Genomic DNA, 222905 nt, shown 5'->3' with positions numbered 1-222905 from the left:
CGGCCGGGATTTCGGCGGGCTGGTTGAGCGGTTGTCCGGCCATGGCATCCCCCGTCGGCAAAACTGCCTTGGCGGTTGTAGCCGATGGCGCTGGCGACTGGAACCCTCCGGTGCGCCTGGGACCGGCAATTGGGCCTTCGACGGCCGGGCGTCTCGGTCACGAACGCCCGGCCATTTCTTTTACCGCTTGCGCAGATCCGCTTGCGCCAAGTCGAGCGCCTTGCCGATACGCTCGCAGGCCATGTCGATCGTGTCCCGGGTCCAGATCAGCGGCGGCGACAGGATCATCGTGTCACCGGTGGCCCGCAGCATCATTCCGTTGGCGATCGCATGGTCGCGCACGGTCACCGCGGCACTTCCCGCCGGCAGGAACCGTTCCTTCGTCGCCTTGTCCTTGACGATCTCGATCGCACCCATCAGCCCGATCGAACGCACCTCGCCGACCAGCTCGTGCCCGGCAATGCGCTCTTGCAGCGCCTTGGCGAAATAGGGCCCGGTGTCGGTCCTGACGCGGTCGACCAGACCTTCCCGCTCCATGATCTCCAGGTTCTTCAGCGCCACGGCGCAAGCCACGGGGTGGCCGGAATAGGTATAGCCGTGGTTGAACTCGCCGCCCTTCTCGATCAGCGCCGAGGCAATGCGATCGCCGACCAGCAGCGCCGACAGCGGCTGGTAGCCCGACGTCAGGGCCTTGGCGGTGGTGATGGTGTCGGCCTCGATGCCGAGCGTCTGCGCGGCAAACCATTCGCCGGTGCGGCCGTAACCGGTGATGACCTCGTCCAGCATCAGCAGCACATCGTATTTGCGGCAGATGCGCTGTACCTCGGGCCAATAGCTTGCCGGCGGTATCTTCACGCCGCCGGCTCCCATCACCGGCTCGCCAATGAAGGCGGCGACCTTGTCGGCGCCGGCTTCGAGGATGGCGTCCTCGACCGCCTTTGCCGCGCGCAGGCCGAAATCATGATCGCTCTCGCCCGGCAGCGACAGCTCATAGGCGTACGGCGTCATCACATGGACGATGTTGGGCACCTCTCCGTTGAGCTGCTTGTGCATGGCGTCCATGCCGCCGAGCGACGTGCCGGCGATGGTCGAGCCGTGATAGGCCATCTTGCGCGAGATGACGCGGTTCTTCTGCGGCTTGCCTTCGAGCACCCAATAGTGGCGCACGAGCCTGAGCGCGGTGTCGTTGGCTTCCGAACCGGAAGAGCCATAAAACACCTGGTTGATGGTCTTCGGCGCGATCTCCGCCAGCTTCTTCGACAGAAGCACAGGCGTCGGCGTCGAGCATTTGAAGAAGGAATTGTAGTAAGGCAGCTCCTTCATCTGCGCATAGGCGGCCTCGGCGAGCTCGTCGCGGCCATAGCCGATATTGACGCACCACAGCCCCGCCATGCCGTCGAGCAGTTCGTTCCCTTCGGAATCGTAGATGAAGGGGCCGTTGGCGTGGGTGATGATGCGCGATCCGGCCTCGCGCAGTTCCCTGTGGTCGGTGAACGGGTGCAGATGATGCGCGGCATCGATCTGCTGAAGCTGCTTCAGCGAATAGTTTTGATAGGTCATGGATCTGATCTTTCCTCTGGAACCAATCCGGCTGCGCCGGGGCGGATTCTTCAGAGGATAGCGGGTGGCGAATAGCCTATGCGGGCGCAAAGCCGCAAAAGCTCGGCGCGTAACGTGCGCAGTGACGGCGTCACCGCGCCCCCAAATGCCCGAACCCCGAAAAGGCCGGCCAATGTCACCACGGGAGCCATGCGGGTACCTTAGAGCAAAGAAGGTTCGAGGTGAACCACCCTTTGCTCCGGCCCGAAGCTTTCGGTTCAGCCCTTCCCGCCCAGCGTCCTTTGCAGGAAAACGTACTTCATCGCAGCCTGCGCCGCCTGCGGCCGGCGGTCACCGCGGCCGCCATGGCCGCCTTCGGTCTCCTCGAAGAAGAGCGTCCCGGCATGGCCGGCCTCCTGCAGGCGGGCGGCCATCTTGCGCGCATGGCCGGGATGCACCCGGTCGTCGGCGGTCGAGGTGGTGAGCAGCACCGGCGGATAGGCACCGGCGTCGACATGCTGGTAAGGCGAGTAGGCGGCCAGCCAGATCGCATCTTCCGGCTTCGACGGATCGCCATATTCGGCCATCCACGACGCGCCGGGCGGCAATTCGGTGTAGCGCAGCATGTCGAGCAGCGGCACCTCGATGATGACCGCGCCGAACAGCTCAGGATGCTGCGTCAACGAGACTCCCGTCAGCAAGCCGCCATTCGAGCCGCCCTGGATGCCGAGCGAGGCGGCTGTCGCAATGCCGCGCCTGACGACGTCCTCAGCCACCGCGGCGAAATCGTCAAAGGCGTTCTGCCGGTTTTCCTTCAGCGCTGCCTGGTGCCAGGCCGGCCCGAACTCGCCGCCGCCGCGGATGCAGGCCTGCACATAGGCATTGCCCTTCTCCAGCCACAGCCTGCCGCGCACACCGGCATAGCCGGGCAGCAAAGGCACTTCGAAGCCGCCATAGCCGTAGAGCAGCGTCGGCACCGGTCCCTTTTGGTCACGCCGCCTGACGACGAAATAGGGGATCATCGTGCCGTCCTTCGAGCGCGCCTCGAACTGTTCCGACACGAGCGGCGAAGCATCGAACCGCGACGGCTGCGACTTCACGGTGGCGAGCGTCTCGCCATTGTCGTCGGACCAGATGATCGAACTCGGCGTCAGGAAATCGGTAAAGGAGAAGGACACGCTGGAGCCGAAATGCTCCGCATGGCTGATGCCGACATTGCCGTTTTCGGGCAGCGCGACAGGCTTCAGCGACCAGCCGCCCTTTTCGCGCGCGCAGACGACGACCTTGCCGCGCACATTGTCCATCAGGTTGATGAACAGCCGGTCCTGCGTACGGGCTATGCCTGCGATGGACACCCGATGCGTGGGTTCCAGCAAAATTTGGATGGGTCCGAGTGCGCCGGTTTCTACCCAGCGCGCCAGGTCCAGCGAATAGAGACCGTCGGGCTTGCACAGCGTGCCGTCGGGCGCCGTCCACGGGCTGCGCACACTGAAGACGAGTTGATCCCTGAAGATCGCCGTATCGGTCATGTCGTCAGGCAGCGGCAGGCGCCTGTTCTCGCCCGAAGGCAGCCGCAGGAAAATATGCGAAGCGAAGAAATTGAGCGTTCGTGCCAGCACGAGATAACGCCGGTCGCCATCGAACTCGAGCGCCGCGCCAACGGCGAGGTCTTCCTTCTGCGCCTCGAAGATCGGCGTCGCGTCTTCCAGCCTGGTCCCGCGCTTCCAGAGCTTGACCACGCGTGGATAGCCGGATTCGGTCTTGTCGGCCTCTTCGAAGGCTGCCGAGACGATCAACGTATCCTCGTCGAGCCAGCCGAAGCCGGATTTGGAAGCGGGCGCGCGAAACCCATCCTCGACGAACGATTTGGCCGCGATGTCGAATTCGCGCATCTCGCTGGCGTCGCCGCCATCAGGCGACATCGAAACCAGGCAGCGGTTGAAATCGGGGTAGAGCCGGCTGGCGCCGCCGAACACCCACTTCACCCCCTCCTTCGCCGCGAGCTGGTCGAAGTCGATGATGGTTTCCCAGTCCGGTCTGTCGGTCTTGTAGGAAGCCACCGTCGTGCGGCGCCATAGGCCCAACACGTTGGTCTTGTCCTGCCAGAAATTATAGACGTAGCCGTTGAGCGCGGAGCCTACGGCGATGTTGTCCTCGGCGGTCATCAGATCGAGCGCGGTTTCGAACGACGCCTGGTAGGACCGATCGCCCTGCAATTGCGCCACCGTGACTTCGTTCTGGCGATGTACCCAGTCGAGCGCCTCCTTGCTCGTCCTTTCCTCCAGCCAAAGAAAGGGATCATCGGTCGCCAAGCCAGGCTTTGTCGTCGAAATGGTCATGCGGGTCTCCGGGAAATCGCGGGGCGGCCCTGCCTACATCGCGTCAAAGGGCGCCGGATTCAAGGTGTTGAAGCCGCGTCATCGCGGCAGATCGCTTCAGGCCGTCACACGATCCGCCGCCGGATGACGGTCGCAGCCGCCAGCGCCAGGCAGATCGCGCCGAGCGTCACCGGCAGGCCGCTCGCGCCGATCCCGTCCATCACGCCGCCCGCAAGCGGCGGGACGAGGATGCCGCCGACGCCCCACATCAGGGAGAAAGCGGCATTGCCGGCAATTAGCGCCGAGCCGCTGAAACGCTCGCCGAGTTCGATGATCGCCATCGTATAAATGCCGTAGGACACCGCGCCCCAGACGAAGATCATTGGCCAGACCAGCGGCGTTTCGATCAATAGCGGCAGCAGCAGACAGCCGAGCAGCGTCAGCACCAGGCAGATGAACCGCACCAGGCGCGCCGTCAGCCGCTCGGCCAGCAGGCCGAGCGGCACCTGCATGGCGATGTTGCCGGCGATCATCGTCGACAGCAGCGCCGACATGCGGTTCTCGGCGATGCCATAATGGGTACCGTAGACGGGCAGCAGCGCCAGCACCGCCTGCTCGAAGCCGGCAGCCACGACCACTGCCGACAAAAGCAGCCAGGCGAGCGGCATGAAGCCCATCACCGAAAGCCGATGCCCGGCTTCGTCGACCTTGGGCAGGCGCCCGACCACCAGGGCCAGGCAGCCGCCGCAGAAGATGAAGGCGGAAATGCCGACCAGGAATGGCGGCCAGCCCTCCGTACCGACGGCCAGCAGGCAAAGCGGACCGGCGGCGAAGCCGGCCGAGATGATCGTGGAATAGACGCCCATGATGCGGCCGCGCCGGGCCGGCGGCGCCAGCGCGATCACCCAGATTTCGCTTAAGACATAGAGCGGATTGGTCACCGCGCCGATCAGGAACCGCAGCGGAAACCAGAGATAGACGTTCTGCGTCCAGCCGATCAGCGCCAGCACGATCGCCGAAAGCGCCGCGCAGGTCAGCGCCGTGCGCCCTGCCCCGAACCGCCGCGCCAGTGAAGGAATGAGCGGCGACGAGACGATGAAGCCAATCGGCGTCATCGCGGCCGACAGGCCGATCATGACAGGCGAAACGCCCTGCCGCTGCAGGATGAAGCTCAAGAGCGGATAGGACAGTCCCTGCGCGATGGCGAACACCGACACGGTCGCGATCACACCGGTGATCGCCGCCCACTGCATCGTCTCGTCGCGCTTCGGTTCCACCCGGTCCATGATCCACATCGCCTCTCGGCTGCAGGCTTAGCGTTTCGACCCGATAGCCGTAAGCCCCAAAGCCCGAACCCACGCTTGTTCCGGCCAAACCCTGTCAGGAGCCTCTGCGGCTGGCCGATCTGTAGAGCGCGAAGGCGACCAGCAGCGCGTCCAGGCCGACGATCACCGCCGGCAACCCCAAAGGCCCGATCGCCTGCATCAGCAGGCCGGCGCTGGGCGGACCGACAATGCCGCCAACGCCCCACAACAAGGCGAAAGCAGCGTTGCCGGTGACCAGCAGCGAGCCCTTGAACCGGCTGCCGAGTTCCACAAGCGCCATCGTGTAGACGCCATAGCCGACCGCTCCCATCACCAGCAGCACTGCCCAGATCAGCGGCGTCGTGATCAGCAGCGGCAGCAGAAGCGCGCAAACGGTGGTCGCCACCGCGCAAACCAGGATCATGGAGCGGCCGCCGAAGCGTTCGGCGAGCAAGCCGAGCGGGATCTGCAGCAGGATATTGCCCAGGGACAACGCCATCACCAGAGCGGCGAGCACGGCTTCCGGCAGGCCATAGCCGGCGCCGAAGACCGGAACCAGCGCATAGGTGCTTTGCTGGACCGCTGCCGAGACCAGCACCGCCAGCAGCAGCGCCGGCGCCAGCCGGGCAAAACCGACAAAGCTGCCGGCCGGCTGGCCGTCATCCTCGAAACCAGTGAGCTTTGAGGAGACAAGGCGCAGAATGACGGCGCAGAGCACGAAGCCGCCAATGCCGACGCTGAAGGGAGCCCAGCCCGACGTGCCGACCAGGGTCAAGGTGAAAGGCCCGGCCGCGTAGCCTGCCCCCATCAGCGTATTGAACACGCCCATCACCCGGCCGCGCCGCGCCGGCGGCGCCAGCGACAGCGCCCACACCTCGCCCAGGATATAGAGCGGGTTGATGACCACGCCGATGATGAAACGGAGGACGAACCACGCCACCCAGTCCTGCAGATAGCCGATGCCCAGGAAGCACAGCGCACCGATCAGCGAGCAGCCGACGGCGAGCGTGCGGGCGCCGACCAGCCGCACGGCAGCCGGCACGAACGAGGCCGACAGGATCAAGCCAACCGGCATCATCGCCGCCGAGAGGCCAATCAGGCCCGGCGACATGCCTTGCTTCTGCATCAGCAGCGTGAACAGCGGCGAGCTCAGCCCTTGCGCGGCGCCGAACATCGCCAGCGCTGCGGTGATGCCGGCGAGCGCTGTCCACTGCGTTGCCGCTTCGCCTTGGCTCGAGCCGGTCGCGACCATGCTGCCGTTCCATGAGTGAATCGCCGACCTGCGGATCGGCACGCCATCAGCTACCGGTTCGATCCCGGGAGAGGAAGGGCCGGACAGCGAAATCCGCTTGCGCCAACGGCCGGCGCCGTGCACCGGAAGGCTCGCGCCAAAAGCCGCAGGCACCCGCCCACAGCGCTACGGAAAATACCGTGCGATCGCGCCTTTCCTGCCTTGCGCGTAAGGCTTCAGCCACTTGTCGTCGATGGAGAGCCCATCGTCGTCCGAAGGGCCTTTGCCGATGGTCCTGCGCCAGGCGCGGAACTTGTAGTGGTCGAACACGTCGAGCATATGCACGGCATAGGCCGCGGCGAAGGTCTTGTCGCCTTCGACGATCACCATGTTCTCGTCGTTCTCGTAGGAAGCCTTGTAGCCGAGATTGTGGCTGCCGGTGACGACCGTCGCGTTGTCCTCCATCGGATCGATGATGACGATCTTGTCGTGCACGATGGCATGGCCGACGGTCAGCACCTCCGCCTGGAAATCCCGGGCGATCGTTGCGCCGGTCAGGTTCGCCGCCCGCACGATGGAAACGTTCGGCGCCTCCCAGACCTTCTCCGGATAGACGAAGGGCGACTTGCCGTCCCTGTTCGACTTATGGGTGACCGGATCCTTGGTCGACGCGACATAGTTGGGCATGGCGGTCTCATCGCTGATCGCCCCTTGCACGATCAGCTTCGGATCGGCCCTTGCCGCCGCCACCGCCTGGTCGACGATCGAATTGTCGCCGAGCCGCGAAGGATTGAACACCAGGAACAGCACGGCGCGCTTGGCTGCCTTGATGCGGGCGAAGAGGTCCTCGAGATCGACCGGCCGCACCGAGATGTCCTTCTTGTTGCGCTCGGGATCATTGGGCGAGAACCACACCGTCATGCCGTCCAGTGCCGCCGTGGCGCCGTTGAGCGGATTTGGCCTGTGGTTCTCCCTGCGAAACGGCACGCCTTGCGTCTGCGCGACATGGCCGGCGGCGCTTTCCGTGGCCGGCGGCGGGAACAGGTCGGCCTTCATGCGCTGCCAGTAGGCGTCGAATATCTCTGCCATCGCCGGGTCGTCGCGGATGAAGGCGTTGTTGGATTGCCCGCAAATGCCCGTCGAGGTCCAGTTGGTGCTGCCCGTCATCACCGATTGCGGCTTGCCCTGGGCATCGCGATAGACGGCGAACTTGTTGTGGCCGATATGGTTGTTGTTGAACAGGCGATCCGTCATCGCGACGCCTGCGTCGTGCAGCCGCTTCCTGTAAGGCGCGTTGCCAGCGTCCCAGGCCTTCGTCTGCTCATCCCTGCCCGAATTGGAAAGAATGACCTCGACGACGTCCTTGGCGGCAATGATTGCTTCGCACAGTTCGTCGTCGCCAAGCTCGTAGAGCGCAAGCCTGACCGTGCCGCCTTCGTCCTTGGCCCGCTTCAGCAGGCTGGTCAGCACGTCGGGCACGTCGCCATGCAGGTAGGCGCGTATCTTGCTGGTCGGATCCTGCAGCACAGCCCTGATCTTGTCGCGTTGTCCGACCTTGATGCCGGCCTCGGCCAGCGCGCGCGACATCCATTGCGTCGACAGCACGCCATTGGTGAAGGCGACACGCGCCTTGCCGAACATCTGGCCGAGGAAGATCGGCGGACTGACCGCGCCCCGGCCGAGGTAGCCGAGAGGGCGAGCCGGCCCCGTATAGGTCTTTTCGGGGCGCACTGGCACGGGATCGAGCCCCGCCTTCATGTCGCCGACCGGACGCACCCGGTAGGCGATCATTTCGCCGTCCGGCCTGACATCGAGGCTGTCGCGGCGTCGCCGGACAGTGAGATCGCGCCAGAATGTCTTCTGCACCGGCCAGACGCCGGTATCCTGGGGGATCCAGTCCTTGTTGCGCTGTCCCTTGAAGGGCACCCAGGACGCCAGGCAACGCTCCTCGCCGGTGTCTGGATAGAGGCGGACGATCTCGAAGCCCAGGCAGCCCGGGATCATCCCGTCGAGGTCCCAGGAGAGGAACGCGACTTCGTTGTTGGTGGCGGCACGCACTTTGACGACGTCAGGCATGGCTCTCCCTCCGGAGATATTCGACGCACAAGTTTACCAGAAGCAAAAGACGATACTGCAACGAATGGCGCTCCCTTATCCGCGGGCCCGCCTCGGGACCACGCAGCTGCCGTTCCGGCATGTCGCTTCCCTCGCTCTAGTGGTCGCCGCCTCCGCAATGGCCGGGCAGCCGCCGGTCCATTATGCCGCCCACTTTCGCATCGTACGAGGCCCCTCATGACCGCCGCCCTTCAACCCGCCGAACCGGCATTGGCAACCGATCGTGCCCGCCGCGGCGGCCGCGCCGGAAAACGCGCAGGCGGCTCGGCCGCGTTCGAGCAGCCGCCGTTCCGCCAGCTGAAAATCCCGCTCCAGCCGACCAGGCTGGTTTCCGACGACGAGCTGGAGTCGATCCACCTGGCCTCGCTGCGGGTGCTGAAGGAGATCGGTGTCGACGTCCTGCATGACGAAGCCCGCCGCATCATGAAGGAACATGGCGCCGATGTGCGCGAAGGCAGCGAGCGCGTGCGCTTCGACAGCGACATGATCCTCGATTTGGTGTCGCACTGCCCGTCCGAATTCACCATCCATGCCCGCAACCCCGCGCACAATGTGCGCTTCGGCGGCGATAATCTGATCATCTCGATGATGGCCTCGGCGCCCAATTGCTCGGACATCGATCGTGGCCGCCGGCCCGGCAACCAGCAGGACTATCGCAATTTCCTGCGCCTGGCGCAGATGCACAACATACTGAACTGCACCGGCGGCTATCCGGTCGAGCCGATCGACATCCATCCCTCCGTCCGCCACCTCGAATGCATCCGCGATCTCGCCACGCTGACCGACAAGGTGTTCCACATCTATTCGCTCGGCAAGGAACGAAATGTCGACGGCATCGAGATCACCCGTATCGCGCGCGGCATCAGCTACGAGCAGTTGCTCGAAGAACCGTCCGTCTTCACCATCATCAACACCAATTCGCCGCTGAAACTCGACGTGCCGATGATGGAAGGCATCATCCAGATGTCGAGCAAGGGCCAGGTCGTCATCGTGACGCCGTTCACCCTGTCGGGCGCCATGGCGCCGGTGACCATCGCCGGCGCGCTGGTGCAGCAGAATGCCGAGGCGCTGTCGGGCATCGCCTTTGCCCAGATGGTGAGGAAGGGCGCGCCGGTAGGCTATGGCGGCTTCACCTCCAACGTCGACATGAAGTCCGGTGCGCCCGCCTTCGGCACGCCCGAATACATGAAGGCGCAGCTCGTCGGCGGCCAGCTCGCCCGCCGCTACAACATCCCCTACCGCACCTCCAACACCTGCGCGGCCAACACGGTCGACGCACAGGCCGCCTATGAAAGCGTGTTCTCGCTGTGGGGCGCCATCCAGGGCGGCGGCAATCTGATGATGCATGCCGCCGGCTGGCTGGAAGGCGGCCTGCGCTGCTCCTACGAGAAGACCATCCTCGACATCGACCTGCTGCAGATGGTGGCCGAATTCCTGACCCCGCTCGATCTTTCCGAAGAGGCGCTCGGGTTCGACGCCATCCAGTCCGTCGGTCCCGGCGGCCATTTCTTCGGCACCCAGCACACGCAGGATCGCTACAAGACCGCCTTCTACTCGCCGATCCTGTCCGACTGGCGCAATTTCGAGACCTGGGCGGAAGCCGGCTCGCCGACGGCGCTCGAAAAGGCCAACAAGGTGTGGAAGGAGCGGCTGGCCTCCTATGACGAGCCCTACATGGACCCGGCGATCCGCGAAGAGCTCAACGCCTTCGTCCAGAAGCGCCGCGCCGAAGGCGGCGCGCCGACCGATTTTTGAGCGTCTGCGGTGTCGATGAATTGATCACTCGTATGGATTCGATGAACGGTCGACCCCCACTCCGTCGAGCTGCGCTCGACACCTCTCCCCCGATCGACGGGGGAGAGGAAAGGCGTGAGCTTGGCCAGGCTGGCGCCCTTCCTCTCCCTCCGGAGGGGGGAGAGGTGGCGCCGCGAAGCGGCGGCGGAGTGGGGGAAGCCGCTCGTGAAACCCGCAGTCGCCGCAAGATGGGCACCACTCAACGCGCGCGAAAGCTGAGGCAAGGCGGTAACCAGGCTGAAGCACTGCTGTGGCTCGAATTGAAAGGCCGCAGGCTTGGCAGCTATCGCTTTAAGCGTCAGTTCTCTATCGGTCCCTTTTTTGCAGACTTCTGTTGCCGCGAAAAATGGCTGGTTGCCGAGCTCGACGGCTCACAGCACGCCGACAGTTCCTACGACCGCCGCCGTGACGATTTCATGCGCGCCCAAGGCTATTCGATCCTGCGTCTTTGGAGCCATGACGTCCTGAAACACCGCACATCCGTCTGTGAAACCGTCCTTGCCGCGCTCGACGGCAGGCTGGTCGAAAACATCGCTGTCTCCGACCTCCGCTTTATTTTCACACCGCACTCACTCGATTCAATCTCTTCAAAAACGGACCTACCTTCATGAAATCCCATGTAAAAGCGGTTGTCATCGGCGGCGGCGTCGTCGGCTGCTCGGTGCTCTATCACCTGGCCAAGGCCGGCTGGACCGACATCATGCTGATCGAGCGTTCGGAGCTCACCTCCGGCTCGTCCTGGCACGCGGCGGGCGGCTTCCATACGCTCAACGGCGATCCCAACGTCGCCAAGCTGCAGGCCTATACCGTGCAGCTCTACAAGGAGATCGAGGAGCTCTCCGGCCAGTCCTGTTCGCTGCACCTGACCGGCGGCGTGATGATGGCGGACTCGCCCGAGCGCATGGACTTCCTGCGGCTTGCCCATGCCAAGGGCCGCTATCTCGGCATGGATACCGAGCTGATCACGCCATCCGAGGCCAAGGCGATGTTCCCGCTGATGGACGAGACGAATTTCGTCGGCGCCATGTGGGATCCGGTCGAAGGCCATCTGGATCCGTCCGGCACGACGATTGCGTACTCAAAAGCGGCGAAGAAACTCGGCGCCGAGATCGTGCTGCGCAACCGCGTCGTCGAACTGACGCAGCAGGTCGACGGCACCTGGAACGTCATCACCGAACAAGGCACGGTTCACGCCGAGCATGTCGTCAACTGTGGCGGCCTGTGGGCGCGTGAGATCGGCCGCATGGTCGGCCTCGAGCTGCCGGTGCTCGCCATGGAGCACATGTATCTCTTGACCGAACCCATGCCCGAGGTCGAGGAATTCAACAAATCGACCGGCCGCGAGATGATCGGCGTGATGGATTTCAAGGGTGAGATCTACACCCGCCAGGAGCGCAACGGCATCCTGCTCGGCACCTACGAAAAGGCCTGCAAGCCGTGGTCGCCGGTCAACACGCCCTGGGATTTCGGCCACGAGCTGTTGCAGCCCGACCTCGACCGCATCGCGCCGTCGCTGGAGATCGGCTTCAAGCATTTCCCCGGCATCGAGAAGGCCGGCATCAAGCAGATCATCAACGGCCCCTTCACTTTTGCATTGGATGGCAACCCCCTGGTCGGCCCGGTACAGGGGCTGACCAACTTCTGGTGCGCCTGCGCCGTCATGGCCGGCTTCAGCCAGGGCGGGGGCGTCGGCCTCGCTCTGTCCAACTGGATGGTGCACGGCGATCCCGGCTTCGACGTCTGGGGCATGGACGTCGCCCGCTTCGGCGAATGGGCCAGCCTGCGCTACACCAACGCCAAGGTGCGCGAGAATTATTCGCGCCGCTTCTCGATCCGCTTCCCCAATGAGGAACTGCCGGCGGCGCGCCCGGCGCAGACGACGCCGCTTTACGACACCATGCTCGCCAACAACGCCGTCATGGGAGACTCCTGGGGCCTTGAGACCGCGCTATGGTTCGCGCCGAAGGGCAAGGAGCCCAAGGATATCGTCTCCTTCCACCGCTCCAACGATTTTGGGCCGATCGGCGAGGAAGTGCGCGCCACGCGCGAGCGCGTCGGCGTCACCGAAATCGCCAACTTCGCCAAATATGAGGTCTCCGGACCGGGGGCGGAGGATTTCCTCAACCGGCTGATGACCAACCGCATGCCGAAGGCGGGCCGCATCGTGCTGACCCCGATGATCAACGAATTCGGCAAGCTGATCGGCGACTTCACCATCGCCAAGGCCGCGGAAGAACGCTTCATGATCTGGGGCTCGTCGGCCGCGCAGAAATATCACATGCGCTGGTTCGAAAAGCATCTGCCGAAGGATGGTTCGGTGCGGATTCACCGCTTCGACCAGACGCTGGTCGGCCTGTCGATTGCCGGACCGAAGTCGCGGGACCTCCTGCAGAAGCTGGTCGATGTCGATATTTCGACCAAGGCCTTCCGCTTCATGGATTTCCGCGAAATGGCGGTCGGCGGCGCGCCATGCATGGTCAACCGCATCACCTATACCGGCGACCTCGGCTACGAGATCTGGATGGCGCCGGCCTATCAGCGCCTGGTTTACAAGGCGATCAAGGACGCAGGCGAAGAATTCGGCCTGGTCGATTTCGGCATGCGCGCCCTGCTGTCGATGCGCCTGGAAAAGAACTTCCCGACCTGGTTCCGCGAACTCAGGCCGATCTACGGACCGTTCGAAGGCTCGATGGACCGCTTCATCAAGCTGGAGAAGAACGACTTCATCGGCCGCGACGCGGCCGCCAGGGAACGGGCCGAAGGACCGAAGCTGCGCCGCGTGTCCTTCATCGTCGAGGCGGCCGACGCCGATGTGATGGGTGACGAGCCGATCTGGGCCAAGGTCAGCAAGGACTACGGTACGGTGGAAAAGCCGCATGGCTTTGGCGCGCCGCGTTTCGATGCAGCGGGCAAGGAAGTGCGTGGTTCCAAGGCGGCGCAAGGCGCGTCCGCCGTGCGCGGCATCGTCGACGGCGACTGGCGCGTGGTTGGTTGGGTTACCTCCGGCGGCTATGCCCACTATATCCAGAAATCGATGGCGCAGGGTTACGTCCCGGCGGCGCTGGCCGAGGATGAAAGCGCCGGCCTGTTCGAGATCGAGATTCTCGGCCATCGCCGTCCGGCCCGCATCAATGTCGAGCCGCCGTTCGACCCGAGCGGCGAGAAGATGCGGAGCTGAGGTTTCGCCATGGACAGCGCGGCGCCAAAGGGGAGCTTCGGCCGCCATCGCAAGATCATGCCGTTTGTATCAGGCTCGATCGAGGCGCTGCGCGGCGCCTCCCGCCGGAAGGCGGCCGATCTCAACCAGCATGTGCTGGGCTACGGCGCGATAGCCGAAGCGGAATGGGCGGCGGCGGACATTGCCGCCCCCGACCTGGCCGAAATGCGCAAATACCGGCTGGGGCGCATCCGCGCCGAGCTGAAGCGCCGCGGCTATGCCGGCGCCCTGCTCTATGACCCCGTCAACATCCGCTATGCCACCGATTCCACGAACATGCAGCTTTGGGTGGCGCACAACCCGACACGGCATTGTTTCGTTGCCACCGAGGGACCGGTCGTGCTGTTCGACTATTTCTCCTGCGAGCATCTGTCGGACCATTCCGGCGTCGTCGACGAGGTTCGCCCCGCCGTCTCGTGGATGTATCTCTATAGCGGCGAGCTCACCGACCAGAAGGTCCGCCGCTGGGCGGCCGGGATCGCCGATCTGGTGCGGGAACATGGCGGCGGCAGCGGCCGCATCGCGGTCGACCACCTCAACCCCGAAGGCGTCGAGGAACTGGCCCGGCTTGGCATTTCCATCGGCAATGGCGAAGCGGTGATGGAGAATGCCCGGCTGATCAAATCGCCGGACGAGATCGTTGCCATGCGCCGCGCCATCGTCGCCTGCGAGGCGGCAATGGGCGAGATGGAACAGGCGCTCAAGCCCGGCATCTCCGAGAATGAATTATGGGCCGAACTGCATCGCGGCAACATTGCCCGCGGGGGCGAATGGATCGAGACGCGGCTGCTGGCCTCCGGCCCGCGCACCAATCCGTGGTTCCAGGAATGCTCCTCCCGCGTCATCGAGGCAGGCGATCTCGTCGCCTTCGACACTGACTTGATCGGCCCCTACGGCTTCTGCGCCGACCTGTCGCGCACCTGGCTGTGCGGGGATGTGAAGCCAACCGACGAACAACGCGATCTTTTCCGCATCGCCGCCGACCAGATCGCGCACAACACCGAATTGATACAGCCGGGCACCTCCTTCCGCGACCTTGTCGACCGCTCGGCGGTGCCGCCCGGCGACTGTTTCCCGACACGCTATGGCGTGCTCTACCATGGCGTCGGGCTGGCCGACGAATACCCGACCTTGCCGCATGCCGACGACTGGACATCGGACACGCCGGACGGCGTGATCGAGCCAGGCATGGTGCTGTGCGTGGAGAGCTATATCGGCAGGCTCGGCGGGCGCGAGGGTGTCAAGATAGAGGAACAGGTCCTGGTCACCGGCACAGGCAACGAAAAGCTTTCAACCTATTCGCTGGATGCGAGGCTGCTCGGCTAAGCCGGCAAGCGCCTCGCGCATCGCGGCAACCGTTTTTTCCGGCGTCGTTTTCGCCGTGATGAAGGGCAGGCCTTTGCGCCGTCCCGTCCAGCCGACGACCTTCATCTGCCGGGCCGCCGGCTCGAAGCGCTGCGCCAGCGCCCAGCTCTCGCAGTCGATCGCCGCGACATCGGCCCTGCCCTCGGCCACGGCGACGATCGACGCGCGATGTCCGCCGCTTTCGCTGCGCGAGGAAAACACATCAAGGCTTTCGCCCAGCGCCTCCAGGTCGCGCGTCGGCGCGATGATACCGGACATGGAATCGAGGCTGTTGAAGGTGAAGCGTTTGCCGCGGATCAGATCGAGCGGGATGACGGGCCTGCCATTGGCAGGCCCAGGCACGGACGCCTTGCCGTCCGCCCGCATCACCAGCGCGCTCGAATAAAGCTCGCCCTGGCCGCCTTCGTAGAGGTCATAGCTCGGCTGGCCGACAAGCTGCACATGGCCGGCCAGGCCAAGCTCCATCGGCCCCCAGCAAGTCTGCGCGAACAGCAGTGCGGGATGCAGCCAAAGCTGGTGAAAATCGAGCGCGTCCGGCGGTAGTGTCGCTGGATCGGGCGCGATCAGGACGCCGGTGGCACTATGAATGCCGCCCGGCACCGGCGGCAGATCGCCGTTGCGGCGAATGACGGTCTCCGGTGCCTCGATTACCCCTCCTTGCCGAAAGGCATCGCGCAGCAGTGCCCATTGGGCGTCGACCTCGCTGCGCGCCTCGGGCCAGTCATACATCGGCAGCGCTGCAACGAATTCGCTCATGCCGGAATCTGACCATCAAATCTGGAGAAAGGATCGCAAAAACGCGCCGCCGGATTAAAAATAGCCGACACCGTCGGTCGTTTCGCAGGATTCATTCCTTGGGCGGCTCGGCCGGGACCGGCGCGGTGCCGAGCCCGCTGATGCTGCGCGCCCTGACGCGCGGCTTGAATGCCCTGCCCGGTTCCGGCTGACGCCGCAACACCGGATGCACGATCGGCTCCTTGGCCTTGAAAGCATAGGACCTGATCAGCGCGAAATAGTTGGGATAGGCATAGCCATTGTTCATCCGCAGCCATTCCTCGCGACGCTCGCGAAACAGCTGAGGCAGCCGGTACCAGGCCACCGTCGGGGTCTTGTGGTGGACGAAGTGCAAATTGTTGTTGAGGAACAGGAACGACAGCGGCGAGCGCTCGATGATCACCGTGCGGCCTTCCGGATGCTCGGACCATTGATGCTCGGCAAAGGTACGGATCGCGATCAGCGACTGGCCGAGCCACACAGGCAGGATATAGAGCCAAAGCGGGATGCCGAAGCCGAACTGCACGATCGGCGCCACGACGGCGAGGCCGATCGCATGCAGCAGCCAGGCTTTGCGGATGGCCTTGTCGCCAGCCATCATATGTTTAGCGTCGTCGATGAAGAAGCCGATGCAGGACAGCCAGGGACCGAGCAAGAACCGGCCGGCCATGGTGTTGTTGATCTTGAGCAGGAATTTCATTGCCCGCGGCAGGTCGTCATGCTGCCACAGCGCCTGGTAATAGCTCTCCGGATCGTCGAGCGGATCGGTCAGGCGCTCATCAGCATGGTGGCGCAGATGAAGCGTCCTGAAACGGCGGAACGGCCAGACCAGACCGATGGGCAGGAAAACGAAAGCCTCGTTGATCAGCGCATTGCGCGTCGGATGGCCGTGCAGCACTTCGTGCATGATCGACGACTGAAGTGCCAGCATGAAACCGAGCAGAGCGAGCGCGGGGATCGGATAGGACGGCCAGAGCAGTAGACCGGTGGCGAGCCATGCTCCGTAACAGAAGAAAGCGAGGGCTACGGTTGGCCACTCGATGGCCGGTGTATTGCGTCGCCTTATGCTCTTGCCATTCATGCTATCGACCACTGCCCCTCAGTCGCCGGAACCCCAGTGGCTCCTGACAGCATAGTGTCAGGAGAAACGATTCCACTCAACGAGACAAAGTGTACAAAATGTTGCGATTGCGCATTTTCAACCGCACATGTTACAGATTGTAAACATATCTAGAGATTCATTTGCGCCTGAAGCGCCTAGTGAGAACGTTTCGGCGAAAATTTTTCCTCATGATTCGGGGAGTTGGGAGATGGACAAAAGGGATCTGTCAGCAATTTTTCGGGAGCGTCTCAAGCTGCTCCTGACACGGTCCGACCTCAACCAGTCCGCCTTCGCCACCGCCGTCGGCATCGATCGGTCGGCGCTGTCGCAGCTGATGTCGGGCGCGTCGACGCGCCTGCCGCGGGCCGAAACGCTGCTTAATATCGCAGCCGAGTTCAAAGTGTCGCTGGATTGGCTGCTCGGCCTCAGCCAGGACGAGGGCGTCACCGGTGAAATCCGCGAGAGCCTGGAGATCGAGGAAGCCCCCGACGGTTTTGACCGCACGCTTCTGGCCAGATGGTTCGCCGAGGCCGCGGGCACCAAGATCCGCTATGTGCCGGCCGGCATTCCCGATCTTCTGCGGACGCACGCGCTGGTCGACTATGAGGCAAACATCACCAACAGGAGCCGGCTCGCACAGGCAAATGAGACGCAATACCGCATCGAATACAACCGGCGCCCGGAAACCGACATGGAAGTCTGCATGCCGCGTCACACGCTGGAGATTTTTGCACGCGGCCTCGGCGTCTGGGACCGCTTCCCGGAGGCCGACCGTCGGCAGCAACTCGCCCACATGGCGACGTTGCTTGACGATCTCTACCCGACTTTCCGCCTGTTTCTCTACGACGGCCGCATGCGTTATTCGATCCCGCTCACCATTTTCGGACCCTACCGCGCCGCTATCTATGTCGGCGACATGTATGTCGTGCTGAACGCCACCCAGCCGGTCCAGGCGTTGACCCGGCATTTCGACAATCTGATCCGGGCCGCCGACGTCAACCCGCATGAGGCAGCAAGCTTCGCGCGCAATCTGGCCGGCATGTCGTTCCCATCAGGTTCCGCATGACCGCGGGCACCCGTAACTGCGCCCTTTAACTGCGACTCCGCCGTCGCTATTTCATTGACTAGACATAAAGACTTCTTTATATCCTTATCCGAATTCAGAATGTGAAAGCCAATCCGATGACGACGACCAACCCGATCGACGCGCTGCTGGCGCAAAAAGGCGTGCTTTTGGCTGACGGGGCCACCGGCACCAATTTGTTCGCAATGGGTCTGGAGGCTGGCGAGGCTCCTGAGCTGCTGAACGAGACCGCGCCCGACACCATCACCAGCCTGCACCAGAATTTCGTCGACGCCGGCGCCGACATCATCCTGACCAATTCGTTCGGCGGCACCCGTCACCGGCTGAAGCTGCATCATGCGCAGGACCGCGTGCACGCGTTGAACAAGCGCGCCGCCGAGATCGCCCGCGCGGTTGCCGACAAGGCCGGTCGCAAGGTGATCGTTGCCGGCTCAGTTGGCCCGACCGGTGAGTTGCTGGTGCCGCTTGGCGCCATGACCTATGACGAGGCGGTCGACGCCTTCGCCGAGCAGATCGAAGGCCTCAAGGAGGGCGGCGCCGAGGTCGCCTGGATCGAGACCATGTCGGCGCCCGACGAGATCCGTGCCGCCGCCCAAGCGGCGATCCGCGTCGGCCTGCCCTATACCTATACCGGTTCTTTCGACACCGCCGGCCGCACCATGATGGGCCTGCTGCCGAAGGACATACACGGCGTCGCCGACGGCTTGTCGCAAGCCCCGCTCGGCGTCGGCGCCAATTGCGGCGTCGGCGCTTCCGACATCCTCGCCTCGCTGCTCGACATGACGCAGGCGAAGCCGGAGGCAACCGTGATCGTCAAGGGCAATTGCGGCATTCCCGAATTCCGCGGCACCGAAATCCACTATTCCGGCACGCCTGAATTGATGGCCGACTATGTGCGCCTTGCCGTCGACGGCGGCGCGAAAATCATCGGCGGCTGCTGCGGCACCTCGTTCCAGCACCTGGCCGCCATGCGCAAGGCGCTCGACGCCCACACCAAGGCGGATCGTCCGACCGTCGAGACGATCGTCGAGCGCATCGGTCCGATGCGCAACAAGGTGGCCACGGCGAACACCGCCGAGACCAGCGAGGCCCGCCGCGAGCGTCGCCGCAGCCGGGCCTGAAGCCACCGCTTTCTCATTATTCGCTGTTGTCGGCGTAGCTCGACTGCGCCGATTTGAGATCGACGACATGGTCGCCGCGCATCGTCATCAGCGCTCCGGATGAAACCGGATCGGTGATCTGCTCCAGCATGATGCGGAAACGATCGTTGGTCAGAGCCGACATGGCGGTGTGGCGCGCCTGCGCGACATCGTCGCCGATGCGCCTGGCTTCAGCCGATTGGGCTGCCGCCGAAGCGGCCCGAGCCTGCGGTGTCGAGTTGGCGGTAGTCCTGATCTGCAATTCCGGCTCCCTCAAGCCCCACACACTTGGCCGGCGTAACAAGAGGAAATTGCGATCCGGTACCGGAAATGCCGCGCAATTTAACGATCGCAGATTCCGAAAAAAGGCCGGCAAGGGTGAAATCCCTCGCCGGCCTGCCTCACCCGCCCGTGGGGCTTCTCCGTCGGAACGATCTCATCTGAAGAAACCGGCCGTCATCAACATTACCGGTTGTTGCCCAGCGCCGAGGCAAGGCGCACAAGCGAGAGGAACTCGGACCTGTACCCAAACGGGTCGCCTCCCCGGGCGGCAGTGGCGATCTCCATGATCTTGTCGTAGCCGAACTTCGCCGTCGCATCCTCGTCGCGCAGCTTCTGGCCGAAGGCCGCGACGGCGACGGAGAAACGCTGGTCGGTGCTGGCCTGGTCGAAGGATGCCACCTCGTTGGCCGACGTCACCGGCGTGGTGATCAGCTTCGAGACGTCTTCGTTAGGCAGCTTGTAGCGGATTTTGACGAAGGCATATTCGTCCGCATTGGCGACGCCGCCATTGTTGACCCCAGCCTGGCCATAGCGCAGCGGTTCGATCTGTTCGCCGCCGCTGCCCTTGGGCGTGATCTCGTAGATTGCGGTGACCGAATGGCCCGAGCCGATCTCGCCGGCATCGACGCGGTCATTGTTGAAATCCTCGCGGTTCAAGGCGCGGGTCTCATAGCCGATCAGCCTATACTCCGAGACCTTGGCGGGATTGAACTCGACCTGGATCTTCACGTCCTTGGCGATGGGGAATAGCGTCGAGGAGGCATCCTCGACCAGCACCTTCTCGGCCTCGGCCAGGGTGTCGATATAGGCGGCGGTACCATTGCCGTTCTGCGCGATGGTCTGCATCATCTGGTCGTTCAGATTGCCGCGGCCGAAACCGAACACCGAAAGGAAGACGCCGTTCTTGCGCTCTTGTTCGATCAGGCGCTTGAGATCGTCGTCGTCGCTCTGGCCGACATTGAAGTCGCCGTCGGTGGCGAGCATCACGCGGTTGACGCCGTCCTTGATGAAGGACTGCTGGGCAAGCTTGTAGGCCTCCTTGATGCCGGCCTCGCCGGCGGTCGAGCCGCCGGGCTGCAACTTGTCGATAGCATTGAGGATCTTGTCCTTCTCTGCAACCTTCGTCGGCATCAGCACCGTGCCGGCATCGCCCGCATAGGTGACGATCGAGATGGTGTCGTCGGCCTTCATCTTGCTGACCAGCAGCCGGAATGCCGATTTGAGCAGCGGCAATTTATCCGGCTCGTCCATCGAGCCCGAGACATCGATCAGGAACACCAAATTGGCCTTGGGCTGCTCGGCCGGCTTCACGTCGAAACCCTTGATGGCGACATGCATCAGCTTGCTGTGCGCGTTCCACGGCGTCGGCATGACGCTGACGGTCGAATTGAATGGTGTCGACGCCGCATCCGGTCCCTTCCAGTCATAGGGGAAGTAGTTGATCATCTCCTCGACCCGCACCGTGTCGGCCTGCGGCAGGAAGCCCTCCTTCAGCGAACGGCGCACGAAGGAATAGGAAGCGGTGTCGACATCGATCGAAAAGGTCGAGACCGGGTCCTCGAGTGCCGAATGCACCGGATTGGTCTTGAAATCCTGGACGCGGTCGCGGTTTTCCTCTGGTGGTGCGATCTGGTCCGCCGGCGCCATGGCGGGCTGCTGCGGTGCTATCAATTTGGACACGCGTGCGGCTCGCGACGTGCTGGGCGCGGCAGTGCTATCCAGGGCGAACTCGCCCGTTGGCGCAAGTGGCGCAGGTTCCGCCGGCGCAACCTGTTCCTGCGCATTCTGCGGCGCCAAGCCTCCGGCAACGGCCGATTCGGATTTGCTCGACGCCGCCAACGCGTCTTTTGCATCGCGGCTTTCCTCGTCGGTCCTCCTGTCTTTCTCAGCCGAACTCGTTGCGAGCAGTTCGTTGATCGCCTGATCGCCCGTCGCCTGTTTGGCCAGTGGCTTCACGGTGGCGGGCTTGTCGGCCAGCGTCTCGGTGATCTTTTCGCCGCCGCCGAAAGTGGACGGCTGTTCCCTCAGCATATGGAAAGTGGCGTATCCGGCGATAGGCAGGGCGACGAGCCCGGCAAGGGCCGGCGTGGCTATGAGTTTCTTTTGCATGATTTCGCTCCAGAGCTTTCGTGCTCGCTCTGTGAGACGAAGACCGCTGATCGATCCTTGGGTGGCGGCGGAAATATTTTCCTGGTCATAGGCGCGCATGGCGGCCTCGAAGGCGCGCGCCTTCGCGCTCTCGCCCGGCGCCGGGATCGCTATGTCGCGCAGTCTCTTGAGTTCGTTCTCGTCGACCATGATCACACTTCCCCGGCCGAGCGCATCAGCGTTTTCAGCCGTTTCTTCGCTTCATGGATGTGCCAGGAAACCGTTGTCTCCGAGATCGCCATCGCCTCGGCGGCGGCCGCGTGGCTCAAGCCCTCGCCATAGACAAGCAGCACGGCGTCGCGCTGCTTGTCCGGCAGTCGCCGCACCGCGGCCCACAGCGCCTCGGCGGTATCCTCGTTCTCGGCCGGAGCCTCGCCCGAAATCAGCGCGTGGACACCATAGGCTTCGGTCTTGACCGTCTCGCGGGCGCTCTTGCGCATCATGTCGCGCGCGGCGTTCAGCGTCATGGCATGGAGCCAGGTGGTGAAGGCGCTGCCGCCGCGATAGTCGCGGATCGCCTTGCCGAGCCGGACGCAGACTTCCTGCGCGATGTCTTCGGCATCCGCCTTCCGGCCGCACCAGCGATAGGCGGCGCGATAGACGAAATCATAGTGCCTTTCGAGCAATGTGCCGAAAGCCCCCTTGTCCCCGCCCTTCGCCCGCCCGATCAGTTCGGCGTCGGAGGCTTCGCTCTCATCCAGCATCATCGCCATCATTTGCCTGTTGGACGAAGGCTAATGGCCAATCCTTGGGGTGAGGGAAAGATTTTTTTGGAAAGAAGCTCTTCCTTCGCCCCTTCACGGGGAGAACGTGCCCGAAGGGCGGCGCGAACTCATGAAAGTTTACGCAGCCGCGTCCGGCGAATTAGGCTGGGTTTGCGTTTGGGCCGAAGGACCTACCCGAGCGTCTCGGAAAACAGGGTGATCAACCGGTTCCAATGCCGCTCGGCGCCAACATCGTTGTAGACGCTGTGGTCCGGCACGCACCAGCCATGCGCCATGCCGACATAATTCTCCAGCACGTAATCGACTTCCGCCGCCCTGAACGCCTCGGCCAGCCGCGCCGACTGTTCGGGCGGAAAACTCCTGTCGACGCCCGCCATGCCGACATAGACGCGTGCCTTGACCGACCCGGCCTTGCGGTGCGGACTGTCGGCCGCGTCGCTGGCGAGATTGCCGCCATGGAAACTGGCAGCCGCCCTGATGCGATCCGGATAGAAGGCGGCTGCGTTCAGCGCCCGCGCGCCGCCCATGCAATAGCCGACAACGCCGATCGGCCCGGTGACGCCTTCGGCAGCGAATGCGTCGAGGAAGGCGCCGCTGTCGGCAATCGTCATCTCCTGCGTCGTGCCGCTGATCAGCGCCATCAGCGGCACTTTGGTTTTTTCCTCGACGAAGGCGGTCTTGGCATCGAACGGACCGTAGGGCGCGTTGCGATAGAAGAGGTCGGGCACCAGCACGGTGTAGCCCTCCTCCGCCAGCCGCTCGGCCATGCCGTCGAGCGCAGGGCGCGGGCCGAAGGCATCCATATAGAGGATGACGCCGGCCTTGGCCGGGGAAGCGTTGGCCGGGCGGAACAGCCCCGCCCTCGCCATACCGTCCCTGGTCTTGATCTGAAGGTCCTGTTTCGGCATCGCCAACTCCGTTCGGTTGCTGGGCGATACATATCCGCGCACGCCGACAGGGCAAGCTGTTGCCTGATTTTGGCAGTCAACATTTCGTGCGGCAGCGCGACGAGCTTACCGACCCGCGAACGCTGCCATGTGAAAGGCCTGCACCTCCGGGGGGTAGCGATAGGCTGTGCCGTAGGGGCAGGCATTGCGGTCGAGGCACCCGCCGTCACAACAGGGCCCGCCACTCGGCCCGCGTACATGCGCCAGGCAGGCTTGGTGGGCGAACCCGTCCGCGGAGTAGGCATCGACCGGGCAGGCTTTCAGGCAGGGTTTGTCGACGCAGGCGTCGCAGAGATGGATCGCCTCGCGAGCCTCCGAGAGCGCGATCTCACCCTCGAACAGCAGCGCGCCGCGATAGGCATGCCAAAGTCCGTATCGCGGATGCATCAGGATGCCGAGCGGTGACGGCTTCAGGCCCTCGGCCCGCATCGCCCATTGCTGGAACGGCAGATAGGGCTTGTCGGAGGGCGACACGGCGCGTGCGCCGAACTCTTCCGCGACCGCGCCAATGACCTGCCGGGACCAGGTATCGAGCGGATCGGCGATGGCCTGTGATTGACTGTCGCGCCAGCGCAGGAAATGCGGCCAGGGTGCCGCCCCCGCCTGCCCTACCAGCAGCGCCGACCTGGCCGGTGCACCGGAGCGGCCACAAGGCGCCGCCTCGCCATCCGCAAAGGTGAAGCCGCCACGCAGGATGAGGCCGTTGGCCCCAAGCGCGGCCGCAATCTCCTCCATCCTGCCGCGCGAAAGAATCATCCCTTCTTGACCGGATCGGAGAAAGCGCTCCGCCAGACTTCCTTGTGGATGATGTTGGCGACTTTAGCCCCGCCTGACTCGGGCTCCTTTCACGTGAAGGCATCGGGCATCGACCCCTTCTTCTTGGCGATGAAGTCCTTCAGCGCTTCGTCGATCGCCGGATCGAGATGCGGCGCCTCATAAGATTCCAGCCAGCGACGGGCGAGTTCGTTGGCGCGTTGCGGCGCGGTCTTCTCGCCTTCGGCCAGCCACTGCTCGTAGGAATTGTTGTCGGCGATGTTGGAGCGATAGAAGGCAGTCTGGAAATTCGCCTGCGTGTGGTCGCAGCCGAGATAGTGGCTGCCCGGCCCGACCTGGCGGATGGCGTCCATCGCCTGGCCGTTTTCCGACAGGTCGACGCCTTCGGAGAATTTTTGCGTCATGCCGAGCTGGTCGATGTCCATCATGAATTTTTCGTAGCAGGACGCCAGCCCGCCCTCGAGCCAGCCGGCCGAATGGAGGACGAAATTGGTGCCGGCCAGAATGGTCGAGTTCAGCGTGTTGGCGCTTTCATAGGCTGCTTGCGCATCCGGGATTTTGGAAGCGCAGAGCGAACCGCCGGTGCGGAACGGCAGGCCGAGGCGCCGTGCGAGCTGTGCGGCGCCGTAGGACACCAGCGACGGCTCCGGCGTGCCGAAGGTCGGCGCGCCCGACTGCATCGAGATCGATGAGGCGAACGTGCCGAACAGCACCGGCGCGCCCGGCCGGATCAGCTGGGTGAACGAAGCGCCGGCAAGCACCTCGGCCAGCACCTGGGTCAGCGTGCCGGCGACCGTCACCGGGCTCATCGCGCCGGCGAGGATGAACGGCGTGACGATGCAGGCCTGGTTGTGGCGCGCATAGACCTTCAGCGCGCCAAGCATGGTTTCGTCGAACACCATCGGCGAGTTGGCGTTGATCAGGCTGGTCAGGACCGTGTTGTTTTCGACGAAGTCGTCGCCGAACACCAGCTTGGCCATGCGGACCGTGTCCTCAGCACGTTCCGGCGCGGTGACCGAACCCATGAACGGCTTGTCGGAATATTTGATGTGCGCGTAGATCATGTCGAGATGGCGCTTGTTGACCGGTACGTCGACCGGCTCGCACACGGTGCCGCCCGAATGGTGGATCGAAGGCGCCATGTAGGCGAGCTTCACGAAATTCTGGAAATCCTCGATCGTCGCGTAACGCCGGACGCCGTCGAGGTCGCGCACGAAGGGCGGTCCGTAGACCGGGGCGAAGACGGTAGCATTGCCGCCGATCTGCACCGAGCGTTCGGAATTGCGGGCATGCTGGGTGTAGATGGAGGGCGCGGTCTTCAAGAGCGACCGGCAGAGCCCCTTCGGGAAATGCACGCGCTCGCCCTTGACATCGGCGCCCGCCTCTTTCCACAGCTGCAACGCCTCCGCATCGTCGCGGAAGATGATGCCGATTTCTTCGAGCACCGTATCGGTGTTCTTCTCGATCAGCGCCAGGCCTTCCTCGTCGAGCACTTCATAGACGTTAATCTTGCGCTTGATGTAGGTGAGCTGAGTGCCGGGACCGCCGCCCGAACGCGCTGCCCGCCTTGCCGCCGCCCCACCGCTGGCGCCGCGTCCACGTCGCGCGTTTGACGCTTCCTGGTCCACTGCCGCGTGTTCGCTCATGATCGTTCTTCCCTGAATTTGGACCGGCTTGATTAGCGCCCGGCCCGGAACCGTTGTGGCCGCCTAACGCGGCTTCCGGCGGATCGTAGCCATGCACCCTATTCGAAACGGCCCGTCCGCGCCAACGCCTGTCGCAAAATCGACAAGAAAACCGATAGATTTTTCAGTCGCTTTCCTTTTGCGGGAAGTCGCAAATCAGCTATGGATACGCGCCCCTCGCGGGTTAGGTATTGGCGCGTTGATTTTAAGCTGCCATGGTCGTTCCCGGCAGCAAGGAGCCTGAGAAACAATGTCCGACGACGAGATTATCCTCTCCGAGCTTTCCGACGACGAGTTGGTGCAGCAGATGCACGACGATCTCTACGACGGTCTGAAGGAAGAGATCGAGGAAGGCACCAACATCCTTCTCGAGCGCGGCTGGGCGCCTTACAAGGTGCTGACCGAGGCGCTGGTCGAGGGCATGCGCATCGTCGGCGAGGATTTTCGCGACGGCATCCTGTTCGTTCCCGAAGTGTTGCTGTCGGCCAATGCGATGAAGGCCGGCATGGCAATCCTGCGCCCGCTGCTCGCCGCCACCGGTGCGCCCAAGCAGGGCAAGATGGTGATCGGCACCGTCAAGGGCGACATCCACGACATTGGAAAGAACCTCGTCGGCATGATGATGGAAGGCGCCGGCTTCGACGTCATCGACCTTGGCATCAACAATGCGGTCGAGAAATATCTCGACGCCATCGAGCAGCACCAGCCGGACATTATCGGCATGTCGGCGCTGCTGACCACCACCATGCCCTACATGAAGGTCGTCATCGACACGATGAAGGAAAAGGGCATCCGCGACGACTACGTCGTCCTGGTCGGCGGTGCGCCGCTGAACGAGGAATTCGGCAAGGCGGTCGGCGCCGACGCCTATTGCCGCGATGCCGCGGTGGCGGTCGAGACCGCCAAGGACTTCATGAAGCGTAAACACAATGTGCGCGCTTCCGCCTGATACAAGGCAAGGCGGACGCTCGACAGACGAAGCCGCGCCTTGCAGCGCGGCTTTTTTGTTCCCAGATGTTGGGAGCAGCGGCGGTCAGGGTTTCTTGACGGTATCGTCAACGGCCTTCGCGGTAGACTTGATATCCCTGCCGACGCCGCGGACGGTGTTGGCACAGGCCGAAAGGGCCAGGGCACAGGCCAGGATTGTGATTGGCGCAATGCGTAACAGTTTCATCGACGGTTTATCCCTCTCTCGGTAGATCGCCCCACAGCAACGAAAGCCGGCTCGGCTGGTTTCATGAAGATGCCCAGACCCAAGCAGAATCAAGCGGACAAGCTGCTCATCATCGCCTGCGGGATGATTGCGCGCGAGGTGTTGGCCGTCAAGGAACAGCTCGGGCTTCATCACCTCGAATTGACATGCCTTCCGGCCGAGTTTCATTTCTATCCGGACCGCATCGCGCCGGCGATGGACAAGGCCATCGAAAAGGCCAAGGCGGAAGGCTACAGCAACATCTTCGTCGGTTACGCCGATTGCGGTACCGGCGGCCTGCTCGATCGGGTCTGCGAGAAGCATGGCGTCGAACGCATGGCCGGTCCGCATTGCTTCGCCTTCTACCAGGGCATGGATGCCTATGCGAAGGTCGCCGACGACGACATGATGTCCTTCTACATGACCGATTTCCTCTGCCGCCAGTTCGACGCCTTCTTCATGAAGCCGCTCGGCCTCGACAGGCATCCGGAGCTGATCAAGGACTATTTCGGCAATTACGAGAAGCTGATCTACCTGGCCCAGACCGACGATCCGGAGCTCGACAAGGTCGCGGAAAAGGCCGCGAAACTGCTTGGCCTCGTCTATGAGCGGCGCGCAACAGGCTATGGAGACCTGACGGCCGGGCTGGCCAAGGCCGCGGCTGACGTCTGACGTTGGCCGGGCTGCGCCCTCCTGCGCGGCTATTGGCGATTATCGCCCTTTCCGAAGGCAAAGACAGGACGGATCGCCGCCTTCTACTGGAGAATGGCCTTGATCTGTTCCCAGGCCAATTGCCCCAATCTGGCGTCAGCCTCATCATTTCCACCATGCGCGTGCAAGGATGATCGCGGCGTCGTTTCGCCCGGCAGCAATACGCGATGACCCGCGTCCTCCGCCAGGACAAGTTGGGTCGGCAAACCGGCATGGGCTCGCCGTTCCACAATTGAGGTCGCAAATTTGTCCGAGGGCCAAAGGGCATCATCGCGTCCTGCGACGAGCAGGATCCGGGCGTTGGACTTCTCCAAGGGTATGGTCGCCGCCTCGATCTCGGTCTCGTGCCTCTTCAGGCAATGTTCGAACAAGCTCCTGTAGGCGATAAGACCGTCCCTATATTCTGGCCTCCATTCAGGGTCCGTGGGCACAAAGGGAAGTGGCCTGCCCCGCAGAGTCCAGGACGAGCGCTCCGGCCAGCTGATGCCATCGAGGCCAGCACCAATGTTTCCCCATACGACTGACGAAGGACTGAACGCGACGACTGCGCTGATACGCGAATCGTGCACTGCCGCCAGCAACGCGGCTTCAGCGCCTTTCGACGTGCCGACAAAGACGATCCGCTTGCAGCCGAGTTCCACCAGGCAGTCCCCCGCGGCAAAGAAAATCTCCAGCGGCACCTCGCAGATGCCGGCGGCTTGGCCCTCGTCCCCGAACCAGCGGAGCGCAACCGCCGTCGTTCCTTCATTAGCAAAAAGCCTGGCTCGCGACACGTCCACCCGACCGCTGGAACCGCCGAGCACCACGACCCCCGTGGTGCTGTCAGCTGCGGTCCGAAACATCTTTCCGGACAGTCCCCGTGGAAGGCTGTCGCCGTCTATCGCCATGGCAGGCTCACTTTCGACCCAGCCAGCCCGACGATCCTGTAAACAAGATCCGCATTTCGCCGCACCATCGTTTTTAACCTCGGACATTGTTAAGCACGGATGACAGCCTGCCGCGAATGGGTAAATTGCGCGCAAGCCATGCAAAGGCGCCGTCCAGCGGTCGGCTGCCGGACACCGACGAGGAATGCCGATGACCCTTCGCCCGATGCTTGCCGTTGCCAGCCTTCTCTGCTGCACCTTGCCCGCGCATGCCGACGGCGAGGTGCAGAAGCTGATCACCGCCGCGGCTGGACAAATATGGCGAGACGCGCAAGGCGGCTCTTGCCGAGGCGAAGGCGGGCAATCCTGGCGAGGTCAGGCAGCTCGACGCCTTGCTGGCCAAGCCGCTGGTTGCTTTCTCCGACAAAGACCTCACCGGCAAATGGCAATGCCGCACCATCAAGGCGGGCGGGCTGAGCCCGCTCGTTATCTATGGCTGGTTCAAATGCAGGGTGACCGACGACGGCTCCGGCTGGCGGCTGGAAAAGCTCACCGGCTCGCAGCGCACCAAGGGCCGCTTCTTCGACGACGGCGAAAAGCGCGCGATCTATCTCGGTTCCGGTTCTGTCAACAACGACCAGGCAAAACCCTATGGCAGCGGTCCTCGGACCGACCAGGTCGGCTACGCCTTCCGCAATAGCGCCGAGGAATGGCGCATCGAATTCCCCGCTCCCTATTACGAATCGAAGCTCGACATCATGGAGTTCAAGCGCTGAGCGGAGCCTTCCTGACGGCTCCGGCATACCAAGGATTAACCCGCCTCGTCTAAGCTCCGGCCGTGGCAGTTGATCCCAGGGGTGGCAAGATCAATGGCAGTACCGGAAACCAATCCGAGACCGATCGTGGTCGTTACCGGAGGAGGCCAGCACGTATGGGCAATGGTCAACGCCATTGCCGACCGTGTCGGCCCTGTCATCGTCATCCTGGAAGTCCCTGAATCCAAAAAGCGATTGCTGCTTGGCCGTGCCCGTCGCCAGGGCTGGCTGCAGGCCATCGGCCAGTTCGGCACGATGGTGCTGAGCAGGCTGGGCAAGCGGCTCTACGCCAGCCATGCCGCCCGGTTGATCGCCGAAGAGAAGCTCGAGACCGAGCCGCGGCCGGGCCAGGAGATCATTCATGTTGCCTCGGCCAACGGGCCGGAGTGTCTCGCGGCGATCCAGAGAATCCAGCCAGGCGTTGTCCTGCTTAACGGTTGCCGACTCCTGTCGAGGGACCTCTTGGCCAGGATGCCCTGCCCGGTGCTCAACTATCACGCAGGCATCACTCCGAAATATCGCGGCATGAATGGCGGCTACTGGGCTTTGGCATCAGGCGATTCCGCGAATTTCGGCACCACGGTGCATCTGGTCGATGCCGGCGTGGACACGGGCGGCGTGCTGAAACAGGCATACGGCCAGCCGAAACCAGGCGACACGATCTCAAGCTATGCGCTGCGCCAGACGGCGTTTTCGCGCGACATCTGCGTCGAGGCGGTCAGTGATGCCCTTGCCGGAAAAATGACGACGTTCGATCCAGGCCTGCCATCGAAACAGTGGTACCATCCGACGATCTGGTTCTATCTCTGGACGGGCATCAGAAGCGGCATCTGGTAGCGCATTCCTCGTCCGGCGCCGCGTGCAGAAGGCAGGGCTATCCCAGCGTTTCGAGCCTGCCGACGCACAAGCCGGAACGAATAAACGCGCCTTTCATTTTACGACATCCAAATGCGTCGCTTTTGAATGCGCGCGCGTCGTCCCATAACAAGCGGCCCAATTGCGCATGCGGCAATGCTCGCAGATCGAGGAGTGAGAATTCATGGCCGATCTGATCGTCGTCTACTGGCGCGACATCCCTGCCCAGGTCATCGTCAGGAAAGGCCGCCAGAACGCCAAGCGCGAACTGCCGTTGCGCTTCACCGAGGCGATCGACATGTGCGCCATGCGGACCGGCGCGGGCGGCACGGACGACTATCTGGCCGAATGGCGCAAGGCCGATCCGGTTCCGGTCGGCGACGATCTCGAAGCCGAGGTCGAGAAGGCATTCCAGGACATCGACGCGAAATATGACCGCGAGCGGCTGGTCGCTCTGGTCAAGGCGGGCGGCAAAGAAAATGTCTGAGACCATTCCCGCCAAGGAGAGCCCGGCGGCCCTCCAGCCGGTCACCCAGGCGACCCTGGTCAAGAAGGCGGCACCGAAATCCGACTACAAGCCGGCCGACGTGTCGCCGCAGCGGCGCGTGCAGCGCTCCTTCGCGGTGAGATTGTGGTCGGTCCGGCACTCGCGCCTGCTCGAATGGTTCTATGCCCGCTTCGCCGACACGTTCCTTCTGCTGCATCCCTTGTGGAAAGGCATCGGCTACAGCCGTGTCGAGGCCCCGGTGAAGTTTGTCGAAAAGCGCGTCAAGGGCTTCATGTTCGACTGCCGCATGTGCGGCCAGTGCATCCTGTCCTCGACCGGCATGTCGTGCCCGATGAACTGCCCAAAACAGCTGCGCAACGGCCCCTGCGGCGGCGTGCGCGCCAACGGCAATTGCGAGGTCGAGCCCGACATGCCTTGCGTCTGGGTCAAGGCCTGGGAGGGGGCGCGCAACATGGAGCACGGGGACAGGATTCTTGCGGTGCAGAAGCCGGTCGACCAGTCGCTGCGCGAAACGTCCGCCTGGCTGCGCGTCACCGCGCAGGCGGCAGCGGCCCGTGAAGCCGCGGCCGATGCGAAGACCGGAGCGGCCGCATGATCGCCCGCCAGCGTGACGAGAATCCGGCCGGCATCCATCTGCCGCTCGATCCCTTGCCCGGCCACACCTCGCGCGGCCGGCTCGAACGCGTCCTGCGACGCGGTGAATTCGCCGTCACCACCGAGCTCAACCCGCCCGACAGCGCCGATCCCGAAGACGTCTACAACAGGGCGAAGATCTTCGACGGCTGGGTCGACGCCATCAACGCCGTCGATGCGTCGGGCGCCAACTGCCACATGTCGTCGGTCGGCATCTGCGCGCTCCTGACCCGCATGGGCTATGCCCCGATCATGCAGATCGCCTGTCGGGACAAGAACCGCATCGCCATCCAGGGCGACGTGCTGGGCGGGGCTGCCATGGGTGTCGCCAACATGCTGTGCCTGACAGGCGACGGCGTGCAGGCCGGCGACCAGCCCGGCGCCAAGCCGGTGTTCGACCTGGATTCCATGTCGCTGCTCGAAACCATCCGCATCATGCGCGACAACGGCAAGTTCCTGTCCGGCCGCAAGCTTACCACGCCGCCGCAGTTGTTCCTCGGCGCGGCCGTCAATCCGTTTGCGCCGCCCTTCGACTTCCGCCCGATCCATCTCGGCAAGAAGATCGCCGCCGGCGCTCAGTTCGTTCAAACGCAGTACTGTTTCGACGTACCGATGTTCAAGACCTTCATGCAAAAGGCACGCGATCTCGGCCACACGGAGAAAGTGTTCGTCCTGTGCGGCGTCGGACCGCTCGCCTCGGCCAAGACGGCCAAATGGATCCGCTCCAACGTGCCGGGAATCCATATTCCCGATACCGTCATCAAGCGGCTGGAAGGCGCCCAGGACCAGAAGAAGGAAGGCAAGCAGCTCTGCATCGACATCATCAATGAGGTGAAGGAAATCCCGGGCGTTTCGGGCATCCATGTGATGGCCTACCGTCAGGAGGAGTATGTCGCCGAGATCGTCGATGAATCGGGCGTGCTGAAGGGCCGCCAGCCCTGGAAACGCGAGATCCGCCGCGATGACCAGATGGTCGCCGACCGGCTCGACCATATCCTGCACGACGATGTTACCGAAACCCAGGTGGACATGGTGAAGACCGCGCATTGACTTGCGCGGAGAGCCACCATTCGCTTGATCCACAAGAGATAACGATATAAAGAACTCTTTATATCACGACGGAGAGATTTCATGACCCGGACCATCGTTGCCTCGGCGACACGAGAAATCATCATCGGCTTCGACCAGCCCTTCTGCGTGATTGGCGAGCGCATCAACCCGACCGGCCGCAAGAAACTCGCCGCCGAGATGGTCGCCGGCAATTTCGAGACCGTGATCAAGGACGCGTTGGAACAGGCCGCTTGTGGCGCCACCATGCTCGACGTCAATGCCGGCGTCACTGCCGTCGATCCCAACGCGACCGAGCCGGCGCTGCTGGTGCAGACGCTGGAGATCGTGCAAGGCCTGGTCGACCTGCCGCTGTCGATCGACTCCTCGGTCACCGCCGCGATCGAGGCGGCTCTGAAGGTCGCCAAGGGCCGCCCGCTGGTCAACTCCGTCACCGGTGAGGAGGAAAAGCTCGAGGCCATCCTGCCGCTGATCAAGAAATACAACGTGCCGGTCGTTGCCATCTCCAACGACGAGACCGGCATTTCGATGGATCCGGACGTTCGTTTCGCAGTCGCCAAGAAGATCGTCGAGCGCTGCGCCGATTTCGGCATTCCCGCGCATGATGTGGTCGTCGACCCGCTGGTCATGCCGATCGGCGCGCTCGGCGATGCCGGCCGCCAGGTGTTCGCCCTGCTGCGGCGCCTGCGCGAGGAACTGAAGGTCAACACCACCTGCGGCCTCTCCAACATCTCCTTCGGCCTGCCGCACCGCCACGGCATCAACGCTGCCTTCATCCCGATGGTGATCGGCGCCGGCATGACATCGGCGATCATGAACCCCGTGCGGCCGCAGGAAATGGAGGCCGTGCGCGGCGCCAACGTTCTGAACGGCACCGACGAGAATTGCACCAACTGGATTCGCACCTATAAGGATTACAAGCCGGCCGAAGGCGGCCAGGCGGTCGCCGCACCGACGGCGGTCAATGCACCAGGCGAAGGCGGCAATGGCGGTCGCCGTCGTGGCGGCCGTGAAGCCCGCATGGCAAGGGGATAAGCGCGCAATCGTGAATTCGCATACCAACATCACCGATCCGCTCGTGCTGTTCATGCCGTCGGGCAAGCGCGGGCGGTTTCCGGTCGGCACGCCGGTGCTCGACGCCGCGCGCCAGCTCGGCGTCTATGTCGAAAGCGTGTGCGGCGGGCGCGCCACTTGCGGGCGCTGTCAGATCGAGGTTCAGGAAGGCAATTTCGCCAAGCACAAGATCGTCTCCTCCAACGACCACATCTCGCCCAAGGGGCCCAAGGAAGAGCGCTATGAGCGCGTGCGCGGCCTGCCGGAACGTCGCCGCCTCTCCTGCTCGGCGCAGATCCTCGGCGACCTTGTCATCGACGTGCCGCAGGACACGGTCATCAACGCACAGACCATCCGCAAGGATGCCGACACCAGGGTGATCGCCCGCGATACGGCGATCCGCATGTGCTATGTCGAGATCGAAGAACCCGACATGCACAATCCGTCAGGCGACCTCGACCGGCTCAAGATCGCGCTGATGAAGGACTGGAACTTCAAGAACCTCGAATTCGATTTCTATTTGCTGCCGCAGGTGCAGGGCATCTTGCGCAAGGGCAACTGGACCGCGACCGCCGCCATCCACAAGGACGCCGACAGCGACATCGCGCGCGTCATCGCTTTGTGGCCTGGCCTCAAGAATGAGGCCTATGGGCTGGCCTGCGATATCGGTTCGACCACCATCGCCATGCATCTGGTGTCGCTGCTGTCGGGCCGCGTCGCCGCTTCCTCCGGCACATCGAACCCGCAGATCCGCTTCGGCGAGGATCTGATGAGCCGCGTCTCCTATGTGATGATGAACCCGGATGGCCGCGAAGGCATGACGGTCGCCGTGCGCGAGGCGATCTCGGGCCTTGTCGACAAGGTCTGCGCGGAAGGCAGTGTCCAGCGCAACGACATCCTGGATTCCGTCTTCGTCGGCAATCCGATCATGCACCATCTGTTCCTCGGCATCGATCCGACCGAGCTTGGCGGAGCGCCCTTCGCGCTCGCCGTCTCGGGCGCGGTGCGCATCAAGGCCTCGGATATCGGTCTCAAGCTCAACCCGGGCGCACGTCTCTACATGCTGCCCTGCATCGCCGGCCATGTCGGCGCCGACGCCGCGGCGGTGACGCTGTCGGAGGGCCCGCATCGCCAGGACGAGATGATGCTGATCGTCGACGTCGGCACCAATGCCGAGATCGTGCTCGGCAATCGTGCGCGGGTCGTGGCTGCTTCCTCGCCCACCGGTCCGGCCTTCGAAGGCGCGGAAATTTCCGGGGGCCAGCGCGCAGCGCCCGGCGCCATCGAGCGCGTGCGCATCGATCCCGAGACGCTGGAGCCGAAATACCGCGTCATCGGCTCGGAACTGTGGTCCGACGAGCCGGGCTTCCTCGACAGCGTGCAGGCGACCGGCGTCACCGGCATTTGCGGCTCCGGCATCATCGAGATCGTTGCGGAGATGTATCTGGCCGGCATCATTTCCGAAGACGGCGTCGTCGACGGATCGCTCAGCATGCGCTCGCCGCGTATCGTCGCCAACGGCCGCACCTTCTCCTACGTGCTGAAGGAAGGCGAGCCGAAGATCACCATCACCCAGACCGACGTGCGCGCCATCCAGCTCGCCAAGGCGGCGCTCTATGCCGGCACCAAGCTGTTGATGGAAAAGCAGAACACCGAGCATGTCGACCGCATTCATTTCGCCGGCGCCTTCGGCTCCTTCATCGATCCGAAATACGCCATGGTGCTGGGCCTGATCCCCGATTGCGACCTCGACAAGGTCTCGGCCGTCGGCAACGCCGCCGGCGCGGGTGCGCGCATGGCGCTGCTCAATCGCGGCTATCGTCGCGAGATCGAGGAGACGGTTAGCCAGATCGAGAAGATCGAGACCGCACTGGAGCCCAAATTCCAGGAACACTTCGTCTATGCGATGGCGTTGCCGAACAAGGTCGATCCGTTCCCGAAACTGTCGGCGGCGGTGAAGCTGCCGCCGCGCAAGACGGTGAGCGAGGACGGCATCGCCGGCAACGCCACCCCGCGCCGGCGCTCGCGCGAAGGCCACGCCGCGCGGCGTGGACGGGAGTAGACAGCCGCGCAGCCGAGTGCTTTCCCGAACTGTTGGCGTCGCCCCTCATCTGGGTGCCGCCACCTTCTCCCCGTATACTGACGGGAAGACGGGAGCTCCCCGCAACATTTGCGCCTGTTCGGCAACGTCTGTGATTGGCGAAATCATCAACGATGGCCACTTTCGCCCCGTCACTATACGAGGAGAAATGTCCGGCAGGACAATGAGGAGCAGCGCCCGAGATTTCAGAGTTGGTTGCCTGGTCCAATTCATTTGCATGCAAATGTTTCGGGATTGACTGATCCGGAAACCAAATCACCGTTTTCGCGAAATCCGACCGATACATGGCAGGCGCATTTACCCGGCATCGAACGGCGGCCGAAGATAATCCTCGGCCGCCGCCGTTCTTCAAGGGAGATGAAAATGTCGATGTTTGAAAATCTCGGCCGCTACGGTGCGACCATCAGGCAGGCCCATGCCAGGAACAAGGCCGTCCGCGCCCTGAACAGCCTGCCGGCGCATGTCCAGAAGGACATCGGCTGGCCGGCCTCGCCGCCCAGCGACCCGCAGGCAGCACTTTCCGCCCTGCTCCTGGGCTTTACACGCTGATGACCTTCGCCGAAAAGTGCAAACTGCTCGGCACGCGCCGGAGCCCGCGCGGGACTCCGGCCGTCACCAGCAACCGCCTGCGCGCAGCCCTTCTGCCGCAGCGCTGATCCCTCCCGCGAGAAATGCGGCGCCGATCACAGCGACGTGTGCACACAGCGTAAATCTTGACATCTTCGACCAGGGCACGATCTTCAAACATGAAGGGGACTTCTCTTAGCCGGCTCCGCCGAAGTTCGTGTATCCGCATGCCAAGTTTGAAAAGCCACGTCGTGTCCTTCGTGCTCAGGCACAGTCGCAAGAAGGCGTTTTCCAGCCCGGAAAACCTGCAGCGCTGGATCGCCGCGGCGCGCCGGACAGAGGACCATCACCCTCCGGTGTCCGTGCAGCAGCGCTTCAACATCGAGACACGCACCGTCGACGGCTTTCCCGTCTACGAGATCGCCCCCAGGGCCGGCGAGCGCAAGCGGGTTCTCTATCTGCACGGCGGCGCCTATGTCTTTGAAATCACGCCCTATCATTGGCACCTGATCGCCGACATGGCCGACCGGCTGGGCTATGCCTTTACGGTGCCTATCTATCCCATCGCGCCCGAGCATGACTTCCACGCCATGTTCGGCATGGTCGGCGACGTCTATCGCCGGATGCTCGGCGAGACGGAGGCGGAAGACATCGTCTTCATGGGCGATTCCGCCGGCGGCAACATGGCCGTGGTGCTGACCATGATGGCTGCCGAAGAAGGCCTGCCCTTGCCGTCGCGCCATGTGCTGATCTCACCCGGTCTCGACGTCTCGCTTGCAAACCCCGAGGTGTTCGAGGCGGAGCGGAACGATCCCTGGCTGGGCATCGCGGGCGGACGGGAGGCCATCCGGCTCTACAGTGCCGGAATAGATCCGACGGACTGGCATATCAGCCCCGTCTATGGCGACCTCTCGGTGCTGCCCAGGACATTGCTCCTGGCGGGCTCTCGCGATCTTCTCACGCCCGACAATCTGATCTTCGCACAAAAGGCGCGGGCCGCCGGCGTCGAGGTAGAACTCGTCCACGAGGAAGGCATGTTCCACGTCTGGCCGCTGATCAATATGCCGGAATCGCGCCGCGCGCGCGAACGGATCGTGGCGTTTCTGACCGAGAACCCCTCGCCCCTTGTTGAAGGGGCCCGAGCAAGCTTCGAAGCGCCGTCCGCCGAGGCTTCGGGGCAGAGCCTCCAGTCGGAGCACCCCGGCTGATCAGAACTTGCCGGTTTCCCGGAAGACTTCGAACGTCGCGCGAATGTGGTCGGCCACCGCCTTGACCGGCGCGCTGGCATCCGGCGCTACCACCATGGCGAGGTTATAGGTGCCGATATCGGGCATGCCGTCCTTGGGACAGAGCTCGACCATGTCGTTGCCGAGGAAAGACTTCGGCAGCGGCGCCACGGCAAGATCTGACATGATGGCGGCGCGCTGGCCGGCCGTATGCGCGCTCATATAGGCGATGCGGTAGTTGCGGCCCTCGCGGCTCAGCGCTTCGAGCGCCCCTGCCCGCCAGGCGCAGCCCTCTTCCCACAGCGACACCGGCAAGGGTTCGCGCAGATGCGCGCAGCCGCCCTTGGCGCCGGCCCAGACGATCGGCTCCGTCAACAGCACCTCGGCGCCGAGCGCGCTGGTCTTGTAGGAATTGGTGAGCAGCGTGATGTCGAGCGCACGGTCATCCATGCGCCGGCGCAGATTGCTGCTCTGGTCGATCGTGACGTCGACGGCGATCGACGGATGCGACTGCGCAAAACGCTTCAGCACATGCGGCAGCACGCGCTCGCCATAATCATCCGGCGAGCCCAGCCGCACCACGCCGACAATGTCGGGAACGATGAACTTGGACACCACCTCGCGATTGATCGACAGCAGACGGCGGGCATAGCCCAGCAGCATTTCCCCATCTGTGGTCAGCGTCACCGAGCGGGCATCGCGCGCGAACACCGAGCGGCCCAGAATATCCTCCAGCTTCTTGATCTGCATGGAGACCGCCGACGGCGTCCGGAAGACGGCATTGGCGGCGGTGGTGAAGCTGCCGGTTTCGGCAATCGCCACGAAAGTGCGCAGCACGTCGAGGTCCAGCAGCGGCAACGGATGATTGAGTGGGGCGTTCATGACGATCGACCTTCAATTTTTCTGATGCAAACTATCATTCCATTTCGTTTGATTGAACATCAGTTCGGGCGCATAGTCAACTCCATCGAAGCAGGATGCTGCCAAGGCAGCCGCGAAACGATCACGACACAGACCTGTCTTCGACATGCAATGAAGCTGATACAGACCTGACGTAAGGCATTGCCGGGCACTTCCGCCCCGACATGAGGAGATCGAAATGTCTATCCTGTCATCCATCGGTCGGCTTGCGACCGAATTCAGCGCGGCCCGCGCCCGCTACCAGACCGAACGCGCCATCCGCTCCCTGCCGATCGAGCTGCAGAAGGATATTGGCTGGCCTGAAGCGGCCGACACGAAGGCCGGCATACGCGCCGGCGTCGGATCCTGGGCTGGAGCAAAGTAAACCGTGTGTATCATGCATTGACGGCCTGCCGCGCAAACCGCCCGGCAGGTTTTCTTGTTTTACCGACCTGTTTTGCCCTTTTATTTGCGTTCACATGAATTTCGGAGCCATGCCGCCGCTGCATGGCGCATATGAACAAGCCGCATAGCGGCTCGGTTTTGAGCTAACCATTTGTAAATTATCGAAAAATCCTGTAATGCCTACAAAGGCTCCCGCCTTGCGTGTCGCTTTTCATATCAAGTGCTTCGCTTTTGCGATTTAGTTTTTACTTACACAAGCCTATATCCGCGCCAGCAAACGAGCTGCCCCACTCCATCAAGCGAAGGCGACCCGTCTGAGCAACCGAATTGGAGATGAACATGAAGCTTTTTGCCCGCCTTTTCCCTCGCCGTGAAATGAACCTGACCACGGCCCTCGAGCGCCAGCGCCTTGCCAACACCATGCCCGGCCAGACCGGCGCCATGGCTGCTGCACGCCTCGGTTTCGTCGCCTGAACCGATCCCGCAGGCAGCGCTCCCTCGCGCTGCCTGAATAGATGACGCCGCCCGGTTCCGCCGAGGCGGCGTTTGTTTGCACACCCCTGACGGCGCTTCCATCATGGACGGCGCCGCGGCTGCCCGGCATCGCAACACGATTGCCCATTTGCGACCCATGTCGCAAATTAAATCTTGCTAAAGCTCCTTAGCCGATTGACAAGCAAGGCGTTTCCTGATGTCGCTATGCTATTCGCGACATCCTGTTCGCGTCATGGCTGCGTGAGGTTCCCGTGAACGCCGTAAAGCATCCGGTCCAGCGATCGTTTGTGTTCTTCCTTGTCCCCGATTTCACCATGATCGCCTTTGCGACGGCGCTCGACCCGTTGCGCTCGGCCAATCGCATGCTCGGCTACGAGGCCTATCGATGGCGCCTCGCCAGCATCGACGGCAAGCCGGTGCGCGCTTCGAACGGTGTCGAATGCGCGGTCAACACCTCGCTGGAGGAGGAACGCAGGAAGATGGCGGGGCCGGATCGCCCCAACATGGCCATCGTCTGTAGCGGCACCAATGTCGAGCGCTACCAGAACAAGTCCGCCTTCGCCTGGCTGCGCGAGGAATACAATCGCGGCGTCGCCGTCGGCGGCCTGTGCACCGGTGCGCACATATTGGCGGCCGCCGGCCTGCTGTCCAACAAGCGCTGCGCCATCCATTGGGAGAACCTGCCAGGCTTCTCCGAGGCGTTCCCGAAGGCCAATGTCTTTGCCGACCTGTTCGAGATCGACCAGAACATCTACACCTGCGCCGGCGGCACCGCCGCGCTCGACATGATGCTGAAGCTGATCGGCGACGATTTCGACGAGAATCTCGTCAACCGCGTCTGCGAACAGGTGCTGACCGACCGCGTGCGCAGCCCGACCGACCGCCAGCGCCTGCCGCTGCGCGCCCGTCTCGGCGTGCAGAATTCGAAAGTGCTGACCATCATCGAACTGATGGAAGGCAATCTGTCGGAGCCGCTGTCGCTGATCGAGATCGCCGATCATGTCGACCTGTCGCGCCGCCAGATCGAGCGGCTGTTCCGCACCGAGATGGGACGCTCGCCGGCCCGCTACTATCTCGAAATCCGCCTCGACCGTGCAAGGCATCTCTTGATCCAGTCCTCGATGCCGGTGGTCGAGGTGGCGGTCGCCTGCGGCTTCGTCTCGGCCTCGCATTTCTCGAAATGCTACCGCGAGCTCTACGCCCGTTCGCCGCAGCAGGAACGCGTCGACCGCAAGCAGCTGCTGGCGGCATAAAGGCGCGCCTCAGAGCACCTCTGCCGATCGCATCGCCTCGACACGGATGTCCTCGGTCAGCCGCGCCTTCAACACGGAGAATTCCGGACTGGTCTTCAGCGTGTAGTGGCGCGGGTGCGGCAGGTCGATGGCGACGTCCGACTTGATCCGGCCGGGCCTGGCCGTCATCACCACCACGCGCGACGCCATGAAGATCGCCTCCTCGATGTCGTGGGTTACGAACAGCACCGTCTTCTTGCGCCGTTCCCAGATGCCGAGCAGCAGTTCCTGCATCAGCCCGCGCGTCTGGTTGTCGAGCGCGCCGAACGGCTCGTCCAGCAAAAGGATCGCGGGGTCGTTGGCGAGCGCCCTGGCGATCGCCGTGCGCTGTTGCATGCCGCCGGAAAGTTGCTTCGGCCAATGGTTCTCGAAGCCCTTCAGCCCGACGAGGTCGATATAGGAGGCGACGATTTCGCCCCTCTCCCGCTCAGCCATGCCGCGTTCGCGCAGGCCGAAGGCGATGTTTTCGGCGACCGTCAGCCACGGAAACAGCGTGTAGGACTGGAAGACCATGCCGCGATCCGGCCCCGGCCGGGTCACCGCCTTGCCGTCGAGCAGCACGCGCCCTTGGCTCGGCGCCTCAAGCCCGGCGACGATGCGCAAGAGCGTCGACTTCCCGCATCCCGAAGGTCCCAGGATGGTGATGAAATCATTGGCCGCGACCGCCAGGTCGATCGGCATCAGCGCCTGAACGGGTGAGCCGCCGCGCACGCCGGCGAACGTGCGCGAGACGCCCTCGATGAGAAGCTTGCTCATGCCAGGCTCCACGGGAAGAGCCAACGATTAAGCGCCTTGAAGGCAAGGTCGGACAACAGGCCGATCAGCCCGATGACGATGATGCCGAAGATGATCTGCCCGGTTGCCAGTCGCGACTGGCTGTTGATGATCATGTAGCCGATGCCCGACGACGAGCCGATCAGTTCGGCGACGATGACATAGGTCCAAGCCCAGCCAAGCACCAGCCGAAGCGTCTCGGCGATCTCGGGCGCATTGGCGGGCATGATCACACGCTTGACGATGCCGTTGTCCGTGGAGCCGAGCGTGTAGGCCGCCTCGACAAGGTCGCGGCGTGTGGAGCCGACCTTTACGGCGATGATCAGGATGATCTGGAACACGGAGCCGACGAAGATGACCAGCAGCTTCTCCAGTTCGCCTATGCCGGCCCAAAGGATGAGCAGCGGAATGAAGGCCGAGGCCGGCAGATAGCGGGCGAAGGAGACGAACGGCTCCAGGAACGCCTCGACTGGTTTCCACGCGCCCATCGCAATGCCCAGCGGCACGGCGACGGCCGATGCCAGCACGAAGCCGCCGAAGACGCGCCAGATGGTGATCAGTATGTCGAGCCAGAACCGGTCTTCGACCAGCAGCCGCCAGCCATCCCGCAGCATCGATAGCGGATCGGCTAGAAAGATGCGGTTGACGTGACCTCCAAGCGTGATCCACGCCCAGAAGACGACGAACAGCACGAAGAAGGAAATGCCGAGCACGGTTCGCGTGCCCGGCGAGATCGGATGCAAGGGGCGCGGCATTAACAACGGTCCTTGTGGGAAGCAAAACGGCGGCGCGGGGCGCCGCCGCTAGACAGCGGCCGGTCAGTTCGCCACGGCGCTGGTGTCGGCCAGGGTGGAGACGTCAGGCGCTTCCTTGATCAGCCCCATCTGCAGCAGGAGCTCGCCGGCGGTCTTGGAGAAATCCTGGAACTCCTTGGTGAAGAACTGCTTGTTCTCCGCCCGGTCGGCCCATTTCAGGTACTTCGCCGAATCCTCGAACTCCTTGGCCGACTGTTTTACGTCCGCGCCCATGATGCCGTAGGATTTCTGCGGGTCCTTCTTGATCAGCTCGAGCGCGTCGAAATAGCTGTCGGCAAGCGCCTTGGCGGCGTCCGGATTGGCTTTGAGGAATTCGGGCGTGCAGCCGACCGTATCGAGCACCATCGGGTAGTCGAGCGTGGTCGCCAGAATGTGGCCCTGGTCGGCCTTGTCGCGCACCGCCGAGATGAACGGCTCATAGGTGACGGCGGCGTCGTTCTGGCCGGCAAGAAAGGCTTGCGCCGCCGCGTCCGGTTCCAGGTTGACCACCGTGACATCCTTGGTCGACATGCCGTTCTTGTTCAGCACCCAGGCCAGCATGAAATAGGGCGAGGTGCCCGGCGCCGAGGACGCGACAGTCTTGCCCTTGAGGTCGGCGACGGTCTTGATGTCGTTGCGCACGACGATGCCGTCGGCGCCGTAGGACTTGTCGAGCTGGAAGATCTGCTTGGTGGTCACGCCACTGGCGTTCCACACCTGCCACGTCTCGACCGTGGTGGCGGCGCATTGCAGGTCGCCGCTGGCGATGGCGAGCGGCCGGCTGGCCTGCGGCACCTTCTTCAAAGTCACGTCGAGACCGTGCTTCTCGAAGAGCCCCGCCTGTTTGGCGAGCGTCAGCGGCGCGAAGCCGGTCCAGCCGCTGATGCCGATAGTGACCGATGTGGCGGCCATCGCCGGCGCGGACAGGCCGGCGGCGAGCGCCAGCGTAAGGATAATGGTCCTGTTCATGTCAGTTCCCCTTTGTTTTCTCTGGGGGAATGTTCACGGACGCCGCCCGGCTGTCAATGAACAGGGCCGTGTTCGCCCCCATCGTCGGCGACGAATGTTCGCCTTTGCCGCCATAAAGCGGCTAGGCCGAGGACCGTGTCGTCAATACTGGTCGCAGTAGCACTCCGCGGACGAGATGCGGTCGTTCCAGTCGCTGCCGCCGAAATCGCGGACCCTGCGCCTGATCTCGATCGAACGGCCTCCCCTGCGCGAATCCTCATAGGCAACGAGAGTGCAGCCCCGGCGAACGATCACCGACGACACGCGGTCGTTCCAGAACTCGCGGCCGCGAAAATTGACCGAATCGTCGGCCCCGAGCGCGATCGACCGTCCGCGAAAATTCGCATTTTCGAACATGATGCAGGCGGCCTGATCGTCGTATTGGGCGCTGGCGCCGTCAGCGTAAAGCATGGACGCGACCGCAGTCAGGATGGCTAGACGTCTCATCTGGTGTTTCCTCGGTTTGACCGCGTCACCCCGCCCGCCGGATGGCGCGGCAAGGTCAGTTTGCCACTGCTTCTGCCGGACTGGCAAGCCTGGAGCGGTTGGGCATTTCACGGAAAGGCCGAACCGCTTTGACTATTTTTTTCAACCAATTCCCAAGGGAAAGCGTTACGCGCGTACCGGCAAAGCGCTCTGCGCTTTTTCTGGAATTTCTCAGCGGCTATCGAGCATCCAGTTGCGGTTGCGCCACATCTTTTCGCCGACAAGGCAATCGGTGGCTCGTTCGGCCTGCGCCAGCACCACCGGCGGACGATCGGCCTTGCTACCCGACCGCGGCGAGGCCGGCCCGGCGAGTTCCAGCACCAGCTTGCGGCGGATAGCCTCCGGGAACTGCGTCCAGTCATTGACCGGGACCATGAAGGCGCCGGGGCCGCCAATGACGCAGTCGCTGTAATAGCGGTCGAGATCGTTGACGTCGTAGGCGCTGGTGAAACCGCCGCGGGTCATCAGCGGCAAGCCGTTTATGACGATGCCTTGCGTGACCACCTCGTCGCGGATGATATCGACCGGCGCGCCCTGGTTGTTGGGGCCGTCGCCGGAAATATCGATGACCCGCTTTGTCCCTTGAAAGCCACTTTCGGCGAAAAGGTCCGCGCCGAATTCCAGCGCGCCGGAGATCGACGTGCGCCGCGCGCTGTTGGGCGGCTGGGCGGACAGCCGCGCCACCACCCGCTCGGCGTCCGCGCGAGTGGCGATCACCGTCCACGGCACGATGACGTGCTGCGAGTTGGTGCCGGCCCATTCGACATAGGTGACGGCGATCCTGCCATAAGCGCCGGCGGCGATGGCTTGCAGCACATGATCGTGCGTCAAGGCAGCCGCGTAGCCGCGACGCTGGATCTCGAGTTCGTCCGCCGACATCGACAGCGAGACGTCGACCGCCAGCACCAGTTCGACGTCGACGGGTTCGTCCGCGAGCGACGCCGGCGCCAGCCACAGCATCAGCGCCAGGGCGGCGGCACCGGAAAGCAGATGTCTTGCGCGAGCAAAAGCAGACATGCCGCAGGGTAAGCCAGAATCGCCAGCCGAAAAAGAGAAAAGCCCGACCATGGCCGCCGGGCTTATCCAAAATTTGCTGACGAGCCCTGCTGGGAGGTCGCCTAGCTTCTCGGTTTCAGATTCTCCGGATCGTAGAGCGGCTTGTAGCCGACCCCGGCGACCTCGACCGGATAGGTCTCGCCGAAATACTCCACCTTCAGCTTGCGGCCCTCTTGGCAGTAAGCCCATGGCAGATAGGCGAGCGCGATGTTCTTGCCGATGGTCGGGCCGTAGGCGACCGACGTGGTGAAGGAACGGCGGCCGAGTTCGTCAACCAGCGTCTCGCCGGTCTCGGGGTCCAGCACCGGCATGATGCCCACCGGATAACGCGCCACGCCCTTGGAATCGGTGTTTTCGGTCATCACCAGCGTGCACAGCATCGCCGGCTGGTGCTCGCGGGCGCGGTATTCCAGGTGCTTGGCCTTGCCGCAGAAGTCGTTCTCCTTGACCTTCGGGCGGGCAAGATCGGCCTCGAGCAGGTTGTACTCGGTGAGCAGGTCGGCATTCTGCAAACGCAGGCTCTTTTCCATGCGCCGCGTGTTGGCATAGGTCTCGACGCCGAACGGCATGACGCCGGTCGAGCGCAGCGCGTCCCAGACGGCCAGCCCGTCCTCGTAGCGCATGTGCAGTTCCCAGCCTTGTTCGCCGACATAGGAGATGCGGAACGCGGTGACGTCCTTGCCGCCGATCCGGATCGGCTTGATCGCGGCGAACGGGAAATTCTCCAGCGCAAGGCCCTCGGGATTCTCGACCACCTTCTGCAAGGTTGCTCGGGCGTTCGGGCCCCAGATGCCGATGGTGACGTATTTTTCCGTCACATCGGTGATGGTGACATCGAAACCCTTATCCTGCGCGGTGCGGCGCATGTACTGGAAGTCGCGCGGGCCGGCGTCCGCGCCGTCGATCAAACGGCAGCGGTCGGCCATGCGGATGACGGTGAAGTCGGCGCGCACCATGCCTTCCTCGTCGAGGAAGTGGGTGTAGATGCCCTTGCCGATATTGTTGTCGCCGCCGATCTTGGCCGCGCACAGCCACTCCAGCAGCGCGACGTGGTCGGGTCCCTCGACGTCATACATCGAGAAGTGCGACAGGTTGACGATGCCGCAGTCTTCGCTCATCGCCAGATGCTCGGCATTGGAGACGCGCCAGAAATGGCGGTTGTCCCATTCGTTCTCGCGCACCGGTACCCGGTTGGCGTATTTCTCCAAAAGATGCTCGTTGGCGGCATAGCCGTGCGCTCGCTCCCAGCCGCCGAGTTCCATGAAGTAGCCGCCGAGTTCCTTCTCGCGCTCCCAGAACGGCGAGCGCCTGATGTTGCGGCCCTTGGAGAAGGGCTCGCGCGGATGCACGGCGGGATTGTAGACCTTCATCGCTGTCTCGGTGCAGCGATCCCAGATGAACTGCTCCTTGGTCTGGTGCGGATAGAAGCGCGCATAGTCGATGGCGTGATGGTCGATCGAGGTGCGGCCGTCCGTCATCCAGTCGGCGATGAGCTTGCCCATGCCCGGGCCGTCCTTGACCCAGATGGCAACGGCATACCACAGCCCCCTCACCTTCTGGCTCTCGCCCATGGACGGGCCGCCATCGGCCGTCACCTGCAGCAGGCCGTTGAAGGAATGGCTTTCGTTATAGCCGAGTTCGCCAAGGATCGGCGTCAGTTCCATGGCGCGCTCCAGCGGCGCCAGGATCTGCTCCATGTCGAGGTCGCGCTGCGAAGGCGAAAGCCGGGCCTGGTCCTTCTCGAGCAGGTCGCGCGGATGGCAAAGGCGCGGATTGGTCTCTTCGTAATAACCCCATTCGATCTGCCCGCCCTCGGCGGTCTTGGGGTCGCCGGTGTCGCGCATATAGGCCGAATTGCCCTGGTCGCGCAGCAGCGGCCAGCCGATCTCCTTGCCCGTGCCGGCGAACTCGTTGTAAGGGCCGAAGAAGGTGAGCGGATGGTCGATCGGCATGACGGGCAGGTCCTCGCCCACCATCTCGGCGATCAGCCGGCCCCAGATGCCGGCGCAGACGATGACATAGTCGGCCTCGATGGTGCCGCGGTCGGTCACCACGGCGCTGATGCGGCCGTCCCTGACGACGAGCGAACGGGCCGGCGTGTTGGCGAAGGATTTGAGCTTGCCGGAGGCTTCCGCCTGGTCGACGAGCTTGCCGGCGACCGTCTGCGAGCGCGGGATGACCAGACCGGCGTCGGGATCCCACAGGCCGCCCTGCACCATTCCCTCTTCGATGAGCGGGAATTTCTCCTTGATCTCGGCCGGTTCGATCAGCCGGGCGCGCGTGCCAAAAGCCTTGGCCGACGCGATCTTGCGCTTGATTTCGTCCATGCGGCCGTCATCGCCGACGCGCGCGACTTCGAGGCCGCCGATGCGAGCGTAATGGCCCATCTTCTCGTAGAAATCGATGGAGTAGAGTGTCGTCCAGCAGGACAGGAAATCGTGGCTGGTGGTGTAGCAGAAGTCGGAAGCGTGCGCCGTCGAGCCGATGTCGGTCGGGATCCCTGATTTGTCGATACCGACAATGTCGTCCCAGCCGCGTTCGATCAGGTGATGGGCGATCGACGCGCCGACAATGCCACCCAGGCCGATGATGACGACCTTCGCCTTGTTCGGAAACTCTGCCATTGCCCGCGACTCCAGGTGCTGTTGCGGGCGGCGTCGGCGCCCGTCTGATCGGCGCACAATATGCAGACGACGGTGAGCGCGCTACCGCCTGTTTGCGACACGCCGCGGATGCGCCGCGACCCGATTTGGATCAGGAAAATCGCTGCCGTCAGGCGAAGGCCCAGATATCCTCGGCCTGGAAACCGACCTGGTAGCCGGCGGTCTTGAGCTTGACCACGACCTGGCCGATCTCCGGAGCGGGCAGTGCGCCGACCTCGACCTTGATCATGCCCGGACGGTAGCGTTGGAGATCGAGTTGCTCGAAGACCATCCAGTCTGCGCCCTCGCAATCGACGAGGAAGGCATCGATATGGCTGATGCCGTTGCGGTCGAGTAATGTCTGCAAGGTCTCGGACGGCACTTCGATGTCCCTGAGATAGGGCGCGAATTTATTGAAATTCACGTCATCCTCGCCCCAGGCATTCTTGCCCGACATCAGGTTCGTGTCGGTGACCGAGGAGCAGCCGATGAACTCGATCGGCAGCGTGCCGGCCTCGAGCGCGGCGGCATCGAAGGTGTGGACGGTGATCGTCCCCCTTGTTTTCGTGACGGCAACCGGCTCGATGATGAAGCGGCTGGTATCGGGATAATTGGCGCGCAGGCGCTTCTGGTTATAGGGGATCGGCTCTACCAGCAGGGCACGGGCACCCGGTATGCGATGCAGCCACGGCGTGACGTCGTCGAACAGCGCGCCGTCGCAGGCACCGATATTGACCATCTGGAAAGGCCGCCTTGTCCCGCCGAAGCGCGATTTCAATGCCGCCCCGGCCAGGAATTTCGTGCCGCGCAGCGACGGACCGCGGTCGAGCAAACCGGCCGGAAGGCCAAGCGACAGCGCGATGCGCGTCAGGCTGGATAGCGAACTCATGGCGTGTCTCCGGGAATGACATGCAAGACGGCGCGGTGCTGGCCATGGGCGATCGTCGCCCACAGCGCCATGAAAGGGGTAGCCAGCAACAGGAATGGCGGGACCAGATGCGGGAAATAGATGCGCGTGTCGTGGATCGGGAAGACGGTGAATTTAGCCAGCGCGCCGAGCACGAGCGCGGCAAACAGAATGCCGGCGCGTCGGTCGAGCCGGAAGCCGGCACGGCCGGCCGTGTACCAGCCGGCCAGCGCCAGCACCGAGACGCCAACCCAGCTGTTGAGATTGACGGCGCGCAGCAGCGATGCGGCAAACGCCTTGAGATAGGCAACGACCGAGAAGGGCGGCTCGAATCCGTCCATATTGTAGTGCTGCGCGACGCTGGAGAACCACAGATGCGGCCACCAGCCAGGATGATGCGCCCAGTGCGAGATGGCGAAATAGGCGACGAAAGACGTGGCAAAACCGGCCAGCGCGCCCCATGCCTGCTGCCGGAAGGCGACGACCAGAACGGCGAAAACGGCAAGAAAGACAATATTGTCCGGCCGCACCATGAAGGCGAGGAAGAGCAGGATCGCCGTCGCCGTCTCGCGGCCGCGGACATAGGCGTAAAGCCCGCCGAGCAGCAGCGCCGAAGTCAGCAGATCCGGCGTCGAGGCGCGCGCCGCATCGCCGAAATCGGCCATGATCAGCACCGCGCCGATCACCGGCGCCAGCGCCAAGGCCTTTTCCGAGCGCAGCCAGAGCAGCGTGATTGCGCCGAACAGCAGCACCGAAGCCACCTGCACCAGCCGCATCGCTTCGACCGGCGACATCGCCGCGCTCAGCGTCGACAGGATCTCGGCGTAGAGGAACTTGATCCGGTACATGCCGAGCAGCGAATGGAAGTCGGCGGCATTCTCCGCCATGTGGCTGCGGAAGCCGCCGCCATCGTCGGTCAGCGTCTTGTAGTCGCCTGCCGAGACCCCGGCCTTGACGGTGTTGTAGGCATAATCATGCAGCGCCTGCGCATCGGGGTATGTGCCTTCCTCTGATATGGCGAGATAGGGAAGCATGTCCCAATTGGCATCGGGCATCACCCAGGCCGTCAGCGCCGTCAAAAGGATATAGAGCGCGAAAGCCGCCGCGCCGATGGGCGCCGCCAGCCGTGCATAGGTTCCCTCACCCCACGCCAGGCCGGCCGCTGTGAGCCGGTCGAGCGGGTTTTGCGGAGTGGGCGACTTGGTCAGCATCGTCGTGGGGCTCAACGAACCTGGCTTTTGACGAAATCCTTCACGATTCCCACAATGCCGCGCGACAACAGGCTGTCGAAGGCGTCGACGAAGCGGTCAACATGCTCGCGCTGGCAGATCAGCGGCGGCTCGAGCCGGATGACGTTGCGGTTGTATTCGGTGAAGGCGACAAGCACGTCATAGTCGCGCAGGAGCAGCGCGCCGACGAAGCCGGACAGCGAACCCTTCAGCTTGTCGTCGAGCACGCTGACCACCGGCCGCAACACCGTCGGCAAGGTCTGCGAAAAATCATGGAACTCGAGCCCGATCATGAGCCCCTTGCCGCGCACCTCCTTGATGATCTTTGGGTGTCTGTCCTTCAGCGCCTGCAGGCGCTGCAAAAGATATTCGCCGGTAGCGGCGGCGTTGTCGATCAGGCCCTCGTCATAGAGAACGTTGAGCGCTTCGATCGAGGTGACGCAAGCCTCGCCCATGCCGCCGAATGTCGCCATGGCATGGATCATCGCCGTCTTCGGCGTGCCATAGGCTTTCATATAAATCTCGCGCCTGGCGACCATCGCGCCGACCGCCGCCTTGCCGCCGCCGAGCGACTTGGCGAGCGCCGTCACGTCGGGGACGACGCCATAATGTTCGAAAGCATAGAAGCGGCCGGAGCGGCCGTAACCGCACTGCACTTCGTCGGCCACCCACAGCACACCGTACTGATCGCACAATGCGCGCAGCTTCTGCCAATATTCCGCGGGCGCCTGGATGATGCCGCCGCCACCCTGGATGGTTTCCAGTACGATGACGCCGATCTCGGGATCGCCGCGGAATGCGCGCTCGACCGCTTCGATGTCCGCGAACGGAATGCGGACCGCATTGTCGGCCACCTTGAAATCGGCGCGGTAGAGCTGGCCGTCGGTGATCGCCAGCACACCCTTGGTCTTGCCGTGGAAGGAATTTTCGGCATAGACGATTTTGGGCCGCTTCGGACCGGCGGCACGCTCGGCGAGTTTTATCGCCGCTTCCATCGCTTCCGAGCCGGACGAGCCCAGAAACACCATGTCGAGATCGCCGGGCGAACATTTGGCGATGTTGTGCGCCAACGCGGCCGCATACTGCGACATGAAGGCAATGGCGATCTCCTGGCGCTTCTCCTCCTGGAATTTTTTCCGCGCTTCGAGGATGCGCGGATGGTTGTGGCCGAAGGCCAGCGAACCGAAGCCGCCGAAGAAATCCAGGATCTTGCGGCCGTTCTGGTCGATATAGAACATGCCCTCGGCGCGTTCGATCTTGATCTTGTGGAAGCCGAGCAGCTTCATGAAATGCAGCTGGCCCGGGTTGAGATGTGCCTTGAACAGGTCGGTCATCGCAGCGACGTCCATCGCCTTGGCCTGCTCGACGCTGATCAGGCCAGGCTTGGCGATGGTGGCTGGCGACAGCGCCGGCGCGCTGACCATGGTGCGCGCGCTCGCCTGATCGGGCTTGGCCATGATGGTCATTTCAATCTCCTGTCCGCGCGCAGGATCGGGGATCGTGCGCAGATGAAACTGTTGGCAGGCCGCTATTCGGCGGGCACATGTTTGGCGGCGACGGCGTGCCCGGCCTTCTTGGCGCGGTATTCGCTGTAGGCGGCGATCAGCATATCCTCGTCGCGATATTGCGGCACCCAGCCGAGCTGGCGTCCCGCTTTGGAGACGTCGAGCACGCACTCCTCGTCGGCGATCAGATATTGCTCCGGATCCATGATCGGCAGGTTCACCAGGTCGAGCAGGTCCAGCGTGCGCTTCACCGCCCAGCCCGGCGTCGGAATCAGGATCGATTTCGAACCGGCATGCCTGATCAGGTCGCCGAGCAATTTCCTGACCGGCGGCGGGTTGAGCGAGCCCAGATTGTAGGCTTCATCAGGCACTCCGGCCTTCCAGGCGGCCCGCGCGGCCTCGGCGCAGTCGAATACGGAGATGAACTGATAGGGGTTTTTGCCCGAGCCGATCATCGGCACTGGAAGGTTCCAGTCGATCAGTTTGAACAGTTTTTCGAGAATGCCGAGCCTGCCCGGCCCGATGATCAGGCGCGGACGAAACAGCGAGATCGACATGCCGCGCTTGCGCCATTCGGCGGCCAGTTCCTCCGTCTTCTGCTTCGACCAGCCATATTCGCCGAGCGGCGCGACCGGATGCTCCTCGGTCATCGGCTGGGTGACCGTGTGGCCGTAGATCATGTCGGTCGTGTAGTGGACGAGTTTTGGCGCGCCAGCCCTGTCCATGGCCTGCATGATGTGCTCGGTGCCATGGAAATTGACCGGAAAGAAGAAGTCATGCCGCTTGGCCCGCACCTGGATCGGCGACAGCATCTTGGCCGACAGATTGTAGACCATGTCGTCTGCCTTCAGCCCAACTGCCGCCACTGACGCGGGATCGGTCACGTCGCAATGGATGAAGCGGGCGTTGCGGTAATGCGCCAGGTCGCTCTTGACGATGTCGGCGACGACCACCTCTTCACCATCCGTCACAAGCTTCGGGGCAAGGTGGCGGCCGACGAAGCCGTCACCGCCGAAAATCACATGTCTCATCGAACGATCTCGCTGGTGCCGATCTTGTCGGGGGTGATGGAGACGGTCTGCTCGTCATGCCCGCGGGCACCCAAGTCTCGGCCGCTTTGGGCGATCAGCACCGTGCCCACGCAGATGCAGGCGATACCCGCGATGCGCCAGCCATTGAGATCCTCGCGGAAGACGAAATAGGCGAAGACCGCGACGGCGACATAGGCGAGGCTAAGGAACGGATAGGCAAAGGAAAGCTCGACCTTGGACAGCACATAGAGATGCGAGGCCATGGAAATGACGAAGGTGCACAGGCCGAGAAACACCCAGGGGCTGAAGACGATCTGCAAAAGCTTGATAAGCGGGTTGGCGCCTTCGAACGAGATCGGCCCAAGCGACATCATGCCTTGCTTCAGCATCAGCTGCGCGGCCGCATTGGTCATGACCGTAAAGAGAATGAAGACGATATATTTCATGTCAGCTCAGCCACCCGTGACGCCTTCTATTACAAACCCGAAAAGATTTCGTGAACTCACAAGGATATTTTGAGTAAATCTTCTCGTTAACCGCTTGCTAACCAAGATCCATTTCAATTTTATCTATTCGGCTGCCTCGGCGCCCCGGCTTCGCAGGTCGATGTCTTTCGCGGTTCGCGCCCAGAAGCCGGACATGAAGGCCGGATCGCGCTGCGCCTCCAGCCGCGACCACTCCGGAAAGGACGCGGCGAAGGTTGCGGCACTCATGCGGGCATCCTTGTAGGGGTTGACCGCTCCGCCGGCTCCGATGGCGATGCGGTCGAGTTCATCCAACAACGCCAGGGTCGCGGCTCCCCTGTTGGGGAAATCCAGCGTCAGCGTGTAGCCAGGCCGCGGGAAGGAGAGCAGCGCCGGGGATAGGACGCCGCCGAAGCGTTTCAGAACAGTGAGGAACGAGCCCTGCCCGGCCCGCCTGGCAGCCGCGAGCAGCGTCGGCACCGCTTCGCGCGCGGCGGCTTCCGGCACAACGCTCTGGTGCTGGAACAGCCCGTTCGGGCCGTAAAGCCGGTTCCAATCGCGCACGCCGTCCAGCGGGAAGAAGAAGCCCTGGTAACCGACCTGGCGCGGCGCGGCAGAGCGGCCCTTCCTCCATCGGTAGGCCGCATTGAAGGCGCTCAGGAACGGTCGGCTGAGCACATTGAACGGCGGCTGGAACGGCACCGCGAAATTGCCGCCGGCGCGCGCAGCGGTATGCGAGCCATGCTCGGCGTGATTGCCTGTGAACAGCAGGCCGCGCCCGCTGCCCCGGCCGCCGGCGAGCTGATCGATCCAGGCGACGGCATATTCATTGGCCTGGTCCGCCGCTTCGGCCAGGTCGAAATATTCGCCGAGGTCACGAAACCGCGTTGTCTTCTCCACGATGTCGAGCGACGGAACCCGCATCAGCCGAATCGAGGCCGACAGAATCAGGCCGGTGAGGCCCATGCCGCCGATGGTCGCCCGGAATAGGCGCGCATTGTCGGTCGCAGAGCAACGGTAGGCCCGTCCATCCGACCGCAGCAGCGTAAAGCTCTCCACATGGCACCCGAACGTGCCGCGCCGGTGATGGTTCTTGCCGTGGACGTCGTTGGCGATGGCGCCGCCGAGCGTGACGAACTGCGTGCCCGGAACGACTGCCGGGAAGAACCCGTAGGGCGCGGCGTGGGCAATGATGTCGGACAGAAGAACGCCCGTATCCGCTTCGAGAAGGCCGGTCTCGGCGTTGAAGGCGCGGATGCGGTTCAACGGCCGCATGTCGACGACCGCGCCGGCCTCGTTCTGGCAGGAATCGCCGTAAGATCTGCCATTGCCATAGGCAAGCAAAGAGGATCGCCTGGCCTGGCCGCCCTTCAGCAGCGCGATAGCATCATCGACGCCGGTGGCGCGGGGCGCCGGCGGCGTCGCGCGCCCGAAGCTGTTGAAGCGCTCGCCGGCCATGCCTACCAGCCCCCGATCATCAGCAGCACGGCGCCGATCAGCACCACGATCTGGCTGCGCCAGTCGCGGATGATGAACACGACCGGATCGTCATGCATCTCATCGCGACGCGCCAGGATCCAGACCCGCATGGTGAGATAAAGCACGATCGGCGGCAGCGGCCAGATCAGCCAGGGATGCGGGTAGAGTTCACGCACCGCGACACTGTCGATGTAGAGCGCCAGCACCAGTGCCGAGGAGAAGGCCGAAGCCATGCCGGCCTGGGCGACGATCTCCTGGTCCTCGGTGCGATATCCGCGCCCGGCAATGCGCTCGCCGGGTGGAATGGCCGTGGTGCGCAGTTCGACGAAGCGCTTCACCAGCGCCAGCGACAGGAAGAAGAAGATCGAGAAGGCCAGAAGCCAGAACGAGACATCGACGCCGGTCGCCGCCGCGCCCGCCAGCACACGGATTGTGTAGAGGCCCGCCAGCGTCAGCACGTCGACCAGGAGCATGCGCTTGAATGACAGTGAATAGGCCGTGGTGACGGCCAAATAGCCGCCAAGCACGGCGAGGAATTCGAGCGACAGCAGGGCTCCCGTGCCGAGGCCGATCGCCAGCAGCACCGCGATCGCGCCAATGCCGAACGGTATGGACAGCGCGCCGCTGGCGAACGGCCTGTTGCGCTTGGTGGCGTGCTTGCGGTCGAGTGCAAGGTCGAAGAAATCATTGAGGATGTAGATCGCCGACGCCACGGCACTGAAAGAGACGAACGCCAGCAGGCATTCCCAGATCATGTTGGTGTTGAAATACTCATGCGACAGCACCATCGGCACGGTGATCAGCGAATTCTTCAGCCACTGATGGACGCGCAACATCTTGACGATGGTCCGCAATGTCGGCTTCGGCGCCGGCATCGCCTCCGCGCCATGTGCCGCCTGCCAGCGCGCGGCGTGGCGATCCGGCGCCACCACGATCGCACTGCGCGCCGCATCGAAAACCTGGAGGTCATGGCGGCTGTTGCCGGCATAGTCGAAGCCGCCATCGCCATAGGCCGCGATAAGCGAGGCACGCTTCTTGCCGGAAGTTAGATTGTCGACCCCGTCCGTCGCCAGCACCCGGTCGAAGACACCGAGGTGGCGAGCGATGGCGTCGGCGAATTTGCGCGGCGTGCCTGTCGCCAGCACGATCTTGCGGCCTTCGGCATGCTCGGCCCGGATGCGGTCGAGCAACGGTGCGCGGTAAGGTAGCGACGCCGGATCGATATCGACGCGCTGGGCGATGGCCTGCTTCAGCCGGGCCGGCCCGGCGGCGGCCCAGAAAGGCACGAGGAAAATGTAGAGCGGGTTCTTCTTGAGAAGGATGAACAGTCCTTCCCATAGCAGGTCGGTCGCGATCAGCGTGCCGTCGAGATCGACCGCAAGCGGTATTGCGTTTCCGTCAGACCGCGCGTCCATGCCGTCCTGCCCTGCCTCGAACCCGTCGCGCCGTTTGTCGGCGTCTTCGCAAGACGTATAGCGGGGAGATGGCGTAACGAACGTTAAAACGCCCGGTTGTAGGCGGCTGTCGCCGCGGTATTCCCGCGTCATTGTTAAACAACGGCTACCGAAAACAATAAAAGGCCGGACAAATGTCCGGCCTTTCAAGGCATGCCGTCGAAATTACTTGATGCGGGCGACGCCACCCGAGATCTCGACCGTTTCCGAGCCGGTCAGGGCTTCGAGGTCGCCATTGGGCAAGGTGACGAAGCAGCCATTCGGGCAGAATTCCACGGTTTCGCCGGCGGCCAGCGCCAGGTCGGTCTTGCTGCCGCCTTCCGTCACGATCAGCGTGCGGGTCTCGGCGTCCTTGTTGACCGCGCTGGCGGAATGGGCCGAGCCGCTCACGGCGAGCAAGGCGACGGCGGCGACGAGCGACTTCCACATGTGCAGTATCGGTGTTCCCACCGCCTCTGTTGCATTCGCAAGGCATCCTCGCCTTTGCTTGGGAGCTTATATGAGATGGAAGCTGAACCGCAACTGAATGCCGCATTCATGCCGCAATTGGTTTTGACGGCCTGAAATTTTCCGACCGCCGATCTAATCCGGATCAGGTTTTTTCGCCTTGCGTCCCGATCTGGCCAGACGTTTGGCCTCGGCCGCGGCTTCCGCCTTTGCTTGTTCCTGCTCGGCGAAATCGGCCTCGATCTTGTCGTCGTCGGTCGGCCAGGCCTTCGCATGCTTGGGCTCGACGACCGCGCGTGGCGTCGAAGGTATCTCGATATGCTGGTCGCTGAATGTTTCCAGCACGGTGAAACGAATATCGTTCTGCACGATGTTGCCGTTCATCACATCCGCCAGGAAAACCCGGATCTCGAATTCCAGCGCGGCAGGCCCGAAATTGGAAAACAGCACGAACGGTTCGGGGTTCTTCAGCACCAGCGGATGACCGCGGGCGATCTCGAGCAGCACGGCGTGCACCTGCTTGACGTCGCTGCCATAGGCGACGCCGACCTTGATGTCGATGCGGCCGAGCTTGTTGCGGTGCGTCCAGTTGCCGACGGCGTTGTTGATCAGGTTCGAATTGGGCAGGATCACCGACTGCCGCTGGAAGGTTTCGATCTCGGTAGCGCGCACGCTGATCTTCTTGACAGTGCCGCTGATGTCGCCGGCGACGATCCAGTCGCCGACCTTGAACGGCCGCTCGGCCAGCAGGATCAGGCCCGAGACGAAGTTCGACACCACGTTCTGCAGGCCAAAGCCGATGCCGAGGGACAGCGCGCCGGCGACCAGCGCCAGGCTGGACAGGTCGATGCCCGCCGCCGAGATGCCGATCAGTGCCGCAAGTGCCACGCCGGCATAGCCGACGGCCAGCCGGATCGAGTTGCGCACCCCCGTGTCGACCTTGCCGCGCGCCATCACCGAACCGTCGAGCCAGCCCTGGAACCAGCGCGTCAGGAAATAGCCGATGATGAAGACGACGATGCCCGACAGGATGCCGGTGACCGAAATCGTCACCGAACCGATATTAATCCCGGTCGCCAGTTTGTAGGCCCAGGCCTGGATGTCGCCCAGTTGGAAGCCCCACATCAACAGGATCAGCGGCAGGAAGACCAGCACGATCATCACATTGATGGCCACGCTGACGACAAGGCCGAGCTGGTCGAGCGCGGTGTCCTCGTAGCTGGAATTGGCCGACAGCCAGCGCCCGACCGACGTGTTGGCGAAGGCGCCCTCGTCGCCGATCGCCTGTGCCGACAGGAAGCCGATATAAGCGGTGACGAGCGCGGTGCCGGTGACCACCACCTGCAACGAGACGAACAGCGCAAGGCCGATATAACCGAGCAGCGCCGCGATGATGGTGAAGAACCCCAAAGCCAGCGCCAGGTAGCGCAGCCATGCGGGCCAGGGCCGCCAGCTGCCGTCACCGGCCTTGAACGGCCGCAGCATCGCCATCAGGATCAGGATGATGCCGACGACGATGGTGGCCACGAAACTGCGCGCGATCGTCAGCGACAGCGGTGATCCCATCTTGTCGTTGATGACGGACAGGAAGGTGTTGACGCTGATGACCACGGCTATGGCGGTGGTGAGCCGCACCAGCCAGCGCGCCGGCCCGGTTTCGACCGGGATCAGGCGCCAGTTCGGCAGCCGCGGCTCGAGCGCCGCATTGGCAAGCCGATTGACGCAGAACACCACCCCGATGACGGTCGCCAGCGCGTTGAGGAAGGGGCCAATGTCGCCGCGCAAAACGTTGTAATAGTTGAAAAAGAAAATCGTCGATCCAAGGAAAGCGCCGACCGCCAGCGTCGGCAGCAATGTCGACCAGAAAGCCACCGACAGCCGGCTGAGATAGGACGGATCCTCATTGGACGGATCGGCTTCGAACACCCGTCCAAACAACCGCCTGCCGCCGACCAGAAGCACCAGGGCCAGCCCGAGCGCCACGAAGGTTGCCGCCAGAACGGCCTGGAACTTGAACCTGAAGGCGAAGCTCAGCCAGGACGAGACCGCCTTGTAGAAATTGCCGAACTCGTCGCGGGCGTCGGAAAAGACCTGTGGGCTCAGCGCATCCGACAGCACATAGCGCTTGGTCAGGAGATTACGGAAAAGCGCGCTGCGCATGTTGCCGATCTTGTCGATCAGCCCGCTGATGCGGATCGACAGCGTCTGCGCCTGCGCGATGACGGCGTTGATCTCGGCCTTTTCGGAGACCAGCGCCTGGCGCTCGGTGCTGACGATATCGGGCTCCGGCGGCTGGCCGGCGGCGGGTGCCGGGCCAAGCTGCTCGAGCCGGCTGTTGATCTCGCTAAGGCGCGTGCGGAAGGCCAGCGCGCTGTTCAGCGATTGCCGCGACAGCTCTTCCAGCTGAAGGCGGATATCGACGAGGGTGGCGTCGTCATCGCCGTCCTGCTGGATCTTCTTGTCGAGATTGTCGGTCTTGGCCGTCAGGTCCTGGAGGATTTTCTGCTGGTCGGCGACCAATCCGGCAGGCGCCTGGCCAAGCCCCTGCGCCGACGCGTCGAAGGAGAGCGGCGCCGAAACGACAAGAGTCAGGATCAGAACGAGGCGAAGCAATTTGAAAAACATGATTTGTTGGCGACTCAAGGCGGCAATGGCAATGAATTTGCCTGTCCTTGATAAAGACGGCCACATCATGGGGCAAGCCGTTGCATCCGACCGCCAGGGCCTCGAACTCGGGTCAACCAAGAACTGACGGCGGCCAGTCCCTCTGCGCCGGCAGCTTTTTATGATAGGAATTTTTTCTTGACTGGGTGAAGGCAGCTATGGTAGATATTCAGCCATGGTGCTGACTCGCGCCAGGGACCCGCCGCACAGGCGGGTTTTTCGTTCAACAGCGCGCCTACGAAGGATCCCGTCACCCGGATTCGTCGCCTGATCCGACCGCCACCTGCGCTGATCTGGCGGTGGCCGGAGCGTCGGCCAGTCGAAAGGCGATGGCGCAATATTGGCTTTGCGCGTGCGGCCTGCTCTATAGTCTGCCGCATCGCCCGAAACGGACATCATACCTATGGCAGAGTACTCGGCCCTTTCGCTGCTCGCGAACGCGCTCAAGGGAAACAAGGACTGGAAGCCGGCCTGGCGAAAGCCGGACCCGAAGGCATCCTACGACGTCATCGTCATCGGCGGCGGCGGGCACGGGCTGTCGACTGCCTATTATCTCGCCAAGGAACACGGCATCACCAATGTCGCGGTGCTGGAAAAAGGGTGGCTCGGCTCCGGCAATGTCGGCCGCAACACCACCGCCGTGCGCTCCAACTATCTGCTGCCCGCCAACACCCGCTTCTACGAGCATTCGATGAAGCTGTGGGAGAACCTGTCGCACGATCTCAACTACAACGTCATGTTCTCGCAGCGCGGCTGCCTGAACCTGGCGCACACGCCGGCCCAGTTCGACGACTATGCACGGCGCGGCAACGCCATGCGCCATCTCGGCGTCGACGCCGAACTGATGACGCCGGCGCAAATCAAGCACCTGCTTCCCGCGCTCGACATTTCCAATGATGCACGCTTCCCCGTGGTCGGCGGCCTGATGCAGCGGCGCGCCGGCACCGCCCGCCACGACGCCGTGGCATGGGGCTATGCGCGCGGCGCCGACCGGCGCGGCGTCGACATCATCGAGAATTGCGAGGTCACCGGCTTCCTGCGCGACGGCGACCGCATCACCGGCGTCACCACATCACGCGGCGACATCCGCGCCAAGAAGGTGGCGGTTGCGGTGGCCGGCAGCACCGGCCGGGTGATGCAGCTCGCCGGCATCGAGACGATGCCGATCGAGAGCCATGTGCTGCAGGCCTTCGTCACCGAATCGCTGAAACCCTTCATCGATACGGTCGTCACGTTCGGCATGGGCCATTTCTACATGTCGCAGTCGGACAAGGGCGGCCTCGTCTATGGCGGCGACATCGACGGCTACAACAGCTACGCCCAGCGCGGCAACCTGCCCATCGTCGACGAGGTGATGAGCGAGATGCTGGCGCTGTTCCCGGGGCTTGCCCGCGTGCGCATGCTGCGCTCATGGGGCGGCGTCTGCGACATGTCGATGGACGGCTCGCCCATCATCACCACCGGGCCCCTGCCCGGCATGTATCTCAACTGCGGCTGGTGCTATGGCGGCTTCAAGGCGACGCCTGCTTCCGGCTGGTGCTTTGCCTGGACCATCGCCAAGGACGAGCCGCACGACCTCAACGCCCCCTTCACGCTCGACCGCTTCCATCGCGGCCTGGTGATCGACGACAAGGGCCAGGGCGCCAACCCCAGACTGCACTGAACAAGATCTCACTAAGGCTCCGTTGAGCAAGGCTGCACCAGGAATATCCGATGTTGATCACTTGTCCCTATTGCGGCCCGCGCGACGTCATCGAGTTCACCTACCAGGGTGACGGCAACCGCGAGCGTCCCGACCCCGCCTCGCAGAACTTCGAAGCCTGGAACGCCTATGTCTATGACCGGCTGAACCCGGCCGGAGACCACAACGAGATCTGGCAGCATTCCGGCGGCTGCCGCGCGCATCTCAGGGTCGTGCGCAACACGCTGACGCACGAGATTTCCAGCGTGGCCTTCGCACGCGGCGATCACGGCTCGGTCGCGCGGCGCAAGGCGGAGGGCAAATCGTGAGCCCGCGCCGCACCGAAACCGGCGGCCGCATCGACCGGCTGAAGACCATCCGCTTCACCTTTGATGGCGCGTCCTACACCGGCCATGCCGGCGATACGCTGGCTTCGGCGCTGCTGGCCAACGGCGTCACGCTTTACGGGCGCTCGTTCAAATACCACCGCCCGCGCGGCCTCCTGACAGCAGGCGTGGAAGAGCCGAACGCGCTGGTGACGGTGCTGAAGGGCGAGGTCCGCGAGCCCAACGTCGCGGCGACCATGGTCGAGATTCATGACGGGTTGGTCGCCGTCAGCCAGAACCGTTTTCCGTCGCTGACCTGGGACGTCAGCGCCGTCAACCAGCTCGGCGGCAAGCTCCTGTCGGCCGGCTTCTACTACAAGACCTTCATGGGTCCGGTGATCGGGCCGCTGAAGGGCACGCGCTTCTGGATGTTCTGCGAGCATTTCATCCGCCGCGCCGCCGGCCTCGGCCGTGCCGGGTCCGCCGCCGACCCGGCGCGCTATGAGCGGATGAACGCCTTTTGCGACGTGCTGGTGGTCGGCTCCGGCCCTGCCGGGCTGACGGCCGCCAAGGCCGCTGCTGACCAGGGCGCGCGCGTCATGCTTGCCGAACTCGATCCGCGTTTCGGCGGCTCTGCCAACTGGTCGAACGAGACGATCGATGACCTGCCGGCGGCCGACTGGGCCAGGCGAACCGTGGCCCAGCTCGAGGGTTACGACAATGTCCGGCTTCTGCCGCGCACCACGGTCTGGGGCTACTACGACAGCAATACGCTTGCTGCCCTTGAGCGCGTCACCGATCACAAGGAGACACCCGGCAAGGGCGAACCACGCCATCGCTATTGGGCGATCCGCGCACGGTCGGTGGTGCTGGCCACCGGCGCTTTCGAACGGCCGCTTGTATTCCCGGGCAATGACCGCCCGGGCGTGATGCTGGCGCATGCCGCGGAGCGCTACGCCAACGAATTCGGCGTGCTGGCGGGGCAGACGATCGCGTTGTTCACCAACAATGACAGCGCCTATCGCTGCGCCCTGGCGCTGAAGAAGGCCGGCGCAAGGATTGCCGCGATTGTCGATGTCCGCCCCGAGCTTTCGGGCGAAATGCGCAAGCTGGCCGAGGAAACCGAAGCCGAGATCTTTCCCGGCCATGCCGTCATCGCCACCGAGGGAGGCAAGGCGCTTTCCGGCGTCAAGCTGCAGCGCTTCGACATGACCAACGGCACGCTCACCGGCGACGCGCGCAGCATCCATGCCGACTGCCTCTTGATGTCGGGCGGCTGGTCGCCAACCATCCATCTGGCCAGCCAGGCCGGCGCCAAGGCGGAGTGGAATGCTGCCCGGCAAGCTTTCCTGCCGCCGAAGCCGACGCAGAACTGGATTGGCGCAGGCGCCTTCACCGGCAGCTTTTCCACCGCCGAAGCGGTGAGTGAGGGCCGCGCCGCAGGCCTTGCCGCGGCGGGCGCGCAAACCACGCCGGCCGCGCTGCCCTCGATCGAAGCCGTACCTTGCGATCCCGATCCGGCGCCGGTGTTCGAGATCAGGGCCAGCGGCAAGAGCTTCGTCGACTTCCAGCATGACGTCACGTCGGAGGACGTGCGGCTCGCGCACCGCGAAGGCTTCGTCTCGGTCGAGCATCTGAAACGCTACACCACGCTCGGCATGGCGACTGACCAGGGCAAGAATTCCAACGTTCCCGGCCTGGCCATCATGGCCGAGGCGCTGGGCAAGCCGATCCCGGAAGTCGGCACGACGCGCTTTCGGCCGCCTTTTGCGCCGGTTTCGATCGGATCGCTGGCGGCGGAGCGCTTCGGCGACCTCAAGCCCGAACGTCTGACGCCGATGCATGACTGGCATGTCGCCAATGGCGCAACCATGTATTCCGCCGGCCTGTGGTACCGGCCGATGATCTACGGCCTTGCCGGCGAAACGGTCGAGCAGGCCTATGTGCGCGAGGCCAGGGCGACACGCGAAAGCGCTGGCATCGTCGATGTTTCGACGCTGGGCAAGATCGCGGTGCAAGGTCCGGACGCGGCCGAATTCCTCGACCGTGTCTACACCAACATGTTTTCCACGCTGGCCGTCGGCAAGGCCCGTTACGGACTGATGCTGCGCGAGGACGGGCTGGCCTTCGACGACGGCACCACATGGCGGCTTGGCGAACAGGATTTCCTGATGACCACCACCACGGCCAATGCCGGCAAGGTGATGCAGCACCTGGAATATTTCCTCGATGTGATCTGGCCGGAGCTCAAGGTTCACGTCACCTCCGTGACCGACCAGTGGGCGGGTGCAGCGATCGGCGGGCCGAAAGCCAGGCAGATCCTGGCCGGCTGCGTCGCCGGCACCGCTGTCGACAACGCGGCGCTGCCGTTCATGGGCATCGTGCGTGGCCAGATCGCTGGCGTGCCGGTGATGATCTGCCGGCTGTCCTTCTCAGGCGAAATGGCGTTCGAGGTCTATTGCGGCGCCGACCATGGCACCCATGTCTGGGAAGCGCTTGTCGAGGCCGGCAAGCCGTTCGGCCTGGTAACCTACGGACTGGAAGCCCTGGGCACGATGCGCATCGAGAAAGGCCATGTGACGGGCGCCGAGATCGACGGCCGCACCACGGCGCGCGACCTGCATCTCGACTGGATGCTGTCGAAGAAGAAACCGTTTATCGGCTCGGCGATGATGGACCGCGAGGGCCTCATCTCCCCCGACCGGCTGGAACTTGTCGGCCTGGTCGCGCTCGACAACAGGCCGCTCAACGGCGGCGCGCATATCGTCGAGGAGCTTGACGAGTCCAACCCGCACGGCTCCATCGGCCACATCACGGCGTGCTGCTATTCGCCGGCGCTCGGCAAGCACATCGCACTGGCGCTGGTCAAAGGCGGCAAGGCCAGGCACGGCTCGCGCGCCCACGTCTCCGATCCACTGCGCAATCGGTTCGGGCCGGTCGAGATCGTTTCCAACCACTTCTACGATCCGGACGGGAGCCGCATGCATGGTTGAGCGTCTTTCACCGCTGGAGCCGGAATTCCATGTCGGCTCGCACGGCGATTTCGAACATGGTGTCGAGGTCATCCTGACCGAGACGCGGCCGGGCTCGATCGTGCAGCTCGCCGCCTGGCCGGGCGAAGAGAAGAAACTGATATCGGGCATCCGCACCGTCACCGGGCTTACACTGCCCGACGGCGCCGGCGGCGGCGCCACCAATGGCGTTAAATCGGCATTCGGTTTCGCGCCGGGAAAGTTCACCGTAGCCGACGAAGCCGAGGGGCTGGCCGCGGCTTTCGCTGACGTGGTGACCCCCGCCATCGGCACGGTGACCGATCTTTCGCATGGCCGCACCGTGATCCGCATCGCCGGACCGAAGGCCGAATGGGTGCTGGCGAAGTTCTTCGCCATCGATTTCGCGCTGCCGGCCTTCCCGCTCGGCGCCGGCCGCTCGACCACCCATCACGATATCTTCGCCCAGGTCCAGCGCACCGGCGGCGACCAGTTCGACATCTACGTCTTCCGTTCTTTCGCGCGCTCCTTCTGGAAGGCGCTGTGTCATGCCAGCGAGGAAGTCGGCTACGAGGTACAGTAGGCTCGGGCTCGACGAATTCTGGCATCAAGGCCGGCCGGCTCTGACGCTACAGCAATGCGCCGGCGGCCGTCATACTGGCATGATATGGCCGTCAAGCCGGTCCGAAGGGTAACAAAACCCGTCTCCAGAATCCGCGCATCCGTTTGGCTCGAATATCTCCATGACCGCAGAAATATCCGCCGGCGCCACCGATCGCGCCGATGTGTCGGCCAGGGCCACGCTCCTGCTGCCGCTGACGGTTGCCTGCGGCGTGTTCATGACCAGCCTCGACCAGAATGTTGTGGTGACGGCGCTGCCCGGCATCAGCGAAAGCCTCGGCCGTCCACCCAGCCAGCTTGGCCTGCTGATCACGGTCTATGTCGCCAGCCTGATCATCTCGATGCCGCTCGGCGGCTGGGCCGCCGACCGCTTCGGCCTGCGCAACGTCTACTGCTTTGCGCTGCTGGTGTTCGCCGCCTCGTCGGCGCTGTGCGGCCTGTCCGACAACATCTGGACGCTGGTCGGCGCCCGCGCGCTGCAGGGCTTCGGCGGCGCGCTGATGGGTACGCTCGGCCAGGTCGTCATCCTGTCGACGTTCCCTCGAAGCCGGACGCTGAAGATCAACATGTATATCTCGCTGGCCGGCCAGTCCGGCCCGCTGGTCGGTCCGCTCGTCGGCGGCGCGCTGACCACTTACATCTCCTGGCGCTGGATCTTCTTCATCAACGTGCCCTTCGCACTGGCGGCGGCTGTCCTTGCCGCCTCGCTGTTTCCGACGGTGACCAAACCCGTGCGCACGCCGTTCGACTTCCCGGGCTTCCTGCTGGTCGGCAGCGGCATGGTCCTGCTTGTCTTCGGCATGGATTCGCTGGCGGCGAAAGATGCGGCCGCCGGCGTGATCGCGGTCGAGCTTGCCCTGGCGCTGGTCATCCTGACGGTCGCCTCGTTCTATTGCCTGCGCGTGCGCAACCCCCTGCTCGACCTCAAGCTCCTGCGCATCCGCACCTTCCGCATCTCCTTCCTCACCGGCGGCGGCCTGGACACGATCGGCCTCAGCTCCGTCGTCTTCCTGCTGCCGCTGATGTTCCAGCTCGGCTTCGGCATGAGCGCGGTGCAGGCGGGGTCGCTGACCTTCGTCGCCGCGGTCGGGTCGGTGGTCATGCGTATTTTCATGCCACGCCTCCTCAACCGCTTCGGTTTCCGCCGCGTGCTGGTTTTCAACACGCCCGTCGTAGCGGCCATGGTTGCGGGCTTTGCCCTGATGCAGGCGACGACACCGGTGTGGATCGTGCTTGCCTACATCTTCATCTTCGGCGTCTTCCGTTCCGCGCAATGGGCGTCGACCGGCAATCTTGCCTATTCCGATATCGCGCCCGAGCAGCTCGCCCGCTTCAGCGCGCTCTATTACATATTGTGGCAACTGGCGGTGGCGATCAGCGTCGGCCTCGCCGCCGCTGCACTATCGTTTCTGGCCGGCGGCCGTCCGGCCGTCGCCAATGACTTCCGGATACTGTTCGTGATCGAGGGTGTCATCACGCTGTGCGCGCTATCGGCCTATCTCAAGCTGACGCCGCAGGATGGCGCCCATGTCAGCGGCCATGGCGCCCAGATGAACACGGAATAACGGATGTCGCAGCGCAGACACAATCGGCCTACTCGCTGAACGTCACCCATTCCTCCAGCGGCACGCGGTCGGTGCGGAAGGCGTTTTCGGGCTTCGACGTATCTTCATAACCGAGCGCCATGCCGCAGACGACGATCTCCTCGTCGGGAATGCCGAGCACCGGCCTGATCTGCCGGTGATAGGGCGCGAACGCCGCCTGCGGACAGGTGTGCAGGCCCCTGCCCCGCGCGGCAACCATGATGTTCTGCAGGAACATGCCGTAGTCGATCCAGGAACCCTGGTTGAGGCGGCGGTCGATGGTGAAGATCATGCCGACCGGCGCGTCGAAGAAGACGAAGTTGCGGTCGTGCTGGGCGCGCATCTTGTCGACCTCGCGGCGGCCGATGCCGAGTGCGCCGTAGAGCCCGAAACCGTTGGCGCGGCGGCGGGTCAGGTAGGGTTCGAAGAACTGCGTGGGATAATATCGATATTCGTCCCAGTCGGCCTTTTCGGCACGGATGCCGGAATTCAGGATGGCATCCGATATCCGCTGCTTGGTATCGCCCTTGGTGACATAGACCCGCCATGGCTGCATGTTGGTGCCTGAAGGGGCGCGTGCCGCAACCGCCAGTATGTCGCGGATCGTGTCGTCGTCGACCATGTCGGGCAGAAAAGCGCGCACCGACCGGCGCGATACGATCGCGTCGTCGACGATCTCGGCATCAACCGTGATTCGAGCCTTCTTTTCCAGCATGGGCCGTCCTTACCCTGTGTCCCGATCGGACGTCCCCACTCGCCGCTCGCGGCCGAGCCTTTGCATGAACCGCCAAAATCGCGCAAGCAAATCTTGTGCACTCGTGAAAATCCGCTTGATTTTTTCACCGCTCCGGCATCTCATGAAATTTGATGGGATTTTTTCACGAGAGCACGATTTGCCCCCAGCTACAGCGAAAGCATTGCAGGGAAATTACGAGCGATTGCTGGCCGGCGATATCAGGGCGCTGCGCAAGGCGCGCGGCCTGACGCTTGCCGAGATCGCCTTGAAACTCGGCAGGTCGGTCGGCTGGGTCAGCCAGGTCGAACGCGGCCTGTCGACACCGTCGCTCAGTGATCTCAGGGCTTTTGGCGAACTGTTCGGCGTGCCGGTCAGCCTGTTCTTCGGCCACGACGTGCCCGTCGAAAGCGAGCGCGGCGCGGTCGTGCGCGCCGGCAGCCGCCGCACCCTTGGCACAAGCGAATCCGGTCTCATGGAGGAGCTTCTGTCGCCCGATCTCGGCGGTAGCTTCGAGATGCTGCGTTCCGTCTTCGCGCCGGGCGCTGAACTCAAGAGCGAGGCGCGCCGGCCGACCGAAGAGGCTGGATATGTCGTGTCGGGGACGTTCGACATCGAAATATCGGGGACATGGCACCGGCTCGGCGAAGGCGATTCCTTTCGCTTCGAGGGCAAGCCTTTTCGCTGGCGCAATCCGGGAATGGAGCCGGCGGTCGTCATCTGGGTGGTTTCGCCGCCGGTTTATTGAATGAAAATTGGATCAAGGGTTGGAGAAAAACATGGCCGGTTTGCCGAGCACGGCACGCGTGGTGATCATCGGAGGCGGTGTCGTCGGCGCCTCCTCGCTCTACCATCTCGCCAAGGCGGGCTGGACCGACTGCGTTCTCCTGGAAAAGAACGAACTCACCTCCGGCTCGACCTGGCATGCCGCCGGCAATGTGCCGACCTTCTCCTCGTCCTGGTCGCTGATGAACATGCAGCGCTATTCGACCGAGCTCTATCGCGGGCTGGCCGAGGCCGTCGACTATCCCATGAACTATCATGTCACCGGCTCGCTGCGGCTTGCCCACACGCAAGAGCGCATGCAGGAGTTCCAGCGCGCCAAGGGCATGGGCCGCTACCAGGGCATGGACCTCGATGTCGTCGGCACGGACGAGATCAAGCGCCGCTATCCCTTCATCGAGACTCATGAGCTGAAAGGCGCCCTCTACGACCCGAGCGACGGCGACATAGACCCGGCGCAGCTGACCCAGGCGCTGGCCAAGGGCGCGCGCGACATGGGTGCTAAAATCATCCGCTTCTGCCCCGTCACCAGCGTGCACCGCGAAAGGGACGAATGGGTGGTCGTGACGCCGCAAGGCGAGATCCGCTGCGAGATCGTCGTCAACGCCGCCGGCTACCGTGCCGCCGAAGTCGGAAAAATGTTCGGCCGCGAAGTGCCGATGATGGTGATGAGCCATCAGTACATATTGTTCGAGGAAATCCCCGAACTCGCCGCATGGTCGAAGGACCAGGGCAGGAAACTGCCGCTGCTGCGCGACGTCGACACTTCCTACTATCTGCGCCAGGAAAAGAACGGCATGAATCTGGGCCCCTATGAGCGCAATTGCCGTGCGCACTGGGCAACCCACAACGATCCGATGCCGGAGGATTTTTCCTTCCAGCTTTTCCCCGACGATCTCGACCGGCTGGAGCATTATCTGGCCGACGCCGTCGCCCGCGTGCCGATCCTGGGTACCGCCGGCCTGTCCAAGGTCATCAACGGCCCGATTCCCTATGCGCCGGACGGCAATCCGCTGATCGGGCCGATGCCGGGCGTCCCCAACGCCTTCGAGGCCTGCGTCTTCACCTTCGGCATCGCGCAAGGCGGCGGTGCAGGCAAGGTGTTGGCGGAATGGGTCACTGAGGGCCAGACCGAATGGGACATGTGGTCCTGCGACCCGCGCCGCTTCACGTCCTTCGCTTCGGCTCCGGATTACTGCGTTGCCAAAGGCATGGAGATCTACGGCAACGAATACGCCATCCAGTTTCCACGTCATGCCTGGCCGGCGGGACGCGACAGGAAATTGTCGCCGATCCATGATCGCATCAAGGCGTTCGGCGCCCGCTTCGACGCCTATAATGGCTGGGAGCGCGCCACCTGGTATGCGCAGGATGGTGACGACGTCTCCGAGGAAGCAACGCTCACCTTCCGTCGCGACGGGCCGTGGCAGCACCGCGTGCGCGAGGAATGCCTGGCCGTTCGCGACGCCGCCGGCATCCTCGACCTCCCGGGTTTTTCGCGCTTCAACCTCGAAGGTCCGGGCGCCGCCGAATGGCTGAGCCGGCAAGTGACCGGCCTCGTGCCGAAGCCCGGCCGCATCGGTCTCGTCTATTTCTCCGACGACAAGGGCCGCATCGTCACTGAAATGTCGGTGGTGCGCCATGGCGAGGAGTCCATGACGCTGATCACTGCGGCGGTTGCGCAATGGCATGACTTCGAATGGCTGAAATCGCACATGCCCAAGGATGCGACCTTCAAGCTGATCGACCGGACCGAGGAATTCTCCACCCAAATCCTGGCCGGCCCCAAGTCGCGGGAAATCCTCGCAGCCGTCTGCGAGGCCGACCTGACCTTGCCCTGGCTGACGCATCAGGAAACAAAGATCGCCGGGCGCTGGGCGAAGCTGGTACGCGTCTCCTTCGCCGGCGAACTCGGCTGGGAAATCCACACCAGGGTCGATGACACCGCCGCCATTTTCGACGCTATCTGCGCGGTGGGGCAGCCGCACGGCCTGAAACCATTCGGCATGTACGCGCTGGATTCGCTGCGGCTCGAAAAGGGCTACCGCACCTGGAAGGGTGACCTTTCGACCGACTATTCGATCCTGCAAGGCGGGCTCGAGCGCTTCGTCAAATGGGACAAGCCCGAGTTCCGCGGCAAGGCAGCGCTGCAGAACGAGAAACAGCAGGGCGTCAGGAAGCGCTTCGTCACGCTAGTGGTGGAAAACCCCGGCGATTGCGACGCGCCCTACATGTCGACGCTGTGGCATGACGGCCAGATCGTCGGCGAGACGACGTCGGGCGGCTGGGGCCATCGCGTCGGCAAGTCGATCGCGCTCGGCATGCTGCGTGCCGATCTGACCGAGCCCGGCACCGCCGTGGAGGTCGAGATCTTCGGCGACCGTTTCAAGGCAGTGGTGCAGAAGGATGAGCCCTTGTGGGATCCGAAGAACGAAAGGTTGAGAGCCTGATGCCAAAACCATCATCGCGCATTTCAGGCATCGTGCCGTCGGGCAAGGATGGCTGGGAAGTCCACTTCGCCGCATGGGCCCGCAAGGAGGCCGGCGAGGACATCATCATGCTGTCGGTCGGCGATCACGATTTCGATACGCCTTCCGAAACGATCGAGGCCTGCGTGACCGCGGTTCGCGGCAGCAATCACCACTACACCCCCCTGCCCGGCCTGCCGCGCCTGCGCGGGGCCATGGCGGCGGCCTCGGTCGCCTGCACGGGCGTCGGGACGACGCCGGACCAGGTCATCGCCACGCCGGGCGGCCAGGCGGCGCTCTACGCCGCCGTGCAGGCCGTGCTCGACCCGGGCGACCACGCCATCGTGGTTGCGCCATACTACGCGACCTACCCCAACACCTTCAGCGCCGCGGGCGCGACCTTCACGGTTGTCGAGACCCCGGCCGAGGATGGTTTCCAGCCACGCGCCGACATGATCCGCGCGGCACTTCGGCCGAATACGCGCGCCATCCTGATCAACACGCCGAACAACCCGACCGGAGCCGTCTATTCGCGCGAACGGCTGGAACAGCTGGCCGAGGTCTGCCGCGAGCACGATTTGTGGCTGCTGTCCGACGAAGTCTATTGGACGCTCGGCGGCGGCGAGCACATCTCGCCGCGTTCCCTGCCCGGCATGGCCGAGCGCACGCTGGTCATCAATTCCATGTCCAAAAGCCACGGCATGACCGGTTGGCGCATGGGCTGGCTGACCGGCCCGAGCGAGATGATCTCGCTGCTGACCAACCTCAATCTGGTGACGACCTACGGCCTGCCGGCCTTCATCTCGATCGCCTGCACCGAGGCGCTGGAGAAGGGTTATGGCGTGAAGGAAATTGCCGAACGCTACGCGGCGCGACGCGCCGTCCTGCTCGACGCCGTGCGCGGCATGAACAATGTCGGCGTGCGCGGCTCCGAAGGCGGCATGTATGTCATGCTCGACATATCGGCCGTCGAATCCGACGACGAGAAGTTCGCCTTCGCCTTCCTTGACAAGGAGAAGGTCGGCGTCATGCCCGGCTCCAGCTTCGGCGAGGCCGCAGCAGGCCATATCCGCGTCAGCCTGTGCCAGCCGGAACCCGTCTTGCGGGAAGCAGCACTTAGGCTGCGCCGCTTTGTCTCCAGCTATCGCCGCGAGGCAGCATGAACATCCCTTCCCCCAGAACCATTCCCGCCAAGGCAAGAGCCGTCATCATCGGCGGCGGCGTTTCCGGCTGCTCGGTCGCCTATCACCTGGCCAAGCTCGGCTGGACCGACATCGTGTTGCTGGAGCGTAAGCAACTGACCTCGGGCACGACATGGCACGCCGCCGGCCTGATCGGCCAGTTGCGCGGCTCCCAGAACATGACGCGGCTGGCGAAATATTCGGCCGACCTCTACGTCAAGCTGGAAGCCGAGACCGAGGTCGGCACCGGCATGCGCCAGGTCGGCTCGATCACCGTCGCCCTGACCGAGGAGCGCAAGCACGAGATCTACCGGCAGGCGTCACTCGCCCGCGCCTTCGATGTCGACGTGCGCGAGATTTCGCCCAGGGAAGTCAAGGAGATGTACCCGCATCTCAACGTGTCCGACGTCGTCGGCGCCGTGCATCTGCCGCTCGATGGCCAGTGCGACCCGGCCAACATCGCCATGGCGCTGGCCAAGGGCGCGCGCCAGCGCGGCGCCACCATCGTGGAGAATGTGAGGGTCACCAAGGTCCACACCAGGAACGGCCGCGTCACCGGCGTGTCCTGGGCGCAGGGCGAGGAGCAAGGCACGATCGAGGCCGACATCGTCGTCAACTGCGCCGGCATGTGGGCGCGCGAACTGGGCGCCCAGAACGGCGTCACCATCCCGCTGCACGCCTGCGAGCATTTTTACCTCGTCACCGAGCCGATCCCGGGGCTGAGCCGCCTGCCGGTGCTGCGCGTACCCGACGAGTGTGCCTACTACAAGGAAGATGCCGGCAAGATGATGCTCGGCGCCTTCGAGCCGGTGGCCAAGCCGTGGGGCATGGACGGCATAAGCGAGGATTTCTGCTTCGACCAGTTGCCTGAGGACATGGACCATTTCGAGCCGATCCTGGAAATGGGCGTCAACCGCATGCCGATGCTGGCCACCGCCGGCATCCATACCTTCTTCAACGGCCCCGAAAGTTTTACGCCCGACGACCGCTACTATCTCGGCGAGGCGCCGGAACTGCGGGGCTACTGGATGGCGACCGGCTACAATTCGATCGGCATCGTCTCGTCAGGCGGCGCCGGCATGGCGCTGGCGCAGTGGATCAACGACGGTGAGGCACCGTTTGACCTGTGGGAAGTCGACATCCGCCGGGCCCAGCCTTTCCAGAAGAACCGCCGCTACCTCGAGGAGCGTGTCTCCGAAACGCTCGGCCTGCTCTATGCCGATCATTTCCCCTATCGCCAGGTGGTAACGTCGCGCGGCGTGCGCCGTTCGCCCCTGCACGAACATCTGAAGGCGCGCGGCGCCGTGTTCGGCGAAGTCGCCGGCTGGGAGCGCGCCAACTGGTTCGCGCGCGAAGGCCAGGAGCGCGAATACCGCTATTCCTGGAAGCGGCAGAACTGGTTCGACAACCAGCGCGAGGAGCACCTCGCCGTCCGCAACAAGGTCGGCCTGTTCGACATGACCTCGTTCGGCAAGATCCGCGTCGAGGGCCGCGACGCCTGCGCCTTCCTGCAAAAACTGTGCGCCAACGACATGGACGTGGCGCCCGGCAAGATCGTCTACACGCAGATGCTCAACCGGCGCGGCGGCATCGAGAGCGATCTGACGGTGTCGCGCCTGTCGGACACCGCCTACTTCCTCGTCGTGCCTGGTGCGACGCTGCAGCGCGACCTCGCCTGGCTGCGCAAGCACCTTACGGACGAATTCGTCGTCGTCACCGATGTCACCGCTGCCGAAAGCGTGCTCTGCCTGATGGGCCCGGATGCGCGAAAATTGATCCAGAAGGTCAGCCCCAACGACTTCTCCAACGAGAACAACCCGTTTGGCACCTTCCAGGAGATCGAGATCGGCATGGGCCTCGCCCGCGCCCACCGTGTCACTTATGTCGGCGAACTTGGCTGGGAGCTCTATGTTTCGACCGACCAGGCGGCCCATGTCTTCGAGGCAATCGATGCGGCCGGTGCCGATGTCGGGCTGAAGCTGTGCGGCCTGCATACACTCGATTCCTGCCGCATCGAAAAAGCCTTCCGCCATTTCGGCCACGACATCACCGACGAGGACAACGTGCTGGAAGCCGGTCTCGGCTTCGCGGTGAAGACGGCCAAAGGCGATTTCATCGGCCGCGACGCGGTGTTGAAGAAGAAGGAAGCTGGAGTGAGCCGCCGGCTGGTCCAGTTCCGGCTGAAGGACCCGCAGCCGCTGCTCTTCCACAATGAGGCGATCCTGCGCGACGGAAAGATCGTCGGCCCGATCACCTCAGGCAATTACGGCCACCATCTCGGCGGCGCGATCGGGCTGGGCTATGTGCCCTGCCAGGGCGAGACCGAGGCGGATGTGCTGGCCTCGTCCTATGAGATCGAGATCGCCGGCGAGCGCTTCGCGGCGGAGGCGTCGCTGAAGCCGATGTATGACCCGAAGGCGGAAAGGGTGAAGATGTAGCGGCGCTTTTTCCTTCTCCCCTTGTGGGGAGGTGCGCGATTAGATGGGTCAACGCCGAGGCGCACATCAACAACCAGGGACCCGGGTTGCCCTGTTCCAGACTTTGCCCGGCGCGGGCCAACATCGTCGCCGCCACGGCCGATGCTGAGCAGCCGTCACTGCACCTACTCGAGCGCGAGCCTCGCGGTATGACCGCTATCGTCCAGTCGGGCCTGGCCGTGGCCTGCCTTGCATTGTGCAGCGTCCCGCCCTCGTTGAAGATCATTGGCGACGCGGAAGGACTGCCATCGTGGAATACCTTGAGATTGGCATCCTACGCGCCAACGCGGCCGAGAATGTAGCTGCCGATCGCCTGGAGGCAGCCATCCGGCGCGACTTGGCTTAAATGCGCCGGAGGGTCAGGATTTTGGTGCTTTCATCAAGGCTTGGATTTCGCCGACCGCCGCGGAATACCCGGCCTGTGTGAGCCGGAATCCGGTCTTCGCGTCGCCGTGTACGAGTTTTTCTGTCCTCAATTCCCCAAGGCGATTTCGCACGGACCCAGCACTTCTTGCACTCATCGTCTTGAGAATATCAGCGCTCGGCACCCGCTCCGGATAGCGGCTATGGAGCAAAATCAGGATTTCGCCTTTAACCGAGGTATCGGCATGGACGAGGTAGGTGCCATCAATTTCCTCGACCAGCGTGCCCAACGGAGCCTGCACCAGTTCGATAAGTTTACCGGCTTCCTCCATCGAAACGCCGGTGGCATTTCTCAAGAGTTCCGCGGTGATCCATGCGGCGCCCTGGTGCACGAAAGCTAGGTCGAATCTGTTCGGGTCGACCGGGTTCTTGTGCGCGATATTGCGCTTATTCCGAAGTGTGTAGATAGATCGCGCAATGCGGCTCGCGCAAATGCGCAACCCTTCCGGAATGACCGTTTCATTTTCAACGGTTTTGCTGAGATAGGCGTCGACGTCGGGCTTGGCGTCGTATTTGCCTTTCGCCATGTATTGAAGGCATTGCACGAACGTCTCAACAAACTTCCCGGGCGATGCCCGCTCGAGGGTCAGCGTCGTTGCGTCCTGGCGGACCTTCACGAAGTCAATGCACAGCTCCTTTGTCAGGACTTCACCGAGAAGTCCTGACAGCGCCTGGGCAAGGCGTTCTTCATCCATTGATCATAGCCTCGACTGCCTTGACCCCGGCCACAGTGATTTTATAGACCTTGCGGGCCTGCTGGCTCTTGCCGCTTTTCTTAAGCTGAAGCGCAAGTGCCGGTTTCTGATTCTTCAAAGATTCAATGGCCGCAGTGACGTTGGCCAGACCCTGGCCCAGGTGCTTCAATTCCTTGTTGGCCGACTGGCTGTCGAAGTTTTCGGCGCCTTGGCAAACCTGGAGCCAATAGCCGGCAATCAAGGCCTTGTCGCCGTTCGTTTTCGGTTGGGTAGCGTCGTAGAGCTCGGCAACGGAACCGTAGGTGGTTGCCTCAGCAATTTCCGGCTCCGCTGCCGGTTCGGAGCCAGCTGCAGGCTCGGCCGCGGCTGCTGCAGCCCGGCTCGCGTTATGGACGATTTCCAACCTCGCAACGATGTAATTGACAACCCGGCTGCGCGCGTCGTCGTCGAGGGGTTCCAGAGCATTGTAAAGCGTCTGCATCGCCGAAAATTCCGCATCGGCAGCGTTAGGCTGATCAGTCATTTCGATTCTCCAAGCTACAATGCCATTTAGATATTGGTGCGATCTACAAAATGCAAGATGATCGCTTTCACGTATTCTCCATGCTCAGGCAATTTCACTTCGTCGCGGACCGGCGTTTTATAGCTGAATTGACAGCATATTTTTCAACGTGTGGCTATAGCTCGATGCGAATGGCTTGTAAAAGCCTGCGTTTAGGGAAATTCATAACCTGCCTTTGTCGAGCGCAAAAAATGATAGTTGATCATACATATCAATAAGTTATGGTTCCTACACCTTTCTGCCGACCATGACATTTCGGAAAAGAGAGGTTCAGTTCTCCTTTATACATCTATTTAAAGCCTTGGCGTTGTGCGCCGGGCTCCATCTCGTTGAGGCCGTTAAATCGGGTGCGAACCCACGGGACGATTCCGGTGGATAAGTTCAATCGTATATAATCTAAAGTCAGCCAAGCGCGGCCTGCGTGGGGATGAGCGGCGCACGCTCACCAAGGACCAAATCCGCAAGAAGTAGCGGCTTGTGGTTTTCGCCGCCGAAGGCGATCCCCCTGCTATCCTGGCAGCACGGTGCTGCAGAATCTGCTAGGCATCGAAAATCAGGACGAGATCGACGAATTCGAGCTGGCGCTGTTTCTAAGGCGCCGATGAGCCCCTGCCCGCGGGCAACCCCGGATTATCACCACTATCTCGCCCTGCATCATCACCTGTTCCAGGACGTCTATTCGTGGGCCGGATAGGTTCGCTCGATCCAGACCAAACACACTTAGCGAAGGTGGCCCGAAAGGCCGAATGAGGGGCGGCCCCAGCCTCTCGCAGTTAGCGCAGGCGCCATCATCTCCCGTGAACGGGGCGAAGAAAGCTGTTTCTAAAACCGCTCCAGCTTTGTCCGCACTTTCGCCAGAAACGCCGCCCTCGTCTTCGGCGTCGAGGCGTCCATCAGATAGTGCGCCAGGAAGAAGGTCCGGCAGCGCGTGGCGCAGAGCGCCCGCATGCCGCGCAGCAAGGTCTTGCGCCCGGGCTGGCCGACGACGACGCTCCACCAGGTCGGCGCGCCGCAGGTGGTGATGACGCCAACTTTGGTCACATGCCGCATCAGCGATTTGATCCGCCCCTTGCCGGCCGGCAGCTTGAAGGCGACGTCCGTCGCCCACACCCGGTCGAGCCAGCCCTTCAGCATCGCCGGCAGCCCGTACCACCAGGTCGGATAGACGAACAGGATCGCCTCGGCCCAGTTGAGCAGCTCGAAATGCGGCTTCAGCGCAAGGTCCTGCGGCGCCTGGTCGTTGTAGAAACGCCGTTCCTCGCAGCTCATCACCGGATCGAACTTCTCGGCGTAGAGATCGAGCAGCCGCACCTCCCAGCCCCTTCGCGTCAGCACCTCCACAGCGGTGTCGCGGATAGCGGCGCAAAAACTCTCCGGCACCGGATGGCAATAAACCACCAGCGCGCGCATCAGAATCTGTCCATGCTGGCAATGACCTTGGCCAAGAACGCCTTGCGCGTCTCGTCGGTCGAAAGGTTCATCGAATAATGCGCCAGATAGTAAACGGGAGCACCCGGCTTGACCGTGGCACGCAGCACGCGCTTGACCAGTTTGCGCGGCGGGTCGCCCATCAGCAGGGCGCGGAACCGGCTGCCGCCATAGGTGGTAACCGCCGCGATCTTCCTGATGTTATGCAGCGACGGCTGCGCCTTGCCGTCGATCAGCTTGAAAGACACGCCGGGCAGGAAGACGCGGTCGAAGAACCCTTTCAGGATTGCCGGAAAGCCGTAATTCCAGACCGGATAGGAAAGCACCAGCGCATCGGCGCGCAGCAGGCGGTCGACATACGGCGCCGCAGGGTCGGCGGAACCGCGCGGATTGTGATAGTCCAGCCGTTCTTGGCGAGAGAGCCGCGGGTCGAAATCCTCGGCATAGAGATCGCAGTCGTCAATCGCATGGCCGGCAGCCGTCAGTCGCTCGACGATCGTCCGGTGCAGGCCGGCATTGAAGCTGGTCTCGACCGGATGGGCGTGGAGGACGAGGATGTTCACGGGAAGATATCCCGAAGGTCAGCGCGAGGCGTCCCCCTCCGCCCTGCCGGCCATCTCCCCCTCAAGGGGGGAGATTGGCAGCCCTTACGCCGCGCCTGTGCTTCCAACGTTGGAGACAGGCGAAAGCGGTGGCGCGAATAATCTCCCCCCTTGAGGGGGAGATGGCCGGCAGGCCACAGGGGGGCGTTCAGGCGCGAACCTCTCCTCATCCCACCCTCTGCAGCCCCTTGAACAGAAAAGTCCGTCCCGAACAGTAGTCATAATCCGGGTTTTCCCAGGCGATCATCTTGCCGGGATTGAGCAGGCCTTGCGGATCGGTCTCGCGTTTGAAGGCGAGTTGCACCGCATCGGTCTGCTTCATGCCGCCCTCTTCCAGCGTGTAACGATGCGGGTTGAAGATCGGGCAGCCATTGTCCTCATGCAGGCGGATGATCTCGTCGAGCCGTGCCTCGGTGGTGAACTTCACCAGCGGCAGGCCGAAGCAGGTGATGTTGCCGTCCAGCCGCACGAATTCCAGATGCGAGAAGACTTCGCCCGGAAACATCGCGTCCATCTTCTCGACCAGCGCGAGCTGATTGGGAAAGGGATAGAGCGACTGCAGATAGGTGATGTCGGGGTCGACCCGCAGTGCCCTGAGCGTCGTGTGGTTCCAGGCCAGCTCATAGGCCGGCGGCAGGCCCTTTTTCTCGTCCGGCGTCGCCGTGGCGGCGTTGAAAGTAACCTGGCCGCCGGTGCGCCGCGTGAAGGCAAGGAACGCGTCCAGCCCGTGCCGCGCCACCATGACGACGCAGATGCTCTGCCCATCCTTCAGGAATTTCTGGTGCCGTTTGAAATAGAGCTGCGGCACGGGTGCCGCGATCGGCGTGATCAGCTTGGTCAGGATGCCGTCCTGGCAGGCCAGTGCGTTGCCGTAGCGCGCCGCATCCATGAAGGCGTCAAAGCCGACAATGACGTCGATCCACTCATAGGCCGCGGTCAGCGGCATTTCGACTTCCGTGATGATGCCGTTGGTGCCGTAGGCGTGCGTCACCTTGTGCAAATCCTCGCCCGTGAGTTCGAGCACCCTCGGCTCGGCCTCCATGGTCACCACGCGCAGGCGCAGCACGTTGCCGAAATCACGCAAGCCGCCGAAATTGATCGAACCGACGCCGCCCGAACCGCCGGCGATGAAGCCGCCGATCGAGGCGGTGTTGTAGGTGGAGGGTGAGAGCCTGAGTTCCTGCCCTGAATGCGCCCGCGTTGCCTTGTCAATGTCGGCCAGCACCGCGCCCGGCCCGGTCACCACGCGCCCCGGCGCGATCGACTTGATCTCTTTCATGTCGGCGAGATTGAGCACCACGCCGCCCGAGAGCGGCATCGCCTGGCCGTAATTGCCGGTCCCGCTGCCGCGTGGTGTCACCGGCACGCCATGCCGGTGACAGGAGGCAAGCACGCGGATCAACTCGGCCTCGGTCTTCGGCGTAACGACCAGGTCGCCGGTGACGTGATCGAGCTGCCGTTTCAGCACAGGGCTGTACCAGTAGAAATCGCGGCTCTTCTGCTGGACGATGGCCGGATTGTCGTCGAGCTTTATCCCGTCGAGATCGCGTTTCAGCGCGGCGATATCCATCAGTCCACCATCAGCTCGTCGAGTTCGGCATAGTCGGGCAGTTGCCGGTCGATCGCGCGCCCAGCGCGCACGACGATGCGATCCGATTCGGGCCGCGACAGCAATTCCGTCCAGCTGCGGCCCTTGAAGACAATGAAATCGGCATCGCCGCCGGCGGCAAGCGTGCCGAAACCATCGAGCCGCATCACATCAGCCGGCGTTGCCGTGACGGCCTGCGGCCAATCGGCGACCGGATGATCGAAATGCAGGATGCGCGTCGCCATGCGATAGACCTCCAGCATGTCGAGATCGCCATAGGCATAGAACGGATCGCGGGTATTGTCGGAAGCGACCGCGACCGGGATGCCCCTCGCCTTCATCTCATGCAGCAGCGTCACCCCGCGCCAGCGGGGCGTGGTTTGATCGCGCCGCCGGTCCTGCAGATAAAGATTGCACATTGGCAGCGAGACGATCGCCAGCCCGGCTTTTGCCACCTTGTCAAGCGTGTCCAGCACCTCGAGGTCCGGCTGGCGCGCCAGCGAACAGCAATGGCCGACGAGGATCTTGCCCTCGAAGCCGTTCCACAGCGACGCCTCGGCGATCTTCTTCAGCGAGATCGCCGCGATGTCGTCGGTCTCGTCGGCATGGAAATCGAGATCGAGGCCATGCTTGATGGCTTGGGCGAAGACATGGTCGAGCAGTTCTTCCAGATCCGGCACCATATAGGTGACGACGCCAAGCACGCCCTTGGCGGCGGCCACCCTTTTTGCCAGCCTGTCGAACCAATTCTTGTCGCGCACGCCCTCGACGCCGATCAGGCAGGCGCCCTGCAACTCGATGCGGCCGCGCCACCTCTCGCGCATCGTCTCGAACACCGGCCAGGAGATTTCCTCTTGCGGCGGGACACTGTCCAGATGCGTGCGCAGTGCCCTGGTGCCATGCGCGTAGGCGCAGCGCAGCGAGAAATCCATGCGCCGCGCCACGTCCTCGGCACTCCAGCGGGCAGTGCGGTCGGCACCTGTGGCATTCAGCGCCCCCATGAAAGTGCCGTCGGGATTGGGTTTTCGCGGCCAGATATGGCCTTTGTCGATATGTGTGTGGCAGTCGACGAAGCACGGTAGGACGATACGGCCGCCGAGGTCGATCGCATCGGCAGGTGCGTTCGATCTGCCAGGAACGGCAATGCTGGACATCTTGCCGTCGGCCACCGCGATGTCGGCGAGTGCGAAACCGTCGCTGTCGAAGGGCGCGGCAAGGTCAGGCGTAACGGACCGATGAACGCGTGCGTTGGCAAGCTGGTAGTAACCAGAGGCTGGTATCAAGGCCTGCCCCCCTCTGTCCTGCCGGACATCTCACCGCTCCTGCTTCAGCGCGCTCTCGTGCCAGCGCCGCAAAATGAGATGCGAAATCAGCGACAGCACGAGGAAGATCAGGATGCCGGTCAGCGAGATCAGGAACAGCGCCGCGAACAGCCTGGGCGCGTTCAGCCGGTAGCCGGCCTCGATGATGCGCGAGGCGAGCCCCGACGACTGGCCGGTAGCGCCGGCGACGAACTCGGCTACCACGGCGCCGATCAGCGACAGGCCGCCGGCGATCTTCAGCCCGCCGAGGAAATACGGCATCGCCGCCGGCAGCCTGAGATAGCGCAATTGCTGCCAACGCGTCGCGCCGTTGAGCTTGAACAGGTCGCGCAGATTGCGGTCGACCGAGTTGAGGCCGAGGGTGGTGTTGGAGAGGATCGGAAAGAAGGCCACAATCCAGGCGCAGAGCAGAAGCTTGGTCGTCTGGTTGTCGACATAGATGTTGATCAGCGGGAAGATGGCCACGATCGGCGTCACCTGCAGCACGATGGCGAAGGGAAAGAACGACATCTCCACCCATTTCGATTGCGCAAACAGCACCGCCAGCCCGACCCCACCGATGACGGCAAGGAGCAGACTGAGGAAGGTGATGCGCAAGGTGACCAAAAGTGCGGAGAACAGCAGGCCGGCGTCGTTGTAGAGCGTCCCCAGCACCACGCCGGGACGCGGCAATATGTATTGCGGAATTTCGTTCCACACGCAGATGCGGTCCCACAGCCAGATCGCCAGGACCATGATCGCCAGCGGCAGGATCCAGCGGCCGATCCGCTCGAGCCGCTCCTGGCGCGCGCGGCGTGCTTCCTCGGGGTCGAGTTTCAATGCACCGTCAATGGCCGTCATGATGCGAGCCTGGAATTGAATTGATGGCTTTGACCAGCACGTCGGACGTCTGCCGGCACAGCGCCGCATAATCGGGTGAGGTGCGAAAGGCCTCGTCGCGCGGATAGGCCGCATCGATGGCAAGCTCGTCGAAGATCCTGCCTGGCCGCGCCGCCATCACGACAACCCTGTTGGACAGAAACACGCTTTCGAAGACGCTATGCGTGACGAAGACGACTGTGAAGCGCTCGTCCTGCCACAGCTCCAGGAGATCGTTGTTGAGCTTGAAGCGGGTGATTTCGTCGAGGGCCGCGAACGGCTCATCCATCAAAAGCACGCGCGGTTTGGTCACCAGGGCCCGGGCGATCGATACGCGCATCTTCATGCCGCCCGACAATTCGCGCGGCACGGCGTTCTCGAAGCCGGTGAGATGAACCCTTGCCAGCATCTCGGTCACCACCGGTGCCGCCTTGGCGCGGCTGACGCCCTTCAGTCTGAGCGGCAGCCAGACATTGTCGAAAACGCTGGCCCAGGGCAGCAATGTCGGCTCCTGGAACACGAAGCCGATGTTCGAGCGGTCGAGCGAACCGCCCGCACGCCAGTCGAGCATGCCGGAGGTCGGCGTCGCCAGGCCGGCGATCAGCCGTAGCGCCGTCGACTTGCCGCAGCCGGACGGCCCGAGCAGGCTGAGGAAATCCCCTTCCCGGATCGTCAGGTCGACGTCGGCGAGTGCCGTCACGCCATTGGAAAAGACCTTGCCGACGCCCCGCAGCGCCAACAATGCCGGAGCCGTGTCGGACCCGTTCGCCGGCGCCTGCGCCACCTGTTCCCGCAGCATGCCGGGACGGCCTATTTCTTCAGCTCGAGCCCGACGCCCTTGTTGACGAAGGCCAGCGTATAGGCCTTCGTGATGTCGATGCCTGCGGGCGTGACCTTGGCCTTGACCATCTTGTCGTAAAAACTCTTGATCCGCGCCTCGTTCATGGCGCCGATGCCGAGCTTCTCGGTGTCGCCGGAATCGGCCAGGCCGAACTTCTTCATCTGCTCGATCGAGAAAGCGATCTGCTCATCCGTCATGTCAGGATTGTCTTTCTTGATCATGTCGTTGGCGGCCTTGTTGTCGCCGTAGAGATACTTGTACCAGCCCTTGGCCGAGCCATCGACGAAGCACTGGACCACCTCCGGCTTCTTGTCGATCGTGTCCTGCATCACCTCGACCGTCGTCGAATAGGTGTCCCAGCCATAGTCGGCGAGCAGGAACTGGTTGGGCACGAAGCCGCCTTCCTTTTTGACCGCGAACGGCTCGGAGGTGAAATAGCCTTGCTGGATCGACTTCTTGTTGGCGAGGAAGGGAGCTGTGTTGTAGGTGTAGGGCACGCGCTTGGCCGCGTCGAAGCCGAGTTCGATGATCATCCACTGGAAGAAGGTCTGCGCGCCCTCGTCGCCCAGAATGTACTGCTCGGCGTTCTTCAGGTCCTCCCATTTGTCCAGCCCCTCGCCGGGATGGGACATGATGACCTGCGGATCCTTCTGGAAATCGGCCGCCACCACGCGCATCGGAATGCCTTGCTGGACGGCGTCGAAGGCCGACAGCAGGTTGCCGCCCATGTAGAAATCGATCTTGCCGGCCAAGAGCATCGGCCGGCCGCTGACCTGCGGGCCGCCCTGCATGATGGTGACGTCGAGGCCGCATGCGGCATAGGTGCCGTCAGCCACGGCCTGGTAGTAGCCGCCATGTTCCGGCTCGGCCAGCCAGTTGGTGCCGAAGGTGACTTTTTCATTTGCCGCGGCACCAAGCGTGCTCGCCGCAAGCACGGCCACCGCCGCCACCGACATCTTCAGTTTTCCGTACATCGACACCACCACCCTTTGTTTGCTCCGGCGCGCCACGCGCCAGGCTCGACACCAGAGATTCAAGAAGCAAGACACATGCCACCGGCGTCTCGCGCCGGGACCCGCCCGCCTGCACCACAGCCATCTGCGAACGCCGGAAAGGTCGTGCTGCACCGGAGGCATCGTGCCTATTTTTTAAACGCCTGTCCACAATCGCACCGGCGACATGCACCGCCATCTTGATGGTACGAGGCATCCGGTCCTAGGCTGCCAGGAGACAGGAGATTGCCATGTTCAAATTTCTGAAGCCAAAGTCGATCAAGCCGCCCTTTGCGCGCTACAGCCACGGCGTCGAGGTGCCGGCTGGAAAGCGTCTGATTCTGTGCTCGGGCCAACTCGGCATCCGTTTCGACGATTTCGTTCCGGAAGACGCCGGCGCCCAGGCCGAGCTTTGCTTCGCCAACATAATCGCCATTTTGGCCGAGGCCGGATTGGGGCTGAAGGATATTGTGCGCATCAACGCCTTCGTGACCGATCGCGCTCATCTCCAATCCTACATGGATGTCCGCAACAGCCTGTTCTCCGATCCCGCACCGGCCTCGACGCTGATGATCGTATCGGGGTTTGCCCGGCCGGAATTCAAGGTCGAGGTGGAAGTGCTGGCGGCGGGGTGATCGACAGGCAGTCCGTCCCGCGCTAGGTCTGCCCGGATAATTGAAGAGGCACGACATGACTGCGAAAAAACGCGTGTGGTGGGGCGACTACCGGACAACCGAATATGCCTCGATCAATCCTGAGGCAACGATCGCCGTGCTGCCGGTGGCGGCCATCGAGCAGCATGGACCGCATCTACCTGTCTCGACCGATACTTCGATCATGAACGGCATGCTCGACACGGTCATCGCTCGCCTGCCCGACGATCTCGACATCCGCATCCTTCCCATCCAGGCGGTGGGCAAATCGAACGAACATCTGCATGCGCCGGGCACCCTCACTCTGCCGGCGACGACGCTGGTGGAGGCCTGGACCGAGCTTGGCGTTTCGATCGCGCGGGCCGGCGTGCGCAAGCTGGTCGTCGTCAATTCGCATGGCGGCAACGAGGAGATCATGGGCATCGTCACGCGCGAATTGCGGGTGCGCGAAAGGATGCTGGCGGTCAAGACCAGCTGGCAGCGCTTTGGCCGCCCGGCCGGCATGTACACCGAACTCGAAGACCGCCACGGCATCCATGGCGGCGACGTCGAGACCTCGCTGATGCTGCATTTCCGGCCGGATCTGGTCGACGTGAGCAAGGCCGACAATTTCGTGTCCAATGTCGCGAAGGCCGAGAAGGAATTCTCGCTGCTGCGCCACACTGGCACCCACGCCTTCGCCTGGATCGCCAGCGATCTCAACCCGAATGGCGTGGTCGGCGACGCCAGCATCGCCACCCCTGAAAAAGGCCGGCTGACCGCGGAATACCAGGCCGACGGCTTCATCGGCCTGCTGCGGGATGTTCGCAAGGCGAAGCTGGCAGACTGGCTGAAGTAGGATGTTGCCTGACGCGGATTTTCTGACCATCCCATGGCACATCGCCTCTCTGAGATTGGTCGAAGCCTTTCTCCCCTCGTCATCCTGGGGCGAAGCAAGGAGCGAAGCGACGCGGCGCAGACCCCTGGAGCTGCACCGCAGCCCAAGGGATCCATGGCGTGACCAGGGAGCGTCGCTGCGGTGGAGAATTCTGCTCTGCTGCACTCGCGGCTAAGGTCGCGGCATGGATCCTCGGGTCTCCGCGACGGAGCTTCGCTCCTGCTCCGCCCGTGGATGACGAAGGCGGGGAGGCTACGGCTAACCTCCACGGTCGCATCAAACGTCGATCTTGAGGGCAAAGGGCGTGCCTTCAAAGGCATCGGCGCCGCGCCCGATCACTTCGATTGCCGCGACCATGCGGCCGTCTCGACCAAGCAGCGCGTCGGCCACCGCGATCAGCCGCGGATTGGGCGTCGCCGATGGCGACAGCATCCGCAACGTCCGGGCCAGTTCGGCCTCGTCGCGCTTCGGCGCCAGCGCGGCGGCGATGATATAGGCGGAGGCTGTCGAGCGGCTGATGCCGGCATAGCAATGCACCACCATCGGTCTTGCCCGGTCCCAGCGGCGCGCGAAATCGAGCAGGTTGCGCACATGCTCCTCGCCCGGCATGGTCATGCCATCCTGCGCCACCGCGATGTCGTGCATGACCAGGTGCAGATGGTTTTCCCTCATGATCGAGGCCGGGCGGAGCACATCGGTGCCGGCGGCCAACAGCGACAGCAGCCGCTCGGCGCCGGTCCTCGCCACCGTTTCCTCGACCTTTGCCAGCGAGCAGACATGGATCATGGTTTGATACCTTTCGCTCGATCCTCGCGCCGCGCCGCCCATTCGGCAAGGGCGGATTCGAGCCGCAGCCACTCCTCCTCGTTCCCCGGCAGACCGGCCCGCAGGACGTGCGGACGGTCGGTGAAATGGCGAAGCAGGATGCCGCGTTCGCCAAGTGCTGCAAACAAGCCGGCGGCCTCCGGCAGGCTGAAATAGCGGAACAATGTGGTGCCGCCCGCGACAGGCACGCCGAAACGACCGAACAGTCCGTCGAGCCGAGCCGATGCCTCCGCCAGCGACGCGCGCATGTCGTCCTGCCAGCCGATATCGGCAAGTGCCCGAATGCCATATTCCAGCGCCGAGCCGGCAACGGCCCAAGGGCCGAATTGCGTTTCCAGCCGTTGGGCCGTCGGCGCATTGGCAAGCGCAAACCCAAGCCGCAGGCCGGCCAGCCCGAAAAACTTGCCGAAAGAGCGCAACACGACGATGCCGCCCTGGCCGACATCGCCGGCGAGACTGTGTTGGCGCGGGCCGACATCCATGAATGCCTCGTCGACGACCAGCAGCCCGCCCTTGGCGTGCAAGCCGGCGGCCAGCGCCAGCAGCCAGTCGCGCTCGATGATGCGCCCATCCGGGTTGTTCGGATTGACCACGACGGCAAGGTCGGCGTCCGCCAGATCAGCGAAATCGCTGACTTCGGTCACCTCGTGCCCCGCGATTTCCGCCGCGCGGACATGTTCGGCATAAGTCGGCCCCAGCACGAGCGCCTTGCCCGGCGCGACCAGCGATGCCACGCGCGGCAGCAGGATCTGCGTACCGGGCGCAGCGACGACATTGGCTGGCGAGGGCGCACCATAGGTGCCGGCCGCGATCGCCGTCAGCTCACGCGCCCGCCCCGCTTCCGGCAATCGCGACAGCGAGGTGGCGGGCAAATCGAAAAGCGGGTAGGAGTGTGGATTGATTCCGGTCGAGAGGTCGACGAAAGGCTGAGGGGCGTTGGGGAAAAGCGCCCTTGCCCGGCCGAGACTTCCACCATGGTCCACCGCTCCTTCAAGAAGCTTCATGTCAGTCCTGATCGCTTTCCTGTCATTGGCCGTCGAATCCGCGCTGGGCTACCCCGACTGGCTGTTTCGCGCCATCGGCCATCCCGTGACATGGTTCGGCAGGCTGATATCCTTTCTCGATCGCCGGCTCAACCGCGCCACTGATCCCGACGCGCTGCGTCGCCAACGTGGTGTCCGGGCGCTTCTGGTCATCGTGCTGGTGCCGGCGCTAATTGGCCTGTGCGTGCAGACCCTGCTCGGGTTCGTTCCCTTGGGACTGTTCATCACCGCCCTTCTGGCGACATCGTTCCTGTCACAGCGGAGCCTTTATGAGCATGTCGAGGCCGTCGCCGACGCGCTCGATTCGGGCGGGCTCGACATGGGCCGCGCCGCCGTTTCGCGCATCGTAGGCCGCGATCCCGAAATCCTGGACAGGGCCGGTGTCTGCCGCGCCGCGATCGAGAGCCTGGCCGAAAATTTCTCCGACGGGATCGTTGCCCCCGCCTTCTGGACGGGCGTCGGTGGCCTTGCCGGCGGCGCCGCCTACAAGGCCGCCAACACCGCCGATTCGATGATCGGCCATCGCACGCCGCGCCACGAAGCGTTCGGCAGGGCAGCGGCACGTTTCGATGATTGGATAAATCTGCCGGCGTCGCGGCTGACGGCGCTGCTCATCACGTCGGCGGCTTTCCTGGTGAAAGGCGCCGACGCGAAAGCCGCATGGCAGGCGGTGCGGCGCGACGCGAAAAAGCACCGCTCGCCCAATGCCGGCTGGCCGGAGGCGGCGATGGCCGGCGCACTTGGCCTGGCGCTCGCCGGGCCGCGCAGCTATGGCGGCGTAACGGTCGACGACGCGTTCATGGGCGAAGGCGGCCGGCGCGAAGCCGACAGCATCGACATAAGGCGGGCACTGAAACTTTATCGTGTCGCCGACTGCCTGTTGATCGCGCTGTGCGGGGTGATTTCGGTCGTTGTCATGGTTGTGACCTAACCTTACCCTCCCCCTTGTGGGGAGGGTAAGGAACGCTCAGAACTCGATCCCCTGCTGCGCCTTCACGCCCGCCGCGAAATGGTGCTTGGTCAGCCCCATCTCGGTGACCAGGTCGGCCGCCTCGACCAGCGCCGGCTTGGCGTTGCGACCGGTGACGACGACATGCAGGCCCTCGCGGCGCGCCTTCAGCGCGGCAACCACCTTCTCCAGATCGAGATACTCGTAGCGCAGCGCGATGTTGAGTTCGTCGAGCACGACGAGACTGATCGACGGATCGGCCATCAGCTCCAGCGCCTTGGCCCAGGCGGCCTCGGCCGCCGCGATGTCGCGCTTCAGATCCTGCGTCTCCCAGGTGAACCCCTCGCCCATCGCGTGCCAGACGACGCGGTCGCCGAATGCGGCGAAGGCCTCCTTCTCACCCGTATGCCATTTGCCCTTGATGAACTGGACGACGCCGACGCGCTTGCCGTAGCCGAGCATGCGCAGCGCCAAGCCGAAGGCAGCCGTGGTCTTGCCCTTACCCGGGCCGGTGTTGACGATCAGCAGTCCCTTTTCGACCGTCTTGCTCGCCACCTCGGCATCCTGCACCGCCTTGCGCTTGGCCATCTTGGCGCGGTGGCGCTCTTCGTCCTTTTCGTCGATGTCGGTCATGTCACTTCACCTTGAGCGGCAGCCCCGCCACCATCAGCAGCACTATGTCGGCAATCGCGGCGACCTGCTGGTTGAGGCGGCCGGCGGCGTCGCGGAACCGGCGCGCCAGCGCATTGTCTGGCACGATGCCTTGTCCGACCTCATTGGATACCACGAACCAGGGCCCGCGCGGCCGCGACAGCATGTCAGCCAGCCGCCGGCATTCGCCCTCTACATCATGTTCGGCCAGCATGTGATTGGTCAGCCAGAGCGTCAGGCAGTCGATAAGCACCGGCTGGTCCTCCGGCAAGATCTCCAATGCACCGACAAGGTCGAGCGGTGCATCAATGGTCGTCCAGCCCTCGCCGCGCCGCGACCGGTGCAACGCGATGCGCTGCCGCATCTCGTCGTCATAGGCTTGCGCCGTGGCGATGTAGGTCCATGGCGAAGGCAAGGCCGTCATCAGCGTTTCGGCGTGCGCGCTCTTGCCGGAGCGCGCACCACCGATGATGAAGGTCAGTCTTCCGCGATCAGGCAAAGCTGTCGCGCAGACTCGTCGCGGTGCCGGTGAAGCGTCCACGCACCACGCCGACGGCAGCGCCGAGCACGAGCCAGAAGACTAGGTTGGTCACAGTTACCGCCACCACGAACTGATGATGCAGGCCTTCCGGAATCGGCGTCTCGAAACTGTCGGGCTGCGGCGCGCCGACAATATGCGGCGCGACGATCAACACCACGCCCAGAATCGCCAGCGGCAGCGATTTGCGGAAGGCGATCAGGGCAAGGCCGATCGCCGTTGCCGCCACCGTTGCCGTCCACCAGATCTGGCGCGGCAGAAGCTCGGCGGCAGGCATGGCCGGCAGTTCCGGCGGCAGGCCGAGGCCCGGCGCCAGCGTGAACACGGCAAAGCCGGCCAGTCCCCAGAACACGCCCTGGCGCCAGTTGCCGATGCCGCCGGCGAATTCCGAAACCGCGACCAGGACCAGCGCGAAGCCGATGCCGGTGACGATGTTGGCAAGCACGCTGAAGGCGAAACGCTCGAAGCCGTCGGCCGGCGCCCAGCCTTCCTCTTCAGCCGGAGCAGCTTCAGCGGGTGCCGGCGCCGCGGAGCTCATGGCGTTACCCGCCGGGGCGGCAGCGCTCATGGCGTTGTTGTCGGTCGCGGCCGGTGCGGTATGGTCATGGTGATGGCCGCCGCCGGCCTGTTCGTAGACTTCCGCCTTCAGGATCAACGGCACGGTGGCATAGGCCTGCATGCAGGCGAGAACGACACCGGCCACAAGCCCTGCGATCGCCGCGATGAACACGACGTTGCGAAACAGGTTCATGATGTCAAATCCCTATCAGTGGCAGGGAAACGCCATCGAGTGGCGATAGTCGTGCGCGGCATTGTGGACCGCGTCGATATGCGAGAAACCGACAAAGCCGACGACGAAAATGCCGAGCAGCGCCGCGAGCGCGAGTTGCAAGAGGCGCGACTGCGAGGAGATGGAGGCGCCGAGGGAGACGGAAGCGGTATTCATGTCTTGTCCTTTCACCCTCCACCCGAGGGCATCGAAGTCAGTTTCCTGTCGCCGGCAGGTCTCCTGGCTCGCGGATCAGCGCCCTTCCCCACCTTCCCGAAGAAAATCTTCAGTGGCATATGGAGAGGACTACCGCACACAGTTGCGGGGGCAGCCACGGCATTGGGCAGCAAATCCGCCCGCACCGCATTCCCTCTTGGCTCCAATCGGAACCGACGACGAAGGTGACTATAGGGAAAATCGCCGCATCCGGCAAACCAAATTCCGACGGCGACAAGCGCTTTAGCGCCGTCCGGCCGCTTGCTCCGCTGCAATTGACAATTTCCGTGGCCGGGTGTCGGCTGCCATCCTCACAGGAGGCCAGCCATGCAGCCCGTCCAGAGCCAGCACGCCCCCTACAACGGCCTCACCCGGGCCGAGCCGACATTGCCGTCCTCGGCCTATTGGGATGCGGCGGCCTACCAGCGCGACCTCGACGCCATCTGGTACAGGAACTGGCTGCTCGTCTGCCGTGGGGCCGACCTTGCCCAGCCGCTCGCCTTTCGCACCTTCCGCGTCGGCACCCAGGAGGTCGTCGTGCTGCGCGACGACACCGGCGAGCTACGCGCCTTCCACAACACGTGCCGGCATCGCGGCTCGCAGCTTTGCCAGGAAAGTGCTGGCCGGTTGAAGGCGCGGCTGATCACCTGCCCCTATCACGCATGGTCCTATTCGCTGCGCGGCGATCTCGTACGCGTGCCGTCGAAAACGCTGCCCGAAGGCTTCGACAAGGCGGACCATCCGCTCTATCGCGTCTCGCTGTCGGTCTGGCGCGGCTTCGTCTTCGTCAATCTGGCGGAAGATGCCGCCGGCTCGGCGCACTCATCCTTCGACCAGGCCTCCGGCGATCTCGGCAACTGGCCGCTGGAATCGCTGACATCAGGCCATGTGCTGCGCAAGGTGATGAACTGCAATTGGAAGATCTTCTGGGAAAATTTCAACGAGTGCCTGCATTGCCCCGGCGTCCACAAGGACCTGTCGCGGCTGGTTCCGATCTATGGCCGCGGCCTGATGGGCCGGCATGACGACCCCGAATGGACCCGCCATGCCGACAATGACGCGCCGGAATTTTCCGGCGGGCTGCGGGCGGGTGCCGAGACATGGTCGCGCGACGGCCAGGCGCATGGGCCGGTCTTTTCGGGCCTCACACCGGCCGAGCGCGCCGCCGGCCAGACCTACGCCACCAGCCTGCCCTCTATGTTCATCGTCGGCCACGTCGACTATGTCAGGTCAGTACGGCTGGTGCCGCTTGGCCCCGAGCAGACCGAGTTGACCGCCGAATGGCTGTTCGCGCCCGAGGCGTTGGCCGCCACCGACATCGACAATATCGTCGGCTTCGGCACCCAGGTGCTGGAGGAGGATGCCGCGATCTGCGAGGTCAACCAGAAAGGGCTGCGCTCCATGCGCCACAAGGCCGGCGTGCTGATGCCGGAGGAGTACGACCTTCACCGCTTCCACGACTGGGTGCGCGAACGGCACGCTGCGCTTGTGCCGTAAGCTTCACAGCGACTTCGGCAGATACCGCCAGGTGACATAGCCGCAGACCGCCGCAAGCAGGCCGAGCGTGACGAAAACCGAGCCGAGGCCAAAAAAGGCCAGCACCACTGAATAGACCAGCGGCGGCGTCAGTTCGGAAAAATCGAGATAGGTGCGGTAGACCGCAGCCATCTGCGCGCGCTCGTAAGAACGCACGGAGCGCATGAAGGCGGTCGAGCCCAGCGCGTCGAGCGCGATGGTGAAGAAGGCGCCGCATAGCAGGAAGGCGCCGGTGATGAGCGGCGCGCTTTCGCCGACGGCACCCGCCGCCAGCAGCATCGCCGACATGGCGAAATAGGCAAATGTCATGGTCCTGCGGCCGCCGAAGCGCTTGCCCGCCTTGCCCCAGAAAATCGCCATGAACAAAAGCGCGTTGCCCGCCGAAACCAGAATGCCGCCGGCCAGTTCGCCCTCGCCGGTGATGACCATGAACAGCGGTCCGTAGACGAAGAAGGTCGTCCAGAAGCAGGAGCGGCCGAAGGCGATCAGCCAGGCCAGCCTCAGCCTCGGCTGCGCGACGAAGCGGCCGATATTGGCCAGCGGATTGACCGGGCGCGTCTTGCCCGGCCGGATCGAGGGATTGTCGCCGAGCCGGTAGGTCCAGAACAACGCCAGCAGGGCCAAGGCGAATACGGCGACCGCGCCATGCGCGGCATAGATGCCGAAGCGCGTGTAGAGAAAGATGCCGAGCGTCGGCCCACCCGTCCAGGCAAACATCGACCACGCCATGCGCAGCGATTCGGCCTGCATGAAATCGGTCTTGCGGATGTGGTCCATGATGTAAAGGTTGAGCGTGATCGACAGCGCGCTGGCGCCCATGACACGGCATAGCATGCCGGCCAATTGCCCGGCGAGCGTATGCGTGACGAAGAACAACGAGCCGATCGCCAGCAGGCAGGCGCCCGCCGTGTAGACCCAACGCCGGGCGAAGCGCTGGATCAGCATCGGCATGAACAAGGTCACCGACAGGCCGAGCATCGCCACGATGGTGTAGAGGATCGAGACGATCTGCTCATTGTGGAGGATCTCGTAGGCCTGGATCGGGATGACGCTCGACACCGTGGCGCGAGCGAAGGATTCGACCGCGTAGAGCGAGGCGAAGGTGCGGGCATCCGCGGCCTTGAGGGCCGGTAGCCAGATCGGATGGCGCACATGCGTGGACATTGCTTCCCCAAAGCAGAATCACCAGCCAAATCTGCGGCCATCATTTCGCGACCGGTAACAGGAAACCGACGTGCCCCGGTTAAAACGAAGCCGGTCAAAGGCTTTCCCGTGCTGGCCTAAAGGGGTGCCTGATGCAGCGCCGGCTGACCGTCCGTATCGAAGCTCACGGCCTTCTTTTGTCCGGCGTAACCGTGATAGTCCTCGTGCGGGGCTGAATCAGATCGCGAGACCATGAGCATCCAGACGCCGACCATGCCCGCCGCGGAGTTGCCGAAGACCAAGCGCATCGTCGCCATCGACATGCTGCGCGGCATCGCGCTGATCGCCATGGCGAGCTACCATTTCACCTGGGACCTGGAATTCTTCGGCTACACCGATCCCGGCCTGACCGCCTTCGGCTGGTGGAAGTTCTATGCTCGCTGCATTGCCTCAACCTTCCTGTTCCTGGTCGGCGTCAGCCTGTATCTCGCCCATGGCAAAGAGATCCGCTGGAACGGCTTCTGGAGACGCTTCGCCATGGTCGCCGGGGCCGCGATCGCCATTTCGGTCGCCACCCGTATCGCCACACCGGATGGTTGGATCTTCTTCGGCATCCTGCACCAGATCGCGCTGGCGAGCCTGCTCGGGCTGGCATTCCTGCGCCTGCCGGCGCTGCTCACACTGCTGATCGCCGCGGCCGTCATCGCCATTCCCTTCTATTTTCGGCTGGAATCGTTCGATCACCCCTGGCTGTGGTGGGTCGGCCTTTCCGCGGTCAACCCACACTCCAACGACTATGTCCCGTTGTTCCCGTGGTTCGGGGCGGTGCTTGTGGGCCTCGGAGCGACCAAGCTTGGCTCCGGCTTCGGCGCCTTGGCGCGCCTGGCGGATGTGGCACCCGGGCGCTGGTCCAACCCGCTGGTCTTCATCGGCCGGCACAGCCTGGCCTTCTACGTGATTCACCAGCCGCTGCTGATCGGCAGTGTCTGGTTGTTCTCGCAAGTAATGCCCGCGAAGGTCGAACCCCCGCAGGTGAACTTTCTCAAGACCTGCCAGATCTCGTGCGAGCAGCAGCGCGACAGCAAGTTCTGTTCGAGCTATTGTGGGTGCATGCTGGACACGCTGGAGGGCGAGGCAACGCTTGATCGGCTCTACAAGAACGACCAGACCGCCGAATGGAGAGCGCATCTGGCGGACCTCGCCGGCACCTGCACGGCCCAGACCGACAGCAAGACGGAGGAAGGTGTCGAATGACCGAGACCCCGCCCAAACCTGGGCTGATACCGTGGCCGCCGCTGATCTACATCGCCGCCATCGCCATCAGCATCGCGCTTGGCCTGCTCTTTCCCCTGCCCTGGATCGGCGACCTCCTGGGCGACCTCCTCTACGCGGCCGGCTGGGTGGCGCTGTTCGGCGTCGCCGCACTCTGGTTCACCGCCATCCGCACCATGATGCGAGCCAGGACCACGCTCAACCCCAACGCCGTGCCGGACCATCTTGTCACCTCGGGCCCATTCGCCGTCAGCCGCAATCCGATGTACCTCGCCAACACGCTGCTGTTGATCGGCGTCGCCTTCATCTCCGGGATCGTCTGGTTCCTGCCGCTCGCCTTCGTCGCCGCCTACGTCACGCAGAAGGTCGCGGTGGAAAAGGAAGAAAAGATGCTGGCGGCAAAGTTCGGCAAGAAATACCGCGACTATGCCAAGCGGGTGCGGCGCTGGATTTGATTGGAGGCTGGCTTGGCCGAAACCGCCCCTTCTTCGTCATCCACGGGCGAAGCAGGAGCGGAGCTCCGTCGCGGAGACCCGAGGATGACGATGTTTGGAAGCTTCGGCCAATCCCGAACGTTTCCTGTGGCCACTCACACAAGCCGCCTACGTATTAACCCCCAGCTCGACCAGCCGCTCGACGCAGGATTCCTCTGCCTGGTCCAGCTCTGCCAATGTCTCCTCGAGGTCGCGGCGCTTTTGCCTCAGATCCTCGCGCTTTTCCTCGATGCGCTTGATCATCAGCTTGAGTTGGCCGACCTCGCCGGGCGGTTCCTTGTACATCTGGATGATTTCGCGGATCTCGTTGATCGAGAAGCCGAGTCGTTTTCCGCGCATGATCTGCCGGATCAGGTGTCGGTCGGATGGACGAAACAGCCGCGTGCGGCCGCGCCGCACCGGCTGCACCAGCCCCTCGTCCTCGTAGAAGCGCAACGTCCGCGTCGACACGTCGAATTCGCGCGTCAGCTCGGTGATCGAATAATATTCCCGCATTCTCACCCCATAGCCGGAGACTGGCGATTGCTGCTCTCCGTCCGCCGCAGACCTGCCGGATCGGCCGCAGTCTGCCTGTCGCCGAGCCTCGCACGGCATTTACGTAAAAGTCAATTGAGCCGGATCAATGGACGCCGAACCACCACGTGGCAAGGCCGAGAAAGGCGAAGAAGCCAACGACGTCGGTGACCGTGGTGACGAAAACCGCCGAAGCGACCGCGGGATCGACCTTGAAGCGGTCGAGCAGCAGCGGGATCAGGATGCCGGCAAGGGCCGCAACGAACATGTTGATGATCATGGCCGCGGCGATGATGCCGCCCAGATTGGCATCGCGGAACCAGACGGCGGCGACGATGCCGATCAATATGGCGAAAACGATGCCGTTGATGAAGCCCACGCCCATCTCGCGGCGAATGATGCGGCCGGCATTGTAGATGTCGAGATCCCTTGTCGCCAGCGCGCGCACGGTGACGGTCATGGTCTGCGAACCGGCATTGCCGCCCATCCCGGCCACGATCGGCATCAGCACGGCGAGCGCCACGATGCGCTCGATCGTGTGGTCGAACAGGCCGATCACCGATGCCGCCAGGAAGGCGGTCAGGAGATTGACAAGCAGCCATGGAACACGCGAACGCGAGGTCGAAAAGATGCTGTCGGAAAGCTCTTCGTCGCCGACGCCGCCCATGCGCAGGAGATCTTCCTCGGCTTCCTGCTGAATGACGTCGACGACGTCGTCGATGGTCAGCACGCCGACCAGCCGCTCGTTCTCGTCGACGACGGCGGCCGACAGAAGGTCATATTGCTCGAACTCCCGCGCGGCCTCTTCCTGGTCCATTGTGGCCGGAATGGCGTGCCGCGTCTCATGCATGACCTCCTCGACCTTGACCGAGCGCTTGGTGCGCAGGATCTGGTCGAGGTCTATGGCGCCAAGCAGCTTGAAGCTCGGGTCGATGACGAAGATCTGGCTGAAGCGGTCGGGAAGGTTCTTGTCCTCGCGCATGTAGTCGATGGTCTGGCCGACCGTCCAGAACGGCGGCACTGCGACGAACTCCGTCTGCATGCGCCGCCCGGCGGTCTCCTCGGGATAGTCGAGCGAGCGGCGTAGCCTGATGCGCTCGGTAAACGGCAGTTGCGACAGGATCTCGTCCTGGTCCTCCGGTTCGAGGTCCTCGAGGATGTAGACCGCGTCGTCGGAATCGAGTTCCTGCACCGCCTGGGCAATCTGCGCGTTGGGCAGATTGTCGACGATGTCCATGCGGATCGCCTCGTCGACCTCGGTCAGCGCGGAAAAATCGAAGTCGGCCCCCAAAAGCTCGACAAGGGCGCGCCGCTGGTCGGGATGCAGCGCCTCGATCAGGTCGCCCATTTCCGACTGGTGCAGGTCGTCGACCTCACGCTTGAGCGTGAGCGTATCGCGGTCGGCGATCGCCGCGCCGATCTGGGCGAGAAAGGACGAAAGGACAGCGCCGTCCTCACCGTAGATGTCGGCGCGGTGTTCGTCAGCGACCCCAGCGCCGGTCGTCCGTTCGTCCTGGCCTTCCACCAGCGCCTCCCGCCATTGCAATCCTGGAAAAGGTGCGTCTCAGGTCTAGAACATCGGACCCGAAAGGGGAAACCGGTTTCGGGAAAATCCGACGCTCAAAAGAAACTGGCGTAACGCGCGGGAATATCAAACGAAATGCGCGGTCCGTTGGGCTGGAGGTGCCGCTACAAATGAGATTCCCGGAAGAGAGAATGGTGCGGTCGAGAAGACTCGAACTTCCACGGGTTGCCCCACAGCGACCTCAACGCTGCGCGTCTACCAATTCCGCCACGACCGCACGTGGTAGGAGCCGGAACCGACCGGCTCGCGGCGTGTAGCAAATCGTTTCCGGCGAAACAAGTGCGCCCCGAGCATTTAATCGCTGGGAATTGCCATAACGGATCAAAGCGTCAAAATGCACCGCGAACTGGACGTTTCGGCCCGATATCGCCATATGGAGTACAACAAGAGACATCCCATGCCAGAACGCAGCCAGATCGCCACGTCGTTCCTGCCTTTGCCCGGTTCGGCGCCCGTCGAATGGGCGATCGAGCCCGGCCTCACCGCCTACCCCGAGGCGCTTGCCTTCATGGAGGCGCGCGCCGAAGCGATCCGCAGCGGGGCCGCCGGCGAGATGGTCTGGCTGGTCGAGCATCCGCCCCTCTATACCGCCGGCACCAGTGCGCGTAGCGAGGACCTGATCGACGCCACCCGGTTCCCGGTGTTTTCGGCCGGCCGCGGCGGCGAATACACCTATCATGGGCCGGGCCAGCGCGTCGCCTACGTCATGCTCGACCTGAAACGCCGCCGCGAGGATGTGCGCGCCTTCGTCGCCGCCCTCGAACAATGGATCATCGGCACGCTCGCCGCCTTCAACGTCAATGGCGAGCGCCGTGAGGATCGCGTCGGCGTCTGGGTGGTGCGGCCCGATCGCCCTGCCCTCCCGGACGGCTCTGCCGCCGAGGACAAGATCGCGGCAATAGGCATTCGGCTCAGGCGCTGGGTGAGTTTTCACGGCATCGCCATCAATGTCGAGCCGGACCTCGGCCATTTCAGCGGTATCGTGCCGTGCGGCGTGCAGGACCATGGCGTCACCAGCCTCGTCGATCTCGGGCTGCCGGTGACGATGGCCGATCTCGATCTGGCGCTGAAATCAGCGTTCGAGGATGTCTTCGGCCCGGCTACGGCCTTGCCCTTGGAAACAGTCCGCGAGGCCGGCTGAACGCTTTCCGGACAGCTCAGATCAGCCGTGCGGACGCCCAGAGCACTCCATAGCCGTGGATGACGAACACCGCCAGCAGCGCGCCGGCGATGACGAAACGGTCGGCTGTGCGGATCGGCTTCAGTTCGTGGCGCGGCCTCACCCCGCTGCCCGCAGTCAGAAGGCTGAGGATTGCAAAGACCGCGCCGGCCGCGAGCAGAAAGCCGGTGGAAAAGCCGGCCTGCCAGCCAAGCGCGAGGAAGGCCGAGAACAGGAAAAAGGAGGCCAGCGCCAGCGCGACCGGCCCCGGGCAGATCTGGCGCAGCACCTGGCCGCCATCGAATTTCCACACCGGCACCAGATTGGCGATGTTGAACAGGGCAGCACAGCCCGCCAGTGTCGCCAGCAATGTCGCGGTAAGCCAGTGCCCTTCCGCGCTTGCAAACGTACTGCCCATCATCGCCAACGGCACCAGGAAAGCAGAGAACCCGGCGCCCATCAGCGCCACGAACGCGACTTCGAAACGGCTGTCATAGGGCCGGCCGCCAATGGCGACGCCGCCGAGGAGCGGGATGAAGATCATGCGCGCCCTGCGATGGCCCATCAGGCGGAATGCCGCCATGTGGCCGAGCTCGTGCAGGGCGACAACGGAAGTCAGGATCGCGGCCAGCGCCAGCCCGCCGCGGTGAAGCCCGAAGAACGGCCACAGGATGAATGCCGAGAGGGCGGCGAAGCCGAGCTGGCTCAGCGGATGTTCGAACCAGCCGCCCTTGCGATACCGCCCTGTCCTGGCCCAGCCATCCAGCTTGGCGAGTTCGCGGCGCATGGCGAAATAGCGGAACACCAAGAAGGCCACGCCGCGGTAACGGTCGGTCTGGGTGAGCGTCACCCGGGTGGCCTCGCCAATCGAGACCAACTGCGCGGTTTCCCGATAATGCGCCCAGAAAGACGGATCGAGCGCCGTGTCCTCGATGACGCGCATCGAAAAGCACCTGCCATGCACGACATTCTCGAGCAGGGCCTTGCGTTCGATCGGCTGGCCGTCCCGGCCCTCCCAGGACATTCTGGTGCGGACCAGTCCCTCGCCCAGCATCTCTGCCGAGAGGATTTCGCCGGACCAGCCGGCATTGCTCCCGAGCGGCCACAGCGCCTGCCACAGGCGCTGCCGGTCGGCCGCGACCGTGCGGCTGAGCCTGATGGTGCGCAAACCAAGCGGCACGCTCATCAGGAGAAAAATCAGCCCGAGATTGCTGGCCACGAGGAAGGCGGTGACGATGGGCGACACGCGGCGCTCCTGCTTTCAGGAGCGATACCCTAGCGCCATGGCGGCAAGAAAGGCTTAACGGCAAGACGGACTTTCGTCCGCCGGAACAAAGACGGCAGACACCGTCACCTCACATGGCTCCGATCCAGATCGCCATGGAAATGAGGAAGGTGCTCATGCAAACCAGCGAGATGACATCCTGAACCAGATCGGTCATAACTCTCTCCTGTTGTTGATATGTTCGCAATTTGTTCTAATTTTGTCTCAAAGTCAACGAGCAGAATCCGTCCGCAGCCGGAATCTTCGAGCGATCCAACCGGCAGGGTTAAGAAAAGGTTGATGGTGCGGGACCTATCAACAGGTCAGGAAGATGTCGGCGCCGCTATCGTCCCGCAGCGTATGGATGAGCGCCTGCTTGCACTCAATCCTAGTCGAGACAATAGTGGGTAAGCTGTACGACTGCCGAGTGATGGACGTGGGGCAACACGAAGGCGCCAATCAAGCTGATCGCTGGCGAAAGCGCATGAGGCAAGGCCGCCGGTGGCGCCTCTCGCGCAACTTTGTAACCTGGCTGCTCATCCTGGTGATGATCGCGATCTCTTCCACCCTGATCGCACTGAAGGCTCATTGGCGGCTCTGATCTTGAGGGACTCCCGGAAAGATCAGTATCCCTGATGGCAAACTAAACTCGCGGAAATCTCACTGGACGTAGTTAAGATTGGACCCGATCTCGCAGCGGACATCGAGGTGCCCCTAAAGCGGTACCACCTTGCCCTCGGCCAGGGTGACGCGCCGGTCCATGCGCGCTGCCAGCTGGTGATTATGGGTGGCGATCAGCGCCGCGAGGCCCGATTGCCGCACCAATGCCTCCAGCGCCTCGAACACATAGGAAGCAGTGACCGGGTCGAGATTGCCGGTGGGCTCGTCTGCCAGCAGCACCAGCGGCGCATTGGCGACCGCGCGGGCGATTGCCACGCGCTGCTGCTCGCCGCCCGACAGTTCGGACGGCCGGTGCGATGCGCGCTTGCCGATCTGCATATAGTCGAGCAACTGCGCCGCGCGCTCGGCCGCCTCCTTGCGCGGCAGCCCTTTGATAAGCTGCGGCATCATGATGTTTTCCAGCGCCGAAAACTCCGGCAGCAGATGGTGGAACTGGTAGACGAAGCCGACATCGTTGCGGCGGATCGAGGTGCGCTCGTCGTCGGACAGCCGGCCGCAGGCCCGGCCGGAGAGAATCACGTCGCCGGCATCGGGCCGCTCCAGGAGCCCTGCCGTATGCAGCAGCGTCGATTTGCCGGTGCCGGACGGCGCCACCAGCGCCACCATCTCGCCGCGCTTCAGCGAGAAGTCCGCACCGTTCAGGATGGTGAGCTTGCGCGGCCCCTGGACATAGTGCCGCTCGACGCTCTTCAATTCGATAATGGCCTGCGCCATCATTCGTACCTCAGCGCTTCGACCGGATCGAGGCGGGCCGCCCGCCATGCCGGAAACAATGTCGCCAGGAACGACAGGCCGAGCGCCATGATGACGACATAGGTCGTCTCGCGCGGATCCATCTTCGCCGGCAACTGACTGAGGAAATAGAGCTCCGGATTGAACAGCACCTTGCCGGTCATCCAGGAGAAGAACTCGCGGATCGATTCGATGTTGAGGCAGATGACCACGCCGAGCAGCACGCCGGCGATGGTGCCGGTGACGCCGATCGCCGCGCCCGTCATCAGGAATATGCGCAGGATGGCGCCGCGCGAGGCGCCCATGGTGCGCAGGATGGCGATGTCGTGTCCCTTGTCCTTCACCAGCATGACCAGCCCGGAGATGATGTTGAGCGCCGCCACCAGAACGATCAGCGTCAGGATCATGAACATGACGTTGCGCTCCACCTGCAGGGCGGAAAAGAAGGTCTCGTTGCGCTGCCGCCAGTCGACGAGGTCAATGGGTCGCTGCGCCGCCTCTTCCACCTTCGGTTTCAGCGCGTCGACATCATCGGGATTGTCGACATAGATCTCGATCGTCTGGGCTCGCCCATCCATGTTGAAATAGAGCTGCGCCTCCGAAAAAGGCATGTAGACGATGGAGGCGTCATATTCCGACATGCCGACTTCGAAGATCGCCGCGATCTTGTAGCCCTTCATGCGCGGCGTCGTGCCGAGCGGCGTCACGTCGCCGTCCGGCGAGATCAGCGTGATCGTGTCGCCGAGCGCCAGGCCGAGATTCTCCGCCATGCGCTTGCCTATGGCGACACCCTCGCCCGTGTCGAAATCGGCGATCGAGCCTTGCTTGATATTGCTGGCGACGATGGCGATCTTGCCAAGGTCTTCGCCCCTGATGCCGCGTACCAGCGCACCGGAGCCGCCGCCGATATTGCCTTGCGCCAGCACCTGGCCGTCGATCAGCGGAACGGCGTATTTGACGCCGGCCACGCCGTTGATGCGGCCGGCGACCTGCGCATAGTCCTCGAGCGGCGAATCCAGCGGCTGCACGATGAGATGGCCGTTGACGCCGAGGATGCGGGTGAGCAGCTCGGCCCTGAACCCGTTCATGACGGCCATCACCACGATCAGCGTCGCCACCCCCAGCATGATGCCGAGAAAAGATATCGAGGCGATGACCGAGATCACCGTCTCCTTGCGTCGCGAGCGCAGATAGCGCCACGCCACCGTGCGTTCGAAGATGGAAAACGGTCCGGCGCCTGCCGGTCTGGCTGCCGCCGCCTCGCTCATGCGGCGGCACCGAAGCGTTTTTTCGCATCGGCGATCGGCAGCGTCACGCGCTCGCCGGTCTTGCGGTTCTTGATCTCGACCTCGCCGGCGGCCACGCCGCGCGGTCCGACGATCACCTGCCAGGGCAGGCCGATCAGGTCGGCGGTGGCGAACTTGCCGCCCGGCCGCTGGTCGGTGTCGTTATAGAGCACATCCTTGCCGGCGGCAGTGAAAGCTGCGTTGAGTTCATCGCAGACGCGGTCGCAATCGGCATCGCCGGCTTTCATGTTGATCAGGCCGAGATCGAACGGCGCCACCGCTTCCGGCCAGATGATGCCGTTCTCGTCATGGCTGGCTTCGATGATCGCCGCAACCAGCCGCGACGGCCCGATGCCGTAGGAACCGCCGGAAGCGAAATGATCCTTGCCGTCGGGCCCGGTCACCTTGGCGCCCATCGGCTTGGAGTATTTCTCGCCGAAATGGAAGATATGGCCGACTTCGATACCGCGCGCCGAAACCTTGTCGCTGTCGGGAACCTCAGCCCAGGCCGCTTCGTCATGCATTTCGTCGGTCGCCGCGTAAGGCGTCGTCCAGGTCTTGACGATGCCTGATATCTCGGCGTCGTTGGAGAAATCGGTGTTGGCTCCGGGCACGCCGAGCGACAGATAATCGCGATGGCAGAACACCTGGCTCTCGCCGGTGTCGGCCAGGATGATGAATTCATGGCTCAGATCGCCGCCGATCGGGCCAGTGTCGGCCCGCATCGGGATCGCCTGCAGGCCCATGCGGGTGAAGGTGCGGAGATAGGACACGAACATCCTGTTGTAGGCGGCTCTCGCGCCTTCGAAATCGAGATCGAAGGAGTAGGCATCCTTCATCAGGAATTCCCGGCTGCGCATGACGCCGAAGCGCGGCCGCACCTCGTCGCGGAACTTCCACTGGATGTGGTAGAGGTTGAGCGGCAGGTCCTTGTAGGACTTTACATAGGCGCGGAAGATCTCGGTGACCATTTCCTCGTTGGTCGGGCCGTAAAGCATGTCGCGGTCCTGGCGGTCCTTGATGCGCAGCATCTCCTTGCCGTAGTCGTTGTAACGGCCGCTTTCGCGCCACAGATCGGCCGACTGGATGGTCGGCATCAGGATTTCCAGCGCGCCGGCGCGGTTCTGTTCCTCCCGGATGATTTGGCAGACCTTGTCCAGGACCCGCTTGCCCAGCGGCAGCCAGGAAAAACTGCCCTGCCCCTGCTGGCGGATCATGCCGGCGCGCAGCATCAGCCGATGCGAGACGATCTCCGCCTCGCGCGGATTCTCTTTGAGGATGGGCAGGAAATAGCGCGACAAACGCATGGACTGGTCCGTGAATGAGGAGGCCGCGCCAGAATCGGTGCGACGCAGGCTTGCTTGCCCCGGCTTCATAGCCATTTCATGGCACAATGGGAACCCGGACGCATCGACCCGGAAAACGGAAATTCAGCTTTCGAACGGGCGTGGTGCGCGGAATGAAAAGGGTTTTGAGCACCACTCGCCCGCGCCGCGAATGCTGGACGATCGAAGGAGCCACGGTTGCATAAAACGCCCTGCTGGTGGTTTCCCAAGCAAAGCCTGCCATACTATTGTGCAGTGCAGCACGAGAATGCCCGTTTCAAGGCAAAATTCTTCGTGACATTTTCATTTCCGTTGGGCTAATGTGCCCCGATAACCGAGAGAGCAGAGAAAAATCTGTTCTCCTACGCGGTCAAAGTCTTGGGAGGATGCGATCTAGGCGCGGTTACTCGCTGCCGCCGGAAACCGGAAACAGATCGGACGCGTTTAAATTGCAAGGCCTTGTGCCTTGCATTTTTTTTGTGCAATCACCTGCTTAGCGCAATGCGTTGCCAAATCACCTTACCCCGCGTCATGATTTTTTGAAGCCTGAACAGGTACGCCGGCGCCGAATGGCGGCGCGGCCTCGCCCGAGCGCAAGAGCCCAGTTTGAATGCTGCTATTTTGCCGTGGCCTGGCCGAATTCCGGCACGATGTGCGGGATGTCGTTGAGGCTATATCCCAGCCCGTGCGTCAGGCCGTAGAAAATGCCCATGAGCACCGCCGTGGCGACGGTGGTGCGGATCACCGCACGCAGCATATGTGGTCCGCGCGGCGCGCTCGGCACCGTGCCCAGCGTCACGTCACGGTCGTCATCCTGCGTCCTGACGCTGAACGGCAGAACGGCAAACAGCACCACCCACCAGGTCGCGAAAAACAGTGCGGTGAACGAAACCCAGCTCATGATTGCTCCAGTTCGATCAGCGTGCCGAAGAAATCCTTCGGATGCAGGAACAGCACAGGTTTGCCATGCGCGCCGGTCTTCGGCTTGCCGTCGCCCAGAACCCGGGCGCCAGCTGCCTGGAGCCGGTCCCGCGCGGTAAGGATATCGTCGACCTCATAGCAGAGATGGTGCATTCCGCCCGACGGGTTCTTCTCGAGGAAAGCCGCGATCGGCGAGCCCTCGCCGAGCGGCTCCAGCAACTCGATCTTGGTGTTGCCGACATTGACGAACACCACGGTGACGCCATGCCCGGGCAGCGCCTGCGGTTCGCTCACTTCGGCGCCTAGCGTGTCGCGATAGCAAGCGGCAGCCGCAGCCAGATCCGGCACCGCAAGCGCGACATGGTTCAGGCGTCCAAGCATAGAGCGCTCCGCTTTAGGGGAGTAAGGGAGTAGGGCAGTAGGGGAAATGAGACTGAAGAAAGTAACTACTCGTTCTTCCCTACTCCCCTACTGCCTTACTCCCCTATTCCCTTATTCGTCACCGCGTGACGAATACAGTCACCAGCGGTTTCTTGCCCCAGGCTTCGTTGGCGGCGCCGCGTACGGCACGGCGTACCGCCTCCTGCACCAGGTCGAGGTCTTTTCGGCGCTGACGGGGGATGGAGTCCACCGCGCCGATTGCCGCATCGATCATCAGGTCCTCCAGCGTCTCGCCCCTGGCGTCGGCCTCGGCGACGCCGATTGCGACCAGATCGGGATCGCCGGCGAGCTCATACTTCTCGTCCAGCACCACATTGACCGCGACATGGCCGGCAAACGACAGTTTGCGACGATCGCGAATGCCCATCGCCTGGTCGGTGCCGATCAACCTGCCGTCCTTGTAGATGCGGCCGAACGGCACCTGGTCGATGATCGTGGCAGGGCCGGGAGCAAGCCGCAGCATGTCGCCATCGCGCACCTGCGCCACCTGGCCGATGCCCGACGTCGACATCAGCGAGCCCTGCGCCACCAGATGCGCGGCCTCGCCATGCACGGGAACGCCGATCTGCGGCCGTACCCATTCATACATCTTGCGCAATTCGCTTCGCCGCGGGTGGCCGGAGACATGCACCAGCGCATCGCCGTCCTCGATGATCTTGATGCCGAGGTCGACGAGGCGGTTCTTGATTTCGAGGATCGCCTTCTCGTTGCCGGGAATGGTGCGCGAGGAAAACACCACCGTGTCACCGGCCGTCAGCGACACCGACTTCATCTCGTCGCGCGACAGCTTGGCCAGAGCCGCCAGCGGCTCGCCCTGGCTGCCGGTGCAGATGACAACCAGGTTTTCGCGCGGAATGAAGCCGAAATCCTCCTCGGCGATGAACTCCGGCAAACCATCCATGTAGCCGAGCTCGCCGGCGACATCGATGACGCGCTTCAGCGACCGGCCGAGCACCAGGCACTGACGGCCGGCATCGCGCGCCGCCTTGGCGATGGAAACGATACGGCCGACATTGGAGGAAAAGGTGGTGACGGCGACGCGGCCCCTGGCGGCCTGAATAACCCCTTTCAGCCCCTCGCCGACCGCGACTTCCGATGGCGATTCGCCTTCGCGCATCGCATTGGTCGAATCGCAGACCAGCGCCAGCACGCCCTTGTCGCCATAGGCGCGGAACCGCGCTTCGTCGGTCTTGGGTCCGATCGTCGGCGCCGGGTCGATCTTCCAGTCGCCGGTGTGGATGACGGTGCCTGCCGGCGAAGTGATGGCCAGCGACATCGGTTCGGGTATCGAATGCGCGACCGGGATAGCCTCGATTTCAAACGGACCGACGGTGAATTTTTCGCCCGCGCGGTAGATGGTCAGCGGGATCTTCGGCGCGCCCTGCTCGCCCTGGCGCTTGGCTTCCAGCAGCCCGGCGCTGAACGGCGTCATCCACACCGGCGCCTTGAGCCTCGGCCAGATATCGAGCAGCGCGCCATAGTGGTCCTCATGCGCGTGGGTGATCACGATACCGCGCAAATTGGCGATGTTCTCCTCGATGAAGCGCGTGTCGGGCAGGATCAGGTCGACGCCCGGATGCGCCGCATCGGGAAAGGTGACACCGACGTCGATGACGATCCACTCGCGCGCGCTCGGCGGACCATAGCCGTAGAGAGCGAAGTTCATACCGATCTCGCCGACGCCGCCCAGCGGCACGAAGACGAGTTCGGCGTTTTCCGCTTTCGCCATGATTTTTTCCTTCCTGGCCCTCAGGCCAAGCCATTGAAGCAATTCCGGGAAAGTCTGTAACGGTTTTCCGTCTGGAATTGCGCAAAAACAAAACTATACCCGGGCGGATGCGACCGCGCCGAAATGCACATCGCCGGCGGCGATCGTCAGAACCGAGCCCTCATCGTCGCGGATCACGAAACGGCAGTCCTCGTCAATGGTCTCGAACACCCCGCGCACCACATTACCGTCAATTCTGACAGCAACCTCGCCGCCAAGCCCCGCCGCGCGTGCCAGCCAGCGCCGCCTGACGGCGTCAAGTCCGCGCCCCTCATCCCACAGGCGGGCATTCTCGCTCCAGGCATCCGACAGCGCCAGGAACAGCGTTTCGGCGTCGCATGCCGCACCCAATGCGTGAAGCGACGTCGCGGGATAAGGCAAATCCTCAGGGTATGCCACAACATTGACGCCAATGCCGACCGCCACAGCGAAACGGCCGCCGTCCAGCATGGCCGATTCCAGCAGGATACCGGCGAGCTTGGCGCCGGAGGCGAGCACGTCGTTCGGCCATTTCAGCTCGAAACGGTTCTTGCCTTCATTGCCGCCGTCGAGGCCGATGGCGATCCGGCCCGCCGGCACCACGGCATCGAGCGCATCGGCCAGCGCCAGGCCGGCGACGAAACCGAGCGTCGCGGCGAGGCGAAGCTCGCCCCCGGTGAGGACGAGCAGAGTCGCCGCCAGATTGCCTTCGGGTGTCGTCCAGACGCGGCCGCGCCGCCCGCGCCCGCTTTCCTGTTTCTTGGAAACGACCCATAATCTGCCGGGGTCGCCCGCCCGGGCATGATCCAGCGCCAGCGCATTGGTGGAGCCGACACTGTCATGCGCCTCCAGCCGGAACCCTTCCGACGCCGAGGTTGGAGCCAGCCGAAATGCCATCCCGTCAGAAGAATGTCTTGGCGGCGGCTTCGGCATAGGTGCCGATCGGCCCGCCGATCAGCACATAGAACAGCACGAAAGCGCCGGAGACACCGAGTACGAGGCGCAATTCACTGGCCATCGGCACGAAGCCGCCGACCGGTTCGTCGAACCACATGATCTTGATGATGCGCAGGTAATAATAGGCCCCCACTACCGAGGCCAGCACGCCGATGATCGCCAGCGCGTAGAGGTTGGCATTGATGGCGGCGAGGAAGACGTACCACTTCCCCCAGAAGCCGGCGAGCGGCGGGATGCCGGCCAGCGAGAACATCAGGATGGTCAGGATCGTGGCCATGATCGGGTTGGTCGAGGACAGGCCTGCCAGGTCGCTGATCTGCTCGACATTGCCTTCCTTGCGCCGCATGGCGAGGATGAAGGCGAAGGTGCCGAGCGTCATCACCAGATAGATCAGCATATAGATGGCGACGCCGCGCACGCCGGCTTGGCTGTTGGCGGCAAGGCCAACCAGAGCGTAGCCCATATGGCCAATCGAGGAATAGGCCATCAGGCGCTTGATGTTGGTCTGGCCGATCGCCGCGAAAGAGCCGAGCGCCATCGACGCGATCGAGATGAAGACGATGATCTGCTGCCAGTCGGAAGCGATCGGCTTGAACGCGCCCATGGTGACGCGCACGATCAGCGCCATAGCCGCCATCTTGGGTGCCGCCGCCAGGAAGGCGGTCACCGGTGTCGGCGCGCCCTCATAGACGTCGGGTGTCCACATGTGGAACGGCACCGCCGAGATCTTGAAGGCGAGGCCGGCCAGCACGAAGACCAGGCCGAAGACGAGGCCAAGCTGGCGCTCACCGCCGCCCAGTGCCGTCGCGATCTCCTGGAAGCCGGTGTTGCCGGTATAGCCATAGACCAAGCTGATGCCATAGAGCAGCATGCCCGACGACAGCGCGCCGAGGACGAAGTATTTCAGGCCCGCCTCGGTCGAGCGCAGGTTCTCGCGGTTGATCGCGCACAAGACATAGATCGCCAGCGACTGCAGCTCGAGGCCGAGATAGAGCCCGATCATGCCGTTGGCCGAGATCATCAGCATCATGCCGAGCGTGCACAAAAGGATCAGCACCGGATATTCGAACTTGTCGAACCGCTCCGCCTTGGCAAAGCGCATCGACATGATCAGCGTCACCGCCGAGCCCACCAGCGCCAGCAGCTTCATGAAGCGGGCGAAGGAATCCTGGATGAAGGCATTGCCGTAGGCGCTGCCCTGCCCGGTGGAGACGATCAGCCAGGCGCCCGATATCACCAGCACGGCGACGGCAAGGCCGGTCACGGTGTTGGCGGTGTTGGCGCGCGAGTAGGCCCCGACCATCAGCAGCGCGAGCGCGCCGATGGCAAGGATCAGCTCGGGCGTCGAGAGCGACAGGCTGGAGAGAAGGTCCGGCGTCATGGTTCGCAAAACCCCTGGGTCAGTTCGCCGCCGCGGTCTGCGCGGCGCCGATGGATGCGGTGACATTGGTGACGAGCGACTTGACCGACTGGGCCGTCGCGTCGAAGACGGGAGCGGGATAGACGCCGAAGAAGATGACCAGCACGACCAGCGGATAGATGATCGCCTTCTCGCGTGTCGAGAGGTCGAGCAGGCCCTTGAGGCTGTCCTTGGTCAGCGCGCCGAAGATCACCCGGCGGTAGAGCCAAAGCGCGTAGGCCGCCGACAGGATAACGCCTGTGGCGGCGAAGAACGCCACCCAGGTATTGACCCGGAACACGCCCAGCATGGTCAGGAACTCGCCGACGAAGCCTGACGTGCCCGGCAGGCCGACATTGGCCATGGTGAAGATCAGGAACACGGTGGCGTATTTCGGCATGTTGTTGACCAGGCCGCCATAGGCGGCGATCTCACGCGTGTGCATGCGGTCATAGATGACGCCGACGCACAGGAACAGCGCGCCCGAGACCAGGCCGTGGCTGAGCATCTGGAAGATCGCGCCCTGCACGCCTTCCTGGTTCATGGCGAAGATGCCCATGGTCACGAAGCCCATATGGGCGACCGACGAATAGGCGATCAGCTTCTTCATGTCCTCCTGCATCAGCGCCACCAGGGAGGTGTAGATGATGGCGACGACCGAAAGCGCGAAGACCAGCGGCGCGAACATCTCGGATGCCAGCGGGAACATCGGCAAGGAGAACCGCAGGAAGCCGTATCCGCCCATCTTCAGCAGAATGGCGGCCAGGATCACCGAACCGGCCGTCGGCGCCTCGACATGGGCATCCGGCAGCCAGGTGTGCACCGGCCACATCGGCATCTTCACCGCGAAGGAGGCGAAGAAGGCGAGCCACAGCCATGTCTGCATGTTGGCGGGGAAATTATGCGTCAACAGCGTCGGGATATCGGTCGTGCCGGACTGGTAGAACATCGCCATGATGGCGAGCAGCATCAGCACCGAGCCGGCGAGCGTGTAGAGGAAGAACTTGAAGGAGGCATAGACGCGCCGCTTGCCGCCCCAGACGCCGATGATGATGAACATCGGGATCAGGCCGGCTTCGAAGAAGACGTAGAACAGCACGATGTCGAGCGCGCAGAACACGCCGATCATCAGCGTTTCGAGCAGCAGGAAGGCGATCATGTAGGCCTTGACGCGCTTCTCGATCGCTTCCCACGACGCCAGGATGCAGAGCGGCATCAGGAATGTCGTCAGGATGACGAACAACATCGAAATGCCGTCGACGCCCATATGGTAGGAGATGCCGGAATCGAGCCAGGCGACCTTCTCGACGAACTGGAAGCCGGCTTGCGAATTGTCGAAGCCGGTCCAGATGAACAGCGAGACGATGAATGTGAACGTCGTCGTCAGCAGCGCGATGGCGCGGATGTTGCGGCGTGCGTTTTCGCTGTCGTCGTTGATGAACAGGATGAGCAGCACACCAACCAGCGGCAGGAAGGTGACCAGCGACAGAATTGGCCAGGCGGTCATCAGAGCATCATCCAGGTGACGAATGCGGCAACGCCGATCAGCATGGCGAAGGCATAGTGATAAAGATAGCCGGTCTGCAACTTGACGACGCGGTTGGTGACATCGACGACGCGTGCCGAAATGCCGTCAGGCCCGAGACCGTCGATGACAGTGCCGTCGCCGGTCTTCCACAGGAAGGAACCGAGGCGTTTGGCCGGCCGCACGAACAGGAAGTCATAGAGCTCGTCGAAATACCATTTGTTGAGCAGGAAGGCATAAAGCCCGCGATGCTGGGCGGCCAGGTTGACCGGCACTTCCGGCGAGCGGATGTAGAACTTCCACGCCAGCGCCAGGCCGATCAGCATGGCGATGAACGGCGACAGTTCCACCCACAGCGGCAGTTCGTGGATGTCGTGCAGGATGTGATTGTCCGGCAGCGTGAACAGCGACGCCTTCCAGAATTCGGCATAGCCCTCGCCGATGAAGGCGCCGTGGAAGATGATGCCGGCAAACAGCGCGCCCGCCGCCAGGACGAACAGCGGCACCAGCATCACCGGCGGCGATTCATGGACATGGTGCATCACCTCATGGCTCGCCCGCGGCCTGCCGTGGAAGGTCATGAAGATCAGCCGCCAGGAATAGAAGGAGGTGAAGCCGGCGGCGATCACCAGCAGCACGAAGGCGAGGCCCGCCACGGAATTATGCCCGGCAAAGGCCGTCTCGATGATGGCATCCTTGGAGAAGAATCCGGCGGTGCCGATGACGGTGACCGGAATGCCGACGCCGGTCAGCGCCAGGGTGCCGATTACCATCATCCAGTAGGTCGTCGGGATCAGCGTCCTCAGGCCGCCCATCTTGCGCATGTCCTGCTCGTCGGAAACCGCATGGATGACCGAGCCCGAGCCGAGGAACAGCAGCGCCTTGAAGAAGGCATGCGTGAACAGGTGGAAGATCGCCGCGCCATAGGCCCCGACGCCGAGCGCCACGAACATGTAGCCAAGTTGCGAGCAGGTCGAATAGGCGATGACGCGCTTGATGTCGTTCTGGACGAGGCCGACGGTCGCCGCGAAGAAGGCGGTGAAGGCGCCGATGAAGGTCACCACCGTCAGCGCCGAATGCGACAGCTCGAACAGCGGCGACAGCCGCGCCAGCATGAACACGCCGGCCGTCACCATGGTGGCGGCATGGATGAGCGCCGAGACCGGCGTCGGCCCTTCCATGGCATCCGGCAGCCAGGTGTGCAGCGGCACCTGCGCCGACTTGCCCATGGCACCCATGAACAGCAGCAGGCAGACGACCGTCATCGCCGCCTGCTTGTCCAACGCATAGCCGAGGAAGGTCAGCACTGCCGCACCTTGCGGGGCGCCTTCAGCCGGGATGAACGTCGCCGCATTGGCGAAGATGGTGCCGAGATTGACCGAGCCGAACAGCACGAACACGCCGAAGATGCCGAGCGCGAAGCCGAAATCGCCGACGCGGTTGACGACGAAGGCCTTGATGGCCGCGGCGTTGGCCGAGGGCTTCTTGTACCAGAAACCGATCAGCAGGTAGGACGCCAGGCCCACCCCTTCCCAACCGAAGAACATCTGCACGAGGTTGTCGGCCGTCACCAGCATCAGCATGGCGAAGGTGAACAGCGACAGATAGGCGAAGAAACGCGGCCGGTTCGGATCGTGGTGCATGTAGCCGATCGAGTAGATATGGACCAGCGCCGACACGGTGTTGACCACCACCAGCATGACCACCGTCAGCGTATCGATCCTGAGCGCCCAGGACGCCTCCAACCCGCCGGACTGGATCCAGCGCAGCACCGGCACGGTGAACACCTCGCCATGGCCGAAGCCGACGGTGAAGAAAGCAACCCACGACAGCACCGCCGCGATCACCAGGAAACCGGAGGTGATGTATTCGGACGCCTTGGCGCCGAGCGACGTGCCGAACAGGCCGACGATCAGGAAGCCGAGCAGCGGAAGGAAGACGATGGCCTGGTACATGGTGGTTCCGTCAACCCTTCATCATGTTCACGTCTTCGACCGCGATCGAGCCGCGGTTGCGGAAGAAGACGACGAGAATGGCAAGTCCGATGGCGGCCTCCGCCGCCGCGACCGTCAGCACGAACAGCGCGAACACCTGGCCTACGAGGTCGCCGAGAGCCGCCGAAAAGGCGACGAAATTGATGTTGACCGCGAGCAGGATCAATTCGACCGACATCAGGATGACGATCACGTTCTTACGGTTCAGGAAGATGCCGAACACGCCGAGCGTGAACAGGATCGCCGATACGGTCAGATAATGTGCGATGCCGACGACCATCTCAGACTCCTTCGCCCGACTTGACCTTGCGGATTTCCATGCCCGTCGCCGCCGTGCGGGCGACCTGGGCTGCGATCGACTGCCGCTTGACCCCTTCCTTGTGGCGCAGCGTCAAAACGATGGCGCCGATCATGGCCACCAGCAGCACGAGGCCCGAGATCTGGAAGTAGTAGAGGTAGTCCGTATAGAGGATGTCGCCGAGCGCTGCCGTATTCGAGCGCGCCGCGAGATCGGGAATCGGCTTCGATACCGTCGAGGCGAGCTGCGGGGCGAATGTATAGCCACCGAGCACCACGATCAGTTCCGCCGCCAGGATCAGCCCGACCAGCGCGCCTATCGGCGCATATTGCAGGGCGCCTTCCTTCATCTCGGCGAAGTCGACGTCGAGCATCATGACGACGAACAGGAACAGCACCATGACAGCGCCGACATAGACGACGAGCAGGATCATCGCCAGGAACTCGGCGCCCGTCAGCATGAACAGGCCGGCGGCGTTGAAGAAGGTCAGGATCAGGAACAGCACCGAATGCACGGGGTTGCGCGACGAAATGACCATGAACGCCGACGCCACGGCGACAAAGGCGAAGAGGTAGAAAAAGGCCGCCTCTAGTCCACTCAGCATTGGGGTTCCCCCGGGTTCCTGTCCAAACAGGACGTTCGTCCTGTTTGTTGTCTGTGGCTTCGTTCCGCCTCCGGTGCGAAGCCGCGTTGTCCTAGCCCATGTTTCAACCGGGTTGAAAGACCCGGCGCAAAGAAACATGGGCAACTCTGAAGTTCTGAGGGATGACTTTGCCTGAAATGCTTCGGGTCATCCCCGGACAAGGGCCCTCGCCCCCGTCCATGCGATATCAGCGGTACGGTGCGTCCAGCGAGATGTTGCGCGCCAGTTCGCGCTCCCACCGGTCGCCATTCGCCAGCAGCCTGTCCTTGTCGTAGTAGAGTTCCTCGCGCGTCTCGGTCGCGAATTCGAAATTCGGCCCCTCGACGATGGCGTCGACCGGGCAGGCTTCCTGGCAGAAGCCGCAATAGATGCACTTCACCATGTCGATGTCGTAGCGCACGGTACGGCGCGTGCCGTCATTGCGGCGCGGGCCGGCCTCGATGGTGATGGCCTGCGCCGGGCAGATCGCCTCGCACAATTTGCAGGCGATGCAGCGTTCCTCGCCATTGGGATAACGGCGCAGTGCGTGCTCGCCGCGGAAGCGCGGGCTCACCGGCCCTTTCTCGTGCGGATAATTGATCGTCTCCTTCGGCGCGAAGAACTGGCGCATCGACAAGAAGAAGGCACCGACGAAATCCTTCAACAGCAGCGATTTGGCGGCCTGGGACAGAGCGGACATCACGCAAACCCCATGATCTTGAGAAAGGCGGCGGTCAGCACCACCATGAACAGCGAGATCGGCAGGAACACCTTCCAGCCAAGCCGCATCAGCTGGTCGTAGCGGTAACGCGGCACGAACGCCTTCACCATGGAGAACATGAAGAACATCAGGCAGATCTTGAGCACGAACCAGATCACCCCCGGCACCCAGGTGAAGGGCGCGAAGTTGAACGGCGGCAGCCAGCCGCCGAGGAACAGGATGGTGGCCAGCGCGCACATCAGCACGACGGCGACATATTCGCCGAGGAAGAACAGCAGGAACGGCGTCGATGAATATTCGACCATGTGGCCGGCGACCAGTTCCGATTCGGCTTCGACCAGGTCGAAAGGCGGGCGATTCGTCTCGGCCAGGGCCGAGATGAAGAAGATGACGAACATCGGCAGCAGCGACAGCCAGTGCCAGTCGAGGAAGGTGTTGGGCAGGCCGAGCTTGGTGCCGAGCCCATCCTGCTGAGACAGCACGATGTCGGACAGGTTGAGCGAGCCGACGCAAAGCAGCACGGTGACGATGACGAAGCCGATCGAGACCTCGTAGGACACCATTTGTGCGGCCGAACGCAGCGCCCCGAGGAACGGATATTTCGAATTGGACGCCCAGCCGCCCATGATCACGCCATAGACCTCGAGCGAGGAGATGGCGAAGACATAGAGGATACCGACATTGACGTTGGCGACGGCCCAGCCCTGACTGACCGGAATGACCGCCCAGGCCGAGATCGCCAGAACCGCCGATACCAACGGCGCCAAAAGGAACACGCCCTTGTTGGCGCCGGACGGGATCACCGGCTCCTTGAAGACGAACTTCAACAGGTCGGCAAAAGCCTGCAGCGTACCCCAGGGGCCGACGACGTTCGGGCCTCGGCGAAGTTGCACCGCCGCCCAGATCTTGCGGTCGGCATAGAGCAGATAGGCGACGGCGATGAGAAGCACGACGATCAGTACGACCGACTTCAACACGATGATCAGCGCCGGCAGCACGTAAAAGGAGAAGAAGGTGTCCATGCTTATTCCGCCGCCTGCTTGAAGCCGCTCTTGGCCAGCGCAGAGCATTCCGCCATCACGGCAGAGGCCCGCGCGATCGGGTTGGTCAGGTAGAAGTCCTGGACCGGCGACGTGAACGTGCCCTTGTTCAGCCGTCCGCCGAGCTTCGCCACATTGGCGATATCCTCGGCATTGCCCGCAGCAACCTGGTCGATGCGGGCAAGATGCGGGTATTCGCCGTAGAGTTTAGCGCGCAGCTGCGGCAGCGAATCGAACGGCAACTTCTTGCCCAGTACATCCGACAATGCCCTGATGATGGCCCAATCCTCGCGCGCGTCGCCCGGCGCGAAGCCGGCGCGGTTGGTCTGCTGCACGCGCCCTTCCGTGTTGACGTAAGTGCCTGATTTCTCGGTATAGGCGGCACCCGGCAGGATGACGTTGGCGCGGTGCGCGCCGGCGTCGCCATGGGTGCCGACATAGACGACGAAAGCGCCGCCGGTCTTTGCCATGTCGATCTCGTCGGCGCCAAGCAGGAACAGCACGTCCGTCTCGCCCAGCATGCCGGCGACGTTCCTGCCGCCCTCGCTCGGCACGAAGCCAAGGTCGAGGCCGCCGACGCGCGCCGCCGCATTGTGCAGGATGGCAAAGCCGTTCCAGTCCGCCCTTGCGGCATTGACGGAGGCGGCGAGCTTCGCCGCCTGGCCGAGTACGGCCGCGCCATCGGGGCGCGCCAGCGCGCCCTGGCCGACGATGATGAGCGGATGCGTCGCCTTCTTCAGCACCTGGAAGAACTTGCCATTGCCGTCGGCCAGATCCTTGAGCGATTCCGGTCCTGCGCCCAGCAGTTCGTAGTCATAACGTGTATCCCCGACATCGCCGATGACGCCGACCGGCAGATTGCCGACCCGCCAGCGCTTGCGGATGCGGGCGTTGAGCACCGAGGCTTCGAAGCGCGGATTGGCGCCGATGATCAGCACCGCGTCCGCCTGTTCGATACCTTCGATGGTGGGGTTGAAAATGTAGCTTGCCCGGCCAAGCGACGGATCGAGCGCGGCGCCGTCCTGGCGGCAATCCATGTTCTTCGAACCGAGTGCGGTCATCAGGAGCTTCAGGGCGTAGATTTCCTCGACCGCGGCAAGATCGCCCGCTACGGCGCCGATCTTCTCGGGCGTAGTCTTCGACACGGCGTCCTTGATTGCCGCGAAGGCCTCGGCCCAGCTCGCCGGGACCAGCTTACCGTCCTTGCGCACATAGGGCCGGTCGAGGCGCTGCGTGCGCAAGCCGTCCCAGATGAAGCGGGTCTTGTCGGAGATCCATTCCTCGTTCACCGCCTCGTTGACGCGCGGCAGGATGCGCATCACCTCGCGGCCGCGGCTGTCGACGCGGATCGCCGAGCCGACGGCATCCATGACGTCGATGGATTCGGTCTTGGTCAGCTCCCACGGCCGTGCCTGGAAGGCGAAAGGCTTGGAGGTCAGCGCGCCGACGGGGCATAGGTCGATGACGTTGCCCTGCAGCTCCGAGGTCATCGCCTGCTCGAGATAGGTGGTGATCTCGGCATCCTCGCCGCGGCCGATCAGGCCGAGTTCGGAAATGCCGGCAACCTCGGTGGTGAAGCGAACGCAGCGCGTGCAGTGGATGCAGCGGTTCATCACCGTCTTGACCAGCGGGCCGATATACTTGTCTTCGACCGCGCGCTTGTTCTCGTGATAGCGCGAGGAATCAACGCCGAAGGCCATCGCCTGGTCCTGCAGGTCGCATTCGCCGCCCTGGTCGCAGATCGGGCAATCCAGCGGATGGTTGATCAGCAGGAATTCCATCACGCCTTCCCTGGCCTTCTTGACCATCGGCGTGTTGGTGAAGATTTCCGGCGCCTCGCCGTTCGGACCGGGACGCAGGTCGCGCACGCCCATGGCGCAGGACGCTTGCGGCTTGGGCGGCCCGCCCTTCACCTCGATCAGGCACATGCGGCAATTGCCGGCGATCGACAACCGCTCGTGGAAGCAGAAGCGCGGCACTTCCGCGCCCGCGTCCTCTGCCGCCTGCAGCAACGTGTAATGGTCGGGTACAGTGATTTCTTTCCCGTCGACCTTGAGCTTTGCCATTCGCCTCAAACCTCTGCGGATTTCCCGCAATCTCATTTTCCGGGCGCGACAGACGCGGCACCCGGCATTTCATTCACTTCTTCGCGGCCAGCACAGCCGCCTGGGCAATCCAGTCGTCGCGCACGATACGGCCGTTGAACGACAGGTAGTCGTCGACCCAGGCGATCTCTTCGGGCGACCAGTCGGCGATCTGGTGGAACGTCCAGATGCCGAGCCCGTTGAGCACCGTCTCCAGCTTCGGGCCGATACCCGATATCTTCTTGAGATCCGAAGGCTTCGCCGGCCTGTCGATAGCCTTGGGCTGCCTGAAATCCTCGGGCAGCAGCACATCCGGAAGCTCGTCCGCTGACCGCCCGGCCTGTGCCGCCGGCACCGTGGTGGCAGCCTCCCTGGCGGCAATGTCGGTGACTTCCTGCGCGAAGGACTGTGCCTCGGCGATCAGGGTCTTGGCCGTCGCCCGCGCTCTGGTGGACGAAAGGCTCGCATCCTCGAATTGTTCGACGCGCGCCTCGAAATCCTCGATGAGCGGCTGCATGAGGCGTTGCGACGCCTCGGCTGCGCCCGACAGCGCACCCAACCAGACGCCGAAAGCGTGGTTGGCGAGCCCAAGCCCCAGGGCCGATATCGCCGCCGCGCCCGCGACAGGGTGCGCCAGAAGGTTGACGGCGCCGGCCATCTCCTTCGGCATCATCCTGGTCAGGTCCTGGTTCATCTTCTCGATCTGGTCCAAATTGGGCATCAACGGGTGGGGTGTCGAATACGGCGCCATAGAATTCTCCTGGTCGTTTCTTCGTTCGCCCCGCCCCGTTCTTCTCGCTCCGGGCTTTCGCCCATTCAATGCTTCTCTATTCCGCCGCCACCAACACCGGCTCGGCCCGGTGCGCGTTGCGCGAAAACTCGTCGATGCGCCGCTCCACCTCGCCGCGGAAGTGCCGCATCAGGCCCTGGATCGGCCAGGCGGCTGCGTCGCCCAGCGCGCAGATCGTGTGGCCTTCGACCTGCTTGGTCACGTCGAGCAGCATGTCGATCTCGCGCTTCTGCGCCTCGCCACGCACCAGACGCTCCATCACACGCCACATCCAGCCGGTGCCTTCACGGCACGGCGTGCATTGGCCGCAGCTCTCATGCTTGTAGAAGTAGGACAGCCGCGCGATGGCTTTCACGACATCGGTCGACTTGTCCATGACGATGACGGCCGCCGTGCCGAGGCCGGATTTGAGGTCGCGCAGCGCGTCGAAATCCATCGGCGTATCGATGATCTGCTCGGCCGGCACCAGCGGCACCGAGGCGCCGCCAGGAATGACGGCGAGGAGATTGTCCCAGCCGCCACGGATGCCGCCGCAATGCGTCTCGATCAGCTCGCGGAACGGGATCGACATCGCCTCTTCGACGGTGCACGGATTGTTGACGTGGCCGGAGACGCAGAAAAGCTTGGTGCCGACATTGTTGGGCCGGCCGAAGGATGAGAACCAGGCGGCGCCCCGGCGCAGGATCGTCGGCGCCACCGCGATCGATTCGACGTTGTTGACCGTGGTCGGGCAGCCATAGAGGCCGACATTGGCAGGAAATGGTGGCTTCAGCCTGGGCTGGCCCTTCTTTCCCTCGAGGCTTTCGAGCAGCGCCGTCTCCTCGCCGCAGATATAGGCCCCGGCGCCATGGTGCATATAGACGTCGAAATCGTAGCCTGAAGTGTTGCCCTTGCCGATCAGCTTGGCCTCATAGGCCTCGTCGATGGCACGCTGCAGCGCCTCGCGCTCGCGGATGAACTCGCCGCGCACATAGATGTAGGCCGCGACCGCGCCCATGGCGAAGCCGGCGAGCAAGGCGCCTTCGACCAGCGTGTGCGGATCGTTGCGCAGTATGTCGCGGTCCTTGCAGGTACCGGGCTCGGATTCGTCGGCATTGATGACGAGATAGCTCGGCCGGCCGTCGCTCTGCTTGGGCATGAACGACCATTTCAGGCCGGTCGGGAAACCGGCGCCGCCGCGGCCGCGCAGGCCCGACGCCTTCATCTCGTTGACGATCCACTCGCGCCCCTTGGCGACGATGCCGGGCGTGTTGTCCCAGGCGCCTCGCGCCATTGCGCCGGCCAGCGACTTGTCGAAGAGGCCGTAAATGTTGGTGAAGATGCGGTCTTTGTCCTGGAGCATTGTTCGTCCCTCAGACCGGCTTCTTGCCGAAGACTCGGATATATTCGGCGACACCGCCCTTGGCGAGCGCCTTGGCCTGCTTGACCCAGTCGTCGCGCTCGATGCGGCCGCGGAAAGAGAGATAGCTGTCCACCCACTCCCGTTCGGCCCTCTTCCAAGACGCAACCTGGGCGAAGGTGAAGATGCCGAGCGAATGCAGGATGCCCTCGGTCCTCGGGCCGACGCCGGAGATCAGCTTGAGATCATCGACCAGTGCCGGCCTGGCGATGCCGGCCGGCCGGTTCTTGTCTTCCAAGGAAGGCTTGGCCGCTTTGGCGGGAACCTTGGTTTCCGGCGACTTGAACGCGGAAGCCGGCTCAGCCTTGTTCAGGGGGCCGCTGCGCGGCTTCGAAACTTTCTCGACCTCGGGCGCCGCCTTGTTGGCGTTTGTCGCCGAGTGGCGGGGGGCCGCGACGCTCGCCGCTTTTTCCGTTGCCGACGCGACCTTGGCCGGAGACGGTGTTTTCAGCGCCGGGCTGGTTTCAGCCGCATCGGTTTTCGGCTTGCTGGCATTGGACGGCGCGACGGGGGTGGCGGCCGGCGCTGGCACCGGCGCCGCGATGATCGCGTCGGGTGCCGCCTTGGCGGCCTTGGCGGCTTCGATGGCCTCCCTGTCACGGGTCGACTTGAGGATCGCCTTCTCGCTTTTCAGCGTCGTGAGGCCGGTGGCCGGCTCCGAGCCGGTGCGGCCGTTCTGCGGCCCCGGCGTCACCGAGGCGCCCTTGCCCGCATCGTAGAGATCTATGATTTCCGCCAGCCGTTCCGGCGTCAGGTCTTCGAACGTGTCCTTGAAGATCATGACCATCGGCGCGTTGACGCAGGCGCCGAGGCATTCGACCTCTTCCCACGACAGCGTCCCCTTGTCGTTGGTGTGGAACTGGTCATGGTGGATCTTGGAGCGGCACACGTCCATCAGCGCTTCCGAACCACGCAGCATGCAGGGCGTGGTGCCGCAAACCTGGATGTGCGCCCGCGTACCGACAGGATTCAGCTGGTACTGCGTGTAGAAGGTCGCGACCTCGAGCCCGCGGATGCGCGGCATGCCGAGCATGTCCGAAATCGTCTCGATCGCCGCCTTGGTGACCCAGCCTTCCTGCTCCTGCGCCAGCATCAGCAGTGGAATGATCGCAGACTGTTCCCGGCCCTTCGGGTACTTCTTGATCCATTGCTTGGCGGCGGCCGCGTTCGCCCGGTTGAAGGCGAAGGATGCTGGCTGGACGCTGGCTTCTGCGAGACGACGGACTGACATTTAGCGATCGACCTCACCAAACACGATGTCGAGGGAGCCGAGGACGGCGGTGACGTCGGCCAGCATGTGACCGCGGCACAGGAAATCCATGGCCTGGAGATGCGCGAAACCGGGGGCGCGCAGCTTGCAGCGATAAGGCTTGTTGGTACCGTCGGAGACCAGATAGACGCCGAACTCGCCCTTGGGCGCCTCGACCGCCGCATAGACCTCGCCGGCCGGCACGCGGTAACCCTCGGTGTAGAGCTTGAAATGATGGATCAGCGCTTCCATCGAGCGCTTCATCGCCTGGCGCTTCGGCGGCACGACCTTGCCGTCGAGGTTCGACACCGGCCCTGAGCTTTCCTTGCCGAGCAGGAGATCGATGCACTGGCGCATGATCTTCGCCGACTGGCGCATCTCTTCCATGCGCACGAGGTAGCGGTCGAAACAGTCGCCGTTCTTGCCGATCGGAATATCGAAATCGAGCTCCGAATAGCATTCATAGGGCTGCGATCTGCGCAGGTCCCAGGCAGCGCCCGAGCCGCGCACCATGACGCCGGAAAAGCCCCAGGCCCAGGCGTCGGCCAGCGAAACCGTGCCGATATCGACATTGCGCTGCTTGAAGATGCGATTGCCGGTCAGCAACTGATCGAGGTCGTCGATCGACTTCAGGAACGGATCGATCCACTTGCCGATGTCCTCGAGCAGCTTCTGCGGCAGGTCCTGATGGACGCCACCCGGACGGAAATAGGCGGCATGCATGCGCGAGCCCGAGGCGCGCTCGTAGAACACCATCAGCTTTTCGCGCTCGACGAAGCCCCACAGAGGCGGCGTCAGCGCGCCGACGTCCAGCGCCTGCGTCGTCACATTGAGGATGTGCGACATGATGCGGCCGATCTCGCAGTAGAGCACGCGGATCAACTGGCCGCGCTTCGGCACCTCGATGCCGAGCAGGCGCTCGGCGGCCAGTGCGAAGGCATGCTCCTGGTTCATCGGCGCGCAATAGTCGAGCCGGTCGAGATAAGGCACTGCCTGCAAGTAGGTTTTGTGCTCGATCAGCTTTTCGGTGCCGCGATGCAAGAGCCCGATATGAGGATCGACGCGATCGACGACCTCGCCGTCCAACTCCAGAACCAATCTCAAAACACCATGCGCGGCAGGGTGTTGAGGTCCGAAGTTGATGTTAAAATTGCGGACGGAAGTTTCGGCCATTACTGCTTTGCCTTCTCATCCCCTGGCAGCACGTAATCGGTGCCTTCCCATGGGGACAGAAAATCGAAATTACGGAATTCCTGCTTCAGTTCCACCGGCTCGTAGATGACGCGCTTGGCTTCGTCGTCGTAGCGCACCTCGACGAAGCCGGTCAGCGGGAAATCCTTGCGCAGCGGGTGACCGTCGAAACCGTAATCGGTGAGGATGCGCCGCAGATCGGGGTGGCCCGAAAACAGCACGCCATAGAGATCGTAGGTCTCGCGCTCGAACCAGTCGGCGCCGGGATAGACGCCGGTGATCGACGGCACCATCGTCTCCTCGTCGGCCTGCACCTTGATGCGGATACGCACGTTCTGCTTTGGCGACAAAAGGTGATAGACGACGTCGAAACGCTTGGCCCGCGACGGATAGTCGGCGCCGCAGACATCGATGACCGAGATGAACTGGCAGCGCGGATCGTCACGCAGGAAAGTCACCACTTCGATCAGATCGCGCGGTTCGACATGGATGGTGAGTTCGCCATAGGCGAACACCGCTTCATTGACGCGGCCAATCAGTTTTTCGCCGAGATAGGTCGACAGTTCGCTCAGGGATGCGGCCATGGATTTACCGTTCGATCGTGCCGGTGCGGCGGATCTTCTTCTGGAGCAGAAGAATGCCATAGAGCAGCGCTTCGGCGCTTGGCGGACAGCCGGGCACATAGATGTCGACCGGCACGATGCGGTCGCAGCCGCGCACCACCGAATAGGAATAGTGGTAATAGCCGCCGCCATTGGCGCAGGAGCCCATCGAGATGACGTAGCGCGGTTCCGGCATCTGGTCGTAGACCTTGCGCAGCGCCGGGGCCATCTTGTTGGTCAGCGTGCCGGCGACGATCATGATGTCGGACTGGCGCGGAGACGCGCGAGGGGCAACACCGAACCGCTCCGAATCGTAGCGCGGCATCGAGGTGTGGATCATCTCGACGGCGCAGCAGGCGAGGCCGAAGGTCATGAACATCAGCGAGCCGCTGCGCGCCCAGGTGATCAGCGCTTCGGTCGAGGTGACGAGAAAACCCTTGTCGGCGAGTTCGTTGTTGATTTCGAGGAAGAACGGATCATCGGACCCAACCGGCCTGCCGGTATTGGGATCGATCAGACCCTTGGGCTTCGGCGCGACGAGCGTGCCGGAACTGTCGCTCAATCCCATTCGAGCGCTCCTTTTTTCCATTCATAGGCAAAGCCGATGGTCAGCACTGCCAAGAACACCATCATCGACCAGAAACCGAGCATGCCGATTTTCGAGAACGACACCGCCCACGGAAACAGGAAGGCCACTTCCAGGTCGAAGATGATGAACAGGATCGACACCAGGTAGAAGCGGATGTCGAACTTCATGCGGGCGTCATCGAACGAGTTGAACCCGCATTCGTAGGCGGAAAGCTTTTCCGGGTCGGGATTGCGATAGGCCACCAGGAACGGCGCCACGATAAGCGCAACGCCGACAGCCGCCGCCACTGCGATAAACAGGACGATGGGCAGGTACGAACCGAGAAGTGCGTTCATGCTGCGGCTTTCCGTTGGCGCCAATCCATTTTGATTACAGCACCAGACCCTATTGCGGAAGCGTGACAGTTTAACCGCTGAACCGTTTTAAGGGGCCTTTGCTGCAACGCGGCGAGGGTTAGCGCAGCGCTTCCGGCGAAGCAAGTCAAACCTTGTTCAAAACACCGGCCTGGACGGCATAAGGGAAGAAACTGGTCCGATCCGCTCCTGTCTGATTTCCTTCGCTTTTTACTCCACTTTTCTCTCCTGACAGAATTGCCGACAAAACCCTGCTAGCATCGCTGGAATCAACTGTCCGAACGACGCTCAACACGCCTCAGAGTCGCATCCGAATGAAGGAAAAGATCTCGCTCGCCATGGCCCGGCGCATCGCGCTCGCCGCCCAAGGGTTCACTGATCCCCGCCCAGCCGGCACGCCCGACCGACGCCACTTCGCCCGCGTGCTCTCGCGTACCGGCCTGCTGCAGATCGATTCCGTCAGCGCGGTGGTGCGCGCTCATTACATGCCGCTCTATTCGCGCCTTGGCCCCTACCCGTTCGCCTTGCTCGACAACGCCGCCGTCACGCGCAAGCGCACGGTTTTCGAATACTGGGCGCACGAGGCTTCCTTCCTGCCGGTCGAGACCTATCCGTTGATGCGTTGGCGCATGCAGCGCGCCGAGCGCGGCGATGAAATGTACCTGGGACTGGCCAAATGGGGGCGCGAGCACGCCGCCTATATAGAAGAGATCTACCGCGAGGTCGCAGAACGCGGTCCGATCGCCGCGTCCGCGTTCGAAGGCCAAAAGGGATCCGGCGGCTGGTGGGGCTGGAGCCACGCCAAGCATGCCTTCGAATGGCTGTTCTGGGCAGGACGCATCACCACCGCGCATCGCCGTGGCTTCGAACGCTTCTATGATCTGCCCGAGCGCGTGCTGCCGCAGGCAATCCTCGATCTGCCGGTGCCATCAGCCGAGGACGCGCATCGGGAATTGCTGCGGATCTCCGCCCGCGCCCATGGCGTCGCGACAGCGAGCGACCTGCGCGACTACTTTCGCTTGTCGCCGGCCGACATGAAGGGCCGGCTGGAGGAACTGGTTGAAACAGGCGAGCTGGTGCCGGTGCGTGTCGAGGATTGGAACAAACCGGCTTACCTCCACAAGGAGGCCCGCATTCCCCGCAGGATCGACGCCCGCGCCCTGCTGGCGCCGTTCGATCCGGTGGTCTTCGAGCGCTCGCGCACGGAGCGGCTGTTCGATTTCCACTACCGCATAGAAATCTACACCCCTGCCGAAAAGCGGCAATACGGTTATTACGTCCTGCCCTTCCTGCTCGGCGACAGGATCGTGGCGCGCGTCGACCTCAAGGCCGACCGGCCGGCCGGCGTGCTACGCGTCCACGCGGCCTATGCCGAGCCCAGCGCGCCGCCTGAAACCGCCGCGCAACTCTTCCAGGAATTGACGCAGATGCAGGGCTGGCTCGGCCTCGAACGGATTGAGATTACGCCCGCCGGCGACCTTGGGCAGCCGCTCGCCGACATTGCCGTGTCGTAGACGCGCGTTGACACCGCCGCCCGCAAGAGCCTAAATCCCATCGAGACGGTCTCCTCTCGGCAAAGGGAGGAGCCAAGAGGGAATGCGGTGCGAAATCTCGATTTCAAATCCGCGGCTGTCCCCGCAACTGTAAGCGACGAGCCAAGGCCGAAAACCACTGGGACGGTCCCGGGAAGGCGGCACGAAGGCGATGACCCGCGAGCCAGGAGACCTGCCGTCTGAGACATAAGAATCCGATCGCCCGGCGGGTTTTCCGGGCAAGGAGCCCGATTTGGAACGCGACAGCAGTTTCCCGGCTGAAACAGCGGACATTTTGTCTGGCGATAGCGACTTGTCTGGCGATAGCGAGGCCTTGGCCGGCGTCACCATCATCGTCTGCGCTTCCTGCCGCGATGAGACCGGTTCCGACGCCCATCCCCGCGCCGGCGAAGTTTTGGCTCAAGACACGCGCCAAGCCGCAACGGCCGACAATGTCCGCGTCCGCACCGTCGAATGCCTCGGCAATTGCAAGCGCCGCCTCAGTGCCGCGATTCTTCGCGACGGCTGCTGGAGTTATGTCTTCGGCGACCTAAACATCGCCAGCGGCGCCGATCTCGTCACCGGCGCGAAACTCTTCGCCTCTTCGACCGACGGCCTCATTCCGTGGCGCGGCCGTCCGGATTCCCTCAAGCGCGGCCTCGTTGCCCGCATTCCTCCCCTCGACATGCTGAAGGACTGATCATGACCGCCGCAGTTTCCGCCGCCACTCTCTCCCGCGTCCCCTGTACCGTCGTCACCGGCTTCCTGGGGTCCGGCAAGACCACGCTGGTCCGCCATCTACTGGAAAACGCGGGCGGCAGGCGTATCGCCATCATCGTCAACGAATTCGGAGACATCGGCATCGACGGCGAGATCCTGAAGGGCTGCGGCATCGACACCTGCCCGGAGGAAAACATCGTCGAACTGGCCAATGGCTGCATCTGCTGCACCGTCGCCGACGATTTCGTCCCGGCGCTCGACCAGATCCTGTCGCTGACGCCGAAGGTCGACCACATCCTGATCGAGACCTCAGGCTTGGCTCTGCCCAAGCCGCTGGTCCAGGCATTCCAGTGGCCGACGGTGAAGAGCCGGGTGACAGTCGACGGCGTGATCGCCGTGGTCGACGGTCCGGCACTCGCCGAGGGGCGCGTCGCCAACGACATGGACGCCCTGCAGGCGCAACGCGCGCAGGACCAGACACTGGACCACGACGATCCCATCGAGGAGGTGTTCGAGGACCAGATCGCCTGCGCCGACCTCATCATCCTGTCGAAGAGCGACCTGATGGATGCCGCAGGTTCGGCTCGCGCCAACGCCGTCATTGGCGAACACTCCGCCCGCGCCGTGAAGGTCGTGCCGACAGCTCATGGCAAGGTCGATCCGTCCGTGCTGCTCGGGCTGGGCCTCGCCGTCGAGGACGACATCGAGAACCGCAAGTCCCATCATGACGGCGCCTTCGACCACGAGCACGACGACTTCGATACGTTTATCGTCGACATCCCCTCGATCGCCAATCCGGACGACCTGGCAAAGCGCGTCGCCACCGCGGCCGAACAGGAAAACGTGCTGCGGGTGAAAGGCTTCGTCGAGGTCGGCGGCAAGCCGATGCGCCTGTTGCTGCAGGCGGTCGGTCCGCGCGTCAATCATTACTACGACCGCGCCTGGACGGCTGACGACGACCGCCGCTCGCGCCTGGTCGTCATCGGCCTCAAGGGGCTGAACCGCCCGGCGATCGAGCGTATACTCGCCGGCTGACGCAACAGCGACCGCGATGCACATCCTCGCCACCACATCCGCCTCGCTCGACGATCTCGCCGAGCCGGTCGATCTGCGGCAGACGCCGGCGGATATGGTGGCGCTGTCCTTCACCGACAGCGACCTAGCCGGATTGGCGGCGGCCTGGAAAGGCGACGCCGATCGGCTGCCCACGATGCGGCTGGCCGCGCTCCGCGACCTGCGCCACCCCATGTCCGTCGACCTCTGGATCGACAGCGTCGCCCGTCACGCCAAAATCATCCTGGTGCGTATTCTCGGCGGTTACGAGTGGTGGCGCTACGGCTGCGACCAGTTGGCCGCGGTTGCCCGCGAGCGCGGCATAAAGCTGGCACTGCTTCCCGGCGAGAGCCACGACGAGGATATCAGGCTGATCGAAGCCTCGACGCTGCCGCGCGAGGAACTGGACGGGCTGCTCAATTATTTCCGCGAGGGCGGCCCGGCCAATATGAGCGCCCTGGTGCGCAGGCTGGCGCGGTTGGCGGGGTCTGATGCGATAGCAGCCGAGCCGGTAAGCGTGCCGAAGGCGGGTTACTACGAGCCAGGTCGCGGCGTCGTCCCCTTCCCGCTCGAGGGAAGGGTTCGGGCGCAGGCCGGGGGTGGGGTCGCCTCTGAAGTGCGCCGACTTAAAGAGGCGCCGAACCCAGTCGCACCGACCCCACCCGGCCCTGCGGGCCACCCTCCCCTCGAGGGGGAGGGAAAGGTCGTGCCCATCCTGTTCTACCGCTCAATGCTGCTCGCCGCGGATGTCGCCCCGATCGACACGCTCTTCGAGGCGCTGCGGCAACGCGGTATGCGTCCGGTGCCGATCTTTGTTTCCAGCCTGAAGGACCTGGAATCCCTGGCATTTGTCGAGACCGCGGTTGCCCAGCTCAAGCCCGCCGCCATCGTCACGGCGACCGCCTTCGCTTCCGGCGCCGAACCCGGCGTCGAAACCCTGTTCGACCGCGCCGGCGTGCCGGTCTTCCAGGTGATCGTCGCCACCACCCGCCGCGACGTCTGGGAAACGAACCAGCGTGGGCTGGCGCCAGCCGACCTTGCCATGCATGTCGTGCTGCCCGAACTCGACGGCCGCATCCTCGCCGGCGCCATTTCGTTCAAAGGCGAAAGCGAGACCGACCCGGCGCTCGGCCACCGCGCCTTTGCCAACCGGCCGGAGCCCGATCGCGTCGAACAGGTGGCGGACCGGGTCGAAGCCTTCATCAGGCTTCGGGAAACGCCGCGCGCGGAACGCAAGCTCGCCATTCTGATCCCCGATTACCCAAGCGCTCCCGGCCGCACGGGCTATGCGGTCGGGTTGGACGTGCCATCCAGCGTGCTGGCGATGCTGCACGACCTCAAGGAACAGGGCTATGCGGTTGAAGGGATTCCGCAATCGCCGCGTGCGTTGCTGGATGCGCTGGAGCGCAGCAAGGCCGGGCTGGGGCTGGATGAGTACCTTGCCTTCTCGTATGAGCTGCCGTCAGCAGCAGTTGCAGCAGTAGAAGCCGCTTGGGGCAAAGCCGAAGGCGAGACAGCTTTGCTATCAAGCGAAAAACACTTCCCCTTCCGCACCGCGATCTTCGGCAACATCACCGTGGCGCTCGCTCCCGACCGCGGCCGATCGGCCGACCGCCGCGCCGACTATCACGACCCGACGCTGCCGCCACGCCATGCGTTGCTCGCCTTCGGCCTGTGGCTGCGCAAATCGCTCGGCGTCCATGCGCTTGTCCATGTCGGCGCGCATGGCACGCTGGAATGGCTGCCTGGCAAGACGGTTGCGCTTTCGCAAAGCTGCTTCCCCGAGATCGTCACCGGTCCCCTGCCCGTGATCTATCCTTTCATCGTCTCCAATCCCGGCGAGGCGGCGCAGGCCAAGCGGCGGATCGCAGCCGTCACGCTCGGCCATCTGCCGCCGCCGCTGACCGGCGCCGGATTGGACGAGAACCAGCACAAGCTCGAACGGCTGGTCGACGAATACGCCCAGGCTGACGGTCTCGACCGCCGTCGCCGTGACCGTCTGGCCGGGCTGATCGTCGAAACCGCGCAGACGACGGGCCTCGCCGCGGAGGCCGGCGTTGCCCGCACCGACGCGCCGGACGAGGCCTTGCGCCGCATCGATGCCTGGCTCTGCGACCTTAAGGATTTCGCCATCAAGGATGGGCTGCATGTCTACGGCCGCGCGCCCGACGACGAGCCCGACCTTATGCGCCAGCAAAGCGCAGAGATCGAAAAGGCCGCCCTTCTCGACGCGCTCGATGGCCGTCATGTCACGGCGGGCCCGGCCGGCGCGCCCGCGCGCAGCCGCTCCGACATTCTGCCCACCGGCCGCAACCTGTTCACGTCGGACCCGCGCGCCATGCCGACGCCGACGGCTTACGACATCGGCAAGGCTGCTGCCGAGGAAGTGGTGCGCGCTTATATGCAATCGCATGGCGACTGGCCGCGCTCGCTGATCATCGACCTTTGGGGTTCGGCGTCTTTGCGCACCGGCGGCGAGGAGATCGCGCAGGGGCTTTCGCTGATGGGTTGCCGACCGCAATGGGATGCCGCCACAGGCCGCGTCACCGGCATCGAGGTGTTGGCACTGGCAGCGCTTGGCCGCCCACGCGTCGACGTTACCTGGCGCATATCGGGCCTGTTCCGCGACATGTTCCCGACCCAGATCGCGCTGATCGATGCCGCTGCCAACGCGGTTGCCGCGCGCGACGAGGACGATTCGGAAAATCCGCTCGCCGCAAGGACCCGCGCCGAAGGCAAGATCAGCCCGCGCATCTTCGGTACCTCGCCCGGCACCTACGGCGCCGGCGTCGAGGAAATCCTGTCGAGCGGCGACTGGGCGGCGCGCGAGGAAATCGGCCGCGCCTATCTCGATGCCACGTCGCATGCCTATGGCGGCGCCGGCGGTGAAGGGATCGCCGCGCCCGGCGCATTCGAGAACCGTATCGCCGAAGCCGATCTTCTCGTCCACACCGGCGACGATCCCGGCCGCGACATCCTCGAAGGCTCCGCCGATGTCGCCTTTATCGGCGGCTTCTCGGCCGCCCTTGCAGCGCTTGGCAGGAATGCCGACGTCATCGTGCTGGACACGACGGATCCGCAGAGGCCGAAGCCGCGTTCGCTCAGTGAGGCTGTGACGCGCGTCGTGCGCGCTCGCGCCGTCAACGCCCGCTTCATAGCGGGCCAGATGCGCCATGGCCCGCGCGGCGCCTCGGAATTCGCCGAAACGGTCGACCGGCTGGTTGGCTTCGCCGAAACCACGCAGGCCATACCGGGCGCGCTGATTGAGGCCGTGCACGATGCCTATCTCGGCGACGCGGACGTCCGCGCCTTCATCCTGCGCGAAAACCCGGCCGCCGCGAAGGTCATCGCCGAACGCCTCCTGTCGGCGCGCCGGCGGGGCCTGTGGCATCCCTTGCGCAATTCCATCGACGACGACCTCGCGGCCCTGATTGCCGAAGCCCAAGGGGTGGCGGCATGAACGCCTTCTCGCGCCGCGGCGCCTGCCCGGCCTTGTCGGCGCCGATGCAGACCGGCGACGGCCTGCTGGTACGGCTCAACCCGGTCGCCGGAGGCCCATCTTCTGGCGGATTGTCGCCGAAGCTTCTGATCGGGTTGGCAGAATCCGCCCTGCGGCACGGCAACGGCATCATGGAAGTGACAGCGCGCGGCAGCTTGCAAATACGCGGATTGACTGCGGAAAGTGCCACCCTGCTGGCGAAGGAAGTCGATGCGCTGGGCATTGTGGTCCGCACTGGCGTACCAGTGGAGACCGGACCACTGGCCGGCATCGATCCGCAGGAGATCGTCGATCCCCGGCCGCTGGCTGATGGGATCAGGAAAGCGGTCGAGGACGCCGGGCTGACGCAGCGACTCGGGCCCAAGGTTTCGGTCATTGTCGACGGTGGCGGGCAACTGACGATGGACGCTGTGACGGCCGACATGCGGCTTGTTGCGGTGAGCACCGATGCGGGAATCCGGTGGCGGGTGTCGGTTGCCGGTGACGGGCGGAATGCAAGGCTGCTCGCGGTTGCTGATGACGGTGTGACTCGTGATATAGCCGTCGCGGCTCTAAGGATGATCGCCGAGAAAGGCCGCGACGCTCACGCAAGGGATTTGTCGGAGAGGCAGTTGGTGTCCCTGGCGGGTTGGCTATGCCTGACAAATTTGCGCGAGGCGCCCCCCTCTGTCCTGCCGGACATCTCCCCCTCAGAGGGGGAGATCGGCAGCTTCGACGCCGGATTTTCTTTAGCGACACCGGAAATTGGCGAAACCGTCGGCGACCACGTAATCTCCCCCCTTGAGGGGGAGATGTCCGGTAGGACAGAGGGGGGCGCCTCGCGCAAACCTATCGGCCTTTTCCCCTTAGCCGGCGACGTCCCCACTCTCGGCATCGGTCTCCCCTACGGCAGCATGCCCGCCGAAAGGCTCATCGCCCTAGCTCAAAGCGCTCTCACCCTCGGCACGTCAGAAATCCGCCTCGCCCCGGGCCGCGCCCTCTTCTTCCTCGGCCAGCCACCAACCGCCAATCCCTTCCTCCAGCAAACAGCCGCTACCCTCGGCTTCGTCACCTCCCCCACCGACCCGCGCACGCGCATCGCTGCTTGTCCCGGCGCGCCGGCTTGTGCCTCGGGTCGCATTGCCACGCGGGACATTGCCGAGGCGATCGCCAGCGAAAACGCCGATAGTCTCGACTTCACCTTGCACATTTCAGGATGCGCCAAGGGTTGCGCGCATCCCGGCCCTGCGGCGCTGACCGTGGTCGGCGGCGAAAATGGAGCCGGACTTGTCGTGAACGCGACGGCAAAGGCCCTTCCTGCCGGTTACAGGCCGGGCTATGACGCCGCGCGCGGCATCGGCCGCGTCGTGGCGGCAATCCGCAGCGCACGCTATCAGGGCGAGACCGCCGCCGCCTGCCTGACAAGGCTGGGGCCGGCCGGCATCGCAGAGGCTTATCGACAGGAATGACAATGGTCGCCTACGACTACATCCACGACGGCACGGCGATCTACGAACGCTCCTTTGCCATTATCCGCGCCGAGGCTGATCTCGCGCGCTTTTCCGAAGCGGAGGCCGATATTGCGGTCCGCATGATCCATGCCTGCGGCCAAGTGGAAGCCGCCAAGAATTTTGTTTTCTCCAGCGATTTCGTTGCCGCCGCACGGGCTGCGCTTGCCGCCGGCGCGCCGATCTTCTGCGACGCCGAAATGGTCTCGCACGGCGTCACCCGCGCCCGCTTGCCTGCCGGCAACGAGGTGATCTGTACGCTGCGCGATCCGCGCACGCATGAAATCGCCAGGACGATCGGCAACACACGTTCTGCCGCCGCGATCGACCTGTGGGGCGAGCGCATCGCCGGTTCGGTGGTAGCCATCGGCAATGCGCCGACCGCACTCTTCTACCTCCTGGAAAAGCTGCGCGACGGTGCGCCCAAACCGGCCGCCATCCTCGGCATGCCGGTGGGCTTCGTCGGTGCCGCCGAATCGAAGGATGCGCTGGCGCAGAATTCCTACGGCGTACCCTATGCAATCGTGCGCGGCAGGCTTGGCGGCAGCGCCATGACCGCGGCAGCCCTCAATTCCCTGGCGAGGCCCGGCCTGTGAACGCGCTCCCCAAAACCGGCTCAAGGGGCCGCCTGGTCGGCGTCGGTACCGGTCCCGGCGACCCAGAACTGTTGACGCTGAAGGCCGCGCGTGCGCTGGCCGAGGCCGATGTGGTGGCGTATTTCGCCAAGCGCGGCAACAACAGCAATGCGCGCGCCATCGTCGAAACGCGCTTCCGGCCCGACATGCTGGAACTGCCGCTGCTCTATCCCGTGACCACGGAGATCGACAAGGATCACGACGATTACCGCGCGCAGATATCGGCCTTCTACGAAGAGTCCGCCGAGACCGTTGCCGGTCATCTGGATGCCGGCAAGATGGTCGCCGTGCTATCGGAAGGCGATCCGCTCTTCTACGGCTCCTACATGCATCTACATGTGCGCCTCGCCCATCGTTTTCCGACCGAGGTCATTCCCGGCGTTACCGCCATGTCGGGCTGCTGGTCGGCGACTGGCCTGCCGATCGTCCAGGGCGACGACGTGCTGACCGTGCTGCCGGGCACGATGAGCGAGTTCGAACTGACCCGCCGCCTCGCCGACACCGATGCCGCCGTCATCATGAAGGTCGGCCGCAACCTGCCCAAAATCCGACGGGCGCTGGAGGCCACCGGCAAGCTGACACGCGCCGTTTATGTCGAGCGCGGGACCATGCCGGGCAGCGTCTCGATGCGGCTCACCGACAAGCCGGACGACAAGGCGCCCTATTTCGCCATCGTGCTCGTCGCCGGCTGGTCCGGACGCCCTGTCGCGTCGGCGGGTGGCGCATGAGCGGCCGCCTCACCGTCATCGGGCTCGGACCCGGCAACGCCGATCAGGTGACGCCGCAGGCGAGCCACGCCGTCGCCGAGGCAAGCTTCTTCTATGGCTACAAGCCCTATCTCGATCGGCTGGAATTGCGCCCCGACCAGACCAGCATCGCCTCCGACAATCGCGAAGAGCTTGCCCGCTCCAACGAGGCGCTGGCGAAGGCGGCCGAAGGTCACAATGTCGCCGTCGTCTCCGGGGGCGATCCAGGCGTCTTCGCCATGGCTGCGGCCGTCTGCGAGGCGATCGAAGCCGGCCCCTCCGAATGGCGCGCCATCGACCTCGCAATCGTGCCTGGCGTCACCGCCATGCTCGCTGTCGCTGCCCGCATCGGGGCACCGCTCGGCCATGATTTCTGCGCCATCTCGCTGTCCGACAATCTGAAGCCATGGGACCTGGTCGAACTGCGCCTGCTGGCGGCCGCCGGCGCCGGCTTCGTCATCGCGCTTTACAATCCGATCTCGAAGGCGCGCCCCTGGCAGCTTGGCCGCGCCTTCGAATGTCTGAAGGCCATTCTGCCGGGCACCACGCCCGTTATCTTCGGCCGTGCCGCAGGCCGGCCTGACGAACGCATCGAGGTGTTCCTGCTGGCGGATGCCGATGCCGACAAGGCGGACATGGCAACCTGCATCATCATCGGTTCGCCGGAAACGCGGATCATCAGGCGCGGCGAGAAGTCTTCGCTGGTCTATACGCCGCGCTCCGCGGCAGGCTCGACAAGATGATCGACCATGTCGGCAAGCTGATCGACGGTCGCAGCCGAAGGAATCTCCGGCAGCGCCGGCCTGCGCACCATGACCACGTCGAGGCCGAGCCCGCGCGCCGCGGCGATCTTGCCATAGGTCGCCGCCCCGCCGCTGTTCTTGGATACGACGATGTCGATGCCGTGCCGCTCGAGCAGCGTGCGTTCCTCCGCCTCGCGAAACGGCCCGCGCGCCAACAGGTAGGTGGCATTGGGCACTGCCAGCTTCGGCTCGACCGGATCGACGCTGCGGATGAGATAGTGATGCTGGGGCGCGGCCTCGAAAGCCGCGACCTCCTGCCGGCCGAGTGCCAGGAAAACACGGCGCGGCGCCGATCCAAGTGCTTGCACCGCATCCCCTGTCGTGTCGACCTCAGTCCAGCGATCACCCTCGACAGGCTCCCAGCCGGGACGGCGCAGAGCGACGATCGGCACCCCAGCCATGCGCGCGGCTTGCGCCGCATTGGCGGAGATTCGTGCCGCGTAGGGATGCGTAGCGTCGATCAGCAGGTCGATGCTTATCTCCTTGAGATAGGCGGCCAGACCATCGGCGCCGCCAAACCCTCCACTGCGCACCGGGACGCCCTGCGCCACCGGGCTTTCGGTTCGGCCCGCGAGCGACAGCATCACCGAGTGACCGGCGGCGGCCAGGTTTCCAGCCAGTTGCCGGGCTTCGGTGGTTCCGCCGAGGATCAGAATGCGGTGGGTCATCATGCCTGCTAAGGGTCCGCGCGGCGCCAAGCTCAACCAGAAATGGCTCACCATCGTCGGCATCGGCGAGGACGGTGTAGCGGGTCTCGGCGACGAGGCCAAGCAGCGGATTTCCGATGCGGAAATCATCTTCGGCGGCAAGCGGCATCTGGCGCTCGTCTCATCATTCGCCAAGGGCGAGCCGCGTCCCTGGCCGGTACCTTTCGATGCCGGGATGGCTGATATTCTGGCGCTTTTCGGCAGGCGCGTCTGCGTCCTTGCCTCCGGCGATCCCTTTTTCCACGGCGTCGGCGTCACCCTCGCCCGCAAGGTCAAGCCGCGGGAGATGCATGTCATTCCCGCGCCGTCTGCCATTTCGCTGGCGGCCGCTCGCCTTGGCTGGGCGCTGCAGGACATCGAAACGGTCTCGCTGCATGGCCGCCCCATCGACCTGATCCGTCCATTGCTGCAACCCAACGCACGCATCCTGGCGCTGACATCCGACGGCGAAGCACCGGCGGCGATCGCCCGCCTGCTCACCGAGCTTGATTTCGGCGCCTCGCGGCTTACGGTCCTGGAGGCGCTTGGCGGGCCAAAAGAGAACCTGCGCTCGGCCCGCGCCGATGCGTTCGACCTCGAAAACATCAATCCGCTCAATGTGCTGGCGCTCGAAATCGAATCCGGTCCGGATGCGCGTATCCTGCCGCTGACATCCGGCCTCGCCGACCACCTGTTCGACCATGACGGCCAGATTACCAAGCATGACATCCGCGCCGTCACACTGTCGGCGCTGGCGCCGAGGCGCGGCGAATTGCTGTGGGATATTGGCGCCGGCTCCGGTTCTATCGGCATCGAATGGATGCTCGCTCATCCCTCGATGCGCACCATTGCCATCGAAGCCGATCCGATCCGCGCCGCCCGCATCGGCCACAACGCCGCCGCCTGCGGTGTTCCCGGTCTCATCGTGGTAGAAGGCCGCGCGCCTAAGGCGCTTGCAAGGCTCGAGACCCCTGACGCGATCTTCATCGGCGGCGGCGGCAGCGACACCGGCGTGCTGGCCGCCGCCATCAAGGCGCTGCGCTCGGGCGGCCGGCTCGTGGCCAATGCCGTGACGCTGGAAATGGAGACGCTGCTCCTTGCCCGTCATACCGAGCTCGGGGGCGATCTCACCCGCATCGCCATATCCCGCGCCGCGCCTGTCGGTTCGATGCAGGCCTGGCGGCCGGCGATGCCGGTTACCCAATGGAGTTGGATCAAGCCATGATGGTCGCGGGCATCGGCAGCCGAAAGGGCGTGAGCGTCGAGGACGTGCTTGCCGCGATAGAAACCGCGCTCGAAGCACATGGACTGGCGATGACGGCGCTCTCGTCGCTCGCCACCGCCACGCTCAAGAAAGATGAACAGGCGATCGCTGCCGCAGGTCGCACACTCAACCTTCCCGTCATTGTCGTCGATGAAGCAGTGCTTAAAGCAGCGTCGACGAAGGCGCTCAGCAATTCCAGCCTCTCGCAGGATCTGGCCGGCACAGCATCGGTTTCCGAAGCATCGGCGCTGGCCGTCGCCGGCGAAGGTGCCAGGCTGCTGGGACCCCGCACTGTGCTCGGACCGGTCACCTGCGCCATCGCAATCAGCGGAGACGCGGCATGACCGTGCATTTCATCGGCGCCGGCCCGGGCGCCGCCGACCTTATTACCCTGCGCGGCGCGCGGCTGCTGGCAAGCTGCCCGGTCTGCCTGCATGCCGGCTCGATCGTGGCGCCCGAATTGCTGCAGCACTGCGCCCCGGGAACGAAGCTGATCGACACCGCGCCGATGTCGCTCGACGAGATCGAGGCCGAGTATCTGGCCGCCCACGAAGCCGGCCATGATGTCGCGCGCCTGCATTCCGGCGACCTGTCGGTGTGGAGCGCGGTTGCCGAACAGATCCGGCGGCTGGAAAAGCACGGCATTCCGTACACGCTGACGCCGGGCGTTCCCTCTTTCGCTGCCGCGGCGGCTGCTCTGCGGCGCGAGCTGACCATTCCCGAAGTCGCCCAGAGCCTGGTGCTGACCCGCGTCTCCGGCCGCGCTTCAAAAATGCCGCCCGGCGAAACGCTGGCCGGCTTCGGCCGCACCGGCGCCACGCTAGCCATTCATCTTGCCATCCACGCCGTCGACCGCGTCGTCGCCGAGCTGACGCCGCACTATGGCGGCGATTGCCCGGTGGCGGTCGTCTTCCATGCCTCCTGGCCGGACGAGCGCATGCTGACCGGCACGCTGGAAACCATCGAGGCACAACTGGCCGCCGATCCGATGGAGCGCACGGCCATCATCTTCGTCGGCCGCTCTCTGGGGGCGGAAGGTTTTGGCGAGAGTTCATTGTACGACGCCCACTACCAAAGGCGTTTTCGCGGACGGGACGGATTGTGAGCGACAGCACCAAGAATAAGGGCGAGAACGCCGCGCTCCAACAGGCGCTTGCCCGGCTGAACTTCAAGCCGCGGACGCTTGAGCCCGGCCATGTCTGGCTCGCCGGCGCCGGCCCCGGCGATCCCGGCTGCCTGACGCTGGAAGTGCTGGCGGCGCTGAGTGAGGCGGATGCGCTGGTCTACGATGCGCTGGTCTCCTCGGACGTCGTCGCGGTTGCCGAAAACGCCGAGCTTTTCTTTGCCGGCAAGCGCGGCGGAAAACCCTCGATGAAGCAGGACGACATAACCGCCCTGCTGGTCCGGCTGGCGCGCCAGGGCCGCCGCGTCGTCAGGCTGAAGGGCGGCGATCCCTATATTTTCGGCCGTGGCGGCGAAGAGGCGCTGGCGTTGGCTAGGGAAAACATCCCGTTCCGCGTCCTGCCCGGCCTCACCTCGGGCCTCAGCGCGCTGGCCGCCACCGGTATCCCCGCCACCATGCGCGGCATCAACAAGGCGGTGATCCTGGCGACCGGGCATGCCGCCGGCACCGATGAGGATCTCGACTGGGCCGCGATCGCGCGCACCGGCCAGCCTGTTGTGGTCTATATGGGCATGGCCAATCTACCCGTAATATCGGCCGCATTGCTCGACAGCGGGTTGGCGCCATCGACTCCGGCGGCGGTGATCGTCGCCGCGACAACGCCGCAGGAACGCATTGTCGTCGCCACGCTGGCCACCATCGCCGAGGAAGCCGCCGCCGCCGGCCTGTCCGCGCCGGCGCTGATCGTGGTCGGCGGCATCGTCGCCATGCGCGCGGCGCTGGTGGGTGCGTCGTGAGCGCCCGCGCGATCATCATCGGCGCGCCGCGCTCCGGCTCGGGCAAGACCAGCGTCACCATCGGCATTTTACGCGCACTCGCCCGGCGCGGCCTGAAAGTGCGCGGCGCCAAGTCCGGCCCCGATTACATCGATCCCGGCTTCCACACCGCCGCCACCGGCCTGTCCGGCATCAACCTCGACAGCTGGGCGATGCCACCTTCGCTTCTCAACGCACTCGCCGCGCAGGCAGCCGACGACGCCGATTTCGTCATCCTCGAAAGCGCCATGGGCCTGTTCGACGGCATACCGGCCTCGCCAGGCCGCACAGGCTCGGCCGCCGACCTCGCCCGGCTCTACGGCCTGCCCGTGCTCTTAGTGCTTGACGTTTCAGGCCAGTCGACCACGGCGGCGGCCGTCGCCAAGGGGTTCGCCACCTATGATCCGGAGGTGCGCATGGCGGGCGTCGTGCTCAACCGGCTGGGCAGCGAGCGCCACCGCCGGCTGTCCGGCGACGCCGTCGAGGCGATTGGGCTGCCGGTCGTCGGCGCCATCCTGCGCGATCCCACGCTCAACCTGCCCGAGCGCCATCTCGGCCTCGTCCAGGCTGGTGAATATGATGACCTGATGGCCCATCTCGACCGGCTGGCCGACATGGCCGAAAAGTCGCTCGACCTTGACGCGATAATGCGGCTGGCGACCCCCCTCACTCCTGCGAAAGGCGGCTTCGATGATGCGCTGCCGCCGCCCGGCCAGCGCATCGCACTTGCCGACGATGCCGCCTTCACCTTCCTCTATCCGCACGTCGCGGCCTACTGGCGCAAGGCCGGTGCGGAGATCGTTCCGTTCTCGCCGCTCGCGGACGAGGCGCCTGACGGCAGCTGCGACGTCTGCTGGCTGCCCGGCGGTTATCCCGAGCTTCACGCCGGCCGTCTCGCCGCCGCTGCGAATTTTCGGAGAGCAATGGCAAGGTTCGCCGGGACGAAGCCCATCCATGGTGAGTGCGGTGGCTTCATGGTGCTTGGCGAAGCCCTGGAAGATGCATCTGGCGAAACGCACAAAATGCTCGGCCTGCTCGGCCATTCAACCAGCTTCGCCAGGCGCAAGATGAACCTCGGCTATCGCGAGGCGCGACTGCGCGCCGACTGTCCGCTCGGCCCGCGGGGCGCGTTGATCCGCGGGCACGAATTCCACTATGCGCAGATGACGGCGACCGGCGATGACGAGCCCCTGGCCGACCTCGCCGATGGGCAAGGCAATCCGATCGGCGCCTCGGGCTACCGGCGCGGCCAAGTCAGCGGCACCTTCTTCCATGCCATCGCGAGAGGCTGAGGCATGAAGCTCCCGAAGGTCACCCTTTCGCCCCGGCAGATCCCCAGCGATGTTGCTCTCTGCCTGGTGTTCTTCACCAGGCTGCCCTTGCCGGTCATCGACTTTCGCGGCCGCAGCCTTGCCGCCGCGATCTGGGCCGCCCCGGTTGCCGGCCTCGTCGTCGGCCTGATCGGCGCCATCGTCTTTGCCACGGCGGAACGGTTTGGCCTTGCCATGGGGCCGGCGGCAGCCCTCGCGCTGGTTGCAACCGTGGTCACCACCGGCTGCCTGCACGAGGACGGCCTGTCCGATGTCGCTGACGGTTTTGGGGGCGGCAAGACGCGCGGCCGCAAGCTGGAGATCATGCGCGACAGCCGAATCGGTGCCTACGGCGCCATGGCGCTGGGCCTATCGCTCCTCATCCGCTGGAGCGCCCTGTCGGAATTCGTCGACCCCACACAAGCTCTCTTCGCGCTCCTGGCCGCCCACGCGGCCTCGCGCGGCGTATTAGGCGCCCTTATGCATCTCTTGCCCCCGGCGCGCGACGATGGCCTCTCGGCCGCCGCCGGCACCGTCTCGCGGGAAATCGCCATCGCCGGCGCCGTGCTCGGCGCCATCCCGCTCCTCCTGCTCGGGATCGGCGGCGCCATCGCCGCGCTTATCCTGCTCGGACTGCTGTTTGCCGCCTTCCACGCGCTTTGCCTCAACCAGATCGGTGGCCAGACCGGCGACACGATCGGGGCCTTGGAGCAGGTGAGCGAAATCGCGGTGCTGCTCGTCGCTTCCGTAGCCCTTTCCTGACTCTGTCTCGGAGAATTTCCTTCCATGCCATTCAAATCCCTAGATGAATTGCGCGCTGCTTGCCTCGACCTGCCTGATGGCGATGATGCCGCCGCGAGCGCGGTCGCTCGCCGCCAGGACACGTTGACCAAGCCGCAGGGCAGCCTCGGCCGGCTTGAGAGCATCGCCGCGTGGCTGGCGCGCTGGCAGCGCCGCGACATGCCCAGGCTCGAGCGAGTGAAAGTCTTCGTCTTCGCCGGCAACCACGGCGTTACCGCGCAAGGCGTGTCAGCCTATCCTTCGGAAGTCACGGTGCAGATGGTGGCGAACTTCGCCGGCGGCGGTGCGGCCATCAACCAGCTCGCCCGCATCGCGGGCGCCGAACTCGACGTCATTCCGCTCGATCTCGACCATCCGACCGGCGACTTCACACAAACGCAGGCGATGGACGACAAGGCGTTTCTTGCCGCCGTCTCGGCCGGCTACGATGCGGTGACTGATGATCTCGATCTCGTCTGCTTTGGCGAAATGGGCATCGGCAACACCACACCGGCCGCCGCGATCTCGGCGGCGCTGTTCGGCGGCGGTGCGGAAAAATGGACCGGACGCGGCACCGGCGTCGACGATGCCGGCCTGATGCGCAAGGTGGTTGCCATCGAATCGGGCCTGAAGCGCCATGCCGCTGTGCTTGCCGATCCGCTGGGGATTGCCGCGGCGCTCGGCGGACGCGAACTTGCCGCCATCTTCGGCGCCACGCTCGCCGCCCGTCACATGGGCATACCGGTGCTGCTCGATGGCTTCGTCTGCACCGCAGCCGCGGCACCTTTGGCAAAGCTGCATCCCGCCGGCCTGGCCCACACAATGGCCGCTCACGTCTCGGCCGAGTCAGGCCATCGCGGCCTGCTCGAGGCGCTCGACCTGCCGCCGCTGCTCGATCTCGGCATGCGGCTCGGCGAAGGCTCCGGCGCCTGCCTCGCCGTCACCATCGTCCGCTCGGCGCTGGAGTGCCATGCGAGGATGGCAAGCTTTGCCGAGGCGGGCGTGTCGGAGAAGTAACATCTTCCGGTTGTAGCGATTCTCGAATAGATCTGGTGAATGAAAAAGCTTCACCCGGCCGCCGCTGCTATGACTATCGCCGTGCTGCTTGCTGGTGTGCTTCGGCACAGTGGATATTCAACTTACGGCCCGATCGACACCGCAATTCTCGTTGTTTTTCTGGTTTTCTTCTGGTGGCTCATCAGCGATTTCTCAAACGGAAAGGCCGCCATTGATGCCGACGACGGTCGGAGCGCGGACAACGGCATGGCTTTTCGGTTCGGCAGGTTTCTGAGCCGCGTCTTTCGGCGCGGCCAATCCTAGTCTTTGACCAAGCTGCAAAGTCCTACATCTCTCCTGGCCAAAGGCGGCCGGGCGGCGAAAGCAGCCGATGAAATGAGCGCGGCAATTGAACCGGCCTATTCAGGGTCTTTCCACCAAGTCTTTGAAAAATTTGGTGGGTGCGCACAGGATTGAACTGTGGACCCGCTGATTAAGAGTAACCGGGCAAGTCAAATCCGGTAACGAAATCAGATACACGCGTTTCCAATGCAGCAGCATCTATCACCAGAAAACACCGGAACATATGGTGAATTGGAAACCGCCCAGAACAGGAGTTAGAGCCATGGCCTATCGAGGCGTTTTCATCGAGTGGATTGAGGAATGGTCGCAATTCTTCGATTATTGCAACTGGTATACGTTCCATCCGGTCAAGATCGAGATCGAGGATGAGCGGAACATGGGCGGCCTGGAAGCGACCATCATCCTGCTGGGCCTCGGGTTCCGCATTCGCTGGAATTACGAAGAGACCGAACAGGTCAGGGATATCGTCCGACAGGTCGAGGATATCAAGCGCGACCTTGACCCCGCAGCCACCCAAGGAGACTGATATGGGTGATCCGCGTTTTGATATAGAATATGTCGGTGATGGCGCGACCATTTCAGCGCACTATTGCCGGGAGTGGGACGAAAATGGCGGGTGCTACGGCACTAACCCGGACCATGGATACTCTTTCGAAGAGGCTTGCGACCACGTGGCGCAATGGTACGAGCAGCAGGCGAAGCTTTGGCGAGAGCGCCAGCACCACAACGCGCTGCGGTTTTCCGAGCAGTTGAGAATTATCGAAGCCGCCGCCATCCGCCAGCAGGACGAGCCATGACCGTCCGCACAATGCTCTACCTGGCCCCGATCGGCGCAATCATGATTGAGGTGGCATGGGCGATGGGCTGGCCTTAGCGCAGCACCTTGGCCTCTTTCGCGGCGGCCTCAAAAGCCTTGCGAGCATCCTCAACCGTGCTTGTGGGAGGATCGGCCAGTGCTCCATAGCAGATCGGATAGGCTGCCCTGAGCTTCGCCTTTACCGGCCATCTCTGAAGCTGCTCGATAGCGCCTTCCACCGAATTGACGCCGATGGTACTGCCGGCGTTGTCGATGTCGCGAACATGAACTGGCGGGGAGAACCAATGCCTCATGCCGTGGATATGTGGCACTGGAGGGGAGAGGCAAGGCGGTCTGCGTTCTTCCGGTTGAACTACCCCGCACCCTTTCGGCTTGCGGAGGCCAGAGTCGAACTGGCATTCAGACCTCGCCTGACCCGATTGCTCGGGAAACTGAAGCCGAAGCAATATCCCCGGCAAAGGGGCCGCGTTTGCCGCACGGCTGGAGTGTTCTGCTTCGACCGAGAACATATAGCAAACGCGGGCTAAATCGTCTACCCTCAACCTGTTGCGGCGATCCCTCAAAAGGAGCGCCATCATGGGCCCACGAAGCAGAGCCATCCACGAGAAGTCCTACCAGATCCTGGTCAATGGCGTGATCGAGCTAGAGACAGACCACTTCGCCATGGCGCGAGCTGCATTCGATGCCGCGCCGCAGTGCTTTACCTCTGCCACAATCGTGTTCAAGAATGGCGGCAGGGTGATCGAGACCGTTCGAACTGGGTTCTATGACCACCAGACAAAGGCGGTGGAGATTTTGGAGAGGGAGAAGTGAGAGGAACGGGGCGATACGCGATCAACCCCATATCGACCCCCGCGACGGATGCCACGTCGCCGCCTCTCTGATTTTTATATAGCAGAATCCAAGCGGGAATGGTAGGATAGCCGATGCTTTATCTCTTGATGGTTGACATTGGTGGTGATGGAATAGAGCACCCGTTGGGTGTCTTTGGCTCTGCCGAGGAGGCAGAAATGGAGGGTGATCGCCTGCAAAATCTATACCGCGAGACAGGCCCAGCGTATTCGCAATGGTGCAGCAGGCGCCGGGACCTCATTGAACAAATGCGGTCTCGTGGAGAGGTGATGGGGATTTTGGGCAACGCCACTGTCAAGCAAGAAGCTCGGATATCGGCCATCATTGGCCGCTGCCCTAAATTAATGGGATACTCTGACTATCTGGTTGTGGAAGTTGCATCGCATCTAAAACAGGCAGCGTAGCGCGTTCGATGAAGCGCACCGATCTTGGCAAGCCCATCAAAGGCAAGCTCGTCGGCCCTCCCGTCAAGGACGAGAGCGACCATTTCTATGTCTGCCAGGTCTGCGGGCAGAGCGTGGATGCAAGAGACCTCCGGCAGGTTTTCTGGCACGAGGAGCCAGAGCATGAACCGCTGGAAATGGATGGGTGAGGTCTAGCGCTTCTCAGTGATCCACCGGGCCGAGCTGACAGCCTGGAGCGCATGCTCGATCAACTCGGTGTAGCTCAGGTCGCAGACCTTCACTCCATGGTGCATCAGCTCCCATGTGGGTGTCTTCCCATTTTCGCCGAGGCCGACGCGGATGCGGAGTTTGTCGTCGCTCATGCTGCCACCATTCCCGCCGGCACTCTGAAGCGCGGACGGCGCGGCGGTGCTGGATCTTCGAGGACCACGGGCACACGCTCGCGCAGGCCCCACTTCTCATGAATGAGTGCCAGCCATTGCTGCGGAGGCTCAGGAAGGCCACGGATGCGCACGGCGTATTCCGAGTAGCCCACCATGGAACCATTGGCCAGCACGGTCCCGGGGTTCGATGACGTGTGATAGTGCGCGGTCAAAATGATGTCGTAGCGTTCGCCTGTGGCGAAGCCGGATAGCTTGATCTTCTTGCCACCGCGCACGATGGGAAGCTCGGGACCGGCAAAGCCTTGGCCACCCCCTGTACCCATGGAATCGCCATGGGTCTGAAGCACAGACCATCCGAACAGCGGAAACACGATATCTGCCCCCGAAGCTGTGTTGACGGTGATCCGGGCATCATTGGCGAACTCGCGGGCCAGGATATTGCCGATCATGATGTCGTAAGAGAGCGCGGCCATGCGCTTGGCGTGGGTCTTCTCGGTCGTGCGACCGTGGTTGCCAGGGGTCACTGTGACCAGCACGGCACCGAACTGATCACCCAGCATCCGAATGCCGGCGGCAAGCTCGTCAGTGGCGAGGGCCACTTGCTCATGCGATGTAAGGGCATTTGTCTCTCGCAGCTCGGCGTGGATGTCGCCAGAGATCAGATCCCCGTTGAGCGCTACGACGACGCCCTTTAAGTCACAGTCAGATGACCATCGGGGAAGGATCCGGATCGAGGCATCAATCATGCGCCTCAGTCGGTGCCGGAATATTTCGGGGTTGTATTCGTTGACGCCGCCAGTTTCTTCAAGGCGGACAACCTCGCCGCAATGGAGGTCTGACAAGTGGATGAGCCCGACTGCCCTGCCCTCCGCGCCACCTCCGGGAAGCGTCCATTCCGGCGGAACCACCTGCCGCTGAAAAACGCCGGCCATTTCCCGCAGGATGTGCTCGCTTTCGGCCGCCCGTTCCTCTGCGGCCTTTGCCTTATTGCGCCAGAAATTGGTGTCGCGTATTTCGACGGGGGATGGCGCGGCGATCTCCACCGGAGCCGGCAAATCTGGGGGCTCGGCTGGATATGAGACCACACCATCCAGTAAGCGGCCGCTTGTTCTCATGGACTCCATGAAGTGTCCAAGAGTGCTGGATTTCATTCTGAGAAATTGCGCGGCTGCCCTAAGAGTTGGATGGCTGTTGACGGCATCTATGCGCCGACGAATTTCGTCTTCAGTGAGTTTTGCTACCAAGACATGGACTCCTGATCTGCTGGGGTCGATTATGGGATGGAAATTGCGGGTGTTTCCGGCTGCTTTGGCTCGGTGCCGGTAACTGGAGGGTCGCCGTCATAAGAGACGCCGCCATTCTCGCCGACCTGAGCCTTGGCCGCGCCCTCGCCGTCCAGAGCGCCTTGGAGCGCGTTGGCCTGGCTGGTGGAGTATGGAAGCTTGTAGTAGACGGCAGGGCCGTCTTTGGGCTTCAGCAGCGCGTAGATCGCCACATCGACTTGGATATCAGCGCCTAGCACCTGATACTCACCAGCGGGCGGCGCTGTGAAGCGCGGAGAGCCCGTTGGAATGTAAACTGCCAGCGCGGCGATACATACTGCAAATGGCAGCGAAACGGCAACAATGCGCCGTTTGGCAACCCAAGCCGATAGGCACAAGACGAGGCTAAGGCCAAGCCATGTCGAGGCGATGGCGATCATTCCAGATCCTCCGGTGGCCCCATCCACCAGAGCCCGAAGGCGCTGACGCAGATGGCGGCAATGAGAAAAACGAGGAAGACAGCGCCAGCTAAAGCGATCTGGCTCATTGCGCTGAACGCAGCGGCTTGAACACTTGATTTGTCGATCCGGGAACGATGTCGTCTTTGCCGTCCAGCGTGAACCGGATCACGGTTCTTTCCTGCTTTGCCCGTAGCTCCATGTCCGTCGAGACCAGAAGCCGACCGTTCATGGAAACCTCAACGTGAACGCTGACAGTTTGCGGCAGGCTGTATCCATGGATGTTGACCGCGAACTCGCCGGCAGGGGTGACGCGAGCGAAGGCGCTTTCACAGTTGACGGGGCTGGCGTCGTTGACCGTCCCCATGTCATCGCGCAGAAGCGCCCAGACAAAGCCCGATTTGCGGCTGTAGCCTACTGGCTTGTCTCCGGGTGCCCCGAGCCACGTATCAACGTCGGTCGGCCCCTGCGGCCAGCAGACAAGCACCGCAATGTTTCCCGGAGGCGGGAGGGTGTCGGGGTTGTCCTTGGCGACTGGATTGATCTGCGCCAGCACCAACACGACGAGCGCGGTCAGGCCCAAGAGCATGTTCATGAGCAGATCACGAACAAGGATCGGGGTCATTTGGACAGCACCCAAGCGTTGACGCTAGTCCAGAGCGCCGCCACGGCGCCTACGAGCGTGCTACAGAAGGCAACGCCCATTCCGGCTAGCAGCGACGCAGCAACCTTCTGAACGCCTTCTGCGCTACCAAGCGAACCGGTGTCGATGTTCTGAAGCGCGATGATGAAGCCGACGACATTGCCTATGAGCCCAAGCGTCACAAGCCAGACCTCGACACGCTCCAGATGTGTGGTCTTGCCCATGAAGACGCCGGCTATGCTAGCCAGGAACAGCGCAGAGATCAGATAGCTGATGTGGGAAACGTCGTGGGTGAAGACGAACCCGACATAGCCGAGCCACCAAGCCCATGCGACGAAGCAAGCGCCGGCAAAGTTGAGGATGAACAGGCGAGTTGTTGGGGTCATTGTGCGGCCACCGTCACTGAGCATTTCGGGAGGAGGACGCCCGCCGGTAGGAGGAGCAACGTATTTTGCTCATCGCCATCAGTCGCCGAGGGGACGTGAACGCCTTGCAGGTACTTCCGCAATGGGTCAGGAAGGGCAGCCAGCCACATAGCCCACAGCTTTCGGGTTTCTCTCTTGGCAGACTTCGAGCGCGCGATCTTCCCGTTGTTCTGGGTGAAGGGTTTGTGGAAAGCGAAGATGGCCCCCTCGTCGGCGCAGGCTCGAATGCCCGTGAACTCCTTGAAAAGCACCATCGTGCAAGCGCTCGCACAAATGCCGTGGAAGTGGATCTCGGTCCCGGCATTGGAGAGGGCTTGGTATTTTCGGTAATAGGCGGCGACGTTGCCGCCTGGATCATCGGTGATATGGACGACCGGGGGAGCGGACGGGCCGAGTTCGGTTTCGGCATGGGCGGTCGTCACTATGTAGACCGACATGACCGTGAAGAAGGCGAACGCGAGAAGCATGATTCCAAACGCAATCCAGAAGCGAGGATGCTCGCCCATGGCCATGTCCTTTCGAGGAGGAGGGGAAGTTACGACTTGCTGAAAAATGCCTGCGCGCCGATGACGATTAGCCAAAGGACGCCTGAGACAACGGCCAAGATGACGGCCCCACCGATCTTCGCGGCAGCCCCGTTGAAAGCCTGACGGACCCGGCGCAAAAACATGAAGTCCGCCCGTGCCTCATCGATATCGGCGGGGGCATCGACGCGCATGCCGGCATCGCTGAATTCAGCCCGGACGGCTTCCCGGATCAGTTCGACAAGCTCGTCTTCGGTCATGCTCGAAACCTTGCGGCTGCTCATGGCGCGGCCTCCAGTACGGAAGCCGCCTTCGCAAGGGCAGCATGGCGTTTGGCGCACATAGCCAGCGCGGCGCGGTCCTTACCCCAAAGCCGGGCTACCTCGGCTTCGGTCAGATCCCGTATTGGGAGGTTCACTACGCCAGCGCACGCCTGCTTGAGCGATTGGGGAATTTTCGCCGTGATGGGCGGCAAGACCGAGTGTCTATCGGTGACGCAGCCCGAGAGCGCCAGGACGGCGCAAATGAGGAACGCTCTCATCGCCCGACACCATTTAGCGCGCGAGCAACGTTCTTGGACATGGCGGGCTTCTTGTCAGCGCCGTCCGCATGGATGGCCTCCTCAAGCGCGTTCTGCGTCTCGGCTAGTTGGCCTTCTAGGGCAAGGTTTTCAGCCTCGATCTGGTCGATCTTCGCCTGCTTGGCCTTGCGCTCGACTTCGGCAAGGCGTTCGAGTAGCGCCCTTTCCTTCTCCCAAGCCGCGCGCTCATGCAATTCGCCGGCCGAATAACCGGTGTTGTAACGGTGCGCACTCCATGCCCAGATGCCACCGCCAGCGAGTAGCGCCAGGATGGCGTAGACCAGCAGCGTATCGAGGCCGAGTAGGCGTGCGATGGTCCCGATCATGGCTGCCCCTCATCGGGCGGCGGCATAGCCGGGCCGCTTGGATATTGCGGGGGGTAGGAGGTTGGGTATTCGAAGGCCGAATGGTTCTTGTCGTCCCAAACGGCGCCGAAGACGTAGGAGCCGATTACAGAAGCCATAAGGAGAAGGCAGCCGTTAACGGTCGTCTCGGAGAGTGACACGGGGCGCCCAAAGATCGACAGGTAGCTCACCATCCCGCCGCACCAGAGGAGTGTGATGACGACAATCCTGCGCCGGATGGTCCAGGAAGGACGACGCATCAATTGTAGCCTTCACGCTTCAGATCGGCGTCGTACTGACGTGCGATCGCGGCAATCTCGTCATCCTTGTCCTTGCCGTTGATGATCGCCCGAGCGCCCTTGAAATCGGAATGCTGGAGGTCGATGAAGTCGTTGAGGTCGCGGCCAGTGAACCACCCCTCCTTCATGCCGGTGACGGCAATCTTCGATGCAACGACGGGATCGAGGGCGAGTTGCGGGTTCTGGTGGACAGGCGAACCTGTCTCGCGTTCGGCACGCTGGTAATTCTTCTCCCACGTCAATTGGACAAAACCGCGCCCGAACCAGGGGTAATAGCGAAGGTTGTTTCTGCGCCAGTTTTCCGAGAGCCAGTAAGCTTCAACCACGGGGCGCATGGTGTGCGCGGTTTCCCAGAAGGAGGTGGCCAGCACGTAAGCGCATTGGTTGCGCAGAAGGCCCTGCCGCTTGCTCTCGTCAATGAGCAGACGGGTGCAGCCAAGGGACAAGTCCATTGGATTTTCCTTTCGGATGATGATTGGCTATGGTCAGCGCCGGGACGAAAGATGAAGCAATTGCCTCGCCAGATCGGTTGGGCTATCTACCGGCAACAGGAAGGGGTTTTCGATGGATACACGACCATTGGCTTTGATCGCGTTTCTGGTGACTATCGCGGCGCGGTGGGTCTACCTGTCGAACCGTGACGGCAGATGGGTTAGCGGGGTGTTTTCCAAGGACCAGACGATGAAGCGCTGGACCGGCACACACTGGGAATGCAGGCCAATGACCAAAGCCGAAGCCTGGGAAGATATGGATTCGCGAATTTGGTAGCCTCGACAGCAGCGGGCAACCGCAACCGCCAGCTTGACGGCCTTCGCGGGTACGCCGCTATCTCCGTCGCTTTCTTCCACACCATCACCGCCTTGGACTATTCCCAAGTCCAGCGCATTGAGTGGACGGTGTACTGGAAGATTCCGGATTTCTATGGCCGGCTGACGAAAATGGTCTTCGCGTTTTTGAACGGCGAGACCCCCGTTGTCATCTTTTTCGTTCTCAGCGGTGCGGTGTTGGTGAAAAGCCTCATGCGCACCGGAGATGATCGAGTGGCGGTTGTGGCGTGGCAGTTTATGGTGCGCCGCTTCTTTCGTATCTATCCAGCGCTGCTGCTATGTCTGCTGGCCTGCTGGACCGCGTTCAATCTGATCGTGAGGCCGATTCCGGTAGAGGAGTTCGTGAAGAACGTCTTCCTCTACGACTTCAAGGTAAACGGCGCGACGTGGACTTTGAATGTCGAGATGATAGCCGCCCCGGTGATCTTGATTGCGTTCTTCGCATTCCGCTACTTCAAGGAAGCCGGGTTGGTGCCGGGCATCATCGCAATCACAGTTGCCTTCGCCTATGTCTACCCGGCATCGCCGCCCGTGAACATCAGGCTTGTGTGGACCTGCTTTGCCCTTGGGATGCTGATCCCGACCAAGGTTGGCAAGTTCGCGGCGTACCTGCTGCCTAGCTACGCGTGGATACCCTCGCTGGCGGTGATGTTTGTCGCCCGGCACACGATCGAGGATATCAGCTTGGCGTTTTGGGTTCACCGCATAGCCGCCGCCGCTCTGGTCACCTCCATCTACTACGGCCAGACCGGACGCTTCGGTGAGTTCCTGGAGCGCCCGTTTTCCCTGTTCCTCGGCGAGATCAGCTACAGCTTTTACCTCTACGCGGTTTTCGTGATGGAGATCATCGACGGCCCCTTCAAGGCATGGCCTTGGGCCGTCTCCCATCCGCTTGAGGTCGGCCTGCCCCTGTCCGTTGCGGTCGTCTTGCTAACCATCCCCATCGCGGTCTTATCATATCGATGGGTGGAGAAACCGTCGATCTGGCTAGGTAACAGGCTGGCGACGTTCTGGACGATCCCACGGCTGCGGATGAGCAAAGTCGCACCCGCCGAATAGGTCACAGCTCGATAGCGACCTTGTACGATCCGGACATGGTTATGAAGCTCGAATTGGCGCCGGGATAAGTGTTGTCTCCCGCCTTGATGGAAAGCGTGGTGCTTCCGGACACGGCATCGCCCGCCACGGCTTTCCCGATCGTGGGGCCGACCCCGCCGATGTAGACGTTATTCACCGGCGAAATGGGGAGATTGACCTCCAGATGGTTGGGAGAACCGGTGCCGATGCTGGTGATCGAAATATCAATCTCCACTGTGCAAAGACCGCGCCACCTAAAATACCTGCCAGCAGCGGACCCTACGAAGCTCGTGGAACTGGGTGATGTGAGCGCTACAGTCCAGGTAATCCAAAACCCCTCGCCTTTGACATTGGTACCCATATTGCTAGGCGAATTGGTTTGCAGCGTGCAAGGCGCGCAGATCTTGGTGAGTGCCGTGTTGCCGTCGATCGCGTTGGCCCGATTGCTCCAGAAAAGAACGGACGGGTTTATGGTGATCCGTGCCGTGGCATCCTCGACGTAGAGGCCCGCACCGAAAGCCAGGGACGACTGGCCGCCGCTGAACAAAATCCGGGCATTGGGGGCGTTCTTGATCCAGATGTTGTGGAAGGTGTTCGCGGGGGGCGACTGGTTGAAAAATCCGGTGCTTGTGTAGAAGCCGGCGAGGTCGATCGTCAGGCCGCCTGTGGACAGGGCGTCATCAATGTACACCCCGGCAATGTTGCAGCCATCCTGAACGCTAGATTTTCCCAAAAAGAATTCGCGGTTCGCGCGCGCCGCAATCGTGTTATCGACAAGCACGCCGACATCGCAACCGAAATGAACCTGCCGGTCTATGTAGACACCACCCATGCCCCCGGCGATGTGAACGCCTACGGTGCAGTTCGAGATCGTATATTCGGACAGGAAAACCTCCGAACCGCGATCGTCCGCTGCGTTGCCATAGACCTGATAGGCGTCGTTGATGACATGCGGCGGGCTGTTGGTGGTGTAGATGCCCTGACAATTGGCATATCTGTGGCCGTCCCAGCAACGCTGGCTTGTCGCGGTCACACCGGCAGGTTCGCTGACCGGCACGTCATCGATGACCACCGCCGACATGAACTTGAGTTCGAGCGCGGCACCTGCCGTCATGGTCGTGGAACTGGTGATCTTGAACCCCTTGAGGGTCCATTCCCGCTTTTCAGCCGAGGCGTTGCCGAACGTCAACAGGGTCTTTGTGGTCGTTGCGCCGGCATAGACCAGCTTGCAGGCGGATGACCCCGGCCCAACGATCGATTTCCGATCGAGGGCGGGGAACGTGATGGTATCGGTGAACTTGTAGGTGTTGCCGCTCAACTCTATCGCGTTGACGATGTTGAGGGCATTTGCCCATGCCTGAAGCGCAACAGTATCATCCGCAGAGCCGTCGCCAGCCGCACCGAACATTTCCGGGGTGGGGCGCCAGCGGTTGCGGTTGAGGACACGCACCCACGCACCGCTAGCACCTGTCGGGGCGCTTGCGGGGGGGACGAAAAAACCCTGCTGCGGGTCTGCGGTAACACCGGATGCTAGGTTTGACGAGGACCAGATGAACGGCCCTTCGCGACCGCCTTCGGTGAGGTAGGCAACGGTGTCTTTTGTGGCGTTGAGCGCGGCGAGAGCCGTGCGCGTGGCGACATATGGTGCAGTGTCGAGCACATCGCGAACGTCTTCCGCTGCCGTCTTGGTAAGCAGCGACCGGCCAAAGGGAGTTGTCGTCAAGGCTGCGATGGCAGTCAGATCAGCATCGAGCGGCTGCGCACCAATTGCCGAGACATTGATAAATGAGATGGAGGACGTCCCAATGACGATGGGGTTATCAGTTGCAACCGCCCAGATTGTGTCTGCCGCCACGGTGCCGTCCGTAACGAATACGCGAGCCCCCTTCCTGACATCGCGATTGTTGCTGAAGTCCTTGGCCCGGCGCCATACGCCGGTATCCGCGACATAGATGCCGTTCTGGGAAGCCGTCGTTTGATCCTTAACCAGCACACGGTCACCGGTGACCACCGACACACCGTCAATGGTCTGCACGCCGCTGAACGTGATATTGCCGGTCGTGGCAACGCGGCACGGCCCCTTGATCGCGGTCGAGCTGGAGAGGCCGTCAGAACGGTCGATGGCGATTGAGGTCATGTGGATGTCCCATAGAAAAGGGGGCCGATCCGTAAGAAGCGGCCTTGCGAAAATTCAGTTTTTGGGCTTGAGTGCGCGGCTATGCAGAAATCGGCCGCTTTGGATTTTCTAGTCGCTTCCCTGATAGGAGCGGTGTTGCTGGCAATCGTCGGGTTCTTCGCCCAAGGCGATGGTCTGTCGTTCAACTACTGGCTCAAGAACACCCATGAGCCTTGGTACTGGGCACTCCTCGGGATCATTGTCGGGTCCGGGCTGCGGTATCTCAGGCATTGAACCAGTTCGTCGCGTTCATCACCTTTGCCGCAGGCTGGTCATTGGCCTGCCGGCTGCTGATAGGCTCCGTAAACCCGATTGCTTTGTTTGCGGTCTGGCTGGTCGGATTCGTGTGGGGCGTCGGCTACATTGCCGGCGGATTGCGAGAGGCTGATTTGCTTCTGAAACGATGGCTGCAAATGATGGCGGGGACACTTGCCATCGCCTTGATCGGTGCCAAACTCCTCAGTTGAACGGGCGAAGGGGTTGCGGCATGACGCTTTGCTGCCCATAGGTCGAACGTCGCTTGCTCTCCTGCCTCCTGGTAAAGCCGGGGCTTGCCACTTCCCGCAGCGAGTTCATGAACAGGAAATCCAGCGCCGGCCGGACATAATAGAGATTGGCATAGGGCGTGTTCTGGGTTGCGAAGTTTAGCCAGTCGGCAAGTTTGATCTGTTCGTCATCGCTGATGCTGGCGTCCCGCGCCTTCATGATCAGGTCGAGCGCATCGAACGCCGTGCCCAGCGCCGGCCCCATTGCGGTTTCAGCCGGGCCAGAGCCGAAGCGGTTGACGCGACCGAAGAGATAGTCGCCATAGATGCCGGCGGCACCGCCCTGTACGAAGGCAGCGCCCCATGTTGCGGGATCGGCGGGATCGCGCGGCGGCCAATAGCCCTTGGTCAAATCCTTCATGGTCATTGCGGCGTAACCTGCCATTGTGAGGCCAGCCAGCATTGTCCCGATATGCGCCGTCTGCTGGAGCGCTGCACCCTTCCTGAAGCCGAACACGGCGCGGCCAATCGCTCGCTGTGAAAAGGCGATAGGGAAGCCCTTGAACTGCATGATAAAGCGGATGCCCTCGCCCGCCAGCGTGCCGGGGCGCGTACCCCATGTCGTGGTGCGGCGGGAGCGTGCATCCGTTTCTATGACGCCATAGGAGGTTTCATCGGCAACGAACCGGCGTAGCGACATCTCGATATCATGGCGGGCGGCTTCGACATTCTTGCCAAGCCCCGCAAATGCCTCGTCGGGAAGGGCTTGGATACGATCAGGGGTCAGGTAGAGATTGCCGTTGGCCTCACGCAAAGGAGCCTGTCGGATGACATTCCACTTCGCCTCATCGATCCCGTGCAGGCCAAGAACATGCTTGTACGCGGCCGGCAGGTCGGCAAACGCGGTCTTGGCCCTCATGCCCATCTCAGCCGAGATCATTCGCCCTGCTGCGGCGCGCTGGATATCGGTCCACCAGGATAGGCCATTCCAGCGAAAGAACGTCTCCTGCATCTTCGACAGCCGACCCACAGGCCCGTCAACAGCGGCAGCCGGCGAAACGATGTGACCGATCAGCCCGTCAAACCCTTCGCCCAAGAGATAGGAGATTTCCGCGACCTCCCCCTTGGGTCTGCCGTGAATGATGCCGTCCAGTTGATTGACGAAGCCCTTGAAGAAGCCGGAGCCGCGAAACTGCGAAGCGAGGCCGCCCGTGACGGTATCCGACATGGAAGACCAGATCGCCGCACCAAGCTTTGCCATTGACTGGACAGCCCGGATATCCCCACCGATCTTGGCCGCCGTCGTGTCCACCGGACGTGAGATCAGACCCGTCGAGATATCGAGTGCATGCCGCAGCGAGCCCGCGTCGGCATCAAGGCCCTTCATACGCTTGGTCTTCTCGGCCGGCGAAAGCTTGGCATCCTCCTTGATCGTGCGCTTCAGGCCATCGACCAGAGAACCGAACATGACTTCTGGGTTGGGCCCGAGCGCCTCCATGTTGGCCGCGACCTTTGCAGCCGAACGCAGGTGCGCCACCATGCCGGAAACCGTGTTGCCGTAGCCGAATTCATCACGATAGGCCAAGGCGGACTCCGCATCCTTGAAATGCAGGACGCGAGACTTGCCGAGCGACTTCGCAAGGTTAGCGGGGCTGACGCGCTGCCCGATCTCTCTTGGTGTTGGCTTGTTCGGCAGACCGGTGACCAAGGTGTCATAAATGCCGGAAAGCGCCTCCTCGATCTCCTTGGCTGAACCCGCGTCAGGAAAGGTCTTGGCCATGTCCAGCTTTGGCAGGACGGAAGCAATCCAGCTTTCCTTGCCGGCGGCGATCATCTTCATGTCGTCGTGGGTCTGTGCGCCGGCCCAGCCATCAAGCTTGCCGATCGATGCCCCGAGCCTGTTCAAATCGGTACGGCTCATCTCGGCATAGGTGGAGAACAGTTTGGCGACGTATTGGGCATCCTTGTTGCCGGTGATGCCAGGCTTTCCGCCCTCCTTCAGTTCGGCCATTTCGCGCATGATGTCGATATCCAGTCGCGGATCACGTAGCGCATGGATGAGGTGTGGACGCTCTGCCTGCATTTCGCCCAACAAGCCGCCCAGATAGCGACCCTCATAGGCTCCGTTCAAAGCGGCGACAGAGTTGCGCCCGCCCTCTACGCCCTTCTGTGTACCCTCCAGGACGGCAAGCAGGGCCTTCTTTGGCGACATGCCGGCATTGATGAATCCGGTCACGGATTGATCGAGGCGATCCCGCACCAGAATGTTGAGCGCGGCGTGGCGCTTTTGTAGTGCGGCAGCGACCCTGGTGCGCTCAGCCTCACGTTCGGCGAAGGACTTCAGCTTGTCGGCCATGCCGTCGATGTTGCCGCTGGCCTGCAAGCTCTGCTTGTATTCGGCCATGCGCTGGAAGGCGGCTTCGATGTCGTCGCGATTGAGTTGCTGGCCTGAAGCCGCATTGGCCGCATTGAAACAGTCGTCGCCGATTTTGTAGCGGATCTTCACAGAAGGCACCCCGCTACGGACTTGAGCGCTTCGCCATAGGCAGCGCCAGTTTCGAAATCGGCCTGAGACTGGGAAAGCGTCATAACGTCTTCCTCGGTCAAGCGGCCCTCAGATGCAAGTTGCGCGATGTCGGCTTCCTCATGAAAGCCCCCAGTCTGTGGATCGACACGGTATTGAGCAGCCAGCGCCTTGCTGTCGTCCGGCTTGGCAATTGCCGTCTCGGCCTGCTTGCGGCCTTCCGGGATGGGATCGGGGCGGGCTTTGGTAGTGTCCACTGCGGGGCGAATTGGCTGAGCTGACGCTTGGCCCCGCGCGGCAGCGGCGGATGCGGCATCCTTGTGTTTCGAGAGAATGTCGATCTTGTTGGGGTCGAAGACTGCATAGACATCGGAAGGGATATCGCTTGCATCCGTGTAGCCAGGGTCGCGGCTGTTCTTGAAAACTACCCCGTCATGCCCTTCGGCCTTCGCGGTCTTGATGGCATCCAGAAGCTCGGAATCCACAACTTCGGCGCCCTTCCGATCGATGATCTTGGGATTGTCCATCCGCAGGCGAGTGCGCAGTATCTGGCCTTCCTCGATCAGCCCCTTACCCCGGATCAGTTTGACGATTGCCTCATTGATTTTGGTGTAGAACTCGCCGAGTTTGCCCCGAAAAATCTTGGCGGCAACGCCCTCTTGATAGGGGTTTACCGTTTGAGCGTAGCCCTCCGAGACCCGAGCATCCGACGAGAAGAAGAACGCTTCGCGGGCAGACCCAACCTGAGTTTCTGTCCCTAGGAATTTTGGGTCGAACCGTTCGAAATCGGCCAGCGTGCCGTGATACGCTTCCACTGGCGACATGCCAGCGGGGTCTGGCTGTGTCCGGATGATGCCGTTCGCCGGGTTGTCCCGGCTGATTTCATCCGCAATCCGCGCCATCGGCTCGGTCGAGTTCGGCGACAGGTTTACGTCGTCTCCCCTGACAACAGCGTCGATGCCCTCGTTCAGGGCAATGCGCGCCTCCTGTGTGGTGCGGAGCGTCGAGAGGCGCTGTTCTGCCTCGGCACGGACGCGCGCGTCCACGCGGCTCCCTATGGCGCCATGGACCGTTCCAAATGCGCCACCGATCAGAGCAGCCGTCGCCATCTGCGAAAGCGTAGCCTGCCAGGACACGTCGTCGCCGAACTTGGCCCGCTCTCCTGCCGTGGCAACGCTGGCGATGCCGGTGTTGAGAGCGGCATCCGCCGCCGCCGTGAGGGCATGGCCAGCGACATAGCCGAAACGGGCGATCTGCGCCGCCTTTACCGTCTCGCCGACAACCGGAATGTAGTTGATCGGGTCGAGCGCCTGGCCGCCAAGATTGCCGATGAAGGCCGCGATGGGTCGCTTTGAAGCGTAGTGGTCCCTGACCTTCTGCGCATCATCGAACTGGGCAAGAGATGCGGCTCGGGCGGTAGTCATGCCCGCATCCCAAGGGATGTCTTTCCGAAAGAACGGCGAACTTTTGTATTCGTCCTCGGACAGGGCGCCCATGTCGGCACGGCGCTGAGCCATCTCCTCCGGGGTTTCGCGCTTGTATGTAAACCCACCTTCGCCGTTCGGAACGATCCGAGGGGTGCCGGGAGTGGTCGGCGCTTCTTCGGGAACCAATTTGTCTTTGAGGAAAGTGCCCAGTCCAAACGACTGCAACACGCCGCCCTTGGCCTGGTCCATCAGCGTCGATGTAACGCTCAACGGCTGTTCCATGGCCGCGTCAAACAATTCCTGTCTGTTCGCGCCGCGATATGTCGGGCCGGGCGTGAACGAATAGACATCGCTCATAGCTGGTCAAGGCCCTGTGGCACGACGCCGGAGACGGGAGAGTTCGTCTGAGGTGCGAATGGCTGCGGGCCGCCGGCAAGCGGATTTACCGGGGCCGCGCTCGGTGCAGCCTTCGCCATATTCGGCTTGAAGATGATCGGATTGCCCTGCGCGTCGGCAACGGCAGCGCCAAGGTACGGGTCGATGAACACATACCCCCCACCGGAATTGCGGAAATAGCCTTCGCTCAGAATGCGGTTGATGGAATCGCTGGTGACTGCGTTCATGATTGCGTTGCCACCGGTAGCGCGACCAGCGTAGAACTGGGCCTGGCTTTCATGCAGGCTTTCGGCGTAAGCGGTCGCATCGTCGGGATTGTCGAACTTCCCGAGGAACTGACCTTTTTCGCCCCAATATTTGATGGCTTCGTCATTCGACATGACCTTGCCTTCATTCGAAACGGTCGGGATAAGCACCTCCTGACCCGCGTCGTTCTCGTAGGACATCGAACGCACCGTACTGATGGTGCCGTCGTCGTTCTTCACCACGGGCCTTGTAGCAAGGTCGATGTTACCAGCCGCAATCTGGCCCTTGACCGGCCCGCTCGGTCCAGCGGCAGGAGGAGCAAGCGCCGTGGTCAGCGCGGCTTTCACGTCAGGCAGCGCCGCCTGGAGTCCTGAAACAACCGCCTCGGCATCCTGATTGTTCGGCACGATGATTTGCACGTTGTCGGCGGTCACCGGCTTGACATCGCCATAGAGGTCTTTGGCCACGCCAGCGATTGCCTGGTCCATGGTCTCGCCGTTGCGGAGCCGGATGTTGACCGAATTGTTGATTAGCTTCGCGTCCCGGGTGGCGCGGGTGTAGTTGTCCGCTGTGCCATTGGACAAGCCATAGTAGAGGTCGCCAATCTGGCCCTCGTCCATAAGGGTTTCCTGAACCGCCTGGTCGATGTCTGATGTCTTGATGTCGTTGGGGATCTTGCCGGCCAGCTTGGATGGATCGACCATGGCGGCTTGGAACAAGCGCTGCGCCGCGCCCTCATCTCCCCGAGAAAGAGCCTCGAATGCGCCTTCCGTGATGTCTGGCAGGCCGCTCTTCACCATCTGGTTGAACAGGATCTTGCGCTGGCCGGGGTCGTTGGTGGCCATGATGATGCTGGACACGGCACCGATGCGGTTTGCCTGCGGCTGGTTCTCGTCCTTCCAGATGTTCACGGCGTTGTCCGCGATGTCCTTGGGCAACGGCTGTGGGTCACGGATTCCAAGCTGCTGCTGCGCCGCGATCGAGGCGGCTACCGCGCTTTGGTAGTTTCCTATGGCCGGTGCGGCTGCCCATCGCGCCGCAACGGCAGGGAATGCCTGCTTGACATAGGTTGCCGGGTCAGCCTCCCGAGCCTTCAGCGTTGCGTCGGCGGCACTCGACAGGAAGTCATAGCGCTTCTGCTCAAGAGCGGCATCGTCACCAGACGAGACCGGCTTGGCCTCATCCACCACCTTCTTAATGTCGCCGGCCGACATGGTACGCATGTCGTAAGCCTGCTTGCTGGTCTGGAGAGACGAGACGAAGGAGCTATAGCGCGATGCTCCGTCCTGTGGTCCGTAGGCTTGGAAGAACCGTTCTGCGCTGGGTATATCACCAGAATAGGCGCCGGTGTTGAGGATAGCGGTCGGTGCGTTCGCTGTCGCCACCTCTATGCCGGCGCGACTCTCCACCGCGATCTGGTTGCGGCGCGTTTCGGCTTCGTTGTCGATGACTGCGCGCTGTTCCGGCGAGATGTTCCTATACCAGTCGGGATTAACGTCCTGACCGGCGGCTTGCGCTGCATATTGCAGGCGCGTCTTGTAAGCCATGGCATTCTGCGGGCCCTTATCGGAGCCGGCAGGACGCTCGTACATGATCATGGCTTCGGTGGCGGACTTCACGTCCTTTGCATTTTTTAGCAGGCCAGCGGCATTGCTCTCGTTGTGCGTCAGCTCGTGCTGGACGAATGCGAGTTGGGTGCCGAAGTCGCGCCAGTCGGTATGGTTCTGCTCAGCGAACGCCTTGAGGCTGCGGGCTCTGTTGGAATTCCACTGCCCGATGCCAATGGAGTCTGACCCATCCGACCCGTCGCCCCCGTTGCGGGCGCCCGTGTTGAGGGTGCTTTCGGCCATCAGATTGCCGACGATGCCGGCAGCCTGCTCCTTTGTCCAGCCTTGGCTCTGGAAATAGCCTACTGCGGTCGAGGCGCGTTCGGCGACATTCTGCGGCATTGGCTTGGAGATGATGGACGGGTCTTGGTCCACGGCCAGCTTGCCACGGGAGAACTCGGCATCTTCAATGAACTGCTTGCGCCTCACCTCTGCCTGGTTGGGGTCGAGAAGGCCCGACTGTCGCCCCTGCTGGATGGCGCCTTCGATGTCCTTCTTTGCCTTGTCCCTTACGTCAGGAGGCGTGTTCGGATCGACATAGAGGCGGCGGCTGGTCTCAAGCGCGTTGTCGAACGCAACAGTCTCCGCTTCGCGTTGCATCGTGACGCCATGGTCATTGATGCCGTCGTTGACGCGCAGTGCGTCCGTCCCGGCGCTGAGCGACCAGCGCTCGCGCATCTGCGGATCGCGGATGAGGTTCGCGGCGGTCTTGACGACCTGGCTGGTTTCAGCCGGAGCGCGCTTGCCATAGGTTGCGTAGTCCGGATCGTTGGCGAACTGGTTCTTGACCTCAAGCAGGCCCTTGGTCTTCTCGGCCTCGGCACGCGCGATATCGACCGTGTTCTCTTGCTGCTGCTTTTCACGGCCGATAGCCGAGAGATCGGCGCCAACGCTTGCGATACCGCGGCCGATGGCGCTCGTGTCGTATGAGGCTATCGTCCGACCGGAGCGGAGATTGTCCGGCCCGGAAAGATCAAGAGAACTCGGCAATCTAGCCATATGTGGAAAGGCCCTTCGCTGCCGTGCCAAAGCCGCTGAACACCGAGCCGAGCAATGAAGCCTTGCCCGATGCGCGCGTCCCCTTCGCCTGATCCCTCAAGCCTGCCGCGCGGGAATAACCGCCATACAGCGAGGAGTTGGCATTGTACTGCGCCTCACCTGTCGTATCGGACATCAGCTTGACGATGGTCGGGGCATCGGTCCCCGCTCCGGCACCAGAGGCAGCAGCGATGGCCTGAGCCCTGGAATTGATGATGCGGCCCTCCCGCTGCTTGGCTATGGCGTCGCGCTGTGCCGCCGCGGTCTCTTCCTTGGCCTTCATGTCCAATTGCTGGGCTTGGAATTTGGCGTCGGCGTTCGCAGCCGCACCGGCCGCGACCGTGCCGACACCGGAAATCACGCTGCCGAGCGCGGCCAGCGAGGAACCCGTCGAGCCGGCAGCAGCCGAGCCGCCGAACAGCGCGCCAATTACTGGGAGGAATGCCATATAAAGACCTCTTGCCCGTCCTTGATTTCAGACAGTTCGAACCCAACCAGTTTCAGAAGCTTGGCCGATGACGGGAATTGCGCATCCTTGACGGTGTAGACTTCCGATTCCCCGAGCTGCACCGCCTTGCGAAGCAACAGGCGCGCCATTTTCAAAACCGGCCTTGCGTATTCTGGCTTCTGCAATGAGGTCTGGAACCAGAGCCAACATTTGTCAGCACCCCAAGCCAGCCCGCCGGAGCCAGCAAACTCGCCGTCATCGATCCCCACGAAGGCAACTGCCGGCCAGTCTATGGTGACATTCAGCGCCACAGCGATCCTATGCGGGTCGGCAGGATGGATGGTGAGCATTACCCGTTGTCCGTGATGCCCATCACGAGCGAGGTTAGGGTGACGGTGTTCGGCGAACTGCATTCGAGGCAAACGCGACTGTCAGTCGACCATTCGCCAGGGAAAGTCCACGCTTCCTCCTCGGCAACATCGCTCAACACAATCGCAGGCGCCGTCTGGCCATCCTTGTAATCCGGCATTGGGAACAGCGGCCGGTTCGCATTGTCGAACTCGGAGCCGTAGCGCAGTCCAGCACGGACAAAGTGCGTCATGATCAGCCCGAGGCTGTCGACCTTCTTCTTCTGGAGCATCGCCGTTCCGCCGGCAGCGGCATAGGCCAGCCGGGAAGACTTGTAGCGCATCCGATAGGGAAGACCGGCAATCCAATTCGTGACCGCAGATGCGACCGTGATGTTCCCAGAACCGTCAACGACATATTCAAGCGGCACCGAAAGCCCGGCGACGGCCTGCACCAAGGGCGCGCCATCGGCCCAGACCACCACGGTTTCGCCGATAAGATGCGTTCCAACCGCAACGGTTGTAGAGGCCGGGCTGTTGGTCCCCGATGCATGGGCATCCATAACCCTGCACAGCGTCGAAGGCTTGACGTCAGTGTCGAGAGCCATCTTTTCGATATAGCGTACCGTCGAGCCGTTCACCGTGCGCTTGATGACGAAATAAACACGATCCTGATCATCGGCGGGCAGCACGGCAACGCTTTCGAATTCCCCGTCAGTCTCAATCGGGATGAAGGCCAAAACCTCTTCCAGCGGTTCATAGACGACGCAGACGCAGGAGCCGTCATCCATGACGACCCAGATCCGGGTATCGGGGCGGCGCTGGACAGAAACCGTTTTGATCGTCCCGGAGAACAGGTCGGTGGCAAGCTTGCTGACCTGTGTGGCATTGTAGTCGCCATTCGCCCCATCGAAGGACAGTTCGAACAGCGCCTTACCAGAGCGGTCGACAAAGATGCCCCTGGTGTCGATGCGGGCCGGGTCCACGGAAGAAGCACCAGTGGATGACGAATCCTTGATCGAAAGGTTGGTCGGCGTCAGCGGCTCATCGAGCGAGGACGACTTGCAGGTCGATACAGCCCCTTCCGTGCCAATCAAGAGGCGCTGAAGGGCAAGAAGCCATTGGGTGTCGTTTACTCCCCCTGTGGCGATGGAGCGCGATATTGGCCCGCTGTCGCCTTCGGTTTCGTCGTCAAAGTCCTCAAAGCCATCCGAGACGGAACCCCAGATGCGATCCGATCCGGACCACCAAAGCCGACCCTCGGCGAATGTCACAGCGGCAGGCCATATCTGGTTTTCTGACCACTCGCATTCCCGCCAATCCGCCGTGGCGTCCGAGCCATGGAACGGGGTCAGGACTTCGATATTGACCGAGGTCGGGCTGTTGTAACCTGTTACCCGACAAATGCCGGAACCGCCACCGCCGTCGTAATCGGCAGTAATGGTCGCCACACCTGAAGTGTATGAGCCTGCCCCGAAGCCAAGCTTATACCAGATGATGGCATTGTCGTCATTGTCGTCGTTGGTCAGCGGGCCGATGTTGGCGGTTATATCGATTGTGCTCTCACCGCTTTCACGGCGGAATTCCTTGAAACCCGTATCCGCGCCATCGAAAGAACGATACCAGCGCAGTGTACCGGCCCAGGTTCCGGTGACTGTATAGGTCCAGTTGCGATCATCGTAGAACGACGTGCTGCGGACGCCGGTTACCTTAAAGGCATCGGTAAACTGACCATCCCCAGCAAGATTGGTCGAGCAGGAAAAACCTTCATGAAACAGGGAAAACAATGTCCCAACATGGTTGGCATTGAAGAATGCCGACGATGCCGTGAGCGTCCCGTTGCCCTCCGTCACGCTGGGGGTAAGCTTCACATCGCGGGTTGTCCCGACTGTGAACGGCCCATTGTTCGGCTGGTAGTTGACAATCGACCATGAGCGGTTGGTGCGGCGCTCGATGCGCTGCGGGCGGTAGCCCCCGCAAGCCACGAATACCACGTCGGCAGACTGCGCGAAACGCATCGTGAACAGGTCGGCCTCAAGCCATTGCGTCGGCAGCGTCATGACGCCAGCCGCCTCGATGGTGACGCTATCGACCCGCTTCAGTTGCTCCAGTTCGGATTGGATGAGAAGGAAGAACGATGCCCCGGTTGGGGTGAACGCCAGGGAGTGCGTGCCGGTGCGCAGCGTGGTCTCGTTGATGTACTCGTCACCGCCAGAGGTGGAGCCGACACGCAGTGTCACAGGTCCGCGCTCGACAACGATGCGAAGCGCGTGTTCCGTGCCGATCTGGTTGACGGTGACCGTTTGTGCTGCCGATGCCTTGGAACCGCGCGCAAGTGCGGTCAGGTTGAGGAAGCCGCCGGAGATTGTCGAGGTCGCCCCATCGGTCGCCGTTAGCGTCCATCCCGTCGAGGCAGAGAACGTACCACTGGCAATAGCGGCAGTCACAGCCGGCCTGGTCACCAGAACGTCACCCACCTTGACGCGGAACAGCTGATCGGTGAACTCCATCAGCGCCGCATCGGTGGCGCCGAACACGAACTCTTTCACACGGCAGATGTCGTTGGTATGGGTGGTCGAGATGTATTGAAGGCCGGGGCGCATGAACGCCGGCCCGGATGTGAGAGGCAAAAGATTGGTCTGCTGTTCGGCAGCCAGTCGCATGCGCTGAAGGTCAACGCGCGGCAGATGCTTCTTATCCTGCACGCCTACGTTGAAAGCCTGAAGGTAGATATTCTGCTTGGGCATGCTAGTTGTTTTCGTTCCGGTCGGTGCCGCCGAAAGAGCGAAGCCTTGACCGAACCAGCCGGCCGCGCGGGCTGAACTGCACGCGCTCATCGACGGCGTCGAGCGTCTTGGCGTTCTTCAGCCGCTTTTCGTAGATGCCATAGAGATCGTTGCGGTTGCCGCGATCGGAGGAGATCGGAAGCCCACATTGGAAGGCGAGGAAGGCTTCCATGGTCTTGGCGAAGGGCTGGCGCCATGCCGCGACGTTCCAGCCGTATTCGTCGTCATCCGAAACATAGCGAACATAGAGCGGGTCGATGTTGGCGTACCAATAGCCCGTCTCGTCCTCATAGTTCTCATAGCTTTCGACAAACGTGCCATCCGAGGAAATGGAGGCGGTACGAACCCAATCGGTCGGTTTGGAGAAGGCATAGGTGAGGCCGAACAGCGGGGCCACGTCCTCATCATTGGAAAGCTCGACTGCGCGAATCGAGAAGTTCCACAGCCCTTGGGTGAGCATGTAGTCGCCAGCATCCTGCCAAGCCGAATCCAGCGCATTGCGGGCCGCGCTGACTTCGGTCAGGCTGGACAGTCCAGCCGCATTGCCGAGCAACTGGAGCGCGCCGCGATAGATTGCCAGACGGTCAGCCATGGGGAACCTCGCATTGCATTGAGATGACCCGGCCGCCCGTAAGAGTATCGACCAAGCCCGCTATCCGTACCGCCTCTTCTGCTGAGGCCCCGGCATACAGAGCACCCAGAGCTGGCGGCATCCCTGATCCCCACGCCATGAATTTGGCGCTTTCAATGTAGGAGTGACCATCTTCGAAGACTTCGATCTTTCGCCCGATGGCTACGATGCGGGCGTCGCCTTCGGGCTGCGCTTCAGACCGGTCGCTTTCGATCCACTTCAACAGTTTAGCGGCAAGTGCCCACTGCCCCGTTGCACCAGCCGCCCGCCCATCCTTAAGACGAAACAGCTTGGTTTCCTTGCCGGGCTGTATCCACCCGTTGCATGTGCCACGACTATCGGCGGCGAGGATGCCGTCCCGATACGCCAGCGTGGTCATGCGGCAAGCCCGCTGGCCTTGGCGGCATGGGTAATGGCCGCCAAGGTTGCTTCGAGCCGGCTCTTGTGGTTGCGGCTGACTTCCATGACCGGATCTTCGGTCAGCACACGCCAGCCAGTCTTGGGGGCATGGTTGACCTTGTAGCCGGCCGGGACATCGGGGATATCGGCGGGCTCGGCGGCAGGAGCGGCACGCGCGTGCAGTTCGAGCGAATGCAGAACAGCCGTTTTGACGAAGCCAACGCCGACTTCAACGACAAGGAGATGTAGGCGCCAGGCGCGGTCTTCCGGCCAGACGATCACCTCATCATCGACAAAGACCTTGCTGAAGACATTGGCCCAGTTGCCGGGCACCATGACATCCGCCGGCGTCATGTCGACCGGGACTTTCATGCGGCGCAACGTGCGGGTAAGGTCAGCGGCGTTGACCGCTGTCTGCGCGGGAATTTTCATGATTTGCCTCATGTTTGTGGGGCGGTTCGGGGCCCAGCCGAAGCCAGGCCCCTCGACCGCAGGTGGAGGCAACACCGCAGCCGAAGCCGCAGGGTTGCGTATCAGGTAATGGCAACGGGCGCCGCTACCGTGGCGGCTGCACCAGAGACCGATGCAACCTGGTAGCGCTTGTACTTGGCGGTGCCGACGTTGACGGCATCGACAAGATCACCAACGCGCATGCCCTTGGTCACGCCGTCCGAGAAGTAGGAAGCGCCGATAATGGTGGCGTCCGCATCCGGGGTAGCGTTGAGGTACAGAAACACGCGCGGCAGTGAACCGCCGACCGGGTTAATGACCATTGCGAGGTTGTCAGCGACATAAGCCATGTTCGTTCTCCTTACGTGGCCACGAACGCCGAGCCGTCGTGAGTGATTTTCACGATGCCGGTGTTCTGGAGGATTTTGCCCGCATGGAAGACGGAGGCGCGAGACCAGGACGTATCCTGCTTCTCGTCGTAGCCGATGGCGATCGACTCCTCACCCACGTTCACCGCATAGCCGATGGCGTCGCGATGGAACATGTAGCAAAGTTCCGATGCCGTACCGAGGCCGGTGATGCGGCTCGAAACGGCCCAGTTGATGCCCATCCAGCGGAACATCTTGCGCGCCGGGCCGCCGAACGGCTTGACTTCCACGTAGTCGCCCGAAGCGAATTCGGTCGTCTGCATGAGATAGCCACGGAAGGCCGGCGTGATGATGCAGAACATATTGTTCTCATCTTCCACGGGGACATCCGCATTGCCGAGGATAGCCTGAGCGCCGGCAACGGTTGCGAGCGAAGCGGTGCCCGTGCCGAAGTCCTGCGTGGCGTTGGCAAGCTCAGCAAGCAGGGTGAGGTCGATGTCGCGGTTGATGACCGCCATCGAATTCATCTGCATGATGCGCTTCTGGTCGCCCTGCGAGGCGAAGATGTTGAACCCGGTCAGCTCATACGGCGCATGCTTTTCAACAAGCGTCGCGGTCTGCTGGGAGTTGGTCGGGTTGCCATACGGGATCTGTCCGTTGGTCCCACGGGTAACGGCAGTGTCGGTACCGGAGCCGGCCACCAGGAACGTAGCCTGATTGCCCTTGATCACCGATTCCTTGGTCGTCATGGCCTTGAGCAGGCTCACGCGCTGCTCGAAAGCCCCGACGAACTCCTGCCGATACTGAATCATTGCGGCTTCGATAGCCATGATCGTATCCTTTCAAGATTGAGGGGGTTTGGAGCCGCAGATGCGCAGGGTGGCCGCAGGCGTTCCGGGGCCGCTTTGCGCGGGGTGGCCGGTGTCCTTCGGGGCTTCACGTCTTGGGCGGTTTGAAGAAATCCGTTCGATGGGGCCGTTGCCGGGGTGGCCATCGTTCGGACAGTAAAAAGGCCCGCCAAAGCGAGCCATTCATCCTCTGACTGGCGTCAGGAATTCCTATTTCTTGCGCTTCAGTTCCTTTTCCAGGAGCGTGGCGTATTCCTTGTCGAGACCCTTTTCGTAGTACTCATCGGTCCCGATGATCTTCTTGATCTCTTCGATGCGGGCGGTGTGCTTGCGCTCACTGTCGCTCGTGGTGAAGGCGACATCGCCGAACTTGTCGCGCCCCATATCCGAGGCCCACGCGATGAATTCGGGGATATCTCCGAGCCTGCGCCCGTCGACACGGGCTTCCGCCCATTTGGCGCCGAGGCCAGGAACCGTTTCGATCCAGCGATGGGCAATGGTGGTGTTGGCCTTGTATTCGCCGTGCGCCCAATCTTTGCGGAGGGCATCCTCTGCATTTTCGGAGGCGGCTCTGTCTTCCTCCGCCTGCTTTGTTGCCGCCGCCTCTGCCATCTCGACGTACCATTCAGAGGCAATCTCGACCACGGCGGGCGGCGCGTTCTTCTTGTGCGCGAACTCCGTGAAGCTGGACAGGATGGGCTTGTCCTCGTCCACCATGCGCTTGGTGACGGTTTCCGGCAGCTTGTAGCCGGTCGGATCGTCCGGGATGCCTTCTTCCTTGCGCCAGGCTGCCATTGCCTTTTCATCGGAAGGATCAGGCATTGAGGTCTTGGACTTCCCAGATCGGATGATCTTTTCCTTCTCGACAAGCGCCTTTGCAACGCCGGAGAGCGAGCCGTAGCGCTTCAGGAGCTTAAGAACATCCTCGTCTTTGCCGGCCGCTAGTTCGCGCCAGTTGTCCGGGAGGGCGGCTTCATCCTTTTTCGGAGGATTGGCCTTCTCGAACTCGGCAAGCGCCGCTGCGTTTTCCTCATCGGACTTGGTGGAGTCGGCGACGAACTCTTTTGCAGCCTCGCCAGACGCCGGTTTGTCTGCGCCGGTCTTTGCTGCGTCGGAAGCCTTCGACGCGTCTGCCGCCTTATCCTTGCCCGCCTCAACTGCCTTCCCGGCGTCATCGGCAGTCTTCGTGGTGTCGTCCACCTTATCGGCGACGATATCGCCTGTCTGTTCGGTCATTCCTTCGCCTCTTGCCTCTTGCCTCGAACTGGTTTGGCCGCTTGAGCTTCGAGAGCCTTGAGCGTTTCAGGGCGGGTCATCTTCACGATCTGCGCGCCAGCAAAGCGGCGCCCCTCGTGAAAGTCGGTTGCCCTGCGGCCATCCTCGCCACCAGACCGGTAGCTGAGGTCGTAGTAGTTGCAGACCTGATGGATGATCCAGTCCATTGCCATCTGCTGCTGGCCTTCATTGGCCTTGCCGGCGATCACGGCTCTAATGGCCATGAGGATGTCTTTGTCGTAGGCGGCCGGGGAATGCGCTTCCGTCACCAGCCAAGCGCCTTTGCGATGGCGGCGCAGACCGCGATGTAGGTGAGCACCATTGCTAGGACGATGCCGCCAACAAAGGCCGCAGCGATGAGCATAACTGCGACGGCTGTGCTCACTGGAAACCCTCAGGCAGAATGAGGCTGCTGTTGGCCATGCTGGAGACCATCGCTTCCAAACCAAAGTCGATATTAGCGACGGCCATCTCTCGATACTGGCGCCGTTCAATCCGGCCTTTCGATCCTCTACCGATCGCAGCGCCGGCACAGAACGCCAGTACGCCAGCGATCGCCTCAACGCTCATAGGCGATTGAGATGTGTGGATGCGGATAGTTTCGCCGATGGCATGCATCAGGCGTTCGTGGCTTTCGCCAACCTTCACTTTTCCAATCGCCATAGTTGCCTCCTATGGTTTGCGATTGAGGTTCTGCTTCAAAAGCGCCGTGATGCCGAGCGATGTTTCACGTGGCATATCGCGATGAGTAACGCAGCCGGCCAGCGCAATGAGCAGCAAGAGCGCGCTACCGCGCATTGATCAGATCCTTGACCATCGTCGGGAAGGAGCCAAACAGAAAGCCAGCCGATGTGAACGCCAGCTTTTGCAAGGGGTCGCTTATTGCCGCCCCGCTCATCGCGAGATAGCAGACCTCAAGAATGGTGCAGAAGCACACCACGACGAGCAGTATCCAGCCCGACATGATGATGAACTCGGCTACCCTGCCGATCTGCGGGGTTTCGCTCACGCGGCCAAGCCTGCCTGTTGCAGTTTCACAGCGGTGTCCGCGACCTGTCCGCCAACCTGTGCGCCGCCCTGTAGGAACTCGGCGGCCTGCGTGAGCTTTGCGACCTGATCGATCTGGTCCGCGCCTTCCTCTTGTGCCTGTTCATCCGCGAACCAGTCGGCCGGCGCTTGGGTGCCGCGCACGGCATCCTTGGTCATCTGCTTGAAATCCATCATTGCCGGGATTGTCTTGTCGAACTGCGCACCGCCAGCAAGGATCTGCACCGATTCCTGGAAAGCCTGCACGTTCTGCCTGCCCTGCACGGTGTTGAGCGGGCCGTCGAAGATGAAGGTCACGTCGGCATCGGACAGCGCCTTGGGCATATCCTCGATATTGAACGCCTTGTTGCGCACCGCCATCTGGAAACCGATGTCCAGTAACGGCAGATGGTATTCGCTCTCGATGGGCCCGGTGAACGGCAGGATGGCCCTGCGGTATTCCTCAAGCCTCGCCTGCGTCTCGAATGCGGTCTTTTGCTGCGGCGGCAGATTGATCTTGTTGAGCAAGAACGATTCCGCAATAAGGTTGCGAACGTCCTGCTTCATTTCCATGCCCATGCTCAAGCCATTCGAAGGCTGCTCGAACATCATGGCATCCTGGATTTTCTGGTCCGTCTCGAGATCGACATAGGTCAGGCCACCGGCATAGCGGTTGACGGCATCGCGGAAGATTTCGCCCCTGCCGTACATTGGCGGGTCAATAGCCTTCTCGCCCTGCTCCAGGAGGATGCGAGCCAGCGACTGAAGCATTCTGCCATCGGGCAGCGCATTGATGGTGGCTGGGCTGAAACCCTGTGGAAAGCTCGACACGGTGCGCCAGCGAGGGATGACGTAGTTGAAGACCGGTAGCGGCCCCTCGCCCAAGACATTCTGGTGCTCGCAATCGATGTAGAGCGAGCAGAACGGATTGTCCTTGTACTGGCGGCGCTTGGCCTTGTCGTCGCCATATATCTCCTCGAACGGCAGAACGACGTGGCGAACCTTGAATTCCTTTGACGGCTCCTTCTCGGCCGCCAGAACGACATCGGAATGGATGGTCTTGGGCCAGCGGCGCTTCATGTTGCGGGCGGTCATCGGCATGTTGCGCTGGTTGTGGTCGATCCTGCCGACCGCGTTCTCCATCCACGCGCATTCCTTGGGATGCCAGTCGCGGAACAGGAAGTGCGTCCGATCCGGGCTTTCCTCGACCGACAGGACAGGATTGCCGAACGCCACCCAGTCATGATCGGCTTCATTGGTGGCGCGGACGAAATTGGCGCGGCGATCATAGACCAGCCGACGGAAATGCGTGGTCGCGTATTCCAGCCAGCGAGCGTTCGCGGGATCTTCGTCAAGCTCCTCAAGGCCAGTCTTGACGGAGAACCAGTCGCCTTGCCGCAGCAGAGCCCCAATGGTGTTGCCGAGGGTTTCGCGCGCCTGGACCGTGTAGCTGTCCATCAGGTCGCGAGAGAAATCATCCCCGAGCGTAAACACCGTGGTGAAGTCCGCACGGAACGGGTAGAAGTTCAGCGCTATATCCTGGCAAAGCTCGTCCCATTGGCGCTTTTTTGCGAAAAGCTTATCTCCGATGGAGACCAACTCGCGGGCGCGCGTGTCCATTCAGTTAGCCCGCCGATCCCAGGAGGCTGTTGCCGTAGCTGGTGGTGCCCGCGCTCGCCCCGCCAGACGGCCGGGAAAGCACGGTGGACGCCCTGCCCGAACGCTGGGCGATCTGACGGCGCTGGCGATCCTCAGCGGCAACGACGCTCGTGTCTTCGGGCGTCGGCATGCGGGCAGCTTCAGCCGGCTTCGGGGCTTTGGGGAATAGAAAACCCATGAGGCTCTCCTATGTGAGCAGTGAAATTGCAGAGATAACGACGGTGGCCCACGAGGCCACCGCAAGGCCGAAGCGAACGGCAGCGGCATTAAACCCGCCATGGACTTCATGATATGCACGGGCCTCTTCGGCCAAGAAGGCAAGTGCGGCGGTGAGACCGGCAAACCACCAGGCGACCGGTGTATTGGTATGGAAGCCGGCAGCCGCGAGAATGAGCAGCAGTACCGCTCCAGCCGTGTTCTGGTTCATGCGCGCCTCCGCTTCATGTTGGTGTGGCCCAGATTGACAACTGGTGGCCGGTGTCCGTTCGGTCCTGCATTCTGTTTCGTCATGGCCGGGAACAGCGACGCCAGACCCCAGATCATTGCGTCAGCCCGATCCGGTGAACGCGAGCCCACATAGCCTGCTGTCGTCATGGCGCAGAGCTGGTCTTCCATCTCGGGGAACAACCCAACGAGAGAGACCTTCTGTTGATCGAAGAGAGTGGCGATCGGTTCGGCCCTGGCAATCTTGCCTCGGCTGGCCCTCACGGACCTGTACGGTACCGGGCCGCCCGTCTTGCGGCTGCTGTCTGCACTGGCGCTGCGGATGATCTCCTGCACCATCGCGCCGCCGAAATTCTCTTCCGCAACCACGCAATCGGCTTCGTGCCGGTCATAGGCCGAAACTACCGCAGCACCCCATTGAGCGGGTGCCATGCGCCCTGAAAGGTCTTCGAGGATGTACCCCCGCCCGTCCTTGCCGAGACCGCAAACGACTATCCCGACCTCATCGGAGCGCTTGTCTTCCTCGCCGGACACCCCTGAAGGATCGACCGCGACCACGATGCGAACCATGTCGGGGACCTTGCCGTCTACAACCCTCTGCTGATCGAGAAGCTCCAGCGTCCAAAGTGCGGTATCAGTGACATCCGCGAACTGTCCAAGCCAAAAGCGGCGCCGCATCGATTCCGACATGCTCTGGAGTTCTTCCAGGTATTTCGGATCGAGGTTGGCTTCGTTGTCCTTCGGGTTCATCATGATCGCGGCGAAGTTGCCGGGATTGGCTACCGGCGTTCTGCGATCAGGATCACGGCGTTCGACAAAGAGGCGATAGGTCCAGTGCGCCATTCCAGGCGGGTTGCAATCATAATAGGCTTTGAGCCGTAGCGGCGTCTTCTGGGCAAGACGCGTGATCGCCATGTTGCGTGAGGCATATGGGATCTGCGAGCACTCATTGAGGTAGAGCGTCGCATACTCCTGCCCGAGGATCTTTTCGGTGCGCTCCTTGTCGTCCAGGCCGCCGAACCAGATTTCCGAGCCGTTGGGCAAGGAATAGTACCAGTCGGTCTTGTCCAGCTTGCAGTTGTCGGCAACGCCGGGGAAACAGAGTTCCATCACCTTGGGCAGCGTATCGAGGACGATCGATGCCTTGATATGGTTGAACCGGTAGCGCAGCATCGCGTGGCGGCTCTTGTGAGCCAGTGCGCGGATGAGGACAGCCCGAACGAAACCGAATGTCTTGCCCGATCTCGAACCGCCATAAGCCATGACATGCGTGGCGTCTGACGAGATGAGAGCGACTTGGGCTTCCTGCTTCGGCGTGAGCTTGAAGATCACAGGATGCCGGCGTCCTTGGAGGCGATGGTCACATTAACCAAAACGCCAGCGCTCACCTTCTCGTCATCCAGCAGCTTGTGAAGCTTCGCCTTGCCCATGATGGCAGAGACCGCAGCAGCGGCCCCTTTGGGATCGGCCATTGCATGTGAGCGGGCCTTTTCCAGCTCGGCTGTCAATGATTCAACGGAAACCATGGCCATATCGCGGGCCATATCCCGAAGCTCTTGAACCCTTGCGGACACCTTGGGGCTGGCCAGGAGACGGCTGGCCTCGCTCCAGATGGTTTCAGGCTTAGTGTCTTCGCCTACGTCAAACGACCGTCGATAGGCTTCTGACGCATTGCCTGTCTCAACGAATGCGAGGGCGAAGTCATCCTGCTTTTGGGTCAATCCATCCTTGGACACGGCCTGCCTCCAAGCCAGTTCACTCGGTTACGGTGTCTTGCTGCAATGCAGCCAATGCCCTCTTTTCGGCAATCGAGACTGCCAAGGCGATTTGGCGGCGCACTTCTTCCTGAGCCTTGCGCTGGTCGGCGGGGTCAGGACGGTTGCGCCGCCTGTCGAGAGGGTTCATCAGGCCTTGACGACCATGAACGCGATGACCAGCGTACCGTTGACGGCCGCACTGGCATGGATGTTCTGAATCGTGATGACAGCAGAGCCGGCAGCAGGGAGAACGTCCGCAACCGTCACGGTGCCGGTGGTTGCCGTGCCCTTGCCAACCGAGACGTAAACCTGATCCGCAGCCGCGATCTTGGAGTTGGTCAAGGTCAGGACGTGCGTGGCGGCAGCCGCCGTGGTCAGGGCGCCAGTGGTGATCTTGCCCGACACCTTGTTGAGCGTAGCGGTTCCCGTGGCACCAGTGCCGGTAGCCGTTGCCGTCTTGGTGCCGCTATCGAGGCTGATCGAGCCTTCTTCGTGGCGCAGGGTGTTGTTCTCGTCAAGGCCGAGCTTCTTGCCGTAGAGGGAATGGAACATGAGGGGGCTTCCTTATGATTGCTGTTGCTTGGTGCCCGGATGGAGCGGCGGGCGCGCTCAGGTGTAGATGACGTTGAGACCGACCACGTCGGCAGATACCAGCGCCGTGGTGTCGGCATCCGCCGCCAATGCGGTCAGCGCATAAGCCAGGCCCTTTTTGAATTCGAAGGGCGTCGGGAAACTGAACGAGAAGCCGGATGCCGGCGGCAGCGGGAGCGTCATCTTGGGCGTATCGGTGCCGACCGTTGGCGCACTCGCCTTGTCATAGAACTTGAGGTACAGCACAGCGGCGGCTGTATTGTAGCCGATCACCGAATAGAGCTGGGCTGGGGCGGCCTTCGCCGAGGTGGCGTTCGTGCTTGCCGCAGAAGAGACGACGCGTGATACCGCATCTGGCCTAACGGACATGGGGCTTTCCCTTCTTTGGGAGTTATCCGAAGTCTTCGATCTGGTCGGCCAGGTCACGCAGGTATTTGACGACGGCCGGGAGCGGCATGGTGTGGGCCGCGAGACTGGTTGCTGTGTAGATTGCCTGACGAGCATGCTCAGAGAGGAAGAACGCGGTTTCCCTCTCGGCTATCTCTGTGATCTGGCGGGGTTCAGCCATTTGTGTTCCGCATGAGGGCCATCGAGGGGATTCCAACCCGCGTAACGGGCGGCGGGACATAACCCGCGTCCTCGACGGTCTGGCTTGCAGGCGGCGCAGTCATGACGATTGCGCGCTTATCCGCAACGTGGTCAGGCGACCAACACTCGCTCCGGCCTGCAATTTCTTGGTTTGGAGCGGACTGTCGGAGTCAAACCGACCTTGGGAGCTTGGAAGGCTCTTGCTTCATCTCGAAGAAGCCCGCGAATTGGGGATTTGCTGTCCTTCAGACGCAAGTCTGAGTGATGACATAACGTCACAAAACCTGATTTGCGCGCCGAAGTCAAGCGGCATGGCGATTTTCTTGCATGGTTTTGAAGTGGCGCGCAAAAACGTTGCACAGAAGACGGGTTTCACCGATCATGTGATGCATTGGCTTGTCCTCGATAACCACGTATTGGAGGGCCGCCCACAGGTTGCCGCGGCAATAATTTTGCTCGCCCTGGATCGCCTGCTTGAGGGCCGTCCACTCCTGAACAGTCGATTTACACCACTTCTCATAAGCCTCGGATATCTCGCCATCCCCTGAACCGCGCGCTTCCGGATCGTAGATTGCGGCAGGCGACTTGATCGCCCGCAACAGGCGCTCGCGGAAGCGCAAATATTCCAGCGCGCCTTCGTACTGGTCGTCCGACAGTCCATCGCGCGGCCCGATCATGTTGAGGTAGCCGATGAAGCTGCCCGCCTTCTGATCCTTGGCCTGGTCTTCTGTTATGCCCATCATGCGGACACGGACAGAGATTGCCGTCTTGTCCGGTGCCTCGCTATCGATCCCAGAACGTGACACGCGCCCACTCGGCTCCCGTGGCCCCTCTGCTCTCGGCCTGCCGCGTTCGCGCTTTGCTCTCAGCTTCGCCGCTTTGGTAGCTGCCTTCATGTGTTTATTCCTTTGGGGAGGATGGGGAGCGGATTTCAGCAGCGATGTCCTCCCCGACGCCAACCGCGTAGAAACGGCGGTCATCGAAGTAGACCTTGCGAGCGTTGATAGTTTCCGCAATCGTTGCGCAGCGCTCCCGCTCATCCATTAGAGCGTGCGCGATGGCCGAAACAGTGTCTGGGTTCCATTGATTGGGCGTAAGGCAAGCCTCAGCCTTCTTGCGGATGTCTGGGGGGAAGGCCATGAGGGTCAATCCCGATAGAGCGGCGAATTGGTTGCGAAGAGCGCGGCACCGAACACAGCGCCGCATACGACCATGGCCGTTCCGCTGAGCCTTAAGGCAAAATCAGCATCCCAGATGACAGAGATTAGCGCCGCGACTGCTCCAATCAGCATCCCTACTAGAGAACTGATGCCACAGAATGTTATAATGTCTTTCATCTATTCATCCCACTTCAGTTTTCGGTATCGAACCCACGTGATGCGGTACTTCCCAATTGTCATGCTGGGGCGGAATCCGTAGCGCTCGCTAAACAGCGTGTGCTTGGCGAGCTTGAAGTTCAGGCGGCCAAACCAGAGCGGGATGGAGAAGAGCGGATAAAGGCGCTTCATCTACTCCTCCTGCTTTGTGGGAGAGGCTTCAGCGCTCGCACGAGCCCATGACCTAGGGCTCGCCCGCGTATAGAGATGCTGCTGACAGGATGGGCAAAGCTCATAGCTGCGCTCGCCATCAGCGTGGGAGCCAACCGGATACCCGCTGAAGCCCCCAAGAGTCACCGTAATGCGCCTCCAATCACCCTTGTGCGGAGCCGGGGCCATAACCCTTTCCTCGTCGCACCCGTCGCAAGTCCAGACAGTTTTCTCGCTCATGTCTTCACCCTTGGCCCATCGCGCAGCCCTCTTTAGCCATGGCGTCGTCTCGCCTAGCCCTCGTCGGTCGATAGACGCCTGCCTTTTCCACCGCATGCAAAATCGATGTGTGGTCACGATTGAAAATCCTGGCTATCTGCGGCAACGAAAGATCGGGGCGCTCTGAGTAAACCAGCGCGATCGCCTCGAACCGAATGGCGGTGATGACATCGCTGCGGCCATAGCCCTTGATGTCATCCACGGTAATGCAGTGCTTGTCGGCAACGGACTTGATGAGATCGGCGGCTGGAGTTCGGTTCACCATGTCGTCGCTCCTGAGACCGGCTGCCCCAAGAACCTTCCCCGCCCGCGCTTCCGCTTCCTCCTTCATCGCAATGGCCTCCGCGATCAGCTCGGCAGCATAGGAGCGGGCTTCATTGATGATCTTTTCAGCCTCAGCCTTGGCCTTAAGGCGAGCCGAGCGAATGATTTGCGCAGATTCGACAATCTCGCCTGATACCGGCATTTGCCGCACGGTCTGGCGCTCGCGAATGCCACGCTCGGTTGCCCTATACGAATACACTTGCATGTTACTCACTCCGCTGCTGCTTGCTGTTTTGGGGCCGGTCCATAAACGATCCCTAGCGTTGCGATCCATTTCGCTCCAACCGGAATTTCCTTGGCCGCGCTCATCTTTCGCCATTGATCGTAGGTGATGTTTTCGAACAGGACCGGGAGGTGTGCGTTTTCTGCCAATCGCTTCTGTTGCCGAACCTGGAAGGGTGCGAGCGGGCCGGGGAAATAGCGCGGGGCCGGTAACCGTGGCTTGGCCATCAGGTCGATAAGCTCCTGCCGCTTGCGGGCTTCTGCAACGAACTCTGGTCCCGTTGGGGGGAAGGTCATGGACTGGCCTTCGACATCGCCCGCCGCGAACCGCTTCGCCGCCTCAATGATGGCGAGATCGCTCTGCTCTTCCAAAAGCTTGCCCAGCGTCAGCAACCGGACTTGGTAATCCTGGTTGGTCTGGCCGAACTCGTTCAGCATCCACGTAATCGCATCCTCGGCTTGCTGGTTCATTTCGGATCATCCTGAGAGAGAGATTGGCCTCGACCGCGTTCATGCGCTTGCCGGCTGGCGGGGAGCCTCGCCTTCGATCTCGCACCCATTCCACCTCGAAGCCTTGCCAGCAGCGCTCGATCATGATGTCTGCCGCTTCATTGGCATCGCCCCAAGCAGCGAGCTTATTGGCCAGGAGCTTCGCCCCGTAGGCTGTCAATGGCTTTTTGATGGTAAGCCGTCTGTGATCGAAGACGGCGCGGGCGCGCTCCGCGTCGAGGACGGCCATCAAGTTGGCGAGGATTTCGTTCATGCGGCTGCCTCAAGTTCGATACGGACGCATCCACCCTTTACTGACGCCTCTTTGCGGATGGCGATTTCCCAATTTGAATCGTCAATGCCGATTACGTCGGCGATCCCGTCGAGGTAATTCTTGATGTTCGAAAGCATCCCGTCCCGGTCCCTGCGGCGATTGTCGGGAGGGCAGAACACCGCCGTAACCTTCAGAGGGTTGGGAATGTCTGGATCATTGCGCCGGATGCCGGCGGCCAGCGTCAGGCCCCAGCCGAGCGTGCGGCATTCCTTTGCTGCCTTGGCGCGCTTGGACCAGTGCCCTCTAAAGTTCGGGTGGCACTCTCTGGGAGGCCAAGGAAGGGTTATAACCATGACCATCGCTGACCCCAAATGATCTTGTCTATCGCGCCCGAGCGAACGCCAAACATTTCCGCTATTTCTCTTCGGCTAACCTTGCCTTCGAGTTCTCGAATCCTGAGAACATCGCTTGCCGTTAGTTTGGATCGACCTTGGCGCTCGCCACGATTGGTCGTGCCGTGAAGAATTTTGTCGGCTTGGTTTTCCTTGGGGGTCGCCCATCGCAGATGGCGAGGATTGACGCAGCAAGGTTTTCCGCATCCATGAGCGACTTCTTTGCGTTCCGGTGACGGTTGAGGGCCATGCGCAGCTTCACAAAGTATCCGATGCGCTCGACGCGCACGGCCTTTGTTCCGCACTAGTGGATAGCCATGCTCATCTTTGTTGTATGGCCAAGCAAGGCACACTTCCCCGGAAAAGTTTAGGGCGTCGTTAAGGAGGAAGCGCATCGGCTCGCCATTGGGCGTTTTGGCCGTGGCAAGCGGATCGCCATGCCGCTGTAAGCGGCGCAAATGCATGTAGCAAAAGCCCTTCGACCTGTGAGGCTTGTCGCACCCATCCACGCTACAGCCGCTTGGATGCAGCTCGCGCGGGGGCCAGGGGAGATTTACAACCACGACCATGATTTTCTCGCGTGAATAAAACTGACGTTGCTGGGAGACACACCAAATCTATTAGCGATTTCTTTCTGCTGTATTTTTCCTTGTAGCGCGCGTATTTCATGCACGTCTGCTGCCGTGAGCTTTGACAGTCCATTCCGTTCGCCAAACGGATATGTCCCATGCACCAATTTATCCGCCTGGTTTTCCTTCGGTGTTTTCCATGAAAGATGTCGCTTGGTGACGCAGCCTAAATGACCGTTTCCGCATGAATGCGCCGCTTCATGTTCTGGCGTTGGGGGGGGGCCCGTTTACTTCCTCACAAACTTGGCGGCTAACGAATGTACCGCGCCCTTTAAGGGACATGCGCCCGCGCCCGCGAGTATTGCCAAATGGCCAGATTAAGCAGTCGTCGCTGTCGTGGGCCAGAACGACTTCAACATAGTAGCGCTGTACTTCGCCGCGTTTAGCCATGCCGGTGCCTCGTTTCACGTGAGGCGAGGATTGGGTTGCGGATCTTCAGTATTCCTGTCGGGACGTTCGTCCCAGCCTCGGCGAAGCTGCCTACAGGCAAGTCCGTCCAGTCGCCTTGGAGGTCGCCATGGTCGTACCAGGCAGTTGCCGGGAGGATGGACACCAGCGCGGCGCCCGGCTTCAGGAATTCCAGCGCGTGGCGAACATGCTTGACGTAGTGCCGGCCATAGAACGGCGGGTTCATCACCACCATGTCGAACTCGGCTCGGGCAGGATGCTCGAGGAAGTTGGCAGTCAGGACATTGTGACCCTTAGCCCGCGCTTCGGCTGCACGCCCCGCATGAACTTCGATGCCGAAGACACGATGCCCACGTGCGCGGATCGAATCCATGATCCGGCCGTCACCGCACGACGGCTCGAGGATGCGCGAAGGCTCGGGCGGGTTGTTCCGCCATTCCCTAAGATTGTAGACGCCAGCGAACTCCAGCGCCCGTTCGATCACACCGGGCGGGGACCAATAGAATTGCAGGTCTTTCGAGACTGCCGTGCCGGCGCGCGGCGTGGCGTTTTCCTCTTCGGCATCCGGCAGAACCTCGCCATAGAACTCGGCAAGTGCGCGATTGATGTCGAGAAGGGTTGCCGGCGCGAAGAACACATGCGCGTTGCCATTGCCGAACTTGCGGATTGTCATGCCCCGATCAACCGTCTGACCGATCGTCACCTTGCCATATCGATCTGTCTCTTCGGCTTGGCGCCCATCAAGGATCGCATCATCTCCGGCGCGATGCATGATGGCGATGGCGTTGAACTCCTCCCATTCCATCAACGGCTGGCCGCGATACGCAGCGAGCGCATTCACGATGTCGCGTAGCTTGTTCTTGCCATAGGTGTCCGAATAGCTGCCCCACGAACTGAGGATGACGCGTTTCGGCAAGCCTTTGACGCCGATCTTCACCTTCGAATGGGACTTATAGGCAGGGTCGAGATCGGCGAACGTCTCGGCTAGGCCTCGCAGGATATGATGCCGGGGCCGCTCCAGATAATCGCCGAATGTCGCCTTGGCATTGTCGAACGTCAGTTCTGGAGGATTCTCAATCGTCTGGTCGAAAAGCCTGCGGTCGCGCGCACTGGCGATGCGGTCGATCTGGAGGCGGTCATAGACAGCCTTCCACCCGGATTTGCAGAGGTTACGCTTCAGCGTCTCAGCACTAACGTAGGGCCTGTGCTGGGAAACCGGGCCGGCGAACTTGCCTTGGATGCAAGCCGCCATCTCCAGTCGCGAATAGGCCGCCTCGAAAGCTTTGACCTCGGCTTCCATGGCCTCGCGCTTCTGATCGTATTCCTCGATCAGGTCGATGACGGTGCTCTGTCGGGCAATTGCGTTCACGCTCTACTCCCAGCCTGCGAGGGCTTCAATCGCGCGGTATGCGGAATAGAGAGCACCACCCGTTGCAGCCCATCCGGCTGCAATGAGAAGCACCAGCATGAGGATTGGGTGAGATACTGGTGTCTCAGGCTCGTCGGAGTCTTCGACCTGGATCTTGGTCAAGCTGGTGTGAGCGTTCATGCCCTCGCCTCCATCTGCCGGAGGCGGCGCGCGCATTCCTGCTTCCCCTGGTGTGGCAGCCAGCGGCTCGGGTTCTTGGGACCGAGAAACGTCAACTCGGTAGTCGTGCCGTCAAGCTTTGGAAACTTCTGCTTCCACCTATCACGTCCTTTGCCGAAGCGATGAGCGGGGTTTCGTCCGGTGTGAGCGATCCAATATTGCGGGCTCATTGGTCATTCTCCGCTTTGTGAATGAGAGCCACTCCCAAGGCTGACAGCCGGCCGCCCCAAGCGAGCAATCTCCTGCCCGTAAAAATCAGGATCGATATCCGCAAGGCGCGAAGCAAGGACGGCGGCTTGCTGCCTGGCGATGAATGCTTCATGTCTGGCACGTCCCAAACCCTCCTCGTTGTGTCGCTCGACGGCTTCGCGGATTGCGTCCGCGAGATCGGCCGGCACTCTTTTAATTTTCTTCCACCGCAAACGTTCGATCACGGTTGGTGATAGTTTTGCAGCTCGCGCTGCCTTCCTGTTCTGGTCCTTGGCAGGGCCTTCGCCGCCCAAGAACCTGACGGCTAGTGCCATCTCTTCCTGAATTGCTTCAACTCGATACATTTCTGCTTCGCGCCGTGGGTTTTCCCGGTCACGCCCCTGTTTTTCCGTCATTGAGAATTCCTTCCGTTCTACGGTTTGAGCCGTAGACGACGGGCACCGACGAAAAGGCACCCGAGAAGGAAGAAGAGGAACCAGATGCGCGACCGCTTGAACTTGCAGGGACAGACGAAAGCGCAAAGGTGTTTTGTGTACGCGCCGGCAGGGGATAGTTTCCCCACGGCGAAAAGGCTTCGGCACGATAATCAGAACCACCCCTTTGGGGGACTTGAGGAACGAACATCAGCGCCGCTCCTGCCAGAAGCCCGTGTATTCACACGGTTCGAGATCGAGAGGCTTCCGGCACTCATGCATAAGCTCATTGAAAGCGGTCGCCTTCGCCGTGAGGCGGCGCTGAGATCTGGCGCGCTCAGCGGCTATTCCAGCAAGGAAGGCAGCGAGGATTAGAGCGTAGGTCACGCGCCCATATCCTCTTCGCAGGGTAAGTTTTCCTTGACGCCTTTCAGATTGACGAGATGGCCAAAATCAGTGACGCGGACGCGGCGGCGATCATGGTAGAATTCCACCATTTCCTCGGCGGCAAGCTTGGTCCAAGTGCCGCGCATATATGGGGCGCGTTGGCCGCCAGCGACCAGGATTTGGTTGCGGTCAAAAACTCCGTCGCCATTGCGATTGCGCAACCACAACAGAGCGGACAACATTGCCGAAGTTTGCTTGCTCGCGCTCATGGCCGCTCCTGTGAATTGGTGCCCGACGCCGCTTGGGAGGAGTGGTCAGCGTCGGGCTTCGCAGCAACACCGGAGGGTGACAGTGTGTGCGAATGGGGGATTGGAGGCTTGGGAAGGGGTTGCCAGTGGGTTACGTTCCAATGGCCGTGGCAGTTGTCCGGTCTGTAATGACGCTCGTCTGGATACACCCACACCGTTCCGAACAGCGCGTCACCAGCGCCTTTGAACCCGGCACCAGGGACCCACATAAGGCAGCGACCCTCGGGCGCCGTCTCAATGGGCATCCAGCCGTTTTCATCTGGCCCGCTCATGGCAGCACTCCGAACACGACGTAGAGGAACAGCAGGCCAAGAGCCGCTGTCTTGAGGATTTCAGTGGTGAGGTTGTCGTCGCAATGGAACAGAGCCGAGATTTCATCAGCGGCGCTCTCGGCAGGCGCGTTGTCGGTTGTGTTTCTGCGGTGAGGCTGATGCTCCTCACGCCTTTCCAGGCCGGCGCCGACGATCAGATTAGAATAAACATAGACGCGGTGTGCGGACTTCGCATCGCTCTCTCCTCTGGTTGTTGCCGATAGGTTATGATGGCTCAACACGATCCTGACCCTCCGCTTACCGAGCCGGTGATAATCCCTGACGTTTTTGCCGAGGGCGCTGAAGTTGACAGCATCAATGGCGAGATCAGAATCGTCTCTTGGGTGAACGTCCCCAGATCGGATGCCGCCGATGCCGAACGCCGCATTGTCGGGCGTCTGGTTCTGACCGATGGCGCTGCAAGAGCGCTCGTCCGAGATCTGCGAAAGGTGCTGAACCGAGGCGGCCAGTGATCGCGCTTTGTTGCAGCCGTTTACAATGCGGTTACCATGCTCAAAGTTCCCTGTTGGTTCCGCCATTTCAGCGATTGCTGTTGCAGTGCGATTTCCCACACCTTGGCTTTCGAAGGGCTTGGGAGAAACGCTATGAGCATTGCACTTATCGAGCCGATCATCGTGCAGGACATCTTTGTCAGCGGAGTCATACCGGAGGACTTGGGCGATGGCACAATGAGGTTCACCGGCTATGTCCGCCAGCGAGCTTTCGAGTGCGATGGCATCGACTACGTGGTCGTGAACCGCGTTATCAGGCCCGTTCCATCGGTTGTGGCGTCCATGCAAGCAACCATGAAGGCGCTGGGACTCGCCTGCTGTGGAGCGGAGAGGTTGAGGGTTGCTCACTGAGACGCCCCAACCAGAACAAGCTTCGCCGCCGGAACCTTGCGGTTTGTCGCTTCCTCGATCTTGGCCGCGAGCTTGAGCGAGAGCCCGCGCTTGCGGCCAACGATCAACGACAGATGCGATTCCGACACGTTGATACGTCGGGCGAAGTCAGCCTGGCTTTCGCCGGTTTTGTTGAGCCATTCAGAGAGAGGGTGTGCCTGTTCCATGCCTTATCTTTGCCATGTGCAAAGAGATACGTCAATACTTTCTTTGCGTATCGCAAACACATTTTCCCCGCCTGCGGGCGATAATGTGCAGATGGCAAAGGCAGCAGAGCAATGGCGACGGACTTTCATCCGCGAATGGCGGCTCGCGAAGGGCATGACCCTTGCCGAGCTGGCGGTCGCACTTGAAATGAACGAAGGCTATCTGTCGAGCCTTGAGAACGGCAAGCGCCGCTACAACCAAGATATCCTGGAGAAGGCAGCCGGCATCTTCCAAATCCCCGCCGCTTGGTTACTTTCTCGAAAGCCTGTCCCGGCAGATAGAGACGCGGACTATTCGGACCCTTATGTCGTCGCATCGGTTATGGCAGACTTGGACCCCTCGGAGAGACGGCGCGTCGGCGCCCTTATCAAGAGCTACAAGGATCCGAATTGAAACCGCTTGTCGACCCGCCGCGCCTGGAAAGCTCTACTATAACGGTGATGGGGGCCAATGACCCTAGTGTCGGACTTTTGATGCTCGAAACCGATGACGGTTTGGTTCAGATCCTTGTTGATGAATCGAGCGCGCGGGATCTGATTTACGAGCTGCAAGTCTTCCTTGGCGAGGAAGAGTGAGGCGCGCGCCCCATCGCCGCCGTTATGATTCCTGATCCTCCGCCTGTTCTGATTTCTGCAATTCCGACATGACCTGTGGGTAGCGCTTCAGAGTATCCTGTGCGGTGTCAGCGCCGGGAAAAATCCGGTGGTTGAGGCTTTGGCGGATATCGTCAGCTATAACTCGCGCGATTGATTCACGCGCTTGGTGTGAATTCGCTTCGCCGAACCAATGGCTGTGAGTTCCGCTGTGATTTTCTGCAAGTTTCGCGCAGCGCGCCCGCTCGGCAAGGATGGCGGCTGCCGCAAGCTCACATGCCACGAGGCCCGTCTTTTCTCCGTCGCCAGCGGCCTTGGCGAATTTGTCCTTGAACTGTCGCTGGACCTGGATCGCCATCTCTACAACGTCAGGTGGCGTTGGCGTCGCCGACATCATGGCCTTGATAGCGGCGCGGGCGAGAGAGCGAAAGCTGTCCTGCACCTCCGGCATAAGGGCGTCAAAGTCACCGTGACCAGCGCCCTGCTTACTGGAATCGGAGTGAATTGCTTTCGCCACGCGTTCGATCATCTCGCTCATTGGCGTGCCCTATAAAGCTTGACGGCGGCGTGTTCTGCATCTGCGCATATGGCTTGGATGCCTTCGCGAATCTGCTTCTCGCGCCCGCCGAACCCGGCCACGAAAATGCCAACAAGCAGACCGATCGCCGCCCCGGCTTCCTCGGTCATCTCGCCTTCGAGAAGCTGGCCCATTTTGCCAGCGAGGTCGTAAACACGCTTGTCGTTCATGGATTTTCCTCGAACGGCGCCCCGAATTTCAGCAGATGTTCTTTCCATCCCTTTGGGGGAGGCCATGGGACGCCCCATTGCGCGAGCGTCGATTTCATCCAGCCGCCCTTCTCTGTCTGTTGAGACAGTATTTCTTCCTCAGTGATTTTCTTCCGTTCCATCTGTCGTCCTCACACTCGGTTCAGGCTGGCGTATCCCATAAGACCCCCTAACCCCATGGCATTAAGCCAAGGAGCTAGGATCGCTATGGAACTCTCACACTTCGGACAAGTCCGGCTGTAGAGCCCAGGGTGCCTCTCGACTGCCCGTCCTCAGTTTCTGGAAGCGCCGTAGGACTTTCGACCCCCGCGCCTGTGGCCGAATCCAGCCGGGGATTGCACCCGGTCACCACCCCTCTTTGGTAGCAGCAAATTTCTCTCTTTGCAATGTGCAAATTTAATGTTGACATCATTCTTTGCAGATGGCAAAGTCTGATTAACAACGGAGATCCGACATGACCCCCACCGATCCCAAATTCATCATCCGTTACCCGGCAGAATTGAGAGCCAAGGTAGCTGCCAGCGCTAAGGCCAACCATCGGTCGATCAACGCGGAAATCGTTCACCAGCTTGAGAAGATCTACACGGCCCAAGCCAATCTCAATTGGATCGTTGGACCGGGCAAACCAGTCGAGACATTCGACCGCGAAATCGCTCGCATGGACAGCATGGCGGGGAACTCGTGATGACCAAAGCATCCGACACCGGCCTGCGCCAAAACCGCGTCGTCATGATGATGTCGCGGTGGCTCAGCCAATTCGTAAGCAGATCGAAGGACGCCCCGGCGCGCACAGGAGAATGAGATGAACTTCGCAGCCTACGCCCAGATCATCACGCCGACGCTGGAAAACCACGCCGACTGGCGCGCTGGCTCGGGTGCTGGTGGCAAGCGTCCCTTCCATGTTCATCGCCATCCGTCTGACGCGGGCGGCGAGTCCTTGCTAGATGTCGCTGGCCGTCCTGCCCGCTTCGCCACCCTCGAAGCCGCTGTTCGCGCCTCGCGCCGCGCCAACCTTGCACAGGTGCAGTGATGAGACGAGCCACGCCCATCCGCGATGAGGATATTTTCGAAGTGGCAATGGAACGCTTCTGGGCGGCTCCGGGCGGGAATGATGCAGGCGTCAAGGCTGTCATCGAGTTCTGCCGAGCAGTCTTCTTCGACCAAACCGACGATGCAAAGCAAGAGATGCTGGCGGTGCTCAAAGACGCGGCTGAATTCATCCAGCCATTCAACCGCGCTGAAGAACTTCTCGACCGGATCGAAGCAGTCTTTTCCAAAGCCACAGCATAGCACGCCCCCCCCCTTCAACCTCTCAACAACAGGACGCAGCCATGAACGTCGCAGCAGAGAAGCCAGGGCATACGCCGGCCACGACGTATGCCGTTAGCGCGCTAGCAAGGTTCACCGAAAAATACATCCCGGAGCCGAACACCGGCTGCTGGATTTGGCTGGGCTCGATCGACTTTGGCGGCTACGGCCGGATATTTTTCTCGGGTAAGAATTTCCGCGCGCCCAGGGTCTCGCTCATTCTCTCAGGCCGGAAAATTCCGAGCGGTCTGTACGTTCTCCATCGCTGCGATAACCGCCTTTGCGTCAACCCAGACCATCTGTTTCTCGGCACCACCGGAGACAACTCACGCGATTGCGCTAGGAAATTCCGCACCAGCAACGGGAAACTGTGGCCGGACGCGGTTCGAGACATCCGCAGTCTCCATGCGTCAGGGTGCTCATATTATAGATTGGGCAAAATATACGGCCTTGATGCCAACAATATAAAACATGTCGTGACAGGGGAGAGCTACGGCCATGTCCGTTAACCTGTCCTCGTCGGCTTTTGCCCGCCGCCAAGCCATCGCTGACAGCCAGGACTTCCGCGTCATCACGAAGCGATATGGCGGGCTGCTCGGTCCTGAATACACGGTTGCGGCAGGTGGCAGATATTACCGCTGCGGAGAACTCACCCTATCGCAGCTGAAGCGCGGCATTCGGGTCGATGAACTCGATTTGCTGGAAATCGATCCCGATGAGGAGAGCGAACTGTGACCCGTTCAGACGCCCTCATTCTCCGCGAGCACCTGACCGACATCAAAGGCTGGGTGGAGCACTGGCAGACAGATCGCCTCTGCAACCTCATCCCGACCGAGAGCAGCCTGATCATGGCCAAGGCTCACGCTGATAGCGCGCTTGCCATGATCGAGCGCATCGAACCTAACTGGAAGGAGGCAGTCTGATGAGTATTTGTTCGATAGAGGGCTGCTTTCGCAAGCACAAAGCGCTCGGCTGGTGCAATTCGCATTACTATCGTTGGCGGCGCAATGGCGACCCCATGGGTGGCAGGGTCGTACCAGGCGAGCCAGAGAGTTATTACTTCGATGTCGTCCTTTCTTACGAGGGCGACGAATGCCTGCCGTGGCCCTTCGCCAAAAGGTGCGGGTACGGCGTTTTAAACGGCCAGTCGGTAACTCGTCGCATATGCACTGACGCGAACGGCCCTCCGCCGACACCTAGACACCACGCCGCGCACTCTTGTGGCAATGGGCACAAAGGCTGCTGCGCTAAGCGCCATCTGTCGTGGAAGACTCCGAAGGAGAACCAAGAGGATAGGCTGATCCATGGGACCCACGATCGCGGCGAGAGAAGTGCAAACGCCAAATTGACCGAAAACGACGTGCGCGAGATCAGGGCACTCATAAGTTTTCTGACCCAGAAAGAAATAGCCGAGAGGTACGGCGTCGCGCCGTCGCGTATCAGCCGCATCAAACGCCGCAAAAATTGGGCTTGGCTGACCGAAATGGAGGACGCAGCCTGATGGAACACACCCTTCAAGACATCCTCGCCGGCATAGCGGTCTTCACGTTCCTGACCTCGGCGGCACTCTGGCTGATGGTGTTCGCGCCATGAACGCCCCCGTCATCAAATACTCTTTCTGGCTGGTGTTCAACGATGCAGGAAGCGCGCCGCGTTGCACGAAGAACCCGCCCGCCCTCGCCATTGATGAGCGCGCCATGTGGGTCAAAGCTGAACTGCCGCGCTCCCTGTTCACGCGGCCTCAAATGACCGCAACGATCCAGGTCAACGAAGTTCCGCAGGAACCATTCCATGTGGATATCGAGGCGGCCGAAACTGTGCTGTCGGAAGTGTTGGGCGCAACCGTTGTCTTCACGGTTCAAAACCCAGAGGACCAGCCATGACCGCCCTCAATCCACACCGGGAGCCTTCCCGGACGGTGCGACCGGCATTCTTTGACACGGCTACAGCCCAGTTCCGTCTTTCGCAGACACAGCGGCGCTTGGCCCATCGTCTACGCCGTGACGCTCTGAAATGGGAAGCGGAAGGCAATCACCGAAACTACGCGTCCTGCATCCTTGAAGCGCGCCGGTTGTGGCGTGATGCAAAATGGCATCTGGAGCGCGCCAGAGACAGCTTCAACCGATCACTAGCCTGAAAGAAGGGAACATACCATGACTTTGCGCATCACGAAAGCATCCGAGCCTATTACAGTCGAACGCCTGAACACGGTTATCTATGGCCCGCCCGGCCTCGGCAAATCGTCGCTGGCCTTCACGGCTGACACACCGCTTCTGCTCGACTTCGACAACGGCAGCCACCGAGCCGCCAATCGCAAGGACACCGTGCGTGTCGCTGACTGGTCCGATGTCGCCGGCATCACCGCTGAAGACCTCGCTCCGTTCAAGACCGTCATCGTGGACACCGCTGGCCGCGCGCTCGACACGCTGACCGCAGACATCATCCGCATCAATCCCAAGCACGGTCGTGGCGGCGCCCTCACCCTCCAGGGCTACGGCGAACTGAAGGCGCGCTTTACCTCGTTCCTGAAGCTGCTGAACAGCTTCGGCAAGGACGTGGTGCTCATCGCCCACATGGACGAACAGCGCAACGGCGATGACATCATCGAACGTCTCGACGTGCAGGGCGGATCAAAGGGTGAGATTTACAAGGCCGCCGACGCTATGGGCCGGCTGGTCATCGCCAACGGCAAGCGCCAGTTGCGGTTTTCCCCGACCGACGCCGCCTTTGGCAAGAACCCCGGGCAGCTTGAGCCGCTGGACGTGCCGGATATGTCGGCTCCGGAGTTTGACGGGTTCCTGGCAGGTGTAATCGATCGCATCAAAGCCCGCCTGAACGAGTTGACGGAAGATCAGCGCGAGGCAGTTGCCGAACAGCAGTGGTTCCGAGACGCTCTCCCCAAGGTCGAGGACCTTGCCGGCATCAACGAGCTCCTTCCTCGCGCTATCGGTGCCGGCACGGTCTGCAAGACCATGCTCCACAAGCGGGCAACTGAACTCGGTCTTGCCTTCGACAAGGCGCGCACTGAATACGCAGCCGCGAAAGAGGCCGCGTGATGCTCGCCCGCGTCTCGAACATCGAAGCCTACCGGCAGTGGAAGAACTGGCAACCGCTGTTCGAAGGGCAGGACGAGCCGACTGTCGAGGATCTTGTGCGATTTATCACCGTCGATGAACCAAGCGAGGCGATGAAGGCCGGCACTGCGTTTCACAAGGCGATGGAAAACGCTGGGGACGGCCTCCACACCCAGTTCGAGGCGAACGGCTACCAGTTCCTATTGCCTGATGCAGTGATCACGCTCCCAACGACGCGAGAAATGCGCGCCTATGGCCAGTATGGCGGGCTGACTGTCACCGGTCAGGTGGATGGCGTCGAAGGCCGAGTTGTCATTGACCACAAGACGACAGGCAGGTTCGATCCGGAGCGCTATCTGAACGGCTGCCAGTGGAAGTTCTACCTCGACATCTTCGACGCCAACGAATTCCGCTGGAACGTCTTTGTCATCAAGGAACTGGAGCCGAGGGTCTACGGCGTTTCCGCGCCGCAAACCCTGACAGCCTACCGCTACCCTGAAATGCACGACCACTGCGCGGCACTGGCGGCTGACTACCTTGGCTTCGCGCGCGTCCACCTTCGCGAAGAAATCCCCGAAGCCGCCCGCTTTTTGATGGCCGGATAATTCACCAGAGAAGCCGGAGCCGCGAATGGCTCCGGCGGGAAGGTCTTAGACAATGATGCGGTTCACAATTCGAGATGAAACGGTTCATGGCGCGTTCGATATGCTGGAGAGCCACGCACAGCCCGCAGCAGCCGCCAGAGCCATGCGAGAGCGCCGAGACGATGAAAGACGCGCCGCGAAGGCTAGAGCCTTCCTGAAGGCCACAGGTACGGTTGCAGAGCGCGAGGCTCTGTCCGTGCTCGACGAAGGCTACCAGATCGCCTGTGAGAGTTTCTACGCGGCTGTGGAAGCCGACGAGGAGTACCGGAACCAGCGCAGCAAGTGCGAGGCTGTCATTGAAGCGTGGCGGACCGTTCAATCGAACTATCGAGCCATGGGAAAGGTGGCAGCATGACGCGCGCCATCTGGATCCCGGCGCACATTCGCCGCCTCCCCGACAGGAACACAGCCGTACACGCTGAGCTCAAAGCCGCTCGCGATGCAGAATTGCGCCAGCAACGGCGGCTTGAAGAGGAACTGGCAGCGCTTATCGAGCCGGAGATTTTGGCGATGGAGTTGAGGTGATGGGCCTCGTATCGAGCAAGCTCAGGAACAGCGCGCGCGGCCAGCAATGCGCCTTTGCTATCCCCGGCATTTGCTCGCACGACCGATCCACCGTGGTCCTGTGTCATCTGCCCTCCGAAGTCAAAGCGATGGCCACGAAAAGCGATGATTTCAATGCTGCTTTCGGCTGCTCACAATGCCATGAAGCCATTGATAATCATAGACTTAGCAAGGAAGAAGAGCTATATTTTTCCTTGCGCGCATTGCAGAAAACCCAGCGAATTTGGGTCGCTTCCGGGCTGATCGTCGTACCTGAGAAGCAGAGCGTTCCCAAGCCCCTTTCCAAGACCATGCCACGCCGCCACATCGCAACTGGAGAACGGATATGAAGCTTCTTGAGCATCACAGGCGGGTGCTGTCGGCGCTGAATGAGAACAGCCAACCGTACGGCGAATATTGCGCCCACTTCAAGACCATCAGCCACGAGGCCGGTATGCCTGACATCCGCGAAGTCCGCCGCATTACTCGACATCTGGCGAGACGCGGTCTGGCCGAATATCACCGCGCTCTTTTCACTGACGACGGCGATCTTGCTGGCGCAGGATACTGCATTACGCCGGCAGGCCGAAATCTTATTTCGCAAGGGGCTTAGTCATGAGCCCCGCCGCCGAAATAATCATCCGCACCGCCCAACAGCGCAAGGAGCCCACGACATGAGCAACGCAGAAGCATTTATCGAACTTTCAGACGACGGCGAGCGCATGACTTGCAAAATGCCGGCAGACGAAACGGTTGTTGAAGTCCGTTTGGTCGATGGCTCGGTGCAGCTCGCCTACTACAGCGCCAACAATATGGAACCCGGCGATTGGGATTTCATCGCCGTCGATGCTGACGGTGAGCCGACACTAGAGGCGCCAAGCCTCATCGACAGGGTTGCAGCGTGGAGACCCCAGCCATGAGCAACGCAGAGAAGACAGCGCATACGCCTACTGAGCGCGCGATGAAATGCGCCATCGAGATGGAACTACACGCTGCTTGCTCATCGCAGACCATTGCGAAGGCTCAGGCCATCGATGATCTGTTCCCAGCCTACGATGACATACTGTCGGCGCTGGAATCCATCCTATTCGAAGACAGCGACAAAAGCGAAGCGGACCGCCTCAAGGACCGACTCCGCGCGCGATTTGTCCTCTCCAAAGCCACAGGTGACGCATGACCCCCTCCAACACCCGCGCGCTGGAGGCGGAAGGGCTGGAAGAGAAGCCGGGCGAACTGGAATTTTTCGAAGGCAAGCTTCGCGAAGTCGTCAATCCCGATCGGCAGGGCTGGTATCGCTTCAATCGCCATTACGACCGCGACGGCTACTGCGACAATCCCGCGAGAGGATATTGAGATGACCGGTTCATCCGCCGTGCCAAGCCTGTGCGCCAAATGCTCAATGCCTATCGGCAATAACAGCCTCCTCATAGGCGACCGTCTCTACCATCACGAATGCTCCCCCTACCCCGCGTGGAACCGTCGCGCCTCCTCCCGAGCAGAGCCGACCGTAAAGGCTGGCGTGCAGGTGAAGGGGCTGGCGTGGGTGGAGCGCAGCGGAGGATGGTATGCCGACCGCTACCACATATGGATATCAAGCGGCTACTATATCGTCTCTGGGTGGGATCGAGGAACCAATCCATACGAAACGCTGGAAGCCGCCAAAGCCGCGGCACAAGATGATTACGAGGCTCGCATCCTGTCAGCGCTCGCAACTCCCTCCCTGCCGGTGGGAGACGATCTGGAGCCGATTCGTGAGCGCGCCCGAAACAACGGAAGGTGGCTTGGCGAAGTTCTGGCCGTGATCCATCGAGACGGCGGCCACTATCAGGCGCTGCATGGCGACGAGAAAGCTGTTGCAGATGCCATGGAGGCTGTCGCCGCTCTCCGCACCGAGAACGAAAGCCTCAAGGGGGAACGGGACCTGTTCAAAGAGCAAGCGCGGATAGAATGCGATGCAAAGGTTGCTGCCAAGTACGAGGCGGAACGTTTTATCGTGAAGACGGACCGCGCCGAAGCAAAGCTGGAAGAGGCGAGGAAGGCGCTGAAGCCTTTCGGGGGTCGGGCGTTCGAATTTGACGGCTTGGAAGACGATATGTTCTGCAAGCCATCCGTGCAGATCAAGCACCTCCGCGCCGCCCGTTCCCTATCAGAGGAGAGCAGCAATGGTTGAGATCAGCGACAGGCTCTACGCCCTAGCAAGCCGTATCGATGCAGACGGAACGGCATCTCAGATCGGTTCTGCCGACGAAATCCTGGAAATCGCCAAGCTCGCCGCTTTCCTAGAGGAGCGGAAGGCCGAGCCGGTGGCTTGGACTAATCGGCATCAGCTTGAATTTCGGCACAGGATGACTGGCTCCATGTGGCCTGATAGAGCAGATCAAGATGGTTCGCTCGATGCTGTCGACATCCCTCTCTATCTCGCCACCCCACCAGCACCCGACAAGGTGGTGGAGGCACCGGGCTGGCGATCGATGGACAGCGCGCCGAAGGATGGCGCGCGTATCGAATTGTGGCATCACTCGGATACCCATAGTGCTGGCGGCTGGCCTGTTCACGGTTCATGGCGCGATTGGCAACCAGGCATATTCTCGTGGCGCGGCGACAGCGGTGCGTCTATCGACGCCAGAGCTTGGCGTCCTGCCGCCACCGCCCCTCAGACTGCGGAGGAAAGCCTGTGAGCGGGCTGACGTACAAAAAGCAGATCGTTCTGCGATTCCTTGCCGGCTGGAGACATGAGGTGCCGCCCGACGGTCCCGAGATTTCGGAAAAGACTGGCAACCTGCGCGAATGGGCCACGCCGATCCTTGTATCGCTCGAAAGGGGCGGCCTAGTCGAACGTCTCGGCAGGTCATTCGACAATGCCTGGTGCTGGCGCATCACCGAAGCAGGCCGTACCGCTCTCTCTGATGGGGGTGGACATGGCTGAGCGCCGGGCCGTTTCGCTTCCAGCAGATTCCTGGCCGCCCCGGATGAATGTCGAGACGGCCGCGGCATATTGCGGGGAGAAGCACGTCGAGGATTTTCAACAGCGTGTCGGCTCGACTTATCCACAGCCTCGCTGGGTTGAGAGCGCAAGGCGAAAATTCTGGTATCGTGGCGATCTGGATAAATCGCTCGGGTTGGTCGAAAAGCCGAGCGGCATGGGAGAACGTTTCGTTGGCGCGCTCGGGCAAAAGCGGCATGGTTGAACTGCCTCGCCATGTCCACCGCATCACCAAGCGCCGGAAGGACGGCAAGGAGACCGTCTACACATTCTACACGCGCAACAGGAACACGCCCGCCGCGCTGCCGTCGATCGCCCTTCCCGAGCCGTTGAGCAAGGAATTTCCGCAGGCGGTTGAGATTTGTGCGCTATTGGAGCGGGCCAACGACCGCTGGTTTCTCATGGGCGCAGAACTGCCCGACCATCGAGATAGGGCCTTCTGGCCATCAGCTATCAAGATACATGCGGCGGCGCAGCGGCGGCTTCACGACGACGCCAAGGACTTCACCGCCCTGATAGACGGCTTTCACGCCCATGAGGCGTTCAAGACGCTCGCGGCGTCCACGCGGCGCGGCTACCAGGCTTCGGCGCAACTGGTCAAAGCCGCATGGGCGTTCGATCTTCCGGCCGAGTTAACTACAGTCGATGCGCAGCAGGCCATCGACAGCCTAGGAGACACGCCAGCGAGCGCTAACCAGTTCCGGGCCTATCTGTCGCGTCTGATGGCGTGGGGCGTTCCTCGCGGCTTCAGTGCGGCGAACCCTGTGCAATTCACTGAGAAGATACCTGGCGGCGAGCCATGGTCGCCATGGCCTGAATGGGCTTGGCAGATATTGGTCGAGCATGCGCCGTTCAATCTTCTGCTGCCGGCGATCTCTGCGCTGTTCACGGGCCAACGCCAAGGCGACGTTCTTTTGATGAAGCGCCCACGCGATTCTGAGAACACAATCGAGGTCCGCGCGCAAAAGACCAAATCAACGGTATGGGTGCCTGTCCACAGCGCCTATCGGCAATGGATCGACAAAGCCCCACGCGGCGACGTCGTGCAGCTTCATGTTGGGGTGAAGGGCCTCCCCTACGAAACGACGGATGGCTTCCGGGCCGACTGGCAGCGGTTGATGAACACCGAGCCCTTCAAGCCCTTCAGGGAAAACCGCCTCGTTTTCCACGGCATCAGGAAAAATGCCGTCATCAACCTACTGGAGGTCGGCTGCACCGAAACCCAGGTCGGGGCGATCTGCAACATGAGCGAGGAGATGGTGCGACACTATGGTCGGGAGGTCAGCGTGCGCGCATTGGCGCGTGACGGCATGAAGCTTCTGGAATCGCGCTATGCCGAAGTTAGGCAGCCCGCATTGGAACAGGAACAGAACGCGAATTGGAAACCAAGCGTTAGAATTGGAAACCGATGGACCCGCGACACGCTTGCCGAACAGCGAAAAAAGAAATAATATCAGCGGTTTAAATGGTGGGTGCGCACAGGATTGAACTGTGGACCCGCTGATTAAGAGTCAGCTGCTCTACCAACTGAGCTACGCACCCACTCGGCCGGCAAAAACCGGCGTTGGCGGGCATATAGCCGCCGATGCCGATCCTGTCCAGCCCTGCCGGAATCATTTCCCGACAAATCGCTGAAGTGACGCAGATGGTCAGACGAACAGCTTGCCTTCCGCCACCTTGACCGCGTTGCCACCGATGCGCGCCGAGACCAGTTTGCCGCCCTCGACATTGAGTTCGAGCCGGATACGCGAGGGCCGGCCCATCTCCAGACCCTGCTCGATCCAGAGCTGCGAAACACCGTCGGTCGGACGGTCGAAATACATGATGGCGCCTGCGAATGCGGCCGCCGCCGAACCGGTCGCCGGGTCCTCGTAGGAAGGAGTGCCGGGCACGATCATGCGCACATGAAAGGCGCTCTCGTGGTTCACCGTCTCCCGGCAATACACATAGGGGCTGGCAAAGGCCCATTCGCTCTTGCGCGGCGCCAGCTCCGACCAGGCCTGGTTGTCGAGCCGGATCCGGCCGGCCGCTTCAAGATTGGCCACCGGAATGGTCACGTAGGGCACGCCGGCTGACCAGAACGCGACGCGATGATTCTCGAAACCGATCTCGTGCGGCGCCAGGCCAAGAGCGGCGCCGATCGCCACCGGGTCGGCTTCGAGCTTCAGCGGCTCCGGCAGCTTCGCCAGGTCGAATTCGGCGAATGTCGCGCCATCGTGCTTGCTGACGGCGCAGCGCACCGGGCCGATGTTTTCCTCCAGCACGAAAATGCTCGCAGCGCCGTCATTGACGGCCATTTCAGCGAGCGCGATATCGCCCAGTTCGGCCAGCGCGATCGCCGAGCCCACGGTCGGGTGGCCGGCGAAAGGCATTTCATAGTCGGGCGTGAAGATACGGATGCGGGCGCGGTGCTTGGGATTGTCCGGCGGCAGCACGAACACGGATTCCGAGAGGTTGAATTCGCGCGCGATGGCCTGCATCGCAGCCGTGTCCAGTCCGCCGCTGTCCAGCACCACCGCCAGCGGGTTGCCGGCCAACCGATCGGTCGTAAACACATCGTAAAGCAAGTAATCGCGTCTCATGGAGGAAACCTTCCGCTTTGATCCGAATTTCTGCCTCAATCCCAACATGAGCGAAATTTAATTTGATATTCGAACCATTAGCACTGATCTGTGCACTCATAGGGACATATTGCGCTTCAGGGGGTCCGGCGTGGACCAGATTGTCAATCTGCCAAAGACGGAATCGGATTCCGCCATCGAGACCGCGCTCGGGCTCGACCAGACGGGACGGCGCAAGAAACGCCGCCGCGGCTGGCTCTATGCGCTGCTGGCGCTGATCGTCCTTGTCGCGGCTTTTGCCGGCTACCAGTGGTATGCCGGCTCGCCGATCAAGATCGATTATACGACGGTGCCCGCCGCCAAGGCCGACCTCACTGTCGAGGTTTCGGCGACCGGCACGTTGCAGCCCCTCACCCAGGTCGACATTTCCAGCCAGCTCTCGGGCATCATCCGTTCAGTCTCCGTCAACGAGAACCAACGGGTCAAGAAGGGCGATGTGCTGGCCGCGCTCGACACCGCCAAGCTGCAGGTGCAGATCGAACGCGCCGAGGCATCCGCCAAGGCGGCCGCCGCCAATGTCGCGGACGCCACCGTGACGCTGGCCGAAAATGAAAGCGCGCTCGTGCGCGCCGCAGCGTTGACCAAGCGCGGCATGGCCACCGACCAGTCGCTCGAAGCCGCGACCGCGACCCGTGACCGCTCCAAGGCGGCGCTCGACAGCGCCGAGGCCAATCTCGCCATCGCCAATGCCGACCTGAAATCGCAGCAGACCGACCTTGCCAACAGCACGATCTATGCGCCGATCGACGGTATCGTGCTGACGCGCTCCGTCGATCCCGGCCAGACGGTGGCCTCCTCGCTGCAGGCGCCGGTGCTGTTCATCATTGCCGCCGATCTCAGGAACATGGAACTGGTGGCGGCGGTCGACGAAGCCGATATCGGCGCGGTCAAGCCAGGCCAGCATGCCCGCTTCACCGTGGATGCCTTCCCGGAGCGGCCGTTCGACGCCGAAATCCGCGACATCTCCTACGCCTCGGTCACGACCGATGGCGTCGTCACCTACAATGCCCGGCTCGAGGTCGACAACAACGAGTTGCTGCTGCGGCCAGGCATGACCGCCACGGTTTCCGTCGTCACCCGGCAGGCCAAGGACGTGCTGACCGTCCCCTCCTCCGCCTTCCGCTATCGTCCTGCGCAACAGGCCGCCCGCGGCTGGAGCCTGAGCGACCTGTTCACCGGCCGCATGGGACGTCCCGGCGGCAATCGCCAGCGCCAGGCAGCAACGCCGCCCACCGACGGCTCACGCACGCTCTACGTGCTGGAGAAAGGCCGTCCGCATCCGGTCAACGTCAGGATCGGCTCGACTGACGGCGAGCTGACCGAGATCACCTCGGGTCTGCCAGAGGGGGCGCAGGTCATCACCGCCTCGCAGCAGCGGAGCTGACGCCGTGGCGATGGGCGCGTCTCTCATCACCTTCGACAAGGTCTGGAAGAGCTATGGCCAGGGCGAAGCCAAGGTACATGCGCTGGCCGGCGTCGATCTTGCGATCCGGCGCGGCGAGTTCGTCGCCATCATGGGCCCGTCCGGCTCCGGCAAATCGACGGCGATGAACATCATCGGCTGCCTCGACACGCCGACCGCCGGCACCTATTCCTTCATGGGCGTCGATGCCGGCCGGCTCGACCGCAACCGCCGCGCCATGCTGCGCAACCTTTATGTCGGCTTCGTCTTCCAGGGCTATAATCTGCTGGCGCGCACCACGGCGGCGGAAAATGTCGAACTGCCGCTGATCTATCGCGGCGTGGCCAGCCGCGAGCGCCGCGATCTTGCCATGCAGGCGCTGGCGCAAGTCGGCCTTGTCGGTCGCGAGCATCACACGCCGGCCGAGCTTTCCGGCGGCCAGCAACAGCGCGTGGCGATCGCGCGCGCCATCGTCACGAGGCCGACGCTGCTCGTCGCCGACGAACCGACCGGCAATCTCGACACTGCCCGCACGCACGAGATCATGGAGTTGCTGACGCAACTGAACAAGGAGCTTGGCCTGACCATCACCATGGTCACCCACGAGGCCGACGTCGCCGAATATGCCGAGCGCACGGTGCGCTTCCTCGACGGCCATGTCGCCTCCGACACCATGACTGTCGAGGTGGCCTGACCATGCTCTGGGAAACCGTCCGCCTCTCCTTGCGCTCGATCCGCCGCAATATGCTGCGCTCGTTCCTGACCTTGCTCGGCATCGTCATCGGCGTCGCCGCGGTCATTGCCATGCTGACCATTGGTTCCGGCACCACCGCAAAGGTCAAGAGCGACATCGCCAAGCTCGGCAGCAATCTTCTGGTTGTGCGCTCCGGCCGTCCGGCCGGTCCCGGCGCTCCGGGCGGGCTCGACCAGGTCGTCCGCCCGCTCGCCGAAAAGGACCTAGCAGCACTTGTCACCCACCTGACAGGCGCGCGCGCCATTTCGCCAGCCTCGCAGAAGCAGGTCCGCGTCATCTTCGGTACCGAGAGCCTGACCTCCGGGGTCACCGGCACCGACAGCGCCTATCTCGATGCCCGCGACTGGAAACTGGTCTCAGGCCGTCCGTTCAGCGAGTCCGAGACCCGTTCGGGCACAGGCGTGTGCCTGATCGGCGAGACGGTGCGCCAGCAGTTCTTCGGCGCCGGCGATCCCGAGGGCGAGATCATCCGCGTCAACCGCACCTCCTGCAAGATCATCGGCCTGCTCGAGCCGAAGGGCTATACCGGCTTCGGCCAGGACCAGGACAATGTCGTCTTGATGCCGCTGCATGCCTATCAGCGGCGCATCGTCGGCAACCGCAACATCGACAACATCTACGTCGCCGCCGACGACCGCACCCCGACATCGGAGCTGCAGCCGCGCGTCGAGGATATTCTGCGCGATGCAAGACGCATCACCCCCGACCGCGAAAGCGATTTCGCGATCCGCGACATGACCCAGATCGCCGATGCCATGGCCAGCGCCACCACCACCATGACCGGCATGCTGGGCGCGGTCGCCGGCGTCAGCCTGCTGGTCGGCGGCATCGGCATCATGAACATCATGCTGGTGTCGGTCACCGAGCGCACCCGCGAGATCGGCATCAGGCTGGCCATCGGCGCGCATGAAAAGCACATCCTCATCCAGTTCCTGGTCGAGGCGACGGTGCTGTCGCTGCTCGGCGGCATCATCGGCATCCTGATCGGGCTCTCGCTGGCCGGTCTCGCCTCGGCGATGCTGGCCATTCCCTTTGCGCCGAGCCCGGCAGTCGTCCTGCTCGCCGTCGGCTTTTCCGCGCTGATCGGCATGGTCTTCGGCTTCTTCCCGGCGCTGCGCGGCGCCAGGCTCGACCCGATCGACGCGCTGCGGCATGAATAAGGCGATTGGAAAGCAAAGGCGCGGCTACGACGCTGTTTCCCAGGGATTGATGGTATTCAATCCGGCGGCCGCGAATGGACTGGTGTCGCGGGTGGCGACCGTAAGACCGTTTGCTGCGGCCGTGGCTGCGATGTAGCCATCCGCATTGCCGATCGCCTTGCCTGAGGCTCTCGCTTGCACCATGAGCTTGGCATAGGCGCGCGACGCGTCGAGGTCGAAAGGCAGAATGCGGCCTGCAAACAGCGGCAACGCATCCTGCTCGAGACGATCATGCAGGACCGCGCGACGCTGGCCGGCGGGCATCGCTGCGATGCCGAACCGCAGCTCAGCCACGGTGACGGCTGAGAGATACAGGGTTTCGACAGCCTGGGCGTCGATCCACGCGATTACGCGGCGATCGGGTGCAGGTTTCCAAGGCTCAGAAATGACATTTGTGTCGATGAGGATCATTCGAACCTCATCGGCTCGCCCGGTGTTTCGTCGCGGAGCTGCTGCAATCTATCGACATCCTCTTGCGACAATCCGGCCTCGCGGCCGATGGCGGCGAGCAGCGAGCCGAGTTTGACCCGATTGGCCGGCCGCACCGCCGTTTCCAGGATTTCGCGCATTTCGGCTTCGGTGCTACGGCCATGGTGCGCTGCCCGCACCTTCAAGGCGCGGAGCGTTTCCTCTGGCAAATTGCGGATAGTGACAGCGCTCATTGATATCATCCAAGGTTACAATGATGTCATTGATAGCAATATAGAGAAGTTGCCATCAACACACAACAGTCCCCGCCCCTGAAGGAGGGAGTCATTCGATGTTTGCGATAGCAGAAAGCCACTCAGACCGTCGCATGGCTGGCCAGACGATCAGCAAGGAAGGGTACTAAGATTTTAGTCCGCGTTCGCAAAATGCCATTCGATCAGCGGCTTCATATGCGGCATCAGCCCGTGCGGCAGGTCGGTGGCATGGCGGATGATGACCGGACCCACGATCTCCGGTTCGGCCTCGGTTGCGACGAAGGCCGAAATGCGCTGCGCGATCTCCTCGGCGGGCTCGGGAACCCGGTAGCGGCGGAAGATCACCGTGCCGCTTGCCGTCGACAGCGCATGGTAGTGCAGGCCGCGTGCGGCGCCCGAAATGTCGAGGCCGGTTTCTTCCCGCACCTCGCGGATCATGTTGAAATCGACATCGACGAGGCCGTCGCGAAAATCCGCCGGTTCGAATGAACCGGCGGCGAAATAGACGCGGCCGGCAGTGACGGTGTGGGCGGCCATGCGGATCGCCACCAGCGCATTGTCGCCGGCCACAAGCATGGCATGGGCATAGGCGTGCTCGGCGCCGGAATTCTCGCGCCGCTTCCGCCAAAGCATGAAGGTGGAGTAGTTGACCGCGTGGCACCGGCCGACGAGGCGATTGTCGCGCCAGGCAAGTCGCGAAAGCAGCACAACGGGACCATCGAACAACGCGGGATTGGCCGCGATCTCGTGCTGCCAGTTCGCTGCGATCGCCTCGGCATTGTCCAGCGCGAAAGGATGCGGCCCGGGATCGAGCCGGACATCGACGGCGTCGACCGGCAAAATGACATTGCGCGGCAGGTCGAAGCTCACGGCTCAGGCCATGTCCAGCGTGATGGCCACCGGACAATGGTCCGATGCCTTCGGCCGGTCCCAGCCGGCGCGCGGGAAACGCTCAACTTCCTGGCCGGCGGGGAAGATCGTGCGCCAGGGCTGGCCGTTGCGGATGATGTCCGGGACGGCGGTGGCGTTCTTAGCAGCCAGTCCCTTGGAGAGCAGGATATAATCGAGTTGGCACAAATGCCGCTCTTGCGGCCCACGCGTGTGGTAGAAGGTCCAGCGGTTCATTTCCGGCCGCCTCTCGACCACGTTTTCGCAAAAGCCGCCAGCCGTCAGCACGTTGATGCAGGACAGGTTCTCGTCGACCACCTCGAAACGATAGCCGTCGATGTCGTCGCCGGCGATCTTCACGCGCTGGCGGTAATCGTTCATGTCGCCGCAGATCGCCCAGCGCTTGTCGGCTGCATGATCCGCCCCGAAGCGCTCCTCGATGATCCGCCGCACCGCCTGCGCCTCGGCGATGCGGATCGGCATCGTCGCTTCACGCCCGTCGAGCCCGTTGCGGGGCGAGCCCATCGACTTGAAGTGCACGAGATAGATGGTCAGCGGCGAGCCGCCCACGGTAATGTCCACTTCCAGGCAGTCGCGCCGGAAGATGCGTTCATTGGGCTGGTTGCCGAGCGCCGCCAGCTCCGGCGTGTGCAGCCCGAACTGCTCATAGGTCACATAAGCGTGGCTGGTCATGCGCACGAATTCGATGGGCTGGCCCTGCGCGGTCTCGCTGCGCATCATCACGGCGACGTCGATGCCGCGCGAATCATTGCCGGCAGCGGTATATTTCTGGCGGTAGCCCTGACCCACCATCTTGAAAAGATAGCCATATTCGAACGCCTTCAGGGCCTCGATATTGTCGACTTCCTGCATGCAGATGATGTCCGCGCGCGTGGCCGCGATAGCCAGCGCCGTCAGCTGCCGCGTGTCGTCCGACTGCGCGATGGCCCGGGCCTGCTCCAGCATCTTGTACTCGGCCTCGCTCTGGATATCGAAGAGGGCCAGCGTCCGATCCTCGTTGAGCTGGTTGCGGTATCCGGAAAAATCGAACCTGTTCATCAGGTTCTCGACATTGAAGGTTGCAAGGCGCAGCGACATATCATGACCTTTGCCCGCAAGCGCGGCAGAAAACAAGGCCGGGCAACCATCAGCTGGAAGCGATTGATCCTGGCGGGCTTCGCGCCGTGGTTGACGGAACCTTTCCGTTCATCCGCCGTTCAGACGCAAAGACCCACAGTGCGCCCATCCAGGGTCGGCGTGGGGCCTGTTTTTCTTGGAGAAGTGCAATGAACGCGCTCTTTTCTTCCACTGTAAAATCCGGGCTGATAGCGCTCGGTATCTTCTCCGGCGTCACGGCACCTTCCGCTGCTGGACCGATCCTGCAGCCGGATCTGTCGATTCCCGCCAGCACAGCGGCGCCAACTGTGACGCCGGTTCGCGACAGCTGGGCCGGCGGCAACAACCGGAGTAGTTTCAACAACGACTGGAGATGGCGCCGGTCGGGCGGCTGGAACCGCGACAACTGGAATCGCGGCAATTGGAGCGGCCGTCACTGGAGCGGCCGTCACTGGAACGGCGGCGACGACTGGCGTTGGCGGCATGGTCGCCATCACTACCGCGGCCGCTACTATGACGACGGCGCCGGTGCCGCGATCCTGGGCCTTGGCTTGGGGCTTGGCCTCAGCAGCCTATACAACAACTACAACTACTATGATGCACCGCCGCGCCGCTACTATCGCGCCGGGCGGTTTTCGAGCGCCCATGTCCGGTGGTGCTACAACCGCTACCGCTCGTATCGGGCTTGGGACAACACGTTCCAGCCCTATAACGGCCCGCGCCAGCAGTGCTACTCGCCCTATCGCTGAGCCAGGCCGCACAATCCTGCAATAAAAAACGGCGCCCCGCGGCGCCGTTTCTTTTCGAGCGTGGATCGCTCAGGACTTGCAAAATGAGGGACGTGGGTCGCTCAGTTCTTGGCCTTGTCGACCAGCTTGTTCTTCGAGATCCACGGCATCATCGCGCGCAGCTTGGCGCCGACCTCCTCGATCTGATGGCTGTCGTTCATGCGGCGGATGCCTTTGAAGCGCGACAGGCCGGCACGGTATTCCTGCATCCACTCCGAGGTGAATTTTCCGGTCTGGATGTCCTTCAGCACGCGCTTCATCTCGGCCTTGGTCTCGGCGGTGATGATGCGCGGCCCCGAGACGTATTCGCCCCACTCGGCGGTGTTCGAGATCGAGTAATTCATGTTGGCGATGCCGCCTTCATAGATCAGGTCGACGATCAGCTTGACCTCGTGCAGGCACTCGAAATAGGCCATTTCGGGCGCATAGCCGGCTTCCACCAGGGTCTCGAAGCCGGCCCGGATCAACTCCACCAGGCCGCCGCATAGCACGACCTGCTCGCCGAACAGATCGGTCTCGCATTCCTCGCGGAAATTGGTCTCGATGATGCCCGAACGGCCGCCGCCGACGCCGCAGGCGTAGGAGAGAGCGAGGTCGAGCGCGTTGCCCGAGGCGTCCTGGTTGACCGCGACCAGGCACGGTACGCCGCCGCCCTTCTGGTATTCGCCGCGCACGGTGTGGCCGGGGCCCTTCGGCGCGATCATGACGACGTCAACCGTCGACTTCGGCTCGATCAGGCCGAAATGCACGTTGAGGCCGTGTGCGAAGGCGATTGCCGCGCCGTCGCGGATGTTCGGTGCGATCTCGTTTTTGTAGATGTCGGCCTGCAATTCGTCGGGCGTCGCCATCATCATCAGGTCGGCCCATTTGGCGGCGTCGGCCACGCTCATCACCTTGAGCCCGTCGGCCTCGACCTTCTTGGCGGTCGCCGATCCGGCCTTGAGGCCGATGGCGATCTCCTTGGCGCCGGAATCCTTGAGGTTGAGCGCATGCGCCCGGCCCTGGCTGCCATAGCCGATGATGGCGACCTTCTTGCCCTTGATCAGGTTAAGATCGGCATCACGATCGTAATAGACGCGCATTTTTGTCTTCCTTCCCGTTTGAAGATCAGAGGCCTTGCGGCCCGGTTTTTGCTCCGAAAAGAGCGAGAAACTGCTGCGTCGCGCGGACGGCATCGCCGCCGATCGCCGCCTCAGTCAATTCCAGCCGGTCGCCGAGCAAGAGACGGATCTGCACGTCGCGGGCGACCAGCCCGAAAAAGGTGCGGAACGCCGTCTCGGCGTCCGAAAAATCGAGCAGCCCGGCCTGCCTGCCGGCCTCCAGCACCGGCTTCAGGCGCTTGGCGAGGGCAAAGCGCCCGTTCTCCAGCACCACCGCGCCAAGATCATCCTTGCCCGAACCGGCATGGCCGACCGCCAGCCGGTTGAGCGCGATCGAAGTGTCGCTGGAAATGACCCTCAGCCAGTCGGAAGCAAATCGCTCCAGGCTCGCGGCCAATGAGGCAAGATCGAGTCCCCTGCCGTCGACCGCCGTCACCCGTACCTTCGAGGCCTGCCATTGCACCGTTGCTGTGAGCAGCCCGTCGCGGTCGCCGAACCATTTGTAGAGCGTTTCCTTGGAGCAGCTCGCCCGGCGCGCCACTGCGGTCATGGTCAGATTGTCGCCCTCCTCGACCAGCAGGCGGAGTGCTGCATCCAGAACCGCCTTCTGACGCTCCGTCAGCGCTTCGCTGTCGTCGAGATCGGCGTTTGCTTGCAACACACTCTGTTCCCGTTTGATGGTAGAGCCGCGGATCGCCCCGAGTCCGTACCGTACGTTACGGTTCGGCATATTGCGCAATCCGAAGATCGGCGCAAGGGGAAAATAACGAAATGTCTTCCGATGTCCCCGCAGCCGCGCAAACGTATGTTCAGTCGCCGGCTGGCGGATCGCGCAACCGACCGAGCAAGGCCGATACCGTGTTCAGTTCTTGCGGCGAGAGCTTGTCGCCAACCAGCTCCGCGATCGACCTGCCGTAGACGGCCCACATGCGGCGGCGCGTCTCTCGTCCCTTGGCCGTGATGCGGACGGTTTGGCCCCGGCCGTCATCAGCCACCGGCAGCTTCTCGACAAACCCGTCGGCTTCAAGCCGAGCCAGCAGCCGCGAAATATTGTACTGCGCGAACAGGGTTCGTTCAGTCAGCTGGAACGGCCGCAAGCCGCCCTCGCCCGCCTCAGCGAGTTCGTGCAGCACGTCATACCAGGCAAGCGGCGGCAGGCCGCCTTCCTTCAGCGCGTCTTCGGCACGTTCCACCAGTTGGCGTGATACCCGCATCAGGCGGGCCCAGGTCTTGATGGCCTCCGGCGATGGCAGGGCTGTCTCGATCATGACGTCATCATAAGAGATAGATGCAGTTGCATCAAGCTTGACGATCAATGCATTTGCATCTAGATAGATGCGAATGCATCGATATCGAGAGGCAAATCCGATGAAGCATGCCAACACCCTCATTCTCGTCAGCCATCCCCTTTGCCCCTATGTCCAGCGTGCGGCGATCTCGCTGGCCGAGAAAGGCGTGCCGTTCAAGCGCGTCGACATCGACCTCGCCAACAAGCCTGACTGGTTCAAGGCGATCTCGCCGCTCGGCAAGGTGCCGCTGCTGCGCGTGCGGCTAGGGAACGATGAGACGGTGATCTTCGAATCCGCCGTCATCCTCGAATTCCTCGAAGAAACCGAGGCCAATCCCCTCCACCCCGCCGACCCCTATGCCCGTGCCCGGCATCGTGCCTGGATCGAGTATGGCTCAGCCATCCTCAACGGGGTCGGCCGATTCTATTCGGCATTGACCGAGGCAGGATTCCTTGCCGAGTCTCGGACGCTGTCGGAAATGTTCGATCGTGTGGAGACCGAATTGGCGGGCGAAGCCGGCCGGACTGGACCATGGTTCGAAGGCGGGCGCTTTTCGCTCGTCGACGCAGTCTACGGCCCTGTCTTCCGCTACATCGATACCTTCGACCGGATCGGCGACTTCTGCATTCTGGACGGCAAACCGCTCGTCCAGGCCTGGCGCCAGGCACTGAGTGGACGCCCGTCCGTCAAGCAGGCCGTGGCGCAGGACTATCCACAGCGCCTGCATGCCTTCCTGCGGGCGAAGGGGTCGTTTCTTTCGACGGTCATTCGCAAGAACGATCCGGCCAGCGCGCTTCCGCCAGCCCAGTTCGCCTGAACGGATCGACCACCGGCCACCATCGAGGCCAGGAACTGCGGCGCCGGGGCCGGCACCGCCACGCCCGTGCAGGATCAGTTCCGAGCCGATCGGCTTGCTTCCTCGAAGCTCGAACATCGTGACCCTGTGCCCGGCCGGCTTGAGATAAAGCGCCATCGCCAGCCCGCGCCCGTAATTGCGGTAGGAAATGCCGATGCCCCCAAACCGAACAGGCCGGGACAATCCCTTCAGCGGCCGGGTGAAATCAAGTCGCGCCTCTCGACCTTGTCAGGCTCAAGCCTTGGCGGCATCGAAACCGAGGCGCGCGTCGCGCACCGCGTCATGATTGAGCTCGGCCCATAGGATCAGTTGGTGCAAGGCACCGAACATCGAATGTCCGAGATCGGTCAGGCTGTATTCGACGGCCGGCGGCTTGGTCGGGAACACTTCGCGATGCACATAACCGTCGCGCTGCAAATCATGCAGCGTTTGCGTCAGCATACGTTGTGAGATGTCCGGCACCAGCCTGCGCAATTCTCCGAAGCGGTAGGGCCTTTCGGCCAGCGCCATCATCAGCAGCGAACTCCATTTCCCGCTCACCCCCTGGATGACGTCGCGAACCGGGCAATTGGAAAAATTGCCTCCGCCTGAGATGGCCTTGTAGACCTCCAACTTCGTTCTGAGATTGACGATCTTGCTGTCCACGGCTGGTTCCCTGACTGTGCCTACCTCCCGAAAAACTGCCTTCTTTACGACCACGGGTCAATTCCTATTTTAGCGCTGGTCTCTTTTTGAGACCACCACTCGAACCGCGCTTCCGGCGCAATATTGGGATTCTCCATGACCGCTACCCTTCTCGTCACCGGCGCTTCCGGCCAACTCGGCCGCGGCGTCATTCATCATTTGCTGGACTCCCTCAAGGTTCCGCCTCAACGAATCATTGCCACCACCCGCAATCCGGAAAACCTTGCCGACCTGGCGGCGCGCGGCGCCACCATCAGGGCCGCCGACTTCGACGATACCGCATCGCTGGAGGCTGCATTCAAGGGCGCCGACAGGGTGCTGATCATCTCGACCGGCGATCTCGATCTAAAAAGCGGCAAGCGCCTGAAGCAGCACAAGAATGCAGTCGCGGCGGCCAAAAACGCCGGCGTTTCGCACCTGCTCTACACCTCGATGCCCAACCCGGAACCGGTGTCGCCGGTCCTGTTTGCCGGTGACCACTACAGCACCGAGCAGGCAATCAAGGCGAGCGGCATCCCCTACACGATCTTCCGCAACGGCTGGTACCAGGAGAACCTGTTCATGGCGCTGCCGCACGCGATCGCCTCGGGGCACTGGTACACGTCCGCCGGCGAAGGCCGCATCGCCCATGGCGCACGCGATGACATGGCAGCGGCGATCGCCGCCGGTCTCGCTTCCGGCTCGAGCGACAGCGAAACCTACACGCTGACTGGCCCGCAAGCGTATACGACGGCCGAGATCGCCGCCCTCGTCAGCGAAGTCACCGGCAAGCCGCTCGATGTCGTGCAGGTTTCGGATGATGTCCTGACCGAAGGGGTAAAGGCATCAGGCGTTCCCGAGGATTTTGCCGGCGTCATCGTTTCCTTCGACGTCAACACGCGCGCCGGCCGCATCGCCATGGTGACGGATGCGGTCGAGATGCTTTCCGGCAGGACGCCAAGGACGTTGAGGCAATTCCTCGAGGCGAACAAGGCTGTCCTGGCCGGTTGAAATCCACGCGGCGGGAAGTCTGTTCTCGACTTCCCGCCGCCCTCTACTTCGATGTTTTGATCAGGCCGTGCCGGATAAGGCTCTCTCCGGTCACCGCCAGCGCATCTTCGGGCGAACGCGGCTTCCAGCCGAGCATGCGCACCGCCTTGGCATTGGTGGCATTCTTGACCTTGCCCAGCTCAGGCACGAGCTGGGCGACTTCCGGATTGAACAGTCCCACCATGCGCACCAGCCAATCGGGAAGCTCTCTGGTCGAAACGCGCGCCGCCGCATTGCCGAGTCGCTTTCTCAAGGTTTGCGCGATTTCCCGCACCGTCATGAAATCGCCGGCGACCGCCAGGAAGCGCTCGCCGTTGGCAGCTGGATCGGTCATGGCGCGGACATGCAGGTCCGCCACATCGCGTGCATCGACGACGCCGAAGGACAAGCGCGGCAGCCCCGGCATGGCGCCATTCATCATGCGTTGGACAAATTCGGTGGAGGTCGAATGGTCGGAGCCAAGCACAGGCCCGAAGATGCCGACGGGGTTGACGGCAGCAAGCTCCAACCCGTCCCCCTCGGCGGCGATAAAATCCCAGGCTGCGCGCTCGGCGAGCGTCTTCGACTTCACATAGGCGCTGACCCTTGCCATCGGATCGGTCCAGCTCTCCTCGGTGAACGGACGGCCGTCGGGCGGCAGCTTGCCGTAGCCGACAGCCGCGAAGGAGGAGGTCAGCACGACGCGTCTGACGCCGGCATCTCGTGCCGCGCGCAGCACCCGCAACGCGCCTTCACGGGCCGGAATGATCAGCTCGTCCTCATGCTGGGGCACGCCGGGCGGGAACGGCGAGGCGACATGCAGGACATAGTCGCAGCCGGCAGCGGCTGGCGACCAGCCGGCATCGCTCATGAGATCGGCGATTGCAAAGGAGAGCCTGTCATCCGGCTCGACGCCACCTGTCTTGAGCATGGCCAGGACATCGGCTTGCCGCCTGGCCGAGCGCACGGTCGTGCGCACGCGGTAGCCCGCCTTCAGCAGTTCAAGGATACAGTGAGCGCCGAGAAACCCAGATCCGCCGGTGACAAGCACCAATTCGCCGCTCATGCCCGCCCCCGAAGCGTCAGCCCAAGGCGATCGAGACCGTCAGATCGCCACCTGCGTGCCGATCTCTACCACACGGCCGGTCGGTATCTGGAAATATTCGGTGGCGTCGGCCGCCGTGCGCGCCAGCCCGATGAACAGCCGGTCTTGCCACACCGGCATGCCGGAATTGGGCGAGGCTTTCAGCGAGCGCCGGGACAGGAAGAAGGAGGTCGTCATGATGTCGAACTTCCAGCCTTGCTTGCGGCAGATCGCCAGCGCGCGCGGAATGTTGGGCTGCTCCATATAGCCGAAGGTCAGCGTCACCCGCATGAACAGCTCGTTGACTGTCTCCATCTTGACCCGGTCGCTGTCAGGCACCACCGGCTGCGGCGCGGTCACCACCGAGAGGATCACATTCTGCTCGTGCAGCACCTTGTAATGCTTCAGGCTGTGCATCAGCGCGGTCGGCGCGCTGAGCGGATCGCTGGTCAGGAACACCGCGGTGCCGGATACCAGTTGCGGCTTCTTCTTCAACAGATTGCCGGCCAGGAAATCGAGCGGGATCTCGTTGCGGCGGGTCTTGTCGAAGAGATAACGGCTGCCGCGCACCCAGGTCCACATCGCCAGAACGATGGTGAAGGCCACCGCCAGCGAGGCCCAGCCGCCTTCGAACACCTTGACGATGTTGGAAGCAAAGAAACCGACATCAATGAAACCGAACAACGCTGTCATCGCGACCGCCACCCACAGCCGCCATTTCCAGATGCGGGTCATGACGACAAACAGCAGCACCGTGGTCACCAGCATGTTGCCGGTCACCGAGATGCCGTATGCCGAAGCCAGCCTGCTGGATTCGCCGAAGCCCACCACCAGCATCATCACCACCAGCGCCAGCAACAGGTTGACGCGCGGCATGTAGATCTGGCCGGACTGTTTTTCCGACGTGTGCAGGATTTCCAGCCGTGGCAGCATGTTGAGCTGCACCGCTTGCCTGGTCAGCGAGAATGCGCCTGAAATCACCGCCTGGCTGGCGATGACCGTCGCGGCGGTCGCCAGCACCACCATCGGGATCAGCGTCCAGCCTTCGTTCATTTCGAAGAAGGGATGTCCGACCACGCCGTTCTTGGCCAGCACGAAGGCGCCCTGGCCGGCATAGTTGAGCAGCAGGCAAGGGAACACGATCGCCAGCCAGGCGAGCACGATCGGCTTGCGGCCGAAATGGCCCAGATCGGCATAGAGCGCTTCGGCGCCGGTGACCGCAAGGAAGATGGCGCCGATGGTGACGAAGGCGACATCGGGCGAATTGATCAGGAAGGCGACAATATAGTGCGGGCTGATCGCCCACAGGATTTCCGGATCGGCGATGATATGGTTGAGACCGGACAGGCCGATAGCCAGGAACCAGACCGCGGTGATCGGGCCGAAGATCAGCGCCACGCCGCCGGTGCCGAAGCGCTGCACCGAAAACAGAACCGCCAGGATGACCAGTGTCAGCGGCACGACATAGGGCTGGAAGGTCGGCGTGACGACATTCATGCCCTCGACCGCCGAGAGCACCGAAATTGCCGGGGTTATGACGGCATCGCCGAAAAACAGCGAGGCGCCGACGATACCGATGCCCAGAATGATCGCCGAGCGCTTCGGGAAACTGCCGCGCGCCAATGCCATCAACGATAGCACGCCGCCTTCGCCGCGGTTGTTGGCGCGCAGCACGAACATGATGTATTTGATGGTGACGATGATCGTCAGTGACCAGATGATCAGCGAGAGAACGCCAAGAATGTCGCCACGGTCGGCCACTTCGCCGCCCGACGACGCCACCAGCGCCTCGCGGAACGCGTAGATCGGGCTGGTGCCGATATCGCCGTAAACAACGCCGAGCGCGCCGAGCATCAACACCTTGGTGCTGTGCTGCTCGATCTCAGGATGGCTCGATTGTTCGACGGTTTCTGCCTCACTACCAGTGTTGGCAAGGGCCATGAACGACACTCCGATAAGCGGGCGGTGCTCTACGCTTGCTGCGATGCAATATCAAGTACCGTCGCGTTATGGCTGCCATGCTTTGCACGCGAGGCTGCCACCATTACCACCCGCAAGCCCTGAGAAATCGGCCCACCGTGCCGGCCATGCCATACTCCAACGCGTCGGCTGTCAACCCATGTCCGATCGACACTTCCGCCAATGCCGGAACGCGTCGCGCCAGGGCCGGCAGGTTGCTCACCGTCAGATCGTGCCCGGCATTGACCTCAAGGCCCGCGGCAACGGCCGCATCGGCGGTTTTTCCCAGTCTTTCCAGCTCCTTGGCCGCCTTGGCGGAATCGGCATGACAACTGCCATAAGGTCCCGTGTAAAGCTCGATACGGTCGGCGCCGGTATCGCGCGCGGCGTTTATGCCGGCGGGATCCGCATCGGAGAACAACGAGACCCGAAAACCGCCCTTCTTCAGGCGTCTCACGATCGGTGTCAGGAACGCTGCATCGGCGATGAAGTTCCAGCCATGGTCCGAGGTTGCCTGGGAGGGATCGTCAGGCACCAGGGTCACCTGTTCCGGCTGGTGCTTTTCCACAAGCGCCAGGAAATCCTCGGTCGGATGGCCCTCGATGTTGAATTCGGCCCGCGGGAACTCATCGTCGATCAAGGCCCTGATCTCAGGCAGGTCTGAACGGCGGGTATGGCGCTCGTCCGGGCGAGGATGCACCGTCAGCCCATGCGCTCCCGCCGCAAGCGCGATGCGGCCAAGCCTGATCACATCAGGCCACGGCAGGTCGCGCCGGTTGCGCAGCATGGCGATGGCGTTGAGATTGACGGAAAGCTTTGCGGGCATGGCTTCGGATCCTGCTCGATTTCGGCGCATCTATACCGCCTTTGACGGGAACAGATAGGGGTTTCCGGTGTTCCAGAAGATCGGACGACGTTTGTGAAAGGATACGATCCCTTGAATTTCCTCGAAGCCGTGCCGGCAATCCGGCGCATCGATACGGACCGTGAGGATCTCTTCGCCATCGATATCGTCGGCCATGTCTCGGCGGCCGACGCGGAAAACCTGTTCGGCCTACTCGAAGCGGCCTACGCGCTTCACCCGCGAATCGATGTGCTGGTGCGCGTAATCGATCATGACGGCGTCGACTGGAACGACATATCGGACGAGACGCTGAGACAGGGCGCGGTCCAGGCCGTGGAGCATATCGGCCGTTGTGCCGCGATCGGCGAGCCGGACTGGACGGCGCAAGCGCGAGACTTCCTCCCTACCCCGCCGCCGGTCGAACTCAGGCACTTCAAAGACGAGGACGAGGCCGATGCCTGGCAATGGCTCGGCGCCAGGCAACTGGGCTCCGCTACCTGACGATCGTCAACCGTTCGGCCGCCCGGGTGATCGCGGTGTAAAGCCAGCGCTGGCGCGTCTCCTTGAACGCCCAGCTCTCGTCGAACAGCACGATCTCGTTCCATTGCGAGCCCTGCGCCTTGTGCACGGTCAGCGCATAGCCATAGTCGAAATCGTCGAACCGCTTCTTCTGCTGCCACGGGATATCGGCGTCGGGATCCTCGAAAGCCGCCTTGAGCAGCTTGATCTTGGCGACACCGCGGTCCGGATCATCCTCTTCCGGCGACACCAGAAGGTTGATGCCAGGTTTTACTGTCTCGCGCGACGAGGTCATCACCTTCCACAGCGAGCCGTTGAGCAGGCCCTTGGCCGGGTCGTTGCGCAGGCACACCAGCTTGTCGCCGGCCTGTGGATAGTCGGCATTGAACCCCTTGAGCTCGCGCAGGCGCTGGTTGTAGCGGCGGCGCGTGCGGTTGGTGCCGACCAGCACCTGGTCCGCCCTCAGCACCAGCTCCTGGTTGACGTCTTCCTTGCCGATCACCTGCGCCGTGCCGTAGTCGCCGCGCATGAATTCGCGCCCCTCGCGCACATCGAGCGCCAGCCGCAGGATCGGATTGTCGCGCGCCTGCCGGTGGATTTCGGTGAGCAGGAAATCCGGCTCGTGGTCGGTGAAGAAGCCGCCGCCCGAGATCGGCGGCAACTGGCCGGGATCGCCCAGCACCAGGATCGGCGTGCCGAAGCTCATCAGGTCGCGGCCAAGCTGCTCGTCGACCATCGAGCATTCATCGATAATGACCAGTTTCGCACGCGAGATCGGGCTCTGCCGGTTGAGCGAAAAGGTCGGCGACATCGACGTCTTGCCGGTCACCTCGTCTTCGACCGATTCCTCGCCCTTGGGCCTGTAGATCAGCGAATGGATGGTGCGGGCATTGACCGCGCCCTTGGAGCGCAGCACCTGCGCGGCCTTGCCGGTGAAGGCGGCGAACTGCACCTGCCCGTCAACATGTTCGGCGAAATAGCGCGCCAGCGTCGTCTTGCCGGTGCCGGCATAGCCGAACAGCCGGAACAATTGCGGCTTGCCGGCCTTGAGCCAGCGCGCGACCGCTTGCAGCGCCTCGTCCTGTTGTGGTGAAAATTCCATCTGATCGTGTGACCGGATTCGCGAGGGAAAGACAAGATAGCCGCCATCGCCATCGACGCAGCCTGGTGGCGAACTCCCTGCGCTTCAGCCTATCAGGCGAGGACGGGAACGTAAAGGGAACGGGCGCCATGTCCGCGCGATCAGATGACGGCGTGCGGATCGTTCTCCAGCAGGATCGGCTTGCCGTGCGGGGTGGCATGCGCGGCGCGCTCCCAGGCCCGTGCCATCGCATCGACATCGGGCTTGGCGGCCAATCCCTTCGACGCCAGCAGCGCTTCCAGCGCCGCCAACCAATGTTCGTAATAGTCATGGCCGTCAGCCGCGGCGCCGGGTTTCTTCACTTCGGCCGACAGTGCCTGCGCCCACTCGCTCCACGAAAACAGGCCTTTGTCGTGCAGCGCCACCGTCATCGCGAAGGCTTCGGCCTGCCAAGGCTTGGCGAAGATGGGCGCATCGAGGCCGGCGGGCAAACCGGCAGGCCCGTTCGCCTCAGGCCGGTTCAAGATAGCTCTCCCAGGCATCGATGGACACAGTCAGCGTCGGATCGGCCCCGTCGCCCCAGATCTCGGTGCCGTCGAAAACCACCGTATAGACCCATTGTGGGTTTTCGCCTTGCCCATGCGCGTTGGTGTCGGGGAACACAAAGCCTTCGCGCACCGCTTCAATCCGCCCATGCTTGCCGCGGGCGTAGCGCGGCAGCCTGGTGTGGCCGGTCGGGTTGAAATTCCTGGTTCGTATGCGGTCGCCGGCCCTGAACCGCGGCGCCGTTTCGACCGGCCGGTTGCACGGAGCGCCCTTGGCAAGCACGGCCGGAACGTCATCGGCCTTCAGCACCCGTTTGGGCGTCGCGGCCGCATCGATCGCCTCGCTTGCCGCAAGATCGCGCTCGCTGACGAAACCATGGCGCTTGAGCAGGATCTCCAGCGCCTTGATCCAGATCTGGTAGTAGCTGGAGGCATAATAGTCGGCCGGATGCAGCGATTCCCGCGCATGACGGCTCTCATCGATATTCCAGGCGCCCATTGCGCCGGCGGTGAGCGTCACGCCGAGCGCCCGCCGCTCCCAGTCGGCATGAAAATACGGCTCGTCCCGTTCCGGCGCTACCGGTCCGAATCCCATTTGTCCACCGAGATCCTGTGGGCCGTTCATGGCGGCCCCCCCGTTTGTTCCGTTTTTTGGGCCAGCGCGGTGCCGATCATGGCGTCGCGGCTTACCAATCCGGACAAGCGCTCCTCGCTCCAGCCTTCGGTTCCTTGAGGCCGCATCGGTACGACGAGATAGCGCAACTCCGCCGTCGAATCCCAGACGCGTATCTTTGTTGAGACCGGCAGCGTCAGCCCGAATTCCTCAAGCACGCCGCGCGGATCGATGACCGCGCGCGAGCGATAGGGCGGCGCCTTGTACCAGACCGGCGGCAGGCCGAGCACCGACCACGGATAGCAGGAGCACAGCGTGCAGACGACGAGATTGTGCGTCTCTTCGGTGTTGAACACCGCCTGCATGTGCTCGCCTTGGCGGCCGGTGTAACCCAGCGATCCGATCGCCGCCGTCGCATCGCGCTTCAGCCACTCGGCAAAAGCGGGATCGCTCCAGGCCTTTGCCACCACCCTCGCGCCGTTGCGCGGACCGATCTTGGTCTCGTAGGTATCGACGATGACATCGATCGCGGCCGGATCGATCAATCCCTTGCGGGTGAGAATGGTTTCCAGCGCGCGCACGCGAGCGGCAAACGGATCGAGCTCGTTGTCGTGGTCATGATCGTGGGACATAGCCACAAACTACGGCTGCGATCCGCCGGCCGCAAGCATGACGACTTGGGCCAGTGGGCGCGACGCGGATACGCTACTCCGCGGCCGCCTTTTGCGGCTCGCCTCGGATTTCGTCATCATCGTCGAACAGCGAAGGCTGATCCCCCGCTTCGACCAGGTGCAACTCGCCCTTGCGCTTCGGCATCAGCCCGACCAGCCAGCCCGAGAAATTCTCGAAGTAGACATAGATCACGGGTGTGACGAACAGCGTCAGCGCCTGCGACGCAAGCAGGCCGCCGACGACGGCGACGCCCAGCGGCTGGCGCAGCTCCGCGCTGGCGCCCGTGCCGAGCGCGATCGGGAACGTGCCCATCAAGGCGGCCAGCGTCGTCATCATGATCGGCCGGAACCGCATCAGGCAGGCCTTGTGGATCGACTCGGTGGCCGACATGCCCTCTCGTCGCAATTCGAGGGCGACGTCGACCATCATGATGCCGTTCTTCTTGACGATGCCGATCAGCATCAGGATGCCGATCACCGCGATGACCGACAGGTCCATGCCCGCGAAGCGCAAGGCGACAACCGCCCCCAGCACAGCCGATGGCAAGCCTGTGAGGATCGTGAGCGGATGGATGAAGCTCTCATAGAGAATGCCAAGCACAATATAGATGGTCAGGATCGCGCCGCCGATCAGCAGGCCCTGGTTGGCGAGCGAGTCCTGGAAGGTCTTGGCCGTGCCGGCGAAGCTGGTCGAGATCGTCTCCGGCATGCCGATCTGCTCTTTGAGCGCGTTGATGCGGCTCACGCTGTCGCCGAGCGCCACGCCTTGCGGCAGATTGTAGGAGATCGTCACGGCCGGAAGCTGGCCGAGTTGGTTGACCGTCAAGGCGCCGGCCGTGCGATCAACCCGGGCGAAGGCGCCAAGCGGAACCAGGGAGCCGCTCGCCGTCCTCATCTGGATGGCCAGCATCCGCTCCGGCGACCACTCGATCTTCGGATCGAGCTCGGTGATGACTTCGTAGCTATCGGCGGAGCCGAAGATCGTCGAAACCTGGTCGGTGCCGAACCCGCCATAAAGCGCCGAGCGCAGCGTGTCGGTGTCGATGCCGAGCTGGGCCGCCTTGTCGCGATCCACCACCAGTGTCGCCTGCAGCGCATTGTTCTGCAAATCGCTGGTGACGTCGGTGAAGGTCGCATGATCGGCCGCCATCGCGTCATTCAGTTTCTGCGCCCAGATGTCGGTCTGGCCGGTGTCGAGGCCCTGAACCACGAGTTGGTAGGCGCTGGCCGACGAGCGCGAACCCAGCCTCAAATTCTGCACCGGCTGCATGTAGGTCTCGATGCCCGCCACGCCGGCCAGTTGCTTGCGCAGATCCGCAAGCACCTTCTCGATATTGGGCCGCTGGTCCTTGCCCTTGAGCTGGACGAAAAGCTGCCCCTGGTTGAGCGCATTGTTGCCGCTGCCCGCTGACCAAGCCACATGATCGACATAGGGCGAATGCGAGAAGACGCTGGCCACCTGTCCTTGCAGCTTTGCCATGGCGTCGAACGAGATGTCCTGGCGCGCGATGGTCGTCACCGATATCTGGCCGATATCCTCCTGCGGGAAAAAGCCCTTCGGCGAGACCTCGATCAGCCACACCGACGCCGCGGCGGTGCCTATGAAGACAAGGAACACCAGGAAGGTGTGCCGCAGGCAGAAGCTCAAGATCCGATCGTAGCCGCGGGTGATGAAATCGCGCCTGTGGCCATCGCCATGCGCCTCGCGGTCGGCCTTGGTCACCGAAAGCAGCCGCGAGCACAGCATTGGCGTCAGCGTCAGCGACACGAACATCGACGCCAGGATGGCGACCGTCACCACGACGGCGAACTCGTTGAAGATGCGCCCGATCACGCCGCCCATCAGAAGCACCGGGATGAACACGGCCACCAGCGAGATCGAGATCGAGATGATGGTGAAGCCGATTTCGCGCGCGCCCTTCAGCGACGCATCGAAAGCCGACAATCCATCCTCCTCCATATGACGGAAGATGTTTTCCAGCATCACGATGGCATCGTCGACGACGAGGCCGACCGCAAGCGTCAGGCCCATCAGCGAGATGTTGTCGATGGAAAAGCCGAACAGGAACATCGCGCCGAGCGTGGCGATCAACGAGATCGGCACCGCCACGGCCGGGATGATTGTCGCCGTCACGCGGCGCAGGAACACGAAGATCACCATGACCACCAGCGCGATGGTCAACAGCAGTGTGAACTGCACGTCGTCCACGGCCTGGCGGATCGAGGTCGAACGGTCGTTGAGCAGCTTGATCTGGGCGGCGGCCGGCATCTGGTCCTGGAAGGACGGCAGCATCGCCTTGACCTTGTCGACGACGTCGACAGTGTTGGCGTCGGGCTGGCGCTGCACCGCCATGATGATCGCGCGCGTGCCGTCATACCAGCTCGCAGTCGTCGTGGTCTGCACCGAATCGACGACGCGTGTCACCTCGCCCAGCCGCACCGGATGACCGTTCTTGGTGGCGATGATGAGGTTGGAGAATCCGGCGGCGTCGGTCAGCTGCGTATTGGCCGTGATCGTCAGCTGCTGTTTGTTGTTCTTCAGAACGCCCAACGGCGTGTTGGAGTTGGCGGATGCGATCGCCGCCTGCAGCTGGTCGATCGAAATGCCACGCGCGGCAAGCGCGGTCGGATCGATCTGAATGCGGACTGCATATTTCTGCTGGCCGAAGATGGAGACCTGCGCCACGCCGTCGATGGTCGACAGCGACGGCGAGATGACGTTTTCGGCGAAAGCATCGAGATCGGTCAGCGGAACCGTATCGCTGACCAGCGACATCAAAAGGATCGGCGCGTCGGCCGGATTGACCTTGCGGTAGCTCGGCGGCGAGGTCATCTGCGGCGGCAGCGATCTTTGCGTGCGCGCGATCGCTGCCTGCACGTCCGCGGCCGCGGCATCGATGTCACGGTTGAGCACGAACTGGATGGCGATCGAGGTCTGGCCGAGCGAGTTGGTGGTCGAGATCGAGTCGATGCCGGCAATGGTGGCGAATTGCTTGATCAGCGGCGTCGCCACCGACGTTGCCATCGTTTCCGGCGAGGCTCCGGGCAGCTGAGCCGAGACGTTGACGACAGGGAATTCGGCACTGGGCAGCGCGGCTACCGGGAGGAACTTGTAGGCGAACAGCCCGCCCAGAACGAGGGCGAACGACATCAGGAGGGTGGCGACAGGCCTGCGAATGCAGAACTCGGAGATCATTGGGCGGCCTCGCCGGCCTTGTCGGCTTGCGCAACCTTGGCTGCTGCCCGGTCGCCGGCTCCGGCGGATGCCTTGCCTTCGTGCACGGCAGCCCCGTTCTTCAGTCGCGTCTGGCCTTCGATAACAACCTTCTCGCCGCTTTTCAGGCCATTGCTGATGGCGCTGTTCTGACCTTCGGTCAGCGCCACTTGCACCGGCCGCATTTCGACTGTGTTGTCAGGCTTGACCACATAGACGAACGGCCCCTTCTGGCTGGGCTGCACCGCGACCGTGGGGACGGATGTCATCTGCGGCATGATGCCGGCGTCGAGCACGACATTCACATATTGGCCCGGCCACAGCGACAGATCGGCGTTGGGTATGCTGGCTCGCGTTGCGATCGTGCCGGAAGCGGTATCGACGCTGGAATCGACGAAATCGAGCGTGCCCTTGCCAATCGGTGTCGGGTCCCCGTCCTGGGTTAGGGTCACTGCCCCTTGCTGTGGTTTTGCCAGTGCCTTGTGCAGCAGCGCAAGGTTGCTTTCGGGCAGGTTGAAGTTCACCTGGAGCGGATCCATCTGGGTGATGGTGACGAGCGGGGTCGAGGTGCTGCTGCTGCCATTGCTGGTGGTCACGAGATCGCCCACGGCAACGTTCACCGCGCCAAGCCTGCCGGAAATCGGCGCGGTAATCGTGGCAAAGCCAAGCTGGACATTGTCTGCATCGATTGTCGCCTTGTCGGCATCGACAGTCGCTGCCGCCGCCTTCTGCGCGGCAACGGCCTGGTCGTAGGTCTGCTGCGTACCGGCCTGCTTGGCGACAAGATCCTTGGCGCGCTGAAGATCGGAATTCGAACTGGCAAGCAGCGCCTGATCCTTGGCGAGCGTCGCCTGATCCTTGGCGAGCTGCGCCTTCAAGGCACGGTCATCCAGCGAAAACAGGAGGTCGCCGGTTTTCACCATCTGCCCGTCCTTGACGTCGATCGACACGATCTGGCTGGACACGCGCGCATTGATGCTGACCACTGCGGGAGAGGAGACGAAGCCAATGGCGTAGCGCCGGACCGGGAAATCGGCCGTCGTTGCCGTGGCCGAGATGATCGAGGCCGTCCGGGCGCCAGTGCCGCCGGCCGCCTGCTTGGCCCCTGCCTGCGGATCCTGCCTATCCGGCGTCGGCTTGTCCGACGCGACCTGCTTTGCACCGATAATCTGCCGGGCCCTGCTCAGCGTGTCGGGAGACAGATAGAGCCAGGCCGCGCCTGCGCAGGCGACCGCAAGCAATGAAAGAATGACTTTTCCACGCATCGACAAAAGACCCTCTCCGTCCGACACGCCATAGCCAGGTGGTCGTATTCTAGCTCAAATCACGACTGCCTGCCGCGATTTCGCTGAATAGATAGGACAGGGCTTTGGCGGAAAAGGGCCAAAACACGGCATTACGAAGATTTAATGTGCACTGCACAATAGATGGGCAGGCCACCATGATCGCGTGCAAAAGCCGGATCGCGAACCTGGACAGCTCACCGCAGCATCGGCCAAAGCGTCGCGGCCAACAACACGCCCATGACGATGTTGAACCATTTCAGCCGCACTGGATCGGACAGGAAACCGCGCAGCGCCGTGCCGAATCCCGCCCACACTGAAACACTCGGCAGGTTGACGATAGTGAAGGCCACCGAGATCAGCGCCACCGACAGGAACGGATGCTCCGGATTGGAGTAGACGGCCATGGCGGTGACCGCCATCACCCAGGCCTTGGCATTGACCCACTGGAACGCGGCCGCCTCGATGAAGCGCATCGGACGCGCCTTCGTCTCGCCTTTGCCGCTGAGCGAGCGCGACATGGCGATTTTCCAGGCAAGGTAGAGCAGATAGGCCGCGCCGGCGATCTTGAGCGCGGTGTGCAGCGCCGGGAACGCCGTCAGCACGGCGCCAAGACCAAGGCCGACCGCCAGCAGCAAGACAAGAAACCCGATGCTGATGCCGAACATATGCGGCACGCTCCTCACCAAGCCGAAATTCACACCTGAGGCGAGCAGCATCAGATTGTTAGGCCCGGGCGTGATCGAGGTCACGAAGGCGTAGACAAGCAAGGCGAGGAATGCGTCGAGCGACATGATATCCTCCCAGATAGGCCAGTATTATTGTCTCTTTCCACGACCGCACAAAGGCCACCATCCGCCGGTGGCCGATCCCGTCGTCACGCTGTGGAGAAACTGACGGGTGCTACATCCCCTGCGGGCCACGGTTCATCGCCGCCACGCCGGTGCGGCAGATTTCGACCAGGCCGAGCGGCTTCATGATGGCGATGAACTGGTCGAGCTTGGAGCCCTTGCCGGTGATCTCGAAGATGAAATGTTCGGTATTGGCGTCGATGACGCTGGCGCGAAAGGCGTCGGCGAGCCGCAGCGCCTCGACGCGGGCTTCGCCGGTGCCGGCGACCTTGACCAGCGCCAGTTCCCGCTCCAGCGGCCGTTCCTGGCCGAATTCCTGCGAGCGCACGGTGAGGTCGACGACGCGGTGGACCGGCACGATGCGCTCGAGCTGGTGCTTGATCTGCTCCAGCACATGCGGCGTGCCGCGCGTCACGATGGTGATGCGCGACAGATGTTTCTCATGCTCGGTTTCCGAGACTGTCAGGCTCTCGATGTTGTAGCCGCGCCCGGAAAACAGGCCGATGACCCGGGCAAGCACGCCCGGCTCGTTGTCGACCAGCACGGAAAGCGTGTGGTTCTCCGGCTTTTCCGTTTCCTTGGCGATGAAATAGGCGGAGCCGGTCGGTTGTAGCTGTGCGTTCATGATGTGAATCTCGACTTCAAACTCTTGGATCTAATCTCTGTTTACGCACGGCTTCTCGCGACAGCCCTGCCTCTGTCCGCTGCTACACCAGTTCCCTGCCCTTGGCGTCGATGGCGTTGGCCACCGCCTCGTCCGTGGCCTCGTCCGGCAAGAGCATCTCATTGTGCGCCTTGCCCGACGGGATCATCGGGAAGCAGTTGGCGAGCGTCGCCACGCGGCAGTCGAACAGCACCGGCTTCCTGACCGAGATCATCTCCTTGATGGCATCGTCCAGCTCGTCCGGCTTGTCGCAGCGAATACCGTGGCCGCCATAGGCTTCGGCCAGCTTGACGAAATCAGGCATGGCTTCGGTGTAGGAATGCGACAGCCGGTTGCCGTGCAGCAGCTGCTGCCATTGCCGCACCATGCCCATATACTGGTTGTTGAGAATGAAGATTTTGATCGGCGCGTCGAACTGCACCGCGGCACTCATCTCTTGCATCGTCATCTGCACCGAAGCGTCGCCGGCGATATCGACGACCAGCGCGTTCGGATGCGCGATCTGCACGCCGAGTGCCGCCGGCAGGCCGTAACCCATCGTGCCGAGCCCCCCGGAGGTCATCCAGCGGTTCGGCTTCTCGAAATGGTAGTGTTGCGCCGCCCACATCTGGTGCTGGCCGACCTCCGTCGTGATGTAGGTGTCCATGTCCTTGGTCAGGGCATAGAGCCGCTGGATGGCATATTGCGGCATGATCACGTCGTTGTTCATCTTGTAGGCGAGCGAATCGCGCGCACGCCATTTGGCGATCTGCTCCCACCAGGGATAGAGCGCCTTCTTGTCGGCCTTGGCGGTTGCCCGCCACAGCCGCACGAGATCCTCGAGAACCCGGCCGACATCGCCGATAATGGGCACGTCGGTGTGGACGTTCTTGTTGATCGAGGACGGATCGATGTCGATATGGATCTTCTTCGAGTTCGGCGAGAACGCGTTGAGCCGGCCGGTGATGCGGTCGTCGAAGCGCGCGCCGATGCAGATCATCACGTCGCAATCATGCATGGCCATGTTGGCTTCGTAGGTGCCGTGCATGCCGAGCATGCCGAGCCAGTTTTTGCCCGATGCCGGATAGGCGCCGAGCCCCATCAATGTCGAGGTGATCGGGAAACCGGTGAGGTCGACCAGTTCGCGCAGCAGATGGCTCGCTTCCGGACCGGAGTTGATGACACCGCCGCCGCTATAGATGATCGGTTTCCTGGCACCGGCCAACAGCTCGACCGCCGCCTTGATCTTCTCCAGATCACCCTGCACCTTCGGCTGATAGCTGGTGCGTGGCGCGGTTTGCGGAGAAACATAAAAACCCTTGGCGAACTGCACGTCCTTCGGGATGTCGACCACGACAGGACCGGGACGGCCGGTGGTGGCGACATGGAAGGCCTCATGGATGGTTGCGGCAAGTTCGTTGACGTCCTTCACCAGCCAATTGTGCTTGGTGCAGGGGCGCGTGATGCCGACCGTGTCGCACTCCTGGAAAGCGTCCGAACCGATCAGCGAGGTCGGCACCTGGCCGGTCAGGCACACCAGCGGGATCGAATCCATCAGCGCGTCCTGCAAAGGCGTCACCGCGTTGGTCGCGCCCGGACCTGATGTCACCAGCATGACGCCTGCCTTGCCGGTCGAGCGCGCATAGCCCTCGGCCGCGTGGCCTGCGCCCTGCTCGTGCCTCACCAGGATGTGCTCGACGTCGTCCTGCTGGAAGATCTCGTCATAAATCGGGAGAACGGCGCCGCCCGGATAGCCGAAGACATGCTTGACGCCGTTGTCCTTCAGCGCCTGCACCACCATTTCGGCGCCCGTCATTTCCCTGCTTGGCATTTCGCGCCGCTCGCTCTGTCCGTTGCTCATCGGTTTGGTCCCGTACTGTCCGCCATCTGGCGATTTGCTGGTCGTTTAGTCGTGTTTTGGGCAATAAAAAAGGCCCCCGAGGGAGCCTGTGTGTTGCGCATGGGAGGTTTTCGCCCGGCGGTTACACCGCCTTGCCCACGCGCCTTCCTACGAGAATGAGTGCCTTTTTCATGGTGGCGAACCATAAGGGTGAAACCGGCCGTTCGTCAATGGGGTCGATTCCGCTTTCATGGCGGCTTGCCCGGTGCATGGCACGAAGCACGCGCACGCCGTCAGTTTAGACCCGGCTCGACGCCGGGTGGCTGGTCAACCCCCTGAAAACAAAGCGAACTATTTGGCGACGTGACGCGGACCATCGTTTGCCGCGATACTGCCCGAGGCCGGACCCCAAGCTCGGCAAAGGCAGCTCGCAACGAGGCCGATCAACAAAAACGCGGAGGAAACTGATGCTCGACAAGGCCCCGAACAGGAAGCTTTCCGACCTTCTAGAACGATTTGGCGCGGCCCTCGCCGCCGGCGACATCGACAAGGCGGTCGAATGCTTCCAGGAAGATTGTTATTGGCGCGACCTCGTCACCTTCACCTGGAACATCAAGACCATGGAAGGCCGCGATCAGGTGCGTGACATGCTGGAAAGCCAGTTGTCGAAGACGAAGCCATCGCATTTCGCGATCGCCAGGGGCGAGGACGCGACCGAGGCGAACGGGGTGATCGACGGCTGGATCAGCTTCGAGACCGACGTGGCGCGCGGCTTCGGCCATATCAGGTTGAAGGACGGCAAGATCTGGACGCTGCTGACCACAATGGTCGAGCTGAAAGGGCACGAGGAGCCGGCCGGCTTCGCCCGGCCGATGGGCGCCAAGCACGGCTCCGGCAAGAACCGCCCGACCTGGAAGGAAGAGCGCGAAAAGGAAGCGGCCGAGCTTGGCTTCAAGACGCAGCCCTATACGGTCATCATCGGCGGCGGCCAGGGCGGCATCGCGCTTGGCGCGCGGCTCCGGCAACTCGGCGTGCCGACGATCATCATCGAGAAGAATGAACGTGCCGGCGACAGCTGGCGCAAGCGCTACAAGTCGCTCTGCCTGCACGATCCGGTCTGGTATGATCATTTGCCTTACATCGATTTTCCCCGGACCTGGCCGGTGTTCTCGCCCAAGGACAAGATCGGCGACTGGCTGGAAATGTACACCAAGGTGATGGAACTGAATTACTGGTCCTCCACCGAGGCCAAGAGCGCTTCCTATGACGATGAGAAGAAGGAATGGACGGTTGTCGTCCACCGCGACGGCAAGGACATCACGCTGAAGCCGAAGCAGCTGGTGCTGGCGACCGGCATGTCCGGCCGTCCCAACCTGCCGAAGTTCAAGGGCATGGAGAATTTCAGGGGCGATCAGCACCACTCCTCAAAGCACCCCGGCCCCGACCAATATGCCGGCAAGAAGGTTGTCGTCATCGGCTCGAACAATTCCGCGCATGATATTTGCGCGGCGCTGTGGGAAGCCGGCGTCGACGTCACCATGGTGCAGCGCTCGACCACCCACATCGTCAGATCCGACACGCTGATGGATATTGGGCTTGGCGCCCTCTACTCGGAGCAGGCGGTGCAGAACGGTATGACCACCGCCAAGGCCGACCTTATCTTTGCGTCCCTGCCCTACAAGATCCTGCACGAGTTCCAGATTCCGCTTTATGAGAAGATGAAGGAGCGCGACGCGGCATTCTACAAGGGCCTGGAAAAGGCCGGCTTCATGCTCGACTGGGGCGACGACGGCTCCGGCCTGTTCATGAAATATCTCAGGCGTGGTTCCGGCTACTACATCGATATCGGCGCTTCGCAGCTGATCATCGATGGCGCCATCAAACTCAAGAGCGGCGTCGATGTGGCCGAGATCAAAGAACATTCCATCCTGCTCTGCGATGGCACCGAACTGCCGGCGGACGTCATCGTCTACGCCACCGGCTACGGCTCGATGAATGGCTGGGCGGCCGAGTTGATCTCGAAGGAGGTTGCCGACAAGGTCGGCAAATGCTGGGGGCTCGGCTCGAACACCACCAAGGATCCCGGCCCATGGGAAGGTGAGCAGCGCAACATGTGGAAGCCGACGCAGCAGGAGGCGCTCTGGTTCCATGGCGGTAACCTGCACCAATCACGCCATTATTCGCAGTTCCTGTCGCTGCAGTTGAAGGCGAGGCACGAAGGCATTGCGACGCCCGTCTATGGGCTGCAGCAGGTTCACCACAAGGCATAAGCCCGATTGTGCCGCAAACAAGCCGAGGGAGGCGCGGTTTGGCGCGCCTCCCTTTCCGGAGCACATCGGGGCATTTTCTGACCAAGGCACCGGTCGCGCGACTGACCGGTGTCGAGCAGGATTTCCGCCAATGGCTGCTGTCGCGCCTCGGCGAGCCGTCTCCGGATGACGGTCACCGGCCGATGCGCTTCCAGTAGATGAGCGTGCCGGTCAGCCCGCCATGGGGCTTCAATGCATAATCCGGTATTTCCCCGGTCAGCGTGAAGCCCAGCCTCTCATAGAGCCCGGACGCCCCCTCTTCGGTCGCCGTATCCAGAACC

243 protein-coding genes, 3 tRNA genes, 1 pseudogene and 2 riboswitches (2 of these 249 cut by a window edge) are annotated in these 222905 nt (G+C 62.7%); of the genes and pseudogenes, 95 read left to right on the top strand and 152 right to left on the bottom strand.

Annotated elements, in window-relative coordinates; genetic code table 11:
- The 6 genes from LB532_RS08150 to LB532_RS08125 form a co-directional block, all read right to left on the bottom strand.
- A protein-coding gene (locus LB532_RS08150) for a cytochrome c oxidase assembly factor Coa1 family protein (protein WP_140639018.1) crosses the window boundary here: on the bottom strand, positions 1-43 show its 5' portion. Its footprint begins 602 nt before the window's first position; only the first 43 of its 645 coding nucleotides appear in the window; its start codon is at positions 41-43; its stop codon lies off the left edge, out of view.
- 137 nt (positions 44-180) lie between these two features.
- Positions 181-1560 carry an aspartate aminotransferase family protein gene (locus tag LB532_RS08145; RefSeq protein ID WP_140639019.1) on the bottom strand — a complete coding sequence of 460 codons (1380 nt, stop codon included), beginning with the start codon at positions 1558-1560 and terminating at the stop codon, positions 181-183.
- Between the two features lie 257 nt (positions 1561-1817).
- On the bottom strand, positions 1818-3878 hold the full coding sequence (locus tag LB532_RS08140) for a prolyl oligopeptidase family serine peptidase (protein WP_140639020.1): 2061 nt from the start codon (positions 3876-3878) through the stop codon (positions 1818-1820).
- A 104-nt stretch (positions 3879-3982) separates the two neighbouring features.
- Positions 3983-5143: an MFS transporter gene (locus LB532_RS08135; protein ID WP_140639021.1), complete on the bottom strand. Its 1161-nt coding sequence runs from the start codon at positions 5141-5143 to the stop codon at positions 3983-3985.
- Between the two features lie 94 nt (positions 5144-5237).
- Positions 5238-6413 (bottom strand): MFS transporter, encoded by a 1176-nt coding sequence (locus LB532_RS08130; RefSeq protein ID WP_140639022.1) that lies wholly within the window; start codon positions 6411-6413, stop codon positions 5238-5240.
- Positions 6414-6578: 165 nt separating this feature from the next.
- Positions 6579-8468, bottom strand: a complete 1890-nt coding sequence (locus LB532_RS08125; protein WP_140639023.1) for a phospholipase D-like domain-containing protein — start codon at positions 8466-8468, stop codon at positions 6579-6581.
- Between the two features lie 216 nt (positions 8469-8684).
- On the opposite strand from LB532_RS08125, the gene LB532_RS08120 reads away from it, so the two are divergent.
- The 4 genes from LB532_RS08120 (at position 8685) to LB532_RS08105 (ending at position 14844) form a co-directional block, all read left to right on the top strand.
- Positions 8685-10262 carry a trimethylamine methyltransferase family protein gene (locus LB532_RS08120; protein ID WP_140639024.1) on the top strand — a complete coding sequence of 526 codons (1578 nt, stop codon included), beginning with the start codon at positions 8685-8687 and terminating at the stop codon, positions 10260-10262.
- Positions 10263-10426: 164 nt separating this feature from the next.
- Positions 10427-10912 carry an endonuclease domain-containing protein gene (locus tag LB532_RS08115; protein ID WP_140639025.1) on the top strand — a complete coding sequence of 162 codons (486 nt, stop codon included), beginning with the start codon at positions 10427-10429 and terminating at the stop codon, positions 10910-10912.
- Complete coding sequence (locus LB532_RS08110) at positions 10909-13479, top strand: FAD-dependent oxidoreductase (RefSeq protein WP_140639026.1); 2571 nt, start codon at positions 10909-10911, stop codon at positions 13477-13479. The genes LB532_RS08115 and LB532_RS08110 overlap by 4 nt, the downstream gene beginning before the upstream one ends.
- 9 nt (positions 13480-13488) lie before the next feature.
- Entirely contained in the window at positions 13489-14844 is a 1356-nt protein-coding gene (locus LB532_RS08105) for a M24 family metallopeptidase (RefSeq protein ID WP_140639027.1), read from the top strand.
- Here LB532_RS08105 and LB532_RS08100 read toward each other — a convergent pair.
- Positions 14809-15639: a phosphate/phosphite/phosphonate ABC transporter substrate-binding protein gene (locus tag LB532_RS08100; protein ID WP_140639028.1), complete on the bottom strand. Its 831-nt coding sequence runs from the start codon at positions 15637-15639 to the stop codon at positions 14809-14811. The genes LB532_RS08105 and LB532_RS08100 overlap by 36 nt on opposite strands.
- Before the next feature lie 91 nt (positions 15640-15730).
- Positions 15731-16738, bottom strand: coding sequence for a fatty acid desaturase (locus LB532_RS08095; protein WP_140639029.1), 1008 nt, complete (start codon positions 16736-16738; stop codon positions 15731-15733).
- A 229-nt stretch (positions 16739-16967) separates the two neighbouring features.
- Between LB532_RS08095 and LB532_RS08090 the strand changes: the two genes are divergently transcribed.
- Together LB532_RS08090 and bmt are read left to right on the top strand one after the other, a co-directional pair.
- A complete protein-coding gene (locus LB532_RS08090) occupies positions 16968-17825 on the top strand; it encodes a helix-turn-helix domain-containing protein (protein WP_140639030.1) in 858 nt (285 codons plus the stop codon).
- Between the two features lie 116 nt (positions 17826-17941).
- Positions 17942-18964 (top strand): betaine--homocysteine S-methyltransferase, encoded by a 1023-nt coding sequence (gene bmt / locus LB532_RS08085; protein WP_181169322.1) that lies wholly within the window; start codon positions 17942-17944, stop codon positions 18962-18964.
- A 16-nt stretch (positions 18965-18980) separates the two neighbouring features.
- Here the strand turns inward: bmt and LB532_RS08080 are convergent, their stop codons facing one another.
- From LB532_RS08080 to LB532_RS08055, 6 genes are all read right to left on the bottom strand, one after another.
- Complete coding sequence (locus LB532_RS08080; protein ID WP_181169323.1) at positions 18981-19244, bottom strand: hypothetical protein; 264 nt, start codon at positions 19242-19244, stop codon at positions 18981-18983.
- Positions 19245-19447: 203 nt separating this feature from the next.
- Positions 19448-21562, bottom strand: a complete 2115-nt coding sequence (locus LB532_RS08075) for a vWA domain-containing protein (protein ID WP_140639032.1) — start codon at positions 21560-21562, stop codon at positions 19448-19450.
- Positions 21563-21564: 2 nt separating this feature from the next.
- On the bottom strand, positions 21565-22125 hold the full coding sequence (locus LB532_RS08070; RefSeq protein ID WP_140639033.1) for an RNA polymerase sigma factor: 561 nt from the start codon (positions 22123-22125) through the stop codon (positions 21565-21567).
- 182 nt (positions 22126-22307) lie between these two features.
- On the bottom strand, positions 22308-23045 hold the full coding sequence (locus LB532_RS08065) for a dienelactone hydrolase family protein (protein WP_140639034.1): 738 nt from the start codon (positions 23043-23045) through the stop codon (positions 22308-22310).
- Between the two features lie 105 nt (positions 23046-23150).
- Positions 23151-23840: a hypothetical protein gene (locus tag LB532_RS08060; protein WP_140639035.1), complete on the bottom strand. Its 690-nt coding sequence runs from the start codon at positions 23838-23840 to the stop codon at positions 23151-23153.
- An 89-nt stretch (positions 23841-23929) separates the two neighbouring features.
- A complete protein-coding gene (locus LB532_RS08055; RefSeq protein ID WP_224556613.1) occupies positions 23930-25504 on the bottom strand; it encodes a trimethylamine methyltransferase family protein in 1575 nt (524 codons plus the stop codon).
- Between the two features lie 289 nt (positions 25505-25793).
- On the opposite strand from LB532_RS08055, the gene LB532_RS08050 reads away from it, so the two are divergent.
- Both LB532_RS08050 and LB532_RS08045 read left to right on the top strand, forming a co-directional pair.
- A complete protein-coding gene (locus LB532_RS08050) occupies positions 25794-26492 on the top strand; it encodes a corrinoid protein (protein ID WP_095764935.1) in 699 nt (232 codons plus the stop codon).
- A gap of 288 nt (positions 26493-26780) precedes the next feature.
- Positions 26781-27407 (top strand): DUF1638 domain-containing protein, encoded by a 627-nt coding sequence (locus LB532_RS08045; protein ID WP_140555044.1) that lies wholly within the window; start codon positions 26781-26783, stop codon positions 27405-27407.
- An 83-nt stretch (positions 27408-27490) separates the two neighbouring features.
- Here LB532_RS08045 and LB532_RS08040 read toward each other — a convergent pair whose 3' ends face one another.
- Positions 27491-28333, bottom strand: coding sequence for an acyl-CoA thioester hydrolase/BAAT C-terminal domain-containing protein (locus LB532_RS08040; protein ID WP_140639037.1), 843 nt, complete (start codon positions 28331-28333; stop codon positions 27491-27493).
- A 190-nt stretch (positions 28334-28523) separates the two neighbouring features.
- On the opposite strand from LB532_RS08040, the pseudogene LB532_RS08035 reads away from it, so the two are divergent.
- From LB532_RS08035 to LB532_RS07995, 9 genes and pseudogenes are all read left to right on the top strand, one after another.
- Positions 28524-29088 (top strand): annotated as a pseudogene (locus LB532_RS08035) (DUF4893 domain-containing protein).
- Between the two features lie 93 nt (positions 29089-29181).
- Positions 29182-29964 carry a formyl transferase gene (locus tag LB532_RS08030; RefSeq protein ID WP_140639038.1) on the top strand — a complete coding sequence of 261 codons (783 nt, stop codon included), beginning with the start codon at positions 29182-29184 and terminating at the stop codon, positions 29962-29964.
- Positions 29965-30166: 202 nt separating this feature from the next.
- Complete coding sequence (locus LB532_RS08025) at positions 30167-30469, top strand: virulence factor (protein WP_140516337.1); 303 nt, start codon at positions 30167-30169, stop codon at positions 30467-30469.
- The gene (locus LB532_RS08020; RefSeq protein ID WP_140555039.1) at positions 30462-31085 is read left to right on the top strand and encodes a methylenetetrahydrofolate reductase C-terminal domain-containing protein; all 624 of its coding nucleotides are present in this window, start codon (positions 30462-30464) and stop codon (positions 31083-31085) included. Before LB532_RS08025 ends, LB532_RS08020 begins: the two co-directional genes overlap by 8 nt.
- Positions 31082-32173 (top strand): methylenetetrahydrofolate reductase, encoded by a 1092-nt coding sequence (locus LB532_RS08015; RefSeq protein WP_140639039.1) that lies wholly within the window; start codon positions 31082-31084, stop codon positions 32171-32173. The genes LB532_RS08020 and LB532_RS08015 overlap by 4 nt, the downstream gene beginning before the upstream one ends.
- An 81-nt stretch (positions 32174-32254) precedes the next feature.
- Entirely contained in the window at positions 32255-33226 is a 972-nt protein-coding gene (locus LB532_RS08010; protein ID WP_140639040.1) for a methyltetrahydrofolate cobalamin methyltransferase, read from the top strand.
- A complete protein-coding gene (locus LB532_RS08005) occupies positions 33177-35306 on the top strand; it encodes an ASKHA domain-containing protein (protein WP_140639041.1) in 2130 nt (709 codons plus the stop codon). The genes LB532_RS08010 and LB532_RS08005 overlap by 50 nt, the downstream gene beginning before the upstream one ends.
- A 402-nt stretch (positions 35307-35708) precedes the next feature.
- The gene (locus tag LB532_RS08000; protein WP_140559670.1) at positions 35709-35894 is read left to right on the top strand and encodes a hypothetical protein; all 186 of its coding nucleotides are present in this window, start codon (positions 35709-35711) and stop codon (positions 35892-35894) included.
- Between the two features lie 245 nt (positions 35895-36139).
- Positions 36140-37120, top strand: a complete 981-nt coding sequence (locus tag LB532_RS07995) for an alpha/beta hydrolase (RefSeq protein WP_140639042.1) — start codon at positions 36140-36142, stop codon at positions 37118-37120.
- Here the strand turns inward: LB532_RS07995 and LB532_RS07990 are convergent, their stop codons facing one another.
- Positions 37121-38020 (bottom strand): LysR substrate-binding domain-containing protein, encoded by a 900-nt coding sequence (locus LB532_RS07990; RefSeq protein WP_140551349.1) that lies wholly within the window; start codon positions 38018-38020, stop codon positions 37121-37123.
- 217 nt (positions 38021-38237) lie between these two features.
- Between LB532_RS07990 and LB532_RS07985 the strand changes: the two genes are divergently transcribed.
- The 3 genes from LB532_RS07985 to LB532_RS07980 all read left to right on the top strand — a co-directional run bounded on the left by LB532_RS07985 (position 38238) and on the right by LB532_RS07980 (position 40191).
- Positions 38238-38423, top strand: coding sequence for a hypothetical protein (locus LB532_RS07985; RefSeq protein ID WP_140495643.1), 186 nt, complete (start codon positions 38238-38240; stop codon positions 38421-38423).
- A 359-nt stretch (positions 38424-38782) separates the two neighbouring features.
- Complete coding sequence (locus LB532_RS30055) at positions 38783-38917, top strand: hypothetical protein (RefSeq protein WP_127853696.1); 135 nt, start codon at positions 38783-38785, stop codon at positions 38915-38917.
- Positions 38918-39252: 335 nt separating this feature from the next.
- Positions 39253-40191: a GlxA family transcriptional regulator gene (locus LB532_RS07980; protein ID WP_263492159.1), complete on the top strand. Its 939-nt coding sequence runs from the start codon at positions 39253-39255 to the stop codon at positions 40189-40191.
- A 9-nt stretch (positions 40192-40200) separates the two neighbouring features.
- On the opposite strand, the gene LB532_RS07975 is transcribed toward LB532_RS07980, so the two are convergent.
- The 15 genes from LB532_RS07975 to LB532_RS07905 all read right to left on the bottom strand — a co-directional run bounded on the left by LB532_RS07975 (position 40201) and on the right by LB532_RS07905 (position 58131).
- Complete coding sequence (locus tag LB532_RS07975) at positions 40201-40986, bottom strand: ABC transporter ATP-binding protein (protein WP_140639044.1); 786 nt, start codon at positions 40984-40986, stop codon at positions 40201-40203.
- Positions 40983-41759 (bottom strand): ABC transporter permease, encoded by a 777-nt coding sequence (locus LB532_RS07970; protein WP_140495640.1) that lies wholly within the window; start codon positions 41757-41759, stop codon positions 40983-40985. Before LB532_RS07970 ends, LB532_RS07975 begins: the two co-directional genes overlap by 4 nt.
- Positions 41760-41822: 63 nt before the next feature.
- Positions 41823-42767, bottom strand: a complete 945-nt coding sequence (locus LB532_RS07965; RefSeq protein WP_140639045.1) for an ABC transporter substrate-binding protein — start codon at positions 42765-42767, stop codon at positions 41823-41825.
- Between the two features lie 141 nt (positions 42768-42908).
- Positions 42909-43253: a peptidase inhibitor family I36 protein gene (locus tag LB532_RS07960; protein ID WP_140551346.1), complete on the bottom strand. Its 345-nt coding sequence runs from the start codon at positions 43251-43253 to the stop codon at positions 42909-42911.
- A gap of 210 nt (positions 43254-43463) precedes the next feature.
- Entirely contained in the window at positions 43464-44309 is an 846-nt protein-coding gene (locus tag LB532_RS07955; protein ID WP_181169324.1) for a DUF1194 domain-containing protein, read from the bottom strand.
- Positions 44310-44410: 101 nt separating this feature from the next.
- Positions 44411-46972: an FAD-dependent oxidoreductase gene (locus LB532_RS07950; RefSeq protein ID WP_140639047.1), complete on the bottom strand. Its 2562-nt coding sequence runs from the start codon at positions 46970-46972 to the stop codon at positions 44411-44413.
- Positions 46973-47120: 148 nt separating this feature from the next.
- Positions 47121-47879, bottom strand: a complete 759-nt coding sequence (locus LB532_RS07945) for an FkbM family methyltransferase (protein WP_140639048.1) — start codon at positions 47877-47879, stop codon at positions 47121-47123.
- Positions 47876-49108 (bottom strand): hypothetical protein, encoded by a 1233-nt coding sequence (locus tag LB532_RS07940; protein ID WP_140639232.1) that lies wholly within the window; start codon positions 49106-49108, stop codon positions 47876-47878. The genes LB532_RS07945 and LB532_RS07940 overlap by 4 nt, the downstream gene beginning before the upstream one ends.
- An 11-nt stretch (positions 49109-49119) precedes the next feature.
- Positions 49120-50550, bottom strand: coding sequence for an aspartate aminotransferase family protein (locus LB532_RS07935; RefSeq protein WP_181169332.1), 1431 nt, complete (start codon positions 50548-50550; stop codon positions 49120-49122).
- A gap of 104 nt (positions 50551-50654) precedes the next feature.
- Positions 50655-51662 (bottom strand): NAD-dependent epimerase/dehydratase family protein, encoded by a 1008-nt coding sequence (locus tag LB532_RS07930; RefSeq protein ID WP_140639050.1) that lies wholly within the window; start codon positions 51660-51662, stop codon positions 50655-50657.
- Entirely contained in the window at positions 51659-52108 is a 450-nt protein-coding gene (locus LB532_RS07925) for an EamA family transporter (RefSeq protein ID WP_140639051.1), read from the bottom strand. The genes LB532_RS07930 and LB532_RS07925 overlap by 4 nt, the downstream gene beginning before the upstream one ends.
- Positions 52109-52231: 123 nt before the next feature.
- The gene (locus tag LB532_RS07920) at positions 52232-53584 is read right to left on the bottom strand and encodes an FAD-dependent oxidoreductase (RefSeq protein WP_140639052.1); all 1353 of its coding nucleotides are present in this window, start codon (positions 53582-53584) and stop codon (positions 52232-52234) included.
- A 2-nt stretch (positions 53585-53586) separates the two neighbouring features.
- Positions 53587-55020, bottom strand: a complete 1434-nt coding sequence (locus tag LB532_RS07915; RefSeq protein ID WP_140639053.1) for a UbiA family prenyltransferase — start codon at positions 55018-55020, stop codon at positions 53587-53589.
- A 204-nt stretch (positions 55021-55224) separates the two neighbouring features.
- A complete protein-coding gene (locus LB532_RS07910; RefSeq protein ID WP_140521120.1) occupies positions 55225-55488 on the bottom strand; it encodes a hypothetical protein in 264 nt (87 codons plus the stop codon).
- 153 nt (positions 55489-55641) lie between these two features.
- On the bottom strand, positions 55642-58131 hold the full coding sequence (locus tag LB532_RS07905; protein WP_224556612.1) for a mechanosensitive ion channel family protein: 2490 nt from the start codon (positions 58129-58131) through the stop codon (positions 55642-55644).
- A 442-nt stretch (positions 58132-58573) separates the two neighbouring features.
- Here LB532_RS07905 and LB532_RS07900 point away from each other — a divergent pair, with 442 nt between their 5' ends.
- The 5 genes from LB532_RS07900 (at position 58574) to LB532_RS07880 (ending at position 65353) form a co-directional block, all read left to right on the top strand.
- Entirely contained in the window at positions 58574-59833 is a 1260-nt protein-coding gene (locus tag LB532_RS07900) for a sarcosine oxidase subunit beta (RefSeq protein WP_140639055.1), read from the top strand.
- A 50-nt stretch (positions 59834-59883) separates the two neighbouring features.
- The gene (locus LB532_RS07895) at positions 59884-60180 is read left to right on the top strand and encodes a sarcosine oxidase subunit delta (RefSeq protein ID WP_140639056.1); all 297 of its coding nucleotides are present in this window, start codon (positions 59884-59886) and stop codon (positions 60178-60180) included.
- Complete coding sequence (locus LB532_RS07890; RefSeq protein WP_224556610.1) at positions 60177-63170, top strand: sarcosine oxidase subunit alpha; 2994 nt, start codon at positions 60177-60179, stop codon at positions 63168-63170. The genes LB532_RS07895 and LB532_RS07890 overlap by 4 nt, the downstream gene beginning before the upstream one ends.
- Entirely contained in the window at positions 63163-63750 is a 588-nt protein-coding gene (gene soxG / locus LB532_RS07885) for a sarcosine oxidase subunit gamma family protein (protein ID WP_140639058.1), read from the top strand. The genes LB532_RS07890 and soxG overlap by 8 nt, the downstream gene beginning before the upstream one ends.
- Before the next feature lie 160 nt (positions 63751-63910).
- Positions 63911-65353: an MFS transporter gene (locus tag LB532_RS07880; RefSeq protein ID WP_224556607.1), complete on the top strand. Its 1443-nt coding sequence runs from the start codon at positions 63911-63913 to the stop codon at positions 65351-65353.
- A 28-nt stretch (positions 65354-65381) separates the two neighbouring features.
- Here the strand turns inward: LB532_RS07880 and LB532_RS07875 are convergent, their stop codons facing one another.
- Positions 65382-66086, bottom strand: a complete 705-nt coding sequence (locus LB532_RS07875) for a nitroreductase (protein WP_140639060.1) — start codon at positions 66084-66086, stop codon at positions 65382-65384.
- A gap of 223 nt (positions 66087-66309) precedes the next feature.
- Here LB532_RS07875 and LB532_RS07870 point away from each other — a divergent pair, with 223 nt between their 5' ends.
- From LB532_RS07870 to LB532_RS07855, 4 genes are read left to right on the top strand one after another with little or no spacing between them, the layout of a single operon-like run.
- Positions 66310-66852 carry a helix-turn-helix domain-containing protein gene (locus LB532_RS07870; RefSeq protein ID WP_181169333.1) on the top strand — a complete coding sequence of 181 codons (543 nt, stop codon included), beginning with the start codon at positions 66310-66312 and terminating at the stop codon, positions 66850-66852.
- Positions 66853-66883: 31 nt separating this feature from the next.
- Positions 66884-69337 carry an FAD-dependent oxidoreductase gene (locus LB532_RS07865; RefSeq protein WP_140639062.1) on the top strand — a complete coding sequence of 818 codons (2454 nt, stop codon included), beginning with the start codon at positions 66884-66886 and terminating at the stop codon, positions 69335-69337.
- Positions 69337-70518 (top strand): pyridoxal phosphate-dependent aminotransferase, encoded by a 1182-nt coding sequence (locus LB532_RS07860; protein WP_140639063.1) that lies wholly within the window; start codon positions 69337-69339, stop codon positions 70516-70518. Before LB532_RS07865 ends, LB532_RS07860 begins: the two co-directional genes overlap by 1 nt.
- On the top strand, positions 70515-72974 hold the full coding sequence (locus LB532_RS07855; protein WP_140639064.1) for an FAD-dependent oxidoreductase: 2460 nt from the start codon (positions 70515-70517) through the stop codon (positions 72972-72974). The genes LB532_RS07860 and LB532_RS07855 overlap by 4 nt, the downstream gene beginning before the upstream one ends.
- A 398-nt stretch (positions 72975-73372) precedes the next feature.
- Here the strand turns inward: LB532_RS07855 and LB532_RS07850 are convergent, their stop codons facing one another.
- From LB532_RS07850 to LB532_RS07810, 9 genes are all read right to left on the bottom strand, one after another.
- Complete coding sequence (locus LB532_RS07850) at positions 73373-74131, bottom strand: hypothetical protein (protein ID WP_140639065.1); 759 nt, start codon at positions 74129-74131, stop codon at positions 73373-73375.
- Positions 74124-74654, bottom strand: a complete 531-nt coding sequence (locus LB532_RS07845) for a hypothetical protein (RefSeq protein WP_140639066.1) — start codon at positions 74652-74654, stop codon at positions 74124-74126. The genes LB532_RS07850 and LB532_RS07845 overlap by 8 nt, the downstream gene beginning before the upstream one ends.
- An 861-nt stretch (positions 74655-75515) precedes the next feature.
- Entirely contained in the window at positions 75516-76103 is a 588-nt protein-coding gene (locus LB532_RS07840) for an NAD(P)H-dependent oxidoreductase (RefSeq protein ID WP_140639067.1), read from the bottom strand.
- Complete coding sequence (locus LB532_RS07835) at positions 76103-76684, bottom strand: NAD(P)H-dependent oxidoreductase (protein WP_140639068.1); 582 nt, start codon at positions 76682-76684, stop codon at positions 76103-76105. Before LB532_RS07835 ends, LB532_RS07840 begins: the two co-directional genes overlap by 1 nt.
- 205 nt (positions 76685-76889) lie before the next feature.
- The gene (locus tag LB532_RS07830) at positions 76890-78293 is read right to left on the bottom strand and encodes an FAD-binding oxidoreductase (RefSeq protein ID WP_140639069.1); all 1404 of its coding nucleotides are present in this window, start codon (positions 78291-78293) and stop codon (positions 76890-76892) included.
- Positions 78293-79594, bottom strand: coding sequence for a cytosine deaminase (locus LB532_RS07825; protein ID WP_140639070.1), 1302 nt, complete (start codon positions 79592-79594; stop codon positions 78293-78295). The genes LB532_RS07830 and LB532_RS07825 overlap by 1 nt, the downstream gene beginning before the upstream one ends.
- A gap of 30 nt (positions 79595-79624) precedes the next feature.
- A complete protein-coding gene (locus LB532_RS07820) occupies positions 79625-80473 on the bottom strand; it encodes an ABC transporter permease (protein WP_140639071.1) in 849 nt (282 codons plus the stop codon).
- Positions 80460-81290 carry an ABC transporter ATP-binding protein gene (locus tag LB532_RS07815; protein WP_140639072.1) on the bottom strand — a complete coding sequence of 277 codons (831 nt, stop codon included), beginning with the start codon at positions 81288-81290 and terminating at the stop codon, positions 80460-80462. Before LB532_RS07815 ends, LB532_RS07820 begins: the two co-directional genes overlap by 14 nt.
- A gap of 11 nt (positions 81291-81301) precedes the next feature.
- Positions 81302-82306: an ABC transporter substrate-binding protein gene (locus LB532_RS07810; protein ID WP_224556605.1), complete on the bottom strand. Its 1005-nt coding sequence runs from the start codon at positions 82304-82306 to the stop codon at positions 81302-81304.
- Positions 82307-82575: 269 nt separating this feature from the next.
- On the opposite strand from LB532_RS07810, the gene LB532_RS07805 reads away from it, so the two are divergent.
- Together LB532_RS07805 and LB532_RS07800 are read left to right on the top strand one after the other, a co-directional pair.
- Entirely contained in the window at positions 82576-82959 is a 384-nt protein-coding gene (locus tag LB532_RS07805) for a RidA family protein (RefSeq protein ID WP_140639074.1), read from the top strand.
- Between the two features lie 55 nt (positions 82960-83014).
- A complete protein-coding gene (locus LB532_RS07800; RefSeq protein WP_140639075.1) occupies positions 83015-83815 on the top strand; it encodes a creatininase family protein in 801 nt (266 codons plus the stop codon).
- 315 nt (positions 83816-84130) lie between these two features.
- Here the strand turns inward: LB532_RS07800 and LB532_RS07795 are convergent, their stop codons facing one another.
- Together LB532_RS07795 and cobD are read right to left on the bottom strand one after the other, a co-directional pair.
- The gene (locus LB532_RS07795; RefSeq protein WP_140639076.1) at positions 84131-84640 is read right to left on the bottom strand and encodes a tyrosine phosphatase family protein; all 510 of its coding nucleotides are present in this window, start codon (positions 84638-84640) and stop codon (positions 84131-84133) included.
- Positions 84637-85683, bottom strand: a complete 1047-nt coding sequence (cobD, locus tag LB532_RS07790; protein ID WP_140639077.1) for a threonine-phosphate decarboxylase CobD — start codon at positions 85681-85683, stop codon at positions 84637-84639. Before cobD ends, LB532_RS07795 begins: the two co-directional genes overlap by 4 nt.
- Here cobD and cbiB point away from each other — a divergent pair.
- Positions 85682-86653 carry an adenosylcobinamide-phosphate synthase CbiB gene (gene cbiB / locus LB532_RS07785; protein ID WP_140639078.1) on the top strand — a complete coding sequence of 324 codons (972 nt, stop codon included), beginning with the start codon at positions 85682-85684 and terminating at the stop codon, positions 86651-86653. The two genes, cobD and cbiB, sit on opposite strands and share 2 nt — an antisense overlap.
- Before the next feature lie 36 nt (positions 86654-86689).
- Here the strand turns inward: cbiB and cobO are convergent, their stop codons facing one another.
- Genes cobO through LB532_RS07765 form a run of 4 tightly spaced genes read right to left on the bottom strand, consistent with a single transcriptional unit; the run spans position 86690 to position 88806 of the window.
- Positions 86690-87304: a cob(I)yrinic acid a,c-diamide adenosyltransferase gene (cobO, locus tag LB532_RS07780; protein ID WP_140639079.1), complete on the bottom strand. Its 615-nt coding sequence runs from the start codon at positions 87302-87304 to the stop codon at positions 86690-86692.
- A gap of 1 nt (position 87305) precedes the next feature.
- On the bottom strand, positions 87306-87821 hold the full coding sequence (gene cobU / locus LB532_RS07775; protein ID WP_140639080.1) for a bifunctional adenosylcobinamide kinase/adenosylcobinamide-phosphate guanylyltransferase: 516 nt from the start codon (positions 87819-87821) through the stop codon (positions 87306-87308).
- Entirely contained in the window at positions 87814-88611 is a 798-nt protein-coding gene (locus tag LB532_RS07770) for a CbtA family protein (protein ID WP_140639081.1), read from the bottom strand. Before LB532_RS07770 ends, cobU begins: the two co-directional genes overlap by 8 nt.
- A 15-nt stretch (positions 88612-88626) precedes the next feature.
- Entirely contained in the window at positions 88627-88806 is a 180-nt protein-coding gene (locus LB532_RS07765; protein ID WP_140639082.1) for a CbtB domain-containing protein, read from the bottom strand.
- A gap of 35 nt (positions 88807-88841) precedes the next feature.
- Positions 88842-89038, bottom strand: a riboswitch (cobalamin riboswitch).
- 134 nt (positions 89039-89172) lie between these two features.
- On the opposite strand from LB532_RS07765, the gene LB532_RS07760 reads away from it, so the two are divergent.
- Positions 89173-90342: an aromatic ring-hydroxylating oxygenase subunit alpha gene (locus tag LB532_RS07760; protein WP_140639083.1), complete on the top strand. Its 1170-nt coding sequence runs from the start codon at positions 89173-89175 to the stop codon at positions 90340-90342.
- A gap of 3 nt (positions 90343-90345) precedes the next feature.
- Here LB532_RS07760 and LB532_RS07755 read toward each other — a convergent pair whose 3' ends face one another.
- On the bottom strand, positions 90346-91545 hold the full coding sequence (locus LB532_RS07755) for an MFS transporter (RefSeq protein WP_140639084.1): 1200 nt from the start codon (positions 91543-91545) through the stop codon (positions 90346-90348).
- A 231-nt stretch (positions 91546-91776) separates the two neighbouring features.
- Here LB532_RS07755 and LB532_RS07750 point away from each other — a divergent pair, with 231 nt between their 5' ends.
- Positions 91777-92778 (top strand): DUF1624 domain-containing protein, encoded by a 1002-nt coding sequence (locus LB532_RS07750; protein ID WP_224556603.1) that lies wholly within the window; start codon positions 91777-91779, stop codon positions 92776-92778.
- The gene (locus LB532_RS07745) at positions 92775-93251 is read left to right on the top strand and encodes a methyltransferase family protein (RefSeq protein ID WP_140639086.1); all 477 of its coding nucleotides are present in this window, start codon (positions 92775-92777) and stop codon (positions 93249-93251) included. The genes LB532_RS07750 and LB532_RS07745 overlap by 4 nt, the downstream gene beginning before the upstream one ends.
- Positions 93252-93398: 147 nt before the next feature.
- Here LB532_RS07745 and LB532_RS07740 read toward each other — a convergent pair whose 3' ends face one another.
- From LB532_RS07740 to LB532_RS07730, 3 genes are all read right to left on the bottom strand, one after another.
- Complete coding sequence (locus LB532_RS07740) at positions 93399-93785, bottom strand: MerR family transcriptional regulator (RefSeq protein WP_006203215.1); 387 nt, start codon at positions 93783-93785, stop codon at positions 93399-93401.
- A 124-nt stretch (positions 93786-93909) separates the two neighbouring features.
- The gene (gene mgtE / locus LB532_RS07735) at positions 93910-95328 is read right to left on the bottom strand and encodes a magnesium transporter (RefSeq protein ID WP_140639087.1); all 1419 of its coding nucleotides are present in this window, start codon (positions 95326-95328) and stop codon (positions 93910-93912) included.
- A 192-nt stretch (positions 95329-95520) separates the two neighbouring features.
- Positions 95521-95605: transfer RNA gene (locus LB532_RS07730), tRNA-Leu, on the bottom strand.
- A 180-nt stretch (positions 95606-95785) separates the two neighbouring features.
- Between LB532_RS07730 and lipB the strand changes: the two genes are divergently transcribed.
- Entirely contained in the window at positions 95786-96529 is a 744-nt protein-coding gene (lipB, locus tag LB532_RS07725; protein WP_140639088.1) for a lipoyl(octanoyl) transferase LipB, read from the top strand.
- Positions 96530-96545: 16 nt separating this feature from the next.
- Here the strand turns inward: lipB and LB532_RS07720 are convergent, their stop codons facing one another.
- Positions 96546-97793 carry a site-2 protease family protein gene (locus LB532_RS07720; RefSeq protein ID WP_140639089.1) on the bottom strand — a complete coding sequence of 416 codons (1248 nt, stop codon included), beginning with the start codon at positions 97791-97793 and terminating at the stop codon, positions 96546-96548.
- Positions 97794-98214: 421 nt separating this feature from the next.
- On the opposite strand from LB532_RS07720, the gene LB532_RS07715 reads away from it, so the two are divergent.
- Positions 98215-98412, top strand: coding sequence for a hypothetical protein (locus tag LB532_RS07715; RefSeq protein ID WP_140639090.1), 198 nt, complete (start codon positions 98215-98217; stop codon positions 98410-98412).
- A 113-nt stretch (positions 98413-98525) separates the two neighbouring features.
- On the opposite strand, the gene LB532_RS07710 is transcribed toward LB532_RS07715, so the two are convergent.
- From LB532_RS07710 to LB532_RS07605, 22 genes are all read right to left on the bottom strand, one after another.
- Positions 98526-99206, bottom strand: coding sequence for an ABC transporter ATP-binding protein (locus tag LB532_RS07710; protein WP_140495870.1), 681 nt, complete (start codon positions 99204-99206; stop codon positions 98526-98528).
- A complete protein-coding gene (locus LB532_RS07705; protein WP_140639091.1) occupies positions 99206-100492 on the bottom strand; it encodes a lipoprotein-releasing ABC transporter permease subunit in 1287 nt (428 codons plus the stop codon). The genes LB532_RS07710 and LB532_RS07705 overlap by 1 nt, the downstream gene beginning before the upstream one ends.
- Positions 100489-101817 carry a proline--tRNA ligase gene (gene proS, locus LB532_RS07700; RefSeq protein ID WP_140639092.1) on the bottom strand — a complete coding sequence of 443 codons (1329 nt, stop codon included), beginning with the start codon at positions 101815-101817 and terminating at the stop codon, positions 100489-100491. The genes LB532_RS07705 and proS overlap by 4 nt, the downstream gene beginning before the upstream one ends.
- A gap of 634 nt (positions 101818-102451) precedes the next feature.
- Positions 102452-102736, bottom strand: a complete 285-nt coding sequence (locus LB532_RS07695) for a DUF1467 family protein (RefSeq protein ID WP_140495592.1) — start codon at positions 102734-102736, stop codon at positions 102452-102454.
- Positions 102733-103137: a methylmalonyl-CoA epimerase gene (gene mce / locus LB532_RS07690; protein ID WP_140639093.1), complete on the bottom strand. Its 405-nt coding sequence runs from the start codon at positions 103135-103137 to the stop codon at positions 102733-102735. The genes LB532_RS07695 and mce overlap by 4 nt, the downstream gene beginning before the upstream one ends.
- A 118-nt stretch (positions 103138-103255) precedes the next feature.
- Positions 103256-104926 (bottom strand): ribonuclease J, encoded by a 1671-nt coding sequence (locus tag LB532_RS07685; protein WP_140639094.1) that lies wholly within the window; start codon positions 104924-104926, stop codon positions 103256-103258.
- Between the two features lie 93 nt (positions 104927-105019).
- Positions 105020-105841: a biotin--[acetyl-CoA-carboxylase] ligase gene (locus tag LB532_RS07680; RefSeq protein WP_140639095.1), complete on the bottom strand. Its 822-nt coding sequence runs from the start codon at positions 105839-105841 to the stop codon at positions 105020-105022.
- Positions 105842-105845: 4 nt separating this feature from the next.
- Complete coding sequence (gene nuoN, locus LB532_RS07675) at positions 105846-107282, bottom strand: NADH-quinone oxidoreductase subunit NuoN (RefSeq protein WP_140639096.1); 1437 nt, start codon at positions 107280-107282, stop codon at positions 105846-105848.
- Between the two features lie 19 nt (positions 107283-107301).
- Positions 107302-108807 carry an NADH-quinone oxidoreductase subunit M gene (locus LB532_RS07670; protein ID WP_140495587.1) on the bottom strand — a complete coding sequence of 502 codons (1506 nt, stop codon included), beginning with the start codon at positions 108805-108807 and terminating at the stop codon, positions 107302-107304.
- Positions 108807-110780: an NADH-quinone oxidoreductase subunit L gene (gene nuoL / locus LB532_RS07665; protein ID WP_140639097.1), complete on the bottom strand. Its 1974-nt coding sequence runs from the start codon at positions 110778-110780 to the stop codon at positions 108807-108809. Before nuoL ends, LB532_RS07670 begins: the two co-directional genes overlap by 1 nt.
- 10 nt (positions 110781-110790) lie before the next feature.
- Positions 110791-111099, bottom strand: coding sequence for an NADH-quinone oxidoreductase subunit NuoK (gene nuoK, locus LB532_RS07660; RefSeq protein ID WP_019858930.1), 309 nt, complete (start codon positions 111097-111099; stop codon positions 110791-110793).
- Position 111100: 1 nt separating this feature from the next.
- Positions 111101-111721, bottom strand: coding sequence for an NADH-quinone oxidoreductase subunit J (locus LB532_RS07655; RefSeq protein ID WP_140495585.1), 621 nt, complete (start codon positions 111719-111721; stop codon positions 111101-111103).
- Positions 111722-111947: 226 nt separating this feature from the next.
- Entirely contained in the window at positions 111948-112439 is a 492-nt protein-coding gene (nuoI, locus tag LB532_RS07650; protein WP_140553634.1) for an NADH-quinone oxidoreductase subunit NuoI, read from the bottom strand.
- On the bottom strand, positions 112439-113482 hold the full coding sequence (gene nuoH / locus LB532_RS07645; protein ID WP_140639098.1) for an NADH-quinone oxidoreductase subunit NuoH: 1044 nt from the start codon (positions 113480-113482) through the stop codon (positions 112439-112441). The genes nuoI and nuoH overlap by 1 nt, the downstream gene beginning before the upstream one ends.
- 2 nt (positions 113483-113484) lie before the next feature.
- The gene (gene nuoG, locus LB532_RS07640) at positions 113485-115566 is read right to left on the bottom strand and encodes an NADH-quinone oxidoreductase subunit NuoG (protein WP_140639099.1); all 2082 of its coding nucleotides are present in this window, start codon (positions 115564-115566) and stop codon (positions 113485-113487) included.
- Positions 115567-115639: 73 nt separating this feature from the next.
- Positions 115640-116335 (bottom strand): NADH-ubiquinone dehydrogenase, encoded by a 696-nt coding sequence (locus LB532_RS07635; RefSeq protein ID WP_140639100.1) that lies wholly within the window; start codon positions 116333-116335, stop codon positions 115640-115642.
- A gap of 76 nt (positions 116336-116411) precedes the next feature.
- Positions 116412-117716 (bottom strand): NADH-quinone oxidoreductase subunit NuoF, encoded by a 1305-nt coding sequence (nuoF, locus tag LB532_RS07630; RefSeq protein WP_140521143.1) that lies wholly within the window; start codon positions 117714-117716, stop codon positions 116412-116414.
- Positions 117717-117726: 10 nt separating this feature from the next.
- The gene (locus tag LB532_RS07625) at positions 117727-119004 is read right to left on the bottom strand and encodes an NADH-quinone oxidoreductase subunit E (protein WP_140639101.1); all 1278 of its coding nucleotides are present in this window, start codon (positions 119002-119004) and stop codon (positions 117727-117729) included.
- Positions 119005-120195, bottom strand: a complete 1191-nt coding sequence (locus LB532_RS07620) for an NADH-quinone oxidoreductase subunit D (RefSeq protein ID WP_140639102.1) — start codon at positions 120193-120195, stop codon at positions 119005-119007. It lies immediately after the preceding gene.
- A complete protein-coding gene (locus LB532_RS07615) occupies positions 120195-120797 on the bottom strand; it encodes an NADH-quinone oxidoreductase subunit C (protein ID WP_140495577.1) in 603 nt (200 codons plus the stop codon). Before LB532_RS07615 ends, LB532_RS07620 begins: the two co-directional genes overlap by 1 nt.
- 4 nt (positions 120798-120801) lie before the next feature.
- On the bottom strand, positions 120802-121383 hold the full coding sequence (locus LB532_RS07610; RefSeq protein WP_140495576.1) for a NuoB/complex I 20 kDa subunit family protein: 582 nt from the start codon (positions 121381-121383) through the stop codon (positions 120802-120804).
- Positions 121374-121739, bottom strand: coding sequence for an NADH-quinone oxidoreductase subunit A (locus LB532_RS07605; RefSeq protein WP_140639103.1), 366 nt, complete (start codon positions 121737-121739; stop codon positions 121374-121376). Before LB532_RS07605 ends, LB532_RS07610 begins: the two co-directional genes overlap by 10 nt.
- A 332-nt stretch (positions 121740-122071) precedes the next feature.
- Here LB532_RS07605 and LB532_RS07600 point away from each other — a divergent pair, with 332 nt between their 5' ends.
- From LB532_RS07600 to LB532_RS07565, 8 genes are all read left to right on the top strand, one after another.
- Complete coding sequence (locus LB532_RS07600) at positions 122072-123271, top strand: winged helix-turn-helix domain-containing protein (protein WP_140639104.1); 1200 nt, start codon at positions 122072-122074, stop codon at positions 123269-123271.
- 29 nt (positions 123272-123300) lie between these two features.
- A riboswitch (cobalamin riboswitch) is annotated at positions 123301-123505 on the top strand.
- Between the two features lie 37 nt (positions 123506-123542).
- Positions 123543-123989 carry a DUF1636 family protein gene (locus LB532_RS07595; protein WP_140639105.1) on the top strand — a complete coding sequence of 149 codons (447 nt, stop codon included), beginning with the start codon at positions 123543-123545 and terminating at the stop codon, positions 123987-123989.
- Positions 123990-123991: 2 nt separating this feature from the next.
- Complete coding sequence (cobW, locus tag LB532_RS07590) at positions 123992-125044, top strand: cobalamin biosynthesis protein CobW (protein WP_140639106.1); 1053 nt, start codon at positions 123992-123994, stop codon at positions 125042-125044.
- A gap of 16 nt (positions 125045-125060) precedes the next feature.
- Positions 125061-128522, top strand: coding sequence for a cobaltochelatase subunit CobN (gene cobN, locus LB532_RS07585; protein WP_140639107.1), 3462 nt, complete (start codon positions 125061-125063; stop codon positions 128520-128522).
- Entirely contained in the window at positions 128519-130009 is a 1491-nt protein-coding gene (cobG, locus tag LB532_RS07580) for a precorrin-3B synthase (protein ID WP_140639108.1), read from the top strand. The genes cobN and cobG overlap by 4 nt, the downstream gene beginning before the upstream one ends.
- A 2-nt stretch (positions 130010-130011) precedes the next feature.
- On the top strand, positions 130012-130644 hold the full coding sequence (locus LB532_RS07575; RefSeq protein WP_140639109.1) for a precorrin-8X methylmutase: 633 nt from the start codon (positions 130012-130014) through the stop codon (positions 130642-130644).
- A complete protein-coding gene (locus tag LB532_RS07570; RefSeq protein ID WP_140639110.1) occupies positions 130641-131411 on the top strand; it encodes a precorrin-2 C(20)-methyltransferase in 771 nt (256 codons plus the stop codon). Before LB532_RS07575 ends, LB532_RS07570 begins: the two co-directional genes overlap by 4 nt.
- The gene (locus LB532_RS07565) at positions 131408-132172 is read left to right on the top strand and encodes a precorrin-3B C(17)-methyltransferase (RefSeq protein WP_140639111.1); all 765 of its coding nucleotides are present in this window, start codon (positions 131408-131410) and stop codon (positions 132170-132172) included. Before LB532_RS07570 ends, LB532_RS07565 begins: the two co-directional genes overlap by 4 nt.
- Here the strand turns inward: LB532_RS07565 and LB532_RS07560 are convergent.
- Complete coding sequence (locus LB532_RS07560) at positions 132136-132900, bottom strand: cobalt-precorrin-6A reductase (RefSeq protein WP_140639112.1); 765 nt, start codon at positions 132898-132900, stop codon at positions 132136-132138. The two genes, LB532_RS07565 and LB532_RS07560, sit on opposite strands and share 37 nt — an antisense overlap.
- 1 nt (position 132901) lies before the next feature.
- On the opposite strand from LB532_RS07560, the gene cbiE reads away from it, so the two are divergent.
- The 10 genes from cbiE to LB532_RS07510 all read left to right on the top strand — a co-directional run bounded on the left by cbiE (position 132902) and on the right by LB532_RS07510 (position 140366).
- Entirely contained in the window at positions 132902-134143 is a 1242-nt protein-coding gene (cbiE, locus tag LB532_RS07555; RefSeq protein WP_140639113.1) for a precorrin-6y C5,15-methyltransferase (decarboxylating) subunit CbiE, read from the top strand.
- Positions 134140-134526, top strand: a complete 387-nt coding sequence (locus tag LB532_RS07550; RefSeq protein ID WP_140639114.1) for a cobalamin biosynthesis protein — start codon at positions 134140-134142, stop codon at positions 134524-134526. The genes cbiE and LB532_RS07550 overlap by 4 nt, the downstream gene beginning before the upstream one ends.
- Positions 134523-135287 carry a precorrin-4 C(11)-methyltransferase gene (gene cobM, locus LB532_RS07545; RefSeq protein ID WP_140639115.1) on the top strand — a complete coding sequence of 255 codons (765 nt, stop codon included), beginning with the start codon at positions 134523-134525 and terminating at the stop codon, positions 135285-135287. The genes LB532_RS07550 and cobM overlap by 4 nt, the downstream gene beginning before the upstream one ends.
- Positions 135284-136102 (top strand): uroporphyrinogen-III C-methyltransferase, encoded by an 819-nt coding sequence (gene cobA, locus LB532_RS07540; RefSeq protein ID WP_140639116.1) that lies wholly within the window; start codon positions 135284-135286, stop codon positions 136100-136102. Before cobM ends, cobA begins: the two co-directional genes overlap by 4 nt.
- Positions 136099-137412 carry a cobyrinate a,c-diamide synthase gene (locus tag LB532_RS07535; protein ID WP_140639117.1) on the top strand — a complete coding sequence of 438 codons (1314 nt, stop codon included), beginning with the start codon at positions 136099-136101 and terminating at the stop codon, positions 137410-137412. The genes cobA and LB532_RS07535 overlap by 4 nt, the downstream gene beginning before the upstream one ends.
- A 3-nt stretch (positions 137413-137415) precedes the next feature.
- Entirely contained in the window at positions 137416-138192 is a 777-nt protein-coding gene (gene cobS, locus LB532_RS07530) for an adenosylcobinamide-GDP ribazoletransferase (protein ID WP_140639118.1), read from the top strand.
- Positions 138193-138216: 24 nt separating this feature from the next.
- Positions 138217-139227 (top strand): nicotinate-nucleotide--dimethylbenzimidazole phosphoribosyltransferase, encoded by a 1011-nt coding sequence (gene cobT / locus LB532_RS07525; RefSeq protein ID WP_140639119.1) that lies wholly within the window; start codon positions 138217-138219, stop codon positions 139225-139227.
- A gap of 39 nt (positions 139228-139266) precedes the next feature.
- Positions 139267-139530, top strand: a complete 264-nt coding sequence (locus LB532_RS07520) for a hypothetical protein (protein WP_140639120.1) — start codon at positions 139267-139269, stop codon at positions 139528-139530.
- 301 nt (positions 139531-139831) lie between these two features.
- Positions 139832-140095, top strand: a complete 264-nt coding sequence (locus tag LB532_RS07515) for a hypothetical protein (RefSeq protein WP_224556601.1) — start codon at positions 139832-139834, stop codon at positions 140093-140095.
- 1 nt (position 140096) lies between these two features.
- Positions 140097-140366: a hypothetical protein gene (locus LB532_RS07510; RefSeq protein ID WP_224556599.1), complete on the top strand. Its 270-nt coding sequence runs from the start codon at positions 140097-140099 to the stop codon at positions 140364-140366.
- 73 nt (positions 140367-140439) lie between these two features.
- Here LB532_RS07510 and LB532_RS07505 read toward each other — a convergent pair whose 3' ends face one another.
- Positions 140440-140964 carry a DUF982 domain-containing protein gene (locus LB532_RS07505; RefSeq protein WP_224556598.1) on the bottom strand — a complete coding sequence of 175 codons (525 nt, stop codon included), beginning with the start codon at positions 140962-140964 and terminating at the stop codon, positions 140440-140442.
- Here LB532_RS07505 and LB532_RS07500 point away from each other — a divergent pair.
- The 3 genes from LB532_RS07500 to LB532_RS07490 all read left to right on the top strand — a co-directional run bounded on the left by LB532_RS07500 (position 140963) and on the right by LB532_RS07490 (position 141830).
- A complete protein-coding gene (locus LB532_RS07500) occupies positions 140963-141199 on the top strand; it encodes a hypothetical protein (RefSeq protein ID WP_224556597.1) in 237 nt (78 codons plus the stop codon). The genes LB532_RS07505 and LB532_RS07500 overlap by 2 nt on opposite strands.
- 113 nt (positions 141200-141312) lie before the next feature.
- Positions 141313-141642, top strand: coding sequence for a hypothetical protein (locus tag LB532_RS07495; protein WP_224556596.1), 330 nt, complete (start codon positions 141313-141315; stop codon positions 141640-141642).
- A gap of 8 nt (positions 141643-141650) precedes the next feature.
- Positions 141651-141830, top strand: a complete 180-nt coding sequence (locus tag LB532_RS07490) for a hypothetical protein (RefSeq protein WP_224556595.1) — start codon at positions 141651-141653, stop codon at positions 141828-141830.
- 3 nt (positions 141831-141833) lie between these two features.
- Here LB532_RS07490 and LB532_RS07485 read toward each other — a convergent pair whose 3' ends face one another.
- From LB532_RS07485 to LB532_RS07445, 9 genes are all read right to left on the bottom strand, one after another.
- Positions 141834-142004 (bottom strand): hypothetical protein, encoded by a 171-nt coding sequence (locus LB532_RS07485; RefSeq protein WP_224556593.1) that lies wholly within the window; start codon positions 142002-142004, stop codon positions 141834-141836.
- Positions 142001-143269: a hypothetical protein gene (locus LB532_RS07480; protein WP_224556592.1), complete on the bottom strand. Its 1269-nt coding sequence runs from the start codon at positions 143267-143269 to the stop codon at positions 142001-142003. The genes LB532_RS07485 and LB532_RS07480 overlap by 4 nt, the downstream gene beginning before the upstream one ends.
- Positions 143270-143298: 29 nt before the next feature.
- On the bottom strand, positions 143299-143727 hold the full coding sequence (locus LB532_RS07475) for a hypothetical protein (protein WP_224556591.1): 429 nt from the start codon (positions 143725-143727) through the stop codon (positions 143299-143301).
- Between the two features lie 103 nt (positions 143728-143830).
- On the bottom strand, positions 143831-144370 hold the full coding sequence (locus LB532_RS07470) for a hypothetical protein (RefSeq protein ID WP_224556590.1): 540 nt from the start codon (positions 144368-144370) through the stop codon (positions 143831-143833).
- Positions 144367-144774 (bottom strand): MotA/TolQ/ExbB proton channel family protein, encoded by a 408-nt coding sequence (locus LB532_RS07465; RefSeq protein WP_224556589.1) that lies wholly within the window; start codon positions 144772-144774, stop codon positions 144367-144369. The genes LB532_RS07470 and LB532_RS07465 overlap by 4 nt, the downstream gene beginning before the upstream one ends.
- Positions 144771-145319 carry a hypothetical protein gene (locus LB532_RS07460; protein ID WP_224556588.1) on the bottom strand — a complete coding sequence of 183 codons (549 nt, stop codon included), beginning with the start codon at positions 145317-145319 and terminating at the stop codon, positions 144771-144773. The genes LB532_RS07465 and LB532_RS07460 overlap by 4 nt, the downstream gene beginning before the upstream one ends.
- 29 nt (positions 145320-145348) lie before the next feature.
- Positions 145349-145621, bottom strand: a complete 273-nt coding sequence (locus tag LB532_RS07455; protein ID WP_224556586.1) for a hypothetical protein — start codon at positions 145619-145621, stop codon at positions 145349-145351.
- A gap of 253 nt (positions 145622-145874) precedes the next feature.
- A complete protein-coding gene (locus tag LB532_RS07450; RefSeq protein ID WP_224556584.1) occupies positions 145875-146243 on the bottom strand; it encodes a hypothetical protein in 369 nt (122 codons plus the stop codon).
- A gap of 277 nt (positions 146244-146520) precedes the next feature.
- Positions 146521-147012 (bottom strand): glycoside hydrolase family 19 protein, encoded by a 492-nt coding sequence (locus tag LB532_RS07445; RefSeq protein WP_224556582.1) that lies wholly within the window; start codon positions 147010-147012, stop codon positions 146521-146523.
- Between the two features lie 258 nt (positions 147013-147270).
- Between LB532_RS07445 and LB532_RS07440 the strand changes: the two genes are divergently transcribed.
- The gene (locus LB532_RS07440; RefSeq protein WP_224556580.1) at positions 147271-148446 is read left to right on the top strand and encodes an acyltransferase family protein; all 1176 of its coding nucleotides are present in this window, start codon (positions 147271-147273) and stop codon (positions 148444-148446) included.
- Position 148447: 1 nt separating this feature from the next.
- On the opposite strand, the gene LB532_RS07435 is transcribed toward LB532_RS07440, so the two are convergent.
- The gene (locus tag LB532_RS07435; protein WP_224556579.1) at positions 148448-150601 is read right to left on the bottom strand and encodes a hypothetical protein; all 2154 of its coding nucleotides are present in this window, start codon (positions 150599-150601) and stop codon (positions 148448-148450) included.
- A gap of 81 nt (positions 150602-150682) precedes the next feature.
- Here LB532_RS07435 and LB532_RS07430 point away from each other — a divergent pair, with 81 nt between their 5' ends.
- Together LB532_RS07430 and LB532_RS07425 are read left to right on the top strand one after the other, a co-directional pair.
- The gene (locus LB532_RS07430; protein ID WP_224556576.1) at positions 150683-150874 is read left to right on the top strand and encodes a hypothetical protein; all 192 of its coding nucleotides are present in this window, start codon (positions 150683-150685) and stop codon (positions 150872-150874) included.
- On the top strand, positions 150871-151107 hold the full coding sequence (locus LB532_RS07425; RefSeq protein WP_224556574.1) for a hypothetical protein: 237 nt from the start codon (positions 150871-150873) through the stop codon (positions 151105-151107). The genes LB532_RS07430 and LB532_RS07425 overlap by 4 nt, the downstream gene beginning before the upstream one ends.
- Here LB532_RS07425 and LB532_RS07420 read toward each other — a convergent pair.
- From LB532_RS07420 to LB532_RS07230, 39 genes are all read right to left on the bottom strand, one after another.
- Entirely contained in the window at positions 151100-153631 is a 2532-nt protein-coding gene (locus tag LB532_RS07420; protein ID WP_224556572.1) for a hypothetical protein, read from the bottom strand. The genes LB532_RS07425 and LB532_RS07420 overlap by 8 nt on opposite strands.
- Complete coding sequence (locus LB532_RS07415; protein ID WP_224556570.1) at positions 153628-155433, bottom strand: hypothetical protein; 1806 nt, start codon at positions 155431-155433, stop codon at positions 153628-153630. Before LB532_RS07415 ends, LB532_RS07420 begins: the two co-directional genes overlap by 4 nt.
- Entirely contained in the window at positions 155430-158003 is a 2574-nt protein-coding gene (locus LB532_RS07410) for a phage tail tip lysozyme (RefSeq protein ID WP_224556568.1), read from the bottom strand. The genes LB532_RS07415 and LB532_RS07410 overlap by 4 nt, the downstream gene beginning before the upstream one ends.
- 313 nt (positions 158004-158316) lie before the next feature.
- Positions 158317-158811 (bottom strand): hypothetical protein, encoded by a 495-nt coding sequence (locus tag LB532_RS07405; RefSeq protein WP_224556566.1) that lies wholly within the window; start codon positions 158809-158811, stop codon positions 158317-158319.
- Positions 158793-159161 carry a hypothetical protein gene (locus tag LB532_RS07400; protein ID WP_224556563.1) on the bottom strand — a complete coding sequence of 123 codons (369 nt, stop codon included), beginning with the start codon at positions 159159-159161 and terminating at the stop codon, positions 158793-158795. Before LB532_RS07400 ends, LB532_RS07405 begins: the two co-directional genes overlap by 19 nt.
- Complete coding sequence (locus LB532_RS07395; RefSeq protein ID WP_224556560.1) at positions 159161-161905, bottom strand: hypothetical protein; 2745 nt, start codon at positions 161903-161905, stop codon at positions 159161-159163. Before LB532_RS07395 ends, LB532_RS07400 begins: the two co-directional genes overlap by 1 nt.
- A gap of 1 nt (position 161906) precedes the next feature.
- Positions 161907-162536, bottom strand: a complete 630-nt coding sequence (locus tag LB532_RS07390) for a hypothetical protein (RefSeq protein ID WP_224556559.1) — start codon at positions 162534-162536, stop codon at positions 161907-161909.
- Entirely contained in the window at positions 162529-162954 is a 426-nt protein-coding gene (locus LB532_RS07385; protein ID WP_224556556.1) for a hypothetical protein, read from the bottom strand. The genes LB532_RS07390 and LB532_RS07385 overlap by 8 nt, the downstream gene beginning before the upstream one ends.
- Positions 162951-163406: a hypothetical protein gene (locus tag LB532_RS07380; RefSeq protein ID WP_224556553.1), complete on the bottom strand. Its 456-nt coding sequence runs from the start codon at positions 163404-163406 to the stop codon at positions 162951-162953. The genes LB532_RS07385 and LB532_RS07380 overlap by 4 nt, the downstream gene beginning before the upstream one ends.
- Before the next feature lie 101 nt (positions 163407-163507).
- On the bottom strand, positions 163508-163774 hold the full coding sequence (locus LB532_RS07375) for a hypothetical protein (RefSeq protein WP_224556551.1): 267 nt from the start codon (positions 163772-163774) through the stop codon (positions 163508-163510).
- Between the two features lie 11 nt (positions 163775-163785).
- Complete coding sequence (locus LB532_RS07370) at positions 163786-164622, bottom strand: phage capsid protein (protein ID WP_224556550.1); 837 nt, start codon at positions 164620-164622, stop codon at positions 163786-163788.
- Positions 164623-164850: 228 nt separating this feature from the next.
- Positions 164851-165876, bottom strand: a complete 1026-nt coding sequence (locus LB532_RS07365; RefSeq protein ID WP_224556549.1) for a hypothetical protein — start codon at positions 165874-165876, stop codon at positions 164851-164853.
- The gene (locus LB532_RS07360; protein ID WP_224556548.1) at positions 165873-166184 is read right to left on the bottom strand and encodes a hypothetical protein; all 312 of its coding nucleotides are present in this window, start codon (positions 166182-166184) and stop codon (positions 165873-165875) included. Before LB532_RS07360 ends, LB532_RS07365 begins: the two co-directional genes overlap by 4 nt.
- Positions 166185-166296: 112 nt before the next feature.
- The gene (locus LB532_RS07355) at positions 166297-166578 is read right to left on the bottom strand and encodes a hypothetical protein (RefSeq protein WP_224556546.1); all 282 of its coding nucleotides are present in this window, start codon (positions 166576-166578) and stop codon (positions 166297-166299) included.
- Positions 166579-166702: 124 nt separating this feature from the next.
- Positions 166703-166924, bottom strand: coding sequence for a hypothetical protein (locus tag LB532_RS07350; protein ID WP_224556544.1), 222 nt, complete (start codon positions 166922-166924; stop codon positions 166703-166705).
- Positions 166921-168561, bottom strand: coding sequence for a portal protein (locus tag LB532_RS07345; RefSeq protein WP_224556543.1), 1641 nt, complete (start codon positions 168559-168561; stop codon positions 166921-166923). The genes LB532_RS07350 and LB532_RS07345 overlap by 4 nt, the downstream gene beginning before the upstream one ends.
- Positions 168562-168565: 4 nt before the next feature.
- A complete protein-coding gene (locus LB532_RS07340) occupies positions 168566-168778 on the bottom strand; it encodes a hypothetical protein (RefSeq protein ID WP_224556541.1) in 213 nt (70 codons plus the stop codon).
- Between the two features lie 9 nt (positions 168779-168787).
- Entirely contained in the window at positions 168788-169027 is a 240-nt protein-coding gene (locus LB532_RS07335; protein WP_224556540.1) for a hypothetical protein, read from the bottom strand.
- A complete protein-coding gene (locus LB532_RS07330) occupies positions 169024-170376 on the bottom strand; it encodes a phage terminase large subunit (protein WP_224556539.1) in 1353 nt (450 codons plus the stop codon). Before LB532_RS07330 ends, LB532_RS07335 begins: the two co-directional genes overlap by 4 nt.
- A complete protein-coding gene (locus LB532_RS07325) occupies positions 170373-170780 on the bottom strand; it encodes a terminase small subunit (protein WP_224556538.1) in 408 nt (135 codons plus the stop codon). Before LB532_RS07325 ends, LB532_RS07330 begins: the two co-directional genes overlap by 4 nt.
- A gap of 19 nt (positions 170781-170799) precedes the next feature.
- Positions 170800-170949, bottom strand: coding sequence for a hypothetical protein (locus LB532_RS07320; RefSeq protein WP_224556536.1), 150 nt, complete (start codon positions 170947-170949; stop codon positions 170800-170802).
- Positions 170949-171353 carry a hypothetical protein gene (locus tag LB532_RS07315; protein ID WP_224556535.1) on the bottom strand — a complete coding sequence of 135 codons (405 nt, stop codon included), beginning with the start codon at positions 171351-171353 and terminating at the stop codon, positions 170949-170951. The genes LB532_RS07320 and LB532_RS07315 overlap by 1 nt, the downstream gene beginning before the upstream one ends.
- A gap of 57 nt (positions 171354-171410) precedes the next feature.
- Complete coding sequence (locus tag LB532_RS07310) at positions 171411-171761, bottom strand: hypothetical protein (protein ID WP_224556533.1); 351 nt, start codon at positions 171759-171761, stop codon at positions 171411-171413.
- 22 nt (positions 171762-171783) lie between these two features.
- Complete coding sequence (locus tag LB532_RS07305) at positions 171784-171960, bottom strand: hypothetical protein (RefSeq protein ID WP_224556531.1); 177 nt, start codon at positions 171958-171960, stop codon at positions 171784-171786.
- Between the two features lie 172 nt (positions 171961-172132).
- A tRNA-Gly gene (locus LB532_RS07300) sits at positions 172133-172204 on the bottom strand.
- 78 nt (positions 172205-172282) lie between these two features.
- The gene (locus LB532_RS07295) at positions 172283-172876 is read right to left on the bottom strand and encodes a hypothetical protein (RefSeq protein ID WP_224556529.1); all 594 of its coding nucleotides are present in this window, start codon (positions 172874-172876) and stop codon (positions 172283-172285) included.
- 4 nt (positions 172877-172880) lie between these two features.
- The gene (locus tag LB532_RS07290; protein WP_224556526.1) at positions 172881-173120 is read right to left on the bottom strand and encodes a hypothetical protein; all 240 of its coding nucleotides are present in this window, start codon (positions 173118-173120) and stop codon (positions 172881-172883) included.
- 5 nt (positions 173121-173125) lie between these two features.
- On the bottom strand, positions 173126-173317 hold the full coding sequence (locus tag LB532_RS07285; protein ID WP_224556523.1) for a hypothetical protein: 192 nt from the start codon (positions 173315-173317) through the stop codon (positions 173126-173128).
- Entirely contained in the window at positions 173318-173488 is a 171-nt protein-coding gene (locus LB532_RS07280) for a hypothetical protein (RefSeq protein ID WP_224556520.1), read from the bottom strand. It lies immediately after the preceding gene.
- Positions 173489-173750: 262 nt separating this feature from the next.
- A complete protein-coding gene (locus LB532_RS07275) occupies positions 173751-174314 on the bottom strand; it encodes a helix-turn-helix domain-containing protein (RefSeq protein ID WP_224556518.1) in 564 nt (187 codons plus the stop codon).
- Between the two features lie 5 nt (positions 174315-174319).
- A complete protein-coding gene (locus LB532_RS07270; protein ID WP_224556516.1) occupies positions 174320-174802 on the bottom strand; it encodes a hypothetical protein in 483 nt (160 codons plus the stop codon).
- A gap of 288 nt (positions 174803-175090) precedes the next feature.
- Positions 175091-175453: a hypothetical protein gene (locus tag LB532_RS07265; RefSeq protein WP_224556514.1), complete on the bottom strand. Its 363-nt coding sequence runs from the start codon at positions 175451-175453 to the stop codon at positions 175091-175093.
- Entirely contained in the window at positions 175438-175881 is a 444-nt protein-coding gene (locus tag LB532_RS30320) for an HNH endonuclease signature motif containing protein (RefSeq protein ID WP_224556650.1), read from the bottom strand. The genes LB532_RS07265 and LB532_RS30320 overlap by 16 nt, the downstream gene beginning before the upstream one ends.
- Positions 175882-176497: 616 nt before the next feature.
- The gene (locus LB532_RS07255; RefSeq protein ID WP_224556513.1) at positions 176498-177892 is read right to left on the bottom strand and encodes a DUF4942 domain-containing protein; all 1395 of its coding nucleotides are present in this window, start codon (positions 177890-177892) and stop codon (positions 176498-176500) included.
- Positions 177893-177895: 3 nt separating this feature from the next.
- The gene (locus tag LB532_RS07250) at positions 177896-178072 is read right to left on the bottom strand and encodes a hypothetical protein (protein ID WP_224556512.1); all 177 of its coding nucleotides are present in this window, start codon (positions 178070-178072) and stop codon (positions 177896-177898) included.
- 212 nt (positions 178073-178284) lie between these two features.
- A complete protein-coding gene (locus tag LB532_RS07245; RefSeq protein WP_224556511.1) occupies positions 178285-178716 on the bottom strand; it encodes a hypothetical protein in 432 nt (143 codons plus the stop codon).
- Between the two features lie 401 nt (positions 178717-179117).
- Complete coding sequence (locus LB532_RS07240) at positions 179118-179390, bottom strand: hypothetical protein (RefSeq protein ID WP_224556510.1); 273 nt, start codon at positions 179388-179390, stop codon at positions 179118-179120.
- Positions 179387-179638 carry a DUF551 domain-containing protein gene (locus LB532_RS30315; RefSeq protein ID WP_224556649.1) on the bottom strand — a complete coding sequence of 84 codons (252 nt, stop codon included), beginning with the start codon at positions 179636-179638 and terminating at the stop codon, positions 179387-179389. Before LB532_RS30315 ends, LB532_RS07240 begins: the two co-directional genes overlap by 4 nt.
- Positions 179639-179697: 59 nt before the next feature.
- A complete protein-coding gene (locus LB532_RS07230) occupies positions 179698-180279 on the bottom strand; it encodes a hypothetical protein (RefSeq protein ID WP_224556509.1) in 582 nt (193 codons plus the stop codon).
- A 66-nt stretch (positions 180280-180345) separates the two neighbouring features.
- On the opposite strand from LB532_RS07230, the gene LB532_RS07225 reads away from it, so the two are divergent.
- Complete coding sequence (locus tag LB532_RS07225; RefSeq protein WP_224556508.1) at positions 180346-180603, top strand: hypothetical protein; 258 nt, start codon at positions 180346-180348, stop codon at positions 180601-180603.
- Here LB532_RS07225 and LB532_RS07220 read toward each other — a convergent pair.
- Positions 180597-180809, bottom strand: a complete 213-nt coding sequence (locus LB532_RS07220; RefSeq protein ID WP_224556507.1) for a helix-turn-helix transcriptional regulator — start codon at positions 180807-180809, stop codon at positions 180597-180599. The two genes, LB532_RS07225 and LB532_RS07220, sit on opposite strands and share 7 nt — an antisense overlap.
- Positions 180810-180900: 91 nt before the next feature.
- Here LB532_RS07220 and LB532_RS07215 point away from each other — a divergent pair, with 91 nt between their 5' ends.
- Both LB532_RS07215 and LB532_RS07210 read left to right on the top strand, forming a co-directional pair.
- On the top strand, positions 180901-181242 hold the full coding sequence (locus LB532_RS07215) for a helix-turn-helix domain-containing protein (protein ID WP_224556506.1): 342 nt from the start codon (positions 180901-180903) through the stop codon (positions 181240-181242).
- Positions 181239-181424 carry a hypothetical protein gene (locus LB532_RS07210; protein WP_224556505.1) on the top strand — a complete coding sequence of 62 codons (186 nt, stop codon included), beginning with the start codon at positions 181239-181241 and terminating at the stop codon, positions 181422-181424. The genes LB532_RS07215 and LB532_RS07210 overlap by 4 nt, the downstream gene beginning before the upstream one ends.
- 22 nt (positions 181425-181446) lie before the next feature.
- On the opposite strand, the gene LB532_RS07205 is transcribed toward LB532_RS07210, so the two are convergent.
- Genes LB532_RS07205 through LB532_RS07195 form a run of 3 tightly spaced genes read right to left on the bottom strand, consistent with a single transcriptional unit; the run spans position 181447 to position 182350 of the window.
- Complete coding sequence (locus LB532_RS07205) at positions 181447-181980, bottom strand: hypothetical protein (RefSeq protein WP_224556504.1); 534 nt, start codon at positions 181978-181980, stop codon at positions 181447-181449.
- A complete protein-coding gene (locus LB532_RS07200; RefSeq protein WP_224556502.1) occupies positions 181977-182189 on the bottom strand; it encodes a hypothetical protein in 213 nt (70 codons plus the stop codon). The genes LB532_RS07205 and LB532_RS07200 overlap by 4 nt, the downstream gene beginning before the upstream one ends.
- Positions 182186-182350 (bottom strand): hypothetical protein, encoded by a 165-nt coding sequence (locus LB532_RS07195; protein WP_224556500.1) that lies wholly within the window; start codon positions 182348-182350, stop codon positions 182186-182188. Before LB532_RS07195 ends, LB532_RS07200 begins: the two co-directional genes overlap by 4 nt.
- A 332-nt stretch (positions 182351-182682) precedes the next feature.
- On the opposite strand from LB532_RS07195, the gene LB532_RS07190 reads away from it, so the two are divergent.
- The 22 genes from LB532_RS07190 (at position 182683) to xerC (ending at position 192231) form a co-directional block, all read left to right on the top strand.
- A complete protein-coding gene (locus tag LB532_RS07190; RefSeq protein ID WP_224556498.1) occupies positions 182683-182913 on the top strand; it encodes an Arc family DNA-binding protein in 231 nt (76 codons plus the stop codon).
- Between the two features lie 117 nt (positions 182914-183030).
- Positions 183031-183258 (top strand): hypothetical protein, encoded by a 228-nt coding sequence (locus LB532_RS07185; protein WP_224556496.1) that lies wholly within the window; start codon positions 183031-183033, stop codon positions 183256-183258.
- The gene (locus tag LB532_RS07180; protein WP_224556495.1) at positions 183258-183518 is read left to right on the top strand and encodes a hypothetical protein; all 261 of its coding nucleotides are present in this window, start codon (positions 183258-183260) and stop codon (positions 183516-183518) included. Before LB532_RS07185 ends, LB532_RS07180 begins: the two co-directional genes overlap by 1 nt.
- A 41-nt stretch (positions 183519-183559) precedes the next feature.
- Entirely contained in the window at positions 183560-184045 is a 486-nt protein-coding gene (locus tag LB532_RS07175) for an HNH endonuclease signature motif containing protein (RefSeq protein WP_224556494.1), read from the top strand.
- Positions 184035-184271: a hypothetical protein gene (locus tag LB532_RS07170; protein ID WP_224556493.1), complete on the top strand. Its 237-nt coding sequence runs from the start codon at positions 184035-184037 to the stop codon at positions 184269-184271. Before LB532_RS07175 ends, LB532_RS07170 begins: the two co-directional genes overlap by 11 nt.
- Complete coding sequence (locus LB532_RS07165) at positions 184268-184459, top strand: hypothetical protein (protein WP_224556492.1); 192 nt, start codon at positions 184268-184270, stop codon at positions 184457-184459. The genes LB532_RS07170 and LB532_RS07165 overlap by 4 nt, the downstream gene beginning before the upstream one ends.
- A 422-nt stretch (positions 184460-184881) precedes the next feature.
- The gene (locus LB532_RS07160) at positions 184882-185037 is read left to right on the top strand and encodes a hypothetical protein (RefSeq protein WP_224556491.1); all 156 of its coding nucleotides are present in this window, start codon (positions 184882-184884) and stop codon (positions 185035-185037) included.
- An 88-nt stretch (positions 185038-185125) separates the two neighbouring features.
- On the top strand, positions 185126-185419 hold the full coding sequence (locus LB532_RS07155) for a hypothetical protein (protein ID WP_224556490.1): 294 nt from the start codon (positions 185126-185128) through the stop codon (positions 185417-185419).
- A 270-nt stretch (positions 185420-185689) separates the two neighbouring features.
- On the top strand, positions 185690-186592 hold the full coding sequence (locus LB532_RS07150; RefSeq protein WP_224556489.1) for an ATP-binding protein: 903 nt from the start codon (positions 185690-185692) through the stop codon (positions 186590-186592).
- Positions 186592-187215, top strand: a complete 624-nt coding sequence (locus LB532_RS07145) for a hypothetical protein (RefSeq protein WP_224556488.1) — start codon at positions 186592-186594, stop codon at positions 187213-187215. Before LB532_RS07150 ends, LB532_RS07145 begins: the two co-directional genes overlap by 1 nt.
- A 52-nt stretch (positions 187216-187267) precedes the next feature.
- Entirely contained in the window at positions 187268-187609 is a 342-nt protein-coding gene (locus LB532_RS07140; RefSeq protein WP_224556486.1) for a hypothetical protein, read from the top strand.
- Entirely contained in the window at positions 187606-187779 is a 174-nt protein-coding gene (locus LB532_RS07135) for a hypothetical protein (RefSeq protein WP_224556484.1), read from the top strand. Before LB532_RS07140 ends, LB532_RS07135 begins: the two co-directional genes overlap by 4 nt.
- Positions 187779-188147 carry a nuclease domain-containing protein gene (locus LB532_RS07130; protein ID WP_224556480.1) on the top strand — a complete coding sequence of 123 codons (369 nt, stop codon included), beginning with the start codon at positions 187779-187781 and terminating at the stop codon, positions 188145-188147. Before LB532_RS07135 ends, LB532_RS07130 begins: the two co-directional genes overlap by 1 nt.
- A complete protein-coding gene (locus LB532_RS07125) occupies positions 188144-188410 on the top strand; it encodes a hypothetical protein (RefSeq protein ID WP_224556478.1) in 267 nt (88 codons plus the stop codon). The genes LB532_RS07130 and LB532_RS07125 overlap by 4 nt, the downstream gene beginning before the upstream one ends.
- Positions 188411-188471: 61 nt before the next feature.
- The gene (locus tag LB532_RS07120) at positions 188472-188717 is read left to right on the top strand and encodes a hypothetical protein (protein WP_224556475.1); all 246 of its coding nucleotides are present in this window, start codon (positions 188472-188474) and stop codon (positions 188715-188717) included.
- Positions 188714-188974: a hypothetical protein gene (locus tag LB532_RS07115; protein ID WP_224556472.1), complete on the top strand. Its 261-nt coding sequence runs from the start codon at positions 188714-188716 to the stop codon at positions 188972-188974. Before LB532_RS07120 ends, LB532_RS07115 begins: the two co-directional genes overlap by 4 nt.
- A complete protein-coding gene (locus tag LB532_RS07110; RefSeq protein WP_224556471.1) occupies positions 188971-189150 on the top strand; it encodes a hypothetical protein in 180 nt (59 codons plus the stop codon). The genes LB532_RS07115 and LB532_RS07110 overlap by 4 nt, the downstream gene beginning before the upstream one ends.
- Position 189151: 1 nt before the next feature.
- On the top strand, positions 189152-189967 hold the full coding sequence (locus LB532_RS07105; RefSeq protein WP_224556470.1) for a hypothetical protein: 816 nt from the start codon (positions 189152-189154) through the stop codon (positions 189965-189967).
- Positions 189960-190475, top strand: a complete 516-nt coding sequence (locus LB532_RS07100) for a hypothetical protein (protein ID WP_224556469.1) — start codon at positions 189960-189962, stop codon at positions 190473-190475. The genes LB532_RS07105 and LB532_RS07100 overlap by 8 nt, the downstream gene beginning before the upstream one ends.
- On the top strand, positions 190472-190723 hold the full coding sequence (locus LB532_RS07095) for a MarR family winged helix-turn-helix transcriptional regulator (RefSeq protein ID WP_224556468.1): 252 nt from the start codon (positions 190472-190474) through the stop codon (positions 190721-190723). Before LB532_RS07100 ends, LB532_RS07095 begins: the two co-directional genes overlap by 4 nt.
- On the top strand, positions 190716-190985 hold the full coding sequence (locus LB532_RS07090) for a hypothetical protein (RefSeq protein WP_224556467.1): 270 nt from the start codon (positions 190716-190718) through the stop codon (positions 190983-190985). The genes LB532_RS07095 and LB532_RS07090 overlap by 8 nt, the downstream gene beginning before the upstream one ends.
- The gene (gene xerC / locus LB532_RS07085) at positions 190954-192231 is read left to right on the top strand and encodes a tyrosine recombinase XerC (protein ID WP_224556466.1); all 1278 of its coding nucleotides are present in this window, start codon (positions 190954-190956) and stop codon (positions 192229-192231) included. The genes LB532_RS07090 and xerC overlap by 32 nt, the downstream gene beginning before the upstream one ends.
- Positions 192232-192246: 15 nt before the next feature.
- Here the strand turns inward: xerC and LB532_RS07080 are convergent.
- Positions 192247-192322 (bottom strand) — tRNA-Lys (locus LB532_RS07080).
- Between the two features lie 107 nt (positions 192323-192429).
- A complete protein-coding gene (locus tag LB532_RS07075) occupies positions 192430-193362 on the bottom strand; it encodes a PhzF family phenazine biosynthesis protein (RefSeq protein ID WP_140639121.1) in 933 nt (310 codons plus the stop codon).
- Positions 193363-193492: 130 nt separating this feature from the next.
- Between LB532_RS07075 and LB532_RS07070 the strand changes: the two genes are divergently transcribed.
- Genes LB532_RS07070 through LB532_RS07060 form a run of 3 tightly spaced genes read left to right on the top strand, consistent with a single transcriptional unit; the run spans position 193493 to position 196717 of the window.
- Positions 193493-194785, top strand: a complete 1293-nt coding sequence (locus tag LB532_RS07070) for an efflux RND transporter periplasmic adaptor subunit (RefSeq protein ID WP_140639122.1) — start codon at positions 193493-193495, stop codon at positions 194783-194785.
- Between the two features lie 4 nt (positions 194786-194789).
- Positions 194790-195497 (top strand): ABC transporter ATP-binding protein, encoded by a 708-nt coding sequence (locus tag LB532_RS07065; RefSeq protein ID WP_140639123.1) that lies wholly within the window; start codon positions 194790-194792, stop codon positions 195495-195497.
- 2 nt (positions 195498-195499) lie between these two features.
- Complete coding sequence (locus tag LB532_RS07060) at positions 195500-196717, top strand: ABC transporter permease (RefSeq protein WP_140639124.1); 1218 nt, start codon at positions 195500-195502, stop codon at positions 196715-196717.
- Positions 196718-196741: 24 nt separating this feature from the next.
- On the opposite strand, the gene LB532_RS07055 is transcribed toward LB532_RS07060, so the two are convergent.
- The 4 genes from LB532_RS07055 to LB532_RS07040 form a co-directional block, all read right to left on the bottom strand.
- A complete protein-coding gene (locus LB532_RS07055) occupies positions 196742-197167 on the bottom strand; it encodes a type II toxin-antitoxin system VapC family toxin (RefSeq protein ID WP_140639125.1) in 426 nt (141 codons plus the stop codon).
- On the bottom strand, positions 197164-197418 hold the full coding sequence (locus LB532_RS07050) for a FitA-like ribbon-helix-helix domain-containing protein (RefSeq protein ID WP_140639126.1): 255 nt from the start codon (positions 197416-197418) through the stop codon (positions 197164-197166). Before LB532_RS07050 ends, LB532_RS07055 begins: the two co-directional genes overlap by 4 nt.
- Positions 197419-197592: 174 nt before the next feature.
- Entirely contained in the window at positions 197593-198309 is a 717-nt protein-coding gene (locus tag LB532_RS07045) for a hypothetical protein (protein WP_140639127.1), read from the bottom strand.
- Positions 198310-198312: 3 nt separating this feature from the next.
- Entirely contained in the window at positions 198313-199425 is a 1113-nt protein-coding gene (locus tag LB532_RS07040; protein ID WP_140639128.1) for an endonuclease/exonuclease/phosphatase family protein, read from the bottom strand.
- Between the two features lie 188 nt (positions 199426-199613).
- Between LB532_RS07040 and LB532_RS07035 the strand changes: the two genes are divergently transcribed.
- A complete protein-coding gene (locus LB532_RS07035; RefSeq protein WP_140639129.1) occupies positions 199614-200192 on the top strand; it encodes a BA14K family protein in 579 nt (192 codons plus the stop codon).
- Positions 200193-200293: 101 nt separating this feature from the next.
- On the opposite strand, the gene ilvC is transcribed toward LB532_RS07035, so the two are convergent.
- The 3 genes from ilvC to LB532_RS07020 all read right to left on the bottom strand — a co-directional run bounded on the left by ilvC (position 200294) and on the right by LB532_RS07020 (position 202599).
- Positions 200294-201313, bottom strand: coding sequence for a ketol-acid reductoisomerase (gene ilvC, locus LB532_RS07030; protein WP_010910140.1), 1020 nt, complete (start codon positions 201311-201313; stop codon positions 200294-200296).
- Between the two features lie 25 nt (positions 201314-201338).
- Positions 201339-201989 carry a TetR/AcrR family transcriptional regulator gene (locus LB532_RS07025; RefSeq protein WP_263492146.1) on the bottom strand — a complete coding sequence of 217 codons (651 nt, stop codon included), beginning with the start codon at positions 201987-201989 and terminating at the stop codon, positions 201339-201341.
- Positions 201990-202140: 151 nt separating this feature from the next.
- On the bottom strand, positions 202141-202599 hold the full coding sequence (locus LB532_RS07020) for a MarR family winged helix-turn-helix transcriptional regulator (RefSeq protein WP_140639233.1): 459 nt from the start codon (positions 202597-202599) through the stop codon (positions 202141-202143).
- Positions 202600-202699: 100 nt separating this feature from the next.
- Between LB532_RS07020 and LB532_RS07015 the strand changes: the two genes are divergently transcribed.
- Entirely contained in the window at positions 202700-203437 is a 738-nt protein-coding gene (locus LB532_RS07015; protein WP_140639131.1) for a glutathione S-transferase family protein, read from the top strand.
- Positions 203438-203710: 273 nt separating this feature from the next.
- On the opposite strand, the gene LB532_RS07005 is transcribed toward LB532_RS07015, so the two are convergent.
- On the bottom strand, positions 203711-204121 hold the full coding sequence (locus LB532_RS07005) for a winged helix-turn-helix transcriptional regulator (RefSeq protein WP_140639132.1): 411 nt from the start codon (positions 204119-204121) through the stop codon (positions 203711-203713).
- Positions 204122-204256: 135 nt separating this feature from the next.
- Between LB532_RS07005 and LB532_RS07000 the strand changes: the two genes are divergently transcribed.
- Positions 204257-205150, top strand: a complete 894-nt coding sequence (locus tag LB532_RS07000; protein ID WP_140639133.1) for an SDR family oxidoreductase — start codon at positions 204257-204259, stop codon at positions 205148-205150.
- 43 nt (positions 205151-205193) lie between these two features.
- Here the strand turns inward: LB532_RS07000 and LB532_RS06995 are convergent, their stop codons facing one another.
- The 3 genes from LB532_RS06995 to LB532_RS06985 all read right to left on the bottom strand — a co-directional run bounded on the left by LB532_RS06995 (position 205194) and on the right by LB532_RS06985 (position 209037).
- Positions 205194-206234, bottom strand: coding sequence for an SDR family oxidoreductase (locus tag LB532_RS06995; RefSeq protein WP_140639134.1), 1041 nt, complete (start codon positions 206232-206234; stop codon positions 205194-205196).
- A gap of 39 nt (positions 206235-206273) precedes the next feature.
- Positions 206274-208193 (bottom strand): potassium transporter Kup, encoded by a 1920-nt coding sequence (locus LB532_RS06990; protein ID WP_140495382.1) that lies wholly within the window; start codon positions 208191-208193, stop codon positions 206274-206276.
- Between the two features lie 103 nt (positions 208194-208296).
- Entirely contained in the window at positions 208297-209037 is a 741-nt protein-coding gene (locus LB532_RS06985; protein WP_140639135.1) for a pyridoxine 5'-phosphate synthase, read from the bottom strand.
- A 111-nt stretch (positions 209038-209148) separates the two neighbouring features.
- On the opposite strand from LB532_RS06985, the gene LB532_RS06980 reads away from it, so the two are divergent.
- Positions 209149-209556 (top strand): STAS/SEC14 domain-containing protein, encoded by a 408-nt coding sequence (locus LB532_RS06980; protein WP_140639136.1) that lies wholly within the window; start codon positions 209149-209151, stop codon positions 209554-209556.
- Here the strand turns inward: LB532_RS06980 and LB532_RS06975 are convergent.
- The 9 genes from LB532_RS06975 to LB532_RS06935 form a co-directional block, all read right to left on the bottom strand.
- Complete coding sequence (locus LB532_RS06975) at positions 209549-210676, bottom strand: ATP-dependent RecD-like DNA helicase (RefSeq protein WP_140553563.1); 1128 nt, start codon at positions 210674-210676, stop codon at positions 209549-209551. The genes LB532_RS06980 and LB532_RS06975 overlap by 8 nt on opposite strands.
- Before the next feature lie 140 nt (positions 210677-210816).
- The gene (locus LB532_RS06970; RefSeq protein ID WP_181169326.1) at positions 210817-211179 is read right to left on the bottom strand and encodes a nitrile hydratase accessory protein; all 363 of its coding nucleotides are present in this window, start codon (positions 211177-211179) and stop codon (positions 210817-210819) included.
- Positions 211166-211825, bottom strand: coding sequence for a nitrile hydratase subunit beta (gene nthB, locus LB532_RS06965; protein ID WP_140639137.1), 660 nt, complete (start codon positions 211823-211825; stop codon positions 211166-211168). The genes LB532_RS06970 and nthB overlap by 14 nt, the downstream gene beginning before the upstream one ends.
- Positions 211822-212445, bottom strand: coding sequence for a nitrile hydratase subunit alpha (gene nthA / locus LB532_RS06960; RefSeq protein WP_140639138.1), 624 nt, complete (start codon positions 212443-212445; stop codon positions 211822-211824). Before nthA ends, nthB begins: the two co-directional genes overlap by 4 nt.
- Positions 212446-212518: 73 nt before the next feature.
- Positions 212519-215680 carry an efflux RND transporter permease subunit gene (locus tag LB532_RS06955; protein WP_140639139.1) on the bottom strand — a complete coding sequence of 1054 codons (3162 nt, stop codon included), beginning with the start codon at positions 215678-215680 and terminating at the stop codon, positions 212519-212521.
- Positions 215677-216963 (bottom strand): efflux RND transporter periplasmic adaptor subunit, encoded by a 1287-nt coding sequence (locus tag LB532_RS06950; protein ID WP_140639140.1) that lies wholly within the window; start codon positions 216961-216963, stop codon positions 215677-215679. Before LB532_RS06950 ends, LB532_RS06955 begins: the two co-directional genes overlap by 4 nt.
- 215 nt (positions 216964-217178) lie before the next feature.
- Positions 217179-217775 carry a LysE family translocator gene (locus LB532_RS06945; protein ID WP_140639141.1) on the bottom strand — a complete coding sequence of 199 codons (597 nt, stop codon included), beginning with the start codon at positions 217773-217775 and terminating at the stop codon, positions 217179-217181.
- Between the two features lie 109 nt (positions 217776-217884).
- Complete coding sequence (ilvN, locus tag LB532_RS06940) at positions 217885-218457, bottom strand: acetolactate synthase small subunit (RefSeq protein WP_023676680.1); 573 nt, start codon at positions 218455-218457, stop codon at positions 217885-217887.
- An 82-nt stretch (positions 218458-218539) separates the two neighbouring features.
- On the bottom strand, positions 218540-220336 hold the full coding sequence (locus LB532_RS06935; protein ID WP_140639142.1) for an acetolactate synthase 3 large subunit: 1797 nt from the start codon (positions 220334-220336) through the stop codon (positions 218540-218542).
- A 446-nt stretch (positions 220337-220782) separates the two neighbouring features.
- Between LB532_RS06935 and LB532_RS06930 the strand changes: the two genes are divergently transcribed.
- Together LB532_RS06930 and LB532_RS06925 are read left to right on the top strand one after the other, a co-directional pair.
- Positions 220783-222585 (top strand): NAD(P)/FAD-dependent oxidoreductase, encoded by a 1803-nt coding sequence (locus LB532_RS06930; protein WP_140639143.1) that lies wholly within the window; start codon positions 220783-220785, stop codon positions 222583-222585.
- Between the two features lie 38 nt (positions 222586-222623).
- Positions 222624-222782: a hypothetical protein gene (locus tag LB532_RS06925; protein WP_181169336.1), complete on the top strand. Its 159-nt coding sequence runs from the start codon at positions 222624-222626 to the stop codon at positions 222780-222782.
- Here the strand turns inward: LB532_RS06925 and LB532_RS06920 are convergent.
- Positions 222758-222905 carry the 3' portion of a GNAT family N-acetyltransferase gene (locus LB532_RS06920; protein WP_140495357.1) on the bottom strand. It continues 374 nt past the right edge of the window, so 148 of the gene's 522 nt are visible here — the last part of the coding sequence; its start codon lies off the right edge, out of view — the gene reads right to left on this strand; the stop codon is at positions 222758-222760. The two genes, LB532_RS06925 and LB532_RS06920, sit on opposite strands and share 25 nt — an antisense overlap.

The sequence above is a fragment of the Mesorhizobium sp. ESP-6-2 genome (assembly GCF_020164675.1).
Taxonomy (GTDB): domain Bacteria; phylum Pseudomonadota; class Alphaproteobacteria; order Rhizobiales; family Rhizobiaceae; genus Mesorhizobium.
Note: the sequence above shows the minus strand (reverse complement) of the source record. Positions and strands in the feature narration are given on the sequence as shown.

Bases quoted from the DNA above. Each gene is read 5' to 3' on its own strand.
- LB532_RS08145 (WP_140639019.1), bottom strand. From the start codon at position 1,560: ATGACCTATCAAAACTATTCGCTGAAGCAGCTTCAGCAGATCGATGCC.
- LB532_RS08140 (WP_140639020.1), bottom strand. From the start codon at position 3,878: ATGACCATTTCGACGACAAAGCCTGGCTTGGCGACCGATGATCCCTTT.
- LB532_RS08135 (WP_140639021.1), bottom strand. From the start codon at position 5,143: ATGGACCGGGTGGAACCGAAGCGCGACGAGACGATGCAGTGGGCGGCG.
- LB532_RS08130 (WP_140639022.1), bottom strand. From the start codon at position 6,413: ATGGTCGCGACCGGCTCGAGCCAAGGCGAAGCGGCAACGCAGTGGACA.
- LB532_RS08125 (WP_140639023.1), bottom strand. From the start codon at position 8,468: ATGCCTGACGTCGTCAAAGTGCGTGCCGCCACCAACAACGAAGTCGCG.
- LB532_RS08120 (WP_140639024.1), top strand. From the start codon at position 8,685: ATGACCGCCGCCCTTCAACCCGCCGAACCGGCATTGGCAACCGATCGT.
- LB532_RS08110 (WP_140639026.1), top strand. From the start codon at position 10,909: ATGAAATCCCATGTAAAAGCGGTTGTCATCGGCGGCGGCGTCGTCGGC.
- LB532_RS08105 (WP_140639027.1), top strand. From the start codon at position 13,489: ATGGACAGCGCGGCGCCAAAGGGGAGCTTCGGCCGCCATCGCAAGATC.
- LB532_RS08100 (WP_140639028.1), bottom strand. From the start codon at position 15,639: ATGAGCGAATTCGTTGCAGCGCTGCCGATGTATGACTGGCCCGAGGCG.
- LB532_RS08095 (WP_140639029.1), bottom strand. From the start codon at position 16,738: ATGAATGGCAAGAGCATAAGGCGACGCAATACACCGGCCATCGAGTGG.
- LB532_RS08090 (WP_140639030.1), top strand. From the start codon at position 16,968: ATGGACAAAAGGGATCTGTCAGCAATTTTTCGGGAGCGTCTCAAGCTG.
- bmt (WP_181169322.1), top strand. From the start codon at position 17,942: ATGACGACGACCAACCCGATCGACGCGCTGCTGGCGCAAAAAGGCGTG.
- LB532_RS08075 (WP_140639032.1), bottom strand. From the start codon at position 21,562: ATGGTCGACGAGAACGAACTCAAGAGACTGCGCGACATAGCGATCCCG.
- LB532_RS08070 (WP_140639033.1), bottom strand. From the start codon at position 22,125: ATGGCGATGATGCTGGATGAGAGCGAAGCCTCCGACGCCGAACTGATC.
- LB532_RS08065 (WP_140639034.1), bottom strand. From the start codon at position 23,045: ATGCCGAAACAGGACCTTCAGATCAAGACCAGGGACGGTATGGCGAGG.
- LB532_RS08060 (WP_140639035.1), bottom strand. From the start codon at position 23,840: ATGATTCTTTCGCGCGGCAGGATGGAGGAGATTGCGGCCGCGCTTGGG.
- LB532_RS08055 (WP_224556613.1), bottom strand. From the start codon at position 25,504: ATGAGCGAACACGCGGCAGTGGACCAGGAAGCGTCAAACGCGCGACGT.
- LB532_RS08050 (WP_095764935.1), top strand. From the start codon at position 25,794: ATGTCCGACGACGAGATTATCCTCTCCGAGCTTTCCGACGACGAGTTG.
- LB532_RS08045 (WP_140555044.1), top strand. From the start codon at position 26,781: ATGAAGATGCCCAGACCCAAGCAGAATCAAGCGGACAAGCTGCTCATC.
- LB532_RS08040 (WP_140639037.1), bottom strand. From the start codon at position 28,333: ATGGCGATAGACGGCGACAGCCTTCCACGGGGACTGTCCGGAAAGATG.
- LB532_RS08030 (WP_140639038.1), top strand. From the start codon at position 29,182: ATGGCAGTACCGGAAACCAATCCGAGACCGATCGTGGTCGTTACCGGA.
- LB532_RS08025 (WP_140516337.1), top strand. From the start codon at position 30,167: ATGGCCGATCTGATCGTCGTCTACTGGCGCGACATCCCTGCCCAGGTC.
- LB532_RS08020 (WP_140555039.1), top strand. From the start codon at position 30,462: ATGTCTGAGACCATTCCCGCCAAGGAGAGCCCGGCGGCCCTCCAGCCG.
- LB532_RS08015 (WP_140639039.1), top strand. From the start codon at position 31,082: ATGATCGCCCGCCAGCGTGACGAGAATCCGGCCGGCATCCATCTGCCG.
- LB532_RS08010 (WP_140639040.1), top strand. From the start codon at position 32,255: ATGACCCGGACCATCGTTGCCTCGGCGACACGAGAAATCATCATCGGC.
- LB532_RS08005 (WP_140639041.1), top strand. From the start codon at position 33,177: ATGGCGGTCGCCGTCGTGGCGGCCGTGAAGCCCGCATGGCAAGGGGAT.
- LB532_RS08000 (WP_140559670.1), top strand. From the start codon at position 35,709: ATGTCGATGTTTGAAAATCTCGGCCGCTACGGTGCGACCATCAGGCAG.
- LB532_RS07995 (WP_140639042.1), top strand. From the start codon at position 36,140: ATGCCAAGTTTGAAAAGCCACGTCGTGTCCTTCGTGCTCAGGCACAGT.
- LB532_RS07990 (WP_140551349.1), bottom strand. From the start codon at position 38,020: ATGAACGCCCCACTCAATCATCCGTTGCCGCTGCTGGACCTCGACGTG.
- LB532_RS07985 (WP_140495643.1), top strand. From the start codon at position 38,238: ATGTCTATCCTGTCATCCATCGGTCGGCTTGCGACCGAATTCAGCGCG.
- LB532_RS30055 (WP_127853696.1), top strand. From the start codon at position 38,783: ATGAAGCTTTTTGCCCGCCTTTTCCCTCGCCGTGAAATGAACCTGACC.
- LB532_RS07980 (WP_263492159.1), top strand. From the start codon at position 39,253: ATGATCGCCTTTGCGACGGCGCTCGACCCGTTGCGCTCGGCCAATCGC.
- LB532_RS07975 (WP_140639044.1), bottom strand. From the start codon at position 40,986: ATGAGCAAGCTTCTCATCGAGGGCGTCTCGCGCACGTTCGCCGGCGTG.
- LB532_RS07970 (WP_140495640.1), bottom strand. From the start codon at position 41,759: ATGCCGCGCCCCTTGCATCCGATCTCGCCGGGCACGCGAACCGTGCTC.
- LB532_RS07965 (WP_140639045.1), bottom strand. From the start codon at position 42,767: ATGAACAGGACCATTATCCTTACGCTGGCGCTCGCCGCCGGCCTGTCC.
- LB532_RS07960 (WP_140551346.1), bottom strand. From the start codon at position 43,253: ATGAGACGTCTAGCCATCCTGACTGCGGTCGCGTCCATGCTTTACGCT.
- LB532_RS07955 (WP_181169324.1), bottom strand. From the start codon at position 44,309: ATGTCTGCTTTTGCTCGCGCAAGACATCTGCTTTCCGGTGCCGCCGCC.
- LB532_RS07950 (WP_140639047.1), bottom strand. From the start codon at position 46,972: ATGGCAGAGTTTCCGAACAAGGCGAAGGTCGTCATCATCGGCCTGGGT.
- LB532_RS07945 (WP_140639048.1), bottom strand. From the start codon at position 47,879: ATGAGTTCGCTATCCAGCCTGACGCGCATCGCGCTGTCGCTTGGCCTT.
- LB532_RS07940 (WP_140639232.1), bottom strand. From the start codon at position 49,108: ATGCTGACCAAGTCGCCCACTCCGCAAAACCCGCTCGACCGGCTCACA.
- LB532_RS07935 (WP_181169332.1), bottom strand. From the start codon at position 50,550: ATGGTCAGCGCGCCGGCGCTGTCGCCAGCCACCATCGCCAAGCCTGGC.
- LB532_RS07930 (WP_140639050.1), bottom strand. From the start codon at position 51,662: ATGAGACATGTGATTTTCGGCGGTGACGGCTTCGTCGGCCGCCACCTT.
- LB532_RS07925 (WP_140639051.1), bottom strand. From the start codon at position 52,108: ATGAAATATATCGTCTTCATTCTCTTTACGGTCATGACCAATGCGGCC.
- LB532_RS07920 (WP_140639052.1), bottom strand. From the start codon at position 53,584: ATGGCCGGCGAGCGCTTCAACAGCTTCGGGCGCGCGACGCCGCCGGCG.
- LB532_RS07915 (WP_140639053.1), bottom strand. From the start codon at position 55,020: ATGGACGCGCGGTCTGACGGAAACGCAATACCGCTTGCGGTCGATCTC.
- LB532_RS07910 (WP_140521120.1), bottom strand. From the start codon at position 55,488: ATGTGGAAGTCGCTCGTCGCCGCCGTCGCCTTGCTCGCCGTGAGCGGC.
- LB532_RS07905 (WP_224556612.1), bottom strand. From the start codon at position 58,131: ATGTTTTTCAAATTGCTTCGCCTCGTTCTGATCCTGACTCTTGTCGTT.
- LB532_RS07900 (WP_140639055.1), top strand. From the start codon at position 58,574: ATGGCAGAGTACTCGGCCCTTTCGCTGCTCGCGAACGCGCTCAAGGGA.
- LB532_RS07895 (WP_140639056.1), top strand. From the start codon at position 59,884: ATGTTGATCACTTGTCCCTATTGCGGCCCGCGCGACGTCATCGAGTTC.
- soxG (WP_140639058.1), top strand. From the start codon at position 63,163: ATGGTTGAGCGTCTTTCACCGCTGGAGCCGGAATTCCATGTCGGCTCG.
- LB532_RS07880 (WP_224556607.1), top strand. From the start codon at position 63,911: ATGACCGCAGAAATATCCGCCGGCGCCACCGATCGCGCCGATGTGTCG.
- LB532_RS07875 (WP_140639060.1), bottom strand. From the start codon at position 66,086: ATGCTGGAAAAGAAGGCTCGAATCACGGTTGATGCCGAGATCGTCGAC.
- LB532_RS07865 (WP_140639062.1), top strand. From the start codon at position 66,884: ATGGCCGGTTTGCCGAGCACGGCACGCGTGGTGATCATCGGAGGCGGT.
- LB532_RS07860 (WP_140639063.1), top strand. From the start codon at position 69,337: ATGCCAAAACCATCATCGCGCATTTCAGGCATCGTGCCGTCGGGCAAG.
- LB532_RS07855 (WP_140639064.1), top strand. From the start codon at position 70,515: ATGAACATCCCTTCCCCCAGAACCATTCCCGCCAAGGCAAGAGCCGTC.
- LB532_RS07850 (WP_140639065.1), bottom strand. From the start codon at position 74,131: ATGGATGAAGAACGCCTTGCCCAGGCGCTGTCAGGACTTCTCGGTGAA.
- LB532_RS07845 (WP_140639066.1), bottom strand. From the start codon at position 74,654: ATGACTGATCAGCCTAACGCTGCCGATGCGGAATTTTCGGCGATGCAG.
- LB532_RS07840 (WP_140639067.1), bottom strand. From the start codon at position 76,103: ATGCGCGCGCTGGTGGTTTATTGCCATCCGGTGCCGGAGAGTTTTTGC.
- LB532_RS07830 (WP_140639069.1), bottom strand. From the start codon at position 78,293: ATGGATATCGCCGCGCTGAAACGCGATCTCGACGGGATAAAGCTCGAC.
- LB532_RS07820 (WP_140639071.1), bottom strand. From the start codon at position 80,473: ATGACGGCCATTGACGGTGCATTGAAACTCGACCCCGAGGAAGCACGC.
- LB532_RS07815 (WP_140639072.1), bottom strand. From the start codon at position 81,290: ATGCTGCGGGAACAGGTGGCGCAGGCGCCGGCGAACGGGTCCGACACG.
- LB532_RS07810 (WP_224556605.1), bottom strand. From the start codon at position 82,306: ATGTACGGAAAACTGAAGATGTCGGTGGCGGCGGTGGCCGTGCTTGCG.
- LB532_RS07805 (WP_140639074.1), top strand. From the start codon at position 82,576: ATGTTCAAATTTCTGAAGCCAAAGTCGATCAAGCCGCCCTTTGCGCGC.
- LB532_RS07800 (WP_140639075.1), top strand. From the start codon at position 83,015: ATGACTGCGAAAAAACGCGTGTGGTGGGGCGACTACCGGACAACCGAA.
- LB532_RS07795 (WP_140639076.1), bottom strand. From the start codon at position 84,640: ATGATCCATGTCTGCTCGCTGGCAAAGGTCGAGGAAACGGTGGCGAGG.
- cbiB (WP_140639078.1), top strand. From the start codon at position 85,682: ATGTCAGTCCTGATCGCTTTCCTGTCATTGGCCGTCGAATCCGCGCTG.
- cobD (WP_140639077.1), bottom strand. From the start codon at position 85,683: ATGAAGCTTCTTGAAGGAGCGGTGGACCATGGTGGAAGTCTCGGCCGG.
- cobO (WP_140639079.1), bottom strand. From the start codon at position 87,304: ATGACCGACATCGACGAAAAGGACGAAGAGCGCCACCGCGCCAAGATG.
- LB532_RS07770 (WP_140639081.1), bottom strand. From the start codon at position 88,611: ATGAACCTGTTTCGCAACGTCGTGTTCATCGCGGCGATCGCAGGGCTT.
- LB532_RS07765 (WP_140639082.1), bottom strand. From the start codon at position 88,806: ATGAATACCGCTTCCGTCTCCCTCGGCGCCTCCATCTCCTCGCAGTCG.
- LB532_RS07760 (WP_140639083.1), top strand. From the start codon at position 89,173: ATGCAGCCCGTCCAGAGCCAGCACGCCCCCTACAACGGCCTCACCCGG.
- LB532_RS07755 (WP_140639084.1), bottom strand. From the start codon at position 91,545: ATGTCCACGCATGTGCGCCATCCGATCTGGCTACCGGCCCTCAAGGCC.
- LB532_RS07750 (WP_224556603.1), top strand. From the start codon at position 91,777: ATGAGCATCCAGACGCCGACCATGCCCGCCGCGGAGTTGCCGAAGACC.
- LB532_RS07745 (WP_140639086.1), top strand. From the start codon at position 92,775: ATGACCGAGACCCCGCCCAAACCTGGGCTGATACCGTGGCCGCCGCTG.
- LB532_RS07740 (WP_006203215.1), bottom strand. From the start codon at position 93,785: ATGCGGGAATATTATTCGATCACCGAGCTGACGCGCGAATTCGACGTG.
- lipB (WP_140639088.1), top strand. From the start codon at position 95,786: ATGCCAGAACGCAGCCAGATCGCCACGTCGTTCCTGCCTTTGCCCGGT.
- LB532_RS07710 (WP_140495870.1), bottom strand. From the start codon at position 99,206: ATGGCGCAGGCCATTATCGAATTGAAGAGCGTCGAGCGGCACTATGTC.
- LB532_RS07705 (WP_140639091.1), bottom strand. From the start codon at position 100,492: ATGAGCGAGGCGGCGGCAGCCAGACCGGCAGGCGCCGGACCGTTTTCC.
- proS (WP_140639092.1), bottom strand. From the start codon at position 101,817: ATGCGTTTGTCGCGCTATTTCCTGCCCATCCTCAAAGAGAATCCGCGC.
- LB532_RS07695 (WP_140495592.1), bottom strand. From the start codon at position 102,736: ATGAGCTGGGTTTCGTTCACCGCACTGTTTTTCGCGACCTGGTGGGTG.
- mce (WP_140639093.1), bottom strand. From the start codon at position 103,137: ATGCTTGGACGCCTGAACCATGTCGCGCTTGCGGTGCCGGATCTGGCT.
- LB532_RS07685 (WP_140639094.1), bottom strand. From the start codon at position 104,926: ATGGCGAAAGCGGAAAACGCCGAACTCGTCTTCGTGCCGCTGGGCGGC.
- LB532_RS07680 (WP_140639095.1), bottom strand. From the start codon at position 105,841: ATGGCATTTCGGCTGGCTCCAACCTCGGCGTCGGAAGGGTTCCGGCTG.
- nuoN (WP_140639096.1), bottom strand. From the start codon at position 107,282: ATGACGCCGGACCTTCTCTCCAGCCTGTCGCTCTCGACGCCCGAGCTG.
- LB532_RS07670 (WP_140495587.1), bottom strand. From the start codon at position 108,807: ATGACCGCCTGGCCAATTCTGTCGCTGGTCACCTTCCTGCCGCTGGTT.
- nuoL (WP_140639097.1), bottom strand. From the start codon at position 110,780: ATGTACCAGGCCATCGTCTTCCTTCCGCTGCTCGGCTTCCTGATCGTC.
- nuoK (WP_019858930.1), bottom strand. From the start codon at position 111,099: ATGGTCGTCGGCATCGCACATTATCTGACCGTATCGGCGATCCTGTTC.
- LB532_RS07655 (WP_140495585.1), bottom strand. From the start codon at position 111,721: ATGCTGAGTGGACTAGAGGCGGCCTTTTTCTACCTCTTCGCCTTTGTC.
- nuoI (WP_140553634.1), bottom strand. From the start codon at position 112,439: ATGTCCGCTCTGTCCCAGGCCGCCAAATCGCTGCTGTTGAAGGATTTC.
- nuoH (WP_140639098.1), bottom strand. From the start codon at position 113,482: ATGGACACCTTCTTCTCCTTTTACGTGCTGCCGGCGCTGATCATCGTG.
- nuoG (WP_140639099.1), bottom strand. From the start codon at position 115,566: ATGGCAAAGCTCAAGGTCGACGGGAAAGAAATCACTGTACCCGACCAT.
- LB532_RS07635 (WP_140639100.1), bottom strand. From the start codon at position 116,335: ATGGCGCCGTATTCGACACCCCACCCGTTGATGCCCAATTTGGACCAG.
- nuoF (WP_140521143.1), bottom strand. From the start codon at position 117,716: ATGCTCCAGGACAAAGACCGCATCTTCACCAACATTTACGGCCTCTTC.
- LB532_RS07625 (WP_140639101.1), bottom strand. From the start codon at position 119,004: ATGTCAGTCCGTCGTCTCGCAGAAGCCAGCGTCCAGCCAGCATCCTTC.
- LB532_RS07620 (WP_140639102.1), bottom strand. From the start codon at position 120,195: ATGGCCGAAACTTCCGTCCGCAATTTTAACATCAACTTCGGACCTCAA.
- LB532_RS07615 (WP_140495577.1), bottom strand. From the start codon at position 120,797: ATGGCCGCATCCCTGAGCGAACTGTCGACCTATCTCGGCGAAAAACTG.
- LB532_RS07610 (WP_140495576.1), bottom strand. From the start codon at position 121,383: ATGGGATTGAGCGACAGTTCCGGCACGCTCGTCGCGCCGAAGCCCAAG.
- LB532_RS07605 (WP_140639103.1), bottom strand. From the start codon at position 121,739: ATGAACGCACTTCTCGGTTCGTACCTGCCCATCGTCCTGTTTATCGCA.
- LB532_RS07600 (WP_140639104.1), top strand. From the start codon at position 122,072: ATGAAGGAAAAGATCTCGCTCGCCATGGCCCGGCGCATCGCGCTCGCC.
- cobW (WP_140639106.1), top strand. From the start codon at position 123,992: ATGACCGCCGCAGTTTCCGCCGCCACTCTCTCCCGCGTCCCCTGTACC.
- cobN (WP_140639107.1), top strand. From the start codon at position 125,061: ATGCACATCCTCGCCACCACATCCGCCTCGCTCGACGATCTCGCCGAG.
- cobG (WP_140639108.1), top strand. From the start codon at position 128,519: ATGAACGCCTTCTCGCGCCGCGGCGCCTGCCCGGCCTTGTCGGCGCCG.
- LB532_RS07575 (WP_140639109.1), top strand. From the start codon at position 130,012: ATGGTCGCCTACGACTACATCCACGACGGCACGGCGATCTACGAACGC.
- LB532_RS07565 (WP_140639111.1), top strand. From the start codon at position 131,408: ATGAGCGGCCGCCTCACCGTCATCGGGCTCGGACCCGGCAACGCCGAT.
- LB532_RS07560 (WP_140639112.1), bottom strand. From the start codon at position 132,900: ATGACCCACCGCATTCTGATCCTCGGCGGAACCACCGAAGCCCGGCAA.
- cbiE (WP_140639113.1), top strand. From the start codon at position 132,902: ATGCCTGCTAAGGGTCCGCGCGGCGCCAAGCTCAACCAGAAATGGCTC.
- LB532_RS07550 (WP_140639114.1), top strand. From the start codon at position 134,140: ATGATGGTCGCGGGCATCGGCAGCCGAAAGGGCGTGAGCGTCGAGGAC.
- cobM (WP_140639115.1), top strand. From the start codon at position 134,523: ATGACCGTGCATTTCATCGGCGCCGGCCCGGGCGCCGCCGACCTTATT.
- cobS (WP_140639118.1), top strand. From the start codon at position 137,416: ATGAAGCTCCCGAAGGTCACCCTTTCGCCCCGGCAGATCCCCAGCGAT.
- cobT (WP_140639119.1), top strand. From the start codon at position 138,217: ATGCCATTCAAATCCCTAGATGAATTGCGCGCTGCTTGCCTCGACCTG.
- LB532_RS07520 (WP_140639120.1), top strand. From the start codon at position 139,267: ATGAAAAAGCTTCACCCGGCCGCCGCTGCTATGACTATCGCCGTGCTG.
- LB532_RS07515 (WP_224556601.1), top strand. From the start codon at position 139,832: ATGGCCTATCGAGGCGTTTTCATCGAGTGGATTGAGGAATGGTCGCAA.
- LB532_RS07510 (WP_224556599.1), top strand. From the start codon at position 140,097: ATGGGTGATCCGCGTTTTGATATAGAATATGTCGGTGATGGCGCGACC.
- LB532_RS07500 (WP_224556597.1), top strand. From the start codon at position 140,963: ATGGGCCCACGAAGCAGAGCCATCCACGAGAAGTCCTACCAGATCCTG.
- LB532_RS07505 (WP_224556598.1), bottom strand. From the start codon at position 140,964: ATGATGGCGCTCCTTTTGAGGGATCGCCGCAACAGGTTGAGGGTAGAC.
- LB532_RS07495 (WP_224556596.1), top strand. From the start codon at position 141,313: ATGCTTTATCTCTTGATGGTTGACATTGGTGGTGATGGAATAGAGCAC.
- LB532_RS07490 (WP_224556595.1), top strand. From the start codon at position 141,651: ATGAAGCGCACCGATCTTGGCAAGCCCATCAAAGGCAAGCTCGTCGGC.
- LB532_RS07485 (WP_224556593.1), bottom strand. From the start codon at position 142,004: ATGAGCGACGACAAACTCCGCATCCGCGTCGGCCTCGGCGAAAATGGG.
- LB532_RS07475 (WP_224556591.1), bottom strand. From the start codon at position 143,727: ATGATCGCCATCGCCTCGACATGGCTTGGCCTTAGCCTCGTCTTGTGC.
- LB532_RS07470 (WP_224556590.1), bottom strand. From the start codon at position 144,370: ATGACCCCGATCCTTGTTCGTGATCTGCTCATGAACATGCTCTTGGGC.
- LB532_RS07465 (WP_224556589.1), bottom strand. From the start codon at position 144,774: ATGACCCCAACAACTCGCCTGTTCATCCTCAACTTTGCCGGCGCTTGC.
- LB532_RS07460 (WP_224556588.1), bottom strand. From the start codon at position 145,319: ATGGGCGAGCATCCTCGCTTCTGGATTGCGTTTGGAATCATGCTTCTC.
- LB532_RS07455 (WP_224556586.1), bottom strand. From the start codon at position 145,621: ATGAGCAGCCGCAAGGTTTCGAGCATGACCGAAGACGAGCTTGTCGAA.
- LB532_RS07450 (WP_224556584.1), bottom strand. From the start codon at position 146,243: ATGATCGGGACCATCGCACGCCTACTCGGCCTCGATACGCTGCTGGTC.
- LB532_RS07445 (WP_224556582.1), bottom strand. From the start codon at position 147,012: ATGGACTTGTCCCTTGGCTGCACCCGTCTGCTCATTGACGAGAGCAAG.
- LB532_RS07440 (WP_224556580.1), top strand. From the start codon at position 147,271: ATGCAGGCCAATGACCAAAGCCGAAGCCTGGGAAGATATGGATTCGCG.
- LB532_RS07435 (WP_224556579.1), bottom strand. From the start codon at position 150,601: ATGACCTCAATCGCCATCGACCGTTCTGACGGCCTCTCCAGCTCGACC.
- LB532_RS07430 (WP_224556576.1), top strand. From the start codon at position 150,683: ATGCAGAAATCGGCCGCTTTGGATTTTCTAGTCGCTTCCCTGATAGGA.
- LB532_RS07415 (WP_224556570.1), bottom strand. From the start codon at position 155,433: ATGAGCGATGTCTATTCGTTCACGCCCGGCCCGACATATCGCGGCGCG.
- LB532_RS07410 (WP_224556568.1), bottom strand. From the start codon at position 158,003: ATGCGCGAGCGCTGGTCGCTCAGCGCCGGGACGGACGCACTGCGCGTC.
- LB532_RS07405 (WP_224556566.1), bottom strand. From the start codon at position 158,811: ATGGCATTCCTCCCAGTAATTGGCGCGCTGTTCGGCGGCTCGGCTGCT.
- LB532_RS07400 (WP_224556563.1), bottom strand. From the start codon at position 159,161: ATGCTCACCATCCATCCTGCCGACCCGCATAGGATCGCTGTGGCGCTG.
- LB532_RS07395 (WP_224556560.1), bottom strand. From the start codon at position 161,905: ATGCCCAAGCAGAATATCTACCTTCAGGCTTTCAACGTAGGCGTGCAG.
- LB532_RS07390 (WP_224556559.1), bottom strand. From the start codon at position 162,536: ATGGCTGACCGTCTGGCAATCTATCGCGGCGCGCTCCAGTTGCTCGGC.
- LB532_RS07385 (WP_224556556.1), bottom strand. From the start codon at position 162,954: ATGACCACGCTGGCGTATCGGGACGGCATCCTCGCCGCCGATAGTCGT.
- LB532_RS07380 (WP_224556553.1), bottom strand. From the start codon at position 163,406: ATGAAAATTCCCGCGCAGACAGCGGTCAACGCCGCTGACCTTACCCGC.
- LB532_RS07375 (WP_224556551.1), bottom strand. From the start codon at position 163,774: ATGGCTTATGTCGCTGACAACCTCGCAATGGTCATTAACCCGGTCGGC.
- LB532_RS07370 (WP_224556550.1), bottom strand. From the start codon at position 164,622: ATGGCTATCGAAGCCGCAATGATTCAGTATCGGCAGGAGTTCGTCGGG.
- LB532_RS07365 (WP_224556549.1), bottom strand. From the start codon at position 165,876: ATGACCGAACAGACAGGCGATATCGTCGCCGATAAGGTGGACGACACC.
- LB532_RS07355 (WP_224556546.1), bottom strand. From the start codon at position 166,578: ATGGCGATTGGAAAAGTGAAGGTTGGCGAAAGCCACGAACGCCTGATG.
- LB532_RS07345 (WP_224556543.1), bottom strand. From the start codon at position 168,561: ATGGACACGCGCGCCCGCGAGTTGGTCTCCATCGGAGATAAGCTTTTC.
- LB532_RS07340 (WP_224556541.1), bottom strand. From the start codon at position 168,778: ATGGGTTTTCTATTCCCCAAAGCCCCGAAGCCGGCTGAAGCTGCCCGC.
- LB532_RS07335 (WP_224556540.1), bottom strand. From the start codon at position 169,027: ATGAACCAGAACACGGCTGGAGCGGTACTGCTGCTCATTCTCGCGGCT.
- LB532_RS07320 (WP_224556536.1), bottom strand. From the start codon at position 170,949: ATGAACCCTCTCGACAGGCGGCGCAACCGTCCTGACCCCGCCGACCAG.
- LB532_RS07315 (WP_224556535.1), bottom strand. From the start codon at position 171,353: ATGTTCCATTCCCTCTACGGCAAGAAGCTCGGCCTTGACGAGAACAAC.
- LB532_RS07310 (WP_224556533.1), bottom strand. From the start codon at position 171,761: ATGTCCGTTAGGCCAGATGCGGTATCACGCGTCGTCTCTTCTGCGGCA.
- LB532_RS07305 (WP_224556531.1), bottom strand. From the start codon at position 171,960: ATGGCTGAACCCCGCCAGATCACAGAGATAGCCGAGAGGGAAACCGCG.
- LB532_RS07295 (WP_224556529.1), bottom strand. From the start codon at position 172,876: ATGAAGGCAGCTACCAAAGCGGCGAAGCTGAGAGCAAAGCGCGAACGC.
- LB532_RS07290 (WP_224556526.1), bottom strand. From the start codon at position 173,120: ATGGCCTTCCCCCCAGACATCCGCAAGAAGGCTGAGGCTTGCCTTACG.
- LB532_RS07285 (WP_224556523.1), bottom strand. From the start codon at position 173,317: ATGAAAGACATTATAACATTCTGTGGCATCAGTTCTCTAGTAGGGATG.
- LB532_RS07280 (WP_224556520.1), bottom strand. From the start codon at position 173,488: ATGAAGCGCCTTTATCCGCTCTTCTCCATCCCGCTCTGGTTTGGCCGC.
- LB532_RS07275 (WP_224556518.1), bottom strand. From the start codon at position 174,314: ATGCAAGTGTATTCGTATAGGGCAACCGAGCGTGGCATTCGCGAGCGC.
- LB532_RS07270 (WP_224556516.1), bottom strand. From the start codon at position 174,802: ATGAACCAGCAAGCCGAGGATGCGATTACGTGGATGCTGAACGAGTTC.
- LB532_RS07265 (WP_224556514.1), bottom strand. From the start codon at position 175,453: ATGGTCATGGTTATAACCCTTCCTTGGCCTCCCAGAGAGTGCCACCCG.
- LB532_RS30320 (WP_224556650.1), bottom strand. From the start codon at position 175,881: ATGCGCTTCCTCCTTAACGACGCCCTAAACTTTTCCGGGGAAGTGTGC.
- LB532_RS07250 (WP_224556512.1), bottom strand. From the start codon at position 178,072: ATGAACGCTCACACCAGCTTGACCAAGATCCAGGTCGAAGACTCCGAC.
- LB532_RS07245 (WP_224556511.1), bottom strand. From the start codon at position 178,716: ATGACGGAAAAACAGGGGCGTGACCGGGAAAACCCACGGCGCGAAGCA.
- LB532_RS07240 (WP_224556510.1), bottom strand. From the start codon at position 179,390: ATGAGCGCGAGCAAGCAAACTTCGGCAATGTTGTCCGCTCTGTTGTGG.
- LB532_RS30315 (WP_224556649.1), bottom strand. From the start codon at position 179,638: ATGTGGGTCCCTGGTGCCGGGTTCAAAGGCGCTGGTGACGCGCTGTTC.
- LB532_RS07230 (WP_224556509.1), bottom strand. From the start codon at position 180,279: ATGGCGGAACCAACAGGGAACTTTGAGCATGGTAACCGCATTGTAAAC.
- LB532_RS07225 (WP_224556508.1), top strand. From the start codon at position 180,346: ATGAGCATTGCACTTATCGAGCCGATCATCGTGCAGGACATCTTTGTC.
- LB532_RS07220 (WP_224556507.1), bottom strand. From the start codon at position 180,809: ATGGAACAGGCACACCCTCTCTCTGAATGGCTCAACAAAACCGGCGAA.
- LB532_RS07215 (WP_224556506.1), top strand. From the start codon at position 180,901: ATGGCAAAGGCAGCAGAGCAATGGCGACGGACTTTCATCCGCGAATGG.
- LB532_RS07205 (WP_224556504.1), bottom strand. From the start codon at position 181,980: ATGAGCGAGATGATCGAACGCGTGGCGAAAGCAATTCACTCCGATTCC.
- LB532_RS07200 (WP_224556502.1), bottom strand. From the start codon at position 182,189: ATGAACGACAAGCGTGTTTACGACCTCGCTGGCAAAATGGGCCAGCTT.
- LB532_RS07195 (WP_224556500.1), bottom strand. From the start codon at position 182,350: ATGGAACGGAAGAAAATCACTGAGGAAGAAATACTGTCTCAACAGACA.
- LB532_RS07190 (WP_224556498.1), top strand. From the start codon at position 182,683: ATGACCCCCACCGATCCCAAATTCATCATCCGTTACCCGGCAGAATTG.
- LB532_RS07185 (WP_224556496.1), top strand. From the start codon at position 183,031: ATGAACTTCGCAGCCTACGCCCAGATCATCACGCCGACGCTGGAAAAC.
- LB532_RS07180 (WP_224556495.1), top strand. From the start codon at position 183,258: ATGAGACGAGCCACGCCCATCCGCGATGAGGATATTTTCGAAGTGGCA.
- LB532_RS07175 (WP_224556494.1), top strand. From the start codon at position 183,560: ATGAACGTCGCAGCAGAGAAGCCAGGGCATACGCCGGCCACGACGTAT.
- LB532_RS07170 (WP_224556493.1), top strand. From the start codon at position 184,035: ATGTCCGTTAACCTGTCCTCGTCGGCTTTTGCCCGCCGCCAAGCCATC.
- LB532_RS07155 (WP_224556490.1), top strand. From the start codon at position 185,126: ATGAACGCCCCCGTCATCAAATACTCTTTCTGGCTGGTGTTCAACGAT.
- LB532_RS07150 (WP_224556489.1), top strand. From the start codon at position 185,690: ATGACTTTGCGCATCACGAAAGCATCCGAGCCTATTACAGTCGAACGC.
- LB532_RS07145 (WP_224556488.1), top strand. From the start codon at position 186,592: ATGCTCGCCCGCGTCTCGAACATCGAAGCCTACCGGCAGTGGAAGAAC.
- LB532_RS07140 (WP_224556486.1), top strand. From the start codon at position 187,268: ATGATGCGGTTCACAATTCGAGATGAAACGGTTCATGGCGCGTTCGAT.
- LB532_RS07135 (WP_224556484.1), top strand. From the start codon at position 187,606: ATGACGCGCGCCATCTGGATCCCGGCGCACATTCGCCGCCTCCCCGAC.
- LB532_RS07130 (WP_224556480.1), top strand. From the start codon at position 187,779: ATGGGCCTCGTATCGAGCAAGCTCAGGAACAGCGCGCGCGGCCAGCAA.
- LB532_RS07125 (WP_224556478.1), top strand. From the start codon at position 188,144: ATGAAGCTTCTTGAGCATCACAGGCGGGTGCTGTCGGCGCTGAATGAG.
- LB532_RS07120 (WP_224556475.1), top strand. From the start codon at position 188,472: ATGAGCAACGCAGAAGCATTTATCGAACTTTCAGACGACGGCGAGCGC.
- LB532_RS07115 (WP_224556472.1), top strand. From the start codon at position 188,714: ATGAGCAACGCAGAGAAGACAGCGCATACGCCTACTGAGCGCGCGATG.
- LB532_RS07110 (WP_224556471.1), top strand. From the start codon at position 188,971: ATGACCCCCTCCAACACCCGCGCGCTGGAGGCGGAAGGGCTGGAAGAG.
- LB532_RS07105 (WP_224556470.1), top strand. From the start codon at position 189,152: ATGACCGGTTCATCCGCCGTGCCAAGCCTGTGCGCCAAATGCTCAATG.
- LB532_RS07100 (WP_224556469.1), top strand. From the start codon at position 189,960: ATGGTTGAGATCAGCGACAGGCTCTACGCCCTAGCAAGCCGTATCGAT.
- LB532_RS07090 (WP_224556467.1), top strand. From the start codon at position 190,716: ATGGCTGAGCGCCGGGCCGTTTCGCTTCCAGCAGATTCCTGGCCGCCC.
- LB532_RS07075 (WP_140639121.1), bottom strand. From the start codon at position 193,362: ATGAGACGCGATTACTTGCTTTACGATGTGTTTACGACCGATCGGTTG.
- LB532_RS07060 (WP_140639124.1), top strand. From the start codon at position 195,500: ATGCTCTGGGAAACCGTCCGCCTCTCCTTGCGCTCGATCCGCCGCAAT.
- LB532_RS07055 (WP_140639125.1), bottom strand. From the start codon at position 197,167: ATGATCCTCATCGACACAAATGTCATTTCTGAGCCTTGGAAACCTGCA.
- LB532_RS07050 (WP_140639126.1), bottom strand. From the start codon at position 197,418: ATGAGCGCTGTCACTATCCGCAATTTGCCAGAGGAAACGCTCCGCGCC.
- LB532_RS07040 (WP_140639128.1), bottom strand. From the start codon at position 199,425: ATGTCGCTGCGCCTTGCAACCTTCAATGTCGAGAACCTGATGAACAGG.
- LB532_RS07035 (WP_140639129.1), top strand. From the start codon at position 199,614: ATGAACGCGCTCTTTTCTTCCACTGTAAAATCCGGGCTGATAGCGCTC.
- ilvC (WP_010910140.1), bottom strand. From the start codon at position 201,313: ATGCGCGTCTATTACGATCGTGATGCCGATCTTAACCTGATCAAGGGC.
- LB532_RS07020 (WP_140639233.1), bottom strand. From the start codon at position 202,599: ATGATCGAGACAGCCCTGCCATCGCCGGAGGCCATCAAGACCTGGGCC.
- LB532_RS07015 (WP_140639131.1), top strand. From the start codon at position 202,700: ATGAAGCATGCCAACACCCTCATTCTCGTCAGCCATCCCCTTTGCCCC.
- LB532_RS07000 (WP_140639133.1), top strand. From the start codon at position 204,257: ATGACCGCTACCCTTCTCGTCACCGGCGCTTCCGGCCAACTCGGCCGC.
- LB532_RS06995 (WP_140639134.1), bottom strand. From the start codon at position 206,234: ATGAGCGGCGAATTGGTGCTTGTCACCGGCGGATCTGGGTTTCTCGGC.
- LB532_RS06990 (WP_140495382.1), bottom strand. From the start codon at position 208,193: ATGGCCCTTGCCAACACTGGTAGTGAGGCAGAAACCGTCGAACAATCG.
- LB532_RS06985 (WP_140639135.1), bottom strand. From the start codon at position 209,037: ATGCCCGCAAAGCTTTCCGTCAATCTCAACGCCATCGCCATGCTGCGC.
- LB532_RS06975 (WP_140553563.1), bottom strand. From the start codon at position 210,676: ATGGAATTTTCACCACAACAGGACGAGGCGCTGCAAGCGGTCGCGCGC.
- nthB (WP_140639137.1), bottom strand. From the start codon at position 211,825: ATGAACGGCCCACAGGATCTCGGTGGACAAATGGGATTCGGACCGGTA.
- nthA (WP_140639138.1), bottom strand. From the start codon at position 212,445: ATGTCCCACGATCATGACCACGACAACGAGCTCGATCCGTTTGCCGCT.
- LB532_RS06955 (WP_140639139.1), bottom strand. From the start codon at position 215,680: ATGATCTCCGAGTTCTGCATTCGCAGGCCTGTCGCCACCCTCCTGATG.
- LB532_RS06950 (WP_140639140.1), bottom strand. From the start codon at position 216,963: ATGCGTGGAAAAGTCATTCTTTCATTGCTTGCGGTCGCCTGCGCAGGC.
- LB532_RS06945 (WP_140639141.1), bottom strand. From the start codon at position 217,775: ATGTCGCTCGACGCATTCCTCGCCTTGCTTGTCTACGCCTTCGTGACC.
- ilvN (WP_023676680.1), bottom strand. From the start codon at position 218,457: ATGAACGCACAGCTACAACCGACCGGCTCCGCCTATTTCATCGCCAAG.
- LB532_RS06935 (WP_140639142.1), bottom strand. From the start codon at position 220,336: ATGAGCAACGGACAGAGCGAGCGGCGCGAAATGCCAAGCAGGGAAATG.
- LB532_RS06930 (WP_140639143.1), top strand. From the start codon at position 220,783: ATGCTCGACAAGGCCCCGAACAGGAAGCTTTCCGACCTTCTAGAACGA.